Raw genomic sequence first — 226,364 nt, 5'->3', positions numbered from 1 at the left:
CACCCGGCAATGCTGCTGGGCTAAGCATATCGACAGCATAGAATGCAATACGATGAGAAAAACCTGCTTTTGCGATGTTTTCCTGCGCCAGCGCAATCTGCTGCGGCAGATCGAGGATCGTCACAGCAACATTTTCGTCATAGCGGCAGCAGCGTAACGACCATTTACCCGTATTTCCGCCCACATCGTACAATTTTGTCGGCGAGCTTGCGAATATATATGGCAACGCAGCGTCAAAAGCAGCGTCAGAATAGTAATGATCAAAGGCGAACCAGCTCTCTTTCGCCGGAGCCGGTAATTGGGATAACGCCGGGTAGATGGTTGGCCAGTGGCCAAACACGGCTAATCCGGCTGGCTTTTCTTCCTGAAGGGCGTCCGCCAGGTGAAATAGCCCCTGGTAACAAACGTCCTGGGTGAAATCCATATTTACGCGGGTCATTTCGTCGTGCAGTAAAAAATGGCCCACTTTCGCCAGGAAATAACGTCCATTCTGTTGGGTAACGATTCGACCGCTTAATCCCATATCCAGCAGTACGCTAACCCCATAGCTGCCGAGCGTGCTGTGTTCGGTTATTTCCTCGAGGCTGGCACCCTGTTTACCTTGTGTATCGAGCCAGGCGAGAACGCCTGAGTTACGCAGACAAAGCGCTGTCTGGAATAACATCGGGGCAAAGGCGATGCGTTGCGCTTCGGTAATGGCATCCAGTGCGCTGAGTGTGTCCTTTTCGTACATTACTGCGTAACCTTTTAGGGCAATAAAGAGAGGTTATCGGGCCATACGCGGCCCGACTTTAGAAAAATATTACAGCGTGGCGCCAGCGGAGAGGTTCAGCTGAATATCGTGGTCGAGGTTATTCACCCAGCGGTTATAGTTTTTGTGAATTTTACCGTCTGCCGCTTTCAGGTTAAGGCTATTTTCATAGTTGATTGAATAGCTTGTTGCCGTGTACGGAATACTCACCTGGACCGAGTGATCGCGTGACTGTAGACGTCCCTTAATCACACCAGGACCCGCTTCCGTCATGATCCAGTCACGCTTTTGTCCTGCTTTCAAAATTGCCGTTTTTACCTGATCGGCAGTATGACCCGCGCTGACAATAGAGTGAACCTGAGCGATTGGGGCGGTACGCGCACAGCCTGCCAGTGCGCCAACGAATACGGCAGCAGCACACCATTTAACGATCTTTTTCATCAACAACTCCATATCAATAATAACAATTAAAGGTAGTGGTTTTTACAAATAATATTCATTCGGCGTATTGTTTGTGCCAGATGTATTTTTTAATCAATATTAATGTTTGCATTACGTTGACGCGAAGGCGGGCATAATAACATGGAAAATAAATAAGAATTTCATTTTTTATAATTTTCGTTAAATCATGGATTGCGTTTCAACATAATGCGTGTGGCGTAAATAAAGACAGAGAGAATGTCGCCTTAACGCAAATAAAAATACCGCGACGGATTAGGGTCGCGGTAATTTACGGCGTATTACTAACGGTTTAAACCTACCTGTACAGGTAGGTCGGTTACCCGGGTAACCGACTTTTCGGCCTCCCTGGCCCAAGCAGGATCGCCAGTTTGCTGCCGCCTTTGGTGGTCTCCATCCAGATCTTACACACGCTGGTCAGGGGGACCGAGAGCAGCATTCCGACCGGGCCCAGCAGCCATCCCCAAATCAGTAAGGATAAAAACACCACCAGCGTCGACATACCCAGCCGGTGCCCCATCATGCGCGGCTCAAGAATATTGCCCAGCACCATATGCACGACGAGGAACAGCGCGCCGACCAGCATACATTCATAGAAGCCGTTAAACAGAAACGCCTGAATCATCGGCGGCACGGCGGAAAGCACCGCGCCAATATTGGGCACGTAGTTCAGCAGAAAGGCCAGCACGCCCCACATCAGCGCGAACTGCACGTCCATCAGCATCAGCCCCAGCCAGACAATGACTCCGGTCCAGACGCTCAGGAGCGTTTTCAGCGCCAGGTATTTGGAGACGCCCTTCAGTGCCCGGTGTAAGCCCGCAATGTGAATTTGTGGATTATTCAGTGCAAAGCGCAGCTTGTAGGGAACGTGGCGGACTTCGAACAGCATAAACACCACCGTCATGACCAGCAGCAGAATGCTGGCCATCGCGCCGGAAAGCCCCGTCATTAAGGTGGTGGCGTAGGTCATGACCTTCTCGGAGTCCATCCTGCGCAGCATCCGTTCGGGTGAGATGTGCAGATTAAGGAAGGGCACCATCTCCTGGAGTGCGACAATCTTACGCGTCAGCTCTTTGTTGTACTGCGGCAGCATGGTGGAGAATTCGCTCAGCGATGCCGCCAGCACGCCTAAGAGCGCCGTCAGGGCAATCAGCATCACGATGACGACGATGGTGATGGCTACCGGACGGCTGACGCCCCGGCGTAAAAACCAGGTGACCAGAGGATTAAGCACAATGGCAAAAAAGAGCGCCAGCAGGAGCTGAACAATAATGTCAGCGGCAGCATGGATACCCGCAAGGATAACCACCAGACAGGCGAGTTTTAATAAGATGTGGAGTCCAGCTTTGTCGGACGGGTTAGCGATCATGCGTGTTCCTTAATATGATGACCCGGTAAGTGTAGTGCCCGGGCTCCGCTTCGTCTGGGGCCGTTAATCTGAAAGTCGGGGCTGATTTTCTTATTGCGCCGTGGTAATAGTGAAACACTGTTGTAAAAAATCCAGGTAGAACCCCATGCCCGAACCTGCCGCTGAACCGGCACTGAGCGGACTGCGCCTCAATCTGCGCATCGTTTCCGTTGTGATTTTCAACTTTGCCAGCTATCTGACCATTGGCCTGCCGCTGGCGGTCCTGCCGGGCTATGTCCATGACGTGATGGGCTTCAGCGCCTTCTGGGCGGGGCTGGTGATTAGCCTGCAATATTTCGCCACGCTCCTCAGCCGCCCGCATGCCGGGCGCTACGCGGACACGTTCGGTCCAAAAAGCATCGTGGTGGTGGGACTGTGCGGCTGTTTTCTCAGTGGCCTGAGCTATCTGCTGGCTGCCGCAACCAGCCACTGGCCGCTTGTCAGCCTGGCGCTGCTCTGCCTGGGTCGCGTCATTCTGGGCATTGGGCAAAGTCTGGCGGGAACCGGTTCGACGCTGTGGGGCGTGGGGGTGGTAGGCGCACCGCACATTGGCCGGGTGATCTCCTGGAACGGGATTGTCACCTACGGTGCGATGGCGCTCGGTGCGCCGCTCGGCGTGGCCTGCTATGCGCTGGGCGGGCTGCATGGGCTGGCCATCACCATTATGGCGGTCGCGCTGCTGGCGATCCTCTTTGCGCTGCCGCGCCCGAAAGTGAAGGCCAGCAAAGGTAAGCCGCTGCCGTTTCGGGCGGTATTGGGGCGCGTCTGGCCGTACGGCATGGCCCTGGCACTGGCGACCACCGGCTTCGGCGTGATAGCGACCTTCATTACTCTGTTCTACGACGCCAAAGGCTGGGACGGCGCGGCCTTTGCGTTAACCCTTTTCAGCTGTGCGTTTGTTGGCGCGCGCCTGCTTTTCCCTAACGGCATCAACCGTCTGGGCGGGCTGAATGTGGCGAAGATCTGCTTTGCGATAGAGATTGTGGGGCTGCTGCTGACCGGAATAGCGGTGGTGCCCTGGGTCGCGAAAGTGGGCGTGTTCCTCGCGGGGGCAGGCTTTTCCCTGGTCTTCCCGGCGCTGGGCGTGGTGGCGGTAAAAGCCGTGCCGCAGCAGAATCAGGGAGCGGCGCTGGCGACCTATACGGTGTTTATGGATATGTCTTTAGGCATTACCGGCCCACTGGCGGGGCTGGTGATGGCCTGGGCAGGGGTTCCGGTGATCTATCTTGCCGCGGCGGGTCTGGTGGTGATTGCGCTGCTGCTGACGTGGTGGCTAAAAAAATGGCCCCCGGTGCAGGCACCGGAGGCCACGTCATCGTCGTGAAGGGTTACTGGATCACGATGGTGTTAATGATGTTTTCAGCAGCCGTCTGCGCTTTCTGCTGATCTTCTGCAGGCAGGGTGATCTGCAGGGTCAGCAGTTTGTTATCAACCTTGCCCAGCACAACAGAAGAGTAAGCGGTCTGGCCTTTTGCAGAGATGATGCTGTCGAGCTGTTGCAGCGTGTGGCCTTTCAGCTCGATGGATTTATTGGTGACAACCTGCAGCTGTGGATCACGGCCGCGCTGCTGATCTTCCAGACGTTTGGACAGAACGGCCAGATCTTCGCTGGTGTCGTCGCCCACAATCACAATGACCGCTTTCTGCCCGGTTGCGTCGGAGTACACGTGCATGTTGTTCGCCTGGGTGCCCAGCTTGCCGCTCTGGTCAGTCATATCGGCTGGCAGAGAGAAACTGAGTTTGCCATCCATCAGATTCACCGGCTGGCCGGTCGCGTTGCTCTCTGCGGATGCGCCCTGAGCAGGCGTTTTCGTGTCGCTGTTATCACAGGCTGCAAGACCCACAACCATCAGGCCAATCCCGACATATTTAACCAGATTGCGCATTGACTTCTTCCTTTCGATAAACGGCCATAACGGCTCATTCGCTCATCTTATCACAACTGATAAAGCGAACCCTTAACCAGCCTGCAATGCCGTGATTTCAGATTTATCTGCCAGCCTTTTCAGCAGCATATTGAGCAGCACGCCGTACATGGGCAGGAAGAAGACAATGCTGATGAGGACCTTGAAGCAGTAGTCCACCAGCGCGATTTCCATCCAGTGTTCAGCCATGAACGCATCCGGGCTGCGCCAGAAGGCGATGAAGAAGAAGGCCAGCGTATCGCTCACGTTACCGAACAGCGTGGAGGCGGTTGGCGCCATCCACCAGCGATGGTTCTGACGCAGGCGGTTAAACACATGCACGTCGAGGATCTGCCCCAGCGCGTAGGCCATAAAGCTTGCCGCGGCGATACGGGCAACAAACAGGTTGAAGTGGGTTAACGCCTCAAAGCCCTGCCAGCTTCCCATATAAAACAGGGAGGAAACCACGTACGAGATGAACAGCGCCGGGAGCATGACCGAAAAAATAATGCGGCGAGCCAGCGGTGCGCCAAAGATACGCACGGTCAAATCCGTCGCGAGGAAAATAAACGGGAAGCTGAACGCGCCCCAGGTGGTATGAAAACCAAAGATGGAGATCGGGAGCTGCACCAGATAGTTGCTGGAGGTGATCACCAGCAAATGGAAAAGCGAAAGCCAGAACAACGCTTTTACGCGCTGTGATTCAGAAAACGACGTCATATTGTGACCTTTTTATACGTTGGGGTGAGGGAACCCAATAAAAACCGCAGCATGATACTGCTTTGGCAGGACATTGCAATGGTTAGTTTTTACGCAATCGTTAACCTGGTTTGCATTGATCGCAACCGGGCGTAAACTACAGCCGTTTTTACCAGACCGAGAAGACCATGACCGACCTGTTTTCCAGCCCAGACCACACTCTTGATGCCCAGGGCCTTCGCTGCCCGGAACCGGTAATGATGGTACGCAAAACCGTGCGCAACATGCAGACCGGTGAAACGCTGCTGATTATTGCCGATGACCCGGCCACGACCCGCGATATTCCCGGCTTTTGTACCTTTATGGAGCATGAGCTGGTGGCACAGCAGACCGAGGCGCTGCCGTACCGGTATTTGATTCGTAAGGGGTAGATGGGCTGTCCTCTGCGGCCTGATGCCCTCACCCTGGCCCTCTTCCACGGGGAGAGGGAGAAAGTCATCCTTTCATCCACGCCCGGATCCCGTCCAGGAACATCTGCGTCGCCATCATTACCAGAATCAGCCCCATCAGGCGTTCCAGTGCGTTCACCCCTTTCTCACCCAGCAGGCGCAGGAACAGGGACGACTGCAGCAGGATAATAAACGTCCCGCCCCAGGCGATCAGCAGGGCAATCACCAGATGGCTCATCTGGTTAGGATACTGATGCGACAGCAGCATCAGCGTAGCCAGAATGGTTGGCCCGGCGACGAGGGGAATCGCCAGCGGCACAATAAACGGCTCTTCACCCGCAGGCAGGCCGCTGCTGCTGCCTTCCGCGCTCGGGAAAATCATCTTAATGGCAATCAGGAACAGAATAATCCCGCCGGAAATCGAAACGGTTTCGGCGCGCAGGTTCAGGAACGCGAGAATTTTTTCCCCCGCAAACAGGAAGATAAACATCACCAGCAGGGCGATGAGCAGCTCGCGGATCATAATCGCCCGACGGCGCTTCGGCTCGGTGTGCTTTAACACCGACATGAAGATCGGCAGGTTTCCCAGTGGATCCATTATCAGGATCAATAAAACCGCCGCGGAAATGATTTCACTCATGTAAATTATCCCTGAAACTCTCTATGGTTATTATGATAATTAGCTGTATTTCTGATTGCCGGGCAATCATCGATTAATTTCGCTTGCGACTTTGGCAGCATTTTGTAATGTGAAGCATATCCCAGTTCAATACTGGCTTGCACAAACAGCACACACCCTCAGCAGGAAAAAAATGCTATGAAAAACGTTGGTTTTATCGGCTGGCGCGGTATGGTCGGCTCTGTACTCATGCAACGCATGGTTGAAGAGCGCGATTTCGACGCTATCCGCCCGGTCTTCTTCTCCACTTCCCAGCTCGGCCAGGCTGCTCCGTCCTTTGGTGGTACCACAGGCACGTTGCAGGATGCTTACGATCTGGAAGCGCTGAAGGCACTCGACATTATTGTGACGTGCCAGGGCGGCGATTATACCAACGAAATCTATCCAAAGCTGCGTGAAAGCGGCTGGCAGGGTTACTGGATTGACGCGGCCTCTTCGCTGCGCATGAAAGACGATGCCATCATCATTCTTGACCCGGTTAACCAGGGCGTTATCACCGACGGCCTGAACAACGGCGTGAAAACCTTTGTTGGCGGCAACTGCACCGTCAGCCTGATGCTGATGTCCCTCGGCGGCCTGTTCGCGCAGGATCTGGTGGAGTGGGTCTCCGTGGCGACCTACCAGGCGGCGTCCGGCGGCGGCGCGCGTCACATGCGCGAGCTGCTGACCCAGATGGGGCAGCTGCACCACAGCGTCGCGACCGAGCTGGCAAACCCGGCGTCCGCTATTCTTGATATCGAGCGTAAGGTCACTCAGCTGACCCGCAGCGGCGATCTGCCGGTAGATAACTTTGGCGTACCGCTGGCCGGTGGCCTGATCCCGTGGATCGACAAACAGCTGGATAACGGCCAGACCCGCGAAGAGTGGAAGGGCCAGGCTGAGACCAACAAAATCCTCGCGACCGCGAACACCATTCCGGTTGATGGTCTGTGCGTGCGTATTGGCGCGCTGCGCTGCCACAGTCAGGCCTTCACCATTAAACTGAAAAAAGATGTGTCTATTCCGACCGTGGAAGAGCTGCTGGCCGCGCACAACCCGTGGGCGAAAGTGGTACCAAACGATCGCGATATTACCATGCGCGAGCTGACCCCGGCTGCCGTTACCGGCACGCTGACCACGCCGGTTGGCCGTCTGCGCAAGCTGAACATGGGGCCGGAGTACCTCTCCGCGTTCACCGTCGGCGACCAGCTCCTGTGGGGCGCCGCCGAGCCGCTGCGCCGCATGCTGCGCCAGCTGGCGTAATAATTTGTTAAATACCGGGGGGTGATTTTCACCCCTTTTTTTTGCGTACTACATGGAGTAACACGCGTATGTCTTATTTTTTATCAGGAGTCATCTAGAGCGTTGGCTATGCTTTAAGGAAGAGTCATTTCTTACCTGAGGTTCGAACGGAGCAGATTGGATGCACATTTTTGTGCTGTCCCGTTCAGGTCACATTAAAAGTCGTCCCGGAGCGCTTAAAAAGGACGACATAAAAAACAGGATGAATACCATGTCCGATCGTGTGGATAGAGACGTGATTAATGCGCTTATTGCGGGTCATTTTGCTGACCCCTTTTCTGTGCTTGGAATGCATCATACTGAGGATGGCCTTGAAGTTCGGGCATTGTTACCGGATGCCACAGAAGTCTGGGTGATTGAACCCAAAACCGGCCGCAAGGTCGGCAATCTTGAATGCCTCGATTCCCGTGGCTTCTTCTCGGGCGTAATGCCCCGTCGTAAAAACCCTTTTCGCTATCAGCTCGCCGTTCTCTGGCACGGTCAGCAAAACCTGATTGACGATCCTTACAGCTTTGGCCCTCTGCTTAAAGAGATGGACGCCTGGCTGCTCTCCGAAGGAACGCATCTTCGCCCTTATGAAACGCTGGGTGCCCATGCCGATACTATGGACGGCATTACCGGCACGCGGTTCTCCGTATGGGCGCCTAACGCCCAGCGGGTTTCCGTTGTCGGCCAGTTCAACTACTGGGACGGCCGCCGCCACCCGATGCGCCTGCGCCGGGAAACCGGCATCTGGGAGCTGTTTATCCCCGGGGCGCACCACGGGCAGCTTTATAAATTCGAGATGATCGACGCCCACGGCAAGCTGCGCATTAAAGCCGACCCATATGCCTTCGAAGCGCAGATGCGCCCGGATACCGCGTCGCTGATTTGCGGCCTGCCGGAGAAGGTCGTCCAGACGGAGGAGCGTAAACAGGCCAACCGCTTTGATGCGCCCATCTCCGTCTATGAGGTACACCTTGGCTCCTGGCGTCGCCACACCGATAACAACTTCTGGCTGAGCTACCGGGAGCTTGCCGACCAGCTGGTGCCGTATGCCAAATGGATGGGCTTTACCCACCTTGAGCTGCTGCCGGTCAACGAGCATCCGTTCGACGGCAGCTGGGGCTATCAGCCCACCGGGCTGTATGCGCCAACGCGCCGCTTCGGCACGCGCGATGACTTCCGCTATTTCATTGATGCCGCGCACGCCGCCGGGCTGAACGTCATCCTCGATTGGGTGCCGGGCCATTTCCCGTCGGATGATTTCGCGCTGGCAGAGTTTGACGGCACGAAGCTGTACGAGCACAGCGACCCGCGCGAAGGCTATCACCAGGACTGGAATACGCTGATCTACAACTACGGTCGCCGTGAAGTCGCAAACTACCTGGTCGGGAATGCGCTGTACTGGATAGAGCGCTTCGGCATTGATGCCCTGCGCGTCGATGCGGTGGCGTCGATGATCTACCGCGACTACAGCCGCAAAGAGGGCGAGTGGATCCCGAACGAGTTTGGCGGACGTGAAAACCTGGAAGCGATTGAATTCCTGCGCAATACCAACCGCATTATCGGCGAGCAGGTGGACGGCGCCGTGACCATGGCGGAAGAGTCGACCGACTTTGCGGGCGTCTCCCGTCCGCCGTCATTAGGCGGCCTGGGGTTCTGGTATAAGTGGAACCTGGGCTGGATGCACGACACGCTCGACTACATGAAGCTGGATCCGGTTCACCGCAAGTACCATCACGATAAGCTGACGTTCGGGATGCTCTACAACTACACCGAAAACTTCATGCTGCCGCTGTCCCACGATGAAGTAGTGCACGGCAAAAAATCCATTCTCGACCGCATGCCGGGCGACGCGTGGCAGAAGTTTGCCAACCTGCGCGCCTACTACGGCTGGATGTTTGCCTTCCCGGGCAAAAAACTGCTGTTTATGGGCAATGAGTTCGCTCAGGGACGCGAGTGGAACCACGACGCCAGCCTCGACTGGCATCTGCTCGAAGGCGGTGATAACTGGCACCACGGGGTGCAGCGTCTGGTGCGCGACCTGAACCTGACCTACCGCCACCACAAAGCGCTGCACGAGCTCGACTTCGATCCGTACGGCTTTGAGTGGCTGGTGGTGGACGACCACGAGCGCTCGGTGTTTGTCTTTGTGCGTCGTGACAAAGCGGGTAACGAGATCGTCGTCGCCAGCAACTTCACGCCGGTGCCGCGCGAGCACTACCGCTTCGGTATTAACCAGCCGGGCAAATGGCGCGAAATTCTGAATACCGACTCGATGCACTATCACGGCAGTAACGCCGGTAACGGCGGGCTGGTACAGAGCGACGCCATCGAAAGCCACGGACGACCAAACTCCCTGAGCCTGACGCTGCCGCCGCTTGGCACCATCTGGCTGATGCGGGAGGGCGAATGACGCAGCTTACGGCAGGTAAACCCGAACCGCTCGGCGCGCGTTTTGACGGAAAGGGTGTCAATTTCACCCTCTTTTCCGCTCACGCTGAGCGGGTAGAACTGTGCGTGTTTGATGGGGAAGGTAACGAGCACCGTTACGATTTACCTGAGCGCACGGGGGATACCTGGCACGGCTACCTGGCCGGAGGACGGCCAGGCATGCACTACGGCTTTCGCGTACACGGTCCGTGGGTTCCGGCGCAGGGGCACTGGTTTAACCCGGCGAAGCTGTTGATTGACCCGTGCGCGCACCGCGTGGACGGTGAATTTAAAGACGACCCGCTCTTCCACGTCGGCTACGGCGAGCCCGACCACCGCGACAGCGCGCCCGTCGCGCCAAAAAGCGTGGTGGTGAACGATCTTTATGACTGGGAAGACGATGCCCCGCCGCAGACGCCGTGGGGCAATACCGTCATTTATGAAGCCCACGTCAAAGGGCTGACGTACCTGCATCCGTCGATCCCCAAAGAGATGCGCGGCACCTATAAGGCGCTCGGGCATCCCACCATGATCGCCTACCTGAAACACCTCGGTATCACCGCTCTGGAACTGTTGCCCGTTGCCCATTTTGCCAGCGAGCCGCGCCTGCAGCGGCTGGGGCTAAGCAACTACTGGGGCTACAACCCGCTGGCGATGTTCGCGCTTGAGCCACGCTATGCCGCCCATCCGGAAAAGGCGCGGGACGAGTTTCGCGATGCGGTGAAAGCGCTTCATACGGCGGGCATTGAGGTCATTCTGGACGTCGTGCTGAACCACAGTGCTGAAAGCGATCTCGACGGTCCGACGCTCTCCATGCGCGGAATTGATAACCGTAGCTATTATTGGATCAGGCAGGATGGCGATTATGAGAACTGGACCGGCTGCGGTAACACGCTCAACCTCAGCCATCCGGTGGTCACGCATTTTGCTTATGAGTGCCTTAAATACTGGGTGGAAACGTTCCACGTCGACGGTTTTCGTTTTGACCTGGCGCCCGTGATGGGGCGCACGCCAGCGTTCAGCCAGCAGGCGCCGCTGTTTGAGGCGATAAAAAACTGTCCGGTGCTCTCGCAGGTGAAGCTCATTGCCGAGCCGTGGGATATCGGTGAAGGCGGTTATCAGGTCGGGAATTTCCCGCCGCTGTTTGCCGAGTGGAACGATCACTACCGCGATGCCGTGCGGCGCTTCTGGCTGGAACGGAATCTGTCGCTGGGGGAGTTCGCCGGACGCTTTGCCGCTTCAAGCGATCTCTTTAAGCGTGACGGCAAACGCCCGTCGGCCACCGTTAATCTGTTGACGGCGCACGACGGTTTTACGCTCAGGGACTGCGTTTGTTTCAATCAGAAACACAATGAGGCAAACGGCGAAGAGAATCGCGATGGCACTAACAATAACCATAGCTTTAATCATGGTATAGAAGGGTTAGGCGGAAGCCTTGACGTTATCGAGCGACGACGCGCCAGCATTCATGCGCTGCTGACAACGCTTTTATTGTCGCAGGGCACGCCGATGCTGCTGGCAGGCGATGAGCATGGCCACAGCCAGCACGGTAACAACAATGCGTATTGCCAGGACAACACGTTAACCTGGTTCGACTGGGGTGAAGCCAACAGCGGGCTGATTCATTTTACCGCTGCGCTGATCCATCTTCGCCAGCAGATCCCCGCGCTGACCGCCGACCGCTGGTGGGAAGAGGGTGACGGCAACGTTCGCTGGTTGAATCAAGACGCGCAACCGTTAAGCGCGCAAGAGTGGCAACACGGCGTACCACGCCTGCAAATCCTGCTGTCGGATAAATGGCTGGTCACGCTGAACGCGACGGATGACGTCGCAGAGATTGTTTTACCTGAAGGGGAATGGCGAGCTGTTCCCCCCTTTGCCGGAGTGGATAATCCGGTAGTAATGGCTGTCTGGCACGGGCCTGCGCACGGAGTGTGCGTATTCCAAAGATGATAAAAAAGGAGTTAGTCATGGTTAGATTAGAGAAGAACGATCCCTTAATGTTGGCACGCCAGCTACCATTAAAAACGGTTGCCCTGATACTTGCGGGTGGACGTGGTACCCGTCTGAAAGATTTGACCATCAAGCGCGCCAAACCGGCTGTTCACTTTGGTGGTAAGTTCCGCATCATCGACTTTGCGCTCTCCAACTGCCTGAACTCGGGTATTCGCCGTATTGGCGTCATCACGCAGTATCAGTCGCATACGCTGGTTCAGCATATCCAGCGCGGCTGGTCATTCTTCAGCGAAGAGATGAACGAGTTTGTCGATCTTCTTCCTGCTCAGCAACGCGTCCACGGCGAGAACTGGTACCGCGGGACGGCGGATGCGGTGACGCAGAACCTTGATATCATTCGTCGCTACAGTGCGGAATACATCGTGATCCTCGCCGGGGACCACATCTACAAGCAAGATTACTCCCACATGCTTATCGACCACGTCGAAAAAGGGGCGCGCTGCACCGTGGCGTGTCTGCCCGTGCCCGTTGCTGAAGCGACGGCGTTTGGCGTGATGCACGTGGATGCCGACGACAAAATTATAGACTTTGTTGAAAAACCGGCGAATCCGCCAACCATGCCGGGCGATGACACCAAATCGCTTGCCAGCATGGGGATCTACATCTTTGACGCAGAATATCTTTATGAGCTGCTGGAAGAAGATGACAAGGACGAAAACTCCAGCCACGACTTCGGTAAAGACATCATTCCGAAAATCACGAAAGCTGGCATGGCGTATGCACATCCTTTCCCGCTGTCCTGCGTGCAGTCCGACCCGAATGCGGAACCCTACTGGCGCGATGTGGGAACGCTGGAAGCGTACTGGAAAGCGAACCTCGACCTGGCGTCGGTCACGCCTGAGCTGGATATGTACGACCAGAACTGGCCGATTCGTACCCATATGGAATCGCTGCCGCCGGCCAAATTTGTTCAGGATCGCTCCGGCAGCCACGGTATGACGCTGAACTCGCTGGTGTCCGGCGGGTGCATTATTTCAGGCTCGGTGGTGGTGCAGTCGGTGCTGTTCCCCCGCGTGCGGATAAATTCATTCTGTAATATCGATTCGGCAGTCTTACTGCCTGATGTCTGGGTAGGTCGCTCGTGTCGTCTGCGTCGCTGCGTTATCGATCGTGCCTGCGTCATTCCCGAAGGGATGGTGATTGGTGAAAACGCGGAAGAAGACGCGCGTCGTTTCTATCGTTCGGAAGAGGGGATCGTGTTAGTCACACGGGAAATGTTGCGGAAGCTGCAGATCAAACAGGAGCGATGATGCAGGTTTTACACGTATGTTCTGAGATGTTCCCGTTGTTAAAAACGGGCGGTCTGGCAGATGTTCTGGGGGCATTACCGGCAGCGCAGATCGCCGGAGGCGTGGATACCCGAGTCCTGCTGCCCGCCTTTCCGGATATCCGGCGCGGTATACCTGATGCAAAAGTGGTGACCCGCCGTGAGACGTTCGCCGGACGCATCACCCTGCTGTTTGGACATTACAATGGCGTAGGGATTTACCTGATCGACGCGTCGCACTTATACGATCGACCGGGCAGCCCGTATCACGATACGAACCTGTTCGCCTATACCGACAACGTGCTGCGCTTTGCGCTGCTCGGCTGGGTCGGTGCCGAAATGGCGACGGGGCTGGATCCGTTCTGGCGCCCGGATGTAGTGCACGCGCACGACTGGCACGCCGGGCTTGCCCCGGCGTATCTCGCGGCGCGCGGCCATCCGGCCAAATCGGTCTTTACCGTGCATAACCTGGCGTATCAGGGGATGTACTATGCCCATCACATGAGTGAAATCGATCTGCCATTATCGTTCTATAACATGCACGGGCTGGAGTTTAACGGGCAGATCTCGTTCCTGAAAGCCGGGCTGTACTACGCCGATCACATCACGGCGGTGAGCCCAACCTACGCGCGTGAGATCACCCAGCCGGAGTTTGGCTACGGTATGGAAGGATTGCTGCAGCAGCGCCATCGCGAAGGCCGCCTGTCGGGCATTCTGAACGGCGTTGATGAACAGATCTGGAGCCCGGAAACCGATCTCCTGCTGGCGGCGCGCTATGGCAGTGATTCCGTGGAAGACAAAGCGGAAAATAAACGCCAGCTGCAGATTGCGATGGGCCTGAAGGTTAACGACAAGGTGCCGCTGTTTGCGGTAGTGAGCCGCCTGACCAGCCAGAAAGGGCTGGATCTGGTGCTGGAGGCGCTGCCCGGTTTACTGGAGCAGGGCGGGCAGTTGGCGCTGCTCGGCGCGGGCGACCCGGTGCTGCAGGAAGGTTTCCTTGCCGCCGCCGCGGAACATCCGGGGCAGGTGGGCGTGCAGATTGGCTACCACGAAGCGTTCTCGCACCGCATCATGGGCGGCGCGGACGTCATTCTGGTGCCGAGCCGTTTCGAACCCTGCGGCCTGACGCAGCTTTACGGTCTGAAATACGGCACGCTGCCGCTGGTACGCCGCACGGGCGGGCTGGCGGATACCGTATCCGATAGCTCTCTGGAAAACCTGGCGGACGGTATCGCCAGCGGGTTTGTCTTTGAGGACAGTAATGCCTGGTCGCTGCTTCGGGCGATTCGGCGTGCTTTCGTCTTGTGGTCCCGTCCATCGCTCTGGCGTTACGTTCAGCGTCAGGCGATGTCCATGGACTTTAGCTGGCATGTCGCGGCGCAGTCATACCGCGATCTCTATCAACGCTTGATGTAACGAGGCGAAGTTACTGATATGAACGCTCCATTTAGCTACTCTTCACCCACGCTCAGCGTTGAGGCGTTAAAGCACTCCATCGCCTACAAGCTGATGTTCACCATCGGGAAAGATCCGGTTATTGCCAACAAGCACGAGTGGCTGAACGCCACCCTGTTTGCGGTACGTGACCGTTTAGTGGAACGCTGGCTGCGCTCAAACCGCGCCCAGCTCTCGCAGGAAACGCGTCAGGTTTACTACCTGTCGATGGAATTTTTGATTGGCCGCACGCTGTCCAATGCGCTGTTGTCGCTCGGTATTTATGACGACGTCAAAACCGCCCTGGAAGAGATGGGGTTAGATTTAGAAGAACTGATCGACGAAGAGAACGACCCGGGCCTCGGCAACGGCGGCCTGGGGCGTCTCGCCGCCTGCTTCCTCGACTCGCTGGCAACGCTGGCGCTGCCGGGCCGCGGCTACGGTATTCGCTACGACTACGGTATGTTCAAACAGAACATCGTCGATGGGCGTCAGAAAGAGTCGCCGGACTACTGGCTGGAGTACGGCAACCCGTGGGAGTTCAAGCGCCACAATACGCGCTACAAGGTGCGCTTTGGCGGGCGTATCCAGCAGGAAGGCAAAAAATCCCGCTGGGTAGAAACGGAAGAGATCCTGGCCGTAGCCTACGACCAGATTATCCCCGGCTATGACACCGATGCCACCAACACGCTGCGCCTGTGGAGTGCCCAGGCCAGTAGCGAAATTAACCTCGGTAAATTCAACCAGGGTGACTACTTTGCGGCGGTGGAAGATAAAAACCACTCCGAGAACGTGTCCCGCGTGCTGTACCCGGATGACTCGACCTACTCCGGCCGCGAGCTGCGCCTGCGTCAGGAGTATTTCCTCGTCTCCTCGACGATTCAGGATATCCTCAGCCGCCACCATCAGCTGCACAAAACCTACGCCAACCTGGCGGAGAAAACCGCAATCCACCTTAACGACACCCACCCGGTGCTCTCCATTCCGGAGCTGATGCGCCTGCTGATCGACGAGCATAAGTTCAGCTGGGATGACGCATTTGAAGTGACCTGTCAGGTGTTCTCCTACACCAACCACACGCTGATGAGTGAAGCGCTGGAAACGTGGCCGGTGGATATGCTCGGCAAAATCCTGCCGCGCCATCTGCAGATTATCTTTGAGATTAACGACTACTTCCTCAAGACACTGCAGGAGCAGTACCCGAACGATACCGGGCTGCTGAGCCGCGCGTCCATCATTGATGAATCGAACGGTCGCCGCGTGCGCATGGCCTGGCTGGCGGTCGTCATCAGCCACAAGGTCAACGGCGTGTCCGAGCTCCACTCGAACCTGATGGTGCAGTCGCTGTTTGCGGACTTCGCGAAGATCTTCCCGACGCGGTTCTGCAACGTGACCAATGGCGTCACGCCGCGCCGCTGGCTGGCGCTGGCTAACCAGCCGCTCTCTGAGGTGCTGGACGAGAATATCGGCCGTACCTGGCGTACCGATTTGAGCCAGCTGAGCGAGCTGGAACAGCATATTGATTTTCCGACGGTGAACAAAGCCGTGCGCGAAGCCAAGCTGCTGAACAAAAAGCGTCTGGCGGTCTGGCTGGCGATGCACCTCAACGTGGTGGCAAACCCGAAAGCGCTGTTCGACGTTCAGATCAAACGCATCCACGAATACAAGCGTCAGCTGATGAACGTGCTGCACGTGATCACCCATTACAACCGCATCAAGGCCGATCCAACGGCCGAATGGGTACCGCGCGTGAAGATCTTCGCCGGTAAGGCGGCTTCTGCCTACTACATGGCGAAGCACATCATTCATCTCATCAACGATGTGGCGAAGGTGGTTAACCAGGATCCGGACATTGGCGACAGGCTGAAGGTGGTGTTCATTCCGAACTACAGCGTAAGCCTGGCGCAGCTGATCATCCCGGCGGCGGATCTCTCTGAGCAGATTTCCACGGCGGGTACGGAAGCATCCGGCACCAGTAACATGAAGTTTGCCCTTAACGGCGCGCTGACCATTGGTACGCTTGACGGGGCGAATGTCGAGATGCTGGAGCACGTGGGCGAAGAAAATATCTTTATCTTCGGTAATACGACAGAAGAGGTGGAGGCGCTGCGCAGGAAAGGCTACTCGCCACGTCAATATTACGAAGAGGATGAAGAGTTACGCCAGGTGCTGACGCAGATCGCGACCGGCGTATTCAGCCCTGATGAACCGAGCCGCTATCGCGATCTGGTGGATTCACTGATTAACTTTGGCGATCACTACCAGGTGCTGGCGGATTATCGCAGCTACGTGGACTGTCAGGATAAGGTGGACGAACTGTATCGTCAGCAGGAGAAGTGGACCAGCGCCGCGATGTATAACATTGCCAATATGGGCTATTTCTCGTCCGACAGGACCATCAAGGAGTATGCCGAGACGATCTGGCATATTGATCCGGTGAGGTTGTAAAAACAAAGCCGGGTGACGGCTTCGCCTTACCCGGCCTACTCGATCCCGTAGGCCCGGTAAGCACAGCGCCACCGGGCATTTTTTCAATTACGACGCCAGCGACAGCTCACGCTTTCCCGCATTTTGCAGTAACCATTGCGCCACGCGAGACTGCTGCTCGGCGTTGAGCCACATCCCTTCTTTGGTGCGACGCCAGATAGCATCATCCAGACGACGAACCCACTCGTGCTCAACCAGATAGCGCAGCTCGGCTTCGTACAGCTCGTGGCCGAAATGCTCACCCAGATCCGCAATGTCCTTCGCATCACCCAGGAATAGCTCGGTATTGCTGCCGTAGGTGCGGGCATAGTGGCGCGCCATCCCTTCGGTGATGAACGGGAAGCGACGGCGCAGCTTGGCGGCGTAATCATCGCGGTTATCGCCGATATCACCGCCGGGCAGTACCGCGCCTTTGGTCCATGCCGGGCCAATGCCTTTGTAGTACGGCGCCAGTTTTTCCAGCGCGTGCTCGGCCAGCTTGCGGTAGGTGGTCAGCTTGCCGCCAAACACGGAAAGCAGCGGTGCCTGACCGTCAACGTCGTGAATATCGAGCGTATAGTCGCGGGTAATCGCCTGCGGTGAGTCAGACTCGTCATCGCACAGCGGACGCACGCCGGAGTAGGTCCAGACCACGTCATCGCGTGACAGCTGTTTCTTAAAGTGCGCGTTATACACTTTGAGCAGGTAGTTCACTTCGCTCTCGTCGATCTCGACGTTCTTCGGATCGCCTTTGTACTCCACGTCGGTGGTACCGATGATCGAGAATTCGTCCATCCACGGGATCACAAACACGATGCGCTTGTCTTCGTTCTGCAGAATGTAGGCCTGCTTCTGCGTATGCACGCGCGGCACCACAATGTGGCTGCCCTTGATCAGGCGAATGCCGTACGGCGAAGGCAGATGCATGCCGTCGTCGAAGAACTGCTTCACCCATGGGCCGGTAGCGTTCACCAGGCCGCGCGCTTTCCAGCTGAATTTCTCACCGGTATCGATGTCTTCCGCTTCCACAATCCACAGGCCGTTTTCACGACGGGCCGCGGTCGCGCGGGTACGGGTTTTCACCTCGCCGCCTTTCTTCTCGACCATCTGGGCATTCGCCAGCACCAGGCGCGCATCGTCCACCCAGCAGTCGGAATATTCGAAACCGCGCACGATTTCAGGCTTAAGGACCGATTCTGAGCCAAAACGCAAACCTTTCGAACCCGGGAGGCTGGTGCGTTTACCCAGATGATCGTACATAAACAGACCAATTCGGATCATCCACGCCGGACGCAGATGCGGGCGATGGGGCAGGCGGAAGCGCATCGGGATAGCCAGATGCGGGGCCATTTTCAGCAGCACTTCGCGTTCGGCCAGTGCTTCACTGACCAGGCGGAATTCGTAGTGTTCCAGGTAGCGCAGGCCACCGTGAATCAGTTTGGAGCTGGCGGACGACGTCGCGCAGGCGAGATCGTTAGCTTCCAGCATCAGTACGGATAAACCGCGTCCTGCGGCATCGACCGCAATACCGGCACCGTTGATGCCACCGCCTATCACAATCAGATCTTTGGTTTCCATAACACCCTCATGCACTTTCGTTAAAGCTCAGAAATGTTCGATATCGCTCATAATAGCAAAGGAACGCGCTTTTGGTAACATCAAAAAAACAATTTAGAGTGATATGGATAACATAATGGCGTTTACCCGCCGCCAGGACGTACACTACGGGGTAAAATCTTGTCGTTGACCACTGTAAAGAGAACACCATGGATCAGTTTGAATGTATTAACGTAGAAGAAGCCCACCAGAAGATGCACCAGGGAAAAGCGGTGCTGGTGGACATCCGCGATCCGCAGAGTTTTGCGATGGGCCACACGCCGGGCGCGTTCCATCTCACCAACGACACGCTGGGCGCGTTTATGCGCGATAACGACTTCGAGACGCCGGTCATGGTCATGTGCTACCACGGCAACAGCAGCAAAGGCGCGGCGCAGTATCTGCTTCAGCAGGGCTACGACGCGGTGTACAGCGTCGACGGCGGCTTTGATGCCTGGCATCGTCATTTCCCGGCAGAAGTGGAATACGCTTTTGAGCGCTGATCCCGCTATACTGTCCCCTTTTGTGTGGAAATAAGCGACCGCTGCCCATGTTGATGATCACCTCTTTTACCAACCCGCGCGTCGCCCAGGCGTTTGTCGACTATATGGCGACGCAGGGCGTTATTCTGACCATTCAGCAACATAACCAGACCGACGTCTGGCTGGCCGACGAGAGCCAGGCCGCGCGCGTAAACGAAGAGCTGGCGCGTTTTCTTGAGAACCCTGGCGACCCGCGCTATCTGGCGGCCAGCTGGCAGTCCGGGCAGACCGGCAGCGGATTGCACTACAGCCGTTTTCCCTTCCTTGCCACCATCCGCGAACGCGCGGGCCCGTTTACGCTGCTGCTGATGGCGGCCTGCATTATCGTCTTCATTATTATGAACGTGGTGGGCGACCAGAGCGTGATGATTGCCCTGGCCTGGCCCTATGACCCGTCTCTTGAGTTTGACGTCTGGCGCTACTTTAGCCACGCGCTGATGCACTTCTCGGTGATGCATATCCTCTTTAACCTGCTCTGGTGGTGGTATCTCGGCGGTGCCGTTGAAAAGCGTCTGGGCAGCGGCAAGCTGATCGTTATTACCCTTATCAGCGCCCTGCTGAGCGGCTATGTGCAGCACAAGTTCAGCGGACCGTGGTTTGGCGGACTGTCGGGCGTCGTGTATGCCCTGATGGGCTATGTCTGGCTTCGCGGGGAGCGCGATCCGGAAAGCGGCATCTATCTGCAACGCGGATTAATAACCTTTGCGTTAATATGGCTAATTGCCGGATGGTTTGATCTGTTTGGTATGTCTATCGCCAACGGTGCACACGTCGCCGGGCTGGCCGTGGGGCTGGCGATGGCGTTTGCCGACACGCTCCATGCGCGAAAACGAACATAATTCTCAGGGATAATTGATGAAACAAACACAACGTCATGACGCTATTATCGAACTGGTAAAAAAACAGGGATACGTCAGCACCGAAGAGCTGGTGGAGCAGTTTGCCGTCAGCCCACAAACCATTCGTCGTGACCTGAACGACCTGGCCGATCAGAACCGCATTCTTCGCCACCACGGCGGGGCGGCGCTGCCGTCCAGTTCGGTCAACACCTCCTGGCATGACCGTAAAGCCACGCAGACGGCAGAGAAAGAGCGCATTGCCCGCAAGGTCGCCAGCCAGATCCCAAACGGGGCGACGCTGTTTATTGATATCGGCACCACGCCGGAAGCGGTGGCCCATGCGCTGCTGGATCACGAGAACCTGCGCGTGGTCACCAACAACCTGAACGTGGCCAATACCCTGATGCAGAAAGATGACTTCCGCATCATCCTCGCGGGCGGCGAACTGCGCAGCCGCGACGGCGGGATTATCGGCGAAGCGACCCTCGATTTTATCTCTCAGTTCCGCCTCGACTTCGGCATTCTGGGGATCAGCGGCATCGACAGCGACGGCTCGCTGCTGGAGTTCGATTATCACGAGGTACGCACCAAGCGCGCGATTATCGAAAACTCGCGCCACGTGATGCTGGTGGTGGATCATTCCAAGTTTGGCCGTAACGCGATGGTGAACATGGGCAGTATCAGCATGGTGGACGCGGTCTATACCGACGTGATGCCGCCGGCGGGCGTGATGCAGGTGATTAAGGATAATAATTTGCAGCTGGAATTGTGCTAGGAATTGTGTCGGGTGGCGCTGCGCTTACCCGACCTACAAAACCCCGTAGGCCCGTGCAAGCGTAGCGCCGCCGGGCAAGGAATTACACCCCATACCCCATCATCTTCAACAGCTGCTGCGCATGCTGTACCGCATCCTGACGATGCGCCACACCCAACTTCTGATACAGATTGCGGATATGCGTTTTGATGGTGGTCGCCGCCACCGCCAGCTCGCCGGCAATCTGCTCGTTGCTGTAGCCTGAATAGATCAGTCCCAGAACCTGCCATTCGCGCTGGGTGAGCGGGCTGGTGCGGATAAGCTCCGGCACTTCCGGGTGGTTCAGCAGACGTTCAACGAAGTTCTCATCAAAATGCGCGAACTTGTGCCGATGATGCTGGTTAATCTCACGCAGAATGCGCTGGGCGCGATGCTGATCCAGCTCCGGCAGCGTGTTGAGCTGAATAAGCTGACGCAGCTGCTGCGCCATCACTTCGCCTTCAATCACAAAGTGGCTGATAAACCCGGTGCGGTTAGCTAGCTGGAGCGCCTCCAGCAGCACGCGCTGGGCATCGTTTTTACGGCCCGCCTGCCAGTAGAGCTGGTTCAGCAGCAGCAGATTGCGGTTCAGGTCGCTCATCAGACGCAGGCTGCGTGCGTTCTCGTTCAGCTCTTCCAGCACAATCTCTGCGGGCTCTAATTCACCGAGCAGGATCTGCGCGCGGGCAATGTTGCGCCACTGGCTCTGCAGGAAGTGGTTGTTCGCAAATTCCGGTTTTGGCGTCTGACGTAGCCAGTTGGCGGCGGATTTTTTATCGCCGGTCATCTGCCAGTAAATCACCCGGACTTTATCGGCGTTGGAGACCCAGTCGCTATGATACTGACCGTTGCCGAGCAGGTTCTCCAGGCGGTTCAGATGGTTGCGGGCGTTATCGAGATCGCCGCGCGCCAGCGAGCACTGCACCAGCAGCGCCAGACACTGCAGCTGTTGCTGAGGCTGGAAGCTGGAAAGGACATCCACACCCTGGCGGGCGCAGCTTTCCGCTTCATCCAGACGCGACCATGCCCACAGCAGCTGAGCGCGAATACGCAACAGGAACTCGTGCATCGGCAGCTGTTCCAGGTGCTGTTCACGAATCAGCTGGAACGCTTTTTCCTGGTTTTCCCAGGCGGCCTGCAGGAACCCCTGCGCGAATAAAATCTCGCTCTGTTGGATCAGGCTCCACAGCGCGTAATGCCAGACATCATGACGACGCGCCATCTGTTCGGTCTGCTGCATCAATGAAAGCGAGCGCGTGAGGTCGCCTTTGCAGTGCAGCACTTCGCCGTGCACCGAGGTCGCCACGATGCGGCTGTAGAAGTTGGCCAGCGGCAGTTCATCCAGCGCGACCATCGCCAGCCGTTCAGCTTCGTCCGGATCGCCGTCGTTAATGGCCACCTGAGCGCGCAGCGCGTTAAACTCGCCGTGCAGGGTGGCATCCATTTCGCTTTCCATCTCCTGCTCGGCGCGCGCCAGCAGGGTGTTCACTTCGCTGTAGCGATGCTGACTCTGCATCAGCCAGGCCTGCAGCAGCACCAGACGCGGGTTCTCCAGCAGACTTTCCCACGGCAGGGCTTTGAGAGACTCTTCCAGCAGCGTCAGTTCGCTGTGGTTAAACAGGCCCCACGCATGATTAAGGAGAATATCGCGCAGCATGCTGGCATCACCGGCGGCTAGCGCGTGGTGGATGGCCTCGCTCGGGAAGCCTTGTGCCATCCAGCTTTCGGCAGCGGCGCGGTGGATCTCCGGAAGTTCAACCGCCAGTTCCCACTGACAGCGCTGGCGCAGGAAGCTACCAAACAGCGGGTGATAGCTAAACCACTCGCCCGGATCATCCATGCGCGTCAGGAAAAGGCCCTGACGTTCAATCTCTTCGAGCTGTAGCTGACCGTTTTCACAGCCCGTCACGCGTACGATGAGCGCATCGTTCATGGAACGTAGCAGAGAGCTTTTCAGCAGGAAATTACGCGTCGAAGGATCGACGCTGTCCAGCACTTCATCCACGAGGTAGTCAGAAAGGTGGCTGGCATTGATGCCCGCCAGACGCCGCGCAGACTGATGCGTCGGACTGTTGTTTTGCCGGGCAGAGAGCGCGATAAGCTGCAGCGCCGTCGCCCAGCCGGCAACGTCATCACACAGGCGGCTGCTTTCGGCGGCCTCAATCGGTGATGTCAGGCGGCAGTCAAAGAACTGCTTCGCTTCCTGGTGGGTAAAGGCCAGTTGCTGACTGCCCACTTCCAGAAGCTGGTCGCGCACGCGCAGGTTGGCAATACCCAGCTGCGGCAGGTTGCGTGACAGCACGACTAAGGTCAGGTTTTCCGGCTGATGGCGCAGGAAGAAACGCATCGACTCATGAATCACCGGGTTAGTGATGAGATGGTAATCATCAATCACCACGTAAAGCGGGCGATGCCATTCGGCCAGTTCGATAAACAGCTGAGAGAAAAGGGAGGACAAGCTGGCGTACTGGCGCTTTTGCACCATCACCTCACTGGCGACGCAGTGTCCATGGGTTGCTTGCTGAATGGCGGCAATCAGATAGCTGGCAAAACGCTCCTGCTGGTTATCGCCCTCGTCGAGGGAGTACCAGCCAAGATCGCTCTTACCCGCGGCCCATTGCGAAATGAGCGTTGTTTTTCCATAGCCTGCAGGGCTCGTAACCAGCGCCAGTCGGAAATTATGCGCGCCGGAAAGTTTAGCCAACAGACGCTCGCGGACCACTGTATGGTCAAGACGAACCGGGCGACTTAATTTAGACGGAATCAACATAGGTTTCACTTCACTGTGGGGAACGAGAGATTTTATTTTTTTTGCGCTTCGTAATTAATAGGATATAAGGTCGAACAGAAAGAGAACTATTGCAAGTTATGTCTGGGTTTTGTGGTTCTGAATTTGCACTCTGTCACAAAACATTCAGGCAAATGTTGGAACTTTCTCGAAAGGGGCTTAACGCCGCGTCACTGCTGGCTTGTCTGTGCTCGTTACCGCTGCGCTGAAACTGGTTTCAGAAAGGTATAGTGACGTCAAATTTAATAAAGTCCGGGTAAAGTTGAGTGAGAGTAATAGTCTCCGGAGATGTAACCCGATGGCTAAATTATTATTCTACGTAAGTAATCATTTCAGAACGGATTAATTTCACCCGAAACTGCATTTCATTTCTTTGACATTCTCCCCGGGTACTTTTTTATCTTCCGGGCACACTCGAACTATGCTCTGAGAGTGGTCTCGATCACACTTTTATGCTCATCCCCGCTACTCCTCCCTGTCTAATCCCCCACAGGAGGAGGAAGAGGGGAAATGAGCTAGGCACACTAGCGCCAACTTGTGTTTTCTTTCTAAAGGATGCCGATCCCCTATGTCACAGCCTACCTTCAACAAAGCTCAATTCCAGGCTGCCCTGACGCGTCAGTGGCAGCGTTTTGGCCTTCATGCTGCAAACGAAATGACGCCTCACCAGTGGTGGCAGGCCGTGAGCGGTGCGCTCGCAGAGCAACTGGATGCTCAACCGGTGGCAAAGCCTGTTAAGGGCCAGCGTCACGTGAACTATATCTCGATGGAATTCCTGATTGGCCGCCTGACGGGCAACAACCTGCTGAACCTCGGCTGGTATCAGGACGTCGGCGATGTGCTGAAAGAACACGACATTAACCTGACCGACCTGCTGGAAGAAGAGACAGACCCGGCGCTGGGCAACGGCGGTCTGGGTCGTCTGGCGGCCTGTTTCCTGGACTCTATGGCGACCGTCGGCCAGTCGGCGATCGGCTATGGCCTGAACTACCAGTACGGCCTGTTCCGTCAGTCGTTTGCCGATGGCCATCAGATGGAAGCGCCGGACGACTGGCATCGCAATACCTATCCGTGGTTCCGCCACAACGCGCAGCTGGATGTGCAGGTCGGCATTGGCGGGAAAGTCACTAAGCTGGGGCTCTGGGAACCGGCGTTCACCATTACCGGTGAAGCCTGGGATCTGCCGGTGCTTGGCTACCGGAACGGCGTGGCGCAGCCGCTGCGTCTGTGGCAGGCGAAGCACGCGCATCCGTTTAACCTGACCAAATTTAACGACGGCGATTTCCTGCGCGCCGAGCAGCAGGGCATCGACGCCGAGAAGCTGACCAAAGTCCTCTACCCGAACGACAACCACCTGGCCGGTAAAAAGCTGCGCCTGATGCAGCAGTACTTCCAGTGCGCCTGCTCCGTGGCGGACATTCTGCGTCGCCATCACCTGGCGGGCCGCAAGCTGGCGCAGCTGCCGGACTTTGAAGTGATTCAGCTCAACGACACGCACCCGACTATTGCTATCCCGGAACTGCTGCGCGTGCTGATCGACGAGCATCAGCTGAGCTGGGACGACGCCTGGGCCATCACCAGCCGTACCTTTGCCTACACCAACCACACCCTGATGCCAGAAGCGCTCGAGTGCTGGGATGAGAAGCTGGTGAAAACGCTGCTGCCGCGCCACATGCAGATCATCAACAAGATTAACGACCAGTTTAAAACCCTGGTGGATAAAACCTGGCCGGGCAACAAAGCGGTCTGGGCGAAGCTGGCGGTGGTTCACGATAAGCAGGTGCGCATGGCGAACATGTGCGTAGTCAGCGGCTTTGCCGTGAACGGCGTGGCGGCACTGCACTCGGATCTGGTGGTCAAAGATCTGTTCCCGGAATACCACCAGCTGTGGCCGACCAAATTCCACAACGTGACCAACGGCATCACGCCGCGTCGCTGGATCAAGCAGTGCAACCCGCTGCTGGCCGACCTGCTGGATAAGACCCTGAAGAAAGAGTGGGCCAACGATCTGGATCAGCTCATCAACCTGGAAAAATACGCCGACGACGCGAAGTTCCGCAAGCAGTACCGCGCGATCAAGCTGGAGAACAAGGTTCGCCTGGCGGAGTTCGTGAAAGTGCGTACCGGGATTGAGATCAACCCGAACGCCATTTTCGATATCCAGATTAAACGTCTGCACGAGTACAAACGCCAGCACCTGAACCTGCTGCACATTCTGGCGCTGTACAAAGAGATCCGCGAGAACCCGCAGGCTGACCGCGTGCCGCGCGTGTTCCTGTTCGGTGCGAAAGCGGCGCCGGGCTACTACCTGGCGAAAAACATTATCCTCGCTATCAATAAAGTGGCGGCGGCTGTCAACAGCGATCCGAAAGTGGGCGACAAGCTGAAGGTGGTGTTCCTGCCGGATTACTGCGTCTCGGCCGCTGAAATGCTGATCCCGGCGGCGGATATCTCCGAGCAGATCTCGACTGCGGGGAAAGAGGCGTCCGGTACCGGCAACATGAAGCTGGCGCTGAACGGTGCGCTGACCGTCGGTACGCTCGACGGGGCCAACGTCGAAATCGCCGAGAAGGTCGGTGAAGAGAATATCTTCATCTTCGGCCATACCGTGGAAGAGGTGAAAGCCATCAAGGCCAAAGGCTACGACCCGGTGAAATGGCGTAAGAAAGACAAAGTGCTGGATGCGGTGCTGAAGGAGCTGGAAAGCGGTAAATTCAGCGACGGCGACAAGCACGCGTTTGACCAGATGCTGCACAGCATGGACAAACACGGCGGTGACCCGTATCTGGTGATGGCGGACTTCACGGCCTACGTTGAAGCGCAAAAGCAGGTCGACGTGCTGTATCGTGACCAGGAGGCGTGGACCCGGGCGTGCATTCTGAACACCGCCCGCTGCGGTATGTTCAGCTCTGACCGTTCAATCCGTGATTATCAGGCCCGTATCTGGCAGGCAAAACGCTAAGGAAGCGCGATGGAGAGTAAACGTCTGGACAGCGCCGCGCAGGCGGCGGGGATCAGCCTCAGTTACATTAATGCTCACGGCAAACCGCAGTCTATTGGCGCCGACACCAAAAGACGTTTGCTGGACGCTATGCACAAAGCCGACGCGAAAGCGTCGGTTGCGCCGGTGCCGAACGTGAAGGTGTTCACCGCAGGCAAAAAAATGCCGCTGGCGGTGGAGGGGCGCGGCGAGTTTAGCTGGCTGCTTACCACCGAAGAGGGGCATCAGCACAAAGGCCACGCCACCGGCGGCAAAACGTTAAACCTTCCGGCGAAGCTGCCGGAGGGCTATCACACCCTCACGCTTACCCAGGACGACCTGCGTTTCCACTGCAGGGTGATCGTCGCGCCAAAACGCTGCTACGAGCCGCAGGCGCTGCTCGAAGGCAAAAAGCTGTGGGGCGCCTGCGTGCAGCTCTACACCCTGCGCTCAGACAGCAACTGGGGCATCGGTGATTTTGGCGATCTGAAAAAGATGCTGGCATCCGTGGGCGAGCGCGGCGGCGCGTTTATCGGCCTCAACCCGATCCACGCGCTCTACCCGGCCAACCCGGAGAGCGCCAGCCCGTATAGCCCATCGTCCCGTCGCTGGCTGAACGTGATTTATATCGACGTTAACGCGTTAGATGACTTCAAAAACAGCAAAGACGCGCAGGCGTGGTGGAAACTCAGCACCACGCAGCAGGCGCTGAAGCAGGCGCGCGACGCAGACTGGGTGGACTATTCCACCGTCACGGCGCTGAAAATGGCCGCGCTGCGTCTGGCGTGGAAAGGCTTTTCGCAGCGCGACGACGAGCAGATGGCCGCGTTCCGCCAGTTTGTGACGCAGGAGGGCGAGAGCCTGTACTGGCAGGCGGCGTTTGATGCGCTGCACGCCTATCAGGTGAAAGAGGACGAAATGCGCTGGGGCTGGCCGGTCTGGCCTGACGCGTATCAGTCCGTCGACACGCCTGAAGTGAAAGCGTTCTGTGAAAAATATGCCGTTGAAGTGGATTTCTACCTGTGGCTGCAGTGGCTGGCGTACAGCCAGTTTGCCGCCTGCTGGCAGGTGAGCCAGGGCTATAAGATGCCGATCGGCCTGTATCGTGACCTGGCCGTGGGTGTGGCAGAAGGCGGCGCGGAAACCTGGTGCGATCGTGAGCTTTACTGCCTGAAAGCCTCCGTCGGTGCGCCACCGGATATCCTTGGCCCGCTCGGTCAGAACTGGGGGCTGCCGCCGATGGATCCGCACGTCATGGCGGCGCGCGCCTACGAGCCGTTTATCGACCTGCTGCGTGCCAACATGCAGAACTGCGGCGCGCTGCGTATCGACCACGTGATGTCCGTGCTGCGCCTGTGGTGGATCCCGTACGGTGAAACCGCCGATCACGGGGCGTACGTTCAGTACCCGGTTGACGATCTGCTGTCGATCCTGGCGCTGGAAAGCAAGCGCCACCAGTGCATGGTGATCGGTGAAGATCTCGGTACCGTGCCGGTGGAAATTGTCAGCAAGCTCCGCGACAGCGGCGTCTACTCCTATAAAGTGCTCTATTTTGAAAACGACCATGAGAAAACCTTCCGCGCGCCGAAAGCGTACCCTGAACAGTCAATGGCAGTCGCGACGACGCATGACCTTCCTACGCTTCGTGGCTATTGGGAAAGCGGCGATCTGACGCTCGGCAAAACGCTGGGTCTGTATCCTGATGAAGAGGTTTTGCGCGGCCTGTATCAGGATCGCGAGCTCTCGAAACAGGGGCTGCTGGATGCGCTGCACAAGCAGGGCTGTTTGCCGAAACGTGCCGGACATAAGGCGTCATTGATGTCGATGACCGCTACCCTCAATCGTGGTTTGCAGCGCTATATTGCCGACAGCAACAGCGCGCTGCTGGGCCTGCAGCCGGAAGACTGGATTGATATGGCGGAGCCGGTGAACATTCCGGGCACCAGCTATCAGTACAAGAACTGGCGTCGCAAGCTGTCCACAACGCTTGAGAAGATGTTTGCCGATGACGGGGTGAACAAGCTGATTAAGGATTTGGACAAGCGGCGAAAAGCAGCCGCGAAGAAGTGATAAAAAAACCCGCCAGTGGCGGGTTTTTTATTATCCGGTAGCGCTCATGTAGGTCGGGTAAGGCGAAGCCGCCTCCCGACTTAATACATCAGACAACCATATTCAACAGCAGCACCCCGACCAGACCGCACACCGAAATAATGGTTTCCAGCGCGGACCAGGACTTGATGGTTTCACCGATCGTCAGGTTGAAGTACTCCTTGAACAGCCAGAAGCCAGGGTCGTTAACGTGAGAGAAAATCACGCTACCGGAACCGACGGCGATAACCATCAGCTCAGGGCTTACGCCCGTGGTCGCAATCAGCGGGGCAACGATACCGCCTGCGGTGATCGCCGCAACGGTCGCAGAACCCAGCGCAATACGCAGAACTGCAGCAATAGACCAGGCCATCAGGAGCGGCGACACGTTGGTTTCATGCATCATGGCAGCGATGTATTTGTCCACGCCGCTGTCGACCAGAACCTGCTTGAACGCACCGCCACCGCCGATGATCAGGAGCATCATGGCAATGATTTTGATGGAAGAGGTCAGCGTGTCGTTGATCTGATCCATTGAACGACCGCGGTTCAGACCGAAGGTAAACATCGCGATCAGCACCGCAATCAGCGTTGCCATCACCGGGTCACCCAGGAATTCCGCAACGGACAGGAAAGCATGACCTTTCGGCAGGATCATCTCTGCCACGGCACGCATCGCCATCAGGATCACCGGCACCAGAGAAGTCCACACGCTGACGCCAAAGCCAGGCATCTCTTCTTCGGTGAAGGTTTTGGCGCTGTACAGACCTTCCGGGATCGGCTTATCAATGCCTTTCAGGAAGCGGGCATAAACCGGGCCGGCCAGAATCACCGTCGGGATCGCCAGAATCGTACCGAACAGCAGGGTTTTACCCATATCCGCGTGGAAGATGGTCGCGATAGCGGTTGGGCCCGGGTGCGGCGGCAGGAAGCCGTGGGTCACGGACAGCGCCGCAGCCATTGGCACACCGACATACAACAGCGGGATGTTTGCCGCCGCCGCGATGGTGAACACCAGCGGCAGCATCAGCACGAAGCCCACTTCATAGAACAGCGCGAAACCGACGGTAAAACCGGTTAACACTACCGCCCACTGGATGTTCTTCTTGCCAAATTTGGCAATCAGCGTGGTGGCGATACGCTGCGCACCTCCGCAGTCTGCCAGCATTTTGCCGAGCATGGCGCCGAAGCCCATGATCAATGCCAGGCTGCCGAGCGTGCCGCCGACACCGGCTTTAATCGAGCTGATGACTTTCACCAGCGGCATTCCTTGCATCAGACCGACTGCAAGTGCCACCAGAACCAGAGCGATAAATCCGTTCATTTTGAAACGGATCATCAAGAGCAGTAATAACACAACACCGATAGCAACGATGACTAATGGCATGATTTACCTGGCCTTTGAATTGTTATGGGTAACGTCATTGTTTCAACGACAAATTCCGATTGTCCCAACTGGGAACAGAGTGTTAACGGCACTCATACTGATGCCTTCGAAACCATTAAGTTTAGTCGGCTGTTATAAGGATGCTGAGTGCCCACGAGAATGATACGGGTAACATGATGTGGTTGAGAATCACCCTGGCAGGCAAAATGTGAATTATGAGACGCAGGTCAACATATAGAGGGGGAGGCAAGGGAAGGTAGGCCCGGTAAGCGCAGCGCCACCGGGCAATACGAACGTGTAAAGAATCAGTAGTAGGAGTGCTCGCCGCGCTGGTGCTCGGTCAGGTCACGCACGCCTTTCAGTTCAGGGAACTCGTTCAGCAGCTGCTTCTCGATCCCTTCCTTCAGGGTTACGTCGACCATCGAACAGCCGTTACAGCCGCCGCCGAACTGCAGGATCGCCAGACCGTCTTCCGTGATTTCCATCAGGGTTACACGGCCACCGTGGCCCGCCAGCTGTGGGTTGATCTGGGATTGCAGCAGATACTCAACGCGCTCCATCAGCGGGGCATCGTCAGACACTTTACGCATTTTCGCGTTCGGCGCTTTCAGGGTCAGCTGAGAACCCAACTGATCGGTGACGAAGTCGATCTCCGCATCTTCAAGATACGGTGCGCTCAGCTCATCAACGTAGGCGGTGAGCTGTTCAAATTTAAGGGCAGTGTCAGTCGCTTCCACAGCGTCCGGAGGACAATAAGAAACACCACATTCTGCATTCGGAGTGCCTGGATTAATCACAAACACGCGGATCTGCGTCCCTTCTTCCTGATTTGCCAGCAGTTTGGCAAAGTGCGCTTGTGCAGAATCGGAAATACGGATCATAGCTTTGGCCTAATAGTTGACTAAATTACCTGGGTATAATCATACGCCCATTGAAGAAGGGCTACAAGGTACGGCACAGACACCATACCTGAACCGACGCCGCGCCGCTTCGCAAAAGCAGTCGGGAAAGTTCAGCAACGGTACTGCCCGTGGTGACGACATCATCCACGATCGCGATATGGAGACCGTCGACCGGCAATTCAAGGCGAAAGGCATTTTTGAGGTTTCTTTTGCGAAGCCGGGCGCTGAGCTGATGCTGGATGGCGGTGGCATGAACACGTGTAAGCGCGCTTGCCTCATACCGACAGCCTAGCCACCGTGCGAGGGGACGGCAGATCAGGTCACTCTGATTATAGCCGCGCCGCCAGTGCCGACGCCGGTATAAGGGGACATTCACCACCATGTCGATTTTCGGCAGTGCGCGCATGCGTCGTGCCTGCAAAACCGCCAGCAATAGCAGGCGGGCAAGGGGCTGCGCCAGCGAGCTCTGCCCGGAAAACTTCAGCGCATGAACGAGTCTGCTCAGCGGGGGGACATAATCATCCACGGCTACCAGCGCGCTCCACGGCGGGGATTTTTTCAGGCAACGGCCACAGGGCAAAGAGGGATTTGTGGCCGGTAAACCACATTGTAGACAGGCCCCGATACGCCATTCCAGCGATCGCGTGCAGACGGAGCAGACACCCCACTGGCTAAGCGCCAGCGGCATTTGGCATAGCCAGCACAAGCCAGGTACTGTTAGCATATGCAACCTCCATGTGAAAAAAGAGAACAGTAACTGATGAAGACGCTGTGGTGGCAGACCGTAGGGACGGGAAATTGCCATCTTGTGCTGCTGCACGGATGGGGCCTGAATGCGGAGATATGGCATTGCATACGTGAGGAACTTGCCTCGCATTTCACCTTGCATCTGGTGGATTTACCCGGCTTTGGCCGCAGCCGCGGTTTTGGCGCGTTATCTCTTGATGAGATGGCGCAGCAGATTCTGGACGCTGCGCCGCAAAAAGCTGTCTGGCTGGGCTGGAGCCTGGGTGGGCTGGTTGCGAGCCAGATTGCACTGTCGCGGCCAGACCGCGTACAAGCCCTGGTGACGGTGGCGTCGTCACCCTGTTTTAGCGCGCAGGACGCGTGGCCAGGGATCAAACCTGAAGTGCTGGCGGGCTTTCAGCAGCAGCTGAGCGAAGATTTCCAGCGGACCGTAGAGCGGTTCCTGGCATTGCAGACAATGGGCACTGATACCGCGCGTAAAGATGCCCGAACGCTGAAGCAGACCGTGCTTTCGCTGCCGATGCCGGAGGTTGAGGTGCTTAACGGGGGTCTTGAGCTCCTGAAAACGGTTGACCTGCGCGAGCCGCTGGCCGCGCTGAAGGTACCGCACCTGCGGATCTACGGTAACCTCGACGGGATTGTGCCGCGTAAAGTGGTTCCGCTGCTGGATTCACTCTGGCCGGACAGCGAATCGCAGATCATCGCCAAAGCCGCACATGCCCCGTTTATCTCCCATCCGACGGAGTTTTGTGCAGCGCTCATTGCGTTAAGTCAACGTTTAGACTGATTATTTTCTATCCAGCCTGGAAAAAGTTACACACCGCAACCATACTCCAGATGTCGTTGCGGTTGTTCTGCCTACGATAATCAAAACAACAATCCTATGGAGAGTCAGGTTATGAAACTTGTTACAGGTATTGTCACTTCTCTGGTTATTGGGTCACTGTCATTTGGCGTCTTTGCGGCAAAAGAGCTGGAAAAAGATAAAGTTGCCGGCATGAATCTGACGAAAATTGGTGAGATTACTACGTCTGACACCACCGCGCCGATGGACGCGAGAAAAGAGCTGTCGAAGAAAGCGGATGAGCTGGGCGGAACGTACTACGTCGTCACCAGCGCTGAAAAGCAGACCAAAAACGTACGCGCAACGGCGGACGTCTACAAGTAATACGATAAAGCCAGGCAGCGATGTCTGGCTTTTATTAACGCAGTGCCCACCACTCCCTGAGGCAGGCCTTTCCTTCCGGACAGCTTTTACAACTGCCGGAGAGACAGCCGTCCGCGTCTTCCTGAATCCTCACGGCTTTCCCCATGACTTCAAGTTTTTCCAGCATGGCATCGATCATCGGCTGCGGCGTATGCAGGCTGAGGCTCAGCTGTTTCGCCTCCATCCGCCCTTGTAGTGCCAGCAGGTCACGAACCTGAATCAACGATGCCATGGTGTGCTCCTTAGTGGCAGTCGCCCGCCGGGCTGCTGCAGCAGGTTGCGGCGGTTTTACGGTTTGCCAGCAGGTCGATATCAACGCGGCTACGCGCCCTGCGCAGCAGGCCGAGAACGATCACGTTAAACAGCACAACCGCGAGAATGCAGACCATGCTGTAGCGCGGGTGCTGGCTGAAATTGACGGTTTGATAAAACAGCGTCGCCAGCGAGTAAGCGATATTCAGCCCCCACAGGATAGAGAAGCCCATCCAGCCGCGGCTGGACTCGCGGGCAATCGCCCCCATCACGGAGATACACGGAATGTAGAGCAGAACAAAGATAAGGTAGCTGTAGGCCGCAGACGCGCTGCCAAATTTCTCGCCCATCACGCCCATGGCACCCGTCGCCATTTCGCCGTCACCTTTGCTCGCCTCAATAGGGTTCGCCAGCACGCTCAGGCTGAAGGTGTCTTTCAGGCTCTGCCAGGTCTCCTCTACGGCACCCAGCAGTTCATGTCCGAGATGAAACTCTGCCGGATTAAATTCCTGTTCCTGAATGTTCTCAGCGGTGTAAAGCGTGTTCAGGGTGCCGACAACCACCTCTTTCGCCATCGCGCCGGTGAACAGCCCGACGGTTGCCTGCCAGTTATCCTCATGTACGCCAATCGGTTTGAAGACCGGCGTGATGACGCGGCTGACGGAGGCGAGGGCAGAGTCATTGATGTTATCTGCCGCCTGCCCGCTGAGGGTGAAGCTGTTCAGCGCGCTCAGGAAAATGCTGACGACGACAATTACCTTACCGGCGCGTAGCACAAAGCCTTTCAGGCGCTGCCAGGTCTGGATCGCCAGACTTTTCAGATGCGGCACGTGATACACCGGCAGCTCCATCACAAACGGTGACGCTTCACCGCGCATGATGGTGTGCTTCAGCATTAAACCGGTGAGGATCGCCATCACGATGCCCAGCACGTACAGCGAAAAGACCGCCAGCGCGCCCTGCTGACCAAAGAAGGCTGCAGCAAAGACCGCAAAGATTGCCAGACGGGCACCGCAGGACATAAACGGCGCCATCATGATGGTCATCAGACGCTCACGCGGTGCATCCAGGGTGCGCGCGCCCATCACCGACGGCACGTTACAGCCGAAGCCGACAATCAGTGGGACGAAGGATTTACCCGGCAGACCCAGCGCCTGCATCAGACGATCCATCACGAACGCGGCGCGCGCCATGTAGCCGGAATCTTCCAGGAACGAGAGGAACAGATACATCATGCCAATCTGCGGCACCAGAGGCAGAACGGTGTTGATACCGCCGCCGATCCCCTGTGCGAGGAAGATGGTTAACCATTCCGGGAAGTGCAGGGTGTAACCCACCCACTGAATACCGTGTACGAAGACCGCGACGGAACCGGCGTCGAAAATGGGCTGGAGTGCGCCACCGATGTTAATGGCGAGCAGGAACATCACGTACATCACCAGCAGGAAGATGGGCAGACCGAGGAAGCGGTTAAGCACAACTTTATCCACCGCCGCCGTAAAGCGGCTGGGTTCTGCCGTCAGGGCATTGCTGACCACGTCGCAAATCGCGGCGATGGCCTGATAGCGCGCATCAGCGATGTGCAGCGCCGGGTCGTCCAGCTCGTCGCTAAGACGGGCCACCGTCGCGTCCAGTTTATCTGCCGCATGCCCGGCGTAAGCGCGACTGTAGATATCCCCTTCCAGCATCTGCAGGCCGAGCCAGAGACGCTGTTTTACAGGCATGCTGTTGTCCATCTCCTGCGCCAGTAAATTGGCTTCGCGCAGGAGAGGCTGCGCGTAATGCACCAGCTCAATGTCGCGATTACCCTCGTGACGGTCTATGGCCAGCTTCAGCGCATCTATACCGCGAGCGCGCGTCGAGACCAGCGGAACGACCGGGCACCCCAGGCGCGCGGAGAGGGCATCGACGTCGATGCGCAGCTTTTGTTTCTCCGCAATGTCGAGCATGTTGAGCGCCACGATGCAGGGTATACCCAGCTCCAGCAGCTGCAGCGTCAGATAAAGGTTACGCTCGAGGTTGGAGGCGTCGACCACGTTAATCAGCAGGTCCGCGTCGCCGCTTAGAATGTAGTGGCAGGCGATCTGCTCATCGAGCGAGGTTTGCGACGAAATGGTGGTTAAGGAGTAGGTGCCGGGAAGGTCAACCAGCGTCACCTGGCTGTCTGTTGTCGTGAACTGGCCCTCTTTACGCTCAACCGTCACGCCCGACCAGTTGCCCACGCGCTGGCGTGCGCCGGTCAGCTGGTTAAAAAGCGTGGTTTTGCCGGAATTAGGATTACCAATTAAGCCAATAGTTAACTTTTTCATTTTTTTAGACTCACTGAAACCGCTGGCTTGTTATCGGGATAAGGCTTCGACTTCTATTAATGCGAGGTCTTTCTTACGCAGTACCAGGTTCACGCGGCGGGTTTCGATATGAACCGGGTCACCTAGCGGTGCCACGCGCACGACCTGGAATGACGAGCCGGGCAGCATGCCCAGCGACAGCAGCTTTTGCCGATAGGCCGGGCTAATTTCGCGGGTAAAACCGGTAATCTTCCATGCACTGTCTGGAGTGAATTGCATAACGCCTGATTCCACGAAAGGTTAAATTATCTACTATGGGATGATAATGAGAATAGTTTTTATCAGCAATAATAAAACTGTGACGGAATGTTGTTTGCGATATTAATTTACGGCCTTTTTGACCTTGCTCAATATTTGCTGAATTGTCTGGAAAACGAAAAGGGGAGTATTTGTTAACGGGGTGATAATTAGTGGTTTAAATATGGCTACATTCTATTTATTTTAATTCCCTGCGGCCTGCTTGCCGGGCGGCACTGCGTTTGCCCGGCCTACAAAACCGTAGGCCCGGTAAGCGCAGCGCCACCGGGCATCGATAACCTTAGCGTTTCTTACCCATCGCTGCCGCCAGCGCATCCATCATCGCGCTGTTGCCTGCAGGCTGAGCATCACGTCCGCGCGGTTTTGCGGCTTTCGCGGCCGGGCGCTGCTGCTCGCGGCCACCGCCATTGCCGCCACGGCGCGCGTTGGTGTCGCCAGGCTGCTCGTCCAGACGCATGGTCAGGGCGATACGCTTGCGCTGCAGATCCACTTCCAGCACTTTGACCTTCACGATATCGCCCGCTTTGACCACGGTGTGCGGGTCTTCAACGAACTTGTCGGCAAGGGAAGAGATATGGACCAGACCGTCCTGATGCACGCCGATATCCACAAACGCGCCAAAGTTGGTGACGTTGGTCACCGCGCCTTCCAGCACCATGCCGGGCAGCAGGTCGTTCATGGTTTCTACACCGTCAGCAAAGGTCGCCGTTTTGAATTCAGGACGCGGATCGCGGCCCGGCTTTTCCAGCTCTTTGATGATGTCGGTGACGGTTGGGACACCAAATTTGTCATCGGTGAAATCAACGGCCTTCAGGTTGCGCAGGGCGCTGTTGTCACCCATGAGATCTTTCAGTGCCTGCTGGGTGGCGGCCAGAATACGCTCCACAACCGGGTACGCTTCCGGGTGAACGGTAGAGGCATCCAGCGGGTTATCGCCGTGGTTGATGCGCAGGAAGCCCGCACACTGTTCAAAGGCTTTTGGCCCCAGACGGCTCACCTTCAGCAGCTGCTGACGGTTCTGGAACTGGCCGTTCTCATCACGCCAGGCGACGATGTTCTGCGCCATCATGCGGGTTAAGCCCGCCACGCGGGTCAACAGGGGAACGGAGGCGGTGTTCAGGTCAACGCCGACGGCGTTTACGCAGTCTTCCACCACCGCATCCAGCTTGCGCGCCAGCTGAGTCTGGCTCACGTCGTGCTGATACTGGCCCACGCCGATAGATTTCGGATCGATCTTCACCAGCTCCGCCAGCGGATCCTGCAGGCGGCGTGCGATAGAGACCGCACCGCGCAGAGAAACGTCCAGATCCGGGAACTCCTGCGCCGCCAGCTCGGACGCGGAATAGACGGATGCCCCCGCTTCGCTGACGATCACTTTCTGTGCCGTCACTTTCGGGAACTGCTTCTGCACGTCGAGGTAGAAACGTTCGGTTTCGCGGGACGCCGTACCGTTGCCGATGGCAACCAGCTCCACATTGAACTTCTCGCACAGCGCCGCCACCACGACGGCCGCTTTCGCTGCCTGGCCGGTGTGCGGATAAATGGTATCGGTCGCCACCAGCTTGCCGGTGCCGTCAACCACAGCGACCTTCACGCCGGTACGCAGGCCCGGATCGAGACCCATGGTCGCGCGCAGGCCGGCAGGGGCGGCCATCAGCAGGTCGTGCAGGTTACGGGCGAAGACGTTAATCGCTTCATCTTCGGCGCGCTCGCGCACGGTGCCCATCAGCTCGGTTTCAAGGTGCATCAGCACTTTGATGCGCCAGGTCCAGCTCACCACGCCTTTACGCCAGCTGTCCGCCGGGGCGTTGTTCAGGCGCAGGCCGAGATGGTCGATAATGATCTGCTCGCAGTGGCTCTCTTTCGGCGGCTCGTCAAACTGCGGGTCGGCGTTCAGGGAGAGCTGCAGCACGCCTTCGTTGCGGCCACGGAACATCGCCAGCGCGCGGTGTGAAGGGGTGGTAGAGATCGGTTCGTGATGATCGAAGTAGTCGCGGAATTTCGCGCCTTCTTCCTCTTTACCCGCGACGACGGTAGAGACGATGTGGGCATTCTTCCACAGGTAATCACGCACTTTAGCGAGCAGGGCGGCGTCTTCGGCGAAGCGCTCCATCAGAATGTAGCGTGCGCCGTCGAGAGCGGCCTTGGTGTCCGCTACGCCTTTGTCGGCGTCGATAAATTTGGCGGCTTCGGTTTCCGGGGCGTGGGACGGCTCGTTCCACAGCAGGTCGGCCAGCGGCTCAAGGCCCGCTTCAATCGCAATCTGCCCGCGCGTGCGGCGCTTCGGCTTGTACGGCAGATAGAGATCTTCGAGTTCGGTTTTGCTCAGGGTACCGTTAATGGCGCTTTCCAGATCGCTGGTCAGTTTGCCCTGTTCGCCGATGGATTTGAGGATCGCCTGACGACGTTCTTCCAGTTCGCGCAGATAGCCCAGACGGGTCTCCAGGTTACGCAGCTGCGTGTCGTCCAGACCGCCGGTGACTTCCTTACGATAGCGTGCAATAAACGGCACGGTGTTCCCTTCATCAAGCAGGCGAACGGCAGCTTCTACCTGTTCGGCTCTGGCCTGAATATCACCCGCAATAATGCGGCAGAGCGAATCTTTCATCATGGCTTTATCATCTGTTGAGTCGAAAAATCAGGGGATAGTTATACGGGCTGACACGGCAAAATGCCAGCCGGGGAGGGCGCTCTCGGACTATTTTACGTAGACGATCTCATTGACGTACCAGCTGGCTTCACCTGCGGGGGTCTGAACTACGGCCAGATCGCCCACTTCCTTTTTCAGCAGTGCGCGGGCCATCGGGGAGTCGATGGAGATGTAATCCTTACGACCAAAAATTTCATCGTAGCCGACAATGCGAAAACGCAGGGTGTCACCGTCGTCGTTTTCAATCTCCACCCATGCGCCGAAGAACACTTTGCCCTCCTGCTGCGGGGAGTAATCGACAATTTTGAGATGCTCGAGGCACTTCGTCAGATAGCGAACCCGGCGGTCGATCTCACGCAGTCGCTTTTTGTTGTACTGGTAGTCAGCATTTTCGCTGCGATCGCCCAGGCTTGCCGCCCAGGTCACCTTTTTGGTCACTTCAGGACGCTCTTCGCGCCAGAGGTAATCCATCTCTTTTTTGAGTTTCTCATACCCTTCGCGGGTGATCAGGGGCGTTTTCATGGTAAAGCCTTTGCTGCCGGTTTTCTGTCTTGCGCACAATACGTACCACACAGTGTAACAGACAGGATTAATAATGATTTATGTGATGAAATGAGCAGATAAGCTGCTGTTAAATATGCTTTGTAACAATTTCGACTAGAATTTATACCAGAATTAGCTGGTCGAATACGTGCACTTTTTTAGAATACGCTGTTACAAAGACTATCCGAACCTTTGGGAGTACACACAATGCAAGAGAACTACAAAATTCTGGTCGTGGATGACGACATGCGCCTGCGTGCGCTGCTGGAACGTTATCTGACCGAGCAGGGCTTCCAGGTTCGTAGCGTCGCGAACGCCGAGCAGATGGACCGTCTACTGACCCGTGAATCTTTCCACCTGATGGTTCTTGACCTGATGCTGCCTGGTGAAGACGGGCTCTCTATTTGCCGCCGTCTGCGCAGCCAGAGCAACCCGATGCCGATCATCATGGTGACGGCGAAGGGCGAGGAAGTTGACCGTATCGTGGGCCTTGAAATCGGCGCGGACGACTACATTCCAAAACCGTTTAACCCGCGTGAACTGCTGGCGCGTATTCGCGCTGTTCTCCGCCGTCAGGCGAACGAACTGCCTGGCGCACCGTCTCAGGAAGAAGCCGTCATTGCCTTCGGCAAGTTCAAGCTGAATCTCGGCACGCGCGAAATGTTCCGTGAAGACGAGCCAATGCCACTCACCAGCGGCGAGTTTGCGGTACTGAAAGCGCTGGTCAGCCACCCGCGTGAACCACTTTCCCGTGACAAGCTGATGAACCTGGCGCGTGGTCGCGAATACTCCGCAATGGAACGCTCCATTGACGTACAGATCTCTCGCCTGCGCCGCATGGTGGAAGAAGATCCTGCTCATCCTCGTTATATTCAGACCGTATGGGGTCTGGGCTACGTGTTCGTCCCGGACGGCTCTAAAGCATGAGGCGAATGCGCTTCTCGCCGCGTAGCTCGTTTGCCCGCACTCTGTTACTGATCGTCACCCTGCTGTTCGTCAGCCTGGTGACGACCTATCTGGTGGTGCTGAACTTTGCGATTTTGCCGAGCCTCCAGCAGTTTAATAAGGTCCTGGCCTATGAAGTCCGTATGCTGATGACCGATAAACTGCAGCTGGAGGACGGCACGCAGCTCGTCGTTCCCCCGGCGTTTCGTCGTGAAATCTACCGTGAGCTGGGCATTTCGCTCTACTCCAACGAAGCGGCGGAAGATGCTGGCCTGCGCTGGGCGCAGCACTACGAATTTCTCAGCCAGCAGATGGCGCAGCAGCTGGGCGGCCCAACGGAAGTGCGCGTTGAGGTCAACAAAAGCTCGCCCGTCGTCTGGCTGAAAACCTGGCTGTCACCCAATATCTGGGTGCGCGTCCCGCTGACCGAAATCCATCAGGGCGACTTCTCGCCGCTGTTCCGCTACACGCTGGCGATTATGCTGCTGGCGATAGGCGGCGCGTGGCTATTTATCCGTATACAGAACCGACCGCTGGTCGACCTGGAGCACGCTGCGCTGCAGGTCGGTAAAGGAATTATTCCTCCTCCGCTGCGCGAGTATGGCGCCTCGGAAGTCCGTTCGGTAACGCGCGCGTTTAACCATATGGCGGCAGGCGTGAAGCAGCTGGCGGATGACCGTACGCTGCTGATGGCGGGCGTCAGCCATGACCTGCGCACGCCGCTAACGCGTATTCGTCTGGCGACGGAGATGATGGGCGAAGAGGACGGTTATCTCGCCGAGTCCATTAACAAGGACATCGAAGAGTGCAACGCCATCATCGAGCAGTTCATCGACTACCTGCGCACCGGGCAGGAGATGCCGATGGAGATGGCCGATCTGAACGCGGTGCTGGGCGAGGTGGTGGCGGCGGAAAGCGGCTACGAGCGCGAGATTGATACTGACCTTCAGGCGGGCGAGATCCAGGTACGCATGCACCCGCTCTCGATCAAACGTGCGGTCGCCAACATGGTGGTCAACGCGGCGCGCTACGGTAATGGCTGGATCAAAGTCAGCAGCGGGTCTGAACTCAACCGCGCCTGGTTCCAGGTGGAAGACGACGGTCCGGGCATTAAGCCCGAGCAGCGTAAGCATCTGTTCCAGCCGTTTGTGCGCGGCGACAGCGCGCGCAGCACCAGCGGCACGGGCTTAGGCCTGGCGATTGTTCAGCGTATTATCGATAACCACAACGGGCTGCTGGAGATTGGCACCAGCGAGCGGGGTGGGTTGAGCATTCGCGCCTGGTTGCCGGTACCGGTGACGCGAGGGCAGGTGAAAGAGAGTTAAAAAAAGGGTGGCACTAGCCACCCTTTTTTGTAGGTCGGGTAAGGCGAAGCCGCCACCCGACAAGGTACGGTCTCTGCGGCCTGATGCCCTACCTCGACCCTCTCCCAAATGGAGAGGGTGAAGGGCTACAGCTTCGGACCCGCACTCACCAGCGCAGCTCCCGCCGGGGTATCGGTATACTTCTCGAAGTTCTCAATAAACAGCTTCGCCAGCGATTCCGCCTTCTCGCGCCACTGCTCCGGAGAACCGTACGTGTTGCGCGGGTCGAGGATATGCGTATCCACACCCGGCAGCGACGTTGGGATCGCCAGGTCAAACATCGGCAGCGTGAAGGTTTCGGCGTCGTCCAGAGAACCATCCAGAATGGCGTCGATAATCGCACGGGTATCTTTGATAGAGATACGTTTGCCGGTACCGTTCCAGCCGGTGTTCACCAGGTAGGCCTGTGCGCCGGATGCCTGCATGCGTTTCACCAGCACTTCAGCGTACTGCGTTGGGTGCAGCGACAGGAAGGCTGCGCCGAAGCAGGCGGAGAAGGTTGGGGTTGGCTCCGTCACGCCGCGTTCGGTACCTGCCAGCTTGGCGGTAAAGCCGGAGAGGAAGTGGTACTGCGTCTGGCTGGCAGTCAGGCGAGACACCGGAGGCAGCACGCCGAACGCATCCGCCGTCAGGAAAATGACCTTCGTGGCATGACCCGCTTTTGACACCGGCTTCACGATATTGTCGATGTGGTAGATCGGGTAAGAGACGCGGGTGTTTTCCGTTTTCGACGCATCGTCGAAGTCGATGGAGCCGTCGGTACGCACGGTGACGTTTTCCAGCAGCGCATCGCGACGGATCGCGTGGAAGATATCCGGCTCGGCCTCTTCAGACAGGCGAATGGTCTTCGCGTAGCAGCCGCCTTCAAAGTTGAATACGCCGTCGTCATCCCAGCCGTGTTCGTCATCGCCAATGAGACGACGTTTTGGATCGGTGGACAGGGTGGTTTTACCGGTGCCGGACAGGCCGAAGAATACCGCTACGTCGCCTTTTTCTCCGACGTTAGCCGAGCAGTGCATGGAGGCGATGCCACGCAGCGGCAGCAGGTAGTTCATGACGGAGAACATCCCTTTCTTCATTTCGCCGCCGTACCAGGTTCCGCCGATCAGCTGGATACGCTCGGTCAGGTTGAAGGCCACAAAGTTTTCGGAGTTCAGACCCTGCTCTTTCCACTGTGGATTCGTGCATTTCGCACCGTTCATCACGATGAAATCCGGGGTGAAATTCTGCAGCTCTTCGTCGGTTGGACGAATAAACATGTTTTTCACGAAATGCGCCTGCCAGGCCACTTCAGTGATAAAACGCACGGAGAGACGGGTGTCAGCGTTAGCGCCGCAGAAAGCATCGACAATGAACAGGCGCTTGCCGGAAAGTTGATGGGTGACGAGCCCTTTCAGGTGCTGCCAGGTTTCCGGGGAGAGCGGTTTGTTGTCGTTCTTCCCTTTGCCCTTGTCAGCCCACCACAGCGTATCGCGGGTGGTTTCGTCTCGGACGATATACTTATCTTTCGGCGAACGACCGGTAAAGATACCGGTATCGACGGCGATGGCACCAAGATTCGTCAACACACCACGCTCGTATCCTTCCAGTGCTGGATTGAGCTCTTCCTGATACAGCGTATCGTAGTCGGGGTTGTAGACGATTTCCTGGACGTCGTGAATACCATAAGCCATGAGATCTTGCGGGGTTAAACCAGTAACACGCATATCACTGCTCCTTAGCCAATATGTACTGCCTGAAATTGTAGGGTTTTTCTGGGGTTGTTTACCGCGACGGGGCTCATAGATTCACGCATCTGGACAAAACCCTTACTAACGGAAAACGCTGCGACTCCAGTCATAGCGCAGGCGGATTATCGCAGGAATCACTTTTTTGTTGGGGAAAATGTTCCGAAAAGGTTAAAGAGTGGTGATTTTATCGGAAGGAATGTGAATGTAATCGCATACACGTAAGAAAATTACGTAATGGTTACACTGTAAAAAACGATTCATGTCTCTTGCTCCAGATATTTCGGATTTTGAGGTGGGCGCCAGGAAATCACTTTGATGAAACAATAGACTTTTCGTGATTAAAGGGATGAAAGATGGAAAACAGTGAAACGTTGTCACCTTCTACACGCGGAGTCGTGGTACTGGCGGGCGCATTGCAGGGAGTCATATGCTATTTAATCATGTGGTATATCGAGTACACGAAATTGTCTTCCAATACGCTTTGGCTGACGTGCGTTGTACCTGCCACCGTGGTGATGACAACAACATTATCGCTTTCCATGACGTCATTCAGAAAGTCTTTTTTGTGGCTGTCGCTTGGAATAATTGGTGCGATTGTCGCGGGCATGGGGGGCTGGCTTAAGTGGAGCGTTGCGGGGCTGGAAAGCTGGGATACCAGAGATGCGATGCTCTTTTTTGGGTTTCACCTTCTGCTGATGACATTTCTTATGTTGCCGTGGCTTCAACGGTGTCTGGAAACTGGGTCGACGGATTCGTTTTATAGTGAGTTCTTTGATCGAAACTGGAATAACGTACTAACATTATTACTTATTTTTGTCTCAAATGGGCTGTTCTGGCTTTTGCTTTTCCTCTGGGCTGAGCTCTTCGAACTTATTGGCATACAATTTTTTGATCGGCTTTTCTTCCATTCTGACTGGTTTATTTCGGTGGCAATTGGCGTGGTGTCTGCAAGTGTGGCCGTGCTGGCGCGCATGCAGGTGCGTTTGATTCGGGCATTACAAAACCTGCTTACGCTTATCGCGACCGGCTTGTTGCCTCTGATGGCGGCATTAGCACTGCTGTTTATTGGCGCATTACCCGTGGTTGGCTTTGATGCCATTTCCGCGCGGATTTCCGCAGCGGGCCTGCTGACCGCATTAGCGCTTCTGCAGCTCTTTCTGGTGACGATAGTCTGGCATCCGCAACGTCAAACGCTGCCCTACTATGCGCTCATAAACGGGATGGTTCGCCTCGCCGTCACGTTTGTTCCCGCCTATCCGGTATTAGCGGGGTGGGCGCTATGGCTACGTATTTCACAATATGGCTGGTCACCGGAACGTCTGTATGGTGCACTCATCACTATGGTGGCACTGGTCTGGGCGGTGGGATTTTGTGTGAGCGTCGTATTTTTCCGTCGCGCCGCGCAAAAGCTGCAAGCGTATATTATCCCGGTAACGGGATTACTCGCGCTTACTCTCCTGATCCTGGTTCATACTCCTGTCCTTGACCCATGGCGTATCAGCGTTGAAAGCCATATGAGCCGTTATCATGACGGAAGAATTAATGCGGATCAGGTCAGCCTGTATATGCTGAGCAACACCGGACGAAAGGGACGGGAGGCTCTGCTCACGCTACAAAACGATCCCCAATTTATTTCAAACCCTAAGCGGCAGCGCGAGCTTAATGGTCTTATCTCTGGAAACCGTGAAGGGGCAGGGAAGATGACCGCCGAGATGCTGGAAAAACAGATCCAGCTCGCGCCTGGAATGGCCCGTCCTGACAAAGGATTATGGCAAGCCATGTTCAGCAATCAGTATCGCTTTGAGAGCTGCGAAAGCGCTCAGGGTAACTGTTTACTCATGTCGCTCGATCTGAACGGAGACGGCAAACCGGAAGCCGTGCTGTATCAATTTACCGATCGCACGATCGTGGCTTACACACAAACCGACACTGGCTGGCGGATCGCCGGGGACGCGTGGAAAATGCCGGAGGCGTTGAGCAAAGAAGAACTTGACCGCGCATTACGGCAGGGGAAGGTGAAATCTATCGTGAAACCCTGGGCGGATATCGAGATTTTCGGGAAACGTGTCGATATGAGCTACGACAGTTACACTAACGCGCAGTGGCGTTAGTGCTCTTTCTTGCCAGGTGGCGCTACGCTTACCCGACCTACAATTAGCAATTATATCAATAAATTACACAATTCATTGTAGGCCCGTGCAAGCATAGCGCCGCCGGGCAACAGGCTCAGAGTTTAGTGAACCTGCGGATCCGCCGGGGAGGCGTTATTGCGGATCTCCGCGATATCCATCGAATTGAACACGTAGTGCGTACCGCAGTAGTCACAGTGCATATCAATTTCGCCGTCTTCCGCCATGATGCTGTCGATCTCTTCATCCGGCAGGGTTTTCAGTGCGCCAGCGCAGCGCTCGCGGGAGCAGGTGCACTTAAATTCCACCGCCTGCGGGTCGTAGACCGTCACTTCTTCTTCGTGGTACAGACGCCACAGCACGTCGGTCGCTGACAGGTTGAACAGCTCTTCCGCTTTGATGGTTTCGGTCAGCGTCGCCAGGTGCTCAAAGTCATTGGTCTGCGCGTCCTGCGCAGGCAGAACCTGCAGCAGCATACCGCCGGCAGCAGGCTGACCGTCCACTTCACCAGTGCGGATGAAGAGACGCGTCGGCAGCTGTTCAGAACGCATAAAGTAATCTTCCAGACAGGCTGCCAGGGTATCGCCTTCCAGACCCACCACGCCCTGATAGCGCTCACCTTCCTCAGGGGAGATGGTGATCACCAGGTAGCCATTACCTACCAGCGTTTTGAGGTCTGCATTTTCAGGCACGTCGCCCTGAACGCGCGCCACGCCGCGCATCTGCTGCTGGTTATTGCCGTTGATCACCGCCAGCGTCATCGGGCCGTCACCCTGCAGCTGCACGGTGATATCACCGGCAAACTTCAGCGTCGCCGTCAGCAGGCTGGTGGCAACCAACAGTTCGCCCAACAGGGTCTTCACCGGCAGCGGGTAGTTGTGGTTTTCCAGAATCTGTTTCCAGGTTTCGGATACGGTGACCAGCTCGCCGCGCACGGCGAATTGTTCAAACAGATAGCGGTGTAATTGGTCGTGTTGGGCCATTTTCATCTCTCGTGCGGGTGAGGTTACTCTGTCTCACCGTGTTTAAATTTCATCAGATCGCGGCGCTCTTTTTTATCCGGCCGCCGGTCCGGGTGAGGCATCGTCAGCGCGTTCATTTTGCGCGCCAGCGCGGTCTTCTCGCGTTTTTCAATGCTCTCCGCCGTCTCTTCATAAAGCAGTACGGCTTCCGTTGCGGGTCGACGTTGTTCGGTAATGGCTTTAATCACCACCGTACGTTCATCGTTGCCCTGACGCAGCGTTAAGGTGGCATTCAGCTCAACCAGCTTGCTCGGTTTGCTGCGCTGACCGTTGTAATGCACTTTTCCGCCGTCAACCATCTCGCGGGCAAGGGCGCGTGTTTTATAAAAACGCGCTGCCCACAGCCATTTATCCAGTCTTACCCCGTCAGAGGGTTTTTCTTTCATGGTGTCTCCTTCACGGTCAGTGAGGGGATCATCTGGCGATAGTCGTTCAGTCCAGGGTGGCGCAGATAGCTTTTTTCAGCCAGGCCAGAGTCAGGATTGGTCACGCCCAGACAGTAGCGAATGCCAAACCTTGCCGCGGAATCCAGAATGGGCTCGCTGTCATCAATGAACAGCGTACGTTCAGGCTGCAAACCCGTCTCTTCCTTCACCGCATGCCACAACCGCTGATCCTCTTTCGGATAACCAAATGTGTGGGTGGAAAGTAATAAATCAAGGTGCGACGCCAGCCCAGTATGCTCCAGCTTTACCGCCAGATTATGTGGATGCGCGTTGGTCAGCAAAATACGGCGCTTGCCGCTTGCTTTCAGCGCATCCAGAAAGGGCACGGTATCCTCGCGCAGAATGGCGCGCGGGCCCTGGGTGGTGGTCATGGCACAAATATCCAAACCGAGGCGCTCGCTCCAGTAATCAAGACAGTACCAGTTTAGCGTATGTTGTACCGCGCTATATTGCGAACGAATGAATGCCTGCGCTTCTGCCGGGGAGATCCCCTGCTGTTCGCCGTAGGTTTCAGGAACCAGCGTTTGCCAGAAATAGTTATCAAAGGCGAGATCGAGCAGCGTGCCGTCCATATCCAGCAGAACGGTATCAACCTCCTGCCAGGCGATATCAAGATGCATTAGGGGGAACTCCAGCCAGAAGAAACGTGCGCGACAGGGTAGCACATCTTGTCGCGCAACGACGTTATCAGATCAGGCTCTCAGACGAGGGGATCAGCTTAGGATTGAGGCAGTTTTCATAATACTGCTGGATGTCGGCAAGCCGGGTGCGCGAGCGCTGGTAGCGGCGCAGGGCCATAAAGCCGTTCCAGAAAATGGCGGCAAGCATCGCGGTCATCAGCAGAGAGGTGCCAATATAGCGCCATAAACCTGCGCTATCCGGCATCCGGTGCAGGCCGATATGGCGAGTGCCGTTGGCATCGGTGTAGATGCTTGTGACAATCCCTTCGGCGCTGAACGGCGTTTGCATCAGCATCTGCGCCAGGCGCTGGAATTGGCTCCACTGCTCCTGTGCCGGGTAGTCATAAAGCGCAACCTGCGGATAAGGCTGATCGACCAGGTCGCTGCCTTCATCGCTGACAATCACAAATCCGCCGGGTGCCGGGCTGTTCAGCGCCTGAGCCGCACGGGTGGTCTCGCGCATCATGAACGGCGAGGTCGAGGTAGCTACGAGGTTATCCAGCGATTCAGCGCTCACCGGACGCAGCAGCACGTTAACGCCATCCAGTCGTCCCGCTTCGGCGCGTTTCACCAGCGAGTCCCAGTCTTTACTGTTACCCAGGTTTACCAGGGCGTTTTTAAGACGTATGCACTCATCCTGAGAGGAGCATAAATCCTGAGTTTTCAGGACGATGTCACCAAAATCATCCAGCAGAACCATGCCTGATTTCTGAATGGCCGAGCGCAGCGCAGGGCTGACGCGTGAATCATCGTCCGGTTTCGGATGCAACTGGCGGTTCACCGTCTGGGTAAGCGCCGTGGCCTTATTAATTACTTCGGATTCCGGCAGCGGCAGCGGCGGAGCGTCGTTCCAGATAATTTGCGAGCAGTCAAACGGCATGAAAGGCGAGTTCTGGCGGGTATTCCACGCCCCTGGGGTGTGAATATTACACATCCCGGTACCTTTCAGGCGCAGCGTGTCCCCCACGCGCGCACCGGCTTCATCCAGTTTATTGACGCTGGTCGCTTCAATGGTTTGCGCGCCTTTGATCCACGACAGGGTGAATTTGATGGGCATATCCAGCGGCACGAAAAGCAGCAGCATGGCTAAGACCAGCGCGGCGCCGCCGGCAATGACCGCACTGCGCAGCCAGTGCTGAAGCGGGAAATTTTTCACTTCATCATGCAGAGACAGGAAGCGCCCCTGACGCACAACGTGGCGGTCAAGATAGATATCAATATCGGTTTTCTGTCCTAAGTCTTGCGTAATCCACGGTTGCCAGTGGCGCGGGTAGATAAGGTCGATAATACCGAGTGAAATATTGTTGAGATGTTCCTGATCGTTTTCACCGAACAGGCCCCAGCGCTTTGGCGTACCGCGCAGGCAGTGGATCTCTCGTAACGAGGTTTTGGCCGGTGGGGCAAAGAGTCCCCAAAGCCCGGCAGCCAGCAGCAGCACCGCGCCTCCCGCCAGCCAGGGAACAAACACATCCGGTGTGAGCAGGCAGAAAAAAAAGAGCAGGAAGGCCGCGACGATCAGAATGGCTTCGCGGATGCCGTCCGGGCGGCTCAGGGCGTACTCTTCATGCGTCTCCTGGCGAATGTTCAGCAGTTCGATCTGCTCAGTCTCTTCGCCACGAATGGATGCCTGCGTTGAACTCGCGCGCTCCAGCGCAAAACGCGGAGCTTCCTGAAGGTACTCATTCAGCGTATGGCCGTTAAGCGAAATAACCAGGGGCAACGAATCGGTGTGAATCAGCTCAACGCTGTTCTCGTCATTAATGTACTGCTCCCAGGACGGGGGCAGATGCACTTCGACAGAATCAAGGTAATAGCGCCATTTGTTGGGGTCATCAGTGGTGATGCCATAGCGCGTGATGGAGCGCGTCACGCAAAGCACGGTATCACTTTGCGCATTAAGCTTGAGCGCGACGGGCGCAGCGGTGGCTCCCGTTGGCCCAGGCGTTAGCTGAGTACGGTTCAGAATTTCGAGATAGTTTTCAACCGCATCGCGCTCGTCTTGCGTGAGTTTACGTGTGCTCGCACCCGCAAATGCGTTTAAAAAGGGCAGACGATAACGGCGCTGTACGCGGCGCCTGTACAACCACCCTGCAACCAATGCGCTGGCCAGCATAGCAGCGAGAACAATCAAAATGGTGCTCATGCTTTCCCCATCTTACTTATCTTACAGGTGTAGTCAGTAGCACCTTTACATTGAATGAGAGTCTGTGGTTGGCTATCGGCAAGTATGGAGTCGAACTTGAGCATTCTGAAGCGCATCCCAGTGACCGGTGATGATAGCAAAGCCTGTTATGGCGCGATATCAGCAAATTCCTGGAAACATTTCAACCTCTTGACATTTGTTTTGAATTGAGGATTGATCCCTGCTACGTTGCATAAATGTAAATAAAGAACAATTGACGTTGCCGAAACCGTGCGGCATATCGCACAATAACGCCAGTTCTCACTGCTAAGACCCATCACGATGAGCAAACCACTACAAAAACCCACCATTCTGAATGTTGAAACTGTCGCCAAATCGCGCCTGTTTAATGTCGAAAGTGTGGACCTGGAGTTCAGCAACGGTGTGCGTCGCGTTTATGAACGTATGCGCCCTTCTTCGCGCGAAGCGGTGATGATTATTCCCATTATCGACGATCATCTGATTTTGATCCGCGAATACGCTGTGGGAACGGAATCCTACGAGCTTGGTTTCTCGAAAGGGCTTATCGACCCGGGTGAAACCGTCTTTGAAGCGGCAAACCGCGAGCTGAAGGAAGAGGTCGGCTTCGGGGCGAATGAGCTTTCATTCCTGAAAAAGCTGAGCATGGCGCCGTCCTATTTTTCCAGCAAAATGAATATCGTGGTGGCCGAAGATCTCTATCCTGAATCGCTCGAAGGGGATGAGCCGGAGCCACTGCCGCAGGTTCGATGGCCGCTAGCGCACCTGATGGATCTGCTGGAAGACCCTGACTTTAATGAGGCTCGCAACGTGAGCGCGCTATTCCTGGTGAGGGAGTGGTTGAAGGGGCAGGGAAGGTTGTAGAGTATATCTACGCACCCTGCATGATTATTCATCTGTATTTTTTGACTACAGATTTGAGCGCTAAGGTTATGATGCTTCCAACTCCTCCGAGAATTGCACCAACCGCAGAGCCCAGTGCAAGACTGTAAATATATTCCTTCAGCGGTAGAGTAGACATGGAGCCATACAGCATCAGAGCTATAGCCGTTGCCAGCGATCCATGTACAACCGTTAACCATGCCCTTTTTTCTATTAAGGCGGCCATCAGGCATCCGCAGAGAAAGGTGGCGAAGTAACATAAACCATTGAAAAAATAGATCCAAAAATCTCCAAGAGATCGCCCGAAAAACCAATAGTTGGTGAAAACTTGAATTAAATGTCGGGCAAAAATATAACTATTAATACTCAAAAGATAAGATAAAATCATTGATATTTTGAGATCGTACTTATGATCTGGGTTTTTAATTCCCATAGTATTACTCCCATGATTTTTCATTGCCATCTTAGTTGTAGATTAATTCATTGATATTATATTTTTTAATATTTTGTAAAAGATCTATTTGAATGGAAGATATAATTACGTACATCACCAGCCATTAATGAATCTCTATCAAGGAACGTTAGCTGTATCAAATTTGATAATTGTTGTCTGGTCGGATTCCTTTTTAACCACCAATGAAATGCGCCATTTCGGTAATGTTCTGAACCGTCTTCATCTCCTGAAAGGTAGTGATCTATCTGACCAATGAATAATTCATCGGGGTATAGGCCAAACTCAAGCCATTCTTTCGGAAAATGCATAAGCTCCAGGAAAGGTAGTTTGAGTTGGAGCTTATGGGTGAGTGGCTCCTGTAAACATCTGACTAAAACTGCATTGCTTAAATTTTCACGCAGGGCGATGGCTTCAATACATCCTCGATCGCCAGTATCTAAAATACAGAGTTGTAAGCTTTCGCTAATGCAATCGCGCTCGGCCATTTCGGACAGAGTACTTAGTGACAGACATCTTTTCGGCGTTGATAGCGCTAGCCTGCAGAGATGTTCAATTTGCGCTTTTGAAACAAATAGTGATAAATCCAGGATGATGTTTTCTGATGTGTCCCAAATATCGCAATAACGGGACCACTCATCCTGATTTATATCAGGTTGTAATCTTATTCCTGTCATCTTTGGATGCTCATCAATTTTATTTATTCAACGCGCGTTGTTTTTTGATAAATTCAATCGCTGTATCTAACTCTTCGGCGGTCTCTTCCGTAGCGCTGGGTAAACAAATCCAGGCGTGGCTATTAGCGATGCAAAGCACGTAAACACCCTCTATGATTAAAAAATCAGCAGTAGCATGCCAGGGGACAAAGGATGATACCTGTTTTGACGTGGTAATCGTCAATCCTTGTTCATCTATAATGATATTGTGATGTTGATTAACAACATCCTTGTGATAGGCCTGACGCTGCACTCTGCGTACGCAACGGAAAATACACAATTTGGCAAACAACGATCCAGCAGTCAGCAGCCAGATTGTGACGGCTAATGCTCCATCATTGCGAAAATAGAAAATATCAGAATCATCACAATCTGTTTTCCAGGCGGCGATAATAAAGTTTGTATTTAAAACGTGGAACAGGTTGTCACACTGAAAAACGGCCAGCGCAAACAAAGCAACGATGGAACTGAATGTTAATATCCTTGGCCAGCGTGATTGAGCGGGAAAATAATGGACGCGAGTTACGGCCTTGCATATCGAACGATATTGTTTAAATGTAAGATTTTGTTCAGACCGGAGGAAGTGGTATTGGTTCTTAAATGGCACGTTATCTGGCGTTATGTCACTCATTTGATATCATCCATGATGAAAACATCAATGATATTGCCACAATGAACTGCATAACAAGTTAGTGTTTCTACATATTTATTTAATTCAAAAAAAGGCGCCGAAGCGCCTTTTCGTCAGAACAACTCGTGCGTTTCGCCGTTATCAATAATCTCTGTACCCACCTCATGCACCGCCTGCGTGGTTGGCTGCGTGCCCTCGATGAAATACTCTGCACGGCTATTACCGCCGTTGGCGAGCTGGCCTGTGCTGCGGTCGATATTGACCGTCACCACACCTGGCGGTGGCGTCAACGGCTGCTCCGGCACGCCTTCAAGAACGGACTTCATGTAGGCGTCCCAGGCCGGCTGGGCGCTCTTCGCACCGCCTTCGTAGCCGGAAATCTGATCCTTAATCGCGCCGGATGCCGTTGTACGACCTAAGTCACGGCGGTGATCGTCGAAACCGATCCAGACCGATGTTACCACGCCCGGCCCGTACCCGGAGAACCACGCATCTTTCGAGCTGTTGGTGGTCCCCGTTTTACCGCCGATATCATGGCGCTGCAAATCACGCCCAGCACGCCAGCCAGTCCCCTGCCAGCCCGGCTCTCCGAAGATGTTGGTGTTCAGCGCGCTTTTGATCAGGAACGACAGCGGCGTATTGATCACATGCGGGGCATACTCCGGCGCACCGGTCTGTGCCACCAGCGACCGGTTAGCCTGCCCAAGCTGCGGCTGCGGCACGACGCCGTTCTGCTGCTCCTGAGACACGGCAACATCCTCCATGTCCTTGTTTTCAAGCACGTCGGATTTCGGTGTATTGCCATAGATGACCGGAATATCGCAGTCAGGACAGGCAATCTTCGGCTTCGCTTCGAACAGCACGCCGCCCTGGTCGTTTTCGATCTTGCTGATGAAGTACGGGTCAATCAGGAAGCCGCCGTTGGCCATCACCGAGTACCCGCGTGCAACCTGAAGCGGCGTAAAGGAGGCGGAGCCTAACGCCAGCGACTCGGTGCGAACGATGTTCTGTGCCGGGAAACCGAAGCGCTGCAGATACTCTGCGGCATAGTCGACGCCCATCGCGCGCATTGCGCGCACCATCACCACGTTTTTAGACTGTCCCAGACCCTGACGGAGACGAATAGGACCGGCATACTCCGCGGGGGAGTTCTTCGGCTGCCAGTCGGAACCAGCACCAGCATCCCAGCGGGAAATTGGCACGTCGTTAAGGATGCTGGCGAGGGTCAAGCCCTTATCCATCGCCGCCGTGTAGAGGAACGGTTTGATGTTGGAACCGACCTGACGCAGCGCCTGGGTGGCGCGGTTAAATTTGCTCTGGTTGAAATCAAACCCGCCGACGAGGGCCAGAACGGCACCGTTCTGTGGGTTGATGGAGACCAGGGCCGAGTTGACGTCCGGCACCTGTGCCAGCCACCAGGATTCGCCTACCTTGCGCACCCAGATTTGCTGCCCGGTTTGTACCGCATCGGTCACTTTACGCGGCGTTGCGCCCTGCAGCGTATCCGAGCGGTACGGACGCGCCCAGCGGATACCGTCCATACGCAGGGAGACGGAGGTACCGTCCGCGAGCGTCGCAACGGCTTCCTGAGGATCGGCCTGCGTCACCACGGCAGGAAGGAGCGGACCATAGGTTGGCAGCGCCTTCAGCGTACTGGTGATTTTTTTGCTGTCCCACGCGCTTTCGCCCACTTTCCAGAGCACGTTTGACGGGCCGCGATAGCCGTGACGCATATCGTAGTCCATCACGTTGTTCCGCACCGCTTCCTGAGCCGCCTGCTGGACCTTGCGGGTGACGGTGGTGTACACGCGATAGCCATCTTCATAGGCCTTGTCACCATAACGATTCACCATCTCCTGACGAACCATCTCGGTCAGGTAAGGGGACGCGAAGGCGATCTCAGGGGCGTGGTAGTTAGCGTCAATGACATCGTTACGCGCCTGGTCGTACTCGCTCTGGCTGATGTAGCCTTCGCTCAGCATACGTGACAGGACGACGTTACGACGCGCGGTGGCGCGATCGAGCGAGTAGAGCGGGTTAAACGTGGACGGCGCTTTCGGCAGACCGGCAATGGTTGCCATTTCGCTTAAGGTGAGTTGCTCAACAGGCTTACCGAAGTACACCTGTGCGGCAGCCCCCACGCCATAGGCGCGGTAGCCCAGGTAGATTTTGTTGAGGTACAGCTCAAGGATTTCGTCTTTGCTCAGCAGCTGCTCAATACGGATCGCAAGGAACACCTCTTTGATCTTACGTATCAGCGTCTTTTCAGGGCTGAGGAAGAAGTTACGCGCCAGCTGCTGCGTAATGGTACTCGCCCCCTGAGAGGCGTGACCTGAGAACAGCGCAATGCTCGCGGCACGGAAAATCCCCACCGGATCGACACCGTGGTGCTCGTAAAAACGGCTGTCCTCCGTGGCGATAAAGGCTTTCACCATCACGGGGGGGATTTGGTTTAAGGTCAGCGGAATACGACGCTTCTCGCCATATTGCGCCATCAGCTCGCCATCGGCGCTATAGACTTGCATCGGGATCTGGAGTCGCACATCGCGAAGCGTGGCGACATCAGGTAGCTGTGGCTCAATATATTTGTACAAACCGTAAATCGAGCCTGCTCCCAGCAGAATGCAACAGACTGCAAGGATGAATAAATACTTTACGAACTTCACCGGAGATTTCCCATTTGGTTTCACTTGGGCAGTTTCTAAACAATCGCGCGGTAGTATAAAGGCAAGCCTGATTCATTGATATAGCCGTCAAGGCGACGTGCGATAAGGAGATCGTGAAGCATGGCTTTCAAAACATGGCAAACGGGCGTTCATATTCAACAGGATAGGGTTCTGATCGTCGCGTTGGCTCGGGAGAAGTCGGGCTGGTGCTTGCGCCGCTGGTGGGCGATCCCTCTGGCCGAAGGCATCATTCGTGACGGCAAAATTTATCAGCCAGAACAGCTGGTTGATGCGTTACGCGACTGGCGGAAAACGCTGCCGCACTACCACCGGGTGTTCCTCTCTTTCCCGGCAGCACGTACCCTGCAGCGGTCGCTTCCCTGCCCGTCAGTAGCACTGCGCGACAGCGAACAGCTCTCGTGGCTTGGCGCGGCGCTCGCACGCGAACTGGAGATGTCTGCCGATACGCTCTGTTTCGATTACGCGCAGGATACCTTCAGCAATACCTTTCACGTGACTGCGGCACAAAACAACGAGGTCGACACCCTCCTGGCGCTGGCGAAAACGCTGCGTTTGCAACTGGTGACCATTACTCCGGATGCCAGCGCGCTGGCGAATCTTCTTCCTGCGGTGACACCAGTGAAGTGCATCGCCTGGCGGGACGATCGGCAGTGGCTGTGGGCGATGCGCCATCAGTGGGGACGCCGCTTTACCACAGAAGCCGAAAGCGTGGCTGAGTTGTCGGCGCTGCTGGCGCTTGGTCCGGATGACATCGCGCTGTTTGATAGCCGACGTGACCCGTGGGAAATCCTGGAACGCTGCCATGCCCCGCTACCGGACTGCGGCGCTGATTATACCGTTGCGCTGGCGATGGCCATGAGCGAGGTGCCCGGATGAGCATCATGAACTTTCTGCCCTGGCGGCAGCAGCGGCGCGCGCGATGCCTGCGTTTCTGGGGTGCAATGTGTGTCGGCACCGTGCTGTTGATGTTCGTGGTCATATTCGGTCTGCGGATGAACCCTCTTATGAGGCTGCGCGCGCTGCAAACGGATCTGACGGGAATACAGATCGTACAGCATGCGCTTCTCTCCCGGCAGAAACTCGCCTCACAGGCGCAGCTGCCAGCGCAGACATTTCAGCGACGCGCATGGCAACCGGTGCTGGAATCCCTTTCCCGCGCCATTCCGGCACAGGCCTGGCTGACAGAGCTGCGCTATCAGCCTCCCGCGCTGATGCTGAGCGGGTATGCCCTAACCCTGCCGGCCCTGTCTGCTCTGCGCGACGCGCTTGGCCAAATAGCGGGTTTCACGCCCGGGGCGGCGGGTGAGCTTCGGCAGGACAGCCAGGGGCGCTGGATGTTCACCCTTCATCTTAAAAGCGAGGGTTAACGCGTGAATACCCTGTTAGAACGCTGGTGCGAAAGCCGTCCCTGGTATCGGGTGCTCTTCTGGTGTCTGGGGAGTCTCCTGGCAGGAGTGGCCGCGTGGGGCACCCTGCTCAGACCGGTAGACAGGCAGTGTGCTGAACGACAACGCCAGTTGATTCAGGACACGGGAGCTAACGCAGCGTTATGGCCTGCCGTCAGAAAGGTGCCATTTCGTCCGGAAACACCGGAATCACGGGAGCTGATTTCTTTTTCCCCGCTCGATTTTCAGGGCGATAACACGACGCTGGTTCACTGGAAGCCGCTGCAGAACGGAGGGGAACTGATGCTGGAGGTTGAGTGGCAGGCGCTTCCGGGGCTTTTTTCCCGGCTGGCGCAGCGGGATGTGCAGATCACCGCTTTCGCGATTTCGCCACAAGGTACAGCATTGCGTCTGCGGCTGGAGCTGGAACATGCGAAATAGCGCGCGATATTTGCTGGTTTGCTCAGCTCTGCTATTGACCGGCATGCGCGATCCGTTTCGCCCGCCGGACGATCCCTGCGCCATTGGCGAACTGGCGCAGTGGCACTATCGCGGTATGGTGGGAGGACAGCAGGCTATCGGCATTTTACAGGATGGGCAAAAGCGCTGGTACCGGCTGAAAACGCATGAGCGCTTCCCGGCTGGCTGGACGATAACAGCCATCAATGAAACGGAACTGGTTGTTGATGTGGGTGACACATGTGAACCAGAAAAATGGATGTGGCAACGAGAAGGAATGGATAAGAATGAATTTACGGATAATGCTGTGGCTGCTGGCGTTCAGCCATCCGCTGTGGGCCGCCGCGCCAAAACCGGTCACGCTGATGGTGGATGACGTGCCTGTAGTCCAGGTGCTGCAGAGCCTGGCTGCACAGGAAAACCGTAATCTGGTGATATCGCCCGATGTCGGCGGCTCGCTTTCGCTTAACCTGACGCGCGTCCCCTGGCGACAAGCGTTACAGACGGTTGTCACCAGCGCTGGCCTCGTTTTGCGAGAGGAGAGAGGCATTTTTTATGTGCATACCGCGGCCTGGCAGCGTGAACAGCAGGAACGTTCAGAACAGGAGCGGGCGCGTCGACAGCTTGATGCACCGTTAGTGTCTCACAGTATCCCTTTTTCCTATGCCGATGCCGGAGAGCTGCAAAAAGCCGCGGAAAAATTCTTGAGTCCAAAGGGGAGTTTATCTGTCGACAAGCGCACCAATCGCCTGCTGATACGGGATAACCAGACGGTGGTGGAGACGCTGCAGCGCTGGGCCGCCCAGATGGATATTCCCGTCGAGCAGGTCGAGCTGGCGGCGCATATTGTGACCATTAATGAAAAAAGCCTGCGTGAGCTGGGAGTGAAGTGGAATCTCGCCGACGCCACCGATGCGGGTAAGGTTGGTCAGCTCACCACGCTTGGCAGCGATCTTTCCGTCGCCAGCGCCACCAGCCACGTGGGTTTTAACATCGGACGGATCAATGGTCGGCTGCTGGATCTGGAGCTTTCTGCGCTGGAGCAAAAACAGCAGGTCGATATCATCGCCAGCCCGCGGCTGCTGGCCTCGCATATGCAGCCGGCCAGCATCAAGCAGGGGAGTGAGATCCCGTATCAGGTTTCAAGCGGTGAAAGCGGCGCAACCTCCGTTGAGTTTAAGGAGGCGGTATTAGGGATGGAGGTCACGCCGGTGGTGTTACCGGGAGGGCGCGTGCGCCTGAAATTGCACATCAGCGAAAATATGCCGGGACAGGTGCTGCAGCAGGCGGACGGCGAAACGCTGGCGATCGACAAACAGGAGATAGAAACCCAGGTGGAGGTAAAAAGTGGAGAAACGCTGGCGTTAGGCGGAATTTTTTCTCAGAAGAACAAAACCGGCAGTGACAGCGTGCCGGGGCTGGGGAAAATCCCCTGGCTTGGTCAGCTTTTTCGCCATGATGGGAAGGATAATGAACGGCGCGAGTTAGTGGTGTTTATTACACCACGTCTGGTCGGTATTCGCTGACGGGTAACGATCCCCGCAATGATTTTGCATTCAGTTTGTTGCAGATGTTTGACGTGGGGCATGAATTAGCATACAAGGAGTACCGATTTGAGTTGGACTTACGTCTTATTACCTTATGCGCCCGACGCGGTGATTTAATCAGTTGCCAAACAAGCCGGAGTATTGAGATAATTTTTAGTCTGACTCTCGCTCTATTGCATATGAGGTTTCAGTTCATGTCCTGCTACGCTGAGTGTCTGCGAAGCGGGGATTACCATTAACGAATAGTCTTAGTAGTACCGATAAAATGGCAGAGAAACGCAATATCTTTCTGGTTGGGCCTATGGGTGCCGGCAAAAGCACTATTGGGCGTCAGTTAGCTCAACAACTCAATATGGAATTTTACGATTCTGATCAAGAGATTGAGAAACGAACCGGAGCTGATGTGGGCTGGGTTTTCGACGTAGAAGGCGAAGAAGGTTTCCGTGACCGAGAAGAAAAAGTGATCAACGAACTCACGGAAAAGCAGGGCATCGTTCTGGCAACAGGCGGCGGCTCTGTGAAATCTCGCGAAACCCGCAACCGTCTCTCCGCCCGTGGCGTAGTGGTCTATCTTGAGACGACCATCGAGAAACAGCTGGCACGTACGCAGCGCGATAAAAAGCGCCCGCTGCTGCAGGTTGAAACGCCACCACGCGAAGTTCTGGAAGCGTTGGCCGATGAACGCAATCCGCTGTATGAAGAGATTGCCGATGTGACCATTCGTACTGACGACCAGAGCGCTAAAGTGGTTGCAAACCAGATTATTCATATGCTGGAAAGCAACTGATTCTGGCTTTATATACACTCGCCTGCGGGTAAAAGCATTAAAGGTGGATGTCGCGTCATGGAGAGGATTACAGTTACTCTCGGGGAACGTAGTTACCCTATCACCATCGCGGCTGGTTTGTTTAACGACCCAGCTTCCTTTTTACCACTGAAAGCGGGTGATCAGGCGATGCTGGTCACCAATGAGACGCTGGCTCCGCTTTATCTCGACCGCGTACGCCACCTGCTTGAGCAGGCGGGCGTAAAAGTCGACAGTGTGATTCTCCCCGATGGCGAGCAGTATAAAAGCCTGACGGTACTGGATACCGTCTTTACTGCATTGCTGCAAAAACCGCACGGTCGCGATACAACACTGCTTGCCCTGGGCGGCGGTGTTGTGGGCGATCTGACCGGCTTTGCGGCCGCAAGCTATCAACGTGGCGTCCGTTTTATTCAAATCCCGACCACGTTGTTGTCCCAGGTCGACTCCTCTGTGGGTGGCAAAACGGCAGTCAACCATCCGCTCGGCAAAAACATGATCGGCGCGTTCTACCAGCCCGCATCGGTGGTGGTGGATCTCGACTGTCTGAAAACCCTGCCGAAGCGCGAACTGGCTTCTGGTCTGGCGGAAGTGATCAAATACGGCATTATTCTGGATGGCGAGTTCTTTAGCTGGCTTGAAGAGAATATGGATGCGCTGCTGCGCCTGGATGAGGCTAAACTGGCATACTGCATTCGTCGTTGTTGTGAGCTGAAAGCAGAAGTTGTCGCAGCAGACGAGCGTGAAACGGGCTTACGTGCTTTACTGAATCTTGGGCATACGTTTGGTCACGCGATTGAAGCCGAAATGGGTTACGGTAACTGGCTGCACGGTGAAGCCGTCGCGGCCGGTATGGTCATGGCAGCCCGCACCTCTGAACGTCTGGGGCAGTTTAAACCTGAAGAGACGGCACGCATCATTGCGCTGCTTGAACGTGCAGGTTTGCCGGTAACCGGGCCGCAGGAGATGTCGGCGCAAGCGTATTTACCCCACATGATGCGCGATAAAAAAGTATTGGCAGGCGAGATGCGTCTTGTACTCCCGCTTGCAATAGGGAAGAGTGAAGTGCGCGGCGGAGTGCCGCACGATGTCGTTCTTGGCGCTATCGCTGATTGTCAGCAGGCGTAACAACTAGAAAGGTCAGGCCACTGTCGCCGGTGGTCGTTTAGCTTCAGGTGAAATGCAAAGTCGTTAGCATAAGCCTTTGAGTGGGGTGTTAAATGGATGAATTCAAACCAGAAGACGAGCTGAAACCCGATCCCAGCGATCGTCGTACTGGTCGTTCTCGTCAATCTTCAGAACGTGATAACGAGCCGCAGATCAACTTTGACGATGTTGATCTGGATGCAGACGATCGTCGCCCTTCGCGCAGCCGCAACGCGCATGAAGAGCGAGCAGAAGAGGATTATGAGTCCGAAGAAGATTCAATGGACGAACAGCCTGTAGAGCGTCGCCCGCGTAAACGTAAAAAAGCCGCTGCGCCTAAACCGGCTTCCCGCCAGTACATTATGATGGGACTTGGCGTTCTGGTGCTTGTGCTGCTGATTGTCGGCATTGGCTCGGCGCTTAAAGCACCGTCATCGAACTCAACCGAGCAAACTACTTCCGCTGAGAAGAGCATCAACCTGTCCGGTAACGATGCGACCAATCAGGCGAATGGCGCACAGCCTGCACCGGGTGCGACTTCCGCAGAGCAGACCGCAGGTAACACCACAGCGCCTCAGGATGTTTCTCTGCCACCCGTTTCTTCAACCCCTGCTCAGGGTCAGGCACCTGCTACGCCTGAAGGCCAGCAGCGCGTAGAAGTTCAGGGTGACCTGAACAATGCGTTGACGCAGCCGCAGAACCAGCAGCAGGTTGATAACGTCGTGGTTAACTCCACGCTGCCAACTGAGCCGGCAACCGTTGCCCCGATCCGCGGTGGTAATGCTCAGCCACAAACGGCTGCGACGGAAACCAAACCGCGCCAGACGCAAACTGCGACACGTCCTGAACGTAAGCAGGCGGTGATTGAGCCTAAGCGTGAAACCAAACCTCAGGCAGTCGTCAAAGCACCTGAAGTGAAAGTCGCACCGGCACAGCCGAAACACACCGAAACGGCTGCGGTGAGCGAGCCTGCTAAAGCGCCTGTCACGCAGACTGCGCCGAAAGCAACGGCGACCACAACGGCACCGGCTGCCACAGCTGCGCCTGCAGCCACGGCTCCAGCAGCCACGGCAACAGCCTCCAGCAGCGCCGCAGGCAAAACGGCAGGTAACGTTGGTTCGCTGAAGTCTGCGCCATCCAGCAACTACACGCTGCAGCTGAGCAGTTCGTCTAACTATGACAACCTCAACAGCTGGGCGAAGAAATCAAATCTGAAAAACTACGTTGTTTATCAGACGACCCGTAACGGTCAACCGTGGTATGTGCTGGTCAGCGGTGTTTATACCTCCAAAGATGAAGCGAAACGTGCCGTGGCGGCACTGCCAGCTGATGTTCAGGCGAAAAACCCGTGGGCTAAGCCGATTCATCAGGTTCAGGCCGATCTGAAGTAATGTTTAAAGCGCAGGATGCTGTCGGAGCTTTCTCCACAGCCGGAGAAGGTGTAATCAGTTAGTCAGCATGAAAAAAAATCGCGCTTTTCTGAAATGGGCAGGGGGGAAGTACCCCCTGCTCGATGATATTAAAAAGCACCTGCCTAAAGGCGAGTGTCTTATCGAGCCTTTCGTGGGTGCGGGATCGGTGTTCCTCAACACCGATTTTTCTCGTTATATCCTGGCGGATATCAACAACGACCTTATTAGCCTCTATAACATCGTTAAGCTGCGTACCGAAGAGTATGTCGCAGAGGCGCGCAAACTGTTTACGCCGGAGAATAATAGCCCGGACGTTTACTACCAGTTCCGCACTGAGTTTAATCAGAGTCAGGATCCGTTCCGCAGAGCGCTGCTGTTCCTCTATCTCAACCGACATGGTTACAACGGCCTGTGCCGGTATAACCTGCGTGGGGAATTTAACGTGCCGTTTGGTCGCTATAAACGCCCGTATTTCCCGCAGGACGAGCTGTATCACTTTGCCGAAAAAGCGCAGAACGCAGAGTTTCATTGCCTCTCCTATGAAGAGTGTATGGAACTGGCAGGCGTAAACTCGGTGGTTTACTGTGACCCCCCTTACGCACCACTGTCTGCAACGGCGAATTTCACCGCTTATCACACCAACAGCTTCAGCCCGGCCGAACAGGCTCGTCTGGCGGAGATGGCGGAAAAGCTGGTCAGCAAAAGAATTCCGGTGTTAATTTCGAATCACGATACCCCTGATACGCGCGAATGGTACAAAGCCGCGAAGCATTTTCAGGTCAAAGTGCGGCGTAGCATTAGCAGCAACGGCGGCACACGTAAAAAGGTGGACGAACTTCTGGCTCTTTATCGCCCCTGAGCCGTTTTGCCCGCCGGTAAACACATTTCAAGGAGAAGCGGATGAAACAGTTTTTGATTGCTCCCTCAATTCTGTCGGCCGATTTTGCCCGCCTGGGTGAAGACACCGCCAAAGCTCTCGCGGCTGGCGCAGATGTTGTCCATTTCGACGTTATGGACAACCACTACGTCCCGAATCTGACCATTGGTCCAATGGTGCTTAAGGCATTGCGTAACTATGGCATTACCGCGCCGATCGACGTTCACCTGATGGTGAAGCCTGTTGATCGCATCGTGCCTGACTTCGCCGCAGCGGGTGCCAGCATCATCACTTTCCATCCGGAAGCTTCTGAACACGTGGACCGCACGCTGCAGCTGATCAAAGAGAACGGCTGTAAAGCGGGGCTGGTGTTTAACCCGGCCACGCCGCTGAGCTATCTCGACTATGTCATGGACAAGCTGGACGTGATCCTGCTGATGTCCGTTAACCCGGGCTTTGGCGGTCAGTCGTTTATCCCCCACACGCTGGATAAGCTGCGTGAAGTGCGCCGTCGTATTGATGAGTCAGGCTACGATATTCGTCTGGAAGTGGACGGCGGTGTGAAAGTGAATAACATTGGTGAAATTGCGGCAGCGGGCGCGGATATGTTCGTTGCAGGTTCGGCAATTTTCGACCAACCGGATTACAAAAAAGTCATTGATGAAATGCGCCGTGAGCTGGCGAAGGTAAGTCATGGATAAATTGCAGGCAATTCGGGGTGTGGCATTCGACCTCGACGGCACGCTGGTCGACAGCGCGCCGGGCTTAACGAGCGCCGTAGACCAGGCGTTGTACGCTCTTGAACTGCCCGTTGCGGGTGAAGATCGTGTGGTGACGTGGATCGGTAACGGTGCCGATGTTCTTATGGAGCGTGCGTTGACGTGGGCTCGTCAGGAGCGTGCGTCGCAGCGTTCCGCGCAGGGTAAACCGAGCGTTGACCACGCTGACATCCCTAAGGATGAGCAGCTGCGTATTCTGCGCAAACTGTTCGATCGTTTCTATGAAGAGACCGTCGAGGAGGGCAGTTTCCTGTTCCCGGACGTTCAGGAAACGCTGAGCGCGCTGCACGCGAAGGGCATCCCGCTGGGGCTGGTGACGAACAAGCCGACGCCATTTGTCGCACCTCTGCTGGAGGCGCTGGATATCGCGAAGTACTTCTCCGTGATTGTGGGCGGCGATGATGTGCAGAACAAAAAGCCGCATCCGGAACCGCTTCTGCTGGTGGCAGGAAAATTATCCTTAACGCCTGCGGAGCTGCTCTTTGTCGGTGATTCCCGGAATGATATTCTGGCTGCCAGAGCGGCAGGCTGTCCTTCCGTGGGATTAACCTATGGCTACAACTACGGTGAGGCCATCACGCTGAGTGAGCCGGATGTAGTGTTCGACCACTTCAAAGATTTGTTGCCCGTACTCGGGCTTTCGCACAGTGAACATCAGGAATTGAATAATGACTAAGCCCATCGTTTTTAGTGGCGCACAGCCGTCAGGTGAATTGACCATTGGTAACTACATGGGTGCGTTACGTCAGTGGGTCAGCATGCAGGATGATTACCATTGCATTTACTGCATCGTCGATCTCCACGCGATTACCGCGCGTCAGGATCCTGAGAAGCTGCGTAAAGCCACCCTGGATACGCTGGCGCTGTACCTGGCCTGCGGCATCGATCCTGAGAAGAGCACCATTTTTGTTCAGTCTCACGTGCCAGAGCACGCGCAGCTGGGCTGGGCGCTGAACTGCTACACCTATTTCGGCGAGCTGAGCCGCATGACCCAGTTCAAGGATAAATCCGCGCGCTACTCTGAAAACATCAACGCCGGCCTGTTCGACTATCCGGTGCTGATGGCGGCGGACATCCTGCTGTATCAAACCAATCAGGTGCCGGTGGGTGAAGACCAGAAGCAGCACCTGGAGCTGAGCCGTGATATCGCCCAGCGCTTCAACGCAATTTACGGCGATGTGTTTAAAGTGCCAGAGCCGTTCATTCCGAAATCCGGTGCGCGCGTGATGTCGCTGCTGGAGCCGACCAAGAAGATGTCCAAGTCAGATGATAACCGCAACAACGTTATCGGCCTGCTGGAAGACCCGAAATCCGTTGTCAAAAAGCTCAAGCGTGCTGTGACCGATTCCGACGAGCCGCCTGTTGTGCGCTACGACGTGCAGAACAAAGCGGGCGTCTCCAACCTGCTGGATATTCTCTCCGGCGTGACCGGACAGAGCATTCCTGAGCTGGAGCAGCACTTCGAAGGCAAAATGTACGGCCACCTGAAAGGTGAAGTGGCAGATGCCGTTTCCGGCATGCTGACCGAGCTGCAGGAGCGCTACAACCGCTATCGCAACGACGAAGCCTTCCTGCAGAAGGTAATGAAAGACGGCGCGGAAAAAGCCAGCGCGCGCGCGTCCGAGACGCTGAACGCGGTGTACGAAGCGATTGGGTTTGTGGGTAAACCTTAAACCTGCTTTGCCGGGTGGCGCTGACGCTTACCCGGCCTACGGGATCGTGTAGGTCGGGTAAGGCGAAGCCGCCACCCGACTAAAAAACACTCTCTCCAAAACTAAAAAACCGGGAAATCCCCGGTTTTTTTACGCCTGAAAATCGCTTACTGCTGTGCCGCCGGGCCGCAACCGCCGATGATCTTCGAAATGGAGATCGCCGGGTGCAGCAGGTAATCGTAGCTGCAGTTATTTTTGGTGTTTTGCACGTGACCGGTGCAGGCGGTCAGAGTCGATAACAGGCCAACCAGAACGGCGGCTTTTGCCAGTTTGAACATACGAATTCCTTGTCTTGAAACTTAAATTGGATGTAACACGAGGGAATAAATGGAAAAGTTCCATTTCAGATCGGTATGTTATCGACAGCGGTAACAGGGGAGTAGTCCGCTTAAGGACTACTCGAAGAAGGGCGGATATGCGTTAGTGATTCGAGAACCAGTTCAGCTTGTCGCGCAGTTCAACCACACGACCCACTACAATCAGCGCCGGGCTTTCAACCTGCTGCGCCAGCTCGCCGAGCTGCGTCAGCACGCCATCCACCACGCGCTGCTTGATGGACGTACCGTTTTCCACCAGCGCGACCGGCATATCTGCCTCCATGCCGTGCTCCAGCAGCTTCGCCTGGATGGTCGCGGCCTGGTTCAACCCCATGTAGAACACCAGCGTCTGCTTTTCGGCGGCCAGGTTGTGCCAGTCCAGCTCGCTGCCGGTTTTCAGATGCCCCGTCACCAGACGCACGCTCTGGGCGTAGTCGCGGTGGGTCAGCGGAATGCCAGAGTAAGCTGAACACCCGGATGCCGCCGTAATGCCCGGCACGACAGAGAACGGAATACCTGCGTCACACAGGGTTTCCAGCTCCTCGCCGCCGCGCCCAAAGATAAACGGATCGCCGCCCTTAAGGCGCACCACGCGCTTACCTTTTTGCGCCTCGCGCAGCAGGATCTGGTTAATCTCCTCCTGCGGCACACAGTGGTAGCCCGCCCGTTTGCCGACGAATATGCGGTCGGCGTCGCGGCGCACCAGGTTCATGATGTCATCGGAGACCAGGCGGTCATAAACCACGATATCGGCCTGCTGGATCTGCTGCAGTCCTTTCAGCGTCAGCAGGCCCGAATCTCCCGGCCCGGCCCCGACCAGCACCACTTCGCCGCGATGGTCCAGCGGCTCGCTCAGGAGCTGTTCGGTGGTCTCTTCAACGGCTTTGGTGTCCTGATTCGCCAGCGACTGCGCCAGCCTGTCGTTCACAAAGAATTTTTCCCAGAAGCGACGGCGCTCGCCCACGGTCGTGAAGGTTTGCTTCACGCGGGTACGAAGCTGCCCGGCGTAATGGGCTATCTGACCAAGATGTTGGGGCAACAGGGCCTCCAGCTTTTCCCGCAGCAGGCGGGCGAGAACCGGCGAGCGTCCGCCGGACGACACCGCAATCATCAGCGGCGAGCGGTCGATAATCGACGGCATGATAAAGCTGGCCTCTTTCGGCGCATCCACCACGTTGCAGAAAATTCGGCGTGCTTCGCAGGCGTCGCTAACGCGCTGGTTCACTTCATCATCATCCGTCGCGGCAATGGTCAGCCAGCAGGTATCCAGCAGGGAGACATTAAACTCTCCCAGTTCCAGCGTGAGCATCCCTTCCTGGGCCCAGACCTCAAACTGTGGGGCAAAGGCGAGGGCGTTGACGGTCAGTCGGGCGCCAGCCTCTAACAGCAGGCGCGCTTTGCGTTCAGCCACGTCGCCGCCGCCCACGAGCAGGCAGTCGCGGTTGCGTAATTGACAAAAAATCGGCAGGTGATCCACGACGTTACCTCGCAGTATTCATGGAGGGGGTAAGAATTGACGTCAGGATAACAGCAGGAATCGTACAAAACATACGGTTTTTCCTGCCGTTACCCATAAGGGGTCATAAGCTTTTCGTATTGAAAAGGCGGGGGATTAGCCTTTCAGCTGCACCTTGCCGTCCTTCACGCGAACGTCATAGTGCTTCACTGAATGACTCTCATCTTCCATGCAGTAACCGTCGCTTAAGCGGAAGCGCTGCTTTTTCAACGGACTGGCAACCCACAGCTCCCCCTGATGTTCGGCAATCAAGCCCCGGGAGAGAACGCTGGCCTCGAAGAACGGGTCGATATTGCTGATGGCAAAAACCTGCTCATCGTGGCGAGGGCGGAAAATCGCGACCTGTTCTTTGCCCAGCAGCGCGCAGACGCCGGTGGCAGGGATGATGTCGTTAATATCGCAAATGTTTATCCACTGGCTCATGCGTTTTCCTCCACCAGCGTCACCGGAATACGTTCATACGGTGTCGCCGGACGATGCTGTTCACGCTCCGGCACAACCTGTACGTTCGGGTCGCGCTGGGTGCTGTTGATAAAGTGTTTGAAGCGCGTCTGCGCCGCCGGGGTGTTGACGGTTTCCGTCCACTCGCAGATCACCGCCTCGCGAAGACGCGCCATCTCGGCTTCCAGATGTTCGTTCAGACCCAGCTTGTCGTCGATGATGACCGATTTCAGGTAGTCGATGCCGCCCTCCAGGTTATCGAGCCAGGAAGCGGTACGGGTCAGCTTATCGGCGGTACGGATGTAGAACATCATGAAGCGGTCGAGATACTGAATCAGCGTGTCGCGATCGAGATCCGCCGCCAGCAGGTCCGCATGGCGTGGCTTCATCCCGCCGTTGCCGCAGACGTACAGGTTCCAGCCTTTCTCGGTGGCGATGATACCTACGTCTTTACCCTGCGCTTCTGCGCATTCGCGGGTACAGCCGGAGACGCCAAACTTCATTTTGTGCGGGGTGCGGATGCCTTTGTAGCGGTTCTCCAGCTCCACGCCGAAGCCCACGCTGTCGCCCACGCCGTAGCGGCACCAGGTGCTGCCCACGCAGGTTTTTGCCATGCGCAGCGCTTTGGCGTACGCGTGGCCGGTTTCGAAGCCGGCTTCAATCAGCTGACGCCAGATTTCCGGCAGGTCGTCCTTCTGCGCGCCAAACAGGCCGATACGCTGGGAGCCGGTGATTTTGGTGTAGAGGTTAAATTCACGCGCAATACGGCCCACGGCAACCAGCCCTTCCGGCGTAATTTCGCCACCGGCGGAACGTGGAATAACGGAGTAGGTGCCGTCTTTCTGGATGTTGGCCAGGAAGTTGTCGTTGGTGTCCTGCAGCGGCGTATGCTCGGGCTTGAGCACGTACTCGTTCCAGCAGGAGGCCAGCAGGGAGCCGACGGTCGGTTTACACACTTCGCAGCCGTAGCCCTGGCCGTGCTTCGCCAGCAGTTCGTCAAAGGACTTAATGCCTTCCACGCGGATCAGATGGTACAGCTCCTGGCGAGAATACGCGAAGTGCTCGCACAGGTTGTTGTTCACTTCGATGCCTTGTTTCGCCAGCTCGGCGTTCAGCACCTGCGTGACCAATGGAATACAGCCGCCGCAGCCGGTACCGGCTTTGGTTTCGGCTTTCAGGGCCGCAACGGTGTGGCAGCCTTTATTGATGGCGGAGATCAGCATGCCTTTAGTGACGTCGAAGCAGGAGCAAATCTGCGCGCTGTCCGGCAGTTTATCCACGCCGATAGACGGCTTGCCGCTGGAGGCATGAGCCGGGAGGATCAGCGCGTCCGGGTTTTCCGGCAGTTCGATGGCGTTCAGCACCAGCTGGAGCAGGTTGCCGAAGTCACTGGTGTCGCCCACCAGCACCGCACCGAGCAGAGTTTTATTGTCCTGGCTGACGATCAGGCGCTTATACACTTCTTTGCTTTCGTCGAGATAGACATAGCTGCGGGAATTCGGGGTGCGGCCATGCGCATCGCCAATACCGCCCACGTCCACACCCAGCAGCTTCAGCTTGGCGCTCATGTCTGCACCGGTAAACGCGTTTTCGCTGCCGAGGATATGGTCCACGGCGACCTGCGCCATTTTGTAGCCTGGCGCTACCAGACCGTATACGCGGTTGTTCCAGCTGGCGCATTCACCGATGGCGTAGATATCCGGATCGGAGGTCTGGCAGGTGTCGTTGATCATGATCCCGCCGCGCTGCGCCACGGCCAGACCGCACTGGGTCGCCAGCTTGTCGCGCGGACGAATACCGGTGGAGAAGACGATGAAGTCTACTTCCAATTCGCTGCCATCGGCAAAGCGCATGGTTTTGCGTGCTTCAGTCCCTTCCTGAACGATCTCTTTGGTGTTCTTGCTGGTGTGAACCTTCACGCCCATGCTTTCGATTTTACGACGCAGCTGGTCACCACCCATGTGGTCCAGCTGTTCGGCCATCAGCATTGGGGCAAATTCGATGACGTGGGTTTCAACGCCGAGGTTTTTCAGTGCGCCAGCCGCTTCCAGGCCCAGCAGACCGCCGCCGACAACCGCACCGCGTTTGCTTCGGCGCGCGCAGGACTCAATGGCGTTGAGGTCTTCAATGGTACGGTAGACGAAGCAATCCTGAGTTTCCGAGCCTTTGATCGGCGGGATCCACGGATAGGAGCCCGTCGCCATGATCAGCTTGTCGTAAAAAACCGTACGCCCGGCGCTGGAGTGGATCACTTTTTCCTGACGGTTGATGGTGATAGCGCGTTCGCCCACCAGCACTTTTACGCCATGCTTCTCGTAGAAACCTTCACGCACCAGAGAGAGCTCTTCGGCGGTATGATGGGAGAAGTAGGAAGACAGGTGCACACGGTCGTACGCCTTGCGGGGTTCTTCACAGAACACGGTAATATCGAACTGCTCAGCATCGGCCTTATCGAGAAGATCCTCAATAAAGCGGTGGCCGACCATGCCGTTACCGATGATAGCGAGTCTGACTTTGCTCATTATTGCCTCGATTTCTTTTCTATTATTGCCTACCTTAACGATTCAGCAGGGGCGCTTATTGATGCAAATCAAATACGTCTTCGCCTACTCCTTAGGTGGTATGCGACTGATTTGTCAGGATTTTTATAAGTGGCGGAAATCGCAGGCTTTTCGTGCTCGTTGAATTTGTGTACAAATCAGGGGCGGTTTTCAAAAATCGATACGCCTGAATATCAGCGGCGTTTTTTAGGGGAAGGGTATGTCTACAACACCGTTATGGCTTGTTCAGAATGTTCGTTTACCGGGTCGGGAAGGGCTGTGGCAACTCGCCATTGAGAACGGGCGATTTGGTGACATCACCCCGATGGACGACACCCACGCCGAAAGTTATGAAGTATTGAACGCGCGCGGCGGGCTTGCTATCCCGCCGTTCATTGAGCCACATATCCATCTTGATACGACCCAGACCGCAGGTGAGCCGAACTGGAACCAGTCCGGCACGCTGTTCGAAGGCATTGAGCGCTGGGCGGAGCGCAAGGCGTTGCTCAGTCATGAGGATGTTAAAGCGCGCGCCTGGAAAACGCTGAAGTGGCAAATTGCCAACGGCATCCAGTTTGTCCGTACCCATGTGGATGTCTCCGACCCGACGCTTACCGCCCTTAAGGCGATGCTGGAGGTGAAGCAGGAGGTTGCCCCGTGGGTGACGCTGCAAATCGTCGCGTTCCCGCAGGAAGGTATTCTCTCTTACCCGAACGGCGCGGCGCTGCTGGAAGAGGCATTAAAGCTGGGGGCCGACGTGGTGGGGGCGATCCCACACTTCGAGTTCACCCGCGAGTATGGCGTGCAGTCGCTGCATATCGCTTTTGAACTGGCGAAGAAGTATGACCGCCCGCTGGATATCCACTGCGATGAAATCGACGACGAGCAGTCGCGGTTTGTCGAGACGGTGGCAGCGCTGGCGTATGAAGCAGGTATCGGCCCGCGCGTGACGGCCAGCCACACCACCGCCATGCACTCCTATAACGGCGCTTACACCTCGCGGCTCTTCCGTTTGCTGAAAATGTCGGGGATTAACTTCGTCGCCAACCCGCTGGTCAATATTCACCTGCAGGGGCGCTTTGATGACTATCCTAAACGCCGCGGCATCACCCGGGTGAAAGAGCTGCAGGACGCGGGCATTAACGTCTGCTTCGGTCATGACGACGTCTTCGACCCGTGGTACCCGCTCGGCACCGGCAACATGCTGCAGGTGCTGCATATGGGGTTACATGTCTGTCAGATGATGGGCTATCCGCAAATCGACAGCGGCCTGAATCTCATCACCCATAATAGTGCCCGGACCTTCGGCCTGAGCGATTACGGCATTGAAATCGGAAACCCGGCAAACCTGATTATTCTGCCTGCGGAGAGCGGGTTTGAAGCCGTGCGCTGCCAGGTGCCGGTGCGCTGGTCGATTCGTCAGGGACGGGTGATCGCTACGACGCAGCTGGCGCAGACGTGGATCCAGACGGACGTCGGGGGAGAAGAGGTAAGTTTTGCCAGAAACAGCCCCTCTGCAGAGCGCAAAGGGGCGTAAGGGTTAGTGAGACGCTGCTGCCGCGTTGTGCTGGCGGTGGCGGGTCACGAAGCCCAGGATGAAGCACATGATGAACACTACGGCATACAGACCGTTAGCGGTGTGCAGCGCCGCCAGCGGGCCGCTGTGGGCCACGATCGGGCCAGTGACCACGAAGGTCAGCATGGTGCCGATGGTGCCGCAGGTCAGGACGAAGTTAACCAGCTTCGGCGAGGCCACTTTGGTCTGCAGGGAGCCCAGGGTGATGATCGAGGTATAAATGGCGCTGGAGAAGAAGCCCAGGGTCAGAATGAACCACGGCATATGTTCCGGTGAACCGTTGATGAACAAGTACATCAGCACGGTCGCCATGCCCGCCAGAACGGTCAGAATGCGCTGCAGGTCGAAGAAACGCAGGATGAAGCTAAACGCCCACATGCCGAACATGTAAGACATCCAGAAATCGCTCACCAGTTGACCCGCGTCGTTCAGGCTCATGCCCAGACCTTTGGCGTATTCCGGTACCCAGGAGATAAAGCCCAGCTGGCCCAGGATGTAGCACAGGGCGGCAACGGAGAGGAACAGCACGCCGATGCCCCATTTTTCTTTCGCAACGGGCTCTGCGGTAGTTTGCGCTTTCTTGCCCAGCACCGGGAACTCACAGCCGAAGGTCAGAATAAAGATCGCCACGTAGACCAGACCAATGCAGGCATAGACCCAGTACCACTCGATGCTGCGCGCCAGCAGAACGGCCGCGACCATCGGGAAAATCATTCCGGCCATGCTGAAGAAGGAGTCGGTAAACAACAGGCGCGCGCCGCGCTGGCGGCCTTCATACATATGGGTAATCAGGAATGTACCGATCGACATGGTGATCCCGCTGACCAGACCAAGCACGAACATCGCGGCGGAGAACAGGGCGATGCTGTGGCTCAGCATCAGGCCCGCCACGGCGGCGACCATCAGCACAAAGCCAAAACGCAGCTGCGTTTTCAGCGGAACGATTTCCATCAGCCAGGCATTCAGGAAGATAGAGATCAGGATCCCTGCGTTGAGGAAGGTGAAGGTATTACTCATGCTGGAAACGGGCAGCTGGAAGTAGTCTGCGATATTCCCCATCACCATCCCGGTGACGATCACCAACGCGCCGGTCAGGGCGTAGGAGAAGAAGCTGATCCATGTGAGCTTGATGCGATTGCTGTTAGTCATGTCTGGCCTGTTCAGAAAAAGAAAAGCGCCCAGGGGGCGCTGAGAGCGGGCAGATTTTAGACATTAAAGTGATCCATTCATATCTTTTAAGAGAAATTAGAAGTTCATTGCATGATTTTGTGTGATCGTGATCACACAAAAAGGCGCGAAAGCCAACCGTTTGCGCGGTTACAACTGTTTCAATTTCGTAAAATTAGGTAAAAGGCTGGTCTCCGTTCATACTGCTCTTTAGAATCAAGCCATTCGCTTTTTATATTGCGCTTTGTTAAGGAATTCTCATGCTCAAATCAACACTGGCGGCTGTCGCAGCTGTGTTTGCTCTTTCTGCCGTTTCCCCTGCTGCGCTGGCAGCAAAAGGAGACCCTCACGTTCTGCTGACCACCTCCGCCGGGAACATTGAGCTGGAACTGAATAGCCAGAAAGCTCCGGTTTCGGTGAAAAACTTCCTCGACTACGTGAACAGTGGTTTCTATAACAACACCACCTTCCACCGCGTGATCCCAGGCTTTATGGTGCAGGGCGGCGGCTTCAACGAGCAGATGCAGCAGAAACAGCCGAACCCGCCTATTAAAAACGAAGCGGACAATGGCCTGCTGAACAAGCGCGGCACCATCTCCATGGCGCGTACCGCAGACAAAGACAGCGCGACCAGCCAGTTCTTCCTGAACGTGGCGGATAACGCCTTCCTCGACCATGGTCAGCGCGACTTCGGCTATGCCGTTTTCGGTAAAATCGTGAAAGGGATGGACGTGGCCGACAAGATTTCTCAGGTGCCTACCCATGACGTCGGTCCGTATCAGAATGTGCCGTCAAAACCGGTGGTTATCCTCTCCGCAAAAGTTCTGCCGTAATTCTTCTGAACGCGGGCTTCTCCTGCCCGCGTTATGTAACCCTCCCTGCGAAAGCGCGTTTTGCTGCTTATACTTGTGGCAAACGGACTATTCAGGGAGGCGTTAAGTGAAAAAACTCACCGACAAGCAAAAATCCCGTCTCTGGGAGCAGCAGCGTAACGTCAATTTACAGGCCAGTTGTCTCCTTGAAAAAGGTAATGGTCCCTCAGACCCCCATATTGAGACGCTGGAGCTTGGGCCTTCCGCGCCCGGGTTGCCCCATCTGTGCCTTATTCATCGTCATTTGTACCGCAGCGAGATGAAGCAGGCAGGTGAGCTCCGTACCGACGATATTTTTAAAGGGGATATTCCCTTCTGCCATTTTGAGTACATCGAGAAGATGGGTAATGAGCTGATGGCGGCGCTGGAAGGCGAAAAGTATCTTGTGAGTCTTGAGAAAGCGGCGTTTGTTGACCGGGTTAGCCACTATTACTGCGAAATCAACATGCTGCATCCTTTTATGCGCGGCAACGGTATTGCCCAGCGCGTTTTCTTCGAGCAACTGGCGCTCCACGCGGGCTACGTGCTGGACTGGCGCGATATCGATCCCGAGCAGTGGGTGGCGGCTAACCGAAGTGGCGCAACGGGAGATTTAACCGCGTTAAACGCTATCTTTGCCAAAGTAGTGAGCGAAGCGCGGGAATCTGAGTAGAATAGGGCGGCATTTTTTTCGGGAGCTGCCATGATTCTGCTGATTGATAACTACGATTCCTTCACCTGGAACCTTTACCAGTATTTTTGTGAACTGGGTGCAGAGGTGGTTGTCCGCCGCAACGACGAGATCGATCTCGCCGATATCGAGACGCTGGCTCCGCAGAAAATCGTGATTTCTCCGGGGCCGTGTACGCCGTCGGAGTCGGGTATTTCTCTGGATGTGATCCAGCACTATGCCGGCAAGCTGCCGATCCTGGGCGTCTGTCTGGGCCATCAGGCGATTGCCCAGGCGTTTGGTGCCACCATCGTACGCGCCGCCAAAGTGATGCACGGGAAAACTTCTCCAGTCAACCACACCGGCACCGGGGTATTCACGGGGCTCAATAACCCGTTAACCGTGACGCGCTACCATTCCCTGGTCATTGACCCGTCGACGCTGCCCGACTGCTTTGAGGTGACCGCCTGGAGCGATACGCAGGAGATCATGGGGATTCGTCACCGCGAATGGGACCTCGAAGGCGTGCAGTTCCACCCGGAAAGCATCCTCAGCGAGCAGGGGCACGCGCTGCTGGCAAATTTTCTCAATCGCTGAATATCTGTTGCCTTGCTGTGATTTTTTATGCATATTTTGTGATTATATTTTCACAATCACTGTGACATAAAATGGATGGTCATGACATGGCAACTGAACAACCAGCAATTACCCGCGCGACATTTGATGAAGTGATCCTGCCGATTTATGCACCGGCTGAGTTTATCCCGGTGAAGGGAAAGGGCAGCCGCGTCTGGGATCAGCAGGGTAAAGAGTATGTGGATTTTGCGGGCGGTATTGCGGTCACAGCGCTGGGTCATTGCCATCCCGCGCTGGTGGAGGCGCTGAAAACCCAGGGCGAAACCCTGTGGCACACAAGCAACGTGTTCACCAACGAACCGGCGCTGCGCCTGGGACGTAAGATCATCGATGCCACGTTCGCCGAGCGCGTGCTGTTTATGAACTCCGGCACCGAGGCCAACGAAACCGCTTTTAAGCTGGCGCGCTACTACGCGACAACGCGCCACAGCCCGTACAAAACCAAAATCATTGCCTTCCACAATGCCTTCCATGGACGCTCCTTCTTTACCGTCTCCGTTGGCGGTCAGCCGAAGTATTCCGACGGGTTTGGCCCGAAACCGGCCGACATCGTCCACGTGCCGTTTAACGATCTGCATGCCGTGAAAGCGGTAATGGACGACCATACCTGCGCAGTGGTTGTCGAGCCGATCCAGGGTGAAGGCGGCGTGACCGCGGCAACCCCGGAATTCCTGAAAGGGCTGCGCGCGCTGTGCGACGAACATCAGGCGCTGCTGGTGTTTGATGAAGTGCAGTGCGGGATGGGGCGTACCGGCGATTTGTTCGCGTATATGCACTACGGCGTGACGCCGGATATTCTGACCAGCGCTAAAGCGCTCGGCGGTGGTTTCCCGGTGAGTGCGGTACTGACGACGCAGGAGATCGCCTCCGCGTTTCACGTCGGCTCTCACGGCTCTACCTACGGCGGTAACCCGCTGGCAAGTGCTGTGGCGGGGGCCGCGTTCGACATCATCAACACGCCAGAGGTGCTAAACGGCGTTAGCGCGAAGCGCGAGCTGTTCGTAAAACACCTGCAAAAGATTGATGAGCAGTACGACGTGTTCAGCGAAATCCGCGGGATGGGGCTGTTGATTGGCGCCGAGCTGAAGCCGCAGTACAAGGGCCGCGCGCGTGATTTCCTGCACGCCGCCGCGCACGAAGGGGTGATGGTGCTCAATGCCGGGCCGGACGTGATGCGCTTTGCGCCATCGCTGGTGGTGGAAGACAAAGACATTGAAGACGGGTTAACCCGCTTTGCCGCGGCGGTAGCAAAGATCGTTAAAGGCTAATACTCGGTTCGCTTCAATCGGCGGGTTAGCCAAATCCCATGATGCGGACGCTGACGCCATGCCACCGACGAAATGGTGTGCATGGTGTTCAGATGTCCCAGAACGCGCTGCAAATGCTGCTCCAGCGTGCTCATTGGCCCGTGGGTTAACGTCTCCGGCGCTTCCAGAATGTTCGAATCTCCCGATTCACCCGGCGAGTCATATTCCAGACGCTGCTGACACCTCTGCAACGCAATTTCACACGACTGCAAATAGCGCTGCGCCAGATCGGGCGTCAGCATCGTGTGCTCGCGCGCCAGCGTGGTCATGGCGTTAATGTGCTCGACGATAAACTGGCTGTGCGTCACCCAGAGCTTCATGTCTTCCAGATAGTGCGAGTTAAAGCCCGGCTCCTGCATCGCCTGGTTGAGCGAGTTAAACAGGGCGTTGTGCGCCTGGTTGACCTTCATTCGCTGCCAGGCCAGCGGCGTCGGTTGAGGATTGTCGCTGAGGATCAGCCTGATGGCCTCCTGATCCGCTTCCAGCGCGTCGTGGGCGTTCTGGCGCAGTAGTCCGCTTTGCCACTGCGGCCACAGCCAGACCATGCCGCCAAAGGCAATCAGACAGCCGATCAGGGTATCAATCAGCCTGGCGACAATAAACTGTTCGCCATTGAGCGTGAGCAACTGCAGGGTATATACCGCCGTCACCGTAAAGCCCACCATCGCCCAGCCGTAGTTTTTGCGGATAATCAGGTAGCTCACCAGCGTAACCGCCAGCATGCCTGCCAGGGTATAGCCTTCCGGCACGTGGAAGTGCAGCGTCACGCCCGCAATGATCAGCCCGGCCATCGTTCCGCCAGCCCGATGCAGAATACGCACCCGCGTGGCGCCGTAGCCGTTCTGGGTAACAAACAGCACGGTCATTAAGATCCAGTAGGGTTTCGGCAGGTGCAGCGCCATGCCCATCAGGCTGGCGGTACTGAGCATCACGCTAATCCTTGCGGCGTTGCGCAGGGCGGAGGATTTAAGAGAAAGATAGCTTTTGAGCGCGGGCAATAGCGGAAGCCGTTTCTGCTTATCCGCCATCAGGTCGCGGGGATAAAGCGGGCGCTGCGTGCGCAACACGCGGGCGATACGGCTGAAGTGCCAGGCGGCAAACTGGCCGACGGGGTTATCCGGATGCTGACGGGCGATTTTCTCCAGCGCGCCCAGCTGCTTATCCATGTTAAAGCGCGTCGGGTAGCGGTGATAGAGAATATCATCGGCCAGCACGCGCAGGCGCGCGGATACGGTTTGCGCGTTCCAGCGGATCACCGCTTCGGCGTGGCTGCGCTCGACCAGCTTTTGCACCTCCTGCGGGTGGTGCAGGCTAACGGAGATATGCTCCTGCAGATCCAGCCCGACCTGGAAGGTGCGCAGCAGCCGCTTATACTCGTGGTTCTTGTTGGCGGCTAGCATATGCAGCTGCTGATAGCACTGGCTTATCAGATCCACCACCTTCTGCTGGCGCGTCAGCAGCGGGGGTAAGGATTTTTCCGGATCGGTATGCTGGGTGAGCAGGGTGTATTTGGCTTCGCAGTAATCCGCAAGCTGCACATAGAGCAGGCTCAGGGATTCACGCAGCGGCTGTTCGCGCCATAGCCAGAACCAAAACCAGTTAAACAGTCCGTACCAGAGCGTGCCAAGGGCGTAGATCAGCAGCGGCTCCCACACCGGCATATTCCCGGCGAGGCTCAGCGTAAAAATGGCCGCAATCAGTGAGGCGGGAAGCAGGCGGGCGTGCAGCGAACTGATTTCCGCCGTGACGCCGAGCGTCATCGCCAGCACGGTCAGGATCAGCGGCAGCGGGATATCACGAGCCAGTAACAGCTGCACGGCGAGGCTACAGCCCGCAAACAGGCAGCCGCCGATAATCAGGCGTTTGAAAAAGCGCTTATGCGGCGTGTCAAGACCGGCGATGTTGCAGCAGGCGGGCACGAGGGAAAACAGCAGGCCTTGCTGAAGATGTCCGAGGATCAGGCCTATGGCCACAGGAAGACACAACACCAGCGTTTGTCGCAGTGCGTAGTTAACTTCCGGGTGATAGATCAGCCTGCGCCACATGGGGAATAGAGACAAAAACGGCGTGACACCTTGCGATGGCACGCCGTTTAAGCGGAATTAACGCGTTCCGTAGACCACGATGGTTTTACCGTGGGCGGAGATCAGGTTTTGATCTTCCAGCATTTTCAGGATACGGCCCACTGTTTCACGGGAGCAACCGACGATCTGACCAATTTCCTGACGGGTAATTTTAATTTGCATGCCGTCCGGGTGGGTCATGGCGTCTGGCTGTTTCGCCAGGTTCAGCAGAGTCTGCGCGATACGGCCGGTCACGTCCAGGAAGGCGAGGTTACCCACTTTCTCTGACGTGACCTGCAGACGGCGAGCCATCTGGGAAGAAAGACGCATCAGGATGTCAGGGTTAACCTGAATCAGCTGACGGAACTTCTTGTAAGAAATTTCAGCCACTTCACATGCTGTCTTTGCACGAACCCAGGCGCTACGTTCCTGGCCCTCTTCAAACAGGCCCAGTTCACCGATAAAATCGCCCTGGTTCAGATAAGAAAGGATCATCTCTTTCCCTTCTTCATCTTTGATCAGCACTGCCACCGAGCCTTTAACGATGTAATACAACGTTTCCGCTTTTTCACCCTGGTGAATCAGCGTGCTCTTTGATGGGTACTTATGAATGTGGCAATGAGACAAGAACCATTCGAGAGTCGGGTCTGTTTGCGGTTTGCCAAGCACCATGCGCTGTTATCCTCTGTTATAAGCTGTCACCAGAGTCATCAGATGCATCCGGACTCTGGGGTTGCAATCGAATTCTTACCCATACCCTGGGAAGTCGGCTACCGTAACGTTTCGCAGCCAGTAAAGTTTGATGTCCTCTGCATACATGTGTAACGTCAATGTATTACTGTAGCATCCAGAGTGTTTTAGCATAGCTTTCGCCGCGTGTCTCCTGGTGTCTCGCTTCAGCATGATGCAGGTCGCCTTCCATTGCGAGAAATGTAACGCACGCGTAATCTGTCATCAAAAATGCAACGTTGGAGTTTAAGAATATGCAAGCGCGCGTGAAATGGGTTGAAGGTTTAACGTTCCTGGGCGAGTCCGCGTCAGGACACCAGATTTTGATGGACGGTAACTCCGGCGATAAAGCGCCTAGCCCAATGGAAATGGTGCTGATGGCGGCAGGGGGATGCAGCGCAATTGACGTGGTGTCGATTCTGCAAAAAGGTCGTCATGACGTGACGGATTGTGAGGTTAAACTCACGTCAGAACGTCGCGAAGAGGCGCCACGCCTGTTCACCCATATTAACCTGCACTTTGTGGTCACCGGTAAAGAGCTGAAAGACGCGGCGGTCTCGCGTGCGGTGGACCTGTCTGCGGAGAAGTACTGCTCGGTGGCGTTAATGCTGGAGAAAGCGGTAAAAATCACGCATTCGTATGAAGTGATCGAGGCTTAAAAACAAAGCCCGGTGGCGCTTCGCTGACCCGCCCTACAAAAGCACGACCGTAGGCCCGGTAAGCGCAGCGCCACCGGGCAAAACAACTCACGCGATCTGCTTCCCTTCCATCAGTCGCTCCACCAGCGGCGTCATGATGAGCTCCATCGCCAGCCCCATTTTTCCGCCCGGCACCACTAACGTATTCATGTGCGAAATAAACGAGCCCTGCAGCATGGCCAGTAGCCAGGGGTAATCAATGCCTTCGAGATTGCGGAAATGGATCACCACAAAGCTCTCATCCAGAGACGGGATACTTTTGGCGGCAAACGGGTTGGAGGTGTCCACCGTCGGCACGCGCTGGAAGTTGATATGGGTGCGGGAGAACTGCGGCGTCAGGAAGTTAATGTAATCCTCCATGGAGCGCACCACGGAGTCCATCACCGCTTCGCGAGAATGGCCGCGCTCGCTCATGTCACGCGTCAGCTTCTGGATCCACTCCAGGTTAACGATAGGGACCACGCCGACCAGCAGATCCACGTGGCGCGCCACGTCGTGTTGAGGGGTGACCACGCCACCGTGCAGTCCTTCGTAAAACAGGACGTCGGTGGGTTCCGGCAGCGGTTGCCACGGGGTAAAGGTTCCCGGTACCTGATTCCAGGGAACGGCTTCATCATAGGTATGCAGATATTTGCGGGACTGCCCTTTGCCGCTCTGACCGTACTCGATAAAGGTTTGTTCCAGCAGGCCGAAGTCATTGGCCTCCGGGCCGAAGTAGCTGATGTGTTTACCCGAATCGCGCGCCTTACGGATGGCCATGTCCATTTCCGGACGCGTGTAGCGGTGAAAGCTGTCGCCTTCGACCTCCGCCGCACGGAGATTCAGCTGGGCGAAAATCTTGCGAAATGCGAGGCTGGTGGTGGTGGTTCCCGCACCACTCGACCCCGTAACGGCAATAACCGGATGTCTGGCAGACATAGCAACTCCCTGACTGAAAAGTGTGGAAGATCAGCCGTGAAACGCGTTGCGGGGCATGATATTGACCGTCTCATGCAGTTCTGACCACACCAGCAGCACGTCGCCGCTTTTCAGCTGGCGCTTAACATCGTTGACCTTTTGCTCAAGCGAGCGTTCCTGTTCACCATAATCGGTGCCTTCGCGTAATACAAAGCTTTCAATCAGATTATCGAGCGTTTCGGGAGCCAGATCCTGCCAGGGAATAATCATTTTGCACCGTCCAGATAAGGGGTTAGCCAGTCAGGAATTCGCGCTTCAAGCCACATTTTCGGGCGGCGCAGCGTGCCGCCGATAAACCCGACGTGGCCGCCGTGCTCCGTCAACTGATAGTGAACGTTGTCGGGCAGGAACTCCTGAGCGGGGATCGAGTGATGATCCATAAACGGGTCATCTTTGGCATGAATAATCAGCGTCGGCTGCGTGATCTTGCTGAGCAGCGGCATCGCGCTGCACTGACGATAATAGTCAATCGCATCGGCGAAGCCGTGGATTTTCGCGGTGATCAGGTCGTCGAACTCGCGAATACGGCGCACCTTTTTCAGCTGGCGCAGGCTGACCGGCAGGGTATCCGGGTAGGCCTTCAGCTTACGCGCCGCGTTGGCCTTCAGCAGGTTGAGCAGGTAGCGCTGATAAACGCGGGAAAAGCCTTTATCCATGTGATAGCTGCACTGCTCCAGCATAAACGGCGCGGAGACAATGACGGCGGCATCCAGCGGGACGCTTTCGCCCTCTTTGGCCAGCAGACAGGCCAGCATATTTCCGCCCAGCGAGTAGCCCACCGCGGCGGTTGGCACGGTGCCAAAGTTGTCCCGCAGCCAGTGTAAAAACCACGTACCGTCTTCGGTTTCACCCGAGTGATAAATGCGTTTCTGACGATTCGGTTCGCCGCTGCAGCCGCGAAAATGCATCACCACGCCGAGCCAGCCGCGCGCTTTTGCCGCCTCAATTAATCCATGCGCATACGGGCTGTGCAGGCTGCCTTCCAGGCCGTGAAAAACCACCAGACGCGGCTTATGGCGGGCCTGTTCCGGCGCTTCGCTCCAGGCGAGATCCAGAAAATCACCGTCTGGCAGGTCAAGCCGTTGCCAGTGCGGGGTGAACTGAACCTTGCGGCGGATCAGTCGCGGCAGCATGGTCTGCAGGTGGGGGTTAGCCACGCCGCGCATGGGCACGAACTCGGTGCTGTCTTCGGCCGCAATGTCGAAGTCTGATGGAATGATTTGGGTCATAAGGGCGATGCTGATTCTTGTCAGAAATTTACGGTACTTTCCGAATTGTACCCCGTTTAGCCTGGTTTTCCGAAACATGAACTGATCCCGATCACAAATCTTTACCTTGATTATTACTCTCAGGCTAATGATTCCGCTCTACGCTTAATTGATGCCTTTCTCACCAGAGCGCACACTTTACTCAACGTTAAGCAAATCAAAATGATTAGCTGAATCAGGAGGTTAATAATGTTATCTGGGCAAACACCCACCCGGCAATGGAACACGCGACGCAGCGAAAAAGCGCGTCGTCTGGCCTCCGTACCGGTGCAGGGCAAGGTACTGCCAACCGGCGATCTTGTCGCCATGCTGGAAAAATTAATCGCGCCTGGCGACAAGGTCGTTCTGGAAGGGAACAACCAGAAGCAGGCGGATTTCCTTTCCCGCTCGCTGGCCGAAGTGAACCCGCAAATTGTCCACGACCTGCATATGATCATGCCGAGCGTCGGCCGCAGCGAGCATCTGGACATCTTCGAGAAAGGCATCGCCCGCAAGCTGGACTTCTCCTTCTCCGGGACGCAAAGCCTGCGTATTTCGCAGCTGCTGGAAGACGGTCAGCTCGAAATCGGTGCGATTCACACCTACATCGAACTTTACTCACGCCTCTACGTCGACCTTTCGCCCAATGTGGCGCTGATTGCCGGTTTTAAAGCCGACCGCAAAGGCAACCTCTATACCGGGGCGAGTACCGAAGATACCCCGGCGCTGGTGGAAGCCGCCGCGTTCCACGATGGCATCGTCATCGCGCAGGTGAACGAGCTGGTGGACGACGAGTGCGACCTGCCGCGCGTGGATATTCCGGGCTCCTGGATCGACTACGTGGTCGTTGCGGACAAACCGTTCTTTATTGAACCGCTGTTCACCCGCGACCCGCGCCTCATTAAGCAGGAACATATCCTGATGGCGATGATGGCCATCAAAGGCATCTACGCGGAGCACCAGGTGCAGTCCCTGAACCACGGTATCGGCTTTAACACCGCGGCGATTGAGCTGCTGCTGCCCACCTACGGCGAACAGCTCGGCCTGAAGGGCAAAATCTGTAAACACTGGACGCTGAACCCGCATCCGACGCTGATCCCCGCCATTGAAAGCGGCTGGGTGGAAAGCGTGCACTGCTTCGGCGGCGAGCTGGGGATGGAAGAGTACATCCGCGCCCGTCCGGACGTATTCTTTACCGGTGCCGACGGCTCCATGCGTTCCAACCGCGCCTTCTGCCAGCTGGCAGGCCAGTACGCGGTGGATATGTTTATCGGCTCTACGCTGCAGGTTGACGGTTACGCCAACTCCTCAACCGTGACCCGCGGTCGTCTTTCCGGCTTCGGCGGTGCGCCAAACATGGGCCATGACCCGCACGGTCGTCGTCACGCCACCCCGGCCTGGCTGAACATGATCACCGAGCCTGACCCGATGCAGCGCGGTAAAAAACTCGTCGTGCAGATGGTCGAAACCTTCCAGGCGGGCGTGAAGCCAACCTTCGTGGAAAAACTCGATGCCGTTGACGTGGCGAAAGCCTCCGGCATGCCGCTGGCGCCGGTAATGATTTACGGCGATGACGTGACGCACGTGCTGACGGAAGAGGGGATTGCCTACCTCTACCGGGCGAAAGATCTGGAAGAGCGTCGGGCCATGGTTGCCGCCGTCGCGGGGATCACCGATATCGGCCTGGGCGTTGATGCCAAACGCGTGGCGGAACTGCGCCAGAGCGGCAAGGTGGTGTATCCGGAAGATATGGGTATCCGCCGCACCGACGCCACCCGCTCTCTGCTGGCTGCGGGCAGCGTGGCTGACCTCGTGGAGTGGTCCGGCGGTCTGTATAACCCACCTGCGAAATTCCGGAGCTGGTAATGAAACTTCTGCCCCAGATTCAGGTTGAAGGCGGTGCCGAATGGCTGGCGCGAACCGCCACGCAGTGTCTGATTGACGAAGCACGTTTAAGCCCGAAACCCGGTCTGGTGGACAGTCGGGGGAACGGCGCGCACCACGATTTATCCCTTGCGCTGATGGAGCGCTCCGCGCGCAGCCTGACTCCCACGTTTCAGGCGCTGGCGCAGCAAAGCTGGCAGCGTCCGGCAGATATTGCGCTTCGGCAAACCGTTGGCCGTCTTGGCCGCGAAGGCGAACAGCAGATGATGGCGGCCACCGACGGGGTGAATACCCATCGTGGCGCGATCTGGGCGCTGGGATTGCTGGTGAGTGCGGTGGCGATGCTGGGCGGTGATGCCAGGGCGCAAGACATCGCCAGCACCGCCGCGCGGCTGGCGACGCTGCCGGACGAGGCGGCACCGAAGGTGTTCAGCAAAGGTCTGCGCGCCACGCACCGCTACCGCGTGCCGGGCGCGCGCGAAGAGGCGCAGCAGGCGTTCCCGCACGTTATGCAGCGCGCATTGCCGCAGCTTCGCCTCAGCCGTCTGAACGGCAGCAGTGAGGCGCAGGCCAGGCTCGACGCGCTGATGGCCATCATGACCTCGCTCACCGACACCTGCGTGCTGTCGCGCGCCGGAATGGAGGGGCTGGACGCCATGCAGAGCGGTGCCCGTGCGGTACTGAACGCCGGAGGCTGTGCAACGGCTGCGGGCCAGCAGGCGCTGGCGAGCTTAGACCGCCAGATGCTCTCGCTCAACGCTTCACCGGGCGGCGCTGCCGACCTGCTTGCCGCCACGCTGTTTCTCGACCGCGTCGAAACGCCTTATTCAAAGCATTAAGAGGATGTTATGGAAAAAATTACATTGACCGTGCCAGCCAGCCGCGCGTTAAGCGGCAGGGCGCTGGCGGGCGTCGTCGGCTCCGGGGATATGGAGGTGCTCTTCACCGCCGAACCGGGCCAGACGCTAACCATTGATATTACCACCTCAGTCGACAACAGCCGTGGCCGCTGGGAGGCGCTGTTCAACCGCCTGCAAACGGTCAGCAGCCTGCCTGCAGGAAAACTGACCATTCATGACTTCGGCGCGACGCCGGGCGTGGCCCGCATTCGCATCGAACAGGTTTTTGAGGGGGTGAGCCATGCGTGATGACAGCAGCTTTATCGAACTAAAAGCGCGCCAGCGCGCGCAGGCCCTGCTGGATGACGGCAGCTACCGCGAACTGCTGGATCCGTTTGAAGGCATTATCTCTCCGTGGCTTGGGCCGCAGGGCATTGTCCCGCAGGCCGATGACGGCATGGTCGTCGCAAAAGGCACCATCAACGGTCAGCCTGCGGTCGTGGTCGCGATTGAAGGCGCGTTCCAGGGCGGCAGCATGGGCGAAGTGTCCGGTGCAAAAATGGCGGCGGCGCTGGAGTTGGCGGCGGAAGATAACCGTAACGGCATTCCGACGCAGGCAGTGCTGTGCCTCGAAACCGGCGGCGTGCGCCTGCAGGAAGCGAACCTCGGCCTGGCGGCGATTGCCGATATCCACGCGGCGATTGTAGACCTGCGTCGCTACACCCCCGTCATCGGGATTGTGGCCGGGACGGTAGGCTGCTTCGGCGGGATGTCCATTGCCGCGGCGCTGTGCAGCTACCTGATTGTGACCCGCGAAGCGCGTCTTGGCCTCAACGGTCCGCAGGTTATCGAACAGGAGGCGGGCATTGAAGAGTACGACTCCCGCGACCGTCCGTTTATCTGGAGCATGACCGGCGGCGAAGTGCGCTATCAAAGCGGCCTGGTGGATGCCCTGGTGGGCGACGGCGTAAACGCGGTGAAAGCGGCGATGAACGACGCGATTGCCAAAGGCGTGCCGGCGAAACACCGCACCGATAACTACGACGATTACCTGAACCGTCTGACCCATTTCGACACCCGCAAGCAGGCCGATGCCGAACAGATTAACGCGCTTTTTGCCCGGGAGGTGAAATGATGAGTAATTCAAAAAGCCGTGGCGAGCTCTGGCTGGAAACCCTCGCCCCGAACGCCAAACGTATCGAAGGGCTCTGCCCGTCCGTGCAGGCGGCAGACGGCGAGCTGAACGGTGAGGCGGTGCGCTTTGTGGCCGTGGTGCCGGATGCCAACAACCACTTCCCGCGGGCGGCGAAAGGTGAGGTCGGTCTGCTGGAAGGCTGGACGCTGGCGAAGGTGGTCAGCGAAACCGTCGCGGCGGATGCCGATAAAGCCGTGAAGCGCCCGATTGTGGCGGTGATTGACGTCCCGAGCCAGGCCTATGGCCGTCGTGAAGAGGCGTTTGGTATTCATCAGGCGCTGGCAGGAGCCGCTGCCGCGTATGCTAACGCGCGCCTGGCCGGTCACCCGGTGATTGGGCTTATCGTCGGCAAGGCGATGTCCGGCGCGTTCCTGGCGCACGGCTACCAGGCCAACCGTCTGATCGCCTTTAACGACAAAGGCGTGCTGATCCACGCGATGGGCAAAGAGTCTGCGGCGCGTATTACCCTGCGTACCGTCGAGGCGCTGGAAAAACTGGCGGCGACCATTCCGCCAATGGCCTACGACATCAGCAACTACGCCACGCTGGGGCTGCTCTCCAGCCTGCTGGATATCAGTAATCCGGATGCCCCGTCCGATAACGATCTGGCGCAGGTGAAAACCACCCTGCAACAGGCCATCAGTGACGCTCGTCAGGACGTGACGCTTAAAAACCGTCTGGGTGCTGACAACCGCCGCAGCTCGGCGCTCGTACGCGAACGTATGCGAGCCAGCTGGTAAGTAAAAAAAAGACCTGCCAGAGATGCAAACCCCGTGGGCGCGCCCGCTGCGCCCGCGTGGGAGCCTGCATCCTGAAAAATAATAAACATCGCACCAGTGCTAAAACTTTTTTTACTACAGGTGATTTATGACTTACGTAATTGTTCATGCTCTTGCACCGATTTTCGTCATCATGCTGCTGGGATTCTGGGCCGGTAAGGCAAAGATGGTCGATAACAAAAACGTTTCCCTGCTCAATATCTTCGTGATGGATTTTGCACTGCCTGCCGCGCTGTTCAGCGCCACCGTGCAAACACCGTGGACCGGCATCGTGGCGCAGTCGCCGCTGATTCTGGTGCTCACCCTGGCGATGTGGATTACCTATGCGGCCATCTACTTCCTCGCCATCAAAGTCTTTAAAAAATCACCGCAGGATGCGGCTGTGCTGACCCTGACGGTAGCTTTACCGAACTACGCGGCGCTGGGCCTGCCGATTCTGGGCAGCGTGCTGGGGGAAGGTTCTTCCACGTCTCTGTCCGTCGCGGTCTCTATTGCCTGCGGCTCCGTGCTGATGACGCCGTTCTGCCTGCTGATCCTGGAGCGTGAAAAAGCGCGCGCCGAGGGGAATAACTCGGGCTCAACGCTCTCCATGCTGCCGGTGCTGATGTGGCGTTCCATTAAAAAACCGATCGTGATGGGCCCGCTGCTGGGTGTGATTTTGTCCGCTATTGGGATCAAAATGCCGGAGCTGGTGCTTGCGGCGATTAAACCGCTGGGGCTGTCGGCGACCGCTGCCGCGCTGTTCCTGACCGGGGTGATCCTCTCTGCCCGTAAGCTGCAGATCAACACCATGGTGATCACCTCCACCATCGCCAAACTGCTGATTCAGCCAGCGATAGCCTGGGGTATCGTGCTGATCTTCGGTCTGCACGGCTCCGTGGCGATCACCGCTATCCTGATGATTGCGCTCTCCGCGGGCTTCTTCGGCGTGGTGTTCGGTAACCGCTTTGGCGTGCAGTCGCCGGATGCTGAAGCCGTGCTGCTGTTAAGCTCCGTACTGTGTATCCTGTCGCTGCCGCTGTTTATCTCGCTGACTTCAGGAATGTAATTATGACCACAACATTACGCCCTCACGACCTCATCTGGCTTACCGCGCGCGACGCGCTGGAAGGCATCACCGAAACCTGGGTGGAGGCGGCCTGGCATACTGGCCTGCCGGTGGTGGTGCGGCGTGATGTTGATAGTGAAAGCCGCATTCCCGTTGGCGTGCGCGGATTGCGCCGCGACCAGCGGGCGGCCGGATGGGTGAAGCCCGAAAACGTGCTGCGTGTGGTATCGCCGGAAGACCTGTGCGCCACCGCCGATCTGCTGCGTTCGCCGTTTGTCACCCAGCCGCCGGTTCAGGTGGCGCTGCAGCTTGCGCAGCAGGCGTGGCCGTGGACGTGGGGCATTACCGGCAGCACCGGCTACGCGCTGGCGACCGGCATTCCGGTGATCCATGCCGACAGCGATCTCGATCTGCTGATCCGCGCGCCGCAGCCGATTTCCCCGGATGCTTTTATCGCATGGCAGTCGCAACTGAGCCGCGCGCTATGCCGGGCGGATACGCAGGTGGATACCCCCGAGGGCGGCTTTGCGCTGGCGGAGTGGTTACGCGACGGCAAAACGCTGCTGAAAACACGCCGTGGACCGCGCCTGGTGGCGGATCCGTGGCGCAGGGAGGAGTGATGAAACTACTGTTTACCTTTCCGGGACAGGGCACGCAGCATGAAGGCATGCTGCAAAACCTGCCGGGAACGGAGCTGGAACAGGCGCGAGAGGTGCTTGGTGCCGAAGCGGATACGCTGGACGGCGCGGACGCGTTAACTCATACCCGCGCGGTTCAACTGTGTCTGCTGATTTCAGGCGTGGCCTGGGGGCGAGAGCTGGAGCGTCGCGGCGTGACACCGGATATCGTCAGCGGGCTGTCCATCGGCGCTTATCCGGCGGCGGTTATCGCAGGCGCGCTGGACTTTTCGGACGCGCTGAGGCTGGTGGCGCTGCGCGGTGATCTAATGGAACAGGCGTACCCGCACGGTTACGGCCTGACGGCAATCATGGGCTTAACCCTGCCGCAGGTGGAAACGCTGATTGAAGGTACCGGAACCTACATTGCCAACCTGAACGCTGAAACGCAGATCGTGATTGCCGGAAGCGATGACGGGATGGCGCAGGCGGCGGCACGCGCGCTGGCAAAAGGGGCGAGCAAGGCCAAACGGCTGGCGGTAAGCGTGCCGTCCCACTGCGAACTGCTGGCGGAACCGGCGAAAAAGCTGGCGTCGGCGTTTGAATCGGTCAGCCTTTCACGCCCACGCTGCGCATACCTGAGCGGCAGTACAGGCCGCGTGCTCTGGCAGCCGGAAAAAATCGCCGACGATCTGGCGATGAACATGGCGCGAACCGTGCGCTGGCAGGAGGCGGTGATTTCCGCTAACGAGCGCGAAGCCCGACTGGCGATTGAAATGCCGCCCGGCGGCGTACTGACCTGCCTGACGCGTCAGGCTGCGTGGGAAGGGGAGACCATCTCGCTGGAGCGCAGCGGGGTGGACGTGGCGGTGCATCTGGCGAAGCGACTTCGTGCGTGAGTTTTTGCCGGGTGGCGGCTTCGCCTTACCCGGCCTACGGGTTCGGTTGTCTTGTTTTGTATCACACACTTTCCTGCAAACTGCGCGCATACATCCGCCCTTCGGCGGCTAATGCCCGCAGGCTCGGGTCCTGCTCGCGGTTGCGGGCAAAGACAATCGCGATCAGCTGCTGCATCTGGTATGGCTCCGCCAGCTTCAACAGCTGTACCGAATTCTCGTAGACCTTCTTCATCCTGCCCGGCATCAGCGTAAAACCCACGCCTGCCTGTACCAGGCTCAGCATCGAGAAGATGTCATTCACCCGGGTAACAATCTCCGGTTCGAACCCGGCGATATGAAACGCTTCCTGAAACCCTGCATACGTGGCGAACCCTTCAGCAAGAGCGACAAATTTCTGGTCTTTATAATCACGCAGATCCGCGGGGCCGCGTGTATTCAGCGTGGCGGAAGCCGGTGCGGCGAGGAAGATGTCGTCATGGAACAGCGGCAGAACCTCAAGACTGTTGCGGTCGATGTCGCTTTCGGAGATGGAGATAAGAATCGCGTCCAGCGAGCCTTCATCCAGCATGTGCAGCAGGGTGTCGTTGGAGCCCATCGTCAGATCCATCTCCAGATCCGGACGGCGCAGCTTCATGCCCATAATCAGGCGCGGCACGGTTTCCAGCGTCAGGGAGTAGAGCGTGCCCACGCGCAGCCGCCCCTGGCCGATCCCGGCGATTTTGCGCGACTCTTCCAGCCCGCGCTCCATCACCTGCATCACCTCCTGGCAATACTCCAGCAGCGTCCAGGCGGAAGGCAGGGCAATCAGGTTGCGCCCCTTGTGGGTAAAGAGCGGGCAGCGCACGTTCTCTTCCAGCGTGTGCAGCGCGCGGTGCACGCTCACGCCGCTCAGGCCCAGAGTTTCGGCGGTACGCGCGATATTCCCTTTCTCCATAAACGTCATGAAGATGCTGAGCTTGCGGAACGTAATCTCGCTCGTGATATCGAAACTCATAACCCTCCCGGCGTGTTATTCAGCCTGCAGCATCGCTTCCAGCTGTTCCTGCGCGTCCAGCCACGCCATTTCGCACTCTTCGAGGCTGGATTTGGTCTTCGCCTGCGTTTGCAGGCAGTCCGTCAGCTCAGCCTTGCGGCTCTGGTCATACAGACCGCTGTCGCCGAGCTTTTCCTCAACGATAGCCAGCGTGGCGTTGAGTTTTTCCATCTCTTTTTCGAGACGGGCAATCTCTTTACGCAGCGGCTGCGTCTGGGTGCGAAGCTCCGCTTCACGACGCTTCTGGTCTTTACGCGCCTGCGCGCTGTTGGCGTTGTCTTTTGCCGACTCTTCCGGCTGGTTTTCCTGCTTCTGCACGTCCGTCAGCCACTGCTGGTAGTCTTCCAGATCGCCGTCGAACGGTTCGACTTTGCCGCCGTGCACTAAATAGAGATCGTCCGTGGTGGAGCGGATCAGGTGACGGTCGTGCGAGACCACTACCAGCGCGCCTTCGAACTCAATCAGCGCTTCGGTTAGCGCCTGGCGCATGTCGAGATCCAGGTGGTTGGTCGGTTCATCGAGCAGCAGCAGGTTCGGGCGCTGCCAGACGATCAGCGCCAGCACCAGACGGGCTTTTTCGCCGCCGGAGAAGCGCTCGGTGTTTTCAGTCACCTTATCGCCCTGGAAGCCAAAGCCGCCGAGATAGTCGCGCAGCTTCTGCTCCATCTCCTGCGGCGCCAGACGCGCGAGGTGCTGAATCGGCGATTCATCCGCGCGTAAAAATTCCAGCTGATGCTGGGCGAAGTAGCCTAGCTTAATGCCCTTCGCCAGGCCGATTTCACCGCTGACCGGATTAAGCTCGCCCGCCAGCAGCTTGATCAGCGTCGATTTACCGGCACCATTGCGCCCCAGCAGGCCAATGCGCGAACCCGGCACCAGATTGAGCTTGATGGAATCGAGAATAATGCGGTCGGCATAGCCCGCGCTGACCTTCTCCATCTTCAGGAGCGGGTTTGGCAGGCTTTCCGGCTCGCGGAAGCTGAAGTGGAACGGGTTATCCACGTGCGCCGGGGCAATCATCTCCATGCGTTCCAGCATCTTGATGCGGCTCTGGGCCTGCTTGGCTTTTGACGCTTTAGCCTTAAAGCGATCCACAAAGCTCTGCAGGTGCGCCACGCGCTGCTGCTGGCTTTCGTACATGGACTGCTGCTGGGCAAGACGCGTCGCGCGCTGGCGCTCGAAGGAGCTGTAGTTGCCGGTGTACTCGAACATCGTTTGCTGCTCGATATGAATGATTTTATCCACCACCGGGTCAAGGAAGTCGCGGTCGTGGGAGATCAGAATCAGAGTGCCCTGATAGCTCTTGAGCCACTTCTCCAGCCAAATAACCGCATCGAGATCGAGGTGGTTAGTCGGTTCATCGAGCAGCAGCAGGTCAGAGCGGCAGATCAGCGCCTGCGCCAGGTTGAGGCGCATACGCCAGCCGCCGGAGAAGTCGCTGACCGGGCGTTCCAGCTGTTCATTGCTGAAGCCCAGTCCGTGCAGCAGGCTGGAGGCGCGGGAGCGAATAGTCCACGCGTCGATGGCGTCCAGCTTGCCGTGAACGGTGGCGATGGCGTGACCGTCGTTGCGCTCGTTAGCAGAATGAAGTTCCGCCTCGAGCTTACGGTATTCACGGTCGCCGTCGATAACATAGTCGAGTGCCGGTTCGCTCAGCGCCGGCGTCTCCTGGTTTACCCAGGCGAGCTGCCAGTTCCCCGGGAAGGTAAAGTTACCGCCATCCGCGCTAATCTCGTTTTTCAGCAGCGCCAGCAGAGTGGATTTACCACAGCCGTTTTTGCCGACCAGACCCACTTTTTGGCCTGGATTGATGGTAGCAGTGGCGTTATCCAGCAGGACGCGCACGCCGCGACGAATTTGTAACGAGGAGAAAACAATCATAGAAGCGCCGTATGTTCCGACTATGTTAATTTGTCATTATGATAATGTAAGGTGTGCGCCATTTTCCGCACCGGGCCGCCATGGTAGCCCAAAACAACGACGATACACAAAAACAGAAACAAGACCGGGAGGGGAATGATGTCTCAGACAGCAAAAGTGCTGCTGCTGTATGCCCATCCGGAATCTCAGGACTCGGTGGCAAACCGGGTGCTGCTTAAGCCGGCCACACAGCTCAGCAACGTGACGGTGCACGATCTCTACGCGCACTATCCTGATTTCTTTATTGATATCCCTTACGAGCAGGAGCTGCTGCGTCAGCATGACGTGATTGTGTTCCAGCATCCGCTTTATACCTATAGCTGTCCGGCGCTGCTCAAAGAGTGGCTGGACCGCGTGCTGAGCCGGGGCTTTTCCAGCGGGGTGGGGGGCAACCAACTGGCGGGAAAGTACTGGCGTAGTGTGATTACGACCGGTGAACCCGAAAGCGCTTACCGTCACGATGGGCTGAATCGTTATCCGATGAGCGACATCCTGCGGCCTTTCGAGCTGACGGCGGCGATGTGCCGTATGCACTGGATGAGCCCGATTATTATCTACTGGGCGCGGCGGCAGGATCCGAAAGAACTGGCAAGCCACGCCAGAGCCTACGGTGAATGGCTCGCGTCACCGATTCCGGCAGGAGGTCGTTAATGGAAGGATCGAATTTGCTCCTTGCCGGGGTGCTGTTTTTATTTGCGGCCGTCGTTGCGGTGCCGCTTGCTGCGCGCATTGGTATCGGTGCGGTGTTGGGTTATCTGCTGGCGGGGATCGCGATTGGTCCCTGGGGACTGGGATTCATCAGCGATGTAGATGAGATCCTCCACTTCTCTGAACTGGGCGTGGTGTTCCTGATGTTCATCATCGGCCTGGAGCTGAATCCTTCGAAATTGTGGCAACTCCGACGCTCTATCTTTGGCGTGGGCGCCGCGCAGGTGTTGTTCAGCGCCGCGATCCTGGGCGGCCTGTTAATGCTGACCCATTTTTCATGGCAGGCGGCGGTGATTGGCGGGATAGGCCTTGCGATGTCGTCGACGGCGATGGCGCTGCAGCTGATGCGTGATAAAGGGATGAATCGCAACGAAGCCGGTCAGCTGGGCTTTTCGGTGCTGCTGTTCCAGGATTTGGCGGTGATCCCGGCGCTGGCGCTGGTGCCGCTGCTGGCGGGTTCCGGGGACGATCACTTCGACTGGGCTAAAATTGCCATGAAGGTGCTGGCCTTCGCGGGCATGCTGATCGGCGGGCGTTTCCTGTTACGTCCCGTGTTCCGCTTTATTGCCGCGTCGGGCGTTCGCGAGGTGTTCACCGCCGCGACGTTGCTGCTGGTGCTGGGATCGGCGTTATTTATGGACGCGCTGGGGCTGTCGATGGCACTCGGGACCTTTATCGCCGGGGTGCTGCTGGCGGAGAGCGAGTATCGGCACGAGCTGGAAATTGCCATCGATCCTTTCAAAGGGCTGCTGTTGGGCCTGTTCTTTATTTCGGTAGGGATGGCGCTCAACCTTGGCGTGCTCTATACCCATCTGCTGTGGGTGATAGTGAGCGTTGCCATCCTGGTGGCGGTGAAGATGCTGGTGCTGTACGTCATGTCACGTATCTACGGGCTGCGCAGTTCGGAACGCATGCAGTTTGCCAGCGTGTTAAGCCAGGGGGGTGAGTTCGCGTTTGTGCTGTTCTCGACCGCCTCCTCCCAGAAGCTGTTTAAAGACGATCAGATGGCGCTTTTGCTGGTGACGGTCACGCTGTCTATGATGACCACGCCGCTGCTGATGAAGCTGGTGGATAAACTGCTGTCGCGTCGCCTGAATCCAGCTGACGATGAAGACGAAGCGCCGTGGGTGGAAGACGACAAGCCGCAGGTGATTGTGGTGGGCTTTGGCCGTTTCGGACAAGTTATCGGACGTTTGCTGATGGCGAACAAAATGCGCATTACGGTGCTGGAGCGGGATATCAGCGCGGTCAACCTGATGCGCAAATATGGCTATAAGGTTTACTACGGCGATGCGACCCAGCTCGAGCTGCTGCGCTCGGCGGGGGCGGAAGCGGCAGAGTCCATCGTGATTACCTGTAACGATCCGGAAGACACGATGAAGCTGGTGGAGTTGTGCCAGCAGCATTTCCCGCATCTGCATATTCTGGCGCGTGCGCGGGGACGTGTTGAAGCTCACGAACTGTTGCAGGCGGGTGTGAAACACTTCTCCCGTGAGACGTTCTCCAGTGCGCTGGAGCTGGGCCGTAAAGCGCTGATCTCGCTCGGCATGCATCCGCATCAGGCGCAGCGCGCCCAGATGCACTTCCGCCGGCTGGATATGCGGATGCTGCGCGAGCTGATGCCGGTTCATACCGATACGGCGCAGATCTCTCGCGTGCGGGAAGCGCGTCGCGAGCTGGAGGAGATCTTCCAGCGAGAGATGCAGCAGGAACGACGGCAGCTCGATGGCTGGGATGAATTTGAATAAAGGGTAACGAAAAATGGCTGTACGTAAACGCTTTATTGCGGGTGCAAAATGCCCGACCTGCCAGGCGCAAGATACCCTGGCGATGTGGCGGGAAAATAATATTGATGTTGTTGAGTGTGTTAAGTGCGGTCACCAGATGCGTGAGGCCGATAAAGAGGCCCTCGATCACGTTCGCAAAGAAGAGCAAGTTATCGGGATTTTTCATCCGGACTAGCGATATGCCCTGAGTTTTTTTAAGCTAAAGGGTACACGGGTGCAGATTTCCGCTACAATCTGCGCCAGCAATTTTCCCACGCTCAGGAGATATCATGAAAGTAGCAAAAGACCTGGTGGTCAGCCTGGCCTATCAGGTACGTACAGAAGACGGTGTGTTGGTTGATGAGTCTCCGGTGAGTGCGCCGCTTGACTACCTGCATGGTCACGGTTCCCTGATTTCCGGCCTGGAAAACGCGCTGGAAGGTCATGAAGTTGGCGACAAATTTGACGTTGCTGTGGGCGCGAACGACGCTTACGGTCAGTATGACGACAACCTGGTTCAGCGCGTTCCTAAAGACGTGTTCATGGGCGTTGACGAACTGCAGGTTGGCATGCGCTTCCTGGCTGAAACTGACCAGGGCCCGGTTCCTGTTGAAATCACCGAAGTGGAAGATGACCACGTCGTGGTTGACGGTAACCACATGCTGGCTGGCCAGAACCTGAAATTCAACGTAGAAGTTGTTGCGATCCGTGAAGCGACCGAAGAAGAGCTGGCTCATGGCCACGTTCACGGTGCGCACGGTCACGACCATGACCACGATCACGGCCATGACGGCTGCTGCGGTGGTCACGGCCACGATCACGATCATGGTCACGACCATGGTAAAGGTGGTTGCGGTAACGGCGGCTGCGGCTGCCACTAATTCCGTCATGCGGAAAATAAAAAAGCGGGATAATCCCGCTTTTTTTACGCCTCAATAATGAGGAGGTGGCGTCTCTTCTGACTGAGAGGCAATGTTTGACGGCTGCGTGGCCTTCAGCTTTTCCGTCAGCAGGCGCATATGATCCCGCAGTTTTGCCATTTCAAGCTCATGTGCGGTCACGGTCTGGTTTAGCTCTTCGATGGTGATGTCCTGAAAAGCCAGGCGGCTTTCCAGCTCAGCCATTCTCGCTTCTATTGCTGTATCCTTCATCATTCACCTCGTTTATTTCAGATTCGCCATAATGGCCCTGCGGCGGCGCAGTTTAACCGAGTTTATCCTTAAGTACAGTCCGCATCCCTTTGGCAGGAAACTTATTTAAACAAAAATAGTCTGAAAAGTGGCGAGAATTGGAAGTGTCTGTCTGTAGATTTCTTCCGCAACGTTTTATAGTACGTAACTCATTTACGTTTAACGCTGGGGTGAGAGTCCCCAGGCCCTGGAGATATGGATGAAATCACTGTTTAAAGTAACGCTGCTGGCGACGACGATGGCTGTTGCGCTGAACGCGCCGCTGTCGTTCGCGGCTGATACTGCTGCGAAGCCTGCTGCCACTGCAGACAGCAAAGCGGCGTTCAAAAATGACGACCAGAAATCCGCCTATGCACTGGGCGCATCTCTGGGTCGTTACATGGAAAACTCTCTGAAAGAACAAGAGAAACTGGGCATCAAACTGGATAAAGCTCAGCTGATCGCGGGCGTTCAGGACGCATTTGCAGATAAGAGCAAGCTGTCTGACCAGGAAATCGAACAGACTCTGCAGGCGTTTGAAGCGCGCGTGAAGGGTGCCGCGCAGACTAAGATGGACGCGGACGCGAAAGACAACGAAGCGAAAGGCAAAGCCTACCGCGATACCTTTGCTAAAGAGAAGGGTGTGAAAACCTCTTCTACTGGCCTGGTGTACAAAGTTGAGAAAGAAGGCACCGGCGATGCGCCTAAAGACAGCGACACCGTTGTTGTGAACTACAAAGGTACGCTGATCGACGGTAAAGAGTTCGACAACTCTTACACCCGCGGTGAGCCGCTCTCCTTCCGTCTGGACGGCGTTATCCCGGGCTGGACTGAAGGCCTGAAAAACATCAAGAAAGGCGGCAAGATCAAGATGGTTATCCCACCGGATCTGGCCTATGGCAAAACCGGCGTTCCGGGTATCCCTGCCAACTCTACGCTGGTCTTTGACGTAGAGCTGCTGGACATCAAACCGGCACCGAAAGCGGATGCCAAAGCAGACGCGCCGGCTGACGATAAAGCCGCTGCTGCTAAGAAGTAATGCTGAAAAAAAACCGCCGCCTTTAAGGCGGCGGTTTTTTATTGTGGGGCAGATATAATTAACACTGGAAAGCGTTAGGCACGCTGTATTAATTTAGTTGTCCGTGTAGATAATGAGCCTGCCCTGAAAACCTAACGACAGGCTCCTGAAAAGGAGTGTTTTTTTCATGTCCAGGTCGCTTTTAACCAACGAAACCAGTGAACTTGATTTGCTGGATCAACGTCCTTTCGATCAGACCGACTTCGATATTCTGAAATCCTATGAAGCGGTAGTGGACGGGTTAGCGATGCTCATTGGCTCCCACTGCGAAATCGTATTGCACTCCCTGCAAGATCTGAAGTGTTCCGCCATCCGCATTGCGAATGGTGAGCATACTGGCCGTAAAATTGGTTCGCCAATTACCGACCTTGCATTGCGTATGCTGCATGACATGACCGGCGCGGACAGCAGCGTCTCCAAATGCTATTTCACCCGCGCCAAAAGCGGCGTGCTGATGAAATCAGAAACCATCGCGATTCGAAACCGCGAGCATCGTGTTATTGGGCTGCTGTGCATCAACATGAACCTTGATGTGCCATTCTCGCAAATCATGAGCACCTTTATTCCACCAGAAACGCCGGACGTTGGCTCTTCTGTTAACTTTGCCTCCTCCGTTGAAGATTTGGTGACGCAGACGCTTGAGTTTACGATTGAAGAGGTGAATGCCGATCGCAACGTCTCGAACAACGCCAAGAATCGTCAGATCGTGCTCAATCTCTATGAGAAAGGAATTTTTGATATTAAAGACGCCATCAACCAGGTGGCCGATCGTCTGAACATCTCCAAGCACACGGTCTACCTCTATATTCGCCAGTTCAAAAGCGGCGATTTCCTGGGGCAAGACAAGTAATGCGTTTTGCGTTAATGGTGACAGGCCCGGCGTACGGTACTCAGCAGGCCAGCAGCGCGCTGCAGTTTGCGCATGCGCTACTGGCGGCCGGGCATGAGCTGGCGAGCGTCTTCTTCTATCGGGAAGGGGTGTATAACGCGAATCAGTTTACGTCACCGGCGAGCGATGAGTTCGATCTGGTGCGCGGCTGGCAGGCATTAAACGAAAAGCAGGGCGTAGAACTGCACATCTGCGTGGCGGCGGCTCTGCGCCGCGGGGTGACCGATGCAACCGAAGCCGCGCGTCTTGGTTTATCGGGTTCTAACCTGCAGCCCGGTTTTTCGTTGAGTGGTCTGGGGGCACTGGCACAGGCGGCATTAACCTGCGACAGAGTGGTGCAATTCTGATGAAGCGCGTGGCATTTGTTTTTACGTCTGCGCCGCACGGCAGCGCTTCTGGCCGAGAAGGGCTGGATGCGCTGCTCGCGACATCAGCATTGACCGAAGATATCGGTGTCTTCTTTTTGGGCGACGGCGTATTTCAGCTTCTGGCGGGGCAACAGCCTCAGGCCATTCTGGCGCGTGATTACATCGCGACGTTCAAAGTGTTACCGCTTTACGATATCGAAACCTTCTATGTTTGTGCTGACTCTTTGGCCGCGCGTGGTTTAAACGAGGCAACGCCTTTCGTACTGGATGCGACAGTCCTGTCTTCTGCTGCATTGCGCGAACACCTTTCCCACTACGACACTATTCTGACTTTCTGAGGCCGTCATGCTCCATACTCTGAGCCATTCACCATGGCAATGTGATACCGACGCGTTACTGAGTATGCTGCGCGAAGGTGATGACCTGCTGCTGATTCAGGATGGCGTGCTTGCCGCACTGGAAGGCAGTCGTTTCGTTGAAATTCTCACGAATGCCCCAATAACAGTCTCTGCGCTGAAAGACGATCTGGATGCGCGGGGTCTTTCTGGTCAAATTTCAGCCAAAATTGACGTGGTTGGCTATACTGATTTCGTCAATCTTACTGTGACGCACGCCAGTCAAATGAACTGGTGATCTGAGATCGCTGTATATTTCTTGACACCTTTTCGACGTAGCCCTAAAATTTCGCGTCCTCATATTGTATGAGGTCGATTTATTACGTGTTTACGAAGCAAAAGCTAAAACCAGGAGCTATTTAATGGCAACAGTTAACCAGCTGGTACGCAAACCACGCGCACGCAAAGTTGCAAAGAGCAACGTGCCTGCGCTGGAAGCCTGCCCGCAGAAACGTGGTGTATGTACTCGTGTATATACCACCACTCCTAAAAAACCAAACTCCGCACTGCGTAAAGTATGCCGTGTGCGTTTGACTAACGGTTTCGAAGTGACTTCCTACATCGGTGGTGAAGGTCACAACCTGCAGGAACACTCCGTGATCCTGATCCGTGGCGGTCGTGTTAAAGACCTTCCGGGTGTTCGTTACCACACCGTTCGTGGTGCGCTCGACTGCTCAGGTGTTAAAGACCGTAAGCAGGCTCGCTCCAAGTACGGCGTGAAGCGTCCTAAGGCTTAATGGTTCTCCGTTAAGTAAGGCCAAACTGATTTATCTTAATGTCACACTAAACTCTTTGAGTTTTGGACAATCCTGAATTAACAACGGAGTATTCCCATGCCACGTCGTCGCGTCATTGGTCAGCGTAAAATTCTTCCAGATCCGAAATTCGGATCAGAACTGCTGGCAAAATTTGTAAATATCCTGATGGTAGATGGTAAAAAATCTACTGCAGAAGCAATCGTATACAGCGCGCTTGAGACCCTGGCTCAGCGTTCTGGTAAAAATGAACTGGAAGCTTTCGAAGTCGCTCTCGACAACGTTCGCCCAACCGTAGAAGTTAAGTCCCGCCGCGTTGGTGGTTCTACTTATCAGGTTCCAGTTGAAGTTCGTCCGGTTCGTCGTAATGCTCTGGCAATGCGTTGGATCGTTGAAGCTGCTCGTAAACGCGGTGATAAATCCATGGCTCTGCGTCTGGCGAACGAACTTTCTGATGCTGCAGACAACAAAGGTACTGCAGTTAAGAAACGTGAAGACGTTCACCGTATGGCAGAAGCCAACAAGGCGTTCGCACACTACCGTTGGTAATCCCTTCGGAGTATTAGTCACCAGGCGGGCGCTTCAGAGAAGCCGCCCGCTCTGGGTAACTTAACTGAACGCCTAAAGATATAAACGAGGAATCAAATGGCTCGTACAACACCCATCGCACGCTACCGTAACATCGGTATCAGTGCGCACATCGACGCCGGTAAAACCACTACTACCGAACGTATTCTGTTCTACACCGGTGTAAACCACAAAATCGGTGAAGTTCATGACGGCGCAGCCACCATGGACTGGATGGAACAGGAGCAGGAGCGTGGTATTACTATCACCTCCGCAGCGACTACTGCATTCTGGTCAGGTATGGCTAAGCAGTACGAACCGCATCGCGTAAACATCATCGACACCCCGGGCCACGTTGACTTCACCATCGAAGTAGAACGTTCCATGCGTGTTCTTGACGGCGCGGTAATGGTTTATTGCGCAGTTGGTGGTGTTCAGCCACAGTCTGAGACCGTATGGCGTCAGGCGAACAAATATAAAGTTCCACGCATCGCGTTCGTTAACAAAATGGACCGTATGGGTGCTAACTTCCTGAAAGTTGTTGGTCAGATCAAATCCCGTCTGGGCGCGAACCCTGTTCCGCTGCAGCTGGCAATTGGTGCTGAAGAAGGCTTCACCGGCGTTATCGACCTGGTGAAAATGAAAGCCATCAACTGGAACGATGCAGACCAGGGCGTTACCTTCGAATACGAAGATATCCCGGCTGAAATGCAGGACCTGGCTGACGAATGGCACCAGAACCTGATCGAATCCGCTGCTGAAGCTTCTGAAGAGCTGATGGAGAAATACCTGGGTGGTGAAGAACTGACTGAAGAAGAGATCAAAAAAGCTCTGCGTCAGCGCGTTCTGAACAACGAAATCATCCTAGTAACCTGTGGTTCTGCGTTCAAGAACAAAGGTGTTCAGGCGATGCTGGATGCGGTAGTTGACTACCTGCCATCCCCGGTTGACGTTCCTGCGATCAACGGCATCCTGGACGACGGTAAAGATACTCCGGCTGAGCGTCATGCAAGCGACGAAGAGCCATTCTCTGCACTGGCGTTCAAAATTGCTACCGACCCATTCGTGGGTAACCTGACCTTCTTCCGCGTTTACTCTGGTGTGGTTAACTCCGGTGACACCATCCTGAACTCAGTGAAAACGGCGCGTGAACGTTTTGGCCGTATCGTACAGATGCACGCTAACAAACGTGAAGAGATCAAAGAAGTTCGTGCGGGCGACATCGCTGCAGCTATCGGTCTGAAAGACGTGACTACTGGTGACACCCTGTGTGACCCAGATCACCCGATCATTCTGGAGCGTATGGAATTCCCTGAGCCGGTAATCTCCATCGCAGTTGAACCAAAAACCAAAGCTGACCAGGAAAAAATGGGTCTGGCTCTGGGCCGTCTGGCGAAAGAAGACCCATCATTCCGCGTATGGACTGATGAAGAATCTAACCAGACCATCATCGCTGGTATGGGTGAACTGCACCTGGACATCATCGTTGACCGTATGAAGCGTGAATTCAACGTTGAAGCGAACGTGGGTAAACCTCAGGTTGCTTACCGCGAAGCGATTCGCGCGAAAGTTACCGATGTTGAAGGTAAACACGCTAAGCAGTCTGGTGGTCGCGGTCAGTACGGTCACGTTGTGATCGACATGTACCCACTGGAGCCGGGCTCTAACCCGAAAGGTTACGAGTTCATCAACGACATCAAAGGTGGTGTAATTCCTGGCGAATACATCCCAGCCGTTGATAAAGGCATTCAGGAACAGCTGAAAGCGGGCCCTCTGGCTGGCTATCCGGTTGTTGACATGGGTGTTCGTCTGCACTTCGGTTCTTACCACGACGTTGACTCCTCTGAACTGGCGTTTAAACTGGCTGCGTCTATTGCCTTTAAAGAAGGCTTTAAGAAAGCAAAACCAGTTCTGCTTGAACCAATCATGAAGGTTGAAGTAGAAACTCCTGAAGAGAACACCGGTGACGTTATCGGTGACTTGAGCCGTCGTCGCGGTATGCTGCGTGGTCAGGAATCCGAAGTAACTGGCGTTAAGATCCACGCTGAAGTTCCGCTGTCTGAAATGTTCGGATATGCAACTCAGCTGCGTTCTCTGACCAAAGGTCGTGCATCATACACCATGGAATTCCTGAAGTATGATGATGCGCCTAACAACGTTGCTCAGGCCGTTATTGAAGCCCGTGGTAAGTAATCCACAGGATTAAAACCTAAGTCCCGTGCTCTCTCCACAGGGGAGAGCACTATAGTAAGGAATATAGCCGTGTCTAAAGAAAAATTTGAACGTACAAAACCGCACGTCAACGTTGGTACTATCGGCCACGTTGACCATGGTAAAACTACCCTGACTGCTGCAATCACTACCGTTCTGGCTAAAACCTACGGTGGTTCTGCTCGCGCATTCGACCAGATCGATAACGCGCCAGAAGAAAAAGCACGTGGTATCACCATCAACACTTCCCACGTTGAATATGACACCCCGACTCGCCACTACGCACACGTAGACTGCCCAGGCCACGCCGACTATGTTAAAAACATGATCACCGGTGCTGCGCAGATGGACGGCGCGATCCTGGTTGTTGCTGCGACTGACGGCCCAATGCCTCAGACTCGTGAGCACATCCTGCTGGGTCGTCAGGTAGGCGTTCCTTTCATCATCGTGTTCCTGAACAAATGCGACATGGTTGATGACGAAGAGCTGCTGGAACTGGTAGAGATGGAAGTTCGCGAACTGCTGTCTCAGTACGATTTCCCAGGCGACGATACCCCAATCGTTCGTGGTTCTGCTCTGAAAGCGCTGGAAGGCGAAGCTGAGTGGGAAGCGAAAATCATCGAACTGGCTGGCTTCCTGGATTCTTACATCCCAGAACCAGAGCGTGCGATTGACAAGCCATTCCTGCTGCCAATCGAAGACGTATTCTCCATCTCCGGTCGTGGTACCGTTGTTACCGGTCGTGTAGAGCGCGGTATCATCAAAGTTGGCGAAGAAGTTGAAATCGTTGGTATCAAAGAGACTGCGAAGTCTACCTGTACTGGCGTTGAAATGTTCCGCAAACTGCTGGACGAAGGCCGTGCTGGTGAGAACGTTGGCGTTCTGCTGCGTGGTATCAAACGTGAAGAAATCGAACGTGGTCAGGTTCTGGCGAAGCCAGGCTCAATCAAGCCACACACCAAGTTCGAATCTGAAGTGTACATCCTGTCCAAAGACGAAGGCGGCCGTCATACTCCGTTCTTCAAAGGCTACCGCCCACAGTTCTACTTCCGTACAACTGACGTGACCGGTACCATCGAACTGCCAGAAGGCGTTGAGATGGTAATGCCAGGTGACAACATCAAGATGGTTGTGACTCTGATCCACCCAATCGCGATGGACGACGGTCTGCGTTTCGCAATCCGTGAAGGCGGCCGTACCGTTGGCGCGGGCGTTGTTGCTAAAGTTCTGGGCTAATTAATTATCCCTGAATAAAAAAAGGACGCTTCGGCGTCCTTTTTTGTTTTCTGCCATTCAGGCACTGTCACAAAATTTCGCATTTTTTGCCTGCTCCCGCCCCGTATTGTGGTGCTTGTGCTATTGTAATCATAACCATTCTCACTTACACTTTGCGCATAATTTGAACGGGAGTCTCTATGTACGTTTGTTTATGTAATGGTGTAAGCGACAAGAAAATACGTCAGGCCGTTCGCCAGTTTCAGCCTCAGTCATTTCAGCAGCTACGCAAATTTGTTCCGGTGGGAAATCAATGCGGTAAATGTGTACGTGCTGCGCGAGAGATCATGCAGGACGAATTGATGCAGATCCCGGAATACAAAGAGATCGCGTAAGCGCCCATCTTTTTTTTGACATCCCTGTAGCCCGATCTACGCTTCAATGAGTGGAAGCGGAGGGACTATATAATGAAAGGTGATGTTAAAATCATAAGTTATCTCAATAAATTATTGGGAAATGAGCTTGTCGCAATTAACCAGTACTTTCTTCACGCGAGAATGTTCAAAAACTGGGGGCTTAAACGTCTGAACGACGTTGAGTACCATGAATCGATCGATGAAATGAAGCACGCCGATAAATATATCGAGCGTATTTTATTCCTTGAAGGCATTCCAAACCTGCAGGATCTCGGAAAGCTGGGCATCGGAGAAGATGTCGAAGAGATGCTGCGTTCCGACCTCAGGCTGGAGCTTGAAGGCGCCAAAGATCTCCGTGAAGCCATTGCCTACGCAGACAGCGTACATGACTACGTCAGTCGCGATATGATGATCCAGATCCTGGCCGATGAAGAAGGCCACATTGACTGGCTGGAAACGGAGCTGGACCTGATTGCTAAAATCGGCCTGCAGAACTACCTTCAGTCGCAGATTAAAGTGGAAGAGTAACCACCGTCTTCCAGCCTACGCATAAACCCGCTGCTGCCAGAAATGGCCCAAAAGGCAGTGGGTTTTTTAATGCCCCTTTATCAGGGGTGAGTAACGAAAACACAAGAATGCTAAGTAGCGCCATAAGCGCAGCGAGTAACGCCAGCATAGGCAGTATGCACCAGCCATGCCACGCACCAAGCGCCGCCAGGTATTTTACATCACCATATCCCATCCCTTCACGCCGACAGATAAACCGATATCCCCAGTAAATAACGGCAAAGCCGGTATATCCGGCCATCGCACCCAGCACCGCACTCGGCAGAAAATCAGGGTGGATACAGAGCTGAAAGAGCAGGCCAGTCCATAACAGCGGGCAGAGAAATTTATCGGGAAGCAGTCCGTCACGAATATCTGCACGGACAAGAAAGGCAGTCAGCGAAAAATAGACCAGCAAAAAGGGGAGGGGGGTTAACATGGAAATGGCCTCAAAAGGGTTTGAGCGCATACTCGTCATAATCGGCCTGGCCTGCAATCTACAAAAACGACAATTGCGTAGGGGCTCCAGACAAAGCATTGAGAAGGAATACATTGCGTAAACTGTTGCGCGGGCGTACGCATACTGCGCCTCAGGCGCTTAATTTCTAAACGGCACTTGCGTCTTGCCCAGATTTACGTATAATGCGCGGGCTTGTCGTAATTGACGGCGGGTTCAATCTGAACCAGAGTAGCTCACTTTGTTACTCAACAATGCTCCCAATTGGGGAGCTACGTAAGAACGGTTACACTCTCCCATCAATCGTAATGGGTTTGAGGAGTAATCATTTTCGTTTATAAAATAATTGGAGCTCTGGTCTCATGCAGAACCAAAGAATCCGTATCCGCCTTAAAGCGTTTGATCATCGTCTGATCGATCAATCAACCGCGGAAATCGTCGAGACTGCTAAGCGCACTGGTGCGCAAGTCCGTGGTCCGATCCCGCTGCCGACCCGCAAAGAGCGCTTCACCGTTCTGATCTCCCCGCACGTCAACAAAGACGCGCGCGATCAGTACGAAATCCGCACTCACAAGCGTCTGGTTGACATCGTTGAGCCAACTGAGAAAACCGTTGATGCTCTGATGCGTCTGGATCTGGCTGCCGGTGTAGACGTGCAGATCAGCCTGGGTTAATCAGGTCATCGAGCGATTGAGAGGTTGATACAATGATTGGTTTAGTCGGTAAAAAAGTGGGCATGACCCGCATCTTCACTGAAGATGGCGTTTCAATCCCAGTAACCGTAATCGAAGTTGAAGCAAACCGCGTTACCCAGGTTAAAGATCTGGCTAACGATGGCTACCGCGCTGTTCAGGTGACCACTGGTGCTAAAAAAGCTAACCGTGTAACCAAACCAGAAGCGGGTCACTTCGCTAAAGCTGGCGTAGAAGCTGGCCGTGGTCTGTGGGAATTCCGTCTTGCTGAAGGCGAAGAGTTCACCGTAGGTCAGGACATTAGCGTTGAGCTGTTTGCTGACGTTAAAAAAGTTGACGTAACCGGTACCTCTAAAGGTAAAGGTTTTGCTGGTACCGTTAAGCGCTGGAACTTCCGTACCCAGGACGCTACCCACGGTAACTCCTTGTCTCACCGCGTTCCGGGTTCTATCGGTCAGAACCAGACTCCGGGCAAAGTGTTCAAAGGCAAGAAAATGGCAGGTCAGCTGGGTAACGAACGTGTAACCGTTCAGAGCCTGGACGTAGTACGTGTTGACGCTGAGCGCAACCTGCTGCTGGTTAAAGGTGCAGTTCCGGGTGCAACCGGTAGCGACCTGATCGTTAAACCAGCTGTGAAGGCGTAAGGGGATAGCAATGGAATTAGTATTGAAAGACGCGCAGAGCGCGCTGACTGTTTCCGAAACTACCTTCGGTCGTGATTTCAACGAAGCGCTGGTTCACCAGGTTGTAGTTGCTTATGCAGCTGGTGCTCGTCAGGGTACTCGTGCTCAGAAGACTCGTGCTGAAGTAACTGGTTCTGGCAAAAAGCCATGGCGCCAGAAAGGTACCGGCCGTGCGCGTTCAGGTTCTATCAAGAGCCCGATCTGGCGTTCAGGTGGCGTGACCTTCGCTGCGCGTCCACAGGACCACAGTCAAAAAGTTAACAAAAAGATGTACCGCGGCGCGCTGAAAAGCATCCTGTCCGAACTGGTACGTCAGGATCGTCTGATCGTTGTCGAGAAGTTCTCTGTTGAAGCGCCTAAAACTAAGCTGCTGGCACAGAAACTGAAAGACATGGCTCTGGAAGATGTGCTGATCATCACCGGTGAGCTGGACGAGAACCTGTTCCTGGCCGCACGTAACCTGCACAAGGTTGACGTACGCGATGCGACTGGTATCGACCCGGTTAGCCTGATCGCCTTCGACAAAGTCGTAATGACTGCTGATGCTGTTAAGCAAGTTGAGGAGATGCTGGCATGATTCGTGAAGAACGTCTGCTGAAGGTGCTTCGCGCACCGCACGTTTCTGAAAAAGCGTCTACTGCGATGGAAAAAACAAACACCATCGTTCTCAAAGTTGCTAAAGACGCGACCAAAGCAGAGATCAAAGCTGCTGTGCAGAAACTGTTTGAAGTCGAAGTCGAAGTCGTTAACACCCTGGTAGTTAAAGGGAAAGTTAAACGTCACGGACAGCGTATCGGTCGTCGTAGCGACTGGAAAAAAGCTTACGTCACCCTGAAAGAAGGCCAGAATCTGGACTTCGTTGGCGGCGCTGAGTAAGTCGGAGGAGTAATACAATGGCAGTTGTTAAATGTAAACCGACATCTCCGGGTCGTCGCCACGTAGTTAAAGTGGTTAACCCTGAGCTGCACAAGGGCAAACCTTTTGCTCCGTTGCTGGAAAAAAACAGCAAATCCGGTGGTCGTAACAACAATGGCCGTATCACCACTCGTCACATCGGTGGTGGCCACAAGCAGGCTTATCGTATTGTTGACTTCAAACGCAACAAAGACGGTATCCCAGCAGTTGTTGAACGTCTTGAGTACGATCCGAACCGTTCCGCGAACATCGCGCTGGTTCTGTACAAAGACGGCGAACGCCGTTACATCCTGGCCCCTAAAGGCCTGAAAGCTGGCGACCAGATTCAGTCTGGCGTTGATGCTGCAATCAAAGCAGGCAACACCCTGCCGATGCGCAATATCCCGGTTGGTTCTACCGTTCATAACGTAGAAATGAAACCAGGTAAAGGCGGTCAGCTGGCACGTTCCGCTGGTACTTACGTTCAGATCGTTGCTCGTGATGGTGCTTATGTCACCCTGCGTCTGCGTTCTGGTGAAATGCGTAAAGTCGAAGCAGACTGCCGCGCTACTCTGGGCGAAGTTGGCAATGCTGAGCATATGCTGCGCGTTCTGGGTAAAGCAGGTGCTGCACGCTGGCGTGGTGTTCGTCCTACCGTTCGCGGTACTGCGATGAACCCAGTCGACCACCCACATGGTGGTGGTGAAGGTCGTAACTTTGGTAAGCACCCGGTAACTCCGTGGGGCGTTCAGACCAAAGGTAAGAAGACCCGCAGCAACAAGCGTACTGATAAATTTATCGTACGTCGCCGTAGCAAATAATTTTAGAGGATAAGCCATGCCACGTTCTCTCAAGAAAGGTCCTTTTATTGACCTGCACTTGCTGAAGAAGGTAGAGAAAGCGGTGGAAAGCGGAGACAAGAAGCCCCTGCGCACTTGGTCCCGTCGTTCAACGATCTTTCCTAACATGATCGGTTTGACCATCGCTGTCCATAATGGTCGTCAGCACGTTCCAGTCTTTGTTACCGACGAAATGGTTGGTCACAAACTGGGTGAATTCGCACCGACTCGTACTTATCGCGGCCATGCTGCTGATAAAAAAGCGAAGAAGAAATAAGGTAGGAGGAAGAGATGGAAACTTTAGCTCAACATCGCCATGCTCGTTCTTCTGCTCAGAAGGTTCGCCTTGTTGCTGACCTGATTCGCGGTAAGAAAGTGTCGCAGGCCCTGGACATCCTGACCTATACCAACAAGAAAGCTGCGGTATTGGTCAAGAAAGTACTGGAATCTGCCATTGCTAACGCTGAACACAACGATGGCGCTGACATCGACGATCTGAAAGTCGCGAAAATTTTCGTAGATGAAGGCCCAAGCATGAAGCGCATTATGCCGCGTGCGAAAGGTCGTGCAGATCGCATCCTGAAGCGCACCAGCCACATTACTGTGGTTGTGTCCGATCGCTGAGACTCTGGAGACTAGCAATGGGTCAGAAAGTACATCCTAATGGTATTCGCCTGGGTATTGTAAAACCATGGAACTCTACCTGGTTTGCGAACACCAAAGAATTCGCTGACAACCTGGACAGCGATTTTAAAGTACGTCAGTACCTGACTAAGGAACTGGCTAAAGCGTCTGTATCTCGTATCGTTATCGAGCGTCCAGCGAAGAGCATCCGTGTGACTATTCACACTGCTCGTCCTGGCATCGTTATCGGTAAGAAAGGCGAAGACGTAGAAAAACTGCGCAAGGTCGTAGCGGATATCGCTGGCGTTCCTGCACAGATCAATATCGCTGAAGTTCGTAAGCCTGAACTGGACGCTAAATTGGTTGCTGACAGCATCACTTCACAGCTGGAACGTCGTGTTATGTTCCGTCGTGCTATGAAGCGTGCTGTACAGAACGCAATGCGTCTGGGCGCTAAAGGTATCAAAGTTGAAGTTAGCGGCCGTCTGGGCGGCGCGGAAATCGCACGTACCGAATGGTACCGCGAAGGTCGCGTACCGCTGCACACTCTGCGTGCTGACATCGACTACAACACCTCTGAAGCGCACACCACTTACGGTGTAATCGGCGTTAAGGTATGGATCTTCAAAGGTGAGATCCTGGGTGGTATGGCTGCTGTTGAACAACCGGAAAAACCGGCTGCTCAACCTAAAAAGCAGCAGCGTAAAGGCCGTAAATAAGGAGCGTCGCTGATGTTACAACCAAAGCGTACAAAATTCCGTAAAGTGCACAAAGGCCGCAACCGTGGTCTGGCGCAGGGTACGGATGTTAGCTTCGGCACTTTCGGTCTGAAAGCTGTTGGCCGTGGTCGTCTGACTGCACGTCAGATCGAAGCAGCACGTCGTGCAATGACCCGTGCAGTTAAGCGTCAAGGTAAGATCTGGATCCGTGTATTCCCGGACAAACCGATCACCGAGAAGCCGCTGGAAGTTCGTATGGGTAAAGGTAAAGGTAACGTGGAGTACTGGGTTGCCTTGATCCAACCGGGCAAAGTCCTTTATGAAATGGACGGTGTTCCGGAAGAGCTGGCCCGTGAAGCCTTCGGCCTGGCAGCAGCGAAACTGCCTATCAAAACCACCTTTGTAACTAAGACGGTGATGTAATGAAAGCAAAAGAGCTGCGTGAAAAAAGCGTTGAAGAGCTGAACGCTGAGCTGCTGAACCTGCTGCGTGAGCAGTTCAACCTGCGTATGCAGGCTGCAAGTGGCCAGCTGCAACAGACTCACCTGCTGAAGCAAGTGCGTCGCAATGTTGCACGCGTTAAGACTTTACTGACTCAGAAGGCGGGTGCGTAATGACCGATAAAATCCGTACTCTGCAAGGTCGTGTTGTTAGCGACAAAATGGAGAAATCCATTGTTGTAGCTATCGAACGTATTGTGAAACACCCGATCTACGGTAAATTCATCAAGCGTACGACCAAACTGCACGTACATGACGAGAACAACGAATGTGGTATCGGCGACAAGGTTGAAATCCGTGAATGCCGTCCACTGTCCAAGACTAAGTCCTGGACGCTGGTTCGCGTTGTAGAGAAAGCGGTTCTGTAATACAGTACGCCTTCTCAATACGAATAAACGGCTCAGCGATGAGCCGTTTATTTTTTCTACCCATATTGCAGAAGCGGTGTTATAATGCCGCGCCCTCGATATGGGGCTTTTTAACGGCTCTGATTTTAGAGTCTCAGGTAGTAGTTGACATTAGCGGAGCACTAAAATGATCCAAGAACAGACTATGCTGAACGTCGCCGACAACTCCGGTGCACGTCGCGTAATGTGTATCAAGGTTCTGGGTGGCTCGCACCGTCGCTACGCAGGCGTAGGCGACATCATCAAGATCACCATCAAGGAAGCAATTCCACGTGGTAAGGTCAAAAAAGGTGATGTGCTGAAGGCGGTAGTGGTGCGCACCAAGAAGGGTGTTCGTCGCCCTGACGGTTCTGTCATTCGCTTCGATGGTAATGCATGCGTTATTTTAAACAATAACAGCGAGCAGCCTATCGGCACGCGTATCTTTGGGCCGGTAACTCGTGAACTTCGTACTGAGAAGTTCATGAAAATTATCTCTCTGGCACCAGAAGTACTCTAAGGAGCGAATCATGGCAGCGAAAATCCGTCGTGATGACGAAGTTATCGTGTTAACCGGTAAAGATAAAGGTAAACGCGGTAAAGTAAAAAATGTTCTGTCTTCCGGCAAACTTGTCGTTGAAGGTATCAACCTGGTTAAGAAACATCAGAAGCCGGTTCCGGCCCTGAACCAACCAGGTGGCATCGTTGAAAAAGAAGCTGCTATTCAGGTTTCTAACGTTGCAATCTTCAATGCGGCTACCGGCAAGGCTGACCGTGTAGGCTTTAGATTCGAAGACGGCAAAAAAGTCCGTTTCTTCAAGTCTAACAGCGAAACTATCAAGTAATTTGGAGTAGTACGATGGCGAAACTGCATGATTACTACAAAGACGAAGTAGTTAGCAAACTCATGACTGAGTTTAACTACAATTCTGTCATGCAAGTCCCTCGGGTCGAGAAGATCACCCTGAACATGGGTGTTGGTGAAGCGATCGCTGACAAGAAACTGCTGGATAACGCAGCAGCTGACCTGACAGCAATCTCCGGTCAAAAACCGCTGATCACCAAAGCACGCAAATCTGTTGCAGGCTTCAAAATCCGTCAGGGCTATCCGATCGGCTGTAAAGTAACTCTGCGTGGCGAACGCATGTGGGAGTTCTTTGAGCGCCTGATCACTATTGCTGTTCCACGTATCCGTGACTTCCGTGGCTTGTCCGCTAAGTCTTTCGACGGTCGTGGTAACTACAGCATGGGTGTCCGTGAGCAGATCATCTTCCCAGAAATCGACTACGATAAAGTCGACCGCGTGCGTGGTTTGGATATTACCATTACCACTACTGCGAAATCTGACGAAGAAGGCCGTGCTCTGCTGGCTGCCTTTGACTTCCCGTTCCGCAAGTAAGGTAGGGTTACTGAATGGCTAAGCAATCAATGAAAGCACGCGAAGTAAAGCGCGTAGCTTTAGCTGATAAATTCTTCGCTAAACGCGCTGAACTGAAAGCGATCATTTCTGATGTGAACGCTTCCGACGAAGATCGTTGGAATGCGGTTCTCAAGCTGCAGTCTCTGCCGCGTGATTCCAGCCCGTCTCGTCAGCGTAACCGCTGTCGTCAAACAGGTCGTCCACATGGTTATGTGGGCAAGTTTGGGTTGAGCCGTATCAAACTGCGTGAAGCCGCTATGCGCGGTGAAGTGCCAGGCTTGAAAAAGGCTAGCTGGTAATTACCAATTGAATCACGGGAGTAAAGACAGATGAGCATGCAAGATCCGATCGCGGATATGCTGACCCGTATCCGTAACGGTCAGGCCGCGAACAAAGTTGCGGTCACCATGCCTTCCGCCAAGCTGAAAGTGGCAATTGCCAACGTGCTGAAGGAAGAAGGTTTTATCGAAGATTTTAAAGTTGAAGGCGACACCAAGCCGGAACTGGAACTTACTCTCAAGTATTTCCAGGGTAAAGCTGTTGTAGAAAGCATTCAGCGTGTCAGTCGCCCAGGCCTGCGCATCTATAAGAAAAAAGATGAGCTGCCGAAAGTTATGGCTGGTCTTGGTATCGCAGTTGTTTCTACCTCTAAAGGTGTTATGACTGATCGTGCAGCGCGCCAGGCTGGTCTTGGTGGCGAAATTATCTGCTACGTAGCCTAATCGGAGGAAAGAATGTCTCGTGTTGCTAAAGCACCGGTCGTTATTCCTGCCGGCGTTGATGTAAAAATCGACGGTCAGGTTATTACGATCAAAGGTAAAAACGGCGAGCTGACTCGTACCCTCAACAAAGCTGTTGAAGTTAAACATGCAGATAACGCTCTGACCTTCGGTCCACGTGATGGTTTCGTGGATGGATGGGCTCAGGCTGGTACCGCGCGTGCCCTGCTGAACTCAATGGTTGTTGGTGTTACCGAAGGCTTCACTAAAAAGCTTCAGCTGGTTGGTGTAGGTTATCGTGCAGCTATCAAAGGGAATGCAGTAGGCCTGTCTCTGGGCTTCTCACACCCTGTTGAGCATCCGCTGCCGGCCGGTATCACTGCAGAATGTCCGACTCAAACTGAAATCGTGCTGAAAGGCGCTGATAAACAGCTGATCGGTCAGGTTGCAGCAGATCTGCGCGCCTACCGTCGTCCTGAGCCTTATAAAGGCAAGGGTGTTCGTTACGCCGACGAAGTCGTGCGTACCAAAGAGGCTAAGAAGAAGTAAGGTAACACTATGGATAAGAAATCTGCTCGTATCCGTCGTGCGACCCGCGCACGCCGCAAGCTCAAAGAGCTGGGTGCAACTCGCCTGGTGGTACATCGTACCCCGCGTCATATTTACGCACAGGTAATTGCACCGAACGGTTCTGAAGTTCTGGTAGCTGCTTCTACTGTAGAAAAAGCTATCTCAGAACAATTGAAGTACACCGGTAACAAAGACGCCGCTGCAGCTGTAGGTAAAGCTGTTGCTGAACGCGCTCTGGAAAAAGGCATCAGCAATGTTTCCTTTGACCGTTCCGGGTTCCAATATCATGGTCGTGTCCAGGCACTGGCAGATGCTGCCCGTGAAGCTGGCCTTCAGTTCTAAGGTAGAGGTGTAAGATGGCTCACATCGAAAAACAGGCTGGCGAACTGCAGGAAAAGCTGATCGCGGTAAACCGCGTATCTAAAACCGTTAAAGGTGGTCGTATTTTCTCCTTCACAGCTCTGACTGTAGTAGGCGATGGTAACGGTCGCGTTGGTTTTGGTTACGGTAAAGCGCGTGAAGTTCCAGCAGCGATCCAGAAAGCGATGGAAAAAGCCCGTCGCAACATGATTAACGTCGCGCTGAACAACGGCACCCTGCAGCACCCAGTTAAAGGTGTTCACACGGGTTCTCGTGTATTCATGCAGCCAGCTTCAGAAGGTACCGGTATCATCGCCGGTGGTGCAATGCGCGCCGTTCTGGAAGTTGCTGGGGTTCATAACGTTCTGGCCAAAGCATATGGTTCCACCAACCCGATTAACGTGGTTCGTGCAACTATTGATGGCCTGGAAAATATGAATTCTCCAGAAATGGTCGCTGCCAAGCGTGGTAAATCCGTTGAAGAAATTCTGGGGTAATTGACCATGGCAAAGACTATTAAAATCACTCAAACCCGCAGTGCAATCGGTCGTCTGCCGAAACACAAGGCAACGCTGCTTGGCCTGGGTCTGCGTCGTATTGGTCATACCGTTGAGCGCGAGGATACTCCTGCTGTTCGTGGTATGGTCAACGCGGTTTACTTCATGGTTAAAGTTGAGGAGTAAGAGATGCGTTTAAATACTCTGTCTCCGGCCGAAGGCTCTAAAAAGGCGGGTAAACGCCTGGGTCGTGGTATCGGTTCTGGCCTCGGCAAAACCGGTGGTCGTGGTCACAAAGGTCAGAACTCTCGTTCTGGCGGTGGCGTACGTCGCGGTTTCGAGGGTGGCCAGATGCCACTGTACCGTCGTCTGCCGAAGTTCGGCTTCACCTCTCGCAAAGCAGCGATCACAGCGGAAATCCGTCTGTCTGACCTGGCGAAAGTTGAAGGCGGCGTTGTAGACCTGAACACGCTGAAAGCAGCAAACATTATCGGTATCCAGATCGAGTTCGCGAAAGTGATCCTGGCTGGTGAAGTTTCTACTCCGGTAACTGTTCGTGGCCTGCGTGTTACTAAAGGTGCTCGTGCTGCTATCGAAGCTGCTGGCGGTAAAATTGAGGAATAAGTAGCAGATGGCTAAGCAACCGGGATTAGATTTTCAAAGTGCCAAAGGTGGATTTGGCGAGCTGAAACGCAGACTGCTGTTTGTTATCGGCGCGCTGATTGTGTTCCGTATTGGCTCTTTTATTCCGATCCCTGGTATCGATGCCGCTGTACTTGCCAAACTGCTTGAGCAACAGCGAGGCACCATCATTGAAATGTTCAACATGTTCTCTGGTGGTGCTCTCAGCCGTGCTTCTATCTTCGCATTGGGTATTATGCCGTACATTTCGGCATCTATTATTATCCAGCTGCTGACGGTCGTTCATCCGGCCCTGGCAGAGTTGAAGAAAGAAGGGGAGTCTGGACGTCGTAAGATTAGTCAGTACACCCGTTACGGTACTCTGGTGCTGGCAATATTCCAGTCGATCGGTATTGCTACCGGTCTGCCGAATATGCCTGGTATGCAGGGCCTGGTGTTAAACCCAGGCTTTGCATTCTACTTCACCGCTGTTGTAAGTCTGGTCACAGGGACAATGTTCCTGATGTGGCTCGGCGAACAGATTACTGAGCGTGGTATCGGTAACGGTATCTCAATCATTATCTTCGCCGGTATTGTTGCGGGCCTCCCGCCAGCCATCGCCCATACTATCGAGCAAGCGCGTCAAGGCGACCTGCACTTCCTCCTGTTGCTGTTGGTTGCAGTATTAGTATTTGCAGTGACGTTCTTTGTTGTGTTCGTTGAACGTGGTCAACGCCGCATTGTGGTGAACTACGCTAAACGTCAGCAGGGTCGTCGTGTCTATGCTGCACAGAGCACACATTTACCGCTGAAAGTGAACATGGCGGGGGTTATCCCGGCTATCTTCGCTTCCAGTATTATTCTGTTCCCGGCAACCATCGCGTCATGGTTCGGGGGCGGTACTGGTTGGAACTGGCTGACAACAATTTCGCTGTATTTGCAGCCTGGGCAACCACTTTATGTGTTACTCTATGCGTCTGCGATCATCTTCTTCTGTTTCTTCTACACGGCGTTGGTCTTCAACCCGCGTGAAACAGCAGATAACCTGAAGAAGTCCGGTGCATTTGTACCAGGAATTCGTCCGGGAGAGCAAACGGCGAAGTATATCGATAAAGTAATGACTCGCCTGACTTTGGTTGGTGCGCTTTATATTACTTTTATCTGCCTGATCCCGGAGTTCATGCGTGATGCAATGAAAGTACCGTTCTACTTCGGTGGGACCTCACTGCTTATCGTTGTTGTCGTGATTATGGACTTTATGGCTCAAGTGCAAACTCTGATGATGTCCAGTCAGTATGAGTCTGCATTGAAGAAGGCGAACCTGAAAGGCTACGGCCGCTAAATGGTCGCCTGAGAAGTTACGGAGAGTAAAAATGAAAGTTCGTGCTTCCGTCAAGAAATTATGCCGTAACTGCAAAATCGTTAAGCGTGATGGTGTCATCCGTGTGATTTGCAGTGCCGAGCCGAAGCATAAACAGCGCCAAGGCTGATTATTTCGCATATTTTTCTTGCAAAGTTGGGTTGAGCTGGCTAGATTAGCCAGCCAATCTTTTGTATGTCTGTACGTTTCCATTTGAGTATCCTGAAAACGGGCTTTTCAGCATGGTGCGTACATATTAAATAGTAGGAGTGCATAGTGGCCCGTATAGCAGGCATTAACATTCCTGATCAGAAACATGCTGTGATCGCATTAACTTCGATCTACGGCGTCGGCAAGACCCGTTCTAAAGCCATTCTGGCTGCAGCGGGTATCGCTGAAGATGTTAAGATCAGTGAGCTGTCTGAAGAACAAATCGACACGCTGCGTGACGAAGTTGCCAAATTTGTCGTTGAAGGTGATCTGCGCCGTGAAATCAGCATGAGCATCAAGCGCCTGATGGATCTTGGTTGCTATCGCGGTTTGCGTCATCGTCGTGGTCTGCCAGTGCGCGGTCAGCGTACTAAGACCAACGCACGTACCCGTAAGGGTCCGCGCAAACCGATCAAGAAATAATCGGGGTGATTGAATAATGGCAAAGGCACCAGTTCGTGCACGTAAACGTGTAAGAAAACAAGTCTCTGACGGCGTGGCTCATATCCATGCTTCTTTCAACAACACCATCGTTACTATTACTGATCGTCAGGGTAACGCATTGGGTTGGGCAACAGCCGGTGGTTCCGGTTTCCGTGGTTCTCGCAAATCCACTCCGTTCGCAGCTCAGGTTGCAGCAGAGCGTTGCGCAGAAGCCGTAAAAGAATACGGCATCAAGAATCTGGAAGTTATGGTTAAAGGTCCGGGTCCGGGTCGTGAATCTACTGTTCGCGCTCTGAACGCCGCTGGTTTCCGCATCACGAATATTACTGATGTGACTCCGATCCCTCATAACGGTTGTCGTCCGCCGAAAAAACGTCGCGTATAACGCTCCGTTTTTTAGGTTAGTTGGAGATAGAAAATGGCAAGATATTTGGGTCCTAAGCTCAAGCTGAGCCGTCGTGAGGGCACCGACTTATTCCTTAAGTCTGGCGTTCGCGCGATCGATACCAAGTGTAAAATTGAACAAGCTCCTGGCCAGCACGGTGCGCGTAAACCGCGTCTGTCTGACTATGGTGTGCAGTTGCGTGAGAAGCAAAAAGTTCGCCGTATGTACGGTGTGCTGGAGCGTCAGTTCCGTAACTACTATAAAGAAGCAGCACGTCTGAAAGGCAACACAGGTGAAAACCTGCTGGCCCTGCTGGAAGGTCGTCTGGACAACGTTGTATACCGTATGGGCTTCGGCGCTACTCGTGCTGAATCACGTCAGCTGGTTAGCCACAAAGCAATCATGGTAAACGGTCGTGTTGTTAACATCGCTTCTTATCAGGTTAAAGCGAATGACGTTGTTAGCATTCGTGAGAAAGCGAAAAAGCAATCTCGCGTGAAGGCCGCTCTGGAGCTGGCTGAGCAGCGTGAAAAGCCAACCTGGCTGGAAGTTGATGCTGGCAAGATGGAAGGTACGTTCAAGCGTCAGCCAGAACGTTCTGATCTGTCTGCGGACATTAACGAACACCTGATCGTCGAGCTTTACTCCAAGTAAAGCTTAGTACCAAAGAGAGGACACAATGCAGGGTTCTGTGACAGAGTTTCTAAAACCGCGCCTGGTAGATATCGAGCAAGTGAGTTCGACGCACGCCAAGGTGACCCTTGAGCCTTTAGAGCGTGGCTTTGGCCATACTCTGGGTAACGCACTGCGCCGTATTCTGCTCTCATCGATGCCGGGTTGCGCGGTGACCGAGGTTGAGATTGATGGTGTACTTCATGAGTACAGCACCAAAGAAGGCGTTCAGGAAGATATCCTTGAAATCCTGCTCAACCTGAAAGGGCTGGCGGTGAGAGTTCAGGGTAAAGATGAAGTTATTCTTACTCTGAATAAATCTGGCATTGGCCCTGTGACTGCAGCCGACATCACCCACGACGGTGATGTTGAAATCGTCAAGCCGCAGCACGTGATCTGCCACCTGACCGATGAGAACGCAGCTATTAGCATGCGTATCAAAGTTCAGCGCGGTCGTGGTTATGTGCCGGCTTCTGCCCGAATTCATTCGGAAGAAGATGAGCGCCCAATCGGCCGTCTGCTGGTCGACGCATGCTATAGCCCTGTAGAGCGTATTGCCTACAATGTTGAAGCAGCGCGTGTAGAACAGCGTACCGACCTGGACAAGCTGGTCATCGAAATGGAAACCAACGGCACAATCGATCCTGAAGAGGCGATTCGTCGTGCGGCAACCATCCTGGCAGAACAACTGGAAGCTTTCGTTGACTTACGTGATGTTCGTCAGCCGGAAGTGAAAGAAGAGAAACCAGAATTCGATCCGATCCTGCTGCGCCCTGTTGACGATCTCGAATTGACTGTCCGCTCTGCTAACTGCCTTAAGGCAGAAGCTATCCACTATATCGGTGATCTGGTACAGCGTACCGAGGTTGAGTTGCTGAAAACGCCGAACCTGGGTAAAAAATCTCTTACTGAGATTAAAGACGTGCTGGCTTCACGTGGTCTGTCTCTGGGCATGCGCCTGGAAAACTGGCCACCGGCAAGCATTGCTGACGAGTAACCGGATCACAGGTTAAGGTTTTACTGAGAAGGATAAGGTCATGCGCCATCGTAAGAGTGGTCGTCAACTGAACCGCAACAGCAGCCATCGCCAGGCTATGTTCCGCAACATGGCAGGTTCACTGGTTCGTCATGAGATCATCAAGACGACCCTGCCTAAAGCGAAAGAGCTGCGTCGCGTAGTTGAGCCGCTGATTACTCTTGCCAAGACTGACAGCGTTGCTAATCGTCGTCTGGCATTCGCCCGTACTCGTGATAACGAGATCGTGGCAAAACTGTTTAACGAACTGGGCCCGCGTTTCGCGAGCCGTGCCGGTGGTTACACTCGCATTCTGAAGTGTGGTTTCCGTGCAGGCGACAACGCGCCGATGGCTTACATCGAGCTGGTTGATCGTTCAGAGAAAGCAGAAGCTGCTGCAGAGTAATCTGTAGTAACGTAAAAAAACCCGCTCCGGCGGGTTTTTTTATATCCGCGATCCCCCCACTTCTCTACAATGTCTGTATCAATTCTGTTCATCCCCTGGAGCTGGTAATGTGGTTGCTCGACCAGTGGGCAGAACGCCATATTCGCGATGCCCAAAATAAAGGTGAATTCGACGATCTCCCGGGTAGCGGCGAACCCCTTGTGCTTGACGATGATTCGCACATCGCGCCTGAACTGCGTGCTGGATACCGTTTACTGAAAAATGCTGGCTGTCTCCCTCCGGAGCTCGAACAGCGCAGAGAGGCTATTGAACTGGCCGATCTTCTCAAAGGGATCCGCTATGACGATCCACGACATTCTGAACTTAGCCGCCGCCTCGCCCTTCTTGAACTCAAGTTGCGCCAGGCTGGGATGAACACTGATTTTTTGCGCGGTGAATACGGTGAAAGATTGATGCAGAAAATAAACGAGGAGTAGTTATGTACCGTATTGGTGAACTTGCGAAGCTTGCGAACGTTACGCCGGATACCATCCGATATTACGAAAAGCAGCAGATGATCGATCATGAAGTTCGCACTGAAGGTGGCTTTCGCCTTTATACCGATAACGATTTGCAGCGACTGCGGTTTATTCGTTATGCGCGTCAGCTCGGCTTCACGCTGGATTCGATTCGTGAGTTATTATCGATCCGCATCGATCCGGAGCATCACACCTGCCAGGAATCTAAAAGCATTGTGCAGGCCCGGCTGGATGAAGTTGAAGCACGCATTCAGGAATTGCAAACCATGCAGCGCTCTCTGCAAAGGCTGAATGATGCCTGCTGCGGGACGGCCCACAGCAGTATTTACTGTTCAATTCTGGAAACCCTTGAACAGGGAGCGAGTGGAGAAACGCAGGGCTGTTGATTTTTAGTTCATCCGGGTCTAGACTCCCGTCGTCATAAACCCTGCTCTGGAGACATTATGAGCCGCTATCAGCACACGAAAGGACAAATCAAGGACAATGCCATTGAGGCGTTACTTCACGACCCGTTATTCAGGCAGCGCGTTGAGAAGAATAAAAAAGGGAAAGGAAGTTATCTGCGTAAAGACAAACATGAAAAACGGGGTAACTGGGAGGCCAGTGGCAAGCAAGCGAATCGCTTATTTACCACTGGCCTTCCTGCTTTTATCTGGTGACTATACGCGGTTATTCTGTTCTTTTAACAGATCGCGGATCTCACTCAGCAGCACTTCTTCTTTCGTTGGTGCAGGTGCAGCAGCCGGCTCTTCTTTTTTACGGTTGAGCCTGTTGATCAGCTTGATAGCCATAAAAATGGCAAACGCGACAATCACAAAATCAAATACGTTCTGAATAAATACGCCGTAGTGCATTACTACTGCCGGAACATCACCCTGCGCTTCACGCAGTGTGAAAGCGAATTGTTTGAAATCAATGCCCCCGATTAACAGCCCTAAAGGTGGCATGATAATGTCGGCCACTAATGATGAAACAATCTTGCCGAATGCTGCACCAATAATGACACCCACTGCCAAATCCACCACGTTCCCGCGCATCGCAAATTCGCGAAATTCTTTAATAAAACTCATTGTTCTCTCCTTGTGCCAGCTGACGAGTATAAGTTTAACAAATGATTAGCCAATTGCCATTCGGGATAATTAAACGTTATGAAAAATAAAAGGCACAAAAATGAAAAGGATAAAGAATGGGTGCTCTTACTCGAGCACCCAGCTCTTTAAAGGAAGAATGGACTTGGCTGGAATAAACGTTCGACGTCGGTAATAAACTTTTTATCGGTAAGGAACATAATAACGTGATCGCCTTGCTCAATACGTAAATTGTCATTGGCAATCATGACGTCGTTCCCGCGCACAACGGCGCCGATAATCGTGCCTGGTGGCAGCTTAATTTCGTCGATCGACCGGCCCACGACGCGTGACGTGGTTTCATCTCCATGAGCAACAGCTTCAATGGCTTCCGCTACGCCGCGGCGGAGCGATGACACACCAACAATATCTGCTTTACGAACATGGCTCAGAAGCGCGGAAATTGTTGCCTGCTGCGGTGAAATGGCAATATCAATGACGCTGCCCTGGACCAGATCGACATACGCCTTACGCTGGATAAGCACCATGACCTTCTTTGCTCCCATACGCTTGGCGAGCATGGCGGACATTATATTCGCCTCGTCGTCGTTGGTGACGGCAATAAAGAGATCAACCTGATCAATATGCTCTTCAGCCAGCAATTCCTGATCAGACGCATCGCCATAAAATACGATCGTATTTTGCAGTTTTTCCGCCAGCTCAGCAGCACGCTGTTGATCGCGCTCGATCAATTTTACGCTGTAATCTTTTTCTAACCGATGTGCCAGACCTGCACCGATATTGCCGCCGCCGACCAGCATGATGCGTTTATAGGGTTTTTCGAGACGCTGAAGTTCACTCATCACCGCACGAATATGCTGTGAGGCCGCAATAAAGAAGACCTCATCACCTGCTTCGACAATCGTGGAGCCTTGCGGGCGGATTGGCCTGTCGTGACGGAAAATGGCTGCGACGCGCGTATCGATATGCGGCATGTGCTCGCGCATGGTGGAAAGCGCATTGCCGATCAATGGTCCACCGTAATAGGCCTTAACCACTGCCAGGCTCACTTTACCCTCGGCAAAGTTCACCACCTGCAGGGCGCCCGGATATTCGATCAGACGATAGATATTGTCGATAACCAGTTGTTCTGGCGCGATGAGATGGTCAATCGGGACCGCTTCGGAATTAAACAGTTTCTCAGCATCGCGAACATAGTCCGGAGAGCGAATGCGCGCGATTCGGTTTGGCGTGTTGAAAAGCGAATAGGCCACCTGACAGGCCACCATGTTGGTTTCGTCAGAACTGGTTACCGCAACCAGCATGTCGGCATCGTCGGCTCCCGCCTCACGAAGCACGCGTGGGTGCGAACCATGACCCTGCACCACGCGCAGGTCAAACTTGTCCTGTAAGACACGCAGACGATCGCCGTTGGTATCAACAATTGTGATGTCGTTGTTTTCGCCAACCAGGTTTTCAGCCAGCGTTCCGCCCACCTGTCCTGCACCCAGAATGATAATCTTCATATCTCGTGACCTGTTCTCAACATCACTCTTTGATTAGCTTAGCGTAAAAGAAGCCATCACCCTGTTCAGCACCCGGCAGGTTCTGCAGACCCGGGGATTCAGGCGTTCCCGTATCGCGCAGCGCGGCGCCCGGGGTACGTTTAAGGAAAGCCGCGATTTGCTGGCTGTTTTCTTCCGGCAGTACGGAGCAGGTCGCATAAACCAGTGTTCCGCCAGGTTTAAGATGTGGCCAAATGGCGTCGAGAATGTCGGATTGCAGTTGGGCAAGTTCCTTAATATCACGATCGCGGCGTAGCCACTTGATGTCCGGATGACGACGAATAACACCCGTTGCAGAGCAGGGGGCGTCCAGCAAAATGCGATCGAATTGTGTTTCACCACACCATTCTGCGGGTTTGCGTCCATCGCCTTGCTTAACCTGAGCCTTCATACCCAGACGCTTGAGGTTGTCGTAGACGCGTGAGAGACGCTGTTCATCGACGTCCACTGCCATTACGCTGGCCTGCGGAGCCACTTCAAGAATATGCGTCGTTTTGCCCCCAGGCGCGGCGCACAGATCGAGTATCTGCTCACCATTTTTGGGTTCAAGCCAGGTCATGCAACCCTGAGCCGAGGCATCCTGTACGGTTACCCAGCCTTCATCAAAACCGGGTAATGCATGTACCGATGCCGGTGAGGCCAGGCGTACAGCATCCGGATAGGCTTCATGCGGGAATCCACTCATTCCAGCTTCTTCAAGTAATGTCAGCCATGCGTCACGGGTGTGATGATTACGATTCACGCGTAACCACATTGGCGGACGCTGGTTGTTGGCATCGGCAATGTCCAGCCACTGCTGTGGATAAGCTTTTTTCAGGCGCTTCAACAGCCAGTCCGGGTGCAGGAAACGTGCTTCGCTTTGGGCAAATTCAGCCAGAAGCTCTTCCTGCTGTCTCTGAAACTGACGCAGTACGCCGTTGATCAGCCCTTTCAGCTGAGGGCGTTTAATCGCAACGGCACCTTCCACCGTCTCAGCCAGCGCGGCATGAGGTGGGATGCGGGTATGAAGAAGCTGATAAAAGCCCACCATAATCAAATAGTGTACGGTGCGCTGCTTGCCTGTCATTGGGCGTGACATCAGCTTGTTAATCAACCACTCAAGCTGAGAAAGCGTGCGCAGAACGCCAAAACAGAGCTCCTGAAGCAGGGCTTTGTCTTTATCAGAGACTTTTTGTTGCAGAGGAGGCAGGACGTTACTTAATGACTGGCCCTGCTCGATAACCTGCTCAACGGCCTGAGCCGCCATACTGCGTAGATTTTGTTTTTTCATAACCGTAAAAATAAAAATGCCCGGAAACACCGGGCCTTAAGGATAAATTTGCTCAGGCAAGACGATTGCCTGGAATAAACCATTCGCGACGGGAATTTAACAGATCCTGGGCGCTCATGGCCTTCTTACCGGCCGGTTGTAGCGATTCAAGATTCAGGATCCCTTGCGCAGTCGCCACCTGGATCCCGTTCTTGTTGGCGTCAACAATCGTACCGGGTTCAGCCGTGGTAGTACCGCTAATGACGGAGGCTTTCCAGACTTTCACCGGCTGCTCATCAATCTCCATCCAGCTCATTGGCCACGGATTAAAAGCGCGAATGCAGCGTTCAAGTTGAGCGGCTGACAGGGACCAGTCGATCCGCGCTTCTTCTTTGCTCAGTTTTTCGGCATACGTCACCAGCGCGTCATCCTGAACTTCCGGTTTCGCCGTATTGTCAGCCAACTGCTGGAGCGTCTCGATAAGCCCTTGTGGACCGAGGTCTGCCAGTTTGTCATACAGCGTGGCGCTGGTATCGTCTGACGTAATGGGGCAGGCCAGTTTATACAGCATATCGCCGGTGTCTAAACCTACGTCCATCTTCATAATGGTAACGCCCGTTTCGGCATCACCTGCCCACAGCGAGCGCTGGATAGGTGCAGCACCACGCCAGCGCGGGAGCAGAGACCCATGCACGTTGATGCACCCCAGGCGAGGCATATCGAGCACGGCTTTCGGCAAAATTAAACCGTAAGCCACCACCACCATTACGTCGGCATTCAGGTCAGCAACCAGCTGCTGATTTTCCTGTGGGCGTAACGATGCGGGCTGGAAAACGGGTAGCCCATGCTCTTCTGTCAGCACCTTTACTGGGCTTGGCATCAGTTTTTTACCACGACCTGCCGGACGATCCGGCTGGGTAAAGACGCCAACAACCTGGTGACCAGAAGATAACAGCGCGTCAAGATGACGCGCTGCAAAATCAGGGGTTCCCGCGAAGATGATTCGTAGTGTTTTAGACACGATGATCCTTGTATCCCGGGGGACGTTATGCGCGAGAACGCAAACGATCCAGTTTTTCTACTTTCTGACGAATACGCTGCTGTTTCAGCGGCGAGAGATAATCGATAAACAGTTTACCGACCAGGTGATCCATCTCATGCTGAATACAAATCGCCAGCAGGTCGTCTGCTTCCAGTTCGAACGGATTACCGTCGCGATCCAGGGCGCGAATTTTCACTTTTTCGGCACGCGGCACTAAAGCGCGCTGTTCAGGAATGGACAGACAGCCTTCCTCAATACCGGTTTCGCCACTCTTTTCGAGCAACTCAGGGTTGATCAGCACCAGGCGGCCATCGCGATTTTCAGAAACATCAATCACGATAATACGTTTGTGAATGTCCACCTGCGTCGCCGCCAGGCCAATGCCTTCTTCGGCGTACATGGTATCGAACATATCATCAACGATACGCTGGATTTCTGCATTCACTTCTTTGACCGGTTCAGCGACGATGCGAAGGCGCTCGTCCGGAATATGTAACACTTGCAAAACTGCCATAAATTTCCAGAGTCGTGTTCAGGAGTTGATAAGAATACTCTTTCTATTCTAGACAAATCCCCCATCGATTGACAGCATCAGTGACCAATCGCAATGATTGCGGAGGCCGCTTATGGCAGGGGAAAGGATGACGTCTACCGAGATATGGCTACGGCTAATACACACAGGGTCTCTGTGTGGTGATGTAATGCTGGAAGTGGCTGCGCGACTGCAGAAGCAGGGAAACATCGATGCGCTCGTCGCCAGGAACGCCGGGCTGACAGCAAAGCAGGTTGAACGGTTCTTTGCGCCAGACGAGAGCGAGCTGGAACGTAGCCTGATGTGGCTTGAGCAGCCGGGAAATCACTTATTGACGGCCAACCATCCGCTTTATCCCTCTTTACTCCGAACGATTCCTGATTATCCCGGGGCATTATTCGTAAAAGGTAACCCTGAGGCGCTTAATACGGTTCAACTGGCGGTGGTAGGCAGTCGTGCGCCGTCATGGTACGGCGAGCGATGGGGGAAAATCCTGTGCGAACAATTGTCACAAAGCGGTTTCACGATCACCAGCGGGCTTGCCTGCGGTATTGACGGCGTTGCCCACGGCGCGGCGCTGTCAGTTAAAGGACGAAGTGTAGCGGTGCTGGGGAACGGTCTTTTTAGCATTTATCCACGCCGACATCAGGCACTGGCGATGCGACTTATTGAATCTGACGGCGCGATAGTGTCTGAGTTCCCGCTTTCCGCGCAGCCCTGGCCGGCAAACTTTCCGCGTCGTAATCGCATTATCAGCGGGCTTAGCAAAGGCGTGCTGGTGGTTGAAGCGGCGCGGAGAAGCGGTTCGCTGGTCACGGCGCGATGCGCGCTCGAACAAGGGCGAGAAGTCTTCGCCTTGCCTGGTCCGATAGGCAACCCTGGATGCGAGGGGCCCCACTGGCTGCTTAAGCAAGAGGCAACACCGGTAACGGAAGTAGGGGATATTCTTGAAAATTTGCAATATGGGTTGCAATGGCTGCAGGAAGATCCCGAAAAGCGACAATATTCATCAGATCAGGGAAAGGTGGCATTGCCATTTCCCAAGCTCCTGGCTAACGTAGGAGATGAGGTAACACCTGTTGACGTTGTCGCTGAACGTGCCGGCCAACCTGTGCCAGTAACGGTAGCACAGCTACTCGAACTGGAGTTAGCAGGGTGGATCGCAGCTGTACCCGGCGGCTATGTCCGATTAAGGAGGGCATGCCATGTTCGACGTACTGATGTATTTGTTTGAGACTTACATCCATAACGAAGCAGAAATGCGAGTGGATCAGGACAAATTGACACAGGATCTTACCGATGCGGGGTTTGAGCGGGAAGATATCTATAATGCGTTGATGTGGCTGGAAAAACTGGCTGATTATCAGGAAGGCCTCGCCGAACCGATGCAGCTTGCTTCTGACCCATTGTCAGTACGCATTTATACCGCAGAAGAGTGTGAAAGGCTGGACGCCAGCTGCCGGGGGTTCATCTTATTCCTTGAGCAGATTCAGGTGCTGAACCTCGAAACGAGAGAAATGGTGATAGAGCGCGTCATGGCGCTGGATACAGCAGAATTTGAACTGGAAGACCTCAAGTGGGTGATCCTGATGGTTCTGTTTAATATCCCGGGCTGTGAAAATGCCTATCAGCAAATGGAAGAATTACTCTTTGAAGTGAATGAAGGTATGCTGCACTAATTCAATGTGCAGCACCAAGAGTTGTTATGGCCAAATCAGCACTATTCACGGTGCATAAAAACGAGCCCTGCCCGCAGTGCGGGGCTGAACTTGTTATTCGGTCCGGGAAACACGGCCCGTTTCTCGGTTGTTCACACTATCCGGAATGTGATTATGTCCGCCCCCTGAAAAGTCAGGCGGATGGACATATCGTTAAAATTCTGGAGGGGCAGTTTTGTCCAGTCTGCGGTGGTGAATTAGCCCTGCGTCAGGGGCGTTTCGGCATGTTTATTGGGTGTAGCCGCTACCCGGAATGCGAACATACGGAACAAATTGATAAGCCTGATGAAACGGCAATCGCGTGCCCTCAGTGTCAGCGCGGTCAATTGGTACAGCGCCGCTCCCGTTATGGTAAGACCTTCCATTCGTGCGATCGCTATCCTGAATGCCAGTTCGTTATCAATTTTAAACCGGTAGCGGGAACCTGCCCTCATTGCAATTATCCGCTACTCATAGAGAAGAAAACCGCGCAAGGCATGAAACGCTTCTGCGCCAGTAAACAATGTGGAAAGCCGGTTACGGCGGATCAAAATAGTGAATAATAACCTGCCATCAGGCTCCATTGTGCATGCAGTGGACGTACTGAAAAATGAAGAAGTCATCGCCTATCCAACTGAAGCTGTTTTTGGGGTCGGTTGCGATCCTGACAGCGAGACGGCTGTGAGCCGCCTGCTTGCCTTAAAACAAAGACCCGTCGAGAAAGGGCTGATTTTGATCGCTGCGAACTACGAGCAGCTTAAACCCTATATCGATGACTCCATGCTGACGCCGGCGCAGCGCGAGACTATCTTCTCGGCGTGGCCTGGACCGGTGACCTTTGTCTTCCCGGCGCAGCCGACAACGCCGCGCTGGTTAACCGGACGCTTTGATTCCCTCGCCGTTCGCGTAACTGACCATCCGCTGGTGGTTGAGCTTTGTCTGGCATTTGGTAAACCGCTGGTCTCAACCAGCGCCAACCTGACCGGATTGCCACCTTGTCGGACAACCGAAGAAGTGCTGGCGCAGTTCGGGAATGACTTCCCTGTTGCTGTCGGTGAAACGGGAGGGCGTCTGAATCCGTCTGAAATTCGCGACGCTTTGACCGGCGAACGTTTTCGCCAGGGATAATCTCATGGAAACCTATGCTGTTTTTGGTAATCCGATTGCACACAGCAAGTCACCGTTGATTCATCAGCAATTTGCGAAGCAGCTGCAGATAAACCATCCCTATGGTCGCGTACTGGCACCGGTGGATGCATTTATTCCAACGCTGGAGGCTTTTTTCGCCGCCGGCGGTAAAGGCGCTAATGTGACGGTCCCTTTTAAAGAGGAAGCCTTCGAACGTGCGGATGAGCTTACCGAGCGCGCTTCACTGGCTGGTGCGGTCAATACCCTAAAACGGCTTGAGGATGGCCGCCTTTTGGGGGACAACACCGACGGAATTGGTTTACTTAGCGATCTGGAACGACTGTCGTTTATTAAGCCCGGATTCCGGGTCCTGCTGATTGGTGCGGGTGGCGCATCGCGGGGAGTACTGTTGCCTCTGCTTTCACTGGACTGTGCGGTGACCATTACCAACAGAACCTTTTCCCGCGCAGAAGCGCTGGCGGCGTTGTTTGCGCATACCGGCAGCGTGAGCGCGGTAGCACTTGACGATCTTGCCGATCGTGAGTTCGATCTTGTTATCAATGCCACGTCCAGCGGCATCAATGGCGAGATCCCGGCAATTCCTGCTTCTCTGGTCAGCGCGCATATGTACTTCTATGACATGTTTTATCAGAAAGGGAAGACGCCTTTCCTTAACTGGTGCGAACAACACGGCGCGAAACAATTAGCCGATGGACTGGGAATGCTGGTGGGGCAGGCTGCGCATGCGGTGCTGCTCTGGCATGGCGTGCTGCCGGCGGTCGAACCTGTCATTGAAAAGTTAAAGCAGGAACTTTCGGCGTGAACCAGGCTATTCATTTCCCGGACAGAGAGAGCTGGGATGAGAGTAAACAAGCGGTTTGTTTTCCGGTGCTGGTGCAGGGTATGCAACTTACCTGTGCCATTCATGGGGAAACGCTGCTGTGTCGTTTTGGCGGTTCAGACCCGCTAGCGGTATTTAGCGAAAATCGCTGGGATCTGGAAGAGGAAGCCAGCGATTTAATCCGCGAACAGCAGGAAGACGATCAGGGCTGGGTTTGGTTGTCCTGATCCAAATAGTCATCCTTCCAGTTAACGTAGTTGTTCGCCGAGTATTTTAACCCTTCGATCTCTGCCTCCTTCAGGGGGCGGATCTGTTTTACCGGGCTTCCCAGATAGAGATAGCCGCTCTCCAGCCGTTTGTTCTGCGGGACCAGGCTACCGGCACCAATCATTACGTCATCTTCTACTATGACGCCATCCAGCAAAATCGACCCCATGCCAACAAGTACGCGATTTCCGATCGTGCAGCCGTGAAGCATCACTTTATGGCCGACGGTAACCTCGTCTCCAATGATGAGGGGATTGCCCTCCGGGTTATAGGAGGATTTGTGTGTGACATGCAGAACGCTACCGTCCTGAATATTGGTACGTGCACCAATCGACACATAGTTAACATCTCCCCTGATGGCGACGAGCGGCCAGATGCTGACGTCATCGGCCATTCGGACATCACCAATCACCACGCTGCTGGCATCGATCATCACGCGATCGCCTTTTTGGGGGAACAGATCTTTATAAGGACGTAATACTGCGGGCATATCTACCTCTAACAATGAGCGCTATACAGAAGACTTTGATCATAGTAATGGATCGAGGCAAGGCAAAATACGTCAATATTTAAGCAGATCGGGCGGGATTTCAGCGAAAAGCGCGGAAAATCAGCAGTCGGAAAAAAAGATCTAAAAAATACTTGTGCTAAAAAATGGGATCCCTATAATGCGCCTCCATCGACACGGCGGATGTGAATCACTTCACACAACAAGCGGTTCGGTTGAAGAGAAAAAATCCTGAAATAACGGGTTGACTCTGAAAGAGGAAAGCGTAATATACGCCACCTCGCAACGGTGAGCGAAAGCCGCGTTGCACTGCTCTTTAACAATTTATCAGACAATCTGTGTGGGCACTCAAAGTGACATGGATTCTTAACGTCGCAAGACGAAAAATGAATACCAAGTCTCTGAGTGAACATACGTAATTCATTACGAAGTTTAATTCACGAGCATCAAACTTAAATTGAAGAGTTTGATCATGGCTCAGATTGAACGCTGGCGGCAGGCCTAACACATGCAAGTCGAGCGGTAGCACAGAGAGCTTGCTCTCGGGTGACGAGCGGCGGACGGGTGAGTAATGTCTGGGAAACTGCCTGATGGAGGGGGATAACTACTGGAAACGGTAGCTAATACCGCATAACGTCGCAAGACCAAAGAGGGGGACCTTCGGGCCTCTTGCCATCAGATGTGCCCAGATGGGATTAGCTAGTAGGTGGGGTAACGGCTCACCTAGGCGACGATCCCTAGCTGGTCTGAGAGGATGACCAGCCACACTGGAACTGAGACACGGTCCAGACTCCTACGGGAGGCAGCAGTGGGGAATATTGCACAATGGGCGCAAGCCTGATGCAGCCATGCCGCGTGTATGAAGAAGGCCTTCGGGTTGTAAAGTACTTTCAGCGGGGAGGAAGGCGATAAGGTTAATAACCTTGTCGATTGACGTTACCCGCAGAAGAAGCACCGGCTAACTCCGTGCCAGCAGCCGCGGTAATACGGAGGGTGCAAGCGTTAATCGGAATTACTGGGCGTAAAGCGCACGCAGGCGGTCTGTCAAGTCGGATGTGAAATCCCCGGGCTCAACCTGGGAACTGCATTCGAAACTGGCAGGCTAGAGTCTTGTAGAGGGGGGTAGAATTCCAGGTGTAGCGGTGAAATGCGTAGAGATCTGGAGGAATACCGGTGGCGAAGGCGGCCCCCTGGACAAAGACTGACGCTCAGGTGCGAAAGCGTGGGGAGCAAACAGGATTAGATACCCTGGTAGTCCACGCCGTAAACGATGTCGACTTGGAGGTTGTGCCCTTGAGGCGTGGCTTCCGGAGCTAACGCGTTAAGTCGACCGCCTGGGGAGTACGGCCGCAAGGTTAAAACTCAAATGAATTGACGGGGGCCCGCACAAGCGGTGGAGCATGTGGTTTAATTCGATGCAACGCGAAGAACCTTACCTACTCTTGACATCCAGAGAACTTAGCAGAGATGCTTTGGTGCCTTCGGGAACTCTGAGACAGGTGCTGCATGGCTGTCGTCAGCTCGTGTTGTGAAATGTTGGGTTAAGTCCCGCAACGAGCGCAACCCTTATCCTTTGTTGCCAGCGGTTAGGCCGGGAACTCAAAGGAGACTGCCAGTGATAAACTGGAGGAAGGTGGGGATGACGTCAAGTCATCATGGCCCTTACGAGTAGGGCTACACACGTGCTACAATGGCGCATACAAAGAGAAGCGACCTCGCGAGAGCAAGCGGACCTCATAAAGTGCGTCGTAGTCCGGATTGGAGTCTGCAACTCGACTCCATGAAGTCGGAATCGCTAGTAATCGTAGATCAGAATGCTACGGTGAATACGTTCCCGGGCCTTGTACACACCGCCCGTCACACCATGGGAGTGGGTTGCAAAAGAAGTAGGTAGCTTAACCTTCGGGAGGGCGCTTACCACTTTGTGATTCATGACTGGGGTGAAGTCGTAACAAGGTAACCGTAGGGGAACCTGCGGTTGGATCACCTCCTTACCTTAAAGAACCTGCCTTTGTAGTGCTCACACAGATTGTCTGATGAAAAGTAAATAGCAAGGCGTCTTGCGATTGAGACTTCAGTGTCCCCTTCGTCTAGAGGCCCAGGACACCGCCCTTTCACGGCGGTAACAGGGGTTCGAATCCCCTAGGGGACGCCACTTGCTGGTTCGTGAGTGAAAGTCACCTGCCTTAATATCTCAAAACTCATCTTCGGGTGACGTTTGAGATATTTGCTCTTTAAAAATCTGGATCAAGCTGAAAATTGAAACGACACATCTTTAAGGTGTGTTCGAGTCTCTCAAATTTTCGCAAGTCGGTGATGAATCGAAAGAAACATCTTCGGGTTGTGAGGTTAAGCGACTAAGCGTACACGGTGGATGCCCTGGCAGTCAGAGGCGATGAAGGACGTGCTAATCTGCGAAAAGCGCCGGCGAGGTGATATGAACCTTTGACCCGGCGATGTCCGAATGGGGAAACCCAGTGTGTTCCGACACACTATCGTTAACTGAATACATAGGTTAACGAGGCGAACCGGGGGAACTGAAACATCTAAGTACCCCGAGGAAAAGAAATCAACCGAGATTCCCCCAGTAGCGGCGAGCGAACGGGGAGCAGCCCAGAGTCTGAATCAGCTTGTGTGTTAGTGGAACGGTCTGGAAAGTCCGGCGATACAGGGTGACAGCCCCGTACACGAAAGCACACAGGTTGTGAACTCGAAGAGTAGGGCGGGACACGTGGTATCCTGTCTGAATATGGGGGGACCATCCTCCAAGGCTAAATACTCCTGACTGACCGATAGTGAACCAGTACCGTGAGGGAAAGGCGAAAAGAACCCCGGCGAGGGGAGTGAAAAAGAACCTGAAACCGTGTACGTACAAGCAGTGGGAGCACCTTCGTGGTGTGACTGCGTACCTTTTGTATAATGGGTCAGCGACTTATATTCTGTAGCAAGGTTAACCGTATAGGGGAGCCGAAGGGAAACCGAGTCTTAACTGGGCGTTAAGTTGCAGGGTATAGACCCGAAACCCGGTGATCTAGCCATGGGCAGGTTGAAGGTTGGGTAACACTAACTGGAGGACCGAACCGACTAATGTTGAAAAATTAGCGGATGACTTGTGGCTGGGGGTGAAAGGCCAATCAAACCGGGAGATAGCTGGTTCTCCCCGAAAGCTATTTAGGTAGCGCCTCGTGAACTCATCTTCGGGGGTAGAGCACTGTTTCGGCTAGGGGGCCATCCCGGCTTACCAACCCGATGCAAACTACGAATACCGAAGAATGTTATCACGGGAGACACACGGCGGGTGCTAACGTCCGTCGTGAAGAGGGAAACAACCCAGACCGCCAGCTAAGGTCCCAAAGTCATGGTTAAGTGGGAAACGATGTGGGAAGGCACAGACAGCCAGGATGTTGGCTTAGAAGCAGCCATCATTTAAAGAAAGCGTAATAGCTCACTGGTCGAGTCGGCCTGCGCGGAAGATGTAACGGGGCTAAACCATGCACCGAAGCTGCGGCAGCGACGCGTATGCGTTGTTGGGTAGGGGAGCGTTCTGTAAGCCGTTGAAGGTGTCCTGTGAGGGGTGCTGGAGGTATCAGAAGTGCGAATGCTGACATAAGTAACGATAATGCGGGTGAAAAGCCCGCACGCCGGAAGACCAAGGGTTCCTGTCCAACGTTAATCGGGGCAGGGTGAGTCGACCCCTAAGGCGAGGCCGAAAGGCGTAGTCGATGGGAAACAGGTTAATATTCCTGTACTTGGTGTTACTGCGAAGGGGGGACGGAGAAGGCTATGTTAGCCGGGCGACGGTTGTCCCGGTTTAAGCATGTAGGCGGAGGTTCCAGGTAAATCCGGTACCTTATTAACGCTGAGGTGTGATGACGAGGCACTACGGTGCTGAAGTAACAAATGCCCTGCTTCCAGGAAAAGCCTCTAAGCATCAGGTAACATCAAATCGTACCCCAAACCGACACAGGTGGTCAGGTAGAGAATACCAAGGCGCTTGAGAGAACTCGGGTGAAGGAACTAGGCAAAATGGTGCCGTAACTTCGGGAGAAGGCACGCTGATATGTAGGTGAAGCCCCTGCGGGTGGAGCTGAAATCAGTCGAAGATACCAGCTGGCTGCAACTGTTTATTAAAAACACAGCACTGTGCAAACACGAAAGTGGACGTATACGGTGTGACGCCTGCCCGGTGCCGGAAGGTTAATTGATGGGGTTAGCGGCAACGCGAAGCTCTTGATCGAAGCCCCGGTAAACGGCGGCCGTAACTATAACGGTCCTAAGGTAGCGAAATTCCTTGTCGGGTAAGTTCCGACCTGCACGAATGGCGTAATGATGGCCAGGCTGTCTCCACCCGAGACTCAGTGAAATTGAACTCGCTGTGAAGATGCAGTGTACCCGCGGCAAGACGGAAAGACCCCGTGAACCTTTACTATAGCTTGACACTGAACACTGGTCCTTGATGTGTAGGATAGGTGGGAGGCTTTGAAGCGTGGACGCCAGTCTGCGTGGAGCCGCCCTTGAAATACCACCCTTTAATGGCTGGTGTTCTAACGTAGACCCGTAATCCGGGTTGCGGACAGTGTCTGGTGGGTAGTTTGACTGGGGCGGTCTCCTCCCAAAGAGTAACGGAGGAGCACGAAGGTTAGCTAATCCTGGTCGGACATCAGGAGGTTAGTGCAATGGCATAAGCTAGCTTGACTGCGAGAGTGACGGCTCGAGCAGGTGCGAAAGCAGGTCATAGTGATCCGGTGGTTCTGAATGGAAGGGCCATCGCTCAACGGATAAAAGGTACTCCGGGGATAACAGGCTGATACCGCCCAAGAGTTCATATCGACGGCGGTGTTTGGCACCTCGATGTCGGCTCATCACATCCTGGGGCTGAAGTAGGTCCCAAGGGTATGGCTGTTCGCCATTTAAAGTGGTACGCGAGCTGGGTTTAGAACGTCGTGAGACAGTTCGGTCCCTATCTGCCGTGGGCGCTGGAGAATTGAGGGGGGCTGCTCCTAGTACGAGAGGACCGGAGTGGACGCATCACTGGTGTTCGGGTTGTCATGCCAATGGCATTGCCCGGTAGCTAAATGCGGAAAAGATAAGTGCTGAAAGCATCTAAGCACGAAACTTGCCCCGAGATGAGTTCTCCCTGACCCTTTAAGGGTCCTGAAGGAACGTTGAAGACTACGACGTTGATAGGTCGGGTGTGTAAGCGCAGCGATGCGTTGAGCTAACCGATACTAATGAACCGTGAGGCTTAACCTTACAACGCCGAAGCTGTTTCGGCGACGAGAGACAGACAATCAAATTTCAGCTTTGATACAGATTAACAGAATTTGCCTGGCGGCTTTAGCGCGGTGGTCCCACCTGACCCCATGCCGAACTCAGAAGTGAAACGCCGTAGCGCCGATGGTAGTGTGGGGTCTCCCCATGTGAGAGTAGGGAACTGCCAGGCATCAAATTTAGCGTGCTGATATGGCTCAGTTGGTAGAGCGCACCCTTGGTAAGGGTGAGGTCCCCAGTTCGACTCTGGGTATCAGCACCACTTTATACTTAGGTTAAAGTTCGGTAAGAAGTAAAAGAATTTGTCTGGCGGCTTTAGCGCGGTGGTCCCACCTGACCCCATGCCGAACTCAGAAGTGAAACGCCGTAGCGCCGATGGTAGTGTGGGGTCTCCCCATGTGAGAGTAGGGAACTGCCAGACATCAAATAAGTGAGAAGGCCATCCGAAAGGATGGCCTTTTTGCGTTTATGCGCAGAAAAAACGGTAGGCCGGGTAAGGCGAAGCCGCCACCCGGCAGATCAAACGACTAATGAATCACCTGCGACAGGAATGCTCGCGTACGTTCTGACTTCGGATGCGCAAAGAACTCATCCGGCGGTGCCTGCTCAACAATTTCCCCGCGATCCATAAAGATCACCCGGTCGGCCACGGTTCGCGCAAACCCCATCTCATGCGTCACACACAGCATGGTCATACCGGATTGCGCCAGCCCAATCATGGTGTCCAGAACCTCTTTCACCATTTCCGGATCCAGGGCAGATGTCGGTTCATCAAACAGCATAATTTTCGGTTTCATGCACAGCGAACGGGCGATAGCCACACGCTGCTGTTGGCCGCCCGATATCTGGCCAGGAAACTTATTGGCATGCTCTGCGATACGTACGCGCTCCAGGTAGTGCATGGCTAATGCCTCCGCTTCCTTTTTCGGCATCTTTCGTACCCAAATTGGCGCAAGCGTACAGTTTTGCAGAACGGTCAGGTGCGGAAACAGATTAAAGTGCTGAAATACCATTCCCACTTCCTGACGTACGCGCTCGATATTGCGGATATCTTCATTCAGCTCGATACCATCAACCACAATGCGTCCTTGCTGATGTTCTTCAAGATGATTAATACAGCGAATGGTTGTGGATTTCCCGGATCCAGAAGGGCCGCAAAGGACAATGCGCTCTCCCTGCTTTACCTTAAGATTAATGTCCTTCAGGACATGAAATTGTCCGTACCATTTATTCACATTTTCCAGCGTAATCATCGCGTCGGCGGGTGTCATAGTTATTTGGCTCATAATTTCCTCAGTGCGGTGTACGCCCGGTGTTAAAGCGCTTTTCCAGATGCTGGCTGTAGCGCGACATGCTAAAACAAAAGATCCAGTAGATCAGAGCTGCAAAGACATATCCTTCGGTAGACATACCCAGCCAGACAGGGTCAACGGTTGCCTGTTGCACGCTGCTAAAGAGATCGAACAATCCGATGATGATCACCAGGCTGGTATCCTTGAAGAGGGCAATGATCGTGTTGACCAGACCCGGGATGACCAGCTTGAGTGCTTGTGGAAGAATGACCAGCCCCTGCGTTTTCCAGTAACCTAGAGCCAGTGATTCCGCCGCTTCGTACTGGCCTTTAGGTAACGCCTGCAAACCACCTCGCACAACTTCAGCGACATAGGCGGACTGGAAGAGAATCACCCCCACCAGGGCACGGATCAGCTTGTCGATGGTGGTACCTTCTGCCATAAACAGCGGCAGCATGACCGACGACATAAACAGAACGGTGATAAGCGGTACGCCGCGCCAGAACTCAATGAAGATAACGGAGAGCACGCGGACGATCGGCATTTTTGAACGCCGTCCCAGGGCCAGTAAAATCCCCCACGGTAGCGCACCAGCTATCCCCACTGAAGCGATAATCAGCGTCAGCGTTAACCCGCCCCACTGGCGTGTTTCAACGCGTTCCAGCCCCAGGAAACCGCCATACAACAGCGCCCAGACAATAATCGGATAAACCACTGCCCAGGCGGCAATATAGCGTCCACGATGAGGCAGCTTTTTCCAGAACATGGCCGCGACAGAAAGCAGGCCGATAACCAGCGCCAGATTAATCCGCCAGCGCTGTTCATGGGGATACAATCCATACATAAACTGGCCGAAGCGCTCATGAATAAACACCCAGCAGGCGCCGGCTTTTGTGCAGTCTGCTCGGGTTGAACCGACCCAGTTGGCCTGTAAAAATGCCCAGTTCAGCAGGGGAGGAATCAATTCCCACATGAGCCACAGGCAGACAATTGTCAGCAGGCTGTTACTCCAGCTGGAGAACAGATTCTTGCGCGCCCAGAGAATGAAACGTCCACCTGTCGAGTTGGCAGGGCGCGAGGAGTGCGACAGTATCGCTTTTGTCATCATAGATCCTTAGCGCTCGACCAGTGCTATACGACGGTTATAAAGGTTCATCAGCAGTGAAATCACCAGGCTGATGATCAGATAGACAGACATCGTAATGGCGATGGTTTCAATGGCTTGTCCGGTCTGGTTAAGCACGGTTCCGGCGAAGAGTGACACCATATCCGGGTAGCCAATGGCAGCGGCCAGCGACGAGTTTTTGACAATATTGAGATACTGGCTGGTCAGGGGCGGAATGATGACCCGTAGAGCCTGCGGAATGATGACCTGGCGAAGCGTCACGGTATGGGGCAATCCCAGTGAGCGTGCCGCTTCGTGCTGTCCATAAGGTACGGCCTGTATCCCTGCACGGATAATCTCTGCGATAAACGCGGAGGTATAAATCGACAGTGCCAGCGTCAGGGCTGCCAGCTCGGGAATTAATACCATCCCGCCCTGAAAGTTAAAGCCACGCAGATGCGGAATGTCCCAGTGCAGCGCGGCCCCAAACAGCCAGTGTGCGATCAGCGGCAGGCTAACGATCAGGACAACTGCCGTGGGCCAGGTTCTACGAAGCTGACCGGTTTTGATCTGATGCTTGCGGTTAAAACGGAATACCCCAGCAGAGAGAGCAAGCGCTATCGCAATCGCGCCGATGAAAGCGTACAGTCCTTCACCCGGCTGAGGAGAAGGGATGGACAACCCACGGTTACTCAGGAAAAACAGCTCAAACGCGTCGACGGCCTGGCGGGGACCGGGAAGGTTACGCAGTACGGCGAAATACCAGAAGAAGATCTGCAGGAGCGGGGGGATATTGCGGAATGTCTCAATATAAACTGTCGACAGTTTCCGCAGGAGCCAGTTTTCAGAAAGACGCGCCAGGCCAATAAAGAAGCCCAGTATTGACGCGAAGACGATACAAAGCGCCGATACCAACAGCGTATTCAGTAAACCGACTACGAACACGCGTCCGTAGGTGTCACCTTCCTGGTAATCAATAAGGTGCTGAACAATACCAAACCCCGCGCTGCGATCTAAAAACGCGAAACCGGATGTAATACCGCGATTATTCAGGTTGGTGATGGTGTTATGGATGAGATACACGGCGATGAGAACAACCGCAACAATAGCAATAATCTGGAATAGCCAGGCGCGGACCGCGGGATGAGAAAAGGATAGCGATCCTTTTACGGCTGAGCGGCGATGGGACATAAAGAAACCTCAGTAACCATGACTCTGGAGTGGGCACTGCCTGAGCAGTGCCCGTTACAGCTATGACTTAACGTACTGGTGGCGCGTACTGAATACCGCCGTTGCTCCAGAGATTGTTCTGGCCGCGTTTGATCTTCAGCGGGCTTTCCGATCCCACGTTGCGCTCAAAGATCTCAGAGTAGTTGCCCACCTGTTTGATGATGTTGTAAGCCCACTTGTTATCCAGCTTCAGATCCTTGCCGAAATCACCTTCTTTACCGAGCAGGTGTGCCATATCCGGGTTGGATGGCTTAGCGGCTTTCTCATCAACGTTTTTAGAGTTGATGCCCATCTCTTCTGCGTTCAGCATGGCAAACAGCGTCCAGCGAACAATGGAGAACCAGTCTTCATCGCCGCGACGAACGACGGGGCCGAGAGGTTCTTTGGAGATCACTTCAGGCAGGACAATCCACTCTGCCGGGTTGCTCAACTTAATACGTAAGGCATACAGCTGTGACTGGTCAGAGGCCAGCGTGTCGCAACGGCCGGATTCCAGCGCTTTGGCCGATTCATCCGAGCGGTCGAATGTCACCGGGGTGTATTTCATATTATTTGCTTTGAAATAATCCGCGACGTTCAGCTCGGTATCGGTGCCCGCCTGAATACAAACGGTGGCACCATCCAGTTCTTTGGCGCTTTTCAGGCCGGCTTTATTGTGGGTCAGGAAGCCGATGCCGTCATAATAGGTCACGCCCGTAAATGACATCCCCATGCCTGCATCACGGGAGGAAGTCCAGGTGGTATTACGGGAGAGCATGTCGACCTCGCCGGACTGCAGCGCCGTAAAGCGTTCTTTCGCCGTCAGCGGGGTGTATTTTACTTTGCTGTCATCGCCAAAAACGGCGGCTGCAACGCCACGGCAGACATCCACATCAATACCGGTAAATTTGCCGTTCGCATCGGCATAAGAGAAGCCAGGCAAACCGTCACTGATACCACATTGAACAAAACCTTTCTTTTTAACGGCATCCAGTGTCGTTCCCGCATGGGCTTGACCGGCTACGGCAAACAACATGCCTGCAGCGGCAAGGCTGGCTATCATCGTCTTTTTCATAATGCATCCTGTGTGGCGAAATTTATCGTTATAGAGGCGTTTTTAAACGCTTAACCTGTCTGTGGCTTTGGCCAACGTTTATAAAGCAAACGTAATGCCAGTTTTGCGTTCGACAAAATAAGAAACGAGTGAACGCTTAATGCTGAGTGTAGACAGGCTTAAATAAAACGAGCGCCCCGAAACGGTGCGAAATTACAACCTGTGCCACAAATCGGAGCAAAAGTTTTGAGTCGGGTCAGCAAAAAGAAGAGATAGTTTCCAGGGTGAATATTGGCAGGGTATTCAATAATATTAATGTGTGAAAATCATCACGATAGAATAAGTAATTTGAATGGCTATGCGAAAAAGTTGTGACTGACTTCAGGCTTAGATTAATTACGTGAATAAATACGGGGCTATTTTTTTACTTATTTGAAAATACTGCACTCATTAAAAGCAAAAGCGCGGCCAGAGCCGCGCTTTCTCAACAGAAGTTACTTCGTCAGGGCAACAATACCCAGCGTCAAACCCGCTACTGCGGCAGCACCGCCGGCGATAGCACCCGCGGTCTCCCAGTTATCCTGGGTGGTGCCCTTCATACAGGTATTGGTATGAACCAGTCGGCCCTGGTCGTCGTAAACCGGTACACATGGAGAGTCGTGCGCGCAACCAGCAAGCAACGCAGCGAGAAGTGCAACGGAAATGAATCTTTTCATGATGTTACCTCAGTATTATTTCTCATCCGCTATAAAGCCAGGAGGGCTATTAACGAACTGGAGGTTATTTTACCATCGGGGTAAGTCCTCGTTACACGAGGAATAATCTCAAATTATGTAGTTTGTAAAAATCGTGGAGAAAAGTCGGTTTCAGGAGGAATTTATGGAGACATTATGAAGCGGCAAGAGACTGTTTTTACTTAATGCAAATCATCCTATTTTTAATACTGCCTTTATGTAAAGCCTAATTCATTGTTTATGTTAAAAATAAAAAAAAGGCACCAGAGGTGCCTTTTAGGGGAACATTACTCTTTATGGTGAGTAAACCGTCGCCGAACAACCACAAAGAAGACGGGCACGAAGAAAATCGCCAGAAGCGTTGCGGACAGCATTCCCCCCATAACGCCCGTACCGACGGCGTTTTGCGCGCCGCTCCCGGCACCGGTGCTGATCACCAGCGGCATGACGCCAAGGATAAAGGCCAGAGACGTCATCAGGATTGGTCGAAGTCGCATCCTGGAAGCTTCCAGCGTGGCTTCAATAATGCCTTTGCCTTCTTTATCCATCAGGTCTTTAGCAAATTCGACGATCAGGATGGCGTTTTTCGCCGACAAACCAATCGTCGTCAGCAGGCCGACCTGGAAATAGACGTCATTATTCAACCCGCGCAGCGACGCTGCGAGAAGCGCCCCAATGACCCCCAGCGGTACAACCAGCATAACAGAGAACGGAATGGACCAGCTTTCATACAGCGCTGCCAGACACAGGAACACCACGATCAGTGAAATGGCGTACAGTGCAGGCGCCTGGTTACCCGAGAGCCGCTCCTGATAAGACATCCCCGTCCAGTCATAACCGATGCCGGAAGGCAGTTTTGCCGCGAGACTTTCCATCATAACCATGGCCTCACCGGTACTTTTACCCGGAGCGGATTCACCCAGGATCTCCATAGAGGGCATCCCGTTATAGCGCTCCAGGCGAGGTGAACCATAGACCCAATGAGCATTGCTAAAGGCGGAGAACGGGACCATTTCCCCATTCGCGCTGCGCACGTAAAGGTTGTTAATATCTCCTGGCAACATACGGAATTTTGCGTCGGCCTGTACGTAGACCTTTTTCACACGCCCATGATCGATAAAGTCGTTCACATAGGTGCCACCTAAGGCCGTCGAAATCGTCTGGTTGACGTCAGAAAGACTGACGCCCAGCGCCTGCGCTTTTTCCTGATCGACATCCAGCTTGAACTGAGGCGTATCTTCAAGCCCGTTAGGACGCACGCGAACCAGCAGGTCAGGGTGCTCTTTCACCATGCTGAGCAGTTGGTTACGCGCCTGCGTCAACTGTGTATGCCCCAGGTTAGCCTGATCGATCAATTCAAAGTCGAAGCCCGTGGCGGTACCCAGCTCAATAATTGCAGGCAGGTTAAACGGGAACACAAGGCCATCTTTAATCTGACCGAAGGCTTTCGTCGCGCGACCCACAATGGCTTTGACGCCATTTTCCGACCCCGGGCGCTCCTCCCAGGGCTTCAGGCTGACGAATGCAATACCGGAGTTCTGTCCCTGGCCGCTAAAGCTAAAGCCGTTTACGGTAAAGACGGATTCAACGTTCGCCTTCTCTTTGTTCAGATAGTAGTCCTGAACCTGGTCCAGGACTTGCTGAGTACGCGTCTGGGTTGCACCCGCCGGGAGTTGAACCATCGTCATAAACACCCCCTGATCCTCTTCGGGCAGGAAGGAGGTGGGCAAGCGCAGGAAGAGCACCGCCATACCACCGACAATAATGACGTACACCACCAGATAGCGCCCTGTCTTACGCAAAATACCGCTCACGCTGTTGCTGTAGTGCTCCACGCTTTTATCAAAGAGCGCATTAAACCAGCCGAAGAAACCACCTTTTTTCTCATGATGGTCGCCGGATACGGGCTTAAGCAACGTTGCACAGAGGGCGGGCGTCAGGATTAGCGCAACCAGTACGGACAACGCCATAGCGGAAACGATAGTCAGCGAGAACTGGCGATAGATTGCCCCCGTCGAGCCGCCAAAAAAGGCCATCGGAATAAAGACCGCCGAGAGCACCATGGCGATCCCGACCAGTGCGCCCTGGATCTGCTCCATCGACTTCTGTGTGGCCTCTTTCGGCGGCAGCTTGTCCTCGACCATGACACGTTCAACGTTCTCAACGACCACGATAGCGTCATCGACCAGCAGACCTATCGCCAGTACCATGCCGAACATCGTCAGGGTATTGATGGAGAAACCAAACGCCGCCAGAATCGCGAAGGTACCCAGCAGAACGACCGGCACCGCGATAGTCGGAATGAGGGTCGCCCGCAGGTTTTGCAGGAACAGGTACATGACCAGGAAGACGAGAATGATCGCTTCAAACAGGGTCTTCACCACTTCGTGGATAGAGATTTTTACAAAAGGCGTGGTGTCATAGGGATAGACAACTTTCAGACCCTGTGGGAAGAACTGCTGCAGCTGCGCCAGCTTGCTTTTGATGGCGGCCGCCGTGTCCAGCGCGTTTGCCCCGGTTGCCAGCTTAATCCCCAGGCCGGTTGCCGCCTGCCCGTTGATTTTAGTGACCATGTTGTAGTTTTCGCCACCCAGCTCAATGCGAGCCACGTCCTTCAGATGAACCATTGAGCCGTCCTGATTCACCTTGAGCGTCACGCGGCCAAACTCCTCCGGTGATTTCAGGCGGGTTTGCGCGATGATCGAGGCATTCAGCTGCTGCCCTGGAATGGATGGCGTTCCGCCCAGCTGGCCTGCCGCTATCTGATCGTTCTGGGTTTTCAACTGGTTGATAATATCCAGAGGCGTCAGCTGGTATTTGTTCATCGCATTGCTGTCGAGCCAGATGCGCATCGCATACTGGGCACCAAACAGCTGGACGTCGCCTACACCTGTCGTTCGGCTGATAGCATCTTTGACGTTTGAGGCAACATAGTCAGAGATATCATCCTGGGTAAGGTTTTTATTATCCGAAACAAAACCAGCGACCAGCAGGAAGCTGCTGCTGGATTTCTCCACGCCAATCCCTTGTTGCTGAACCTCTTGCGGAAGCAGTGGCATGGCGAGCTGCAACTTGTTCTGCACCTGCACCTGAGCGATGTCCGGGTCGGTTCCTGACTGGAAGGTCAGGGTGATGGTGACGTTACCCGCTGAATCGCTGGTGGAGGACATATACATCAGGTTATCGATACCGTTCATGTTCTGTTCGATAACCTGGGTCACGGTATCCTGAACCGTTTGAGCGTCCGCTCCCGGGTAGGTCGCGGATATCGCCACGGCGGGAGGGGCGATGGTCGGATACTGTGCGACGGGAAGTTTGAGAATGGCCAGCCCGCCTGCAATCATCAAAATGATGGCAAGTACCCAGGCGAAAACCGGTCTCTGAATAAAGAAATTAGCCATGTCGTCTTCCCTTAACTGGCTGGAGTCGTGGTGGTATCCGGCGTGGCGACGACGGTTACCCCCGGTCTGACTTTCTGTAGCCCGCTAACAATCACGCGATCACCGTTTTTCAGCCCCTCCGTCACCAGCCAGCGATCGCCAATTGCCTGAGGAGCCACGACGGTTCGCGGCTCAACCTGGTTTTTATCGTTCACCACCAGGACGGTTGCATCGCCTCGCGGTGTACGGGTCACGCCTTGCTGTGGAACCAGAATCGCATTCGGCTGGGTGCCTTCATCGATGCGGGCGCGAACAAACATGCCGGGTAACAGCAGATGCTGAGGGTTCGGGAAAATGGCGCGCAGGGTAATCGAGCCGGTACTTTCATCGACCGTGACGTCAGAGAACTGCAGTGTGCCTTTCAGCGGATAGGGCTGCCCGTTCTCCATCAGCAGTTCAACGCTGCTGGCGGTATCGCCTTTTTGCAGACTCGTCTGTTTCAGGCGCATAAAATCATTACTGGACTGGGTAACATCGACATAAATCGGATCGAGTTGCTGGACCGTTGCCAGTGCTGCGGCTTGTCCGTTCGTCACCAGCGCTCCTTCGGTCACGCTGGATTTCCCGATACGACCATCAACAGGAGAGGTCACTTTGGTGTAGGCAAGGTTTATACGTGCGCTTTCAACGCCAGCTTTTGCGGCAACTACGCTGGCATCTGCCTGCTGAGCCGTCGCCACGGCCTGGTCATACTCCTGCTTACTGACATACTGGGTGCCTACCAGAGGGAGATAACGCTTTACCGTCAGGTGCGCAATATTGGCCGCTGCCTGAGCCTTCGCCAGTTCGCCTTTCGCGCTGTCATAGGCTGCCTGATAGGTCGCGGGGTCAATCTGGTAAAGTGACTCACCCGCTTTAACATCGCTACCTTCCGCGAAGTTGCGGCGAAGGATGATACCGCTAACCTGAGGACGAACCTCTGCAACGCGAAATGCATCTGTTCTGCCCGGGAGTTCAGTGGTGACAGCCAGAGGCGCACTTTTCACAATATGCACGCTGACCTGAGGCGCCTGCAGGTGTTGTTGTTGATTTTCCTGACCATCGCATCCAGTGAGCAGTACCGCGCAGACAATGAAACCGGATAAGGGCAAGCGTCTGAAATGATTCGTCATTACTGTTCCTTTAAATACCCATCAACCGATATATGCCGTGAACCGGTAGCTGGGGCAGAGGGATAAAAAATAAAATGTAGCTGCGTATAATAATGAGGGTATTTAATGTTTTTTAATTTATAAGTGCGAATGACCATGCTTGTAGAAAAAATCAGAATCAAACCTGGTCCATTCCTGGATATACTTAAGCCATGCTAATCAGGTAAGTGGGATTAATGTTGCCAAATTATTCATCTCATCAATTTAATTAATTCGATATATTTGTATTAATTATAAATGGAGGTGATTGACTTTTTTTGTGCAAAATTAAAACGGATTTTAGTGAATACTTACATTTGCATGAACGCAATCTTACCTTTAAACCTTGTGAGTAACGAGTAGTTACCTATGGCGCGTAAAAAGAAAGAAGAGGCTCAACAAACCCGGCAGCAGCTGATTGAGGCGGCTATCGGACAGTTTGCGACGCGTGGCGTAGCCAGCACGACGCTGTCGGATATCGCTGATGCTGCTAAGGTGACGCGCGGCGCGATCTACTGGCACTTCACCAGTAAATCAGAAATATTTAATGCCATCTGGGAACAGCAGTTGCCGCTTCGCGACATTATTCGCGACAGGCTTTCCCTTTCCGATAGCGACAATCCGTTGTTAAAACTTCGTGAGCAATTTATTACCGCGCTGCAGTATATTGCCCATGAACCCCGGCAATGTGCGCTTTTACAAATTCTGTATCATAAGTGTGAATTTAGCAGTGATATGATTTCAGAGCGTGAAATCAGAAACCGCATTGGATTCAATGATGACACGCTACGCGCAACGCTGGAGACCTGTATTTCGCGCAATATCATTTCGCCACAGGTGAATGTTGATCTCACCTTGATTGTATTCCACGGTTTTTTTAGCGGAATAATTAAAAACTGGTTAATGAATAATGGCAGTTTTAATCTTTATCAGCAGGCTCCCGCTCTGGTCGATAGCATACTGGCGACACTCCCTGTCATTCGCGTGTCGCCTGATGAGGATGCTTACAGCTCAGCGCCAGGTAACATTTCCCCTCGGGCACAAAGCGCTTCGATGGTCTGCGCGCTGGCGGGTTTACCTAACAGATAACCCTGAAGGGTGTTACAGCCCAGCTCGGTTAAAAAGGCTTGCTGTGCTTCGGTTTCCACACCTTCAGCCACGACTTTCAGGTTAAGTGTTTTAGCGAGGGCCACAATCGCTGAGACAATAGTGGCATCCTCGCTTTCGCCGCTGAGCTCTTTCACAAACGCCCTGTCGATTTTCAATTCACAGGCCGGTAAGCGTTTGAGATACAGCAGGCTCGAATATCCGGTACCAAAATCATCAATGGAGGCCTTTACGCCCGCATCCGTCAGCTCTGTCAGCACCCGTACGCTCTCATCCGGGTTGCTCATCGCCGTGGTTTCCGTCACTTCGAGGATCAACATTTCCGGTGGTACATGGTGAAGTGCCAGGCAGTCGAGAACCGTTTTAACCAGCGAAGGTTGTTCAAACTGCAGTGTCGACAGGTTTACCGCCATTGACCAGCTTTGATGCCCCTGAAGATGCCATTCCCGCAGCTGGCGACAGGCTTCATTAATCACCCAGTTGCCAATGGGGATGATCAGCCCCGTTTTTTCCGCCAGCGGCAGAAAAAGGTCCGGCGTCAGTAACCCCTGCTTAGGATGCTGCCAGCGCAATAGCGCCTCGAATCCGAGGACTGGGCCCGCCGGGGCGTGAAATTTTGGCTGATACAGCAGGCGCAGCTCATTGCGATCGATCGCCATCCACAGATCGTTCATTAACTGGAGATGGGTCTGCGCAAGGGTGTTCATGGAGGGCTGGAAAAAGTGGTAACCGTTACGGCCCATATGCTTCGTGTGATACATCGCCGCGTCGGCGTTAAACATCAGCTCACGCTCGGTTTTACCGTCGTGAGGATACAGCGCGATACCAATGCTGAGGGTCACCACCAGTTCATAGGGTCCGAGATTGAACGGGCTATCGATCGCGCGGACCAGCGAATTTGCCAGCGATGCCGCGTCGTCCGGGCCTTCACCCTCTGCCAGCAGAACAAACTCATCACCGCCGATACGTGCCAGGGTGAACTGGCCTTTCAGGAGAAGCAACAGACGCTGCGTAACGGCGACCAGCAGCCTGTCACCGACATCATGGCCATAGGCGTCATTGATGGCTTTAAAACCGTCGAGATCCATGAACATCAGGGCAAAGTGGTTCCCTTCACGATCGGCTTTGCTGATGGCCTGATCGAGTCTGTCTTCCAGCAGGATACGGTTGGGCAGACGCGTCAGGGTATCGTGCAGCGCCAGTTGAGCGAGTTCCCGGTTAGCTTCTGCCAGCGACGAGGCCAGAAGGGCGGTACGTGCCTGAAGGCGGGCATCCAGCATCGACACCAGCAGGGTGATCCCAAGAATAGAGAGCGCGACGACGCTGACCAGCACCGCCAGCCAGCTCCCGTTAATCCCCTCATGATGAACCATTGTGGACATGGGAAACTGCGCCGCTTTCATCCCGGCATAGTGCATACCGGCAATGGCAATCCCCATCGTGATGGCGGCCCCCATGCGCATCAGCACGACCTGCGCGGCTTCGCGACGCAGGCGGAAAGTCAGCCATAATGCCGCGAGCGAAGCGGCAAGCGCAATCGCGATCGAAATGGCCACCCAGACCTTGTCCCAGATAATCCCCGGCATCACTTCCAGCGCCGCCATGCCGGTGTAATGCATAGCAACAATACCGCTCCCCATCACCAGCGCGCCGGGCAGCAGTCGGCGCAAGCGTAATTGCTCACAGCTCACGAGCCATAGCGCAAACAGCGACGAACCCACGGCGATGACCATGGATAACACCGTCAGTGTGGCGTTGTAGCTCATGCTCATGGAGAGATCCATCGCCAGCATGCCGATAAAATGCATGGCCCACACGCCAATGCCCATTGCAATACCGCCGCCAGCCAGCCAGACGCGGGCAGCAACGCCCTCACTCCCGGCGACGCGTGCAGCCATGTTCAGCGCGGTATACGCAGCAAGGATGGCAACAACAAAGGAGAGGACGACAAGGATATGGTTGTATTGGCTGACCAGCATGGACGGTTCTACTCGAGTGTGGGGTTACGCTAGAGCGGTTGAGAAGGGCGAGACATTATCACCGTCAGGTAATGGCTCAAAGGGATTTAAATCCCCGTTTTTAGTGGGTAATAACGGGGTGACTTGCGCAATCGGACGGTTAGTCGAGCTCGGAGCAGTTCACGAGTTTCAGCGGATTGACGGAGTTCATATTGCGACACTTATCGGTTTCGGTACTCATCAGTTCAATCCACTGCATCAGGAGCGTATCGAAAATGAGAACGGAGATTGCAAAGACAACCAGCCACCAGTATTTACGAATCATTGTGTCATTCCGCGAGAAGAGCGCCAGTAAGGTGGGGGAAATATACACGAAAAACCGTGGTTGAAAAGCGGGAGAAGCGAAGGTTTACAATGCGTTGACGGAGAGGTGCAGGTAATAAAAAAGGCGCTTCCCCATGCCGAAGAGCGCCTTTTTAAACAAGCATTTAACTGATTAGTATCAGTTCATGCCGTATTTTTTCAGTTTCTTACGCAGAGTACCACGGTTGATACCCATCATCAGCGCAGCGCGGGTTTGGTTACCGCGGGTGTATTGCATCACCATGTCCAACAGTGGCTGTTCAACTTCAGCCAGTACCAGCTCATACAGGTCATTAACATCCTGACCGTTCAGTTGAGCAAAATAGTTCTTCAGTGCCTGTTTAACCGAGTCACGCAGGGGTTTTTGAGTTACCTGGTCCTGAGAGTTAACGGTAGAAACGGTCAGTACGTCAGAATTTACGCGTTGTTCGAACATAGTTCTGTCAGCTCTTTATTTCATTACGCAAGATTTTCGAAGTATGCCTCCAACGCCTCCAGCTGTACGCTGGCATCCTCTATGGCGTTGAATGTGCGCCGAAACTGGTCATCTGGAGCGTGCTCCTGGAGATACCAGGAGACGTGTTTACGCGCAATTCGGTACCCTTTTGCCTGACCGTAGTGGTCATGCAGTTCCCGAACATGCGAACAAAGCAAGCGCTTAACCTCTGCCAGAGGCAGCGGGGCAAGCAGCTCCCCAGTGTCCAGATAATGCTGGATTTCCCGGAAGATCCAGGGTCTTCCCTGAGCGGCACGTCCTATCATCAGAGCATCAGCTCCCGTATAGTCGAGTACAGCTCTGGCTTTAAGCGGGTCAGTTATGTCGCCATTCGCGATAATCGGAATGGAAACTTTCTGCTTAACTGCCCGAATGCTGTCGTATTCAGCTTCACCGTTGAACAAACAGGCGCGAGTGCGTCCATGAATGGTCAGGGCCTGAATGCCACAGTCTTCGGCCAGTTGGGCAATCTCTACACAGTTACGGTGTTCCGGCGACCAACCCGTGCGAATCTTCAACGTAACAGGAACGTCCACTGCGCTGACAACCGCCGTCAGGATAGCTTTCACCTGGTCGGGGTATTGCAGAAGGGCTGAACCTGCAAGCTTGCGATTCACCTTTTTGGCCGGGCACCCCATATTGATATCAATAATCTGGGCACCACTTTCCACGTTAATCCGCGCGGCATCTGCCATCTCTTCAGGCACGCTTCCGGCAATTTGCACGGTGCGAATACCTGGTTCATCAACGTGCACCATCCGAAGGCGGGATTTATCGCTTTCCCAAACCTGCGGGTTAGACGACATCATCTCGGATACGGTTAAACCGGCTCCCATCTCATAGCACAGCGTCCTGAACGGCCGGTCTGTAATACCTGCCATAGGGGCTGCGATCAGGCGATTTCTAAGCTGGTGGTGTCCGATGCGCATGAGTTAAGAAATGACCATACTGTGACTGCAAGGCGGCGTATATTACGCATTTTTTGCACGAGATGAAAGGCCAAACTTTGAACAATCCACTGTTGTAGATCAAGGAATCGCCGCTCAATCCTTACGTTCAAAATTATTCATTATTTAAATCATTATGTTATATGATAATGGTTATTTTATAGGCGCTTACAATTTCCCGTAACTTCTCATCATTTCTGAATAAATGCTTCGCTGAAGCGGGATAATCTGCTGTTTTTAGCAGCAGATTTCCCCACTTCTTTGCGATCTGTGTCGCATTTTAGAACATGATCGTCATGCGAAAAATGCGTCTTATTCGACCACAACGCGCCCATGCAGCGACTGTACCGGACGGTTATTATCGTGGTGCATTGTATGGGTGAATCTATCAAGTTGTTCCGCAGAAACCGTCAGGGGCTGCTTAAGTACAATCCAGGTGACGCCTTCTGAACACGGAGGAGTGGTCAGTGAACCGCTAAAGCGCCAGTACGTTTTATCTTTTGGCAGCAGCTTATTCAGATTAAGATCCTGTTTAATGGAGACGTTCTGCTCGGCCTGCTGAGGCATAGCGCGCCACAGTTTCTCAAGCTCCGGGTTTGCGGCCCCTTTATCAAACATGACCGCTACCACCGTGAGTTCTCCACTGGCATTTTTATGAACCAGATGCATTTCCATCGCATATTTCTTGCCATGAACGGTGTTTTCGCTCGGCGCATGGAAATGGAACTGCTGTAACGTCCAGGTTTGCTTATCAAGAGTGAGGGTATCGCGGGTGTCAGCCTGTTCGCTTGCCTGAATGGTATGGCCATTGTTTGTCAGCGTAACAGGGCCATCAACGTAGTGGGTTTGTAGCGGGGGGAGATGGGCGTTAGCGGTCGAATCAATATTAATGGGAGACTGGTTCATTCCGCTTTGACAGGTCTTGTATGCCTCGTCCAGCTCGCCCCAGTGTTCCGGCGAACCTTCCCCTTCGTAGCTCCAGTGTGATGCGAATGCTGAAGCCGAGATCATGCTCAGCGCCAGCAGCGCTGCCTTGCCTGTAATGTGTTTCATCATATTCTTCCGGTGAATTTTTGTAATACAAATCAATGTGATTTGTAGGGTTATTTTACCGAAGAATGAACGGGGGAGAGAGGATTATCAGAGGGAGAGAGGCGTGGTCAGATGACCACGCCAATTGCTTATTTTTTACGGCCGGTGATGCGACACCACTCTTCTTTTTCCACTACCGGGTCAAGGGCAAAGAGATCGGCATAGGCTTCACATACGCTGTCGGCCTGGCTCGCCAGAATACCGGAAAGCCCCAGCAGACCGCCCTCAACGGGCAACACGCTGATTAACGGGGCCAGCTCGCGCAGTGGGCCCGCCAGAATGTTTGCGACCACCACATCGGCTTTCATGGCGTCTGGCTGAGCATCTGGCAGATACAGCTCCAGACGATCGGAGACGCCGTTACGCTCGGCATTATCGCGGCTGGCCTGAATCGCCTGCGGATCGATATCGATCCCGATGGCTTTTGCCGCGCCCAGTTTCAGGGCTGCAATCGCGAGGATCCCGGATCCACAGCCGAAGTCGATCACTGTCTTACCGTCCAGATCCAGACCATCCAGCCACTGCAGGCACAGGGACGTGGTTGGGTGAGTGCCGGTACCAAACGCCAGGCCCGGGTCGAGCATCACGTTGACCGCATTCTCGTCCGGGACGTCGCGCCAGCTTGGGCAGATCCACAGACGTTTGCCGAACTGCATCGGGTGGAAGTTATCCATCCACTCGCGTTCCCAGTCTTTGTCTTCCAGCTGTTCGATTTTGTGCACAAAACCCGCGCCCAGCAGAGGATGATTCTCCAGAATCGCGACAACCTCTTTCATATTGGTTTCGGCATCAAACAGGCCAATAACGTCGGTATCGCCCCACAGGCGGGTTTCGCCCGGCAGCGGCTCAAAGACCGGCGTGTCATGCGTGTCCTGGAAGGTGATGGAGACCGAGCCGGCCTCCATCAGCGCATCGCTCAGTTCCTCGGCGTTAGCGCCGGTTGTGTTCAGTTTTAGTTGGATCCACGGCATGGCAAAACTCTTTATTTATCAGTAGAAATCATAGCGGGCTGTGGGACGGGCTGACCGAAACGGTTCCCCACCACAAACGCCAGTAAACTTAGCAGTAACGAAGGCACAATCGGATGGAAGCCCAGGTACTGAATCTTAAACGTTGCGAGGACGGCATACAGCACTCCGCCGACGATCATGCCGCTCAGCGCGCCCGCCGCGTTTGCGCGTTCCCAGTAAAGCCCTAACACCAGCGGCCACAGGAATACCGCCTCAAGCCCACCAAATGCCAGCAGGTTCAGCCAGATGATCATCTCCGGCGGACGCCATGCGGCGAGCATCATCAGAATGCCGAGCACCAGCGTGGTCCAGGTTGAGATGCGTTTAAGCTTCTGCTCATTATGCATTTTAGCCGGACGCGCGCTAAGCCACAGATCTTTGATGATGGTGGCGGAAGCCTGAAGCAGGTGCGCGTTAACGTTGGACATGATTGCCGCCATCGGTGCAGCAAGGAACAGCCCGGCGGCCCACGGCGGTAGAACCTGCACCATCAGCGTAGGGATCACCTGATCCGGCACGGTCAGGTGAGGTAATACGGCCCGACCCAGCGCGCCCGCCAGATGCATGCCCAGCATCAGAAGGGCGACAACGACGGTACCAATCACAATCCCGCGGTGAACGGCTTTGCTGTCTTTATAGGAGATACAGCGCACGGCGGTATGCGGCAGACCGATAACCCCAAAGCAAACCAGCACCCAGAAGGAGGTCATAAACGCGGGCGTCAGGATATCGTCAGCACCATGAGGGCTGACCAGCTTAGGATCAATCTGTTCCAGCGTTTGCACCGCATTGTGTAACCCGCCGGCCGCGTAGATGACGCCAACCAGCAGCACCAGGGTGCCTATCAGCATCACCATGCCCTGCATGGTGTCGTTCAGCACACTGGCGCGGAAACCGCCAAACGCGGTGTACAGCGCAATCGTGATCCCGAAGATGAGCAACCCGGTCTCGTACTTGATACCCGCTGCCGTTTCCAGCAGGCGCGCGCCGCCAATAAACTGAACGGCAATGGCGCCAACGAAGGCGACAATCAGGCTGATACTGGCAATCCAGACCACCGCGCGGCTCTGATAACGCGCCTGCAGCATGTCGTTCAGCGTAATGGCGTTATAGCGACGGGCGAGAATGGCAAATTTTTTGCCCAGAATGCCCAGCGACAGCCAGATTGTGGGCACCTGAATCATGGCCAGCAATACCCAGCCCAGGCCGTATTTGTATGCGGCTCCCGGCCCGCCGATAAACGAACTGGCGCTCACGTAGGTGGCGGTCAGCGTCATTGCCAGCACAAACCCACCCATCGAACGGCTGCCGAGGAAATATTCGCTCAGAAACGATCCGGTACTGCGTTTGCGCATGGCATAGAAAGAGAGACCAAATACCACGATCAAATAGACAACCAGTACGGTGATGATTTCAGTTTGCATCACTGTCCTCCAGCGGGAAATCGCGGAAGATAAAGCGCACCATCAGCCAGCTGAGCAAAATAAAAATCAGCGGCACCAGCAGACACGCCATTTCAAACCAGTGCGGCAGGCCGGTTATGCCTGTGGTTGAGTCTGGTAAGTAAGCAGTCACTAACCATGCAGCGAGATAGAGAAGGGTCAGCCACAGCGCCCAGCGCGCTTCTTTATGGGCCTGAACAAAACGTTTGTCCATTTTTTGTCCCTTGTGGATGAAGAAAGCGGGGATTGTACATGATGAGGCTTTCCTGGCCCCAGAAATAAAAAAGGCCGGATAATCCGGCCTTTTCGCAAAGATGCTGTATTACTTCTCGTGCAGACCGAGTTTTTTCTCCAGATAGTGGATGTTGGTTCCACCATTCTGGAAGTGCTCGTCGCTCATAATGCGCATCTGCAGATCAACGTTGGTTTTGATACCGTCGATGATCAGCTCCTGCAGGGCGTTCTTCATGCGGGCAATCGCCACATCACGGTTTTCGCCATAGCAGATAAGCTTGCCGATCATTGAGTCATAGTACGGCGGTACGGTGTAACCGGCGTAGATATGAGATTCCCAACGCACACCAAAGCCACCCGGCGCGTGGAAACGCGTGATTTTACCCGGGCTTGGCAGGAAGGTGTTCGGGTCTTCGGCGTTGATACGGCACTCTACCGCATGGCCTTTCACCACAACTTCTTCCTGCTTGATGGACAGCGGCTGGCCTGCAGCGATACGCAGCTGTTCTTTGATCAGGTCAACGCCGGTGATCATTTCGGTAACCGGGTGTTCAACCTGAATACGGGTGTTCATTTCGATGAAATAGAACTCGCCGTTTTCGAACAGGAACTCAAAGGTACCTGCACCGCGATAGCCGATATCGACGCACGCTTTGGAGCAACGCTCGCCGATGTAGCGACGCAGCTCTGGGGTAATACCCGGTGCTGGCGCTTCTTCGACCACTTTCTGGTGACGGCGCTGCATGGAGCAGTCACGTTCTGCCAGATAGATCGCGTTACCCTGACCGTCAGCCAGCACCTGAATTTCGATGTGGCGTGGGTTTTCCAGGTATTTTTCCATGTACACCATGTCATTGCTGAAAGCGGCTTTCGCTTCTGCTTTGGTCATGGAGATGGACTGCGCCAGTTCAGCATCGCTGCGCACAACGCGCATACCGCGACCGCCGCCGCCGCCGGACGCTTTGATGATAACCGGGTAGCCAATGCGTTTAGCATGAGCACGGTTAGCATCCATGTCGTCGGTCAGAGGGCCGTCAGAGCCTGGCACGGTTGGAACACCGGCTTTTTTCATCGCGGTGATAGCTGACACTTTGTCGCCCATCAGGCGAATGGTGTCGGCTTTCGGGCCGATGAAGATGAAGCCAGAGCGTTCAACCTGCTCAGCAAAGTTGGCGTTCTCAGAGAGGAAGCCGTAACCCGGATGAATTGCCACCGCGCCGGTGATTTCAGCGGCGCTGATGATAGCCGGGATGTTCAGATAGCTTTTTACGGACGGAGCCGGGCCAATACAGACCGTCTCATCCGCCAGCAATACGTGTTTTAAATCGCGATCCGCGCTTGAGTGCACAGCGACGGTCTTGATGCCCAGTTCTTTACAGGCACGAAGAATACGCAGTGCGATCTCGCCGCGGTTGGCGATAACAATTTTATCCAGCATGTACGCCTCGTTACTCGATGACGACCAGCGGCTCGTCAAATTCAACCGGCTGACCACTTTCGACCAGAATCGCTTTCACAGTACCTGATTTGTCTGCTTCGATTTGGTTCATCATTTTCATCGCTTCAACGATGCACAGGGTATCGCCTACGTTGACTTTCTGACCCACTTCGATGAACGCCTTCGCGTCCGGGCTCGGGGTGCGGTAGAAAGTACCAACCATTGGGGAACGTACGATGTGACCACTGATTTCTGCTGCAGCGGCAGGTGCGGCTTCAGCTGCTGGCGCAACGGCTGCGGAGAGCGCAGGCTGCTGCACTGGCGCAGCATAAGCTTGCTGCATTACCGGGAAGCTAGCGGCTGGGGCTGCACGGCTGATGCGTACAGACTCTTCGCCTTCAGAAATTTCCAGTTCGGAGATGCCTGATTCTTCAACCAGCTCGATCAGTTTTTTAATCTTACGAATATCCATGAGTGGGTTCCGTACTCTTGTTTAGTGTGATTGTGACAAGCGTTTTACCGCTGTCTGTAAAGCGTATGAATAGCCGTCAGCGCCCAGTCCACAGATAACGCCAGCAGCGATATCTGACAGATACGAGTGGTGGCGGAACGGCTCTCGGGCGTGCACGTTACTCAGGTGGATCTCGATAAACGGGATACTCACCGCGAGCAGTGCGTCGCGGATAGCAACACTGGTGTGCGTAAACGCGGCCGGATTGATCAGGATATAGTCCACAGTGTCTTTAGCCTGATGAATACGGTCGATGAGTGCGTACTCCGCATTCGACTGAAAATGATCCAAATCCACATTCAGTGACGCTGCTTCCGTTCCCAGACGGTTAACAATTTCACCCAATGTTAGCGTGCCGTACTTCTCTGGCTCACGGGTGCCGAGCATGTTCAGGTTCGGTCCGTTCAAAACTAAGATGTGGAACTTATCAGTCATTATGCCGCTATCTCCTGCGATTTTCGGGTAAAAAACAAAATATACCTTCGAAACGCAAATGTCACCTTTTCAGAGGCTTAAAACCGCTGTCAGGCGAACCAAGGTCGCACATTATAACGATTTCGTAGCATTTAGCAGCTAAATACTGGTCTTATCAGGGAAGATAATCAACCGCTATCCGAAAAAGATTTGCGGTTGACGGGGAATCTGCGGGAAAACGCACAGTTTCGCGAACTATCGCCACCACTGGCGGAACTTCTTGTAACGCCATGCTAAAAGCGCCACGGCCGCCAGTGCATAAAGGACCGGCTGCGGGGAGAGGATCTTCACCGACCACAGGTAATGAATGGGGGCGAGGATCGCGACAAGATAGACGAAGTTGTGCAGAAGCTGCCAGCGCCTGCCCAGTTTTCGCTGCGCATATTGCGTGGATGTCAGCGCTAACGCCAGTAAAATCAGCCAGCTCACAATACCCAGCGTCAGATAAGGGCGCGTCACCAGTTCGCGGCCAAGAAGCGCCAGATTGTTAATTCCCAGTTCCAGCAGGGCATAGCTGGTGAGGTGCAGCGTCGCCCAGGCAAAACACCATAGCCCCAACAGCCGACGGGTGCGAATCAATAATGGCTGTTTAGCGTAGCGCGCCAGCGGCGAGACGAGCAAGGTAGCCAGCAAAAATTTCAGAGCCATCCGACCGGTAAAATGCTGGATATCCTTCGCCGGGTCTGCGCTAAAGAGCCCCTGGCTGGCGGCCCAGAACAGCCATATAAAAGGAAGCAGCCCGGCCAGGTGCAGCAGCACTTTCAGCCAGGTAATCTGTTTTGCCGTTAAACGCACTCAGAAGTTCTCCCGTAAATTGAGACCACGGTAAAGCGAGGCCACTTCATCCGCATAGCCGTTAAACAGCAGCGTCGGCTGGCGCTTTACGTCCAGCGCACCGCCGGAACCGATAAACCGCTCGGTTGCCTGCGACCAGCGCGGATGATCCACGTGCGGGTTCACGTTGGCGAAGAAGCCGTATTCGTCCGGGGCCGCCAGATTCCAGGTGGTTGGCGGCCGTTCGCGGGTAAGCTTAATGCTGACGATAGATTTAATCCCTTTAAAACCATATTTCCAGGGTACGGTTAAACGGATGGGGGCTCCGTTCTGCGGCGGAAGCGCTTTGCCATAAACGCCGACGGTCAGCAGGGTAAGGGGGTGCATGGCTTCGTCGAGACGTAGCCCTTCCACATACGGATACTCAAGCCCGCCGCCGATAAACCGATCTTTCTGTCCGGGCATCTCGTCCGGCGCATAGCGCGTCTGGAAAGCGACATATTTTGCGTTGCTGGTGGGCTCAACCATCGCCAGCAGTTTATGCAGCGGGAAGCCGACCCAGGGCACCACCATCGACCACGCTTCCACACAGCGCATGCGATAGATACGCTCTTCGAGCGGGAAACGGGTGGTGAGATCGTGGTGGTCCAGCGTCAGGGGTTTCGCCACTTCACCATCAATCTTTAGCGTCCACGGGTCAGTTTTGAGGCTTCCCGCGTTCGCGGCAGGATCGGCCTTATCGAGACCAAATTCGTAGAAGTTGTTGTAGCCGGTGACTTTATCTTCCGGCGTGAGCGTCAGTTTGTTTTGCCATTGGGCGGGTTTGGTAAAGGTGAGCGGGGCGCCGGAAGGGGCCTTAGGCCGATCGTTGCCTTTAAACCAGTCGAGCAGGTCGGCGTGTGCCGCCGGAGAGAGCGTCAGGGCAGTGGCGCTGATGCCAAGCATTTTCAGGATCTGGCGGCGCTGTAACATAAAGACAGACTCAGACGTTACGTCGGCTTCCGTCAGTTTTCGGTTTTTCATGGCATCCTCCGTCATGCGTTTTTCTAAGCATGACGGAGGAGAGGGATTCGCGCGAATATGTCACGAAAATTTGAAGATTAGGCGATTTTCACCAGCGCACGACCGTGGAACTGGTTGTCCATGATCTTACTGGCGTATTCCGGTGCCTGGCTGAGGGTTATCTCCGTTGCGCTCTGGGTATAGAACGATTCCGGCAGGTCGCGCACCAACCGTTCCCAGGCTTCATGGCGACGGGCCTGCGGGGTCATCACAGAATCCACACCCTGCAGGCGTACGTTACGCAGAATAAATGGCATCACGGTGGTTGGCAGGGCAAATCCGCCCGCCAGACCGCAGGCTGCCACGCAGCCGCCATAGTTCATCTGCGCCAGGACTTTTGCCAGCACCTTATCACCGACGGTATCTATCGCCCCTGCCCAAACCTGTTTTTCCAGCGGACGGGTTTCGGCAAATTCATCGCGGCTGAGAATGCGGCTGGCACCGAGCCGGCGCAGATAGTCATGGGTGCTTTCACGACCGGAAACCGCAGCGACCTGATAGCCCAGCTTGTGCAGCAGCGTGACCGCCGTGCTGCCCACGCCGCCGCTGGCGCCGGTGACGACAATTTCCCCTGACTCAGGGCGGATACCCGCATCTTCCAGCGCCATCACGCACAGCATGGCGGTAAAGCCTGCCGTACCGACGATCATCGCCTTGCGGCCATCCATACCTTTCGGCATTGGCACCAGCCAGTCACCCTTCACGCGCGCCTGCGTTGCCAGCCCGCCCCAGTGATTTTCACCGACGCCCCAGCCAGTAAGCAGTACCTGCTGACCCGCATGGAAACGCGGATCTTCGCTGGCATGAACCCGGCCCGCGAAATCAATCCCTGGCACCATAGGGAAATTTCGGATGATTTTACCCTTACCGGTAATCGCCAGCGCATCTTTATAATTTAAACTGGACCAGTCGATGTCGACGGTTACTTCGCCTTCCGGCAGGCGACTCTCTTCAACCGCCTGCACTGAGGCAAACGTTTTGCCGTCCTGCTGTTCTAAGATCAAAGCCTGCATACGGGGGTCCTCTCGACTCATATGATTGGAAAATAATTTCTGAAGACTATACTCGCTCAGGGAAACGCAGTGCCGATTTAACGCAATAAATTGCCAGATACATCCGATTTGGTAGTATGCCGCATTTGAAATGCAAGTTAGCGCTTACTCGCTACCCCATCAACCCACGGAGTAATCTCAAGGATGCGATTAACGACGAAGTTCTCGGCTTTTATCACCTTGCTGACGGGGCTTACCATTTTTGTCACGCTTCTGGGCTGCTCCCTGAGCTTTTACACCGCCATTCAGGACAAGCTGATTAACCGGGTACAGTCTGTTGCATCGGTGATTGATACGCGGCTGCTGACGACGCCGCTACCGGTGCTCTCCCGTGAACTCGATGAGTTGATGGTACCTGTTGATATCGTTCAGATCGATATTCAGCAGGGAAAGCACCGTGTTTTAAGCCATGAACGGCCGGGAAGTTACCGCCCCGCGGGCGTGGTGAGCCAGTATCGGGACGTGACGGTGCACTCCCTTAAAAATCCGGGGATGACCATACACATGGTCTACCTTGATCCGATGGCGAGCTATTTCCGTTCCATGATGACCACCGCGCCGCTCACCGTCGCCGTTGCGTTTATCGTCCTGCTGATCTTTCTTGCGGTCCGCTGGCTGCGCCGCCAGCTCTCCGGACAGGAGCTGCTCGAGATGCGCTCTGTACGGATCCTTAACGGTGAACGCGGCCCGCAGGTGCGTGGCTCCGTCCACGAGTGGCCGTCGCGCGCCAGCAGCGCGCTGGATACCCTGCTCTCCGAAATCCAGTTTGCCAGCGACCAGCGCAGCCGTATGGATACGCTGATCCGCTCTTATGCGGCTCAGGATAATAAAACCGGCCTTAACAACCGTCTTTTCTTTGATAATCAGCTCGCCACGCTGCTCGACGATTCAGAAAAAGTGGGGACACACGGGGTGGTGATGATGATTCGCCTGCCCGATTTCGATCTCCTGCGCGACACCTGGGGACAGCGGGTCGCGGAAGAAAACCTCTTTACGCTAATCAACCTGCTCTCCACCTTTATTATGCGCTACCCGGGCGCGCTGCTGGCCCGCTATCACCGCAGCGACTTTGCCGTGTTGTTGCCTCATCGCACGCTGAAGGAGTCGGAAAGCATCGCCAGCCAGCTGCTGAAGGCGGTGGATGCGCTGCCGCAGAGCAAAATGCTCGACAGGGACGATATGGTTCACATGGGGATCTGCGCCTGGCGTGGCGGACAATCCACAGAACAGGTGATGGAGCATGCGGAAGCCGCTACCCGTAACGCCGTGTTGCAGGGGGCGAACGGGTGGGCGGTTTATGATGACTCACTGCCGGAAAAAGGGCGCGGCAACGTGCGCTGGCGAACGCTGATTGAGCAAATGCTCAGCCGCGGCGGGCCACGTATTTATCAAAAACCCGCGGTCATGAAAAACGGCAATGTTCATCACCGTGAACTGATGTGTCGTATTTTTGACGGTACGGAAGAGGTTATCTCTGCGGAATATCTGCCGATGGTGCTGCAATTTGGCCTGTCCGAAGAGTATGACCGCCAGCAAATTACCCGGCTGATTCCGTTTTTATCCTTCTGGCCTGAAGAAAACCTGGCGTTACAGGTCACCGTGGAGTCGTTAATACGCCCACGTTTTCAGCGCTGGCTACGTGATACATTAATGCAATGCGAAAAATCGCAACGCAAACACATTATTTTTGAACTTGCTGAGGCCGATGTAGGTCAACACATCAGCCGGTTACGTCCGGTGGTACGTTTGATCAATGCGCTGGGTGCACGTGTAGCGGTGACGCAGGCAGGTTTAACGCTGGTCAGTACCAACTGGATCAAGGAGCTGGATGTGGAGTTATTAAAGCTACATCCAGGGCTGGTAAGGAATATTGAGAAGCGTACGGAAAACCAGCTGCTGGTACAGAGTCTGGTAGAAGCATGCAAGGGAACGCGAACACAAGTATTTGCCGCGGGCGTGCGCTCCAGAAGCGAATGGCAGATGTTAACAGAGCGCGGTGTGATGGGGGGGCAGGGGGATTTTTTTGCTGCCTCTCAACCGCTTGACACCAACGTGAAAAAATATTTGCAAAGATACTCTGTTTGACCTGCCGTTTACGCTGTTTTCACGTAGAATATCGCGCCTGTAGCTTTGAGTATGTCGAGCAAAAAGCCAGTGAACGACCTGTAACGGGTTACAAACGTCAGTGGGGAACGCTACTGTTTATTCAGCCCTGAGGGAGTCAGGGGATGATTTTGTAACATCAGGAAACGTACTGCACAAATTTTCACCGTTGCAGATGATTTTTGCGCCTTGTCGCTGCTGCGTGTGGTTGGTAAAGTAAGCGGATTTTGTTTTCCGCCCCAGCTTTCAGGATTATCCCTTAGTATGTTGAAAAAATTTCGTGGCATGTTTTCCAATGACCTGTCCATTGACCTGGGTACCGCGAATACCCTTATTTATGTAAAAGGACAAGGCATCGTATTGAATGAGCCTTCCGTTGTGGCCATTCGTCAGGATCGTGCGGGCTCGCCGAAAAGCGTGGCCGCTGTGGGTCATGACGCGAAGCAGATGCTGGGTCGTACCCCTGGCAACATCGCCGCCATTCGCCCAATGAAAGACGGCGTTATCGCCGACTTCTTCGTGACTGAAAAAATGCTTCAGCACTTCATCAAGCAGGTTCACAGCAACAGCTTCATGCGTCCAAGCCCGCGTGTTCTGGTGTGTGTGCCGGTTGGCGCAACCCAGGTAGAACGTCGCGCAATCCGTGAATCTGCCCAGGGGGCTGGTGCACGTGAAGTGTTCCTGATTGAAGAGCCAATGGCTGCGGCTATCGGTGCTGGCCTGCCTGTTTCCGAAGCTACCGGTTCTATGGTGGTGGATATCGGTGGTGGTACCACTGAAGTGGCCGTTATTTCTCTGAACGGCGTGGTGTACTCCTCTTCCGTACGTATCGGTGGTGACCGCTTCGATGAAGCCATCATTAATTATGTGCGCCGTAACTACGGCTCTCTGATCGGTGAAGCCACCGCAGAGCGTATCAAACACGAAATCGGCTCTGCGTATCCGGGCGATGAAGTGCGTGAGATCGAAGTGCGTGGCCGTAACCTGGCGGAAGGGGTTCCACGTGGTTTTACCCTGAACTCCAACGAAATTCTGGAAGCACTGCAGGAACCACTGACGGGCATCGTGAGCGCGGTAATGGTTGCGCTGGAACAGTGTCCACCAGAGCTGGCATCTGATATCTCCGAGCGCGGTATGGTTCTGACCGGTGGTGGTGCGCTGCTGCGTAACCTCGACCGCCTGTTAATGGAAGAGACAGGTATTCCTGTCGTAGTTGCAGAAGATCCACTGACTTGCGTCGCCCGTGGTGGTGGCAAGGCGCTGGAAATGATCGACATGCACGGCGGCGATTTGTTCAGCGAAGAGTAGTCGAGTTTGAGAGGGTAGCAATTTGCTACCCTTTCTCTCTGACGCGAGAATACGCATAGCCTATGAAGCCAATTTTTAGCCGTGGCCCATCGCTACAGTTTCGCCTCATCCTGGCGGTTCTGGTTGCGCTTGGGGTCATTATTGCCGATAGCCGCCTCGGTACGTTCAGCCAGATCAGAACGTACATGGATACCGCCGTCAGTCCTTTCTACTTTGTTTCAAATGGTCCCCGTGAACTGCTCGACTCCGTTTCTCAAACGTTGTCTTCGCGTGACCAACTCGAACTCGAAAACCGGGCATTACGTCAGGAATTGCTGCTCAAAAACAGCGAACTGCTGATGCTGGGGCAATACAAGCAGGAAAACGCGCGTCTGCGTGAACTGCTCGGCTCGCCGCTGCGTCAGGATGAGCAAAAAATGGTGACGCAGGTGATCTCCACCGTAAACGACCCTTATAGCGATCAGGTTGTGATCGACAAAGGGAGCGTGAACGGGGTGTATGAAGGTCAGCCTGTTATCAGTGATAAAGGCGTCGTGGGCCAGGTTGTTGCCGTGGCCAAACTGACCAGCCGCGTGCTGCTGATTTGCGATGCCACGCATGCGCTGCCCATCCAGGTCCTGCGCAACGACATCCGCGTGATTGCGGCCGGTAACGGCTGTACGGACGACCTGCAGCTTGAACACCTGCCGGCTAACACGGATATTCGCGTGGGCGACGTGCTGGTGACGTCCGGTCTGGGTGGACGCTTCCCTGAAGGCTATCCGGTTGCGGTGGTCTCTTCGGTCAAACTGGATACTCAACGTGCCTATACCGTGATTCAGGCGCGTCCAACCGCCGGTTTGCAGCGTCTGCGCTATCTGCTGCTGCTGTGGGGCGCCGATCGTAACGGTGCTAATCCGATGACGCCTGAAGAGGTGCATCGTGTAGCGAATGAGCGCCTGATGCAGATGATGCCGCAGGTCCTCCCGCCAGCGGATTCCATGGGGCCGCCTGCGCCAGTACCGGCGCCGGCAACCGGGTTAACGCAGCCGCTGCCGGATGCGCCGCCACCGCCTAAACTCTCTTCGGGAGGGCAGTAGTGGCAAGCTATCGTAGCCAGGGACGCTGGGTCATCTGGCTCTCGTTTCTCATTGCACTGTTACTGCAAGTGATGCCCTGGCCGGATGACATTCTCGTTTTCCGGCCAAACTGGGTATTGCTCATTTTACTCTACTGGATCCTTGCCCTGCCGCATCGCGTAAATGTCGGCACAGGTTTCGTGATGGGTGCCATACTGGATCTCATTAGCGGCTCTACGCTTGGCGTGCGCGCCTTGTCCATGAGCATTATTGCGTACCTCGTCGCACTCAAATTCCAGCTCTTTCGTAACCTTGCGCTCTGGCAACAGGCCCTGGTGGTGATGCTATTGTCGCTCGCTGCGGATATCGTTGTTTTCTGGGCAGAGTTTTTAGTGATCAACGTCTCTTTCCGACCGGAAGTGTTCTGGAGTAGTGTAGTAAACGGTGTGCTCTGGCCATGGTTATTCCTGCTGATGCGTAAGGTTCGCCAGCAGTTTGCTGTGCAATAAAAGGTTTCTATGACGTCTTTGTATCTCGCTTCTGGCTCCCCGCGCCGTCAGGAACTCCTGACGCAGCTAGGGGTCTCTTTTGAACGCATCGTTACCGGCATTGAAGAAAAACGTGCTGAGGGCGAAAGCGCTCAACAGTATGTGTCTCGCCTGGCGCGCGAGAAAGCGCAGGCGGGCGTGGCCAGTGTGCCACGCGATCTTCCCGTGCTGGGAGCAGATACCATCGTGATTCTGAACGGTGAAGTGCTTGAGAAACCGCGCGACGCCGATCATGCGGCGCGCATGCTGCGCAAAATGTCCGGACATACGCATCAGGTGATGACGGCCGTCGCGCTGGCTGACAGCCAGCATGTGCTGGATTGCCTGGTGGTGACAGAAGTGACGTTCAGAGTACTTACCGACGACGACATTGCCGCTTATATTGCCAGCGGTGAACCAATGGATAAAGCAGGTGCATACGGTATTCAGGGGCTGGGTGGCTGTTTTGTCAGGAAGATTAATGGCAGCTATCACGCCGTAGTCGGCTTACCGCTGGTGGAAACGTATGAGTTGCTGAGCAATTTTAACTCACTGCGTGAGGGAAGGGATAATTATGACGGCTGAATTGTTGGTAAACGTAACGCCATCGGAAACCCGAGTGGCCTATATTGATGGTGGCATTCTTCAGGAAATTCATATTGAGCGTGAAGCACGGCGCGGAATAGTAGGCAATATCTACAAAGGTCGTGTCAGTCGTGTACTACCGGGTATGCAGGCGGCTTTTGTAGATATTGGACTGGATAAGGCGGCATTTTTACATGCCTCCGATATCATGCCGCACACCGAGTGCGTCGCCGGCGAAGAGCAAAAGCAGTTTGCCGTGCGCGATATTTCTGAACTGGTACGTCAGGGACAGGATCTGATGGTGCAGGTGGTGAAAGATCCCCTCGGTACCAAAGGCGCCCGTCTGACCACCGACATCACCTTACCTTCCCGCTACCTGGTCTTTATGCCCGGCGCGTCGCACGTGGGCGTTTCGCAGCGTATTGAGAGCGAAACCGAGCGCGAGCGTCTGAAGAAAGTGGTCAGCGCCTACTGCGATGAGCAGGGCGGGTTTATCATCCGTACCGCTGCGGAAGGGATCAGCGAAGAAGACCTGGCGTCGGATGCGGCTTACCTGAAGCGCGTCTGGACCAAGGTGATGGAGCGTAAAAAACGCAACCAGACCCGCTACCAGCTTTACGGTGAACTGGCGCTTGCTCAACGTGTTTTGCGTGACTTTGCTGATGCGCAGCTTGACCGCATTCGCGTGGACTCTCGCCTGACCTATGAAGCCCTGCTGGAGTTTACCGCCGAATATATCCCTGAGATGCCCGGCCTGCTGGAGCATTACTCAGGGCGTCAGCCGATCTTCGATCTCTATGATGTCGAAAACGAGATCCAGCGTGCGCTGGAGCGTAAGGTAGAACTGAAATCCGGTGGCTATCTGATCATCGATCAGACCGAAGCGATGACCACCGTCGATATCAACACCGGCGCGTTTGTCGGCCATCGCAACCTGGATGACACCATCTTCAACACCAACATCGAAGCCACGCAGGCGATTGCGCGCCAGCTTCGTCTGCGCAATCTGGGCGGCATTATCATCATCGACTTCATCGATATGAGTAATGAAGACCATCGTCGCCGCGTGCTGCACTCGCTTGAGCAGGCGCTGAGTAAAGATCGCGTGAAAACCAGCATCAACGGCTTCTCGCAGCTGGGGCTGGTGGAAATGACGCGTAAGCGTACCCGTGAAAGCGTTGAGCATGTGCTGTGTAATGAATGCCCAACCTGCCATGGACGCGGAACGGTAAAGACGGTTGAGACCGTCTGCTATGAAATTATGCGCGAAATCGTTCGTGTCCATCATGCCTACGACTCCGATCGTTTTCTGGTCTATGCTTCCCCTGCGGTGGCTGAAGCGCTGAAAGGCGAAGAGTCACACGCGCTGGCGGAAGTGGAAATCTTTGTCGGCAAACAGGTAAAAGTACAAATTGAACCGCTCTATAACCAGGAGCAGTTTGACGTCGTGATGATGTAAGACGCAGTAAGCTGCGTGACGAAAGCTGACAAGGAGAGATGCGTGAGGCGATTGCCGGGGATTTTATTGCTTACAGGGGCAACGCTGGTCGTGATTGTCGCGTTGCTCGTGAGCGGGCTACGCCTCGTATTACCGCATCTGGACAGCTGGCGTCCGCAGCTGCTGGCTAAAATCGAATCCACCACCGGCGTGCCGGTGAACGTAAGCCAGATAAGCGCTAACTGGCAGAATTTTGGCCCGACGCTCGATGTCCGGGATATCAATGCCAGCCTGAAAGATGGCGGCTACCTGAAAATCAAACGCGTAACCCTGGCGCTGGACGTCTGGCAAAGCCTGCTGCATCTGCGCTGGCAGTTTCGCGATCTTACCTTTTATCAACTCCAGTTCCTGACCAATACGCCGCTGTCTGGCGGTGATAGCGGTCAGGGTCTTGAAGCCAACCGCTTCAGCGATCTTTTCCTCCGCCAGTTCGATCATTTCGATCTGCGCGACAGCGAAGTGAGCTTTATTACCCTTTCCGGCCAGCGCGCCGAACTGGCGATCCCTCAGCTGACCTGGCTCAACGGTAAAGAACGTCACCGCGCCGAGGGGCAGGTCAATCTCTCAAGCCTGAACGGCCAGCACGGCGTGATGCAGGTGCGCATGGATCTGCGGGACGATGACGGCCTGTTAAACAACGGCAAAGTCTGGCTGCAGGCCGACGATGTAGACGTGAAGCCGTGGCTGGGCGACTGGATCCAGCAAAATATGCAGCTGGAGACTGCCCGCTTCAGCCTTGAAGGCTGGCTGACCCTGACCAAAGGCGAATTTGCCAGCGGCGATATCTGGCTCAAGCAGGGGGGCGCAAGCTGGAAAGGCGAAAAACAGCAGCATCAGCTTTCCGTCGATAACCTCACCGCGCACGTGACGCAGGAGAAAGAGGGCTGGCAGTTTGCTATTCCGGACACGCGCATCACTATGGACGGCAAGCCGTGGCCGCGCGGTGCGCTGACGCTGGCCTGGATGCCGGAGCAGGACGTTGGCGGCGCGGCCAGTAAACGCAGCGACGAGCTGCGCATCCGCGCCAGCAACCTGGATTTGGCAGCCATTGAAGGCCTGCGCTCGATGGCGGCAAAGCTCTCTCCGGATCTGGGCGAGATCTGGCTGGCAACGCAGCCGAGCGGGACGATCGATGCTCTGGGGCTGGACATCCCGCTTCAGGCGACGGAAAAAACGCGCTTTCAGGCCACATGGAAAGATCTTGCCTGGAAGCAGTGGAAGCTGCTGCCGGGGGCGGAACACTTTAGCGGTAAGCTGGAAGGCAGCGTGGAAAACGGCAGGCTGACGGTTGATATGCACGACGCCAAAATGCCTTACGAAACGGTCTTCCGCGCGCCGCTGGAAATCGAACAGGGCAGCGCGGTGCTTAACTGGCTCCGTAACGACAAGGGTTTCCAGCTTGATGGCCGCCATATCGATGTGAAAGCCAAAGCGGTGCACGCGCGCGGCGATTTCCGCTATATGCAGCCTGAAGGTGATGAGCCGTGGCTGGGTATTCTGGCCGGGATCAGCACCGACGACGGCTCTCAGGCCTGGCGCTACTTCCCGGAAAACCTGATGGGAAAAGCCCTGGTAGACTATCTCAGCGGCGCGATTCAGGGCGGTCAGGCGGACAATGCCACGCTGGTCTACGGCGGTAATCCGCATCTTTTCCCGTACAAACATAATGAAGGCCAGTTCCAGGTGCTGGTGCCGCTGCATAACGCGACCTTCGCTTTCCAGCCCGGCTGGCCCGCGCTGAAAGACCTGGACATCGAACTCAACTTCCTCAATGACGGACTATGGATGAAGTCCGACAGCGTGGCGCTGGGCGGCGTGACGGCCAGCAACCTGACGGCCAACATCCCGGACTACTCAAAAGAGAAGCTGCTGATTGATGCCGATATCAACGGTCCGGGCAACGCGGTGGGACCGTACTTTGAGGAGACGCCGCTGAAAGAGTCGCTGGCGGCAACGCTTCAGCAGCTGCAGCTTGATGGCGATGTGAATGCTCGCTTACATCTTGATATCCCCCTGGACGGGGAGATGACCACCGCCAAAGGTGATGTCCGTCTGAAGAACAACAGCCTGTTCATCAAGCCCCTTGAGAGCACGCTGAAAAATCTCAGCGGACAGTTCAGCTTTGATAACGGTAACCTGAAGAGCGAGCCGCTTACGGCCAGCTGGTTTAATCAGCCCGTTAATATTGACTTCACGACCACCGAGGGTGAAAAGGCTTATCAGGTGGCCGTCAATCTGGACGGTAACTGGCAGCCATCACGTATGGACGTCCTGCCGAAGCCCATTGAGGCGTCAGTGGAGGGGGCGGTCGCCTGGCAGGGGAAAGTGGCAATCGACCTGCCTTATCACGCGGGTGCCCGGTATAAGGTCGACATCACGGGCGATCTGAAAAACCTGCAGAGCCAGCTGCCTGCGCCGCTGGATAAACAGTCCGGACAGCCGCTGCCGGTAAAGCTGAACGTCGATGGCAATCTCAGCAGCTTCGAGCTGACCGGCAGCGCGGGTGGGACAAACCACTTCAACAGCCGCTGGCTGCTTAACCGCAAGCTCACCCTCGACAAAGCCATCTGGACAACGGATAGCCGCTCCACGCCGCCTTTGCCGGAGCAGCCGGGCATTGAGCTGAATCTCCCGCCGATGGACGGTGCAGAGTGGCTGGCGCTGTTCCAGAAAGGTGTTGGGCAAAACGTTGATGAAACCGCCCAGTTCCCGCAAGCCATTACCGTACGTACGCCGTCGCTGATGCTGGGTGGACAGCAGTGGAACAACCTGAGCATTGTCTCGCAGCCTGGCGCTAACGGTACGAAGGTGGAGGCCCAGGGCAGAGAGATCAACGGTACGCTGACCATGCGCAATAACGCGCCGTGGCAGGCGGCTATTCGCTATCTCTACTACAACCCGGCAGCCGCCGCGAGCGGTAAAGACAAACCGGTAGAGATATCGCCGCTGAGTCATACCACCCGCGTCGATTTTAGCGGCTGGCCCGATCTCCAGCTGCGCTGTGCGGAGTGCTGGCTGTGGGGGCAAAAATATGGCCGTATCGACGGTGATTTTGCCATCCAGGGAAATACGCTTACGCTCTCCGGCGGCCTGGTTGATACCGGCTTTGGCCGCATGACGGCCGCAGGGGAATGGGTGAATAACCCGGGCGAGCAGCGAACATCCCTGAAAGGCGACATTAAAGGCAATAAACTGGACGCGGCAGCTAATTTCTTTGGTGTCAGTACGCCGCTGCGCGGCTCGTCATTTAACGTTAATTACGATCTTCACTGGCGTGACGCCCCGTGGAAGCCGGATGAAGCCTCGCTGAACGGCATTCTGAAAACCCACCTTGGCAAAGGTGAAATTGCCGACGTGAGCACGGGACGTGCCGGGCAGATCCTGCGCCTGCTGAGTTTTGATGCGTTGCTGCGCAAGCTGCGCTTCGATTTCAGCGATACCTTCAACGAAGGTTTCTACTACGATTCCATCCGCAGTACGGCGTGGATCAAGGACGGCGTTATGCATACGGACGACACGCTGGTGGATGGCCTGGAAGCGGATATCGCCATGAAAGGCTCCGTCAACCTCGTGCGTCGCGAGCTGGATATGGAAGCCGTGGTGGCACCGGAAATTTCCGCAAGCGTGGGCGTTGCGGCGGCCTTTGTGGTGAACCCGATTGTCGGTGCGGCGGTATTTGCCGCCAGTAAAGTGCTGGGGCCACTCTGGAGCAAGGTCTCTATTCTGCGCTACCGCATTACCGGCCCGGTAGATAAACCGCAGATCAACGAGGTGCTGCGCCAGCCGCGCAAAGAAGCACAGCAATGATTTGACGTGGGCAGGTAATTGCCTCACTCTCAATAAATACGATCTTTATACCGCCACGGGCGGCAACGAACGAGTAGCAATACGATGAGTCTGAACCTGGTAAGTGAACATTTGCTCGCAGCGAACGGCCTGAGCCATCAGGACCTGTTCTCCATTCTTGGTCAACTGACCGAACGCCGTCTCGACTACGGCGACCTTTATTTCCAGTCGAGCTATCACGAATCCTGGGTTTTAGAAGACAGCATCATCAAAGATGGTTCTTACAACATCGACCAGGGCGTCGGCGTCCGTGCCGTCAGCGGCGAGAAGACCGGTTTTGCCTATGCTGATCAGATTAGCCTCACCGCACTTGAGCAGAGCGCACAGGCCGCGCGTACCATTGTGCGTGATACCGGCGATGGTCGCGTGAAAACTCTGGGAGAAGTACAGCACTCTGCGCTCTATACCAGTATCGATCCGCTGCAGAGCATGAGCCGTGAAGAGAAGCTGGATATCCTGCGTCGCGTGGACAAAGTCGCCCGCGCGGCGGACAAACGCGTGCAGGAAGTTTCTGCCAGCCTGAGCGGTGTGTATGAGTTGATTCTGGTTGCGGCAACGGACGGTACCCTGGCGGCAGATGTTCGTCCGCTGGTGCGTCTCTCCATCAGCGTGCAGGTTGATGACGACGGTAAACGCGAACGCGGCTCAAGCGGCGGCGGCGGTCGTTTCGGCTATGACTGGTTCCTGGGCGACGTTGACGGTGAAGCACGCGCTGACGCGTGGGCAAAAGAAGCCGTGCGCATGGCGCTGGTGAATCTGAATGCCGTTGCGGCGCCGGCGGGCTCATTCCCGGTGGTGCTGGGCGCTGGCTGGCCGGGCGTGCTGTTGCACGAGGCGGTGGGCCACGGTCTGGAAGGTGACTTTAACCGTCGCGGGACGTCCGTGTTCAGCGGTCAGATCGGGCAACTTGTCTCCTCGGAGCTGTGCACCGTGGTGGATGATGGCACCATGCTTGATCGCCGCGGCTCGGTGGCTATCGACGATGAAGGTACGCCAGGCCAGTACAACGTGCTGATCGAAAACGGCGTGCTGAAAGGCTACATGCAGGACAAACTCAACGCGCGCCTGATGGGCGTAGCGCCGACGGGCAACGGACGCCGTGAATCTTACGCGCACCTGCCGATGCCGCGTATGACCAACACTTACATGCTGCCGGGCAAATCCACGCCGCAGGAGATTATCGAATCCGTTGATTACGGTATCTTTGCGCCAAACTTTGGCGGCGGACAGGTGGACATCACCTCCGGTAAGTTTGTTTTCTCCACGTCAGAAGCGTATCTGATCGAGAAAGGCAAAGTGACCAAAGCGGTGAAAGGTGCGACGCTGATTGGCTCCGGTATTGAAGCCATGCAGCAGATCTCCATGGTCGGCAACGATTTGAAGCTGGATAACGGCGTGGGCGTCTGCGGTAAAGAGGGCCAGAGCCTGCCGGTTGGCGTGGGCCAGCCAACGCTGAAAGTGGACAACCTGACGGTGGGCGGCACAGCCTGACCTGACCCTGCATAAAAAAATGGCGCTACTGATGTAGCGCCTTTTTTTTTAACGTAAGTTACCCAGCGGTATCTCCGGATCTGGCTCGTGCGTGATGCGATTACGCAAATCACGACGAATGATTTCGATCGACCAGAACCAGACCAGATGGCCCGCGATCTCTGACACGTGTTCATACCACGGCAGCTCAAACAGCGGTGGCGTTAGCCCCATCAGAGGGAAGGAGATCATATGCACAAAGAGCTGAGCTAACGCACCTGCCAGCAAACCCTGCCAGAGTTTAATTTTCGGAAAGACTTCAGCCACTACACAATAACCTACAGCGAACACGATTGAGAAAATAATATGTGTTACGCCGACCCAGTTAAATATATGCCCGGCAAATGTATAAACCGCCGCGTTAGGATCGACGACGCCCAGCCAGTCGCGTAAAAATACATAGGGAGGGTTTAAAAAATTTCGTGAGCAGTCAATCTGGCTGGCAGCTCTTATTAATTGCTCTGGCCCGCATGCGCCGGTGAATAAATCAGTCGGACTGCGTGGCGGAAGCGGCACTTCGGCTCCCCATTTGACAAAAGCGGAGACAATCCCTGCAATTAAACCGATGAACGCGGCGAGCCCATAGCGCCTGCGTGAAGGCGGTGTTTGTTCAAATAGATTCATTTCTTTTCCTTGTTTAACGTCATCCTGCGGAATACATTTTATTATTCAAATCAGCAACAAATAAATAACAGTCTGAATATCAGACTGCTTATAAAGTAAAGGGCTAGTGGCTGTAGTGTCAATTAGCGCCAATTAGCTATTCCTTCCTTCTTCCCCGCATCCCCTGAAACAGCTCCGCCACGTCCACAAAATATTCGGTCAGATAGTTAATACACACCTGTACCTTGAGCGGGAGTTTGTCTTTTTCGGTATACAGGGCGTACACCGGACGCGGATCGGACTGGTAGCGCGGGAAGAGGATCTCCAGCACGCCGCTGTTGATCTCGTTGATCACCCACATTAACGGCACGTAGGCGATCCCGGCCCCGGCCACCAGCCAGCGCGAAATGGTCATCGGATCGTTAGTGACAAACCGTCCTTCCGGCAGCAGTTTGGAGGAGATCCCTTCCGGGGCAATCAGCTCAAATTCATTATCGGGCCGCACGCTGTACTCCAGCCACGAGTGGTTGGTGAGATCGGCGGGTTTCTCCGGAACGCCGTACTGCGCCAGATAGCTTTTCGAGGCGCAGACGACCATCGGCATGCTGCCCAGCCTGCGCGAGAACAGGCTGGAATCCTGCAACGCGCCGACGCGGATCACAACGTCCAGCCCGTCGGCAATCAGGTCCGGCGCCGGAATACCCGTCACCAGATTGACGGTAAGCCCAGGGTACTCTTTCAGCATATCCGCGGTCATGGCAGCAAGAACATTTTGTGCCATAGTTGAAGAACACCCGATGCGCAGCGTGCCGATGGGGGTGTTGTTGAAGGCATAGAGCTGTTCGTGAACATCCTGCACTTCAAGCAGCATGCGGCGACAGCCCTGATAGTAAATTTTACCCGCCTCCGTCAGCCCAATGCTGCGGGTACTGCGGTTGAGCAGCTTGACCTGAAGCTCATCTTCCAGTTTGGACACCGTCTGGCTGATGGATGAGACGCTCATCTGAAGCTGGCGGGCTGCGGCGGTAAACGAGCCCAGTTCAACCACTTTGGCGAAGACCGACATGCGTTTTAAACGTTCCATTGTTCACTCTGGCTTAAAAGTGATTTAGATCACATATTATAGATAACAGCATAACAGTTACGTTAATATATTATTAATTACATAACGGCTGCGCCATTCTCGCCCGGCGTTTCTTGCTCTCCCGCGGTGGCGTGCGCTTAAAAATTCTGAAGCCTGCACTCTCTCTTATCAAGGTCAACATGAGTCTGTTTCCCGTTATCGTGGTGTTCGGTCTGTCGTTCCCACCGATATTTTTCGAGCTTCTTTTATCACTGGCGATCTTCTGGCTGGTGCGCAAGGTGCTGGTCCCTACCGGGATCTACGATTTCGTCTGGCACCCTGCATTGTTCAATACCGCGCTGTATTGCTGCCTGTTTTACCTGATATCGCGCATGTTTGTCTGAGGTTGATGTGAAAACGCTAACAAGAAAAATCTCCCGCACTGCCATTACGATGGCGCTGGTTATCCTCGCCTTCATCGCTATTTTCCGCGCCTGGGTTTATTACACCGAATCACCGTGGACGCGTGATGCACGCTTCAGCGCCGATGTGGTGGCAATAGCCCCTGACGTGGCCGGTCTTATCACGGCGGTCAACGTCCACGACAACCAACTGGTGAAGAAAGATCAGGTTCTGTTCACCATCGACCAGCCTCGTTACCAGAAAGCGCTGGAAGAGGCGGAGGCGGACGTGGCCTATTACCAGGCGCTGGCTGCGGAGAAACGCCGAGAGGCAGGCCGCCGTAATCAGCTGGGCGTTCAGGCAATGTCCCGCGAAGAGATTGACCAGTCCAACAACGTGCTGCAAACCGTGCTGCACCAGCTGGCGAAAGCGCAAGCAACGCGCGATCTGGCGAAGCTCGATCTGGAACGCACCGTGATCCGCGCGCCGTCCGATGGCTGGGTGACCAACCTGAACGTCTATGCCGGGGAATTCATTACCCGTGGCTCAACCGCCGTGGCGCTGGTTAAACAGAACTCCTTCTACGTGCTCGCCTATATGGAAGAGACCAAGCTGGAAGGCGTGCGTCCGGGGTTCCGGGCGGAAATCACGCCGCTGGGCAGCAATCGCGTCTTTAAAGGCACCGTCGACAGCGTTGCCGCAGGGGTGACTAATTCCAGCAGCTCTAACGATGCCAAAGGGATGGCGACGGTAGATTCCAACCTGGAGTGGGTTCGTTTGGCCCAGCGCGTGCCGGTGCGCATCCACCTGGATGAACAGCAGGGTAATCTGTGGCCTGCGGGTACCACGGCGACGGTGGTGATTACCGGTGAAAAGGACCGGGATGCCAGCCAGGACTCGTTCTTCCGTAAAATTGCCCACCGCCTGCGCGAGTTTGGTTAATCGCCATGGGTATCTTTTCCATCGCCAGCCAGCACATTCGCTTCGCCGTGAAGCTGGCGTGCGCCATCGTGCTGGCGCTGTTTGTCGGCTTCCACTTCCAGCTTGAAACCCCTCGCTGGGCGGTGTTGACGGCCGCCATTGTCGCGGCGGGTCCTGCCTTCGCCGCGGGCGGGGAGCCTTATTCTGGCGCGATCCGCTATCGCGGTATGCTGCGTATCATCGGGACGTTTATCGGCTGTTTCGCGGCGCTGACCATTATTATTTTGATGATCCGCACCCCGCTGCTGATGCTGATGGTCTGCTGTGTCTGGGCGGGTTTCTGCACCTGGATCTCGTCTCTGGTGAAAGTGGAGAACTCCTATGCGTGGGGTCTGGCGGGCTATACCGCGCTGATTATTGTCATCACCATTCAGTCTGAACCGCTGCTCGCTCCGCAGTTTGCGGTTGAGCGCTGCAGCGAAATTGTGATTGGTATTGTCAGTGCGATCGTCGCTGACCTGCTTTTCTCCCCGCGCTCCATCAAGCAGGAAGTCGATCTTGAGCTTGACGCGCTGATTGTTGCCCAGTACCAGCTGATGCAGCTCTGCATTAAGCACGGCGACAGCGAAGAGGTGGATAAAGCCTGGAGCGGCCTGGTTCGTCGTACGCAGGCGCTGGAAGGAATGCGCAGCAACCTTAATATGGAGTCATCGCGCTGGGCTCGCGCGAATCGGCGCCTGAAAGCCCTCAACACCGTCTCTCTGACGCTGATTACCCAGGCATGTGAAACCTATCTGATTCAGAACACCCGCCCGGAAGTGGTCACCGATACGTTCCGCAAACTGTTTGCCGAGCCGGTGGAAACCGTGCAGGACGTGCATAAGCAGCTTAAGCGCATGCGCCGGGTCATTGCCTGGACCGGGGAGCGCGACACGCCGGTGACTATCTATACCTGGGTCGGTGCCGCGACGCGCTACCTGCTGCTGAAACGTGGTGTGATCAGTAACACCAAAATCAGCGCGGCGGAAGAAGAGGTGCTGCAGGGGGAAGTGGTGATCAAAGCGGAATCCGCCGAGCGCCATCACGCCATGGTCAACTTCTGGCGTACGACGCTTGCCTGCATGCTCGGCACGCTGTTCTGGCTGTGGACGGGCTGGACGTCCGGCAGCGGCGCGATGGTGATGATTGCCGTCGTGACCGCACTGGCGATGCGTCTGCCTAACCCGCGTATGGTCGCCATTGATTTCCTCTACGGCACCATTGCCGCCCTGCCGATAGGCGCGCTCTATTTCCTGGTCATCATCCCGTCGACGCAACAGAGCATGCTGCTGCTCTGTATTAGCCTGGCGGTAATGGCGTTCTTTATCGGCATTGAAGTACAAAAGCGGCGTCTGGGATCGCTGGGGGCGCTGGCGAGTACGATTAACATCATCGTGCTCGATAACCCGATGACCTTCCACTTTAGCCAGTTCCTCGACAGCGCGTTAGGTCAGCTGGTGGGCTGTTTCCTGGCCATGATGGTGATTCTGCTGGTACGGGATAACTCGCAGGCAAGAACGGGCCGCGTGCTGCTGAACCAGTTCGTGTCGGCTGCCGTGTCGTCGATGACAACCAATACCGCGCGCCGTAAAGAGAACCACCTGCCCGCGCTCTACCAGCAGCTGTTTTTACTGCTGAACAAGTTCCCGGGCGATATCGCGAAGTTCCGCCTGGCGTTAACCATGATCATTGCGCACCAGCGTCTGCGTAACGCGCCCGTGCCGATCAACGACGATCTGTCGGCCTGGCACCGCCAGCTGCGTCGTACTGCCGATCACGTGCTTTCCGCCAGCAGCGATGACAAACGGCGTCGTTACTTTACGCAGCTGCTTGAAGAACTCGATATCTACCAGGAGAAGCTCAAGCACTGGGAGGCTCCGCCTCAGGTGACCGAGCCGGTAGGACGGCTGGTGTTTATGCTGCATCGCTACCAGAATGCCCTCACGGATAACTGACAGAAGTAAAAAAACCGACGCCAAAAGCGTCGGTTTTTTTGTGGCTATACTTATTCCAGCACGTTCTTACATTTCAGAAAGGGAGAACACATGACGACGCAGGCGCTTCAGGACCACATCCTTTTTCAGACCGGCTATCTGGTCAACGGAATCTGGAAAACGCTGGATACAACCTTTGATGTGCTGAACCCCGCGACCGGTGAGGTCATTGCTAAAGTTGCAAAAGCGGGTAAAGCACAAACCGAAGACGCTATCGCAGCGGCTACCCAGGCCTTCCCGGCATGGCGTGCCAAAACCGCGAAAGAACGCTCGGCCATTCTCTACCGCTGGTACGAATTGATTATTGAGAATAAAAGCTGGCTCGGGCGGTTAATGACCACCGAACAGGGTAAACCCCTGAAAGAGGCGGAGGGAGAAGTCGAGTACGCCGCCAGCTTTATCCAGTGGTTTGCCGAAGAGGCCAAACGCGCGAACGGTGAAATTATTCCGCCGATCAAACCCGGCTCACGCATTCTGGCGACCCGTGAACCCATTGGTGTGGTCGCGGCGATTACGCCGTGGAACTTCCCGATGGCCATGCTCACCCGCAAGTTAGGCCCGGCGCTGGCAGCAGGATGTACCGGGGTGATCAAACCGGCCAACAACACGCCGCTCAGCGCCTTTGCGCTGCTTACGCTGGCGAAACAGGCCGGTGTGCCCGACGGCGTTCTCAACGCCGTGGCCGGGAATACGCATGAAATCAGCGATGCGATCATGGCAAGCCGCGACGTGCGTAAAATCTCCTTCACCGGTTCAACCTCCGTTGGCAAAACGCTGGTGCGTAACGCCGCAGAAACCATGAAGAAAGTCTCGATGGAGCTGGGGGGGAATGCTCCGTATATCGTTTTTGAGGATGCGGACATCGACGCGGCGGTAAAGGGGGCGATCGCCAACAAGTTCCGCAATGCCGGGCAGGTCTGCGTCAGCGTGAACCGTTTTTATATTCAGGAAACCGTCTACGACAAATTTGTGAATAAACTTGCCGATGCGGTGAATGCGCTGAAGGTGGGTAATGGTCTTGAGGAGGGCGTGGTCGTCGGGCCGCTGATTGAACCTTCTGCGGTCAACAAGGTGCGTGAGCACGTCGACGATGCCGTTGCCAGGGGCGCAACCGTACTGGCGGGGGGTAAGCCCCATCCCCTTGGCGGGAATTTCTGGATGCCAACCGTACTGGGCGACTGCCATGAAGGCATGAAGCTGGCAGAAGAAGAGACGTTTGGCCCGGTGGCGGCGTGCTTCCGTTTCACCTCGGAAGATGAAGTCATCCAGCGCGCCAACAACACGCCGTATGGGCTGGCGGCTTACTTCTATACCCAGAATCTCTCACGGGTCTTCCGCGTTTCACAGGCAATCGAGAGCGGGATGATCGGTATTAACGAGTGCGCCGTCTCCACGGAGCTCGGCCCCTTTGGCGGCGTAAAAGAGTCAGGCCTTGGACGAGAGGGCTCCGTGCTGGGGCTGGAAGAGTATCTGGAAGTTAAAACCCTGCATATTGGGGGATTATAATAGACAGGGCGGCATCTGCCGCTCGCCTGGACTGGGTGGCTGGCAATGAAAACCTATACGTTTGATTTTGACGAGATCGACAGTCAGGAAGACTTCTACCGTGAATTTATCCGGGCGTTTGATCTTGAACGGGAAAGCGTGACGAATCTGGATACGCTGTGGGACGTGGTCACCGGCAGTCTGTTGCCGCTACCGCTGGAAATTGAGTTCATCCATTTGCCCGATAAGCTTCGAAGACGTTTTGGCGCGCTGATATTACTGTTCGATGAAGCGGAAGAAGAGCTTGAAGGGCAGCTGCGCTTTAACGCGCGGCATTGAATGAAAAAAAGCCCCTGACCATGAGGCCAGGGGCAAGTCGTATGATGAGATACGACGAGGGTTTATTTATACAGCTCTGCCGTTGCATGCCAGTGGTCACCCTGATTCAGTTCGGTGACGCGATAGCTGCTGGCACCTGCTTTTTCAGCTTTGGCGGCAAGTTCGTGACGAATATCCATCGGTGAACCGGTGACAGACGTTACGGAGATGCTGCCCATACGCTGTAGATTTTGTGCCTGGTCGGCATTGACCTGCTGTACGGCTGCGCTTGCGCCGAAAGAGAGAACAGATGCCAGACCGAGGGTTGCGATGATCAATTTGGTTTTCATAGTCTTTACTCCTGAATAGGGTTTTTTACTCAACGGCGAGAAGGGTTGAACCGCTATTTTTATGCCTGGTGCCGTTGAGGGGAGATTTACGTTTTCAGCTATTACTAAAACTTATTTGTACAGCTCAGCGGTGGCGTGCCAGTGGTCACCAGAACGCGCTTCGATGATGCGATAGGATGACGCACCCTGTTCTTCCGCTTTTTTGTTCAGCATCTCACGCATGTCCATTGGCGATGTGCCGACCGCGCCGACAGAAACCGTACCGATGGCCTGGCGGGATTGCGCCTGGTCAGCGTTGATAGAGTCGGCCGCGAAAGCACCGAATGACAGGACAGACAGGACGCTCAGCGCCGCTACAGTTGATTTGATTTTCATGATTCTTACCTCGTCGAATTTTTTAGTGGGGTCTTGTTTCGTGACCCTCATCACAAAATCAAGTATACACTAATAACGGTAAAAATTAATACCAGACTAATGGTTTCCCTTGTTATTACGTGTTAACCAGTCTGTTTTTTATAACCAAATTGCATAATATTGGGCATTTTTTGTCCACTTTTGGCGGGTATATCTAATTAAATCATATGGATATCTGATTTTGATTTTTTGTGCGATTTTTTGGTTTAGCATTCACCAGATGAATGTTAATGGGTGGTAAAAAGCACTATTTGTCAAAGTGAAGGGCAGTGGAAAAGCGGGGGAAACGCAGCGGAAGCAGAACGATCCCCGCAGCGGCGCTACGGGGAGAGGGGATTAGAGTTCCTGTTCGAACAGAACCAGAATCGCTTCGTGGAGATCTTTCACGGAGAAACCGCTAGCCGGTGTGGTAAAGATGGTGTCATCGCCGGCGATAGTCCCGAGGATACCCTCCGTTTTACCCAGCGAGTCCAGCATGCGGGCAATCAGCTGTGCGGCACCCGGGCTTGTGTGGATCACCACTACGGCGTCGTTATGATCGATATCCAGAACCAGATTCTTGAGCGGGCTGGAGGTGGTCGGCACGCCAAGTTCTGCCGGCAGGCAATAGACCATCTCCATCTTGGCGTTACGGGTACGCACCGCGCCAAATTTCGTTAACATGCGGGAGACTTTCGACTGGTTGATGTTATCGAAGCCTTGTTCCTGCAGCGCCTGAACAATTTCTCCCTGAGAACTGAATTTCTCTTCTTTGAGTAGCGCCTTAAACGCCTTTACTAATTCTTCTTGCTTAGACGAGCTTCGCATAAGTCACCCGGAATATGACGATAGAAACAACATTATTATGCATGTGGATGAATTTTTATGCAAATTATCTACCCAGCGGTAGGCTGAAATAATGTTATGAAAGGGAGTGATTTTATCAGATTTCGTTATCAGAAAACATGCCTGGGTCACGCCGCGCAAATAAGCTTAAAAGTAAATTAAATGTTATCAAAATGATGTTGTTTTGGTGGCGGGGCAGGGTGTATTGTAACCACCTCTTAAAGCGTTGCCCTCTGTCGTCAGATAGCCTTCTGATGAGAGATAAAGTCGCGTGACCTCAAATTCTTTAGCTACGAAAATTGTAATTATTTACTTGCTGAATTATGGTCGCCGCAACGGATTTACAGATACTTAAGTTAACCATAATAAGGAGTTTAGGATGAAAGTCGCAGTCCTCGGCGCTGCTGGTGGTATCGGCCAGGCGCTTGCCCTACTACTGAAAACCCAACTGCCTTCAGGCTCAGAACTCTCCCTGTACGATATTGCCCCGGTAACCCCAGGTGTGGCGGTTGACCTGAGCCACATCCCGACCGCTGTAAAAATCAAAGGCTTCTCCGGTGAAGATGCACGTCCTGCACTGCAGGGTGCCGATGTGGTGCTGATTTCTGCAGGCGTGGCGCGTAAGCCAGGCATGGATCGTTCAGACCTGTTCAACGTCAACGCGGGCATCGTGAAAAACCTGGTGCAGCAGATCGCAGAAATCTGCCCGAAAGCATGCATCGGTATCATCACTAACCCGGTGAACACCACCGTAGCTATCGCGGCAGAAGTGCTGAAGAAAGCGGGTGTTTACGACAAAAACAAACTGTTCGGCGTGACCACGCTGGATATCATCCGTTCAAACACCTTTGTTGCTGAGCTGAAAGGCAAACAGCCAACAGAAGTGGAAGTTCCGGTCATCGGCGGTCACTCTGGCGTCACCATCCTGCCTCTGCTGTCGCAGATCCCAGGCGTGAGCTTCACCGAGCAGGAAGTGGCTGACCTGACTAAACGCATCCAGAACGCGGGCACCGAAGTGGTGGAAGCGAAGGCGGGTGGCGGTTCTGCAACCCTGTCTATGGGCCAGGCGGCTGCACGTTTTGGTCTGTCACTGGTTCGCGCTCTGCAGGGCGAGAAAGGCGTTGTTGAATGCGCTTACGTTGAAGGCGATGGCGAACATGCTCGCTTCTTCTCTCAGCCGCTGCTGCTGGGTAAAAACGGTATCGAAGAGCATAAATCCATTGGTACGCTGAGCGCGTTTGAAAAACACGCGATGGAAGGCATGCTGGATACACTGAAGAAAGATATCACCCTGGGCGAAGAGTTCGTTAACAAGTAAAACGAACAGTCCCCTGGTAAAAAAACGGAGCTTATCGCTCCGTTTTTTTATGCCTGTCAGTTAGTGGCCGGATATTCCTGAATCGTCACGTGCAGCGTCAGTTTCTTATCGTTGCGCATGACCTCAACAGGGATAATAGAACCCGGGCGAATTTCTGCCACCTGATCCATCGTCTCCAGCGCGGAGACCGCTGGCGTGCCGTTGACCGACACAATGACATCATTAACCTGAATACCCGCATTCGCGGCTGGGCCACCAGGAGACACTTCATTCACCACAATCCCCTGAATCTGATCGATACCGCCGCCCTGGGTATGCATCGGCGCAATTTCGCGCCCGCCGATACCGATATAGCCGCGGATCACGCGTCCGTCGCGGATCAGTTTATCCATAATTTTGGTCGCCAGCTGGAACGGAATGGCAAAGCCAATCCCTTCCGGCGTCTCTCCGTCGTTACTCTTATCGAACGAGAGGGTATTGATGCCCACCAGCTCGCCCAGCGAGTTGACCAGCGCCCCGCCGGAATTACCGTGGTTAATTGAGGCATCGGTTTGCAGGAAGTTCTGCCGCCCGGAGGGGTTCAAACCGATACGGCCGGTCGCGCTGATAATCCCCTGGGTGATGGTCTGACCCAGGTTGTAAGGGTTACCGATAGCCAGTACGACGTCACCAATATGCGGGGTACGTTTACGGTTGATTGGGATGACCGGCAAACCTCCCGTGGCGTTAATTTTCAGAACGGCCAGGTCAGTCAGGCTGTCAGACCCAACGAGTAACGCCTCAAATACGCGGCCATCCTGCAGAGCGACGATGATCTGGTCGGCATCGTTAATCACGTGCTTATTGGTAATAATGTAGCCGCGCTCGTCCATAATCACGCCGGAGCCGAGGGTGCGGATCTCCAGTTGGTTATGGGCTGAAGCATTCAGGCCACGGTTATAGACGTTAACCACGGCAGGTGCGGCACGGCGGACGCCCTGGTTATAGGTGGCCGGCGTTTCATCCGTGCTATCGAACTGGGGAGCCGACAGTTTATTGAACTGACGTAAAGACGGCAGCGCCAGCAGCAGCAGGCCAGCGACAATCAAACCGATGACAATAGAACGTAAGAGCTTTAAAAGCATGATGCGCGTGTCGTTAAAATAGGAACGATTTGCAGCATAACATGAGTTATCCGGACATCACACGCAGCGGTGATGTCCGGGTCGCAAATGCTTAGCGCAACAGAATATAGATGGACTCATTGCCACGCATGACCTGCAGGGCAATAACAGCCGGTTTACTTTCCAGCACTTTGCGCAGTTCGGCAATGGACTGCACGCGATTGCGGTTGACACCGATGATCACGTCATCCTGATGCAATCCAGCCTGTGCCGCAGGGCTGCTCTTCTCGACGGTGTCGATGCTAATGCCTTTCGTACCGTCCTTCAATTGCCCATCGCTCAACGTAGCCCCTTGTAGCGCCGGGGCGATAAGCTCCGCACTGGCCGAGGAAGAGGTGCTCTTATCCAGCGTCACTTCAACGTCTAGCGGCTTACCGTCACGTATCAGGCCCAGCTTCACTTTGGCGCCAGGTTCCGTTGTGGCAATCCGCGAACGCAGTTCTGCAAAGCTGCTCAGCGGTTTGTCGTTCAGGCTGACGATCACATCACCTGACTTCACGCCCGCTTTTGCCGAGCCGGAGTTTGGCAGCACTTCACTGACAAACGCCCCGCGCTGTACGTTGATGTTGAACGCTTTTGCGATATCTGCGCTCATCTCCATACCTTTGATACCCAGCAGCCCGCGTTTGATTTCACCAAATTGAATGAGCTGCTGCGCCAGCGTTTTGGCCATATTACTGGGGATAGCAAAACCGATCCCAATGCTGCCGCCGCCAGGGGCCAGAATCGCCGTGTTAATCCCAATCAGCTCGCCGTTAAGGTTGAGCAATGCCCCGCCGGAGTTACCACGGTTGATTGAGGCATCGGTCTGGATAAAGTTTTCCAGCCCTTCCAGATTGAGGCCGCTGCGCCCGAGCGCCGAGACGATCCCGGAAGTCGCGGTCTGCCCTAAACCAAAGGGGTTGCCCACGGCGACGGCAAAATCGCCGACGCGCAGTTTGTCGGAGTCCGCGATGGCAATCTGGGTCAGGTTGCTGGGGTTTTGCACCTGCAGCAGCGCGATGTCGCTCTGGTCATCGCCGCCGATCAGCTTGGCATCAAATTCACGGCCATCGTTCAGCTGGACGCTGATTTTATCGGCCTGGCTGATGACGTGATTGTTGGTCAGAATATAGCCTTTTGCCGCATCAATAATGACGCCAGAGCCAAGGCCTTCAAAAGGCTGCGCCTGCTGGTCCGGAGACTCATCGCCAAAATATTTTTTCAGTTCTTCAGGGACGCGTTGGCTTTGTACTGCGGTACCCTCAACCTGAACGCTGACGACCGCAGGCAACACTTTTTCCAGCATTGGCGCGAGGCTTGGAATGGCCGCCTGGCCAGGCACCTGGGAGGGAATGGCGGCGAATACAGGGACGGACGCCGAGAGAGATAACCCGACACTTAACGCGATAGCGCTCAACAGCTGGTTTTTTTTCTTCATCGATGTTGACTCTCGTAACCTGGAATAAAGGAAAAACGGCCCTAAAAACACGTTGATGTTATTGAATTTTAAACCGCTGAACAATGAGGTGTTTAACTAAATGATAGCTGGGGTCATCAAGAAAGGACGGGCGCAATCGCTGCGCCCGTAAAATAAATTCAGGTTGTGCGATTAATCGCGTTTTACACCGCCGCGCAGCAGGCCGGACGCGCCATCGGAATAGTCGCGAGGCATCTGAACGGGCGCCTGATCGTTACCGGCTTCTGAGTCAGCCAGACGGTTGCGGAATGGGTTGGTTTCCGCGGTCATTTCCGGCAGCAGGCTGCTGGAGCTTTTTGCCATATGTTGATACAACTGACGATAGTCGGTTGCCATGTTGTCCAGCAGCTCGGCGCTACGGGCAAAATGGCTGACCAGCTCTTCACGATACTCTTCCAGCTCGGCTTTGTTCTTTTCCAGTTCGTACTGAAGTGACTGCTGCTGACGCAATTTGCGATTACCGAAACGCATGGCCACAGCACCGATGACGATGCCGACGACTAAACCGATTAGCGCATATTCCCAGGTCATGAACTTCTCCCGTTGTCTTGTTGTTCCGTAGGGTGTTGGCTCGGCTCCTGCCTGTGCCTGATAATGCCACTATAACCGCTATTTCTGCAGAAGTGGAATCCTGACGTATCATCGCGTAGTGTAGAACGGCCTTTTTTTCATCAGTCACGTCTGCTGGTGAGCGTTAATTGAAGGAATAACAATAAGATTATGCAAAACCTGTCCCCTGCATCGCGATATCAACTGGCCCTAAACGAGGGCACTCATCAGCCTGATGACGTTCAACGTGAGGCGGTAAACCGTCTGGAGATGATTTACCAGGAGCTCACGGCAAAACCCGCTGAAGTCGAACAGAACGGTGGGTTAAAGGCGGCGTTTGGGCGGTTGCTCGGTAAAAAAGCGCCACAGGCTCACGCGCCGGTGCGCGGTTTATATATGTGGGGCGGGGTCGGTCGCGGAAAAACCTGGCTGATGGACCTGTTCTATCTGAGCCTGCCTGGCGCACGTAAACAGCGTCTGCACTTCCATCGTTTTATGCTGCGGGTGCATGAAGAGCTGACCGCACTGCAGGGCAAGAGCGATCCGTTGGAGATTGTGGCCGACAGGTTCAAGGCGGAAACCGACGTGCTCTGCTTCGACGAGTTTTTTGTGTCCGACATCACCGATGCCATGCTGTTAGGCGGCCTGATGAAAGCGCTATTTGCCCGCGGGATCACGCTGGTGGCCACGTCGAATATCCCGCCGGATGAGCTCTATCGTAACGGCCTGCAGCGCGCACGCTTCCTGCCCGCCATCGATGCCCTCAAGCAGCACTGCGACATCATGAACGTCGATGCCGGTGTTGACTATCGTCTGCGCACGCTGACCCAGGCGCACCTGTGGCTTTCGCCGTTAAATGCAGAGACCACCCGCGAGATGGATACACTCTGGCTGGCGCTGGCGGGAGCAAAACGTGAACACGCCCCGGAACTCGAGATTAACCATCGCCCGCTGCCCACCCTTGGCGTCGAAAACCAAACGCTGGCGGTCTCCTTTACGACGCTCTGCGTGGATGCCCGTAGCCAGCACGACTACATTGCGCTTTCGCGTCTGTTCCACACCGTGATGGTGCTGGATGTACCGGTGATGACGCGGCTGATGGAGAGCGAAGCACGGCGCTTCATTGCGCTGGTGGACGAGTTTTATGAGCGCCACGTCAAGCTGGTGGTCAGCGCCGAGGTACCTTTATATGAGATTTATCAGGGCGAGCGGCTGAAGTTTGAGTTCCAGCGCTGCCTGTCGCGCCTGCAGGAGATGCAGAGTGAGGAATACCTGAAGCTGGAACATATGCCATAAATGCCACCCTCTCCCTGAGAAGGGAACCTTGTAGGCCGGGTAAGGCGCAGCCACCACCCGGCATTTTCCACGCCCTCGAAAAACCCAATTTCAATCGCATTTAAGGGTCGATCTTTGACCTCAACTTCTCTATAATCTTGCGACCCCACGTTACGAGAAGGTTTTTTTCCCAAAACTTTCTATGTGTCGGCATGTGCTATTCGAAGGGGTAGGTTTGCCGGACTTTGTCGTGTGAGCCTCAACTGACTAAACGTTTGGGTGTTCACCAACGTGTAACTTATTTATTTGGGTAAGCTTTTAATGAAAACTTTTACAGCTAAACCAGAAACCGTACAGCGCGACTGGTATGTTGTTGACGCGACCGGTAAAACTCTGGGCCGTCTGGCTACTGAACTGGCTCGTCGCCTGCGCGGTAAGCATAAAGCGGAATACACTCCGCACGTTGATACCGGTGATTACATCATCGTTCTGAACGCTGATAAAGTTGCTGTAACCGGCAACAAGCGTACTGACAAAGTGTACTATCACCACACCGGCCACATCGGTGGTATCAAAGAAGCGACCTTTGAAGAGATGATTGCCCGCCGTCCTGAGCGTGTGATTGAAATCGCGGTTAAAGGCATGCTGCCAAAAGGCCCGCTGGGTCGTGCTATGTTCCGTAAACTGAAAGTTTACGCAGGTAACGAGCACAACCACGCGGCACAGCAACCGCAAGTTCTTGACATCTAATCGGGATTATAGGCAATGGCTGAAAATCAATACTACGGCACTGGTCGCCGCAAAAGTTCCGCAGCTCGCGTTTTCATCAAACCGGGCAGTGGTAAAATCGTAATCAACCAGCGTTCTCTGGAACAATACTTCGGTCGCGAAACTGCCCGCATGGTAGTTCGCCAGCCGCTGGAACTGGTTGATATGGTAGAAAAACTGGATCTGTACATCACCGTTAAAGGTGGTGGTATCTCCGGTCAGGCAGGTGCGATCCGTCACGGTATCACCCGCGCTCTGATGGAGTACGACGAATCCCTGCGTTCTGAACTGCGTAAAGCTGGCTTCGTTACTCGTGACGCGCGTCAGGTTGAACGTAAGAAAGTGGGTCTGCGTAAAGCACGTCGTCGTCCACAGTTCTCCAAACGTTAATCCATTCTGCTTACGCAGAACGATTGGCGAAAAACCCGCTTCGGCGGGTTTTTTTATGGATAATGCGCAGGTTATCCACAATCTCCATGCATATATCTTCTCTTTTTCCACATTTCCAGAATCCCCTCACCACAAAGCCATCAAAATCTGGTAAACTATCATCCAATTTTCTGCCCAAATATCGGTGAATACTCGATTTTTGTTCGTTTCTTGAACAATGTGTTTTCTCTGGGATGGGCGATACAACATCTGGCTGGCCCCTGTTGGGCTGGTAGCAGTAAAAATTCTGAATATACCTGGAGGTTTTCATGGCTGTCGCTGCCAACAAACGTTCGGTAATGACGCTGTTTTCTGGTCCTACTGACATTTATAGCCATCAGGTTCGTATCGTGCTGGCCGAGAAGGGTGTCAGTTTTGAGATCGAGCATGTGGAAAAGGATAACCCGCCTCAGGATCTGATCGATCTCAACCCGAGCCAAAGCGTACCGACGCTGGTGGATCGCGAGCTGACCCTGTGGGAATCCCGTATCATTATGGAATATCTGGATGAGCGTTTCCCGCATCCGCCACTGATGCCTGTTTACCCTGTCGCGCGTGGTGAAAGCCGCCTGTACATGCAGCGTATCGAAAAAGACTGGTACTCGCTGATGAACGTTATCGTCAGCGGTTCCGCTTCTGAAGCCGACGCTGCGCGTAAGCAGCTGCGTGAAGAGCTGCTGGCAATCGCGCCTGTGTTTGGTCAGAAACCGTTCTTCCTGAGCGATGAGTTCAGCCTGGTGGATTGCTACCTGGCACCGCTGCTGTGGCGTCTGCCAACCCTGGGCGTAGAGTTTAGCGGTCCTGGCGCGAAAGAGCTGAAGGGCTATATGACTCGCGTATTTGAACGCGACTCTTTCCTGGCATCTTTAACTGAACCGGAACGTGAAATGCGTCTCGGCCGAGGCTAATGACTGTGGAAATGTCACAACTTACCCCACGCCGTCCGTATCTGCTGCGCGCCTTCTATGAATGGCTGCTGGATAACCAGCTCACGCCGCACCTGGTTGTGGATGTGACGTTGCCGGGCGTGCTGGTTCCTATGGAATACGCGCGTGACGGACAGATCGTACTGAACATTGCGCCGCGTGCGGTGGGTAACCTGGAGCTGGCAAACGATGAAGTGCGCTTCAACGCGCGTTTCGGCGGCGTGCCGCGTCAGGTTTCCGTACCTCTGGCAGCTGTGCTGGCTATCTACGCGCGTGAAAACGGTGCGGGTACCATGTTCGAGCCGGAAGCGGCGTATGATGAAGATGTTGCCAGCCTGAATGATGACAACGCATCCGATGAGCGCGAAAGCGACACGGTGATGTCACTTATTGATGGCGATAAACCCGATCATCACGACGACAATGACCCTGATGACGATCCGCCTCCGCGCGGTGGTCGTCCGGCGCTGCGCGTTGTGAAATAATCAAACAGGCCCATTGGGCCTGTTTTGCTTTCCGCCCCCTCTGATTTCCTGTGTTATGATGAATTGTTTTCCTTCTACGGCACCGGACTGCAATGAAACCGACTGATCTTAAAGCTGAAAACTCTGATGAAACCATTGGCCGCAGCCTGCGACGTCGTCCGCTGGCGCGCAAAAAGCTGTCTGATATGGTGGAAGAAGAGCTGGAGCAGATGATCCGCAGGAAGGAATTTGCTCAGGGAGAACAGCTGCCCTCCGAACGCGAGCTGATGGAATTTTTCAACGTCGGTCGCCCCTCCGTGCGGGAAGCGCTGGCGGCGTTAAAGCGTAAAGGACTGGTGCAGATCAACAACGGTGAACGCGCTCGCGTCACCATGCCCTCTGCCGATACCATCATCAGCGAACTTTCCGGCATGGCGAAAGATTTCCTCGCCCAGCCCGGCGGTATCGCCCATTTTGAACAGCTGCGCCTGTTTTTTGAATCCAGCCTCGTTCGTTTTGCCGCTGAATTTGCTACCGATGATCAAATCGATCTGCTGACAAAGGCGCTGGAGATTAACAGCCAGTCGCTTGATGATAATGCGCTGTTTATCCGATCCGACGTTGATTTCCACCGCGTGCTGGCGGAGATCCCCGGCAATCCGATCTTTAATGCGATCCACGTTGCGCTTCTCGACTGGCTGATTGCCGCACGCCCAACGGTACCGGATTCAGAGCTTTACCGGCATAACGAAGTCAGCTATCGCCAGCATATCGCGATCGTTGATGCGATCCGCCGCCGGGATCCGGATGAGGCCGATCGCGCGTTGCAAACCCACCTCAACAGCGTTTCTGCCACCTGGCACGCCTTCGGGCAGCACGCCCAACCCAAAAAATAATGATCCGCTTTTAGTGAAGCAGATCGCAATATAAGCGTTCTGTATTCCACTGCTGCTTAATTGATCTGGTATAACAGGTATAAAGGTATGTCGTTATAACAAACACACGATCGATTGAGGTAACTATGGCAACGCAATTACGCGGCGTAATGGCCGCACTCCTGACCCCGTTTAACTCTGAGCAGATGCTGGATAAAGAAAGCCTGCGCCGTCTGGTGCAGTTCAATATTGAACAGGGTATCGACGGGCTGTATGTCGGCGGTTCAACGGGCGAGGCTTTTGTACAAAGCCTTTCGGAACGGGAGCAGGTTATGGAGATCGTAGCGGAAGAGGCGAAGGGGAAAATTACGCTCATCGCCCATGTTGGCTGCGTCAGTACGGCGGAAAGCCAGCATCTGGCATCGGCCGCCGCCCGCGCCGGCTTTGACGCCGTGTCCGCCGTCACACCGTTTTACTATCCGTTCAGCTTTGAAGAACATTGTGACCACTACCGTGCAATTATTGACTCCGCTGATGGTTTACCGATGGTGGTTTACAACATCCCGGCGCTGAGCGGCGTCAAGTTAACGTTGGATCAGATCAACACCCTGGTGACGCTGCCGGGCGTCGGCGCGCTGAAGCAAACGTCTGGCGATCTCTTCCAGATGGAGCAGATCCGCCGCGCGCACCCGGATCTGGTGCTCTACAACGGCTATGACGAAATCTTCGCTTCCGGCCTGCTGGCAGGGGCTGACGGTGGGATCGGCAGCACCTACAACATTATGGGCTGGCGCTACCAGGCGATTGCGAAGGCAGTTCGGGAAGGGGATAACGCCACCGCGCAGCGCCTGCAAAGCGAGTGCAACAAGGTTATCGACCTGCTGATCAAAGTGGGCGTCTTCCGCGGGCTGAAAACGGTACTGCACTACATGGACGTAGTTTCCGTGCCGCTGTGCCGCAAGCCGTTTGCTCCTGTAGACAAGAAATTCGTGCCGGAACTGAAAGCCCTGGCAGAGCAGTTAATGGCGGAAAAACGCTAACGCATTGCCGGTTGGCGCATTGCGTATCCGGCCTACAGAAACGCGAAACGTAGGCCGGATTTGGTGCAGTCACCATCCGGCAAACGACAAAGAAATCGTCGGGAGAGTAAAATGAGTATGTCTACCCAAAGCATCCCGTGGTACCGCCATCTTAGTCGCCCGCAGTGGCGCGCGTTCTCAGCCGCCTGGCTGGGATATCTGCTCGATGGCTTTGATTTTGTCCTGATTGCCTTAGTTCTGACGGAAGTCAAAAGTGAGTTTGGCCTGACGACGGTAGAAGCCGCGAGCCTGATTTCCGCCGCCTTTATTTCACGTTGGTTCGGCGGCCTGCTGCTGGGCGCCATGGGCGATCGCTACGGCCGCAAACTGGCGATGATCGCCAGTATTGTCCTCTTCTCTTTCGGCACGCTGGCCTGCGGTTTTGCGCCGGGCTACGTCACCCTGTTTATCGCCAGAATGGTGATTGGTATGGGGATGGCGGGCGAATACGGCTCCAGCGCGACCTACGTCATCGAAAGCTGGCCAAAGCATCTGCGCAATAAGGCGAGCGGTTTCCTGATTTCCGGTTTCTCCGTCGGCGCAGTGATCGCCGCTCAGGTCTATAGCCTCGTGGTCCCCGTCTGGGGCTGGCGCGCGCTGTTCTTTATCGGCATTTTCCCCATCGTATTTGCCCTGTGGCTGCGCAAAAATATTCCTGAAGCAGAGGACTGGAAAGCGAAGCACGAAGGCAAAGCCCCGGTGCGCACAATGGTCGATATTCTTTATCGCGGAAAATTCCGTGTAATCAATATCCTGATGACCCTCTTTGCCGGTACGGCGCTGTGGTTCTGCTTTGCGGGAGAACTCAATAACGCCGGGCTTGTGGTGATCCTTGGCCTGCTGTGCGCCATCGTCTTTATCAGCTTTATGGTGCAAAGCAGCGGCAAACGCTGGCCGACGGGCGTCACCCTGATGGTGGTAGTGCTGTTTGCCTTCCTCTACTCATGGCCGATTCAGGCCTTGCTTCCCACCTATCTCAAAACCGAGCTGGCGTACGATCCCTCGACGGTGGCTACGGTGCTGTTCTTTAGCGGATTCGGCGCGGCGGTGGGCTGCTGCGTCGGCGGCTTCCTCGGAGACTGGCTGGGGACGCGCAAGGCTTATGTCTGCAGCCTGCTGGCCTCACAGCTGCTGATTGTCCCTGTGTTTGCGATCGGTGGCACAAATATCTGGGTGCTGGGCTTGCTACTCTTTTTCCAGCAGATGCTGGGGCAGGGGATCTCCGGGATCTTACCCAAGCTTATTGGCGGCTATTTCGATACCGACCAGCGTGCTGCCGGGCTGGGCTTCACTTACAACGTCGGCGCGCTGGGTGGGGCAATCGCCCCGGTGATTGGCGCGCTGCTGGCGCAAAGTATGGAGCTTGGCACGGCGCTCGGATCGCTCTCCTTTGGCCTGACGTTCGTTGTGATCCTGCTCATCGGCCTTGATATGCCTACGCGCGTTCAGCGCTGGGTCAGGCCGCAAGCGCTGCGAACGCATGATGCCATCGACGGTAAGCCACTGAGCGGTGCCATCCCTTTAGGAGCGGGAAAAGGTAGCCCGATCAAACACAAAGGATAACCTGATGTCCATAATTGAAACGCTACGTCAGAAACACGCAATCAGCGGCGGGCTGATTGTCTCCTGCCAGCCGGTGCCGGGAAGCCCGCTGGACAGGCCTGAGATTGTAGCCGCGATGGCGCTGGCGGCTGAGCAGGCCAATGCCATGGCCGTGCGTATTGAAGGGATTGCAAATTTGCAGGCCGCGCGTCCGCTGCTCACGATCCCGGTGATTGGCATTATCAAACGTGACCTGGCCGATTCGCCGGTGCGCATCACGCCGTTTATTGACGATGTTGATGCCCTGGCGCAGGCAGGGGCAGACATTATTGCTTTTGACGGCACCGACAGGCGCCGACCCGCCGCACGTGATGCCATTGTTGCACGGATCCACCATCACGGGCGGCTGGCGATGGCCGACTGCGCATCGCTGGAAGATGGCCTCTACTGCCAGCGGCTTGAAGCCGAATTTATCGGCTCAACGCTTTCCGGGTACCTGACGGCTGAGACGCCGAAAGAACCCGATCTGGCACTGGTGCGTGCGCTGAGTGAGGCGGGCTGCCGCGTGGTTGCCGAGGGGCGCTATAACTCGCCGGAACGGGCGGCGCAGGCCATGCGTCATGGGGCATGGGCCGTGACGGTTGGCTCTGCCATTACCCGTCTTGAGCACATCTGCCAGTGGTTCAGTGACGCGATGCGCGAGGTGCGAAATGACCACCCTGGCTATTGATATCGGCGGGACCAAGCTTGCAGCAGCCTGGGTTGACGGCCAGGTCATTACGGCACGTCGGGAGTGTCCGACGCCTGCCAGCCAGACGCCGCGGGCGCTGCAGGAGGCGCTACGTACGCTGATCGCACCCCTCGTGGCGCAGGCTGAGCAGGTCGCCGTGGCATCGACCGGGATCGTCCACAACGGCATTCTGACGTCTATCAACCCGTCCAATCTGGGCGGACTGGCCCAGTTTCCACTGGTGGAGTTTCTGTCGACAATAACCGACCTGCCTGTGATGGCAATCAACGACGCCCAGGCCGCCGCCTGGGCCGAGTTTTGCGCGCTGCCGGATGAGGACGATATGGTATTCCTGACGGTATCCACCGGCGTGGGCGGTGGCGTTGTGCTTAATGGAAAGCTCCAGAGGGGCAGCGGCGGGCTGGCCGGGCATCTGGGCCACACGTTGGCGGACCCAAAAGGCCCCCTGTGTGGCTGTGGGCGAAGAGGCTGCGTTGAAGCCATTGCTTCAGGGCGAGGTATTGCCGCTCAGGCGCAGGATGAGCTGGCAGGGCTTGATGCGAAAACGATCTTTAGCCGGGACACCGCGCAGGCCCGCAAGCTGGTGGCAAATTCGGCACAAACGCTGGCGCGACTCATCGCTGACGCTAAAGCCATCACCGACTGTCAGGTTGTCGTAGTCGGCGGCAGCGTGGGGCTGGCTCAAGGGTATTTGCCGCTGGTGGCAGAGTATCTTTCACAGGAGCCCGATGTGTATCAGGTCTCACTTAGGGCGGCACACTACCGCCACGATGCCGGGCTGTTGGGTGCGGCGCTGTTAGCACAAGGAGACGCACTATGATGATGGGAGAGCTGCGGTCGCTGGCGTCGTCGGGCCTGCCCGCCGTACTGGTGAATGCCCTCACGCTGGCCGTTGCCGCCCGGCCGCAGGACAAAGCGCCAGGCCATTATGAACTGCAGGGTGATGATGTCTTTATGAACGTCATGCAGTTTGCCACGCAAGGACCGGAGCAAAAGAAGGCTGAACTGCACGCGCAGTATATTGATATCCAGTTGCTGTTAGCCGGGGAGGAGCGCATTCTCTTTGGCGTTGCGGGTTCCGCGCGTGAGTGCGGGGAGATGCACAGCGCTGAGGATTACCAGCTTTGCAGCCGCATCGAAGGGCAACAGTCGGTAGTGCTGAAACCGGGGATGTTCGTGGTGTTTATGCCCGGAGAACCGCACAAACCGGGGTGTGCTGTGGGAATCGAGGGAGAGATTAAAAAGGCCGTCGTGAAAGTGCGCGCCAGTCTGATAAGCGCATAAAAAAAGCCGGATGGGTATCCATCCGGCTTATTGCTTAGACTTCCAGGTAGTTCAGAATGCCGTCAGCCGCTTTACGGCCTTCGGCAATCGCCGTCACCACCAGGTCAGAACCGCGAACGATATCGCCGCCGGCGAAGATTTTCGGGTTGCTGGTCTGGAACGCATTATCGCTACCTTCCGGCGCAATCACGCGGCCCTGCGAATCCAGCTCAACGCTGTGCTTCGCCAGCCACTCCATGCTGTGAGGACGGAAACCGAACGCCATCACCACGGCATCGGCCGGGATCACATGTTCAGAGCCTGCCACGATTTCCGCACGACGGCGGCCTTTCGCATCCGGCGCACCCATCTCCGTGCGCGCCATTTTCACGCCGCTCACTTTGCCGTTGGCATTCACTTCAATACCCAGAGGCTGGATGTTGAACTGGAACTCCACGCCCTCTTCACGCGCGTTTTTCACTTCGCGTTTAGAGCCCGGCATGTTCTCTTCGTCACGACGGTAGGCGCAGATCACGTGTGCCGCATTCTGACGAATAGAGGTACGCACGCAGTCCATCGCGGTATCACCGCCGCCCAGCACCACCACGCGTTTGCCTTCCATGCTGACGAACGGCTCATCGGCGGTTTCACCGTAGCCCATGATCTGCTTGGTGTTGGCAATCAGGAACGGCAGGGCGTCAAACACGCCCGGCGCATCTTCGTTCTCCAGACCGCCGCGCATGGACTGATAGGTGCCCACGCCGAGGAACACGGCGTCGTAATCCTTCAGCAGATCGTCGAGCTGCACGTCGCGGCCCACTTCCATGTTCAGTTTGAACTCAATGCCCATGCCGGTGAAGATTTCACGGCGACGGGTCATGACCTCTTTTTCCAGCTTGAAGGCCGGTATACCGAAGGTCAGCAGACCACCGATTTCCGGATGACGGTCAAAGACTACCGCCTTCACGCCGTTGCGGGTCAGCACGTCAGCACAGGCCAGGCCCGCCGGGCCCGCGCCGATGATGGCCACGCGCTTGTCGGTTTGACGCACGCCGGTCATATCCGGACGCCAGCCCATCTCGAACGCTTTATCGTTGATATAGCGCTCGATGTTGCCGATAGTTACCGCACCGAACTCGTCGTTCAGCGTACAGGAGCCTTCGCACAGACGGTCCTGAGGACACACGCGGCCGCACACTTCCGGCAGGGTGTTGGTCTGGTGAGACAGCTCGGCGGCTTCAAAAATACGCCCTTCGTTGGCCAGCTTCAGCCAGTTCGGGATGTAGTTGTGTACCGGACATTTCCATTCGCAGTAAGGGTTACCGCAGGACAGGCAGCGGTCTGCCTGCGCTTTGGCCTGGCCTTCTGAAAACGGCTCGTAGATTTCAACAAATTCAATTTTACGGATCTTCAGCGGTTTCTTTGGCGGATCAACACGCTGCAGGTCGATAAACTGGTATACGTTCTGGCTCATCTGAATTCCTTACTGCGCCTGCACGCGCAGCTCTGCTGCGCTACGACTACGGTGACCCAACAGGGCTTTAACATCGCTGGACTTCGGCTTAACCAGCGCGAATTTCGCAGAGAACGCCGGCCAGTTCGCCAGGATCTCTTCGCCGCGCGAAGAACCGGTATGCTGCACGTGTTCGGTAATCAAGCCGCGCAGGTGTTCTTCATGGATAGCCAGCGTATCAACGTCCAGCACTTCTACCAGCTCCGGGTTCACGCGTTTGCGGAACTCACCGTCTTCGTCCAGGACGTACGCAAAACCGCCCGTCATGCCCGCGCCGAAGTTCACGCCGGTTTTACCCAGAACGCAAACAATCCCGCCCGTCATGTATTCACACCCGTTATCGCCAATGCCTTCCACCACGGTGATAGCACCGGAGTTACGCACCGCAAAACGCTCGCCCGCACGGCCTGCTGCGAACAGGCGACCGCCGGTCGCGCCGTACAGGCAGGTGTTACCGATGATGCTGGCTTCATGGCTGCGGAAGGCTGAGCCGACCGGAGGACGCACCGCCAGCAGACCGCCTGCCATGCCTTTACCGACGTAGTCGTTGGCATCGCCGGTCAGATACAGCTCAACGCCGCCTGCGTTCCATACGCCGAAGCTCTGACCCGCGGTACCGCTGAAGTGCGCGGTAATCGGATCCGCTGCCAGCCCCTGGTCACCGTGCGTCTGCGCGATGTAGCCGGAGAGGGAGGCGCCCACGGAGCGGTCGGTGTTGCGGATATCAAACCAGAACGTTTTGCTCTGCTTGTCGTCCACGTACGGTTTCGCCTGCTGCAGCAGCTGCGCGTTCAGCACGCCGTTATCGAACGGCGGGTTGTTCTCGGTGCAGTAGACCGCTTTGCCAGGGTGCGGCTGCGCGGTTTCCAGCAGCTTAGACAGCTCCAGCTTCTGCTGCTTCGCCGTGAAGCCTTCCAGCTCTTTCAGCAGGTCAGTGCGGCCAATCAGGTCCACCAGGCGTTTCACGCCCAGCTGCGCCATCAGCTCGCGGGTTTCGCGGGCGATGAAGTCAAAGTAGTTGGTTACTTTGAACGGCAGACCGTGATAGTGGTTCTTACGCAGCTTCTCGTCCTGGGTAGCCACGCCGGTCGCGCAGTTGTTCAGGTGGCAAATACGCAGGTATTTACAGCCGAGCGCAACCATCGGGCCGGTACCGAAGCCGAAGCTTTCCGCGCCGAGGATTGCCGCCTTGATAATGTCGAGGCCGGTTTTCAGGCCACCGTCCACCTGCAGGCGGATCTTGTGACGCAGACCATTAGCCACCAGCGCCTGCTGGGTTTCCACCAGGCCAAGCTCCCAAGGACAGCCCGCATATTTTACGGAGGAGAGCGGGCTTGCGCCGGTACCGCCGTCGTAACCGGCGATGGTGATGAGATCCGCATAGGCTTTCGCCACGCCGGTAGCGATGGTGCCGACACCCGGTTCGGAAACCAGCTTCACGGAGATCATCGCCTTCGGGTTGACCTGTTTCAGGTCGAAAATCAGCTGCGCTAAGTCCTCGATAGAGTAGATATCGTGGTGCGGCGGCGGGGAGATCAGCGTCACGCCCGGCACCGAGTAGCGCAGTTTGGCGATGTATGGGGTAACTTTATCCCCCGGCAACTGACCGCCTTCGCCCGGTTTAGCACCCTGAGCGACTTTTATCTGAATCACGTCGGCGTTGACCAGGTACGCAGGCGTCACGCCAAAGCGACCGGATGCCACCTGCTTGATCCGGGACACTTTGTTGGTGCCGTAACGCGCAGGATCTTCACCGCCTTCGCCGGAGTTGGAGTTGCCGCCGATGCTGTTCATGGCTTCCGCCAGCGCTTCGTGGGCTTCCGGGCTCAGCGCGCCGATGGACATTGCCGCGGTATCGAAGCGTTTGAACAGTTCGGATGCAGGTTCAACCTCGTCAATGCTGACCGCTTCATCACCCGGGTTCAGGGCAATGAGGTCGCGCAGTGTTGCCGCCGGACGGTTATTTACCAGCTCAGCGTACTGCTGGTAATCACTGTATTCGCCGCTCTGAACCGCCTGTTGCAGCGTACGCACCACGTCCGGGTTGTAGGCGTGATACTCGCCGCCATGAACGTATTTCAGCAGACCGCCCTGATCCAGCGGCTTACGTGCCAGCCAGGCGCGTTTGGACAGGTTCACCAGATCCTGCTGGAAGTCAGCAAAACCGGCCCCGCCGATGCGGCTGACCACGCCCTGGAAGCAGAGGTTGGCGACCTCGTCATGCAGACCGACCGCTTCAAACAGCTTCGAGCAGCGATAGGAAGCAATGGTCGAGATGCCCATTTTGGACATGATCTTGTACAGACCTTTGTTGATGCCGTTACGGTAGTTCAGCATCACTGCACGGTAGTCTTTGTCGATCGCGCGGGTATCCACCAGACGGGCCAGCGTTTCGTAGGCCAGGTATGGATAAATCGCCGTCGCACCAAAGCCTAACAGCACGGCAAAGTGGTGCGGGTCGCGGGCGCTGGCGGTTTCAACAATGATGTTGGCGTCGCAGCGCAGGCTCTTATCGACCAGACGCGTCTGGATAGCACCTACCGCCATTGGCGCAGGGACAGGCAGACGGTTTTTCGCGATATTACGGTCAGAAAGCACCAGCAGAACGGTACCGTTACGCACCATCTGTTCGGCTTTGTCACACAGCGCATTCACCGTTTCTTCAAGGCTCGCGTCGTTCACGTCAAACGTAATGTCGAGCGTGTCGGCGCGGTAGTGCTCCTCTTTCATGGTGGTGAGCTGTTTGAAATCGGAGTACAGCAGGATCGGCGATTTAAAGGTCAGACGGTGCGCCTGGCCTTCGGCTTCGCAGAAGACGTTCATCTCGCGACCGATGCTGGTCGCCAGCGACATCACGTGCGCTTCACGCAGCGGGTCGATCGGCGGGTTGGTGACCTGCGCGAACTGCTGACGGAAGTAATCGTAAATGATGCGTGGCTGGCTGGAGAGCACGGCAAATGGGGTATCGTCACCCATAGAGCCGACCGCTTCCTGGCCGTTTTCACCCAGTACGCGAATAACAGAGTCCAGCTCTTCCGCGCTGTAGTTAAACTGTTTCTGGAAGCTCGCAAGCATATCGTCGTCCAGTTCGCGACGACCCACTTCTTCATCCGATAAATCTTCGAACGGCACGAGGCGACGGACGTTTTTCTCCATCCACTCTTTGTACGGATGGCGGCTTTTCAGATCGTGATCGGTTTCGGCTGAGTGCAGAATGCGCCCACCGCGGGTGTCGATAACCATTAGCTCGCCCGGACCGACGCGGCCTTTCTCGACCACTTCGTCAGGCTGGTAATCCCAGATACCGACTTCAGAGGCGCAGGTGATGAGCTTGTCTTTGGTGATGACGTAGCGTGCCGGACGTAGACCGTTACGGTCCAGGTTACAGGCGGCAAAACGGCCGTCGGACATGACGATGCCCGCCGGGCCGTCCCACGGCTCCATGTGCATGGAGTTAAAGTCGAAGAACGCGCGCAGCTCGGGGTCCATATCCGGGTTGTTCTGCCAGGCCGGTGGCACGAGCAGACGCATAGCGCGCACAATGTCCATCCCGCCCGCCAGCAGCAGTTCCAGCATGTTATCCATGGAGCTGGAGTCAGAGCCGGTTTCGTTCACGAACGGCGCGGCATCGTGCAGGTCAGGGATCAGTGGCGTCTGGAACTTATAGGTACGGGCGCGGGCCCACTGGCGGTTACCGGTGATGGTGTTGATCTCGCCGTTGTGCGCCAGGTAGCGGAACGGCTGAGCCAGCGGCCAGCGTGGAACGGTGTTGGTGGAGAAGCGCTGGTGGAACAGGCAAATGGCCGATTCCAGACGCAGGTCCGCCAGGTCCAGGTAGAAGCGCGGCAGGTCAGCCGGCATACACAGACCTTTATAGATGTTCACCAGGTTAGAGAGGCTACAAACGTAGAACTCTTTATCGTCCTGGAGACGTTTTTCAATGCGGCGGCGGGCGATAAACAGACGGCGTTCCATATCACGTGGACGCCAGCCCGCAGGCGCGTTAACGAAAATCTGTTCAATACGAGGCAGCGAGGAGAGGGCGATTTCACCGAGCACCCCTTCGTTGGTTGGCACATTGCGCCAGCCGACAATCGACAGGGTTTCACGCTGAAGTTCTTCTTCGACGATGCGGCGTGAGGCGGCGGCCTTTTCAGGATCCTGGTTCAGGAACAGCATGCCGACAGCGTAGTTTTTGGCTAAACGCCAGCCGCGCTCTTCCGCCACGATGCGGAAGAAACGATCCGGTTTTTGCAGCAGCAGGCCACAACCATCGCCGGTTTTACCGTCGGCAAGAATCGCGCCACGGTGCTGCATTCGGGCCAGTGCGTGAATAGCAGTACGCACTACCTTGTGGCTAGGTTCGCCTTCTATGTGGGCGATCAGGCCGAAACCACAGTTATCCTTCTCAAGGGATTTATCGTACAACATATCAGTGAACCTCCCCAGGCTCGTCGGGCTTCCCACTGAACTTTACCGTGGCGCACAGGCACAGAAAGAGCATGGCGACGGGGTTTGCGTTTCATACGCGGACCTCGCATTCGCCCTCTTTTTCATCCTTTCGCGCAGGTAAACAAGTTTGAGGACTTGCTTCAGAGGGAATCTCAATTACTGCATAAATATGATGAGCAGGCCGCTCATCCAGAAAGCTTCCAGCGGATTTCCAACTTATCGGGAATTGGTACACAGGTCAAATGGCAATCTTATTTATACAAAAATGTGCTAAAGAGAGTTTATCTGATTGTAATTAAAGGGTATTTAAGTATTTTTACATTGATTGTATGCCCTGGAAGGACGCAGCGGAGTGTGATCTGACTCACTATATGAAAGCGGTATTATCAATGTAGCGTGCTGAATAGCAGTTTTATAGCAGAATAATAATCTGGCATTGGCTGCAAACCCGCATAAAGCCACTGTTTTTCAGTGGTGGCGCTATAAATGAAAAAAACAATCAGAACATAAGGAAAAGTAATCATGGATAGCGTGAATGAAATTGCAGTAATTCTGAGTATTTATTCATATAGATAAAGGCCGTCCAGGGCGATTGATCCAGGTCATCGCCGTCAGAGGCTAAAAGTGGCAGGCTTGTCCCCTTTCTCCGGGACGGTCTATCAGATTATGCAGTTACAGAAATTAGTCAATATGTTTGGTGGGGATCTTTTGCAGCGGTACGGGCAAAAGGTTCATAAGCTGACGCTGCACGGCGGGTTTAGCTGCCCGAATCGCGATGGCACCATCGGGCGCGGCGGCTGCACCTTCTGTAACGTTGCGTCCTTTGCTGACGAAGCCCAGCAGCATAAATCTATCGCTGAACAGCTTGCCCATCAGGCGAGCCTGGTGAACCGCGCGAAGCAATATCTGGCCTATTTCCAGGCCTACACCAGCACGTGGGCGGAGGTGCAGGTGCTGCGCTCTATGTATCAGCAGGCCGTCAGCCAGGCTAACATCGTTGGGCTGTGCGTGGGCACGCGCCCGGACTGCGTACCGGGCGCGGTGCTGGACCTGCTCAGCGAGTACAAAGAACAAGGCTACGAGATTTGGCTGGAGCTGGGCCTGCAAACCGCGCACGACAAAACCCTGCACCGTATTAACCGTGGCCATGATTTCGCCTGCTACCAGCGCACCACGCGCCTGGCCCGTGAGCGTGGGCTGAAGGTCTGTTCGCACCTGATTGTTGGATTACCCGGTGAAGGTCAACAGCATGGTCTTGAAACGCTGGAAAAGGTGGTTGAGACCGGCGTGGACGGCATTAAGCTGCACCCGCTGCATATCGTTACGGGAAGCATTATGGCGAAAGCCTGGGAAGCGGGGCGGTTAAGCGGAATTGAGCTTGAGGACTATACGGTGACGGCGGGGGAGATGATTCGCCACACGCCGCCGGAAATCGTCTACCACCGCATCTCGGCCAGCGCCCGCCGTCCAACGCTTCTGGCACCGCTATGGTGTGAGAACCGCTGGACGGGGATGGTGGAAATCGACCGCTATCTGCAGGAGAACGGCGTACAGGGGTCGGCGCTTGGCCGCCCGTGGGTTCCCCGTCTACCGGTGACGGCCGCCTAACAGGCTTCCCAGCATGCCGCGCACTATCTGATTGGTGACCTGTCGCGCGGCGCTTTTCGCCATGGTTTGTACCACGCCGTCGCGCTTGCCGCCGCGCGGACCGGTGCTGCCGAACAGGATGTCTTTGAGCCCCCCGAGAATACCGTCATCCACGGCGACAGACTGCCCTTTAGCGGCAGGCGCATCCTGCGATTCGGTGGTCGCCTGCACCCCTTTTTGCAGCATTTCGAACGCGGACTCGCGATCCACCTCGTCTTCGTACTTTCCGTAAACCGGAGAGTGGTTAATCAGGCCGTTGCGTTCATCGTCGGAAACCGGCCCCATGCGCGAGCAGGGCGCGATCACCATAGCGCGTTCCACCACGGACGGGCTGCCCTTCGCATCCAGGAACGAGATCAGCGCTTCACCGGTGCCTAACGCCTGAATCGCCGCTTCGGTGTCAAAGGCAGGATTGGCGCGCATGGTTTGCGCGGCGGCTTTCACCGCTTTCTGATCCTTCGGCGTAAAGGCGCGCAGGGCATGCTGCACGCGGTTACCGAGCTGACCGAGCACGTTATCCGGGATATCCGACGGGTTTTGCGACACAAACCAGACGCCGACTCCTTTGGAGCGGATCAGACGAATGACCTGTTCAATTTTATCCAGCAATACCTGCGGCGCGTCATTAAACAGAAGGTGCGCTTCGTCAAAGAAGAAGACCAGCTTCGGTTTTTCCAGATCGCCCGCTTCCGGTAACTGTTCGTACAGTTCCGAGAGCATCCACAGCAGGCTGGCGGCGTAGAGCTTTGGCATCTGGTAGAGCTTTTCTGAACTCAGAATGTTGATGATGCCTTTGCCGCTGCTGTCGGTGCGCATCCAGTCTTTGATATCCAGCATCGGCTCGCCGAAGAAGTGTTCGGCACCCTGTTGCTCCAGGGTCAGCAACCCACGCTGAATGGCGCCCACCGAGGCGCTACTGATGTTGCCATACTGGTTCTGGAAGGATTTGGCGTTATCGCCGATGTACTGGGTAATGGCGCGCAGATCTTTAAAATCAAGCAGCAGCAGTCCCTGATCGTCGGCAATGCGGAAGATAATATTCAGCACGCCGGACTGCACGTCGTTGAGGTTAAGCAGACGGGCCAGCAGCAGCGGGCCGAGATCGGAGACGGTGGCGCGCACCGGATGGCCTTTCTCACCAAAGATATCCCACACCACCACCGGATTGTTATGCGGCGTCCAGTCCGTGATGCCAATATTCTTCAGCCGTTCGAGCAGTTTTTCAGAGGCCGTCCCTTCCTGAGCCACACCGGTTAAATCACCTTTCACGTCAGCCATAAAGACCGGTACGCCAATCTCCGAAAGCGACTCCGCCAGCTTTTGCAGGGTGACGGTTTTCCCCGTCCCGGTCGCGCCGGTGATCAAACCGTGGCGGTTCGCCATCGCGGGCAGTAAAAACAGCTCTTTTTCCAGCGTCCGGGCAATTAACAATGGTGTACTCATGATGCGCTTCCTCTCTTAGTCCTGGGTGGAGTATAGGCAACCTGATAGCAATTTGGTTGAGTAAATTCCTGACTTTGCGGCGCATTATCTAGCGCGGACTATGCTTTTGCATATGGTTCACAAAATAGTGGGAAACTATGTCCAGATTCTTCTTTAACGATCGCAAACAGCTGGTCAACGATGCCATTGAAGGCATACTGCTTTCTGCGCCACACGCAAACCTCGTCAAACTTGATATCGATCCGGCTATCAGGATCGTCGCGCGCGGCGACTGGGACAAAAGCCGCGTGGCGGTGATCTCCGGCGGCGGCTCAGGCCACGAACCCGCGCACGCCGGGTTTGTCGGCAAAGGGATGCTGACGGCGGCAGTGTGTGGCGATCTGTTTGCCTCGCCGAGCGTGGATGCGGTGCTGAATGCCATTGTGGCGGTCACGGGCGATCGCGGCTGTCTGCTGATCGTCAAAAACTACACCGGCGATCGTCTGAACTTTGGTCTGGCGGCAGAAAAGGCCAAACGCTACGGTCTTAAGGTAGAGATGGTGATCGTGGCGGACGATATCGCGCTGCCGGATAACAAACAGCCGCGCGGTATTGCTGGTACGGCACTGGTGCATAAGATTGCGGGCTATGCGGCGGAGCACGGAAAATCGTTGAGTGAGGTACGGGATATTGCGCAACAGGCCTGCGATAACCTCTGGAGCCTGGGCGTTGCGATGCAAACCTGCAACCTGCCGGGCAGCGACGAGGAAGAGGGGCGCATTAAGCAAGGCCATGTTGAGCTGGGTTTGGGCATTCACGGCGAGCCGGGGGCGTCCGTGGTGGATACGCAAAACAGCAAAGCGATTATCGACACGCTGGTGACGCCGCTACGCGCGCAGGCGGGAGAGGGGCGCTTTGCGGTATTGATTAACAATCTTGGCGGCGTCTCGGCGCTGGAGATGGCCCTGCTGACCAAAGAGCTGGCGCATTCGGCGCTGAAAGAGAACATTGCGTACCTGATAGGCCCCGCGCCGCTGGTGAGCGCGCTGGACATGAAGGGCTTTTCGCTCACGCTGCTGAAGCTTAACGATTTCTTCGAAAAGGCGATTCGCGCCGAGGTCGAAACGCTGGGCTGGCAGAAGCCCGTGGCGTTTGCACCGCTGCGTACCGTGGCGCATAGCGCCATTCATGATCGTGTGGAATACGCCCCATCAGTCAATCCGCAGGTTGGTGAGTATGTCGCCTCGGTAACGAAGACGCTTATCCAGCTAGAAAATCGTCTTAACGCGCTGGATGCAAAAGTGGGGGATGGTGATACCGGCTCTACCTTTGCGCAAGGTGCCCGGGATATTGCGCAGTGCCTGGAGGAGGACAAACTTCCACTTAATGATGTGTCGACGCTACTGTTGCTGGTGGGCGAGCGGCTGGCCACGGTGATGGGAGGATCGAGCGGGGTACTTATGTCGATCTTCTTTACCGCTGCGGGGCAGAAACTGCATGACGGGCAGGCGTTACCTGAAGCGTTGCTGAGCGGGCTGGCGCAGATGAAGCAGTACGGCGGGGCGGATCTCGGCGATCGCACGCTGATCGATGCGCTGCAACCGGCGCTGGAAGCCTTGCAGAAAGGCGATCTTCAGGCGGTAGCGCTGGCTGCACAGCAGGGGGCAGAGGCAACGGCGAAAATGGAGAAAGCCGGTGCAGGGCGGTCGTCGTATGTGAACAAAGAGAATCTGGACGGCGTGATGGATCCGGGAGCGGTCGCGGTGGCAGAGGTGTTTAACACGTTAGCGAAATAGCAAAGTAGGCCGGGTAAGGCGAAGCCGCCACCCGGCAATATCAAATCAAAAATCCGCTTTCAACACCACGCGGTAGCGGGCTTTGCCGTCACGCACGTGCTGGATCGCTTCGTTGATTTTCGACATCGGATACAGTTCGGTGGTTGGGGCCACTTTGGTGCGTCCGGCAAACTTCATCAGCTTGCGCAACTCAAACGGCGTACCGGTCGCGGAGCCTGACACGCTGCGATCGCCACCGATCAGAGTAAACGCCGGAACCGGCAGCGGCTTCATCACGGCACCTACGGTGTGGAAGTTACCGCCGTAGGCCAGTGCTTCAAAGTACGGTTGCCAGTCGAGATCCACGTTCACGGTGTTGATGATCAGATCAAACTGCCCCGCCAGCGCGTTCAGCGCTTCCGGATCGCGGCTGTTCACGACTTTATCTGCACCCATCGCCAGCACTTCTTTCTCTTTCGCCGGGTTCGAGCTGAACGCCGTGACTTCACAGCCCATCGCGTGCAGCAGCTTGATGGCGATATGGCCCAGACCGCCAATACCGATGACGCCCACGCGGCTGGTGGCAGTGATATGGTGCATCAGCAGCGGTTTGAAGACGGTGATACCGCCGCACAGCAGCGGACCGGCGGATTCGATATCAATGCTGTCCGGCAGCGGGATGACCCATTGCCAGTCGGCGCGCAGCTTATTGGCAAAACCGCCCTTGTTCAGAATGGTGGGAACGGCGCCCTCGAGGCAGTTGATCTGATTGCCGCTGATACAGGCATCGCAGTGACCACAGCTGCGTGCCGTCCAGCCAATGCCCACGCGCTGGCCTACTTTCAGCCCTTTGTCCTGCGCGGCGCTACCGAGCGCCACGACGCGGCCAATGACTTCGTGCCCGGCAACCAGCGGATAGCTCGAGAAACCCCATTCGTTATCGATCATCGAGAGATCCGAGTGGCAGATCCCGCAGTAATCAACCTGTACTTCGACGTCTTCTGCTTTTAGTTCGCCCGCATCGTACTCGTACAGCTCAAGTTCTGCACCCGCCTGCGGTGCGGCGTAGCTTTTTATCTTCGACATCGTGTTTCCCCCGTTATGGTGTGAACTGAGAGTGTAGAGCATTCAGTTTACAGCCGCTTAACAGAAGAGGGCAGGAACGAAAGTTACAGACTTTTCAGCATTCTGACTTCGCAATCAACGTGGCCGGTACAGCCCAGCGGCGCATCGATATGCTCAAAGCCCAGATGTTCATACAGGCCGATGGCCTCTTTGAGGAAAGCGGTGGTTTCAAGGTAGCAGCGGGTAAAACCCTGCTTGCGCGCGTGGTCCAGCGCAATCAGCGCCAGCTTTTTCGCCAGCCCTTGCCCGCGCGCCGTTGGCAGGAAATACATTTTCTGTAGTTCGCAGATATCCGGCTCGCTACAGCTGAGGGGCGCCACGCCGCCACCGCCAACAACCTGGCCGTTCTGCTCGATTACCCAGTAGGCATGCCCTGGCTGGCTGTAGAGCTGGAAAAGCTCGTCCAGGTTCGGGTCCGCAACCGTGTAGCCTTTGTCAGCCGTCAGGCCATATTCGGCAGAAACGGTGCGGATAACGGCGGCGATAGCCGGATTATCCTGCTCAGTGATCCGACGCATCGTCGTCGCGACGGGGGTAATCACGCTCATAGCATTACTCATTACAAAAATTGACACATAACTGCTGTTAATAGCACCGCAGTGAGGGGAGTGCAAGCGAGGAGTTTTCAGGAAGGTTACCCCTTACGCCCTGAAGCGTAAGGGGTAAAAGCATTACAGTGCGGCAATAACCGCCTGCTGCTCAATCAGCTTGGTCTTTGCATCGGCGAAGGCAACCAGACGCTCACGCTCTTTCGCAATGACCGCTTCCGGCGCGCGGGCGACAAAGCCTTCGTTCGCCAGCTTGCTTTCGATTTTGCCAATTTCCACGTCGACTTTCGCCACTTCTTTCGCCAGACGAGCCAGCTCGGCGTCTTTGTCGATCAGGCCCGCCATCGGGATCAGCAGCTCGGCGCCGTCGATGATTTTGGTCACGGAAACCGGACCTTTGTCATCCGCAGACAGCACTGTGATGCTTTCCAGACGCGCCATGGTCTTGAGGAAGGTATTGTTCTCGTTGACGCGACGAACAGCCGCTTCGCTGCAGCCGCGAAGCAGCAGCTCCAGCGGTTTGCCAGGGGCGATGTTCATTTCAGCACGGATGTTACGTACCGCAACGATCGCCTGTTTCAGCCACTCGGTATCCGCCGACGCCGCTTCATCAACCTTAGCCGCATCGAATTCCGGGAACGGCTGCAGCATGATGGTATCGGCGTTGATGCCTGCAATTACCTTCACGCGCTGCCAGATGGTTTCAGTGATAAATGGAATGACCGGATGCGCCAGGCGCAGCAGGCCTTCCAGAACGGTAATCAGCGTGTTGCGCGTGCCGCGCAGCTCCGCCTCAGAACCGCCGTTCATCACCGGCTTCGCCAGCTCCAGATACCAGTCGCAGAACTGGTTCCAGGTGAATTCATACAGGATGCCCGCCGCGATATCGAAGCGGTAGCTGTCCAGCGCCTCGCGGAAGGCTTTCACGGTCTGGTTGAATTCCGCCAGGATCCAGCGATCCGCCAGAGACAGGGTCATTTCGCCGCCGTTGAAGCCGCAGTCCTGATCTTCGGTGTTCATCAGCACGAAGCGGCTTGCGTTCCACAGCTTGTTACAGAAGTTACGGTAACCTTCCAGACGCTTCATGTCCCAGTTGATGTCACGACCGGTAGAGGCCAGTGCCGCCAGGGTGAAGCGCAGGGCATCGGTACCGTGAGACTCGATCCCGTTCGGGAACTGTTTCTCGGTGCGCTTGCGGATTTTCTCAGCCAGCTGCGGCTGCATCATGTTGCCGGTACGTTTTTCCAGCAGGTCTTCCAGAGAGATACCGTCAACCATGTCCAGCGGGTCAATAACGTTACCCTTGGACTTGGACATCTTCTGGCCTTCGTCGTCGCGGATCAGACCGGTCATGTAGACGGTATGGAACGGAACCTGCGGCTTGCCGTCTTCGTCTTTGATGAAGTGCATGGTCATCATGATCATGCGCGCAATCCAGAAGAAGATAATGTCGAAGCCGGAGACCATCACGCTGGTTGGGTGGAACTGACGCAGCGCGTCGGTGTTTTCCGGCCAGCCGAGCGTGGAGAAGGTCCACAGCGCGGAGGAGAACCAGGTGTCCAGCACGTCTTCGTCCTGACGCAGGGCAACATCCGCGCTCAGGTTGTTTTCCTGACGCACTTCGTCTTCGGTGCGGCCAACGTAGACATTGCCTTCGTTGTCGTACCATGCCGGGATGCGGTGACCCCACCACAGCTGACGGGAAATACACCAGTCCTGAATATCGCGCATCCAGGAGAAGTACATGTTTTCGTACTGCTTCGGCACGAACTGGATGCTGCCGTTCTCAACCGCTTCAACAGCCGGTTTCGCCAGCACGTCGGCACGCACGTACCACTGGTCGGTCAGCATTGGCTCGATAACCACGCCACCACGGTCGCCGTATGGCACGGTCAGGTCGTGAGGTTTGATCTCTTCCAGCAGGCCGAGAGCATCTACTGCAGCAACAATCGCTTTACGCGCGGCAAAACGTTCCAGCTTCTGGAACTCAGCCGGAATGTCGCTGGTGTAAACGTCGGATTCTTCACCTTTGGTGTCGTACACTTCTGCGGTTTCACGGATATCGCCGTCGAAGGTGAGAATGTTGATCATCGGCAGGGCGTGACGACGGCCGACTTCATAGTCGTTAAAGTCGTGTGCCGGGGTGATTTTCACGCAGCCGGTGCCTTTTTCCATGTCGGCGTGTTCGTCGCCCACAATCGGAATACGGCGATTTACCAGCGGCAGCACCACGAATTTGCCGATCAGATCTTTATAACGCGGATCTTCCGGGTTAACGGCCACGCCGGTATCGCCCAGCAGGGTTTCCGGACGGGTGGTCGCGACCACCAGGTAATCTTTACCGTCGGCGGTTTTTGCGCCATCGGCCAGTGGATAGCGGATGTGCCACATGGAGCCTTTAGACTCGCGGTTTTCCACTTCCAGGTCAGAGATGGCGGTGCGCAGTTTCGGATCCCAGTTTACCAGGCGTTTGCCACGGTAAATCAGGTCTTCTTTGTACAGGCGGACGAAGACTTCTTTAACGGCGTTGGACAGGCCTTCATCCATGGTGAAGCGCTCGCGCTCCCAGTCCACGGAGTTGCCGAGACGGCGCATCTGACGGGTAATGGTACCGCCGGATTCCGCTTTCCACTGCCAGATTTTGTCGATGAACGCGTCGCGACCGTAGTCGTGGCGGGTTTTTCCTTCTTCAGCAGCAATTTTACGCTCAACCACCATCTGGGTCGCGATACCCGCGTGGTCAGTCCCCGCCTGCCACAGGGTGTTTTTACCCTGCATGCGCTGGTAGCGGATCATGGTGTCCATGATGGTCTGCTGGAAAGCATGACCCATATGCAAACTGCCAGTGACGTTCGGCGGTGGGATCATGATGCAGAAGGACTCTTTGCTTTCGTCGCCGTTAGGCTTGAAATAGCCCTGCTGTTCCCAGTGCTCGTAAAGCGGCTGTTCGATATCGCGTGGGTTATATGTCTTTTCCATTATTTCCAGGTTGCCGTATTCAGGTTAAAACCAGCCAGGCGGTACGCTTTATAGCGTTCGCGCGCCAGTTGTTTCAAAGATTCTTCGTAAGGGACAAAGTCTACCACTTCTGTGAAAGCGGTGGCAAAATCTGCAAAATCTATCCGCAGGCTAATCAGAATATCGCGCGCGCTGCTGTTGCGCTTTTGCGGCCAGGCAATTTCAACCGGTGCTCCACCGCGCGGGCCTTCGCCCGACAGGTTATGCGGGACAAAACTCTCCGGCGGGCGCGCCCACAGCGCCTCATCAAGGCGAATGGCCTGCTGTTCATCTTCACAGGCAATCAGAACGCGTTTACCTGCGCGCCAACGTTCTGCGGCAATTTCACACACCAGCTGTTCGACAGCGCTGAGGCCATCCTGATGGGTGTCGTTGTCCAGAAGGTAGAACGTTGCATTCTTCATATATGGGGCTTCTTGTCGTGGATTTAAATGCAAAGCCGGGTGGCGCTACGCTTACCCGGCCTACGGTTGAGTGACGCTGTAGGCCGGGTAAGGCGAAGCCGCCACCCGGCGTTTTACATCACTCGTCGCCGTTAAAACCCGCACGATTGAGCAGGAACTGCGACAGCAGCGCCACTGGACGACCGGTTGCGCCTTTGGCTTTACCGGAACGCCATGCGGTGCCCGCGATATCCAGGTGCGCCCAGTTGTACTTGCGGGTGAAGCGTGCCAGGAAGCAGCCCGCGGTGATCGCACCGCCAGGACGTCCGCCAATGTTCGCCATATCCGCAAAGTTAGACTCCAGCTGATCCTGATACTCGTCACCCAGCGGCAGACGCCATGCGCGGTCCCCGGCCTGCTCTGAGGCACCAATAAGCTCGTGCGCCAGCGGATTGTGGTTCGACATCAGGCCGGTGATGTGGTGGCCCAGCGCAATCACACAGGCACCGGTGAGGGTGGCGACGTCAATCACCGCTTCAGGCTCGAAGCGCTCAACGTAGGTCAGCACGTCACACAGCACCAGACGGCCTTCGGCGTCGGTGTTCAGCACTTCAACGGTCTGGCCGGACATGGTGGTCAGCACGTCACCCGGACGATAAGCACGCCCGCCAGGCATGTTTTCGCAGCCCGCCAGTACGCCGATCACGTTGATAGGCAACTGAAGTTCTGCAACCATGCGCATCACGCCGTAAACTGCCGCCGCGCCGCACATGTCGTATTTCATCTCGTCCATGCCTTCGGCAGGCTTGATGGAGATACCGCCGGAGTCGAAGGTCAGGCCTTTACCGACCAGCACGACAGGACGCGCGTCTTCGGCCGGATTACCCTTGTACTCGATGACGGACATCAGGGATTCATTCTGCGAGCCGTTACCGACAGCCAGGTAAGAGTGCATCCCGAGCTCTTTCATCTGCTGTTCGCCGATGACGCGGGTAATGACGTTTTTGCTGTAGGCGTCGGCCAGTTGACGCGCCTGAGAGGCCAGGTACGCCGCGTTACAGATGTTAGGCGGCATGTTGCCGAGATCTTTGGCCGCTTTAATGCCGGCTGCGATCGCCAGACCGTGCTGGATCGCGCGTTCGCCGCTGGTCAGTTCGCGACGGGTTGGCACGTTAAAGACCATTTTACGCAGCGGACGACGCGGCTCGCTTTTATTGGTCTTCAGCTGATCGAAGCTGTACAGGCTCTCTTTTGCTGTTTCGACCGCCTGACGCACTTTCCAGTAGGTGTTACGCCCTTTGACGTGCAGTTCAGTCAGGAAGCAGACGGCTTCCATTGAGCCGGTATCATTCAGCGTATTGATTGTTTTCTGAATCACCTGCTTATACTGACGTTCATCCAGCTCGCGTTCTTTGCCGCAGCCAATCAGCAGAATACGCTCTGACAGTACGTTCGGAACATGGTGCAGTAACAGCGTCTGCCCAGGTTTGCCTTCCAGTTCGCCACGGCGCAGCAGGGCGCTAATATAGCCGTCACTGATTTTATCGAGTTGCTCGGCGATCGGGGAGAGTCGGCGTGGTTCAAAGACGCCCACAACGATGCAGGCACTCCGCTGTTTCTCCGGGCTACCGCTTTTTACACTGAACTCCATGCACTACGCTCCTGAATCTTAAAGACAACGGCGGCTGCTACGGATAGAATTGAAACCTTTCGTAACTCATGTCCGCTGTTGTGGTGACTTCGTGTTAATCTTACGTTACTACGGTTTCGACACGTCAGAAAAAGTCCTGAAGCGTGAATCCGCTGAATGTTTTAATCTTAGCGATGATTTCGACGACTCAAGAGAATAAATGACGTTTAAGCCATGAAACAAGCGAAATTCCTGCAAAGAGACGGGTTTTTACGGGCGTATTTAAAGTGATAATCATAAGATATCTGGTGCGGGAGACGCTCAAAAGCCAACTGGCGATCCTCTTCATCCTGCTGCTGATTTTTTTCTGTCAGAAGCTGGTTAAGATCCTCGGTGCGGCCGTTGACGGCGAAATTCCAACAAATCTGGTGCTTTCCCTGCTTGGTTTAGGGATCCCGGAAATGGCGCAGCTCATCCTGCCGCTAAGTCTTTTCCTTGGCCTGCTCATGACGCTTGGGAAACTCTACACCGAGAGTGAAATCACGGTGATGCATGCCTGTGGCCTCAGTAAAGCGGTACTGGTGAAAGCGGCAATGATACTGGCGCTGTTCACGGGTATTGTCGCGGCGGTGAATGTGATGTGGGCGGGCCCCATGTCTTCCCGTCATCAGGACGAAGTGCTGGCCGAAGCGAAAGCCAACCCCGGCATGGCGGCGTTAGCCCAGGGGCAGTTCCAGCAGGCGACTGACGGCAACTCCGTGCTGTTTATTGAGAGCGTTGACGGCAGTAAATTCAACGACGTATTCCTGGCGCAGTTACGTCCCAAAGGTAACGCGCGTCCGTCAGTGGTGGTTGCAGACTCCGGTCAGCTTGCTCAGCGCAAAGATGGTTCTCAGATCGTGACGCTGAACAAAGGCACCCGTTTCGAAGGCACTGCGATGCTGCGCGACTTCCGCATTACGGATTTCCAGAACTATCAGGCCATTATCGGCCATCAGGCGGTGGCGCTCGATCCAACGGATACCGAGCAAATGGACATGCGTACCCTGTGGAATACCGATACCGACAGAGCGCGCGCTGAGTTCCACTGGCGTATTACGCTCGTCTTCACCGTGTTTATGATGGCGCTGATTGTCGTTCCGCTGAGCGTGGTGAACCCGCGCCAGGGACGCGTGCTCTCTATGCTGCCGGCGATGCTGCTTTACCTGATCTACTTCCTGCTGCAAACCTCGATTCGTTCTAACGGCGCGAAGGGTAAGCTGGACCCTATGGTCTGGACATGGTTCGTCAACAGCCTGTACATCTTACTGGCGCTGGGATTAAACCTGTGGGATACGGTGCCTGTGCGCCGCATACGTGCCCGATTCTCGCGTAAAGGAGCCATCTAATGCAGGCGTTTGGCGTTCTTGATCGCTATATCGGTAAAACCATTTTTACCACCATCATGATGACGTTGTTCATGCTGGTGTCGCTCTCCGGCATTATCAAATTTGTCGACCAGCTGAAAAAAGCCGGGCAGGGGAGCTATGACGCGCTGGGCGCGGGGATGTATACCCTGCTCAGCGTGCCGAAAGATGTGCAGATCTTCTTCCCGATGGCGGCCCTGCTGGGCGCGTTGCTGGGGCTGGGAATGCTGGCGCAGCGCAGCGAGCTGGTCGTTATGCAGGCCTCGGGCTTTACCCGCATGCAGGTCGCGCTGTCGGTCATGAAAACCGCGATCCCACTGGTGCTGTTGACCATGGCGATTGGCGAGTGGGTCGCGCCGCAGGGCGAACAGATGGCGCGTAACTACCGTGCTCAGGCAATGTACGGTGGCTCACTGCTCTCGACTCAACAAGGTTTATGGGCGAAAGACGGAAAAAACTTCGTCTACATCGAACGGGTAAAGGGGAATGATGAACTGGGTGGGGTGAGCATCTACGCGTTCGATGACCAGCGCCGTCTGGAGTCAGTCCGCCACGCCTCTTCGGCGAAATTTGACGCCGACAAAAAACAGTGGCGTTTGTCCCAGGTAGATGAGTCTGACCTGACCGATCCGAAACAGATTGCCGGTTCTCAGACGGTAACCGGGACGTGGAAGACCAACCTGACGCCCGATAAGCTCGGAGTCGTGGCGCTGGATCCTGACGCGCTCTCCATCAGCGGTTTGCACAACTATGTGAAATACCTGAAGTCGAGCGGGCAGGATGCGGGACGCTATCAGCTCAACATGTGGAGCAAGATCTTCCAGCCGATGTCCGTGGCGGTGATGATGCTGATGGCGCTGTCGTTTATCTTCGGCCCGTTACGCAGCGTGCCGATGGGCGTGCGCGTCGTGACCGGTATCAGCTTCGGCTTTGTGTTCTACGTTCTCGATCAGATCTTCGGTCCGCTGACGCTGGTTTATGGCATTCCGCCGATAATTGGTGCGCTGCTGCCAAGCGCCAGTTTCCTCCTGATCAGCCTCTGGCTGTTGTTGAAACGCTCCTGAGTGACCTCTCCTCGCTCCCGGTTAACCGGGAGCGAGGCTAATCTCCTGTTTCACCCCGCACTTTTTCTCACAACCTTCAACGCCTCGCCCTGAATTTGAGTATTATTGAGCGATAAAGTCGTGAAGGGATCCTCTATGAAGCAAATTCGAATGCTTGCCCAGTATTACGTCGACCTGATGATGAAGCTTGGGCTGGTGCGTTTCTCCATGCTGCTTGCGCTGGCGCTGGTCGTTCTGGCCATTGTCGTGCAAATGGCCGTCACCATGGTTCTGCATGGTCAGGTCGAGAGTATCGACGTCATCCGCTCCATCTTCTTTGGCTTGCTCATTACTCCCTGGGCGGTTTATTTCCTTTCTGTGGTGGTTGAACAGCTGGAAGAGTCCCGTCAGCGTTTGTCAAAACTGGTCGATAAACTGGAAGAGATGCGCGAGCGCGACCTGAAGCTCAACGTCCAGCTCAAAGACAACATTGCGCAGCTGAACCAGGAGATTTCAGATCGTGAGAAGGCGGAGGCCGAGCGTCAGGCTACGCTTGAGCAGCTGAAAATCGAAATGAAAGAGCGCGAGGTCACGCAGATCCAGCTTGAGCAGCAATCCTCCTTCCTGCGGTCGTTCCTTGATGCTTCGCCGGATCTGGTGTTTTACCGTAATGAAGATAAAGAGTTTTCCGGCTGTAACCGGGCGATGGAGTTGCTCACAGGGAAAAGCGAGAAGCAGCTGGTTAACCTGAAGCCGCAGGACGTTTACTCTGAAGAGGCGGCGGCCAAGGTCATGGAGACGGACGAAAAAGTCTTCCGCCATAACGTCTCGCTGACCTATGAACAGTGGCTGGATTACCCGGACGGACGCAAAGCCTGCTTTGAGATCCGTAAGGTGCCCTACTATGACCGCGTGGGGAAACGCCACGGCCTGATGGGCTTTGGCCGCGATATCACCGAGCGTAAGCGCTATCAGGATGCCCTGGAGCGCGCCAGCCGCGACAAAACCACCTTCATCTCGACTATCAGCCACGAACTGCGTACGCCGCTTAATGGCATTGTCGGGCTGAGCCGTATTCTGCTTGATACTGACCTGACGGCAGAGCAGGAAAAATACCTCAAGACTATCCATGTCTCAGCGGTCACGCTGGGTAATATCTTCAACGATATTATTGATATGGATAAGATGGAGCGCCGTAAAGTTCAGCTTGATAATCAGCCTGTTGATTTCACCAGCTTCCTTGCCGATCTGGAAAACCTGTCCGGCTTGCAGGCGCAGCAGAAGGGACTGCGTTTTGTCATGCAGCCAACCCTGCCGCTGCCGCATAAAGTGGTGACTGACGGCACGCGTCTGCGCCAGATCCTGTGGAACCTTATCAGCAACGCGGTGAAATTTACCCAGAAGGGGCAGGTGGCGGTGCGCATCCGCTTTGACGAAGGCGATATGCTGCACTTCGAGGTGGAAGACTCCGGGATGGGTATTCCAGAGGAGGAGCAGGACAAAATTTTCGCGATGTACTACCAGGTGAAAGACAGCAACGGCGGGAAACCGGCGACCGGAACGGGCATTGGCCTGGCGGTCTCTAAACGGCTGGCGAAAAGCATGGGGGGCGATATCACCGTTGCCAGCCAGCCGGGTAATGGGTCAACTTTCACGCTGACGGTGCATGCGCCGGCGGTGGCGGAGGAGGTTGAGGATACCTTTGAAAACGACGACATGCCGCTGCCTGCGCTACACGTCCTGCTGGTGGAAGACATTGAGCTGAACGTGATTGTGGCGCGCTCCGTGCTGGAAAAACTGGGCAACAGCGTAGATGTCGCGATGACCGGTAAAGCCGCGCTGGAGATGTTTAAACCCGGCGAATACGATCTTGTCCTGCTGGATATTCAGTTACCCGATATGACCGGGTTGGATATCTCGCGTGAGCTGACGCGTCAGTACGCGGCCGACGAACTGCCGCCGCTGGTGGCGCTGACGGCGAACGTACTGAAAGATAAAAAAGAGTATCTCGATGCCGGTATGGACGATGTACTCAGCAAGCCGCTGGCGGTGCCTGCTCTGACCGCCATGATTAAGAAGTTCTGGGATACCCGTGATGAAGAGGAGAGCACCATGACGTCTGTTGATAGCGCAAAAGCCCAAACGATACTCGATACCACGATGCTGGAGCAGTACATCGATCTGGTCGGCCCGAAACTGATTACCGATGGCCTGGCGGTGTTCGAAAAAATGATGCCGGGCTATCTGAGCGTGCTGGAATCAAACCTGACGGCTCGTGACCAGAAGGGCATTGTGGAAGAAGGACATAAAATTAAAGGTGCCGCCGGCTCGGTTGGCCTACGTCACCTGCAGCAACTGGGTCAACAGATTCAGTCGCCTGATTTACCTGCATGGGAAGATAACGTGGGTGATTGGGTTGAAGAGATGAAACAAGAGTGGCAAAACGATGTTGCGGTGCTTAAAGCCTGGGTCGATGCCAGAAAAAAATGACCCCGGCTTAACCGGGGTGCGCGAATACTGCGCCAACACCAGGGAAATCGTGGCTGCGCCTGTTTTTTAAAGTTATTTTCGAAAGGGCGCTGCCTGAAAAATTTAGGCCGCACGCAGATAAGATAGCAAATCTTAAATGGTTTGTTACATGAATCAGTGAAATGTGTGAAGCATAGCGTTTTAATCAAAATTATTAATGTGCTTCAGCAAGTTGCAGAAAAGGATTGTCATGATGAAAAAGATTGGTGTCGTACTGAGCGGATGCGGTGTTTACGATGGTTCTGAGATACATGAAGCCGTCATCGCGCTGCTGGCCCTGGCTAAGCACGGAGCAGAGGTTATTTGTTTTGCGCCAGATAAAAATCAGGCGGATGTGATTAATCATCTGACCGGTGAACCGATGGCGGAAACCCGTAATGTACTGATTGAAGCCGCGCGTATTGCGCGAGGTGATATCCATCCTCTTATTCAGGCAGACCCGACAGAGCTTGATGCGCTGATTGTGCCGGGTGGTTTTGGCGCGGCCAAAAATCTCAGTACTTTTGCTGCGCAGGGCGCGGAGTGTCAGATCGATCCTCATCTAAAGGCGCTATCGCAGGCCATGCATGCGGCAGGAAAACCGCTGGGCTTTATCTGCATCGCGCCGGCAATGCTGCCCCGGATTTTTGATTTCCCGCTGCGCCTGACTATCGGGACGGATATTGATACCGCAGAGATCGTCGAGGAAATGGGGGGCGAACACGTTCCGTGCCCGGTTGATGACATTGTGGTTGATGAAGATAACAAAATTGTCACCACGCCAGCGTATATGCTGGCGAACAATATCGCTGAGGCGGCCTCAGGCATTGAAAAGCTGGTGGCCCGCGTGCTGGTGCTGACTGAATGAGGCGTAAATTTGCCGCAGGCGCAGGGGTGAAACGTTTTCTCTTGCGCATCGTTCTTGTACTGGCGGTATTCTGGGGAGGCGGGCTGGCTTTATTCAGCATTATGCCGGTTCCGTTCTCTGCCGTTATGGTTGAGCGCCAGCTCGGCGCGTGGTTCAGCGGTGATTTCAGCTATGTTGCCCACTCTGACTGGGTGAGCATGGACGAGATCTCCCCGTTCATGGGGCTGGCGGTCATCGCGGCAGAGGACCAGAAATTCCCGGAGCACTGGGGATTCGACGTGGCGGCCATTGAGAAGGCGCTAGCCCATAACGAACGCCATGAAAACCGCGTGCGCGGTGCGTCAACCTTGTCGCAGCAGACGGCCAAAAATCTGTTTCTGTGGGATGGTCGAAGCTGGGTGCGAAAAGGGCTGGAAGCGGGGCTGACCCTGGGGATGGAAACGGTCTGGAGCAAAAAACGCATTCTGACCGTCTATCTCAACGTCGCTGAGTTTGGCGACGGTGTTTTTGGCGTGGAAGCTGCCGCGCAGCGTTATTTCAATAAGCCAGCCAGCCGTCTGAGCATGTCAGAAGCAGCGCTATTGGCCGCTGTTTTACCGAATCCCATCCGCTTTAAAGCCAGTGCCCCATCAGGGTACGTGCGAAGCCGTCAGGCGTGGATCATACGCCAGATGAATCAGCTGGGCGGAGAGGGTTTTATGCAGCGTAATAATCTTATGTAGGGCGGGTAAGCGCAGCGCCACCCGCCGAGGGGCGAACGTTAGTCTTCGTCAAAGCCGGCGTTAAACAGGGCAATCACCGCCGCCAGCGCTTCCTCTTCCTGAGGACCGGTAGCTTCAACTTCAATCTGGCGCCCTTTGGCGGAATCCAGCATCAGCAGGGCGATCACGCTGTTCGCTTCCGCTTCGGTACCTTCGTCATTCCGCAGCAGAACCTCTGCATCGAAACCCTGCATCAGCTCAAACAGTTTCATCGCCGGGCGTGCATGCATACCCAGCTTATTGGTGATCTCAACGGTTTGTTTTACGGTCATGTTTTACGTTTTTCCAGCGTGCGATGACGGGACTGGACGTTCTTCCCGCGCGAGCGGAAATAGTCGGCCAGCTGTTCGGCGATATAAACCGAACGATGTTTACCGCCGGTACAGCCAATCGCTACCGTCAGGTAGCTACGATTGTTTGTCTCCAGCATAGGTAACCATAGCTCAAGGTAGCTTCGCGTCTGGTAGATAAAATTGTGAACTTCTGTGTGCCGGTCGAGGAAGGCCGCGACGGGTTTATCCAGACCGGTCATTGGACGCAGCTTCGGATCCCAGTGCGGGTTCGGCAGGAAGCGCACGTCGAAAACGTAATCCGCATCAATCGGAATACCATGCTTAAAGCCGAAGGATTCGAACACCATCGTCAGTTCACGCTCGCGTTTACCCAACAACCGGGTACGCAGCATTTCCGCCAGCTCGTGAACGGACATCTCAGAGGTGTCGACAATCAGGTCGGCACGAGAACGCAGCGGCTCCAGCAGGTCGCTCTCTTCATCGATAGCGCTCTCCAGGGAGAGGTTCTTACTGGAAAGCGGGTGCAAGCGACGGGTATCGCTGTAGCGACGGATCAGCGTATTGCGGTCTGCATCAAGGAACAGCAGCTGAGGTGAGAACGCATCAGGCAGGTTGCTCATGGCCTGTTCGAAGATCTCTGGCGATTCAGGCATGTTACGGACGTCAATACTGACGGCGGCAGAGGTTTGTCTCTCCGCGAGCGTACGGGCCAGGTCGGGCAATAATACGACCGGCAGGTTATCAACACAGTAAAAACCCATGTCTTCCAGCGCGCGCAGAGCAACGGATTTCCCCGATCCTGAACGGCCACTGACAATCATCAGCACCATGTTCCGTTTCTCCTCAGGACAACAGATGTGAAGGCCATCTCCTGGTTATGCATCATCCTGATTGCCTTCTGCTTCAGTGATAATTTGATAGAGCTCTTCATCACTTTGGGCCGAGCGCAGTCGGCGGCAAATGGTTTTATCGGCCAGACGTTTTGCGACCAGCGACAGCGTATGCAGATGGGTTTTCGTCTGGTCGGCAGGCACCAGCAGCGCGAAGAGGAGATCGACGGGCTGGTTATCAATGGCATCGAAGGCGATGGGTGTTTCAAGCTGCACAAACACACCAACGGCACGCAGGGTATCCTCTTCCAGTTTGCCGTGCGGGATCGCGATGCCGTTTCCGATACCGGTACTGCCCATTTTTTCACGGGTCAGAATCGCTTCGAATACCACCTGCGGCGGCAGGCCCAGCTGTTTTGCAGCCAGTTCACTGATAATCTCCAGCGCACGTTTTTTGCTCTGGCAGTGAACCGCACTGCGGGTACATTCCTGGTTAAGGACATTGCTCAGTTGAAGAGCGGAATCGTTGTTCATCATAATTTCACCTAAGCGCTAACTGTACAAATGGCCTGTTGTGTTTCACAACAGGCCGTCCTGCACCCGTTAACTGCCCGGACAATTAGTGTTGTTTCAGTTTATCTTTATGTTTATTGAGCTGTCGTGCAAGCTTATCAATCAAGCCGTCGATAGCAGCGTACATGTCTTGCCCTTCCGCACTGGCATGCAGTTCACCCCCGTTAACATGCAGGGTGGCATCCGAGATATGAGTCACTTTCTCCACTTTCAACACAATATAGACCTGATTGATCCTTTCGAAATACTGCTCGAGTTTTGCAAACTTCGCGTTCACAAAGTCGCGTAAAGCCTCAGTAATTTCGACGTTTTGTCCAGTGATGTTGAGCTGCATAGTGTCTTCCTTATCGGTTGTGTCAGACCAGCTGTTTACGCTGGTTGGACGGCGGAATGGATAAAGACTCTCGATACTTCGCAACAGTACGACGTGCCACCATAATACCCTGATCGGACAGCATGGTGGTTAACTTACTGTCGCTTAGTGGCTTCGCGGGATTCTCCGCGGCGATCAACTTCTTCACCAGGGCTCGAATGGCCGTTGACGACGCTTCGCCGCCGCCCTCGGTATTCACATGGCTGGAGAAGAAATACTTAAGCTCAAAAATACCGCGTGGACTGTGCAGATACTTCTGCGTGGTAACACGGGAAATGGTTGATTCATGCATTTCGACGGCCTGGGCGATATCCGCCAGTACCATCGGTTTCATATACTCTTCGCCCTGCTCAAAGAACGCCTGCTGCTGTTCGACAATACAACGGCTGACGCGTAGCAGCGTATCATTTCGGCTCTCCAGACTTTTGATCAGCCATCGCGCTTCCTGAAGATTGCTACGAATATATTGATTGTCGGAGTCGTTACGCGCGCTGGTGCACATGGAGGCATACTGCTGGTTGATTTGCAGGCGAGGAATGCTGTCTGAATTCAGTTCAACGACCCAGCGGTCGTTGTGTTTTCTGACCAGCACGTCCGGGATCACGTACTCGGGCTCGCTGGTCTGGATCGACTGTCCAGGGCGCGGATCGAGCGACTGGATCAGATTCACCGCTTCTTTCAGCACTTCTTCTTTCAGGCGCGTGACGCGCATCAGGGAGCGGAAATCGTGGTTAGCCAACAGATCCAGATGATCGCTGATGATTAAGCGCGCCTCGTCGATCCATGGCGTCTCTTTGCTGAACTGAGAAAGCTGGATCAGCAGGCAATCGCGCAGATCTTTTGCGGCCACGCCTACCGGATCGAAACGCTGGATGCGCTTCAGAACGGCTTCGATCTCCTCAAGCTCAATCTCTTCGTCGCCCATGCTTTCCAGGATATCGTCCAGCGTGACGGTCAAATAGCCGGTGTCGTCAACGGCATCGACGATTGAGGTGGCAATCGCGCGGTCGGTATCGGAGAAGGGGGTGAGTTCCACCTGCCACATCAGGTAATCCTGCAGTGACTGGGTGGTTTCGCCCTGATAGACCGGTAGCTCATCATCCTGGTAGTCTGCACGCGTACCGGAAGGGGTTCCGGCGGTGTAGATTTCATCCCAGCTGGCATCCAGCGGAAGCTCGTCGGGCATCTCTTTTTGTTCGAGTGCATCCGCGGTGTCGAGCGCTTCCGTATCCTGCGATTGTTGGGTATCTACCTCGTCATGAAGATCGGTTTGTTCCAGCAGGGGGTTGCTGTCCAGCGCCTGCTGGAGCTCCTGCTGAAGTTCTAACGTGGACAGTTGCAACAGGCGAATTGCCTGCTGTAGCTGCGGCGTCATCGCCAGTTGTTGGCTGAGCCTTAATTGCAAACCTTGCTTCATGTTCAGAGCATTTTTCTCCGGTTCGGCGTTACGTTACCTCTACCCTATCAGAGTCTGAAGTCTTCCCCAAGATAGACGCGCTTAACATGATCGTCTTCGAGGATTTGCTGCGGCGTACCGTGGGCGATCAGATTGCCCTGGCTCACAATATACGCACGTTCACACACGGCCAGCGTTTCACGGACATTGTGGTCGGTGATCAGTACGCCAAGCCCGCTGTCACGCAGGTGCTCAATGATACGTTTAATGTCGATAACCGAGATCGGGTCAACGCCCGCAAACGGTTCATCCAGAAGGATAAATTTCGGGTTTGCGGCCAGCGCACGCGCAATCTCAACGCGGCGACGTTCACCCCCGGAGAGCGCCTGACCAAGGCTGTCACGCAGATGCTCAATGTGGAACTCTTCCATCAGCTCGTTGGCACGATCCTGACGCTGTTCGCTGGTCAGATCGTTACGAATTTGCAGGACCGCCATCAGGTTATCGTAAACGCTAAGACGACGGAAAATGGAGGCTTCCTGCGGCAGATAGCCGATCCCACGGCGCGCGCGCGCGTGCAGCGGCAGAAGACTGATGTCTTCATCGTCAATGACAATGTTGCCGGCATCACGCGGCACAATGCCAACGACCATGTAGAAGGTTGTGGTTTTACCTGCACCATTCGGGCCAAGCAGGCCCACAATTTCGCCGGAGTTGACGGTCAGACTGACATCTTCTACGACACGGCGGCCCTTATAGGCCTTCGCGAGATTTTTTGCAGTTAATGTTGCCATAACGAATTAGTTACTCTTCTTCTGTGCCGGGGCCTGGCCTTTGCCTTTGTCCTGCAGCTGCGACGGAACCAGTACGGTGGTGACGCGTTTGCCTTTCTCGCTGGAGGCCTGCATTTTTTGCTCTTTCACCAGATAGGTGATCCGGTCGCCGGTAATATTGCTGTCCAGCTGTTCCAGATACGCATTCCCGGTCAGGATGACCAGGTCCTTCGCCAGCTCGTAGTGCATATGCGAGGCGCGACCTTTCACCGGCTTGCCGTTGTCCTGCATCTGATAGAAGGTCGCCGGATTACCATAACCATCAATGATCTCTTTGCCCTGCTCGCCACCTGGACGGGTCACGACCACTTTGTCGGCGTTAATTTTGATGGTGCCCTGAGTCATGACGACGTTACCCGTGAAGGTGACGACGTTACCCTGCATATCGAGAGACTGGGTGTCGGACTCGATATGGATCGGCTGGTCGGTATCGCCCGTTACAGCAAGCGCGGGGAGACTGGTCGCCAGCATCGCGCTGGCGATAATTACTTTAAGGCTGAGTTTGTTTGTTTTGAATTTCATAGGAGGTTCTAACCTTTTCAATCAGCTCGGCGTTTTTGCTGCGTAAGTTCCCGCGCATTCTCAAACCGCTGGAATTAAATGTTGTGCCATACAGTGTGACCAGATCCTGCGAGGTCACGTCCTGGGTTACCAGGTTAATCTGGGCGTTATCCGTCGTAATTTTTCGCAGTTGCGAGTCAGCGGTCAGGGCGTTGACTTCAACGTGGCCATACAGATAAAGCATACGGTCATTTGTCAGTTTTGCCCGATCTGACTTAATTGACCACGTCGGGACTTTGTCCTTATCAAATGTGGTCATGACAGGCTGGGTAAACCACGAAATACCGTCATCTGAAAAATATTCAACATGCTGGGCAATCAGGCGATAGTTCAGCGCGCCTTCCGGGCTGTAGACCACGGTGTCGCTGTGATCGCTTTTATAGGTTGGATCGTTATTGTTGACCACTTGCGTTTGCGTATCGTCGCGATCGGCAAGGTTCACGCCAATCAATACCAGTGCGACAAGCGATAGCAAAATGATAATCCAACGTCTGGTTTTACTCATATCGATTGCCCTTTGGCCTCATCAAGCTTGCCCTGCGCCAGCAAAAGCAGATCGCAGACTTCACGTACGGCACCACGGCCCCCGTTGATGTGGGTAACGTAGTCCGCGCGCGGGATCAGCAGCGGATGCGCATCGGCAACGGCGATGCTCAGCCCAACTTCAGCCATCACTGGCCAGTCAATCAGATCGTCCCCGACGTAGGCCACGTTTTCCGGTGCGATAGCCAGTTTACCCAGTAAATCCTTAAATGCCGCCATCTTATCGGATTGACCCTGATACAGATGGGTAATTCCTAAGGTTTCACAGCGGTCTTCTACCAGTTTAGCTTTTCGTCCGGTGATGATAGCCACCTCAATACCGGAGGTGAGCGCACAGCGGATACCGTAGCCGTCGCGAACGTTAAACGCCTTCAGCTCTTCACCATTATTGCCCATGTAAATCAGGCCATCGGAGAGTACCCCATCCACATCCAGGATGAGCAGACGAATGTTTTCCGCTTTAGCCATCATCTGGGTACTGACCGGACCATAACAGGTTGCAAGGGATGCACCCGCATTACTCATTGTCTTATCCTTCATTACACTACGCCTGCGCGCAGCAGATCATGCATATGTACCACACCCAGCAACTGGTCGCCATCGGCAACCATAACGGAGGTGATATGGCGGGACTGCATCAGGTTCAGCACATCCACGGCCAGCGTACCCGGACGCACGCGGATACCGCCCGGCGTCATCACGTCGGCAATGCCGAGCGTGCGGACATCTACACCCATGTCGAACACGCGACGCAGGTCGCCATCGGTGAAGATCCCCTGAATTTTCATCAGATCGTCGCACACGACCGTCATACCCAGATTCTTGCGGGTGATTTCCAGCAGCGCATCACGCAGGGAGGCTTCTTTACTGACGTGAGGGATCTCATCCCCGGTGTGCATAATATCGTTTACCCGAAGCAGCAGTTTGCGCCCCAGCGCACCGCCCGGATGGGAAAGCGCAAAATCTTCCGGCGTAAAACCGCGGGCTTCGAGCAGCGCGACGGCAAGCGCATCACCCATGACCAGCGCGGCGGTGGTGCTGGACGTCGGCGCCAGGCCGAGCGGACAGGCCTCCTTGGGCACTTTCACGCACAGGTGAATGTCGGCCGCACGCGCCATGCTGCTTTCCGGACGGCTGGTCATGCAAATAAGCGGCACCTGCAGACGCTTCAGTACCGGGATAAGTGCCAGGATCTCATTGGACTCACCGGAGTTGGACAGCGCGATGACGATATCCTGCGGCGTGACCATACCCAGGTCGCCGTGCGCGGCTTCCCCCGGGTGTACAAAGAAGGAAGAGGTTCCGGTGCTGGCAAATGTTGCCGCCATTTTGCGTCCAATGTGCCCGGACTTACCCATCCCCATCACCACGACTTTGCCGGCACAGTAGAACATCTTCTCACATGCCAGACTAAAATCCTGATTAATGTACCGATCTAACTGCGCCAGACCTTCACGTTCAATCTCCAGAACTTCTTTGCCTGCTTTCTGAAAGTCAAAACCCGGCTGCAATTCTATTTGCGACATAATGCGTTTCCGTTTACCCAGAGAGAAGAGGCGAGAGCCAGTACAGCATCGCCATCCATACGATAAATCCACCCGTCAGCAGCGCGCCTGCGCCTTTACCGATCTGTCGTTGCCGCCGCCAGCAGAGCAGGGCAAATATCACGCTGACCAATAACATCACGCTGTAGTCGCGTGAGAACGCCAGGGGATTAAAGGGCCCTGGCGTAATCAGGGCCGGCAGACCCATCACAATGGCGATATTAAATATGTTGGAACCGATGATATTACCAATGGCAATGTCATCCTCACCTTTCCGTGCCCCCGCAATGGCCGTGGCCAGCTCCGGCAGGCTGGTACCGATGGCAATCACCGTCAGGCCAATGGTCAGTTCACTGATGGCGAAATAGTTCGCCAGCACCGTCGCGTTATCCACGACCATGCGCGTGGCCATCGGCATGATGATCAGCGCAACGCCAAGCCAGAGCAGGGCAACAGGCAGCGTGCCTTCTCGCGGAAGTTCGGCAACCTGCTCACGCGTGAGGCTATCCTGGCCCTGCTTCTCAGCCAGATGGGCAATTTTAACACTATACAGCAACCAAATGACGGCCAGCGCCAGCAAGAAAATGCCGTCGCTGTAGCTCAGTACACCATCGTAAAATACGCAGCCTGCGAGCAGGCTTACGATTAACATTAGCGGCAATTCACGGCGCAGAACATCAGAATGCACGCGAAATGGATGGAGCAGGGCGGCCAGGCCTAAAATCAATAGTATATTGACGATGTTAGAGCCAATCGCGGTACCGACTGCCAGGTCTAACTGACCATGCAGCGATGCCGAGACAGAGACGATGATTTCAGGAAGTGATGTTCCAACACTGACCACGGTCATCCCGATGACGACAGGCGGTACGCCCGTCAGGCGACACAGGATAGATGCAGCAAACACTAAACGGTCAGCACTGTAGACCACCAATAGTAAACCAATTATTAACAGTGCTGTTGCTAAAAGCATCAAAAGTCCTTTCTTCAGGTATACTCGTCGGTCCATCGCGCGCGAATGGCTGGACTGCATACAGTCTGAGGCGTAACGAATTCCTAATTTTGACTTTATGCGCCGGAAAAGTAAAACAAATGCCAGCTTTCGCTAACCTCAACGGCTATTATTCTGTAAAAATGCGGAGTTGAGGGCTGATTCTGGCGGCATGCCTTAACGTGAGCAGGGTAATAAAGGAACCATAAATGAGCCAAACGATGGCGAATTTAGTCGATGTTCGCGGTGTGAGTTTTTCTCGCGCCAACAGATTGATATTTGATGATATTTCGTTGACCGTACCGCGTGGCAAGATCACTGCCATCATGGGGCCGTCCGGGATCGGTAAAACGACCCTGCTGCGCCTTATTGGTGGGCAGATCCCACCCGATCGCGGTGAAATCCTCTTTGATGGCGAAAACATCCCGGAGATGTCGCGCTCGCGCCTGTATACTGTTCGCAAACGCATGAGCATGCTCTTTCAGTCGGGAGCCTTGTTCACCGACATGAATGTCTTTGATAACGTGGCCTACCCGCTGCGCGAGCATACCAGCCTGCCGCCGGAACTGCTGAAAAGCACGGTGATGATGAAGCTCGAAGCCGTCGGTTTGCGGGGCGCCGCGAAGCTGATGCCTTCTGAGCTGTCCGGTGGGATGGCGCGCCGTGCCGCGCTGGCGCGAGCCATTGCATTAGAACCCGATTTAATCATGTTCGACGAACCGTTTGTTGGACAGGATCCCATCACGATGGGCGTGCTGGTGAAGCTCATCTCTGAACTGAACAGCGCGCTTGGCGTCACCTGCATTGTGGTATCGCACGATGTACCGGAAGTATTGAGCATTGCCGATTACGCCTATATTGTGGCGGACAAAAAGATCGTCGCGCACGGTAGCGCCCAGGCGCTGCAGGAAAATTGCGATCCGCGCGTGCGGCAGTTCCTCGACGGTATTGCCGATGGCCCTGTGCCGTTCCGCTACCCGGCGGGCGACTATCGTGACGATTTACTGGGAATAGGGAGTTAAGCCACTCATGCTGTTAAATGCGTTGGCCGCTCTCGGACACCGTGGCATAAAAACCATCAGGACGTTCGGGCGTGCCGGATTGATGTTATTCAACGCGCTGGTCGGCAAGCCGGAATTCCGTAAGCACGCGCCGCTATTGGTGCGGCAGCTTTATAATGTCGCCGTGCTGTCGATGCTCATCATCATTGTTTCCGGTCTGTTTATCGGTATGGTGCTTGGGCTACAGGGCTATCTTGTGCTGACAACCTACAGTGCGGAAACCAGCCTCGGGATGCTGGTGGCGCTCTCGCTGCTGCGTGAACTGGGGCCGGTTGTGGCGGCGCTGCTGTTCGCCGGGCGTGCGGGGTCGGCATTAACGGCTGAAATTG

At 55.1% G+C, this 226,364-nt stretch carries 225 protein-coding genes, 2 tRNA genes and 4 rRNA genes (2 of these 231 cut by a window edge); 138 read left to right on the top strand and 93 right to left on the bottom strand.

Features of this window, described 5'->3' with window-relative positions; genetic code table 11:
- The 3 genes from V1566_RS01450 to V1566_RS01440 all read right to left on the bottom strand — a co-directional run.
- On the bottom strand, positions 1-733 hold the 5' portion of the coding sequence (locus V1566_RS01450) for a class I SAM-dependent methyltransferase (RefSeq protein ID WP_395304868.1). It extends 332 nt beyond the left edge of the window; only the first 733 of its 1,065 coding nucleotides appear in the window; the start codon lies at positions 731-733; its stop codon lies beyond the left edge, outside the window.
- Between the two features lie 69 nt (positions 734-802).
- Positions 803-1,192: a lipoprotein gene (locus V1566_RS01445; protein WP_395304867.1), complete on the bottom strand. Its 390-nt coding sequence runs from the start codon at positions 1,190-1,192 to the stop codon at positions 803-805.
- Between the two features lie 337 nt (positions 1,193-1,529).
- The gene (locus tag V1566_RS01440; protein WP_395304866.1) at positions 1,530-2,579 is read right to left on the bottom strand and encodes an AI-2E family transporter; all 1,050 of its coding nucleotides are present in this window, start codon (positions 2,577-2,579) and stop codon (positions 1,530-1,532) included.
- Positions 2,580-2,724: 145 nt separating this feature from the next.
- Between V1566_RS01440 and V1566_RS01435 the strand changes: the two genes are divergently transcribed.
- A complete protein-coding gene (locus V1566_RS01435) occupies positions 2,725-3,942 on the top strand; it encodes an MFS transporter (RefSeq protein WP_395304865.1) in 1,218 nt (405 codons plus the stop codon).
- A 4-nt stretch (positions 3,943-3,946) separates the two neighbouring features.
- Here V1566_RS01435 and V1566_RS01430 read toward each other — a convergent pair whose 3' ends face one another.
- Both V1566_RS01430 and V1566_RS01425 read right to left on the bottom strand, forming a co-directional pair.
- Positions 3,947-4,504: a DcrB family lipoprotein gene (locus tag V1566_RS01430; RefSeq protein WP_395304864.1), complete on the bottom strand. Its 558-nt coding sequence runs from the start codon at positions 4,502-4,504 to the stop codon at positions 3,947-3,949.
- Between the two features lie 72 nt (positions 4,505-4,576).
- Positions 4,577-5,242 carry a 7-cyano-7-deazaguanine/7-aminomethyl-7-deazaguanine transporter gene (locus V1566_RS01425; protein ID WP_023309514.1) on the bottom strand — a complete coding sequence of 222 codons (666 nt, stop codon included), beginning with the start codon at positions 5,240-5,242 and terminating at the stop codon, positions 4,577-4,579.
- A gap of 167 nt (positions 5,243-5,409) precedes the next feature.
- Between V1566_RS01425 and tusA the strand changes: the two genes are divergently transcribed.
- A complete protein-coding gene (tusA, locus tag V1566_RS01420) occupies positions 5,410-5,652 on the top strand; it encodes a sulfurtransferase TusA (RefSeq protein WP_008503071.1) in 243 nt (80 codons plus the stop codon).
- Between the two features lie 64 nt (positions 5,653-5,716).
- Here the strand turns inward: tusA and yhgN are convergent, their stop codons facing one another.
- Positions 5,717-6,310 carry an NAAT family transporter YhgN gene (yhgN, locus tag V1566_RS01415; RefSeq protein WP_003861574.1) on the bottom strand — a complete coding sequence of 198 codons (594 nt, stop codon included), beginning with the start codon at positions 6,308-6,310 and terminating at the stop codon, positions 5,717-5,719.
- Between the two features lie 177 nt (positions 6,311-6,487).
- Between yhgN and asd the strand changes: the two genes are divergently transcribed.
- The 6 genes from asd to glgP all read left to right on the top strand — a co-directional run bounded on the left by asd (position 6,488) and on the right by glgP (position 17,210).
- On the top strand, positions 6,488-7,591 hold the full coding sequence (gene asd, locus V1566_RS01410) for an aspartate-semialdehyde dehydrogenase (RefSeq protein ID WP_395304863.1): 1,104 nt from the start codon (positions 6,488-6,490) through the stop codon (positions 7,589-7,591).
- A gap of 250 nt (positions 7,592-7,841) precedes the next feature.
- The gene (gene glgB, locus V1566_RS01405) at positions 7,842-10,028 is read left to right on the top strand and encodes a 1,4-alpha-glucan branching enzyme (protein ID WP_395304862.1); all 2,187 of its coding nucleotides are present in this window, start codon (positions 7,842-7,844) and stop codon (positions 10,026-10,028) included.
- A complete protein-coding gene (gene glgX, locus V1566_RS01400) occupies positions 10,025-11,998 on the top strand; it encodes a glycogen debranching protein GlgX (protein ID WP_395304861.1) in 1,974 nt (657 codons plus the stop codon). The genes glgB and glgX overlap by 4 nt, the downstream gene beginning before the upstream one ends.
- Before the next feature lie 17 nt (positions 11,999-12,015).
- Entirely contained in the window at positions 12,016-13,311 is a 1,296-nt protein-coding gene (gene glgC, locus V1566_RS01395; RefSeq protein ID WP_063144256.1) for a glucose-1-phosphate adenylyltransferase, read from the top strand.
- Positions 13,311-14,744 (top strand): glycogen synthase GlgA, encoded by a 1,434-nt coding sequence (gene glgA / locus V1566_RS01390; protein ID WP_395305938.1) that lies wholly within the window; start codon positions 13,311-13,313, stop codon positions 14,742-14,744. The genes glgC and glgA overlap by 1 nt, the downstream gene beginning before the upstream one ends.
- Before the next feature lie 18 nt (positions 14,745-14,762).
- Complete coding sequence (glgP, locus tag V1566_RS01385; RefSeq protein ID WP_395304860.1) at positions 14,763-17,210, top strand: glycogen phosphorylase; 2,448 nt, start codon at positions 14,763-14,765, stop codon at positions 17,208-17,210.
- Between the two features lie 87 nt (positions 17,211-17,297).
- Here the strand turns inward: glgP and glpD are convergent, their stop codons facing one another.
- Positions 17,298-18,806 carry a glycerol-3-phosphate dehydrogenase gene (glpD, locus tag V1566_RS01380; RefSeq protein WP_032662239.1) on the bottom strand — a complete coding sequence of 503 codons (1,509 nt, stop codon included), beginning with the start codon at positions 18,804-18,806 and terminating at the stop codon, positions 17,298-17,300.
- A gap of 188 nt (positions 18,807-18,994) precedes the next feature.
- On the opposite strand from glpD, the gene glpE reads away from it, so the two are divergent.
- The 3 genes from glpE to V1566_RS01365 are packed head-to-tail and all read left to right on the top strand — an operon-like array spanning position 18,995 to position 20,980.
- Positions 18,995-19,327 carry a thiosulfate sulfurtransferase GlpE gene (gene glpE, locus V1566_RS01375; RefSeq protein WP_006177908.1) on the top strand — a complete coding sequence of 111 codons (333 nt, stop codon included), beginning with the start codon at positions 18,995-18,997 and terminating at the stop codon, positions 19,325-19,327.
- 47 nt (positions 19,328-19,374) lie between these two features.
- Positions 19,375-20,205, top strand: coding sequence for a rhomboid family intramembrane serine protease GlpG (glpG, locus tag V1566_RS01370; RefSeq protein WP_121426134.1), 831 nt, complete (start codon positions 19,375-19,377; stop codon positions 20,203-20,205).
- Positions 20,206-20,221: 16 nt separating this feature from the next.
- Positions 20,222-20,980 (top strand): DeoR/GlpR family transcriptional regulator, encoded by a 759-nt coding sequence (locus V1566_RS01365; RefSeq protein WP_008503060.1) that lies wholly within the window; start codon positions 20,222-20,224, stop codon positions 20,978-20,980.
- An 82-nt stretch (positions 20,981-21,062) separates the two neighbouring features.
- Here V1566_RS01365 and malT read toward each other — a convergent pair whose 3' ends face one another.
- Entirely contained in the window at positions 21,063-23,768 is a 2,706-nt protein-coding gene (gene malT / locus V1566_RS01360; RefSeq protein ID WP_395304859.1) for an HTH-type transcriptional regulator MalT, read from the bottom strand.
- A 586-nt stretch (positions 23,769-24,354) separates the two neighbouring features.
- Here malT and malP point away from each other — a divergent pair.
- Both malP and malQ read left to right on the top strand, forming a co-directional pair.
- On the top strand, positions 24,355-26,748 hold the full coding sequence (gene malP / locus V1566_RS01355) for a maltodextrin phosphorylase (protein ID WP_395304858.1): 2,394 nt from the start codon (positions 24,355-24,357) through the stop codon (positions 26,746-26,748).
- A 9-nt stretch (positions 26,749-26,757) separates the two neighbouring features.
- A complete protein-coding gene (gene malQ, locus V1566_RS01350; RefSeq protein WP_395304857.1) occupies positions 26,758-28,836 on the top strand; it encodes a 4-alpha-glucanotransferase in 2,079 nt (692 codons plus the stop codon).
- 88 nt (positions 28,837-28,924) lie between these two features.
- Here malQ and gntT read toward each other — a convergent pair whose 3' ends face one another.
- The 3 genes from gntT to gntX form a co-directional block, all read right to left on the bottom strand.
- On the bottom strand, positions 28,925-30,241 hold the full coding sequence (gene gntT / locus V1566_RS01345; protein ID WP_033146827.1) for a gluconate transporter: 1,317 nt from the start codon (positions 30,239-30,241) through the stop codon (positions 28,925-28,927).
- A gap of 305 nt (positions 30,242-30,546) precedes the next feature.
- Positions 30,547-31,122, bottom strand: a complete 576-nt coding sequence (gene nfuA, locus V1566_RS01340) for a Fe-S biogenesis protein NfuA (protein ID WP_029742206.1) — start codon at positions 31,120-31,122, stop codon at positions 30,547-30,549.
- A 61-nt stretch (positions 31,123-31,183) separates the two neighbouring features.
- Positions 31,184-31,867, bottom strand: a complete 684-nt coding sequence (gene gntX, locus V1566_RS01335) for a DNA utilization protein GntX (protein ID WP_395304856.1) — start codon at positions 31,865-31,867, stop codon at positions 31,184-31,186.
- 36 nt (positions 31,868-31,903) lie between these two features.
- On the opposite strand from gntX, the gene bioH reads away from it, so the two are divergent.
- Both bioH and V1566_RS01325 read left to right on the top strand, forming a co-directional pair.
- Positions 31,904-32,677, top strand: coding sequence for a pimeloyl-ACP methyl ester esterase BioH (gene bioH / locus V1566_RS01330; RefSeq protein ID WP_395304855.1), 774 nt, complete (start codon positions 31,904-31,906; stop codon positions 32,675-32,677).
- Between the two features lie 111 nt (positions 32,678-32,788).
- Positions 32,789-33,058: a YdgH/BhsA/McbA-like domain containing protein gene (locus V1566_RS01325; protein ID WP_048226350.1), complete on the top strand. Its 270-nt coding sequence runs from the start codon at positions 32,789-32,791 to the stop codon at positions 33,056-33,058.
- 34 nt (positions 33,059-33,092) lie between these two features.
- Here V1566_RS01325 and feoC read toward each other — a convergent pair whose 3' ends face one another.
- The 5 genes from feoC to greB all read right to left on the bottom strand — a co-directional run bounded on the left by feoC (position 33,093) and on the right by greB (position 39,127).
- Complete coding sequence (feoC, locus tag V1566_RS01320; protein ID WP_395304854.1) at positions 33,093-33,329, bottom strand: [Fe-S]-dependent transcriptional repressor FeoC; 237 nt, start codon at positions 33,327-33,329, stop codon at positions 33,093-33,095.
- A 10-nt stretch (positions 33,330-33,339) separates the two neighbouring features.
- Entirely contained in the window at positions 33,340-35,658 is a 2,319-nt protein-coding gene (feoB, locus tag V1566_RS01315; protein ID WP_395304853.1) for a Fe(2+) transporter permease subunit FeoB, read from the bottom strand.
- 30 nt (positions 35,659-35,688) lie between these two features.
- Positions 35,689-35,916, bottom strand: coding sequence for a ferrous iron transporter A (feoA, locus tag V1566_RS01310; protein ID WP_008503050.1), 228 nt, complete (start codon positions 35,914-35,916; stop codon positions 35,689-35,691).
- A gap of 319 nt (positions 35,917-36,235) precedes the next feature.
- Positions 36,236-38,566: a Tex family protein gene (locus tag V1566_RS01305; RefSeq protein WP_395304852.1), complete on the bottom strand. Its 2,331-nt coding sequence runs from the start codon at positions 38,564-38,566 to the stop codon at positions 36,236-36,238.
- 87 nt (positions 38,567-38,653) lie between these two features.
- Positions 38,654-39,127, bottom strand: coding sequence for a transcription elongation factor GreB (gene greB, locus V1566_RS01300; RefSeq protein WP_395304851.1), 474 nt, complete (start codon positions 39,125-39,127; stop codon positions 38,654-38,656).
- A gap of 228 nt (positions 39,128-39,355) precedes the next feature.
- Here greB and ompR point away from each other — a divergent pair, with 228 nt between their 5' ends.
- Entirely contained in the window at positions 39,356-40,075 is a 720-nt protein-coding gene (ompR, locus tag V1566_RS01295; protein WP_001157751.1) for a two-component system response regulator OmpR, read from the top strand.
- A complete protein-coding gene (envZ, locus tag V1566_RS01290; protein WP_023309494.1) occupies positions 40,072-41,418 on the top strand; it encodes a two-component system sensor histidine kinase EnvZ in 1,347 nt (448 codons plus the stop codon). Before ompR ends, envZ begins: the two co-directional genes overlap by 4 nt.
- Positions 41,419-41,543: 125 nt before the next feature.
- On the opposite strand, the gene pckA is transcribed toward envZ, so the two are convergent.
- The gene (pckA, locus tag V1566_RS01285; RefSeq protein WP_395304850.1) at positions 41,544-43,163 is read right to left on the bottom strand and encodes a phosphoenolpyruvate carboxykinase (ATP); all 1,620 of its coding nucleotides are present in this window, start codon (positions 43,161-43,163) and stop codon (positions 41,544-41,546) included.
- Positions 43,164-43,540: 377 nt separating this feature from the next.
- Here pckA and V1566_RS01280 point away from each other — a divergent pair, with 377 nt between their 5' ends.
- Positions 43,541-45,298, top strand: a complete 1,758-nt coding sequence (locus tag V1566_RS01280; protein WP_395304849.1) for a DUF4153 domain-containing protein — start codon at positions 43,541-43,543, stop codon at positions 45,296-45,298.
- 122 nt (positions 45,299-45,420) lie between these two features.
- Here V1566_RS01280 and hslO read toward each other — a convergent pair whose 3' ends face one another.
- The 4 genes from hslO to V1566_RS01260 all read right to left on the bottom strand — a co-directional run bounded on the left by hslO (position 45,421) and on the right by V1566_RS01260 (position 49,607).
- Positions 45,421-46,305 carry an Hsp33 family molecular chaperone HslO gene (hslO, locus tag V1566_RS01275; protein WP_162269339.1) on the bottom strand — a complete coding sequence of 295 codons (885 nt, stop codon included), beginning with the start codon at positions 46,303-46,305 and terminating at the stop codon, positions 45,421-45,423.
- A gap of 17 nt (positions 46,306-46,322) precedes the next feature.
- Positions 46,323-46,724 carry a ribosome-associated heat shock protein Hsp15 gene (gene hslR / locus V1566_RS01270; protein ID WP_023333710.1) on the bottom strand — a complete coding sequence of 134 codons (402 nt, stop codon included), beginning with the start codon at positions 46,722-46,724 and terminating at the stop codon, positions 46,323-46,325.
- Entirely contained in the window at positions 46,721-47,404 is a 684-nt protein-coding gene (gene yrfG / locus V1566_RS01265; RefSeq protein WP_395304848.1) for a GMP/IMP nucleotidase, read from the bottom strand. Before yrfG ends, hslR begins: the two co-directional genes overlap by 4 nt.
- A gap of 67 nt (positions 47,405-47,471) precedes the next feature.
- Complete coding sequence (locus tag V1566_RS01260; protein ID WP_395304847.1) at positions 47,472-49,607, bottom strand: intracellular growth attenuator family protein; 2,136 nt, start codon at positions 49,605-49,607, stop codon at positions 47,472-47,474.
- Between the two features lie 321 nt (positions 49,608-49,928).
- On the opposite strand from V1566_RS01260, the gene nudE reads away from it, so the two are divergent.
- Positions 49,929-50,489, top strand: coding sequence for an ADP compounds hydrolase NudE (nudE, locus tag V1566_RS01255; RefSeq protein WP_023333707.1), 561 nt, complete (start codon positions 49,929-49,931; stop codon positions 50,487-50,489).
- 28 nt (positions 50,490-50,517) lie between these two features.
- Here nudE and V1566_RS01250 read toward each other — a convergent pair whose 3' ends face one another.
- The 4 genes from V1566_RS01250 to mrcA form a co-directional block, all read right to left on the bottom strand.
- Positions 50,518-50,940 (bottom strand): hypothetical protein, encoded by a 423-nt coding sequence (locus V1566_RS01250; RefSeq protein WP_395304846.1) that lies wholly within the window; start codon positions 50,938-50,940, stop codon positions 50,518-50,520.
- Positions 50,941-51,005: 65 nt separating this feature from the next.
- Positions 51,006-51,635, bottom strand: coding sequence for a hypothetical protein (locus V1566_RS01245; RefSeq protein ID WP_395304845.1), 630 nt, complete (start codon positions 51,633-51,635; stop codon positions 51,006-51,008).
- A gap of 19 nt (positions 51,636-51,654) precedes the next feature.
- On the bottom strand, positions 51,655-52,305 hold the full coding sequence (locus tag V1566_RS01240) for a hypothetical protein (RefSeq protein WP_395304844.1): 651 nt from the start codon (positions 52,303-52,305) through the stop codon (positions 51,655-51,657).
- 113 nt (positions 52,306-52,418) lie between these two features.
- On the bottom strand, positions 52,419-54,971 hold the full coding sequence (gene mrcA / locus V1566_RS01235) for a peptidoglycan glycosyltransferase/peptidoglycan DD-transpeptidase MrcA (RefSeq protein WP_395304843.1): 2,553 nt from the start codon (positions 54,969-54,971) through the stop codon (positions 52,419-52,421).
- 120 nt (positions 54,972-55,091) lie between these two features.
- Here mrcA and pilM point away from each other — a divergent pair, with 120 nt between their 5' ends.
- The 12 genes from pilM to trpS all read left to right on the top strand — a co-directional run bounded on the left by pilM (position 55,092) and on the right by trpS (position 65,075).
- Complete coding sequence (gene pilM / locus V1566_RS01230) at positions 55,092-55,868, top strand: pilus assembly protein PilM (protein WP_395304842.1); 777 nt, start codon at positions 55,092-55,094, stop codon at positions 55,866-55,868.
- Entirely contained in the window at positions 55,865-56,359 is a 495-nt protein-coding gene (locus V1566_RS01225; RefSeq protein ID WP_395304841.1) for a PilN domain-containing protein, read from the top strand. The genes pilM and V1566_RS01225 overlap by 4 nt, the downstream gene beginning before the upstream one ends.
- Positions 56,360-56,362: 3 nt before the next feature.
- A complete protein-coding gene (locus V1566_RS01220; RefSeq protein ID WP_395304840.1) occupies positions 56,363-56,818 on the top strand; it encodes a HofO in 456 nt (151 codons plus the stop codon).
- Positions 56,808-57,212: a HofP DNA utilization family protein gene (locus tag V1566_RS01215; RefSeq protein WP_395304839.1), complete on the top strand. Its 405-nt coding sequence runs from the start codon at positions 56,808-56,810 to the stop codon at positions 57,210-57,212. Before V1566_RS01220 ends, V1566_RS01215 begins: the two co-directional genes overlap by 11 nt.
- Positions 57,124-58,362: a DNA uptake porin HofQ gene (hofQ, locus tag V1566_RS01210; protein WP_395304838.1), complete on the top strand. Its 1,239-nt coding sequence runs from the start codon at positions 57,124-57,126 to the stop codon at positions 58,360-58,362. The genes V1566_RS01215 and hofQ overlap by 89 nt, the downstream gene beginning before the upstream one ends.
- A 286-nt stretch (positions 58,363-58,648) precedes the next feature.
- Entirely contained in the window at positions 58,649-59,170 is a 522-nt protein-coding gene (gene aroK, locus V1566_RS01205; protein WP_003861630.1) for a shikimate kinase AroK, read from the top strand.
- Between the two features lie 57 nt (positions 59,171-59,227).
- On the top strand, positions 59,228-60,316 hold the full coding sequence (gene aroB / locus V1566_RS01200) for a 3-dehydroquinate synthase (RefSeq protein ID WP_395304837.1): 1,089 nt from the start codon (positions 59,228-59,230) through the stop codon (positions 60,314-60,316).
- Positions 60,317-60,408: 92 nt separating this feature from the next.
- Positions 60,409-61,725 (top strand): cell division protein DamX, encoded by a 1,317-nt coding sequence (damX, locus tag V1566_RS01195; protein WP_395304836.1) that lies wholly within the window; start codon positions 60,409-60,411, stop codon positions 61,723-61,725.
- A gap of 67 nt (positions 61,726-61,792) precedes the next feature.
- Positions 61,793-62,605 carry an adenine-specific DNA-methyltransferase gene (dam, locus tag V1566_RS01190; RefSeq protein ID WP_395304835.1) on the top strand — a complete coding sequence of 271 codons (813 nt, stop codon included), beginning with the start codon at positions 61,793-61,795 and terminating at the stop codon, positions 62,603-62,605.
- 41 nt (positions 62,606-62,646) lie between these two features.
- Positions 62,647-63,324: a ribulose-phosphate 3-epimerase gene (gene rpe / locus V1566_RS01185; protein WP_024907923.1), complete on the top strand. Its 678-nt coding sequence runs from the start codon at positions 62,647-62,649 to the stop codon at positions 63,322-63,324.
- Positions 63,317-64,078, top strand: coding sequence for a phosphoglycolate phosphatase (gene gph / locus V1566_RS01180; RefSeq protein WP_395304834.1), 762 nt, complete (start codon positions 63,317-63,319; stop codon positions 64,076-64,078). The genes rpe and gph overlap by 8 nt, the downstream gene beginning before the upstream one ends.
- Positions 64,071-65,075, top strand: coding sequence for a tryptophan--tRNA ligase (gene trpS / locus V1566_RS01175; RefSeq protein ID WP_395304833.1), 1,005 nt, complete (start codon positions 64,071-64,073; stop codon positions 65,073-65,075). The genes gph and trpS overlap by 8 nt, the downstream gene beginning before the upstream one ends.
- A gap of 146 nt (positions 65,076-65,221) precedes the next feature.
- On the opposite strand, the gene V1566_RS01170 is transcribed toward trpS, so the two are convergent.
- From V1566_RS01170 to nirB, 4 genes are all read right to left on the bottom strand, one after another.
- Positions 65,222-65,392, bottom strand: a complete 171-nt coding sequence (locus V1566_RS01170) for a YhfL family protein (RefSeq protein WP_008503029.1) — start codon at positions 65,390-65,392, stop codon at positions 65,222-65,224.
- A 142-nt stretch (positions 65,393-65,534) separates the two neighbouring features.
- On the bottom strand, positions 65,535-66,908 hold the full coding sequence (gene cysG, locus V1566_RS01165) for a siroheme synthase CysG (RefSeq protein ID WP_395304832.1): 1,374 nt from the start codon (positions 66,906-66,908) through the stop codon (positions 65,535-65,537).
- A 135-nt stretch (positions 66,909-67,043) separates the two neighbouring features.
- Positions 67,044-67,370, bottom strand: coding sequence for a nitrite reductase small subunit NirD (gene nirD, locus V1566_RS01160; protein ID WP_029740471.1), 327 nt, complete (start codon positions 67,368-67,370; stop codon positions 67,044-67,046).
- A complete protein-coding gene (gene nirB / locus V1566_RS01155; protein ID WP_233396107.1) occupies positions 67,367-69,910 on the bottom strand; it encodes a nitrite reductase large subunit NirB in 2,544 nt (847 codons plus the stop codon). Before nirB ends, nirD begins: the two co-directional genes overlap by 4 nt.
- A gap of 238 nt (positions 69,911-70,148) precedes the next feature.
- On the opposite strand from nirB, the gene V1566_RS01150 reads away from it, so the two are divergent.
- Positions 70,149-71,465, top strand: a complete 1,317-nt coding sequence (locus V1566_RS01150; protein ID WP_395304831.1) for a cytosine deaminase — start codon at positions 70,149-70,151, stop codon at positions 71,463-71,465.
- A 3-nt stretch (positions 71,466-71,468) separates the two neighbouring features.
- On the opposite strand, the gene tsgA is transcribed toward V1566_RS01150, so the two are convergent.
- Positions 71,469-72,653: an MFS transporter TsgA gene (gene tsgA, locus V1566_RS01145; RefSeq protein ID WP_121426109.1), complete on the bottom strand. Its 1,185-nt coding sequence runs from the start codon at positions 72,651-72,653 to the stop codon at positions 71,469-71,471.
- Between the two features lie 278 nt (positions 72,654-72,931).
- On the opposite strand from tsgA, the gene ppiA reads away from it, so the two are divergent.
- The 4 genes from ppiA (at position 72,932) to V1566_RS01125 (ending at position 76,096) form a co-directional block, all read left to right on the top strand.
- Complete coding sequence (ppiA, locus tag V1566_RS01140) at positions 72,932-73,504, top strand: peptidylprolyl isomerase A (RefSeq protein ID WP_023309471.1); 573 nt, start codon at positions 72,932-72,934, stop codon at positions 73,502-73,504.
- A 106-nt stretch (positions 73,505-73,610) separates the two neighbouring features.
- Positions 73,611-74,195, top strand: coding sequence for a putative adenosine monophosphate-protein transferase Fic (locus tag V1566_RS01135; protein WP_395304830.1), 585 nt, complete (start codon positions 73,611-73,613; stop codon positions 74,193-74,195).
- A gap of 30 nt (positions 74,196-74,225) precedes the next feature.
- Complete coding sequence (pabA, locus tag V1566_RS01130; protein WP_395304829.1) at positions 74,226-74,789, top strand: aminodeoxychorismate synthase component 2; 564 nt, start codon at positions 74,226-74,228, stop codon at positions 74,787-74,789.
- Positions 74,790-74,875: 86 nt separating this feature from the next.
- Positions 74,876-76,096, top strand: coding sequence for an aspartate aminotransferase family protein (locus tag V1566_RS01125; protein ID WP_395304828.1), 1,221 nt, complete (start codon positions 74,876-74,878; stop codon positions 76,094-76,096).
- Here the strand turns inward: V1566_RS01125 and V1566_RS01120 are convergent.
- Together V1566_RS01120 and crp are read right to left on the bottom strand one after the other, a co-directional pair.
- On the bottom strand, positions 76,093-78,180 hold the full coding sequence (locus tag V1566_RS01120) for a YccS/YhfK family putative transporter (protein WP_395305937.1): 2,088 nt from the start codon (positions 78,178-78,180) through the stop codon (positions 76,093-76,095). The two genes, V1566_RS01125 and V1566_RS01120, sit on opposite strands and share 4 nt — an antisense overlap.
- Positions 78,181-78,237: 57 nt before the next feature.
- Entirely contained in the window at positions 78,238-78,870 is a 633-nt protein-coding gene (crp, locus tag V1566_RS01115) for a cAMP-activated global transcriptional regulator CRP (RefSeq protein ID WP_000242758.1), read from the bottom strand.
- 311 nt (positions 78,871-79,181) lie between these two features.
- Between crp and V1566_RS01110 the strand changes: the two genes are divergently transcribed.
- The gene (locus V1566_RS01110) at positions 79,182-79,586 is read left to right on the top strand and encodes an OsmC family protein (protein WP_008503018.1); all 405 of its coding nucleotides are present in this window, start codon (positions 79,182-79,184) and stop codon (positions 79,584-79,586) included.
- Between the two features lie 87 nt (positions 79,587-79,673).
- On the opposite strand, the gene V1566_RS01105 is transcribed toward V1566_RS01110, so the two are convergent.
- Genes V1566_RS01105 through V1566_RS01095 form a run of 3 tightly spaced genes read right to left on the bottom strand, consistent with a single transcriptional unit; the run spans position 79,674 to position 81,811 of the window.
- Positions 79,674-80,543: a phosphoribulokinase gene (locus V1566_RS01105; protein WP_063441821.1), complete on the bottom strand. Its 870-nt coding sequence runs from the start codon at positions 80,541-80,543 to the stop codon at positions 79,674-79,676.
- A 30-nt stretch (positions 80,544-80,573) separates the two neighbouring features.
- Entirely contained in the window at positions 80,574-80,792 is a 219-nt protein-coding gene (locus V1566_RS01100) for a YheU family protein (RefSeq protein ID WP_063144226.1), read from the bottom strand.
- On the bottom strand, positions 80,789-81,811 hold the full coding sequence (locus V1566_RS01095) for a hydrolase (RefSeq protein WP_029741379.1): 1,023 nt from the start codon (positions 81,809-81,811) through the stop codon (positions 80,789-80,791). The genes V1566_RS01100 and V1566_RS01095 overlap by 4 nt, the downstream gene beginning before the upstream one ends.
- A 228-nt stretch (positions 81,812-82,039) precedes the next feature.
- Here V1566_RS01095 and mdcA point away from each other — a divergent pair, with 228 nt between their 5' ends.
- From mdcA to mdcH, 8 genes are all read left to right on the top strand, one after another.
- Positions 82,040-83,695 carry a malonate decarboxylase subunit alpha gene (mdcA, locus tag V1566_RS01090; RefSeq protein ID WP_023298766.1) on the top strand — a complete coding sequence of 552 codons (1,656 nt, stop codon included), beginning with the start codon at positions 82,040-82,042 and terminating at the stop codon, positions 83,693-83,695.
- On the top strand, positions 83,695-84,552 hold the full coding sequence (locus tag V1566_RS01085; RefSeq protein WP_395304827.1) for a triphosphoribosyl-dephospho-CoA synthase: 858 nt from the start codon (positions 83,695-83,697) through the stop codon (positions 84,550-84,552). The genes mdcA and V1566_RS01085 overlap by 1 nt, the downstream gene beginning before the upstream one ends.
- 9 nt (positions 84,553-84,561) lie before the next feature.
- Complete coding sequence (gene mdcC / locus V1566_RS01080; protein WP_014885504.1) at positions 84,562-84,861, top strand: malonate decarboxylase acyl carrier protein; 300 nt, start codon at positions 84,562-84,564, stop codon at positions 84,859-84,861.
- Positions 84,854-85,687, top strand: coding sequence for a biotin-independent malonate decarboxylase subunit beta (locus tag V1566_RS01075; protein ID WP_395304826.1), 834 nt, complete (start codon positions 84,854-84,856; stop codon positions 85,685-85,687). Before mdcC ends, V1566_RS01075 begins: the two co-directional genes overlap by 8 nt.
- Positions 85,687-86,487, top strand: coding sequence for a biotin-independent malonate decarboxylase subunit gamma (mdcE, locus tag V1566_RS01070; RefSeq protein WP_395305936.1), 801 nt, complete (start codon positions 85,687-85,689; stop codon positions 86,485-86,487). Before V1566_RS01075 ends, mdcE begins: the two co-directional genes overlap by 1 nt.
- Before the next feature lie 127 nt (positions 86,488-86,614).
- On the top strand, positions 86,615-87,574 hold the full coding sequence (locus V1566_RS01065; RefSeq protein ID WP_395304825.1) for an AEC family transporter: 960 nt from the start codon (positions 86,615-86,617) through the stop codon (positions 87,572-87,574).
- Positions 87,575-87,576: 2 nt separating this feature from the next.
- On the top strand, positions 87,577-88,194 hold the full coding sequence (locus V1566_RS01060; RefSeq protein WP_395304824.1) for a malonate decarboxylase holo-ACP synthase: 618 nt from the start codon (positions 87,577-87,579) through the stop codon (positions 88,192-88,194).
- Positions 88,194-89,090 (top strand): malonate decarboxylase subunit epsilon, encoded by an 897-nt coding sequence (gene mdcH, locus V1566_RS01055; RefSeq protein WP_395304823.1) that lies wholly within the window; start codon positions 88,194-88,196, stop codon positions 89,088-89,090. The genes V1566_RS01060 and mdcH overlap by 1 nt, the downstream gene beginning before the upstream one ends.
- A gap of 61 nt (positions 89,091-89,151) precedes the next feature.
- Here the strand turns inward: mdcH and V1566_RS01050 are convergent, their stop codons facing one another.
- Both V1566_RS01050 and V1566_RS01045 read right to left on the bottom strand, forming a co-directional pair.
- Positions 89,152-90,084: a LysR family transcriptional regulator gene (locus V1566_RS01050; protein WP_301512589.1), complete on the bottom strand. Its 933-nt coding sequence runs from the start codon at positions 90,082-90,084 to the stop codon at positions 89,152-89,154.
- A 15-nt stretch (positions 90,085-90,099) separates the two neighbouring features.
- Positions 90,100-92,004, bottom strand: a complete 1,905-nt coding sequence (locus V1566_RS01045; protein ID WP_395304822.1) for an ABC transporter ATP-binding protein — start codon at positions 92,002-92,004, stop codon at positions 90,100-90,102.
- A gap of 135 nt (positions 92,005-92,139) precedes the next feature.
- Here V1566_RS01045 and kefG point away from each other — a divergent pair, with 135 nt between their 5' ends.
- The 4 genes from kefG (at position 92,140) to slyD (ending at position 95,398) form a co-directional block, all read left to right on the top strand.
- On the top strand, positions 92,140-92,694 hold the full coding sequence (kefG, locus tag V1566_RS01040) for a glutathione-regulated potassium-efflux system ancillary protein KefG (protein WP_395304821.1): 555 nt from the start codon (positions 92,140-92,142) through the stop codon (positions 92,692-92,694).
- Positions 92,694-94,499 carry a glutathione-regulated potassium-efflux system protein KefB gene (gene kefB, locus V1566_RS01035; protein ID WP_395304820.1) on the top strand — a complete coding sequence of 602 codons (1,806 nt, stop codon included), beginning with the start codon at positions 92,694-92,696 and terminating at the stop codon, positions 94,497-94,499. Before kefG ends, kefB begins: the two co-directional genes overlap by 1 nt.
- 13 nt (positions 94,500-94,512) lie before the next feature.
- The gene (locus tag V1566_RS01030; RefSeq protein WP_395304819.1) at positions 94,513-94,713 is read left to right on the top strand and encodes a YheV family putative zinc ribbon protein; all 201 of its coding nucleotides are present in this window, start codon (positions 94,513-94,515) and stop codon (positions 94,711-94,713) included.
- A gap of 94 nt (positions 94,714-94,807) precedes the next feature.
- Complete coding sequence (slyD, locus tag V1566_RS01025) at positions 94,808-95,398, top strand: peptidylprolyl isomerase (RefSeq protein ID WP_014833521.1); 591 nt, start codon at positions 94,808-94,810, stop codon at positions 95,396-95,398.
- 51 nt (positions 95,399-95,449) lie between these two features.
- Here slyD and V1566_RS01020 read toward each other — a convergent pair whose 3' ends face one another.
- The gene (locus V1566_RS01020; protein WP_023309461.1) at positions 95,450-95,668 is read right to left on the bottom strand and encodes a protein SlyX; all 219 of its coding nucleotides are present in this window, start codon (positions 95,666-95,668) and stop codon (positions 95,450-95,452) included.
- 238 nt (positions 95,669-95,906) lie between these two features.
- On the opposite strand from V1566_RS01020, the gene fkpA reads away from it, so the two are divergent.
- The 11 genes from fkpA (at position 95,907) to bfr (ending at position 104,108) form a co-directional block, all read left to right on the top strand.
- Positions 95,907-96,725, top strand: a complete 819-nt coding sequence (gene fkpA, locus V1566_RS01015; RefSeq protein WP_023309460.1) for an FKBP-type peptidyl-prolyl cis-trans isomerase — start codon at positions 95,907-95,909, stop codon at positions 96,723-96,725.
- 166 nt (positions 96,726-96,891) lie between these two features.
- A complete protein-coding gene (locus tag V1566_RS01010; RefSeq protein WP_003861697.1) occupies positions 96,892-97,614 on the top strand; it encodes a transcriptional regulator in 723 nt (240 codons plus the stop codon).
- A complete protein-coding gene (tusD, locus tag V1566_RS01005) occupies positions 97,614-98,000 on the top strand; it encodes a sulfurtransferase complex subunit TusD (protein WP_121426097.1) in 387 nt (128 codons plus the stop codon). The genes V1566_RS01010 and tusD overlap by 1 nt, the downstream gene beginning before the upstream one ends.
- On the top strand, positions 98,000-98,359 hold the full coding sequence (tusC, locus tag V1566_RS01000) for a sulfurtransferase complex subunit TusC (RefSeq protein ID WP_370733231.1): 360 nt from the start codon (positions 98,000-98,002) through the stop codon (positions 98,357-98,359). Before tusD ends, tusC begins: the two co-directional genes overlap by 1 nt.
- Before the next feature lie 7 nt (positions 98,360-98,366).
- Positions 98,367-98,654 carry a sulfurtransferase complex subunit TusB gene (tusB, locus tag V1566_RS00995; protein ID WP_054830114.1) on the top strand — a complete coding sequence of 96 codons (288 nt, stop codon included), beginning with the start codon at positions 98,367-98,369 and terminating at the stop codon, positions 98,652-98,654.
- Positions 98,655-98,778: 124 nt separating this feature from the next.
- Positions 98,779-99,153, top strand: a complete 375-nt coding sequence (rpsL, locus tag V1566_RS00990) for a 30S ribosomal protein S12 (RefSeq protein WP_000246815.1) — start codon at positions 98,779-98,781, stop codon at positions 99,151-99,153.
- A gap of 96 nt (positions 99,154-99,249) precedes the next feature.
- Positions 99,250-99,720, top strand: a complete 471-nt coding sequence (gene rpsG, locus V1566_RS00985) for a 30S ribosomal protein S7 (protein WP_004106370.1) — start codon at positions 99,250-99,252, stop codon at positions 99,718-99,720.
- Positions 99,721-99,816: 96 nt separating this feature from the next.
- Positions 99,817-101,931 carry an elongation factor G gene (gene fusA / locus V1566_RS00980; protein WP_063144212.1) on the top strand — a complete coding sequence of 705 codons (2,115 nt, stop codon included), beginning with the start codon at positions 99,817-99,819 and terminating at the stop codon, positions 101,929-101,931.
- Between the two features lie 69 nt (positions 101,932-102,000).
- Complete coding sequence (gene tuf, locus V1566_RS00975; protein ID WP_014068448.1) at positions 102,001-103,185, top strand: elongation factor Tu; 1,185 nt, start codon at positions 102,001-102,003, stop codon at positions 103,183-103,185.
- A 179-nt stretch (positions 103,186-103,364) separates the two neighbouring features.
- Entirely contained in the window at positions 103,365-103,559 is a 195-nt protein-coding gene (gene bfd, locus V1566_RS00970) for a bacterioferritin-associated ferredoxin (RefSeq protein WP_008503493.1), read from the top strand.
- 72 nt (positions 103,560-103,631) lie between these two features.
- On the top strand, positions 103,632-104,108 hold the full coding sequence (bfr, locus tag V1566_RS00965) for a bacterioferritin (RefSeq protein WP_008503492.1): 477 nt from the start codon (positions 103,632-103,634) through the stop codon (positions 104,106-104,108).
- Here the strand turns inward: bfr and V1566_RS00960 are convergent.
- Positions 104,092-104,565, bottom strand: coding sequence for a prepilin peptidase (locus V1566_RS00960; RefSeq protein ID WP_395304818.1), 474 nt, complete (start codon positions 104,563-104,565; stop codon positions 104,092-104,094). The two genes, bfr and V1566_RS00960, sit on opposite strands and share 17 nt — an antisense overlap.
- A 380-nt stretch (positions 104,566-104,945) precedes the next feature.
- Here V1566_RS00960 and rpsJ point away from each other — a divergent pair, with 380 nt between their 5' ends.
- The 31 genes from rpsJ to V1566_RS00805 all read left to right on the top strand — a co-directional run bounded on the left by rpsJ (position 104,946) and on the right by V1566_RS00805 (position 119,776).
- The gene (gene rpsJ / locus V1566_RS00955; protein ID WP_001181005.1) at positions 104,946-105,257 is read left to right on the top strand and encodes a 30S ribosomal protein S10; all 312 of its coding nucleotides are present in this window, start codon (positions 104,946-104,948) and stop codon (positions 105,255-105,257) included.
- A 32-nt stretch (positions 105,258-105,289) separates the two neighbouring features.
- Entirely contained in the window at positions 105,290-105,919 is a 630-nt protein-coding gene (gene rplC, locus V1566_RS00950) for a 50S ribosomal protein L3 (protein ID WP_006178923.1), read from the top strand.
- 10 nt (positions 105,920-105,929) lie between these two features.
- Positions 105,930-106,535: a 50S ribosomal protein L4 gene (rplD, locus tag V1566_RS00945; RefSeq protein WP_000424395.1), complete on the top strand. Its 606-nt coding sequence runs from the start codon at positions 105,930-105,932 to the stop codon at positions 106,533-106,535.
- A complete protein-coding gene (rplW, locus tag V1566_RS00940; RefSeq protein WP_000617546.1) occupies positions 106,532-106,834 on the top strand; it encodes a 50S ribosomal protein L23 in 303 nt (100 codons plus the stop codon). The genes rplD and rplW overlap by 4 nt, the downstream gene beginning before the upstream one ends.
- A 17-nt stretch (positions 106,835-106,851) precedes the next feature.
- Positions 106,852-107,673, top strand: coding sequence for a 50S ribosomal protein L2 (gene rplB / locus V1566_RS00935; RefSeq protein WP_000301859.1), 822 nt, complete (start codon positions 106,852-106,854; stop codon positions 107,671-107,673).
- Between the two features lie 16 nt (positions 107,674-107,689).
- Positions 107,690-107,968 (top strand): 30S ribosomal protein S19, encoded by a 279-nt coding sequence (gene rpsS, locus V1566_RS00930; RefSeq protein WP_001138117.1) that lies wholly within the window; start codon positions 107,690-107,692, stop codon positions 107,966-107,968.
- Positions 107,969-107,982: 14 nt separating this feature from the next.
- Complete coding sequence (gene rplV / locus V1566_RS00925) at positions 107,983-108,315, top strand: 50S ribosomal protein L22 (protein WP_002919773.1); 333 nt, start codon at positions 107,983-107,985, stop codon at positions 108,313-108,315.
- 17 nt (positions 108,316-108,332) lie between these two features.
- A complete protein-coding gene (gene rpsC, locus V1566_RS00920) occupies positions 108,333-109,034 on the top strand; it encodes a 30S ribosomal protein S3 (RefSeq protein ID WP_000529945.1) in 702 nt (233 codons plus the stop codon).
- Positions 109,035-109,046: 12 nt separating this feature from the next.
- Positions 109,047-109,457: a 50S ribosomal protein L16 gene (gene rplP / locus V1566_RS00915; protein WP_002919759.1), complete on the top strand. Its 411-nt coding sequence runs from the start codon at positions 109,047-109,049 to the stop codon at positions 109,455-109,457.
- The gene (gene rpmC / locus V1566_RS00910; RefSeq protein ID WP_003863282.1) at positions 109,457-109,648 is read left to right on the top strand and encodes a 50S ribosomal protein L29; all 192 of its coding nucleotides are present in this window, start codon (positions 109,457-109,459) and stop codon (positions 109,646-109,648) included. The genes rplP and rpmC overlap by 1 nt, the downstream gene beginning before the upstream one ends.
- Positions 109,648-109,902 (top strand): 30S ribosomal protein S17, encoded by a 255-nt coding sequence (rpsQ, locus tag V1566_RS00905; RefSeq protein WP_008503489.1) that lies wholly within the window; start codon positions 109,648-109,650, stop codon positions 109,900-109,902. The genes rpmC and rpsQ overlap by 1 nt, the downstream gene beginning before the upstream one ends.
- Positions 109,903-110,068: 166 nt before the next feature.
- On the top strand, positions 110,069-110,440 hold the full coding sequence (gene rplN / locus V1566_RS00900; RefSeq protein WP_002919748.1) for a 50S ribosomal protein L14: 372 nt from the start codon (positions 110,069-110,071) through the stop codon (positions 110,438-110,440).
- 10 nt (positions 110,441-110,450) lie between these two features.
- Positions 110,451-110,765 carry a 50S ribosomal protein L24 gene (gene rplX / locus V1566_RS00895; protein WP_003863287.1) on the top strand — a complete coding sequence of 105 codons (315 nt, stop codon included), beginning with the start codon at positions 110,451-110,453 and terminating at the stop codon, positions 110,763-110,765.
- Between the two features lie 14 nt (positions 110,766-110,779).
- On the top strand, positions 110,780-111,319 hold the full coding sequence (rplE, locus tag V1566_RS00890) for a 50S ribosomal protein L5 (protein WP_103780723.1): 540 nt from the start codon (positions 110,780-110,782) through the stop codon (positions 111,317-111,319).
- Positions 111,320-111,333: 14 nt separating this feature from the next.
- Positions 111,334-111,639 (top strand): 30S ribosomal protein S14, encoded by a 306-nt coding sequence (rpsN, locus tag V1566_RS00885; RefSeq protein ID WP_003863291.1) that lies wholly within the window; start codon positions 111,334-111,336, stop codon positions 111,637-111,639.
- Between the two features lie 30 nt (positions 111,640-111,669).
- On the top strand, positions 111,670-112,062 hold the full coding sequence (gene rpsH, locus V1566_RS00880; RefSeq protein ID WP_006178918.1) for a 30S ribosomal protein S8: 393 nt from the start codon (positions 111,670-111,672) through the stop codon (positions 112,060-112,062).
- A 12-nt stretch (positions 112,063-112,074) separates the two neighbouring features.
- The gene (rplF, locus tag V1566_RS00875) at positions 112,075-112,608 is read left to right on the top strand and encodes a 50S ribosomal protein L6 (protein ID WP_003863296.1); all 534 of its coding nucleotides are present in this window, start codon (positions 112,075-112,077) and stop codon (positions 112,606-112,608) included.
- Between the two features lie 9 nt (positions 112,609-112,617).
- Positions 112,618-112,971 carry a 50S ribosomal protein L18 gene (gene rplR / locus V1566_RS00870; RefSeq protein WP_003863297.1) on the top strand — a complete coding sequence of 118 codons (354 nt, stop codon included), beginning with the start codon at positions 112,618-112,620 and terminating at the stop codon, positions 112,969-112,971.
- A gap of 14 nt (positions 112,972-112,985) precedes the next feature.
- The gene (gene rpsE, locus V1566_RS00865; RefSeq protein ID WP_003863299.1) at positions 112,986-113,486 is read left to right on the top strand and encodes a 30S ribosomal protein S5; all 501 of its coding nucleotides are present in this window, start codon (positions 112,986-112,988) and stop codon (positions 113,484-113,486) included.
- A 6-nt stretch (positions 113,487-113,492) separates the two neighbouring features.
- Positions 113,493-113,672, top strand: coding sequence for a 50S ribosomal protein L30 (gene rpmD / locus V1566_RS00860; protein WP_003863301.1), 180 nt, complete (start codon positions 113,493-113,495; stop codon positions 113,670-113,672).
- A gap of 3 nt (positions 113,673-113,675) precedes the next feature.
- Positions 113,676-114,110, top strand: a complete 435-nt coding sequence (gene rplO / locus V1566_RS00855) for a 50S ribosomal protein L15 (RefSeq protein ID WP_003863304.1) — start codon at positions 113,676-113,678, stop codon at positions 114,108-114,110.
- Between the two features lie 7 nt (positions 114,111-114,117).
- Positions 114,118-115,449: a preprotein translocase subunit SecY gene (gene secY, locus V1566_RS00850; protein ID WP_003863305.1), complete on the top strand. Its 1,332-nt coding sequence runs from the start codon at positions 114,118-114,120 to the stop codon at positions 115,447-115,449.
- 31 nt (positions 115,450-115,480) lie between these two features.
- Positions 115,481-115,597, top strand: a complete 117-nt coding sequence (rpmJ, locus tag V1566_RS00845; protein ID WP_000868187.1) for a 50S ribosomal protein L36 — start codon at positions 115,481-115,483, stop codon at positions 115,595-115,597.
- A 146-nt stretch (positions 115,598-115,743) separates the two neighbouring features.
- Positions 115,744-116,100 carry a 30S ribosomal protein S13 gene (gene rpsM, locus V1566_RS00840; RefSeq protein ID WP_003863308.1) on the top strand — a complete coding sequence of 119 codons (357 nt, stop codon included), beginning with the start codon at positions 115,744-115,746 and terminating at the stop codon, positions 116,098-116,100.
- 16 nt (positions 116,101-116,116) lie between these two features.
- Positions 116,117-116,506: a 30S ribosomal protein S11 gene (gene rpsK / locus V1566_RS00835; protein ID WP_003863312.1), complete on the top strand. Its 390-nt coding sequence runs from the start codon at positions 116,117-116,119 to the stop codon at positions 116,504-116,506.
- A gap of 33 nt (positions 116,507-116,539) precedes the next feature.
- Complete coding sequence (gene rpsD, locus V1566_RS00830; protein WP_004868345.1) at positions 116,540-117,160, top strand: 30S ribosomal protein S4; 621 nt, start codon at positions 116,540-116,542, stop codon at positions 117,158-117,160.
- Between the two features lie 25 nt (positions 117,161-117,185).
- Entirely contained in the window at positions 117,186-118,175 is a 990-nt protein-coding gene (locus V1566_RS00825) for a DNA-directed RNA polymerase subunit alpha (RefSeq protein WP_002919219.1), read from the top strand.
- A gap of 40 nt (positions 118,176-118,215) precedes the next feature.
- Positions 118,216-118,599, top strand: coding sequence for a 50S ribosomal protein L17 (gene rplQ / locus V1566_RS00820; RefSeq protein WP_001216368.1), 384 nt, complete (start codon positions 118,216-118,218; stop codon positions 118,597-118,599).
- Positions 118,600-118,706: 107 nt separating this feature from the next.
- Positions 118,707-119,075: a DUF1992 domain-containing protein gene (locus tag V1566_RS00815; protein WP_395304817.1), complete on the top strand. Its 369-nt coding sequence runs from the start codon at positions 118,707-118,709 to the stop codon at positions 119,073-119,075.
- A 2-nt stretch (positions 119,076-119,077) separates the two neighbouring features.
- Positions 119,078-119,503: a Zn(2+)-responsive transcriptional regulator gene (gene zntR / locus V1566_RS00810; RefSeq protein ID WP_032662336.1), complete on the top strand. Its 426-nt coding sequence runs from the start codon at positions 119,078-119,080 to the stop codon at positions 119,501-119,503.
- 57 nt (positions 119,504-119,560) lie between these two features.
- The gene (locus V1566_RS00805; protein ID WP_032644529.1) at positions 119,561-119,776 is read left to right on the top strand and encodes an alternative ribosome-rescue factor A; all 216 of its coding nucleotides are present in this window, start codon (positions 119,561-119,563) and stop codon (positions 119,774-119,776) included.
- On the opposite strand, the gene mscL is transcribed toward V1566_RS00805, so the two are convergent.
- The 5 genes from mscL to def form a co-directional block, all read right to left on the bottom strand.
- Positions 119,777-120,187, bottom strand: a complete 411-nt coding sequence (mscL, locus tag V1566_RS00800) for a large-conductance mechanosensitive channel protein MscL (RefSeq protein ID WP_023309449.1) — start codon at positions 120,185-120,187, stop codon at positions 119,777-119,779. It abuts the gene before it with no gap.
- A gap of 146 nt (positions 120,188-120,333) precedes the next feature.
- The gene (gene trkA, locus V1566_RS00795; RefSeq protein ID WP_008503482.1) at positions 120,334-121,710 is read right to left on the bottom strand and encodes a Trk system potassium transporter TrkA; all 1,377 of its coding nucleotides are present in this window, start codon (positions 121,708-121,710) and stop codon (positions 120,334-120,336) included.
- A 22-nt stretch (positions 121,711-121,732) separates the two neighbouring features.
- Positions 121,733-123,019 (bottom strand): 16S rRNA (cytosine(967)-C(5))-methyltransferase RsmB, encoded by a 1,287-nt coding sequence (rsmB, locus tag V1566_RS00790; protein WP_395304816.1) that lies wholly within the window; start codon positions 123,017-123,019, stop codon positions 121,733-121,735.
- Between the two features lie 52 nt (positions 123,020-123,071).
- Positions 123,072-124,019, bottom strand: coding sequence for a methionyl-tRNA formyltransferase (fmt, locus tag V1566_RS00785; protein ID WP_395304815.1), 948 nt, complete (start codon positions 124,017-124,019; stop codon positions 123,072-123,074).
- A gap of 25 nt (positions 124,020-124,044) precedes the next feature.
- A complete protein-coding gene (gene def / locus V1566_RS00780) occupies positions 124,045-124,554 on the bottom strand; it encodes a peptide deformylase (RefSeq protein ID WP_008503479.1) in 510 nt (169 codons plus the stop codon).
- Positions 124,555-124,681: 127 nt separating this feature from the next.
- Between def and dprA the strand changes: the two genes are divergently transcribed.
- Genes dprA through V1566_RS00750 form a run of 6 tightly spaced genes read left to right on the top strand, consistent with a single transcriptional unit; the run spans position 124,682 to position 128,465 of the window.
- Positions 124,682-125,806 (top strand): DNA-protecting protein DprA, encoded by a 1,125-nt coding sequence (gene dprA, locus V1566_RS00775; RefSeq protein WP_395304814.1) that lies wholly within the window; start codon positions 124,682-124,684, stop codon positions 125,804-125,806.
- A complete protein-coding gene (smg, locus tag V1566_RS00770) occupies positions 125,778-126,251 on the top strand; it encodes a DUF494 family protein Smg (RefSeq protein ID WP_008503477.1) in 474 nt (157 codons plus the stop codon). The genes dprA and smg overlap by 29 nt, the downstream gene beginning before the upstream one ends.
- 26 nt (positions 126,252-126,277) lie before the next feature.
- The gene (locus V1566_RS00765; RefSeq protein ID WP_032662341.1) at positions 126,278-126,832 is read left to right on the top strand and encodes a type I DNA topoisomerase; all 555 of its coding nucleotides are present in this window, start codon (positions 126,278-126,280) and stop codon (positions 126,830-126,832) included.
- Complete coding sequence (gene tsaC, locus V1566_RS00760; RefSeq protein WP_395304813.1) at positions 126,825-127,397, top strand: L-threonylcarbamoyladenylate synthase type 1 TsaC; 573 nt, start codon at positions 126,825-126,827, stop codon at positions 127,395-127,397. Before V1566_RS00765 ends, tsaC begins: the two co-directional genes overlap by 8 nt.
- Before the next feature lie 4 nt (positions 127,398-127,401).
- Complete coding sequence (gene aroE, locus V1566_RS00755) at positions 127,402-128,220, top strand: shikimate dehydrogenase (RefSeq protein ID WP_023309443.1); 819 nt, start codon at positions 127,402-127,404, stop codon at positions 128,218-128,220.
- Positions 128,217-128,465 carry a DUF1488 domain-containing protein gene (locus V1566_RS00750; protein ID WP_395304812.1) on the top strand — a complete coding sequence of 83 codons (249 nt, stop codon included), beginning with the start codon at positions 128,217-128,219 and terminating at the stop codon, positions 128,463-128,465. Before aroE ends, V1566_RS00750 begins: the two co-directional genes overlap by 4 nt.
- Here V1566_RS00750 and V1566_RS00745 read toward each other — a convergent pair.
- The gene (locus V1566_RS00745; RefSeq protein WP_395304811.1) at positions 128,441-128,995 is read right to left on the bottom strand and encodes a gamma carbonic anhydrase family protein; all 555 of its coding nucleotides are present in this window, start codon (positions 128,993-128,995) and stop codon (positions 128,441-128,443) included. The genes V1566_RS00750 and V1566_RS00745 overlap by 25 nt on opposite strands.
- 472 nt (positions 128,996-129,467) lie before the next feature.
- Here V1566_RS00745 and V1566_RS00740 point away from each other — a divergent pair.
- The 6 genes from V1566_RS00740 to rrf (V1566_RS00715) all read left to right on the top strand — a co-directional run bounded on the left by V1566_RS00740 (position 129,468) and on the right by rrf (V1566_RS00715) (position 134,705).
- Positions 129,468-131,007, top strand: a 16S ribosomal RNA gene (locus V1566_RS00740).
- Positions 131,008-131,092: 85 nt separating this feature from the next.
- Positions 131,093-131,168 (top strand) — tRNA-Glu (locus V1566_RS00735).
- A 192-nt stretch (positions 131,169-131,360) separates the two neighbouring features.
- Positions 131,361-134,266, top strand: a 23S ribosomal RNA gene (locus tag V1566_RS00730).
- 74 nt (positions 134,267-134,340) lie between these two features.
- Positions 134,341-134,456: ribosomal RNA gene (gene rrf / locus V1566_RS00725) — 5S ribosomal RNA — on the top strand.
- Positions 134,457-134,470: 14 nt separating this feature from the next.
- Positions 134,471-134,546, top strand: a tRNA-Thr gene (locus tag V1566_RS00720).
- A gap of 43 nt (positions 134,547-134,589) precedes the next feature.
- Positions 134,590-134,705, top strand: a 5S ribosomal RNA gene (rrf, locus tag V1566_RS00715).
- Together the 16S, 23S and 5S rRNA genes with 2 tRNA genes alongside form the textbook arrangement of a ribosomal RNA operon.
- Positions 134,706-134,811: 106 nt before the next feature.
- On the opposite strand, the gene V1566_RS00710 is transcribed toward rrf (V1566_RS00715), so the two are convergent.
- From V1566_RS00710 to V1566_RS00680, 7 genes are all read right to left on the bottom strand, one after another.
- Positions 134,812-135,570, bottom strand: a complete 759-nt coding sequence (locus V1566_RS00710) for an amino acid ABC transporter ATP-binding protein (RefSeq protein WP_014171880.1) — start codon at positions 135,568-135,570, stop codon at positions 134,812-134,814.
- A gap of 7 nt (positions 135,571-135,577) precedes the next feature.
- Entirely contained in the window at positions 135,578-136,681 is a 1,104-nt protein-coding gene (locus V1566_RS00705) for an amino acid ABC transporter permease (RefSeq protein WP_121424811.1), read from the bottom strand.
- Between the two features lie 9 nt (positions 136,682-136,690).
- Positions 136,691-137,872, bottom strand: a complete 1,182-nt coding sequence (locus V1566_RS00700; RefSeq protein ID WP_395304810.1) for an amino acid ABC transporter permease — start codon at positions 137,870-137,872, stop codon at positions 136,691-136,693.
- A gap of 67 nt (positions 137,873-137,939) precedes the next feature.
- Positions 137,940-138,965 carry an amino acid ABC transporter substrate-binding protein gene (locus tag V1566_RS00695; RefSeq protein WP_395304809.1) on the bottom strand — a complete coding sequence of 342 codons (1,026 nt, stop codon included), beginning with the start codon at positions 138,963-138,965 and terminating at the stop codon, positions 137,940-137,942.
- 473 nt (positions 138,966-139,438) lie between these two features.
- Positions 139,439-139,660 carry a lipoprotein gene (locus V1566_RS00690; protein ID WP_008502867.1) on the bottom strand — a complete coding sequence of 74 codons (222 nt, stop codon included), beginning with the start codon at positions 139,658-139,660 and terminating at the stop codon, positions 139,439-139,441.
- 305 nt (positions 139,661-139,965) lie between these two features.
- Entirely contained in the window at positions 139,966-143,079 is a 3,114-nt protein-coding gene (locus V1566_RS00685) for an efflux RND transporter permease subunit (protein WP_395304808.1), read from the bottom strand.
- A gap of 11 nt (positions 143,080-143,090) precedes the next feature.
- Positions 143,091-144,230, bottom strand: a complete 1,140-nt coding sequence (locus tag V1566_RS00680) for an efflux RND transporter periplasmic adaptor subunit (RefSeq protein WP_395304807.1) — start codon at positions 144,228-144,230, stop codon at positions 143,091-143,093.
- Between the two features lie 387 nt (positions 144,231-144,617).
- Here V1566_RS00680 and envR point away from each other — a divergent pair, with 387 nt between their 5' ends.
- Entirely contained in the window at positions 144,618-145,337 is a 720-nt protein-coding gene (gene envR, locus V1566_RS00675) for an acrEF/envCD operon transcriptional regulator (RefSeq protein WP_395304806.1), read from the top strand.
- Here the strand turns inward: envR and V1566_RS00670 are convergent.
- From V1566_RS00670 to V1566_RS00605, 14 genes are all read right to left on the bottom strand, one after another.
- A complete protein-coding gene (locus tag V1566_RS00670; RefSeq protein WP_395304805.1) occupies positions 145,253-147,334 on the bottom strand; it encodes a putative bifunctional diguanylate cyclase/phosphodiesterase in 2,082 nt (693 codons plus the stop codon). The genes envR and V1566_RS00670 overlap by 85 nt on opposite strands.
- 139 nt (positions 147,335-147,473) lie before the next feature.
- Positions 147,474-147,638 carry a DUF2556 family protein gene (locus V1566_RS00665; protein WP_023309432.1) on the bottom strand — a complete coding sequence of 55 codons (165 nt, stop codon included), beginning with the start codon at positions 147,636-147,638 and terminating at the stop codon, positions 147,474-147,476.
- Positions 147,639-147,815: 177 nt separating this feature from the next.
- Positions 147,816-148,112 carry a DNA-binding transcriptional regulator Fis gene (gene fis / locus V1566_RS00660; protein ID WP_000462905.1) on the bottom strand — a complete coding sequence of 99 codons (297 nt, stop codon included), beginning with the start codon at positions 148,110-148,112 and terminating at the stop codon, positions 147,816-147,818.
- A 23-nt stretch (positions 148,113-148,135) separates the two neighbouring features.
- Entirely contained in the window at positions 148,136-149,101 is a 966-nt protein-coding gene (gene dusB, locus V1566_RS00655) for a tRNA dihydrouridine synthase DusB (protein ID WP_023309409.1), read from the bottom strand.
- A gap of 330 nt (positions 149,102-149,431) precedes the next feature.
- Entirely contained in the window at positions 149,432-150,172 is a 741-nt protein-coding gene (locus tag V1566_RS00650; protein WP_395306037.1) for a carbonic anhydrase, read from the bottom strand.
- Positions 150,173-150,300: 128 nt separating this feature from the next.
- Entirely contained in the window at positions 150,301-151,182 is an 882-nt protein-coding gene (prmA, locus tag V1566_RS00645; RefSeq protein WP_395304804.1) for a 50S ribosomal protein L11 methyltransferase, read from the bottom strand.
- 11 nt (positions 151,183-151,193) lie between these two features.
- Positions 151,194-152,645: a sodium/pantothenate symporter gene (panF, locus tag V1566_RS00640; protein ID WP_032650448.1), complete on the bottom strand. Its 1,452-nt coding sequence runs from the start codon at positions 152,643-152,645 to the stop codon at positions 151,194-151,196.
- The gene (locus V1566_RS00635; protein ID WP_063143609.1) at positions 152,635-152,877 is read right to left on the bottom strand and encodes a YhdT family protein; all 243 of its coding nucleotides are present in this window, start codon (positions 152,875-152,877) and stop codon (positions 152,635-152,637) included. The genes panF and V1566_RS00635 overlap by 11 nt, the downstream gene beginning before the upstream one ends.
- Before the next feature lie 108 nt (positions 152,878-152,985).
- Complete coding sequence (accC, locus tag V1566_RS00630) at positions 152,986-154,335, bottom strand: acetyl-CoA carboxylase biotin carboxylase subunit (protein ID WP_010436177.1); 1,350 nt, start codon at positions 154,333-154,335, stop codon at positions 152,986-152,988.
- Between the two features lie 10 nt (positions 154,336-154,345).
- Entirely contained in the window at positions 154,346-154,807 is a 462-nt protein-coding gene (gene accB / locus V1566_RS00625) for an acetyl-CoA carboxylase biotin carboxyl carrier protein (protein ID WP_010436174.1), read from the bottom strand.
- Positions 154,808-154,828: 21 nt separating this feature from the next.
- Positions 154,829-155,281 (bottom strand): type II 3-dehydroquinate dehydratase, encoded by a 453-nt coding sequence (gene aroQ / locus V1566_RS00620; protein ID WP_063143608.1) that lies wholly within the window; start codon positions 155,279-155,281, stop codon positions 154,829-154,831.
- Between the two features lie 234 nt (positions 155,282-155,515).
- Positions 155,516-156,115, bottom strand: a complete 600-nt coding sequence (gene msrQ / locus V1566_RS00615; RefSeq protein WP_395304803.1) for a protein-methionine-sulfoxide reductase heme-binding subunit MsrQ — start codon at positions 156,113-156,115, stop codon at positions 155,516-155,518.
- On the bottom strand, positions 156,116-157,117 hold the full coding sequence (gene msrP / locus V1566_RS00610) for a protein-methionine-sulfoxide reductase catalytic subunit MsrP (protein WP_121424800.1): 1,002 nt from the start codon (positions 157,115-157,117) through the stop codon (positions 156,116-156,118).
- Positions 157,118-157,194: 77 nt separating this feature from the next.
- Complete coding sequence (locus V1566_RS00605) at positions 157,195-158,169, bottom strand: MDR family oxidoreductase (RefSeq protein ID WP_395304802.1); 975 nt, start codon at positions 158,167-158,169, stop codon at positions 157,195-157,197.
- A 183-nt stretch (positions 158,170-158,352) separates the two neighbouring features.
- Between V1566_RS00605 and csrD the strand changes: the two genes are divergently transcribed.
- From csrD to tldD, 8 genes are all read left to right on the top strand, one after another.
- A complete protein-coding gene (csrD, locus tag V1566_RS00600) occupies positions 158,353-160,293 on the top strand; it encodes an RNase E specificity factor CsrD (protein WP_395304801.1) in 1,941 nt (646 codons plus the stop codon).
- Between the two features lie 282 nt (positions 160,294-160,575).
- On the top strand, positions 160,576-161,619 hold the full coding sequence (gene mreB / locus V1566_RS00595) for a rod shape-determining protein MreB (RefSeq protein WP_000913396.1): 1,044 nt from the start codon (positions 160,576-160,578) through the stop codon (positions 161,617-161,619).
- Between the two features lie 62 nt (positions 161,620-161,681).
- Positions 161,682-162,698: a rod shape-determining protein MreC gene (mreC, locus tag V1566_RS00590; RefSeq protein WP_023309400.1), complete on the top strand. Its 1,017-nt coding sequence runs from the start codon at positions 161,682-161,684 to the stop codon at positions 162,696-162,698.
- The gene (mreD, locus tag V1566_RS00585) at positions 162,698-163,186 is read left to right on the top strand and encodes a rod shape-determining protein MreD (RefSeq protein ID WP_023309399.1); all 489 of its coding nucleotides are present in this window, start codon (positions 162,698-162,700) and stop codon (positions 163,184-163,186) included. Before mreC ends, mreD begins: the two co-directional genes overlap by 1 nt.
- Before the next feature lie 9 nt (positions 163,187-163,195).
- Positions 163,196-163,789 carry a nucleoside triphosphate pyrophosphatase gene (locus tag V1566_RS00580; protein ID WP_032639757.1) on the top strand — a complete coding sequence of 198 codons (594 nt, stop codon included), beginning with the start codon at positions 163,196-163,198 and terminating at the stop codon, positions 163,787-163,789.
- Positions 163,779-165,248, top strand: coding sequence for a ribonuclease G (gene rng, locus V1566_RS00575; RefSeq protein ID WP_010436156.1), 1,470 nt, complete (start codon positions 163,779-163,781; stop codon positions 165,246-165,248). Before V1566_RS00580 ends, rng begins: the two co-directional genes overlap by 11 nt.
- 42 nt (positions 165,249-165,290) lie before the next feature.
- On the top strand, positions 165,291-169,094 hold the full coding sequence (gene yhdP, locus V1566_RS00570; RefSeq protein WP_395304800.1) for an AsmA2 domain-containing protein YhdP: 3,804 nt from the start codon (positions 165,291-165,293) through the stop codon (positions 169,092-169,094).
- Between the two features lie 84 nt (positions 169,095-169,178).
- Positions 169,179-170,624 (top strand): metalloprotease TldD, encoded by a 1,446-nt coding sequence (gene tldD / locus V1566_RS00565; protein ID WP_121424795.1) that lies wholly within the window; start codon positions 169,179-169,181, stop codon positions 170,622-170,624.
- 48 nt (positions 170,625-170,672) lie between these two features.
- Here the strand turns inward: tldD and V1566_RS00560 are convergent, their stop codons facing one another.
- Positions 170,673-171,287, bottom strand: coding sequence for a YagU family protein (locus tag V1566_RS00560; protein WP_395304799.1), 615 nt, complete (start codon positions 171,285-171,287; stop codon positions 170,673-170,675).
- Between the two features lie 136 nt (positions 171,288-171,423).
- Positions 171,424-172,350, bottom strand: coding sequence for an HTH-type transcriptional activator AaeR (gene aaeR / locus V1566_RS00555; RefSeq protein ID WP_395304798.1), 927 nt, complete (start codon positions 172,348-172,350; stop codon positions 171,424-171,426).
- A gap of 179 nt (positions 172,351-172,529) precedes the next feature.
- On the opposite strand from aaeR, the gene aaeX reads away from it, so the two are divergent.
- From aaeX to V1566_RS00530, 5 genes are all read left to right on the top strand, one after another.
- Entirely contained in the window at positions 172,530-172,733 is a 204-nt protein-coding gene (aaeX, locus tag V1566_RS00550; protein ID WP_003860416.1) for a p-hydroxybenzoic acid efflux pump operon protein AaeX, read from the top strand.
- A 7-nt stretch (positions 172,734-172,740) separates the two neighbouring features.
- The gene (gene aaeA / locus V1566_RS00545) at positions 172,741-173,673 is read left to right on the top strand and encodes a p-hydroxybenzoic acid efflux pump subunit AaeA (RefSeq protein ID WP_032659667.1); all 933 of its coding nucleotides are present in this window, start codon (positions 172,741-172,743) and stop codon (positions 173,671-173,673) included.
- 5 nt (positions 173,674-173,678) lie between these two features.
- A complete protein-coding gene (aaeB, locus tag V1566_RS00540) occupies positions 173,679-175,646 on the top strand; it encodes a p-hydroxybenzoic acid efflux pump subunit AaeB (protein ID WP_395304797.1) in 1,968 nt (655 codons plus the stop codon).
- Between the two features lie 90 nt (positions 175,647-175,736).
- Positions 175,737-177,191 carry an NAD-dependent succinate-semialdehyde dehydrogenase gene (locus tag V1566_RS00535; protein ID WP_023309392.1) on the top strand — a complete coding sequence of 485 codons (1,455 nt, stop codon included), beginning with the start codon at positions 175,737-175,739 and terminating at the stop codon, positions 177,189-177,191.
- A 45-nt stretch (positions 177,192-177,236) separates the two neighbouring features.
- Complete coding sequence (locus tag V1566_RS00530; RefSeq protein WP_063143598.1) at positions 177,237-177,509, top strand: barstar family protein; 273 nt, start codon at positions 177,237-177,239, stop codon at positions 177,507-177,509.
- 62 nt (positions 177,510-177,571) lie between these two features.
- Here V1566_RS00530 and yhcN (V1566_RS00525) read toward each other — a convergent pair whose 3' ends face one another.
- From yhcN (V1566_RS00525) to argR, 3 genes are all read right to left on the bottom strand, one after another.
- Positions 177,572-177,838, bottom strand: coding sequence for a peroxide/acid stress response protein YhcN (gene yhcN / locus V1566_RS00525; RefSeq protein WP_023333630.1), 267 nt, complete (start codon positions 177,836-177,838; stop codon positions 177,572-177,574).
- Between the two features lie 111 nt (positions 177,839-177,949).
- A complete protein-coding gene (gene yhcN / locus V1566_RS00520; protein WP_024906333.1) occupies positions 177,950-178,213 on the bottom strand; it encodes a peroxide/acid stress response protein YhcN in 264 nt (87 codons plus the stop codon).
- Positions 178,214-178,588: 375 nt separating this feature from the next.
- Positions 178,589-179,059: a transcriptional regulator ArgR gene (gene argR / locus V1566_RS00515; protein WP_023309388.1), complete on the bottom strand. Its 471-nt coding sequence runs from the start codon at positions 179,057-179,059 to the stop codon at positions 178,589-178,591.
- 397 nt (positions 179,060-179,456) lie between these two features.
- Here argR and mdh point away from each other — a divergent pair, with 397 nt between their 5' ends.
- Positions 179,457-180,395 (top strand): malate dehydrogenase, encoded by a 939-nt coding sequence (gene mdh, locus V1566_RS00510; protein WP_213328844.1) that lies wholly within the window; start codon positions 179,457-179,459, stop codon positions 180,393-180,395.
- Between the two features lie 56 nt (positions 180,396-180,451).
- On the opposite strand, the gene degS is transcribed toward mdh, so the two are convergent.
- The 3 genes from degS to zapG all read right to left on the bottom strand — a co-directional run bounded on the left by degS (position 180,452) and on the right by zapG (position 183,548).
- Positions 180,452-181,519 (bottom strand): outer membrane-stress sensor serine endopeptidase DegS, encoded by a 1,068-nt coding sequence (gene degS, locus V1566_RS00505; RefSeq protein ID WP_395304796.1) that lies wholly within the window; start codon positions 181,517-181,519, stop codon positions 180,452-180,454.
- Positions 181,520-181,610: 91 nt separating this feature from the next.
- Entirely contained in the window at positions 181,611-182,978 is a 1,368-nt protein-coding gene (gene degQ, locus V1566_RS00500; protein WP_063442140.1) for a serine endoprotease DegQ, read from the bottom strand.
- A gap of 171 nt (positions 182,979-183,149) precedes the next feature.
- Positions 183,150-183,548: a Z-ring associated protein ZapG gene (gene zapG / locus V1566_RS00495; protein ID WP_008502832.1), complete on the bottom strand. Its 399-nt coding sequence runs from the start codon at positions 183,546-183,548 to the stop codon at positions 183,150-183,152.
- Between the two features lie 189 nt (positions 183,549-183,737).
- Here zapG and zapE point away from each other — a divergent pair, with 189 nt between their 5' ends.
- The 11 genes from zapE (at position 183,738) to nanQ (ending at position 192,959) form a co-directional block, all read left to right on the top strand.
- Positions 183,738-184,862, top strand: coding sequence for a cell division protein ZapE (gene zapE, locus V1566_RS00490; protein WP_259386963.1), 1,125 nt, complete (start codon positions 183,738-183,740; stop codon positions 184,860-184,862).
- 300 nt (positions 184,863-185,162) lie between these two features.
- The gene (rplM, locus tag V1566_RS00485) at positions 185,163-185,591 is read left to right on the top strand and encodes a 50S ribosomal protein L13 (protein WP_006178824.1); all 429 of its coding nucleotides are present in this window, start codon (positions 185,163-185,165) and stop codon (positions 185,589-185,591) included.
- A 15-nt stretch (positions 185,592-185,606) separates the two neighbouring features.
- Positions 185,607-185,999, top strand: coding sequence for a 30S ribosomal protein S9 (gene rpsI, locus V1566_RS00480; protein ID WP_003860436.1), 393 nt, complete (start codon positions 185,607-185,609; stop codon positions 185,997-185,999).
- Between the two features lie 308 nt (positions 186,000-186,307).
- Entirely contained in the window at positions 186,308-186,946 is a 639-nt protein-coding gene (gene sspA, locus V1566_RS00475; protein ID WP_023333624.1) for a stringent starvation protein SspA, read from the top strand.
- Positions 186,947-186,951: 5 nt separating this feature from the next.
- A complete protein-coding gene (gene sspB / locus V1566_RS00470) occupies positions 186,952-187,449 on the top strand; it encodes a ClpXP protease specificity-enhancing factor (protein ID WP_024906337.1) in 498 nt (165 codons plus the stop codon).
- A 92-nt stretch (positions 187,450-187,541) separates the two neighbouring features.
- Complete coding sequence (nanR, locus tag V1566_RS00465; protein ID WP_395304795.1) at positions 187,542-188,324, top strand: transcriptional regulator NanR; 783 nt, start codon at positions 187,542-187,544, stop codon at positions 188,322-188,324.
- Positions 188,325-188,449: 125 nt separating this feature from the next.
- Entirely contained in the window at positions 188,450-189,343 is an 894-nt protein-coding gene (gene nanA, locus V1566_RS00460; RefSeq protein WP_395304794.1) for an N-acetylneuraminate lyase, read from the top strand.
- A 111-nt stretch (positions 189,344-189,454) separates the two neighbouring features.
- Positions 189,455-190,945 carry an MFS transporter gene (locus tag V1566_RS00455; RefSeq protein WP_395304793.1) on the top strand — a complete coding sequence of 497 codons (1,491 nt, stop codon included), beginning with the start codon at positions 189,455-189,457 and terminating at the stop codon, positions 190,943-190,945.
- Positions 190,946-190,949: 4 nt separating this feature from the next.
- A complete protein-coding gene (locus tag V1566_RS00450) occupies positions 190,950-191,654 on the top strand; it encodes an N-acetylmannosamine-6-phosphate 2-epimerase (protein ID WP_395304792.1) in 705 nt (234 codons plus the stop codon).
- Entirely contained in the window at positions 191,635-192,495 is an 861-nt protein-coding gene (locus V1566_RS00445) for an N-acetylmannosamine kinase (RefSeq protein WP_395304791.1), read from the top strand. Before V1566_RS00450 ends, V1566_RS00445 begins: the two co-directional genes overlap by 20 nt.
- Positions 192,492-192,959, top strand: a complete 468-nt coding sequence (nanQ, locus tag V1566_RS00440) for an N-acetylneuraminate anomerase (RefSeq protein ID WP_119936798.1) — start codon at positions 192,492-192,494, stop codon at positions 192,957-192,959. The genes V1566_RS00445 and nanQ overlap by 4 nt, the downstream gene beginning before the upstream one ends.
- A 34-nt stretch (positions 192,960-192,993) precedes the next feature.
- Here nanQ and V1566_RS00435 read toward each other — a convergent pair whose 3' ends face one another.
- Complete coding sequence (locus tag V1566_RS00435) at positions 192,994-194,412, bottom strand: glutamate synthase small subunit (RefSeq protein ID WP_395304790.1); 1,419 nt, start codon at positions 194,410-194,412, stop codon at positions 192,994-192,996.
- A 9-nt stretch (positions 194,413-194,421) separates the two neighbouring features.
- A complete protein-coding gene (gene gltB / locus V1566_RS00430; protein ID WP_395304789.1) occupies positions 194,422-198,882 on the bottom strand; it encodes a glutamate synthase large subunit in 4,461 nt (1,486 codons plus the stop codon).
- A 687-nt stretch (positions 198,883-199,569) separates the two neighbouring features.
- Here gltB and V1566_RS00425 point away from each other — a divergent pair.
- A complete protein-coding gene (locus tag V1566_RS00425) occupies positions 199,570-200,511 on the top strand; it encodes a TIGR01212 family radical SAM protein (RefSeq protein WP_395304788.1) in 942 nt (313 codons plus the stop codon).
- Here V1566_RS00425 and V1566_RS00420 read toward each other — a convergent pair.
- Positions 200,491-201,993, bottom strand: a complete 1,503-nt coding sequence (locus tag V1566_RS00420) for a helicase HerA-like C-terminal domain-containing protein (RefSeq protein ID WP_395304787.1) — start codon at positions 201,991-201,993, stop codon at positions 200,491-200,493. The two genes, V1566_RS00425 and V1566_RS00420, sit on opposite strands and share 21 nt — an antisense overlap.
- 137 nt (positions 201,994-202,130) lie before the next feature.
- Here V1566_RS00420 and V1566_RS00415 point away from each other — a divergent pair, with 137 nt between their 5' ends.
- Positions 202,131-203,768: a dihydroxyacetone kinase subunit DhaK gene (locus V1566_RS00415; protein ID WP_395304786.1), complete on the top strand. Its 1,638-nt coding sequence runs from the start codon at positions 202,131-202,133 to the stop codon at positions 203,766-203,768.
- Between the two features lie 45 nt (positions 203,769-203,813).
- Here the strand turns inward: V1566_RS00415 and V1566_RS00410 are convergent, their stop codons facing one another.
- From V1566_RS00410 to pepA, 5 genes are all read right to left on the bottom strand, one after another.
- A complete protein-coding gene (locus tag V1566_RS00410) occupies positions 203,814-204,833 on the bottom strand; it encodes an NAD(P)-dependent alcohol dehydrogenase (protein WP_395304785.1) in 1,020 nt (339 codons plus the stop codon).
- 83 nt (positions 204,834-204,916) lie between these two features.
- Positions 204,917-205,420, bottom strand: a complete 504-nt coding sequence (locus V1566_RS00405; RefSeq protein WP_198886065.1) for a GNAT family N-acetyltransferase — start codon at positions 205,418-205,420, stop codon at positions 204,917-204,919.
- 123 nt (positions 205,421-205,543) lie between these two features.
- A complete protein-coding gene (locus V1566_RS00400; RefSeq protein ID WP_395304784.1) occupies positions 205,544-208,399 on the bottom strand; it encodes a valine--tRNA ligase in 2,856 nt (951 codons plus the stop codon).
- On the bottom strand, positions 208,399-208,842 hold the full coding sequence (gene holC, locus V1566_RS00395) for a DNA polymerase III subunit chi (RefSeq protein WP_008502815.1): 444 nt from the start codon (positions 208,840-208,842) through the stop codon (positions 208,399-208,401). Before holC ends, V1566_RS00400 begins: the two co-directional genes overlap by 1 nt.
- 118 nt (positions 208,843-208,960) lie before the next feature.
- Entirely contained in the window at positions 208,961-210,472 is a 1,512-nt protein-coding gene (pepA, locus tag V1566_RS00390; protein ID WP_395304783.1) for a leucyl aminopeptidase, read from the bottom strand.
- A gap of 266 nt (positions 210,473-210,738) precedes the next feature.
- On the opposite strand from pepA, the gene lptF reads away from it, so the two are divergent.
- The 5 genes from lptF to mtgA all read left to right on the top strand — a co-directional run bounded on the left by lptF (position 210,739) and on the right by mtgA (position 216,998).
- A complete protein-coding gene (lptF, locus tag V1566_RS00385) occupies positions 210,739-211,839 on the top strand; it encodes an LPS export ABC transporter permease LptF (RefSeq protein WP_024906345.1) in 1,101 nt (366 codons plus the stop codon).
- On the top strand, positions 211,839-212,921 hold the full coding sequence (gene lptG, locus V1566_RS00380) for an LPS export ABC transporter permease LptG (protein ID WP_395304782.1): 1,083 nt from the start codon (positions 211,839-211,841) through the stop codon (positions 212,919-212,921). Before lptF ends, lptG begins: the two co-directional genes overlap by 1 nt.
- A gap of 135 nt (positions 212,922-213,056) precedes the next feature.
- Positions 213,057-215,390, top strand: coding sequence for an aerobic respiration two-component sensor histidine kinase ArcB (gene arcB / locus V1566_RS00375; RefSeq protein ID WP_395304781.1), 2,334 nt, complete (start codon positions 213,057-213,059; stop codon positions 215,388-215,390).
- Between the two features lie 232 nt (positions 215,391-215,622).
- On the top strand, positions 215,623-216,276 hold the full coding sequence (elbB, locus tag V1566_RS00370; RefSeq protein ID WP_395306036.1) for an isoprenoid biosynthesis glyoxalase ElbB: 654 nt from the start codon (positions 215,623-215,625) through the stop codon (positions 216,274-216,276).
- Entirely contained in the window at positions 216,273-216,998 is a 726-nt protein-coding gene (gene mtgA / locus V1566_RS00365; RefSeq protein ID WP_395304780.1) for a monofunctional biosynthetic peptidoglycan transglycosylase, read from the top strand. Before elbB ends, mtgA begins: the two co-directional genes overlap by 4 nt.
- 38 nt (positions 216,999-217,036) lie before the next feature.
- Here the strand turns inward: mtgA and npr are convergent, their stop codons facing one another.
- The 11 genes from npr to V1566_RS00310 form a co-directional block, all read right to left on the bottom strand.
- Positions 217,037-217,309 carry a PTS phosphocarrier protein NPr gene (npr, locus tag V1566_RS00360; RefSeq protein ID WP_003861872.1) on the bottom strand — a complete coding sequence of 91 codons (273 nt, stop codon included), beginning with the start codon at positions 217,307-217,309 and terminating at the stop codon, positions 217,037-217,039.
- Complete coding sequence (gene rapZ, locus V1566_RS00355; RefSeq protein WP_014885397.1) at positions 217,306-218,160, bottom strand: RNase adapter RapZ; 855 nt, start codon at positions 218,158-218,160, stop codon at positions 217,306-217,308. The genes npr and rapZ overlap by 4 nt, the downstream gene beginning before the upstream one ends.
- Before the next feature lie 45 nt (positions 218,161-218,205).
- Positions 218,206-218,697, bottom strand: coding sequence for a PTS IIA-like nitrogen regulatory protein PtsN (gene ptsN / locus V1566_RS00350; protein WP_008501443.1), 492 nt, complete (start codon positions 218,695-218,697; stop codon positions 218,206-218,208).
- 82 nt (positions 218,698-218,779) lie between these two features.
- Positions 218,780-219,067, bottom strand: a complete 288-nt coding sequence (gene hpf / locus V1566_RS00345; RefSeq protein WP_008501444.1) for a ribosome hibernation promoting factor — start codon at positions 219,065-219,067, stop codon at positions 218,780-218,782.
- A gap of 22 nt (positions 219,068-219,089) precedes the next feature.
- Complete coding sequence (gene rpoN / locus V1566_RS00340) at positions 219,090-220,523, bottom strand: RNA polymerase factor sigma-54 (protein WP_063143582.1); 1,434 nt, start codon at positions 220,521-220,523, stop codon at positions 219,090-219,092.
- A gap of 47 nt (positions 220,524-220,570) precedes the next feature.
- Complete coding sequence (gene lptB / locus V1566_RS00335; RefSeq protein ID WP_025756692.1) at positions 220,571-221,296, bottom strand: LPS export ABC transporter ATP-binding protein; 726 nt, start codon at positions 221,294-221,296, stop codon at positions 220,571-220,573.
- A 6-nt stretch (positions 221,297-221,302) separates the two neighbouring features.
- Positions 221,303-221,857: a lipopolysaccharide ABC transporter substrate-binding protein LptA gene (lptA, locus tag V1566_RS00330; protein ID WP_395304779.1), complete on the bottom strand. Its 555-nt coding sequence runs from the start codon at positions 221,855-221,857 to the stop codon at positions 221,303-221,305.
- Positions 221,826-222,401 (bottom strand): LPS export ABC transporter periplasmic protein LptC, encoded by a 576-nt coding sequence (gene lptC, locus V1566_RS00325; RefSeq protein ID WP_121424777.1) that lies wholly within the window; start codon positions 222,399-222,401, stop codon positions 221,826-221,828. Before lptC ends, lptA begins: the two co-directional genes overlap by 32 nt.
- The gene (gene kdsC / locus V1566_RS00320) at positions 222,398-222,964 is read right to left on the bottom strand and encodes a 3-deoxy-manno-octulosonate-8-phosphatase KdsC (RefSeq protein ID WP_023309356.1); all 567 of its coding nucleotides are present in this window, start codon (positions 222,962-222,964) and stop codon (positions 222,398-222,400) included. Before kdsC ends, lptC begins: the two co-directional genes overlap by 4 nt.
- A 14-nt stretch (positions 222,965-222,978) precedes the next feature.
- Positions 222,979-223,965, bottom strand: a complete 987-nt coding sequence (gene kdsD, locus V1566_RS00315; RefSeq protein ID WP_032659705.1) for an arabinose-5-phosphate isomerase KdsD — start codon at positions 223,963-223,965, stop codon at positions 222,979-222,981.
- 13 nt (positions 223,966-223,978) lie between these two features.
- Positions 223,979-224,956, bottom strand: coding sequence for a calcium/sodium antiporter (locus tag V1566_RS00310; protein WP_395304778.1), 978 nt, complete (start codon positions 224,954-224,956; stop codon positions 223,979-223,981).
- A gap of 227 nt (positions 224,957-225,183) precedes the next feature.
- On the opposite strand from V1566_RS00310, the gene mlaF reads away from it, so the two are divergent.
- Both mlaF and mlaE read left to right on the top strand, forming a co-directional pair.
- Positions 225,184-225,996, top strand: a complete 813-nt coding sequence (gene mlaF / locus V1566_RS00305) for a phospholipid ABC transporter ATP-binding protein MlaF (protein ID WP_023309353.1) — start codon at positions 225,184-225,186, stop codon at positions 225,994-225,996.
- Positions 225,997-226,003: 7 nt separating this feature from the next.
- Positions 226,004-226,364: the beginning of a lipid asymmetry maintenance ABC transporter permease subunit MlaE gene (gene mlaE, locus V1566_RS00300; RefSeq protein ID WP_023333605.1), read on the top strand. Its footprint extends 422 nt past the window's final position; only the first 361 of its 783 coding nucleotides appear in the window; the start codon lies at positions 226,004-226,006; the stop codon falls past the right edge of the window.

Origin of the sequence: Enterobacter sp. ECC-019, assembly GCF_043974075.1 — a bacterium.
Lineage (GTDB): Bacteria > Pseudomonadota > Gammaproteobacteria > Enterobacterales > Enterobacteriaceae > Enterobacter > Enterobacter asburiae_D.
This window is presented reverse-complemented; position numbering and strand designations above follow the sequence as displayed.

What these genes read in the sequence shown, in the direction of transcription:
- hslR (WP_023333710.1), bottom strand. Translation starts at nt 46,724, where the DNA reads ATGAAAGAAAAACCCTCTGACGGGGTAAGACTGGATAAATGGCTGTGG.
- V1566_RS00670 (WP_395304805.1), bottom strand. Translation starts at nt 147,334, where the DNA reads ATGCTGGTCAGCCAATACAACCATATCCTTGTCGTCCTCTCCTTTGTT.
- V1566_RS00745 (WP_395304811.1), bottom strand. Translation starts at nt 128,995, where the DNA reads ATGCCCGCAGTATTACGTCCTTATAAAGATCTGTTCCCCCAAAAAGGC.
- degQ (WP_063442140.1), bottom strand. Translation starts at nt 182,978, where the DNA reads ATGAAGAAAAAAAACCAGCTGTTGAGCGCTATCGCGTTAAGTGTCGGG.
- glgB (WP_395304862.1), top strand. Translation starts at nt 7,842, where the DNA reads ATGTCCGATCGTGTGGATAGAGACGTGATTAATGCGCTTATTGCGGGT.
- nirD (WP_029740471.1), bottom strand. Translation starts at nt 67,370, where the DNA reads ATGAGCCAGTGGATAAACATTTGCGATATTAACGACATCATCCCTGCC.
- rplP (WP_002919759.1), top strand. Translation starts at nt 109,047, where the DNA reads ATGTTACAACCAAAGCGTACAAAATTCCGTAAAGTGCACAAAGGCCGC.
- rpmD (WP_003863301.1), top strand. Translation starts at nt 113,493, where the DNA reads ATGGCAAAGACTATTAAAATCACTCAAACCCGCAGTGCAATCGGTCGT.
- panF (WP_032650448.1), bottom strand. Translation starts at nt 152,645, where the DNA reads ATGCAAACTGAAATCATCACCGTACTGGTTGTCTATTTGATCGTGGTA.
- glgA (WP_395305938.1), top strand. Translation starts at nt 13,311, where the DNA reads ATGCAGGTTTTACACGTATGTTCTGAGATGTTCCCGTTGTTAAAAACG.
- V1566_RS00530 (WP_063143598.1), top strand. Translation starts at nt 177,237, where the DNA reads ATGAAAACCTATACGTTTGATTTTGACGAGATCGACAGTCAGGAAGAC.
- zapG (WP_008502832.1), bottom strand. Translation starts at nt 183,548, where the DNA reads ATGACCTGGGAATATGCGCTAATCGGTTTAGTCGTCGGCATCGTCATC.
- zntR (WP_032662336.1), top strand. Translation starts at nt 119,078, where the DNA reads ATGTACCGTATTGGTGAACTTGCGAAGCTTGCGAACGTTACGCCGGAT.
- V1566_RS00410 (WP_395304785.1), bottom strand. Translation starts at nt 204,833, where the DNA reads ATGTCGAAGATAAAAAGCTACGCCGCACCGCAGGCGGGTGCAGAACTT.
- nirB (WP_233396107.1), bottom strand. Translation starts at nt 69,910, where the DNA reads ATGAGCAAAGTCAGACTCGCTATCATCGGTAACGGCATGGTCGGCCAC.
- hslO (WP_162269339.1), bottom strand. Translation starts at nt 46,305, where the DNA reads ATGAAAATGGCCCAACACGACCAATTACACCGCTATCTGTTTGAACAA.
- yhcN (WP_024906333.1), bottom strand. Translation starts at nt 178,213, where the DNA reads ATGAAAATCAAATCAACTGTAGCGGCGCTGAGCGTCCTGTCTGTCCTG.
- slyD (WP_014833521.1), top strand. Translation starts at nt 94,808, where the DNA reads ATGAAAGTAGCAAAAGACCTGGTGGTCAGCCTGGCCTATCAGGTACGT.
- yrfG (WP_395304848.1), bottom strand. Translation starts at nt 47,404, where the DNA reads ATGCATCTTGATATCGCCTGGCAGGAGGTTGATACCGTTCTGCTGGAT.
- dprA (WP_395304814.1), top strand. Translation starts at nt 124,682, where the DNA reads ATGACGTCTACCGAGATATGGCTACGGCTAATACACACAGGGTCTCTG.
- degS (WP_395304796.1), bottom strand. Translation starts at nt 181,519, where the DNA reads ATGCTTTTAAAGCTCTTACGTTCTATTGTCATCGGTTTGATTGTCGCT.
- rplQ (WP_001216368.1), top strand. Translation starts at nt 118,216, where the DNA reads ATGCGCCATCGTAAGAGTGGTCGTCAACTGAACCGCAACAGCAGCCAT.
- rplO (WP_003863304.1), top strand. Translation starts at nt 113,676, where the DNA reads ATGCGTTTAAATACTCTGTCTCCGGCCGAAGGCTCTAAAAAGGCGGGT.
- feoB (WP_395304853.1), bottom strand. Translation starts at nt 35,658, where the DNA reads ATGAAAAAGTTAACTATTGGCTTAATTGGTAATCCTAATTCCGGCAAA.
- rplD (WP_000424395.1), top strand. Translation starts at nt 105,930, where the DNA reads ATGGAATTAGTATTGAAAGACGCGCAGAGCGCGCTGACTGTTTCCGAA.
- tusB (WP_054830114.1), top strand. Translation starts at nt 98,367, where the DNA reads ATGCTCCATACTCTGAGCCATTCACCATGGCAATGTGATACCGACGCG.
- V1566_RS00420 (WP_395304787.1), bottom strand. Translation starts at nt 201,993, where the DNA reads ATGAGTACACCATTGTTAATTGCCCGGACGCTGGAAAAAGAGCTGTTT.
- V1566_RS01065 (WP_395304825.1), top strand. Translation starts at nt 86,615, where the DNA reads ATGACTTACGTAATTGTTCATGCTCTTGCACCGATTTTCGTCATCATG.
- V1566_RS00635 (WP_063143609.1), bottom strand. Translation starts at nt 152,877, where the DNA reads ATGGACAAACGTTTTGTTCAGGCCCATAAAGAAGCGCGCTGGGCGCTG.
- V1566_RS01260 (WP_395304847.1), bottom strand. Translation starts at nt 49,607, where the DNA reads ATGAGCACCATTTTGATTGTTCTCGCTGCTATGCTGGCCAGCGCATTG.
- mreC (WP_023309400.1), top strand. Translation starts at nt 161,682, where the DNA reads ATGAAGCCAATTTTTAGCCGTGGCCCATCGCTACAGTTTCGCCTCATC.
- damX (WP_395304836.1), top strand. Translation starts at nt 60,409, where the DNA reads ATGGATGAATTCAAACCAGAAGACGAGCTGAAACCCGATCCCAGCGAT.
- smg (WP_008503477.1), top strand. Translation starts at nt 125,778, where the DNA reads ATGTTCGACGTACTGATGTATTTGTTTGAGACTTACATCCATAACGAA.
- hofQ (WP_395304838.1), top strand. Translation starts at nt 57,124, where the DNA reads ATGAATTTACGGATAATGCTGTGGCTGCTGGCGTTCAGCCATCCGCTG.
- rplF (WP_003863296.1), top strand. Translation starts at nt 112,075, where the DNA reads ATGTCTCGTGTTGCTAAAGCACCGGTCGTTATTCCTGCCGGCGTTGAT.
- V1566_RS01095 (WP_029741379.1), bottom strand. Translation starts at nt 81,811, where the DNA reads ATGACCCAAATCATTCCATCAGACTTCGACATTGCGGCCGAAGACAGC.
- glgP (WP_395304860.1), top strand. Translation starts at nt 14,763, where the DNA reads ATGAACGCTCCATTTAGCTACTCTTCACCCACGCTCAGCGTTGAGGCG.
- feoA (WP_008503050.1), bottom strand. Translation starts at nt 35,916, where the DNA reads ATGCAATTCACTCCAGACAGTGCATGGAAGATTACCGGTTTTACCCGC.
- rpsQ (WP_008503489.1), top strand. Translation starts at nt 109,648, where the DNA reads ATGACCGATAAAATCCGTACTCTGCAAGGTCGTGTTGTTAGCGACAAA.
- crp (WP_000242758.1), bottom strand. Translation starts at nt 78,870, where the DNA reads ATGGTGCTTGGCAAACCGCAAACAGACCCGACTCTCGAATGGTTCTTG.
- V1566_RS00960 (WP_395304818.1), bottom strand. Translation starts at nt 104,565, where the DNA reads ATGTTAACCCCCCTCCCCTTTTTGCTGGTCTATTTTTCGCTGACTGCC.
- mreB (WP_000913396.1), top strand. Translation starts at nt 160,576, where the DNA reads ATGTTGAAAAAATTTCGTGGCATGTTTTCCAATGACCTGTCCATTGAC.
- rplE (WP_103780723.1), top strand. Translation starts at nt 110,780, where the DNA reads ATGGCGAAACTGCATGATTACTACAAAGACGAAGTAGTTAGCAAACTC.
- tusA (WP_008503071.1), top strand. Translation starts at nt 5,410, where the DNA reads ATGACCGACCTGTTTTCCAGCCCAGACCACACTCTTGATGCCCAGGGC.
- aroQ (WP_063143608.1), bottom strand. Translation starts at nt 155,281, where the DNA reads ATGACTGATAAGTTCCACATCTTAGTTTTGAACGGACCGAACCTGAAC.
- V1566_RS00445 (WP_395304791.1), top strand. Translation starts at nt 191,635, where the DNA reads ATGACCACCCTGGCTATTGATATCGGCGGGACCAAGCTTGCAGCAGCC.
- hpf (WP_008501444.1), bottom strand. Translation starts at nt 219,067, where the DNA reads ATGCAGCTCAACATCACTGGACAAAACGTCGAAATTACTGAGGCTTTA.
- rpsH (WP_006178918.1), top strand. Translation starts at nt 111,670, where the DNA reads ATGAGCATGCAAGATCCGATCGCGGATATGCTGACCCGTATCCGTAAC.
- tldD (WP_121424795.1), top strand. Translation starts at nt 169,179, where the DNA reads ATGAGTCTGAACCTGGTAAGTGAACATTTGCTCGCAGCGAACGGCCTG.
- V1566_RS01010 (WP_003861697.1), top strand. Translation starts at nt 96,892, where the DNA reads ATGTCCAGGTCGCTTTTAACCAACGAAACCAGTGAACTTGATTTGCTG.
- mdcE (WP_395305936.1), top strand. Translation starts at nt 85,687, where the DNA reads ATGAGTAATTCAAAAAGCCGTGGCGAGCTCTGGCTGGAAACCCTCGCC.
- glgX (WP_395304861.1), top strand. Translation starts at nt 10,025, where the DNA reads ATGACGCAGCTTACGGCAGGTAAACCCGAACCGCTCGGCGCGCGTTTT.
- V1566_RS01430 (WP_395304864.1), bottom strand. Translation starts at nt 4,504, where the DNA reads ATGCGCAATCTGGTTAAATATGTCGGGATTGGCCTGATGGTTGTGGGT.
- dam (WP_395304835.1), top strand. Translation starts at nt 61,793, where the DNA reads ATGAAAAAAAATCGCGCTTTTCTGAAATGGGCAGGGGGGAAGTACCCC.
- nudE (WP_023333707.1), top strand. Translation starts at nt 49,929, where the DNA reads ATGAGCAAACCACTACAAAAACCCACCATTCTGAATGTTGAAACTGTC.
- V1566_RS01150 (WP_395304831.1), top strand. Translation starts at nt 70,149, where the DNA reads ATGTCTACAACACCGTTATGGCTTGTTCAGAATGTTCGTTTACCGGGT.
- mdcH (WP_395304823.1), top strand. Translation starts at nt 88,194, where the DNA reads ATGAAACTACTGTTTACCTTTCCGGGACAGGGCACGCAGCATGAAGGC.
- V1566_RS01060 (WP_395304824.1), top strand. Translation starts at nt 87,577, where the DNA reads ATGACCACAACATTACGCCCTCACGACCTCATCTGGCTTACCGCGCGC.
- ompR (WP_001157751.1), top strand. Translation starts at nt 39,356, where the DNA reads ATGCAAGAGAACTACAAAATTCTGGTCGTGGATGACGACATGCGCCTG.
- mdcA (WP_023298766.1), top strand. Translation starts at nt 82,040, where the DNA reads ATGTTATCTGGGCAAACACCCACCCGGCAATGGAACACGCGACGCAGC.
- bfr (WP_008503492.1), top strand. Translation starts at nt 103,632, where the DNA reads ATGAAAGGTGATGTTAAAATCATAAGTTATCTCAATAAATTATTGGGA.
- fusA (WP_063144212.1), top strand. Translation starts at nt 99,817, where the DNA reads ATGGCTCGTACAACACCCATCGCACGCTACCGTAACATCGGTATCAGT.
- V1566_RS01440 (WP_395304866.1), bottom strand. Translation starts at nt 2,579, where the DNA reads ATGATCGCTAACCCGTCCGACAAAGCTGGACTCCACATCTTATTAAAA.
- V1566_RS01305 (WP_395304852.1), bottom strand. Translation starts at nt 38,566, where the DNA reads ATGATGAAAGATTCGCTCTGCCGCATTATTGCGGGTGATATTCAGGCC.
- fis (WP_000462905.1), bottom strand. Translation starts at nt 148,112, where the DNA reads ATGTTCGAACAACGCGTAAATTCTGACGTACTGACCGTTTCTACCGTT.
- V1566_RS00415 (WP_395304786.1), top strand. Translation starts at nt 202,131, where the DNA reads ATGTCCAGATTCTTCTTTAACGATCGCAAACAGCTGGTCAACGATGCC.
- V1566_RS01125 (WP_395304828.1), top strand. Translation starts at nt 74,876, where the DNA reads ATGGCAACTGAACAACCAGCAATTACCCGCGCGACATTTGATGAAGTG.
- aroK (WP_003861630.1), top strand. Translation starts at nt 58,649, where the DNA reads ATGGCAGAGAAACGCAATATCTTTCTGGTTGGGCCTATGGGTGCCGGC.
- fkpA (WP_023309460.1), top strand. Translation starts at nt 95,907, where the DNA reads ATGAAATCACTGTTTAAAGTAACGCTGCTGGCGACGACGATGGCTGTT.
- rplX (WP_003863287.1), top strand. Translation starts at nt 110,451, where the DNA reads ATGGCAGCGAAAATCCGTCGTGATGACGAAGTTATCGTGTTAACCGGT.
- aaeR (WP_395304798.1), bottom strand. Translation starts at nt 172,350, where the DNA reads ATGGAACGTTTAAAACGCATGTCGGTCTTCGCCAAAGTGGTTGAACTG.
- V1566_RS00435 (WP_395304790.1), bottom strand. Translation starts at nt 194,412, where the DNA reads ATGAGCCAGAACGTATACCAGTTTATCGACCTGCAGCGTGTTGATCCG.
- feoC (WP_395304854.1), bottom strand. Translation starts at nt 33,329, where the DNA reads ATGGCATCGTTGATTCAGGTTCGTGACCTGCTGGCACTACAAGGGCGG.
- V1566_RS00665 (WP_023309432.1), bottom strand. Translation starts at nt 147,638, where the DNA reads ATGATTCGTAAATACTGGTGGCTGGTTGTCTTTGCAATCTCCGTTCTC.
- rpmJ (WP_000868187.1), top strand. Translation starts at nt 115,481, where the DNA reads ATGAAAGTTCGTGCTTCCGTCAAGAAATTATGCCGTAACTGCAAAATC.
- V1566_RS01365 (WP_008503060.1), top strand. Translation starts at nt 20,222, where the DNA reads ATGAAACAAACACAACGTCATGACGCTATTATCGAACTGGTAAAAAAA.
- gltB (WP_395304789.1), bottom strand. Translation starts at nt 198,882, where the DNA reads ATGTTGTACGATAAATCCCTTGAGAAGGATAACTGTGGTTTCGGCCTG.
- kdsC (WP_023309356.1), bottom strand. Translation starts at nt 222,964, where the DNA reads ATGAGTAATGCGGGTGCATCCCTTGCAACCTGTTATGGTCCGGTCAGT.
- rpsK (WP_003863312.1), top strand. Translation starts at nt 116,117, where the DNA reads ATGGCAAAGGCACCAGTTCGTGCACGTAAACGTGTAAGAAAACAAGTC.
- V1566_RS00700 (WP_395304810.1), bottom strand. Translation starts at nt 137,872, where the DNA reads ATGTCCCATCGCCGCTCAGCCGTAAAAGGATCGCTATCCTTTTCTCAT.
- tusD (WP_121426097.1), top strand. Translation starts at nt 97,614, where the DNA reads ATGCGTTTTGCGTTAATGGTGACAGGCCCGGCGTACGGTACTCAGCAG.
- V1566_RS01240 (WP_395304844.1), bottom strand. Translation starts at nt 52,305, where the DNA reads ATGAGTGACATAACGCCAGATAACGTGCCATTTAAGAACCAATACCAC.
- rplM (WP_006178824.1), top strand. Translation starts at nt 185,163, where the DNA reads ATGAAAACTTTTACAGCTAAACCAGAAACCGTACAGCGCGACTGGTAT.
- V1566_RS00690 (WP_008502867.1), bottom strand. Translation starts at nt 139,660, where the DNA reads ATGAAAAGATTCATTTCCGTTGCACTTCTCGCTGCGTTGCTTGCTGGT.
- mtgA (WP_395304780.1), top strand. Translation starts at nt 216,273, where the DNA reads ATGAGGCGTAAATTTGCCGCAGGCGCAGGGGTGAAACGTTTTCTCTTG.
- rapZ (WP_014885397.1), bottom strand. Translation starts at nt 218,160, where the DNA reads ATGGTGCTGATGATTGTCAGTGGCCGTTCAGGATCGGGGAAATCCGTT.
- glgC (WP_063144256.1), top strand. Translation starts at nt 12,016, where the DNA reads ATGGTTAGATTAGAGAAGAACGATCCCTTAATGTTGGCACGCCAGCTA.
- glpD (WP_032662239.1), bottom strand. Translation starts at nt 18,806, where the DNA reads ATGGAAACCAAAGATCTGATTGTGATAGGCGGTGGCATCAACGGTGCC.
- V1566_RS01170 (WP_008503029.1), bottom strand. Translation starts at nt 65,392, where the DNA reads ATGTTCAAACTGGCAAAAGCCGCCGTTCTGGTTGGCCTGTTATCGACT.
- V1566_RS00400 (WP_395304784.1), bottom strand. Translation starts at nt 208,399, where the DNA reads ATGGAAAAGACATATAACCCACGCGATATCGAACAGCCGCTTTACGAG.
- V1566_RS01250 (WP_395304846.1), bottom strand. Translation starts at nt 50,940, where the DNA reads ATGGGAATTAAAAACCCAGATCATAAGTACGATCTCAAAATATCAATG.
- argR (WP_023309388.1), bottom strand. Translation starts at nt 179,059, where the DNA reads ATGCGAAGCTCGTCTAAGCAAGAAGAATTAGTAAAGGCGTTTAAGGCG.
- rsmB (WP_395304816.1), bottom strand. Translation starts at nt 123,019, where the DNA reads ATGAAAAAACAAAATCTACGCAGTATGGCGGCTCAGGCCGTTGAGCAG.
- accC (WP_010436177.1), bottom strand. Translation starts at nt 154,335, where the DNA reads ATGCTGGATAAAATTGTTATCGCCAACCGCGGCGAGATCGCACTGCGT.
- kefB (WP_395304820.1), top strand. Translation starts at nt 92,694, where the DNA reads ATGGAAGGATCGAATTTGCTCCTTGCCGGGGTGCTGTTTTTATTTGCG.
- rpmC (WP_003863282.1), top strand. Translation starts at nt 109,457, where the DNA reads ATGAAAGCAAAAGAGCTGCGTGAAAAAAGCGTTGAAGAGCTGAACGCT.
- V1566_RS01120 (WP_395305937.1), bottom strand. Translation starts at nt 78,180, where the DNA reads ATGTGGCGCAGGCTGATCTATCACCCGGAAGTTAACTACGCACTGCGA.
- V1566_RS00560 (WP_395304799.1), bottom strand. Translation starts at nt 171,287, where the DNA reads ATGAATCTATTTGAACAAACACCGCCTTCACGCAGGCGCTATGGGCTC.
- mlaF (WP_023309353.1), top strand. Translation starts at nt 225,184, where the DNA reads ATGAGCCAAACGATGGCGAATTTAGTCGATGTTCGCGGTGTGAGTTTT.
- V1566_RS01445 (WP_395304867.1), bottom strand. Translation starts at nt 1,192, where the DNA reads ATGAAAAAGATCGTTAAATGGTGTGCTGCTGCCGTATTCGTTGGCGCA.
- lptG (WP_395304782.1), top strand. Translation starts at nt 211,839, where the DNA reads ATGCAGGCGTTTGGCGTTCTTGATCGCTATATCGGTAAAACCATTTTT.
- def (WP_008503479.1), bottom strand. Translation starts at nt 124,554, where the DNA reads ATGGCAGTTTTGCAAGTGTTACATATTCCGGACGAGCGCCTTCGCATC.
- trkA (WP_008503482.1), bottom strand. Translation starts at nt 121,710, where the DNA reads ATGAAGATTATCATTCTGGGTGCAGGACAGGTGGGCGGAACGCTGGCT.
- V1566_RS00705 (WP_121424811.1), bottom strand. Translation starts at nt 136,681, where the DNA reads ATGACAAAAGCGATACTGTCGCACTCCTCGCGCCCTGCCAACTCGACA.
- V1566_RS00695 (WP_395304809.1), bottom strand. Translation starts at nt 138,965, where the DNA reads ATGAAAAAGACGATGATAGCCAGCCTTGCCGCTGCAGGCATGTTGTTT.
- tsgA (WP_121426109.1), bottom strand. Translation starts at nt 72,653, where the DNA reads ATGACTAACAGCAATCGCATCAAGCTCACATGGATCAGCTTCTTCTCC.
- rplW (WP_000617546.1), top strand. Translation starts at nt 106,532, where the DNA reads ATGATTCGTGAAGAACGTCTGCTGAAGGTGCTTCGCGCACCGCACGTT.
- V1566_RS01215 (WP_395304839.1), top strand. Translation starts at nt 56,808, where the DNA reads ATGCGAAATAGCGCGCGATATTTGCTGGTTTGCTCAGCTCTGCTATTG.
- aroB (WP_395304837.1), top strand. Translation starts at nt 59,228, where the DNA reads ATGGAGAGGATTACAGTTACTCTCGGGGAACGTAGTTACCCTATCACC.
- npr (WP_003861872.1), bottom strand. Translation starts at nt 217,309, where the DNA reads ATGACCGTAAAACAAACCGTTGAGATCACCAATAAGCTGGGTATGCAT.
- V1566_RS01075 (WP_395304826.1), top strand. Translation starts at nt 84,854, where the DNA reads ATGCGTGATGACAGCAGCTTTATCGAACTAAAAGCGCGCCAGCGCGCG.
- nanQ (WP_119936798.1), top strand. Translation starts at nt 192,492, where the DNA reads ATGATGATGGGAGAGCTGCGGTCGCTGGCGTCGTCGGGCCTGCCCGCC.
- glpE (WP_006177908.1), top strand. Translation starts at nt 18,995, where the DNA reads ATGGATCAGTTTGAATGTATTAACGTAGAAGAAGCCCACCAGAAGATG.
- ptsN (WP_008501443.1), bottom strand. Translation starts at nt 218,697, where the DNA reads ATGATGAACAACGATTCCGCTCTTCAACTGAGCAATGTCCTTAACCAG.
- V1566_RS00710 (WP_014171880.1), bottom strand. Translation starts at nt 135,570, where the DNA reads ATGAGCCAAATAACTATGACACCCGCCGACGCGATGATTACGCTGGAA.
- malT (WP_395304859.1), bottom strand. Translation starts at nt 23,768, where the DNA reads ATGTTGATTCCGTCTAAATTAAGTCGCCCGGTTCGTCTTGACCATACA.
- gntX (WP_395304856.1), bottom strand. Translation starts at nt 31,867, where the DNA reads ATGCTAACAGTACCTGGCTTGTGCTGGCTATGCCAAATGCCGCTGGCG.
- V1566_RS00650 (WP_395306037.1), bottom strand. Translation starts at nt 150,172, where the DNA reads ATGAAACACATTACAGGCAAGGCAGCGCTGCTGGCGCTGAGCATGATC.
- gph (WP_395304834.1), top strand. Translation starts at nt 63,317, where the DNA reads ATGGATAAATTGCAGGCAATTCGGGGTGTGGCATTCGACCTCGACGGC.
- V1566_RS00535 (WP_023309392.1), top strand. Translation starts at nt 175,737, where the DNA reads ATGACGACGCAGGCGCTTCAGGACCACATCCTTTTTCAGACCGGCTAT.
- V1566_RS00455 (WP_395304793.1), top strand. Translation starts at nt 189,455, where the DNA reads ATGAGTATGTCTACCCAAAGCATCCCGTGGTACCGCCATCTTAGTCGC.
- yhcN (WP_023333630.1), bottom strand. Translation starts at nt 177,838, where the DNA reads ATGAAAACCAAATTGATCATCGCAACCCTCGGTCTGGCATCTGTTCTC.
- asd (WP_395304863.1), top strand. Translation starts at nt 6,488, where the DNA reads ATGAAAAACGTTGGTTTTATCGGCTGGCGCGGTATGGTCGGCTCTGTA.
- V1566_RS00685 (WP_395304808.1), bottom strand. Translation starts at nt 143,079, where the DNA reads ATGGCTAATTTCTTTATTCAGAGACCGGTTTTCGCCTGGGTACTTGCC.
- V1566_RS01105 (WP_063441821.1), bottom strand. Translation starts at nt 80,543, where the DNA reads ATGTCTGCCAGACATCCGGTTATTGCCGTTACGGGGTCGAGTGGTGCG.
- V1566_RS01425 (WP_023309514.1), bottom strand. Translation starts at nt 5,242, where the DNA reads ATGACGTCGTTTTCTGAATCACAGCGCGTAAAAGCGTTGTTCTGGCTT.
- greB (WP_395304851.1), bottom strand. Translation starts at nt 39,127, where the DNA reads ATGAAAACGCCCCTGATCACCCGCGAAGGGTATGAGAAACTCAAAAAA.
- V1566_RS00450 (WP_395304792.1), top strand. Translation starts at nt 190,950, where the DNA reads ATGTCCATAATTGAAACGCTACGTCAGAAACACGCAATCAGCGGCGGG.
- zapE (WP_259386963.1), top strand. Translation starts at nt 183,738, where the DNA reads ATGCAAAACCTGTCCCCTGCATCGCGATATCAACTGGCCCTAAACGAG.
- pckA (WP_395304850.1), bottom strand. Translation starts at nt 43,163, where the DNA reads ATGCGTGTTACTGGTTTAACCCCGCAAGATCTCATGGCTTATGGTATT.
- rpsS (WP_001138117.1), top strand. Translation starts at nt 107,690, where the DNA reads ATGCCACGTTCTCTCAAGAAAGGTCCTTTTATTGACCTGCACTTGCTG.
- nanA (WP_395304794.1), top strand. Translation starts at nt 188,450, where the DNA reads ATGGCAACGCAATTACGCGGCGTAATGGCCGCACTCCTGACCCCGTTT.
- V1566_RS01435 (WP_395304865.1), top strand. Translation starts at nt 2,725, where the DNA reads ATGCCCGAACCTGCCGCTGAACCGGCACTGAGCGGACTGCGCCTCAAT.
- secY (WP_003863305.1), top strand. Translation starts at nt 114,118, where the DNA reads ATGGCTAAGCAACCGGGATTAGATTTTCAAAGTGCCAAAGGTGGATTT.
- rpsN (WP_003863291.1), top strand. Translation starts at nt 111,334, where the DNA reads ATGGCTAAGCAATCAATGAAAGCACGCGAAGTAAAGCGCGTAGCTTTA.
- nanR (WP_395304795.1), top strand. Translation starts at nt 187,542, where the DNA reads ATGAAACCGACTGATCTTAAAGCTGAAAACTCTGATGAAACCATTGGC.
- V1566_RS00425 (WP_395304788.1), top strand. Translation starts at nt 199,570, where the DNA reads ATGCAGTTACAGAAATTAGTCAATATGTTTGGTGGGGATCTTTTGCAG.
- V1566_RS01110 (WP_008503018.1), top strand. Translation starts at nt 79,182, where the DNA reads ATGCAAGCGCGCGTGAAATGGGTTGAAGGTTTAACGTTCCTGGGCGAG.
- kdsD (WP_032659705.1), bottom strand. Translation starts at nt 223,965, where the DNA reads ATGTCGCAAATAGAATTGCAGCCGGGTTTTGACTTTCAGAAAGCAGGC.
- tusC (WP_370733231.1), top strand. Translation starts at nt 98,000, where the DNA reads ATGAAGCGCGTGGCATTTGTTTTTACGTCTGCGCCGCACGGCAGCGCT.
- V1566_RS00765 (WP_032662341.1), top strand. Translation starts at nt 126,278, where the DNA reads ATGGCCAAATCAGCACTATTCACGGTGCATAAAAACGAGCCCTGCCCG.
- V1566_RS00805 (WP_032644529.1), top strand. Translation starts at nt 119,561, where the DNA reads ATGAGCCGCTATCAGCACACGAAAGGACAAATCAAGGACAATGCCATT.
- sspA (WP_023333624.1), top strand. Translation starts at nt 186,308, where the DNA reads ATGGCTGTCGCTGCCAACAAACGTTCGGTAATGACGCTGTTTTCTGGT.
- V1566_RS01245 (WP_395304845.1), bottom strand. Translation starts at nt 51,635, where the DNA reads ATGACAGGAATAAGATTACAACCTGATATAAATCAGGATGAGTGGTCC.
- V1566_RS01045 (WP_395304822.1), bottom strand. Translation starts at nt 92,004, where the DNA reads ATGATTGTTTTCTCCTCGTTACAAATTCGTCGCGGCGTGCGCGTCCTG.
- malQ (WP_395304857.1), top strand. Translation starts at nt 26,758, where the DNA reads ATGGAGAGTAAACGTCTGGACAGCGCCGCGCAGGCGGCGGGGATCAGC.
- msrP (WP_121424800.1), bottom strand. Translation starts at nt 157,117, where the DNA reads ATGAAAAACCGAAAACTGACGGAAGCCGACGTAACGTCTGAGTCTGTC.
- rng (WP_010436156.1), top strand. Translation starts at nt 163,779, where the DNA reads ATGACGGCTGAATTGTTGGTAAACGTAACGCCATCGGAAACCCGAGTG.
- rpsE (WP_003863299.1), top strand. Translation starts at nt 112,986, where the DNA reads ATGGCTCACATCGAAAAACAGGCTGGCGAACTGCAGGAAAAGCTGATC.
- aroE (WP_023309443.1), top strand. Translation starts at nt 127,402, where the DNA reads ATGGAAACCTATGCTGTTTTTGGTAATCCGATTGCACACAGCAAGTCA.
- rplR (WP_003863297.1), top strand. Translation starts at nt 112,618, where the DNA reads ATGGATAAGAAATCTGCTCGTATCCGTCGTGCGACCCGCGCACGCCGC.
- V1566_RS00605 (WP_395304802.1), bottom strand. Translation starts at nt 158,169, where the DNA reads ATGCAGGCTTTGATCTTAGAACAGCAGGACGGCAAAACGTTTGCCTCA.
- malP (WP_395304858.1), top strand. Translation starts at nt 24,355, where the DNA reads ATGTCACAGCCTACCTTCAACAAAGCTCAATTCCAGGCTGCCCTGACG.
- V1566_RS00815 (WP_395304817.1), top strand. Translation starts at nt 118,707, where the DNA reads ATGTGGTTGCTCGACCAGTGGGCAGAACGCCATATTCGCGATGCCCAA.
- kefG (WP_395304821.1), top strand. Translation starts at nt 92,140, where the DNA reads ATGATGTCTCAGACAGCAAAAGTGCTGCTGCTGTATGCCCATCCGGAA.
- V1566_RS00580 (WP_032639757.1), top strand. Translation starts at nt 163,196, where the DNA reads ATGACGTCTTTGTATCTCGCTTCTGGCTCCCCGCGCCGTCAGGAACTC.
- V1566_RS00405 (WP_198886065.1), bottom strand. Translation starts at nt 205,420, where the DNA reads ATGAGCGTGATTACCCCCGTCGCGACGACGATGCGTCGGATCACTGAG.
- V1566_RS01325 (WP_048226350.1), top strand. Translation starts at nt 32,789, where the DNA reads ATGAAACTTGTTACAGGTATTGTCACTTCTCTGGTTATTGGGTCACTG.
- rplV (WP_002919773.1), top strand. Translation starts at nt 107,983, where the DNA reads ATGGAAACTTTAGCTCAACATCGCCATGCTCGTTCTTCTGCTCAGAAG.
- ppiA (WP_023309471.1), top strand. Translation starts at nt 72,932, where the DNA reads ATGCTCAAATCAACACTGGCGGCTGTCGCAGCTGTGTTTGCTCTTTCT.
- bfd (WP_008503493.1), top strand. Translation starts at nt 103,365, where the DNA reads ATGTACGTTTGTTTATGTAATGGTGTAAGCGACAAGAAAATACGTCAG.
- rpe (WP_024907923.1), top strand. Translation starts at nt 62,647, where the DNA reads ATGAAACAGTTTTTGATTGCTCCCTCAATTCTGTCGGCCGATTTTGCC.
- rpoN (WP_063143582.1), bottom strand. Translation starts at nt 220,523, where the DNA reads ATGAAGCAAGGTTTGCAATTAAGGCTCAGCCAACAACTGGCGATGACG.
- elbB (WP_395306036.1), top strand. Translation starts at nt 215,623, where the DNA reads ATGAAAAAGATTGGTGTCGTACTGAGCGGATGCGGTGTTTACGATGGT.
- nfuA (WP_029742206.1), bottom strand. Translation starts at nt 31,122, where the DNA reads ATGATCCGTATTTCCGATTCTGCACAAGCGCACTTTGCCAAACTGCTG.
- pepA (WP_395304783.1), bottom strand. Translation starts at nt 210,472, where the DNA reads ATGGAGTTCAGTGTAAAAAGCGGTAGCCCGGAGAAACAGCGGAGTGCC.
- V1566_RS01030 (WP_395304819.1), top strand. Translation starts at nt 94,513, where the DNA reads ATGGCTGTACGTAAACGCTTTATTGCGGGTGCAAAATGCCCGACCTGC.
- rplN (WP_002919748.1), top strand. Translation starts at nt 110,069, where the DNA reads ATGATCCAAGAACAGACTATGCTGAACGTCGCCGACAACTCCGGTGCA.
- prmA (WP_395304804.1), bottom strand. Translation starts at nt 151,182, where the DNA reads ATGCCGTGGATCCAACTAAAACTGAACACAACCGGCGCTAACGCCGAG.
- yhgN (WP_003861574.1), bottom strand. Translation starts at nt 6,310, where the DNA reads ATGAGTGAAATCATTTCCGCGGCGGTTTTATTGATCCTGATAATGGAT.
- aaeB (WP_395304797.1), top strand. Translation starts at nt 173,679, where the DNA reads ATGGGTATCTTTTCCATCGCCAGCCAGCACATTCGCTTCGCCGTGAAG.
- arcB (WP_395304781.1), top strand. Translation starts at nt 213,057, where the DNA reads ATGAAGCAAATTCGAATGCTTGCCCAGTATTACGTCGACCTGATGATG.
- rpsJ (WP_001181005.1), top strand. Translation starts at nt 104,946, where the DNA reads ATGCAGAACCAAAGAATCCGTATCCGCCTTAAAGCGTTTGATCATCGT.
- rpsD (WP_004868345.1), top strand. Translation starts at nt 116,540, where the DNA reads ATGGCAAGATATTTGGGTCCTAAGCTCAAGCTGAGCCGTCGTGAGGGC.
- V1566_RS01050 (WP_301512589.1), bottom strand. Translation starts at nt 90,084, where the DNA reads ATGAGTTTCGATATCACGAGCGAGATTACGTTCCGCAAGCTCAGCATC.
- accB (WP_010436174.1), bottom strand. Translation starts at nt 154,807, where the DNA reads ATGGATATTCGTAAGATTAAAAAACTGATCGAGCTGGTTGAAGAATCA.
- bioH (WP_395304855.1), top strand. Translation starts at nt 31,904, where the DNA reads ATGAAGACGCTGTGGTGGCAGACCGTAGGGACGGGAAATTGCCATCTT.
- V1566_RS01085 (WP_395304827.1), top strand. Translation starts at nt 83,695, where the DNA reads ATGAAACTTCTGCCCCAGATTCAGGTTGAAGGCGGTGCCGAATGGCTG.
- envR (WP_395304806.1), top strand. Translation starts at nt 144,618, where the DNA reads ATGGCGCGTAAAAAGAAAGAAGAGGCTCAACAAACCCGGCAGCAGCTG.
- rpsL (WP_000246815.1), top strand. Translation starts at nt 98,779, where the DNA reads ATGGCAACAGTTAACCAGCTGGTACGCAAACCACGCGCACGCAAAGTT.
- rplC (WP_006178923.1), top strand. Translation starts at nt 105,290, where the DNA reads ATGATTGGTTTAGTCGGTAAAAAAGTGGGCATGACCCGCATCTTCACT.
- glpG (WP_121426134.1), top strand. Translation starts at nt 19,375, where the DNA reads ATGTTGATGATCACCTCTTTTACCAACCCGCGCGTCGCCCAGGCGTTT.
- mdh (WP_213328844.1), top strand. Translation starts at nt 179,457, where the DNA reads ATGAAAGTCGCAGTCCTCGGCGCTGCTGGTGGTATCGGCCAGGCGCTT.
- mscL (WP_023309449.1), bottom strand. Translation starts at nt 120,187, where the DNA reads ATGAGTTTTATTAAAGAATTTCGCGAATTTGCGATGCGCGGGAACGTG.
- holC (WP_008502815.1), bottom strand. Translation starts at nt 208,842, where the DNA reads ATGAAGAATGCAACGTTCTACCTTCTGGACAACGACACCCATCAGGAT.
- gntT (WP_033146827.1), bottom strand. Translation starts at nt 30,241, where the DNA reads ATGCCATTAGTCATCGTTGCTATCGGTGTTGTGTTATTACTGCTCTTG.
- rpsG (WP_004106370.1), top strand. Translation starts at nt 99,250, where the DNA reads ATGCCACGTCGTCGCGTCATTGGTCAGCGTAAAATTCTTCCAGATCCG.
- pilM (WP_395304842.1), top strand. Translation starts at nt 55,092, where the DNA reads ATGGCTTTCAAAACATGGCAAACGGGCGTTCATATTCAACAGGATAGG.
- V1566_RS01280 (WP_395304849.1), top strand. Translation starts at nt 43,541, where the DNA reads ATGGAAAACAGTGAAACGTTGTCACCTTCTACACGCGGAGTCGTGGTA.
- rpsC (WP_000529945.1), top strand. Translation starts at nt 108,333, where the DNA reads ATGGGTCAGAAAGTACATCCTAATGGTATTCGCCTGGGTATTGTAAAA.
- V1566_RS01225 (WP_395304841.1), top strand. Translation starts at nt 55,865, where the DNA reads ATGAGCATCATGAACTTTCTGCCCTGGCGGCAGCAGCGGCGCGCGCGA.
- aaeX (WP_003860416.1), top strand. Translation starts at nt 172,530, where the DNA reads ATGAGTCTGTTTCCCGTTATCGTGGTGTTCGGTCTGTCGTTCCCACCG.
- rpsI (WP_003860436.1), top strand. Translation starts at nt 185,607, where the DNA reads ATGGCTGAAAATCAATACTACGGCACTGGTCGCCGCAAAAGTTCCGCA.
- lptA (WP_395304779.1), bottom strand. Translation starts at nt 221,857, where the DNA reads ATGAAATTCAAAACAAACAAACTCAGCCTTAAAGTAATTATCGCCAGC.
- V1566_RS00310 (WP_395304778.1), bottom strand. Translation starts at nt 224,956, where the DNA reads ATGCTTTTAGCAACAGCACTGTTAATAATTGGTTTACTATTGGTGGTC.
- mdcC (WP_014885504.1), top strand. Translation starts at nt 84,562, where the DNA reads ATGGAAAAAATTACATTGACCGTGCCAGCCAGCCGCGCGTTAAGCGGC.
- pabA (WP_395304829.1), top strand. Translation starts at nt 74,226, where the DNA reads ATGATTCTGCTGATTGATAACTACGATTCCTTCACCTGGAACCTTTAC.
- trpS (WP_395304833.1), top strand. Translation starts at nt 64,071, where the DNA reads ATGACTAAGCCCATCGTTTTTAGTGGCGCACAGCCGTCAGGTGAATTG.
- V1566_RS00680 (WP_395304807.1), bottom strand. Translation starts at nt 144,230, where the DNA reads ATGACGAATCATTTCAGACGCTTGCCCTTATCCGGTTTCATTGTCTGC.
- lptC (WP_121424777.1), bottom strand. Translation starts at nt 222,401, where the DNA reads ATGAGTAAAACCAGACGTTGGATTATCATTTTGCTATCGCTTGTCGCA.
- csrD (WP_395304801.1), top strand. Translation starts at nt 158,353, where the DNA reads ATGCGATTAACGACGAAGTTCTCGGCTTTTATCACCTTGCTGACGGGG.
- V1566_RS01020 (WP_023309461.1), bottom strand. Translation starts at nt 95,668, where the DNA reads ATGAAGGATACAGCAATAGAAGCGAGAATGGCTGAGCTGGAAAGCCGC.
- V1566_RS01100 (WP_063144226.1), bottom strand. Translation starts at nt 80,792, where the DNA reads ATGATTATTCCCTGGCAGGATCTGGCTCCCGAAACGCTCGATAATCTG.
- lptB (WP_025756692.1), bottom strand. Translation starts at nt 221,296, where the DNA reads ATGGCAACATTAACTGCAAAAAATCTCGCGAAGGCCTATAAGGGCCGC.
- envZ (WP_023309494.1), top strand. Translation starts at nt 40,072, where the DNA reads ATGAGGCGAATGCGCTTCTCGCCGCGTAGCTCGTTTGCCCGCACTCTG.
- rplB (WP_000301859.1), top strand. Translation starts at nt 106,852, where the DNA reads ATGGCAGTTGTTAAATGTAAACCGACATCTCCGGGTCGTCGCCACGTA.
- V1566_RS00825 (WP_002919219.1), top strand. Translation starts at nt 117,186, where the DNA reads ATGCAGGGTTCTGTGACAGAGTTTCTAAAACCGCGCCTGGTAGATATC.
- dusB (WP_023309409.1), bottom strand. Translation starts at nt 149,101, where the DNA reads ATGCGCATCGGACACCACCAGCTTAGAAATCGCCTGATCGCAGCCCCT.